At 37.8% G+C, this 230,686-nt stretch carries 192 protein-coding genes (2 of these 192 running past the window's edge); 89 read left to right on the top strand and 103 right to left on the bottom strand.

The genetic code is table 11. The annotated features are described in order from the left end of the window. Together WG904_RS03975 and WG904_RS03980 are read right to left on the bottom strand one after the other, a co-directional pair. On the bottom strand, positions 1-2,040 hold the 5' portion of the coding sequence (locus WG904_RS03975; RefSeq protein WP_339577990.1) for a TonB-dependent receptor. It extends 258 nt beyond the left edge of the window; the window shows 2,040 of its 2,298 coding nt (coding positions 1-2,040); its start codon is at positions 2,038-2,040; the stop codon falls past the left edge of the window. Positions 2,041-2,099: 59 nt separating this feature from the next. After that, complete coding sequence (locus WG904_RS03980) at positions 2,100-2,396, bottom strand: hypothetical protein (protein WP_339577991.1); 297 nt, start codon at positions 2,394-2,396, stop codon at positions 2,100-2,102. A 107-nt stretch (positions 2,397-2,503) separates the two neighbouring features. Here WG904_RS03980 and hutU point away from each other — a divergent pair, with 107 nt between their 5' ends. Then, entirely contained in the window at positions 2,504-4,168 is a 1,665-nt protein-coding gene (hutU, locus tag WG904_RS03985) for a urocanate hydratase (RefSeq protein WP_339577992.1), read from the top strand. Positions 4,169-4,195: 27 nt separating this feature from the next. Beyond that, positions 4,196-4,567, top strand: coding sequence for a fluoride efflux transporter CrcB (crcB, locus tag WG904_RS03990; RefSeq protein WP_339577993.1), 372 nt, complete (start codon positions 4,196-4,198; stop codon positions 4,565-4,567). A 12-nt stretch (positions 4,568-4,579) separates the two neighbouring features. Here the strand turns inward: crcB and WG904_RS03995 are convergent, their stop codons facing one another. Next, positions 4,580-4,885, bottom strand: a complete 306-nt coding sequence (locus tag WG904_RS03995) for a hypothetical protein (protein WP_339577994.1) — start codon at positions 4,883-4,885, stop codon at positions 4,580-4,582. Between the two features lie 102 nt (positions 4,886-4,987). Here WG904_RS03995 and WG904_RS04000 point away from each other — a divergent pair, with 102 nt between their 5' ends. Genes WG904_RS04000 through WG904_RS04010 form a run of 3 tightly spaced genes read left to right on the top strand, consistent with a single transcriptional unit; the run spans position 4,988 to position 8,441 of the window. Beyond that, on the top strand, positions 4,988-5,641 hold the full coding sequence (locus WG904_RS04000) for a TetR family transcriptional regulator C-terminal domain-containing protein (RefSeq protein ID WP_339577995.1): 654 nt from the start codon (positions 4,988-4,990) through the stop codon (positions 5,639-5,641). A gap of 7 nt (positions 5,642-5,648) precedes the next feature. Beyond that, on the top strand, positions 5,649-6,947 hold the full coding sequence (locus WG904_RS04005; protein WP_339577996.1) for an ABC1 kinase family protein: 1,299 nt from the start codon (positions 5,649-5,651) through the stop codon (positions 6,945-6,947). 48 nt (positions 6,948-6,995) lie between these two features. After that, a complete protein-coding gene (locus tag WG904_RS04010) occupies positions 6,996-8,441 on the top strand; it encodes an SDR family oxidoreductase (RefSeq protein WP_339577997.1) in 1,446 nt (481 codons plus the stop codon). A gap of 1 nt (position 8,442) precedes the next feature. Here WG904_RS04010 and WG904_RS04015 read toward each other — a convergent pair whose 3' ends face one another. The 3 genes from WG904_RS04015 to WG904_RS04025 form a co-directional block, all read right to left on the bottom strand. Then, complete coding sequence (locus WG904_RS04015) at positions 8,443-9,777, bottom strand: TlpA family protein disulfide reductase (RefSeq protein WP_339577998.1); 1,335 nt, start codon at positions 9,775-9,777, stop codon at positions 8,443-8,445. Positions 9,778-9,910: 133 nt separating this feature from the next. Further along, positions 9,911-12,688, bottom strand: a complete 2,778-nt coding sequence (locus tag WG904_RS04020) for an outer membrane beta-barrel protein (RefSeq protein WP_339577999.1) — start codon at positions 12,686-12,688, stop codon at positions 9,911-9,913. A gap of 227 nt (positions 12,689-12,915) precedes the next feature. Continuing rightward, positions 12,916-13,515, bottom strand: a complete 600-nt coding sequence (locus WG904_RS04025; protein WP_339578000.1) for a hypothetical protein — start codon at positions 13,513-13,515, stop codon at positions 12,916-12,918. A 47-nt stretch (positions 13,516-13,562) separates the two neighbouring features. Here WG904_RS04025 and WG904_RS04030 point away from each other — a divergent pair, with 47 nt between their 5' ends. Both WG904_RS04030 and WG904_RS04035 read left to right on the top strand, forming a co-directional pair. Next, positions 13,563-15,938, top strand: a complete 2,376-nt coding sequence (locus tag WG904_RS04030; RefSeq protein ID WP_339578001.1) for a PIG-L family deacetylase — start codon at positions 13,563-13,565, stop codon at positions 15,936-15,938. Positions 15,939-16,031: 93 nt separating this feature from the next. Beyond that, positions 16,032-17,744 (top strand): sodium:solute symporter family protein, encoded by a 1,713-nt coding sequence (locus WG904_RS04035; RefSeq protein WP_339578002.1) that lies wholly within the window; start codon positions 16,032-16,034, stop codon positions 17,742-17,744. Between the two features lie 40 nt (positions 17,745-17,784). Here WG904_RS04035 and WG904_RS04040 read toward each other — a convergent pair whose 3' ends face one another. Next, a complete protein-coding gene (locus WG904_RS04040; RefSeq protein ID WP_339578003.1) occupies positions 17,785-18,633 on the bottom strand; it encodes a DUF2911 domain-containing protein in 849 nt (282 codons plus the stop codon). Positions 18,634-18,725: 92 nt separating this feature from the next. Between WG904_RS04040 and WG904_RS04045 the strand changes: the two genes are divergently transcribed. Further along, on the top strand, positions 18,726-19,517 hold the full coding sequence (locus WG904_RS04045) for a Rossmann-fold NAD(P)-binding domain-containing protein (RefSeq protein WP_339578004.1): 792 nt from the start codon (positions 18,726-18,728) through the stop codon (positions 19,515-19,517). Here WG904_RS04045 and WG904_RS04050 read toward each other — a convergent pair. The 3 genes from WG904_RS04050 to WG904_RS04060 all read right to left on the bottom strand — a co-directional run bounded on the left by WG904_RS04050 (position 19,484) and on the right by WG904_RS04060 (position 21,936). Beyond that, a complete protein-coding gene (locus WG904_RS04050) occupies positions 19,484-19,930 on the bottom strand; it encodes a KTSC domain-containing protein (protein WP_339578005.1) in 447 nt (148 codons plus the stop codon). The two genes, WG904_RS04045 and WG904_RS04050, sit on opposite strands and share 34 nt — an antisense overlap. Before the next feature lie 171 nt (positions 19,931-20,101). Further along, positions 20,102-21,421, bottom strand: a complete 1,320-nt coding sequence (locus WG904_RS04055) for an alpha/beta hydrolase (protein ID WP_339578006.1) — start codon at positions 21,419-21,421, stop codon at positions 20,102-20,104. Positions 21,422-21,516: 95 nt separating this feature from the next. Further along, entirely contained in the window at positions 21,517-21,936 is a 420-nt protein-coding gene (locus WG904_RS04060; RefSeq protein ID WP_339578007.1) for an OsmC family protein, read from the bottom strand. A 159-nt stretch (positions 21,937-22,095) separates the two neighbouring features. Between WG904_RS04060 and WG904_RS04065 the strand changes: the two genes are divergently transcribed. Genes WG904_RS04065 through WG904_RS04075 form a run of 3 tightly spaced genes read left to right on the top strand, consistent with a single transcriptional unit; the run spans position 22,096 to position 23,764 of the window. Further along, on the top strand, positions 22,096-22,491 hold the full coding sequence (locus WG904_RS04065; protein WP_339578008.1) for a response regulator transcription factor: 396 nt from the start codon (positions 22,096-22,098) through the stop codon (positions 22,489-22,491). 2 nt (positions 22,492-22,493) lie between these two features. Then, positions 22,494-22,973, top strand: coding sequence for a nuclear transport factor 2 family protein (locus tag WG904_RS04070; RefSeq protein ID WP_339578009.1), 480 nt, complete (start codon positions 22,494-22,496; stop codon positions 22,971-22,973). Positions 22,974-23,029: 56 nt separating this feature from the next. Beyond that, positions 23,030-23,764, top strand: coding sequence for a class I SAM-dependent methyltransferase (locus tag WG904_RS04075; RefSeq protein ID WP_339578010.1), 735 nt, complete (start codon positions 23,030-23,032; stop codon positions 23,762-23,764). Positions 23,765-23,807: 43 nt separating this feature from the next. Here WG904_RS04075 and hisS read toward each other — a convergent pair whose 3' ends face one another. Both hisS and WG904_RS04085 read right to left on the bottom strand, forming a co-directional pair. Beyond that, positions 23,808-25,337, bottom strand: coding sequence for a histidine--tRNA ligase (gene hisS, locus WG904_RS04080; RefSeq protein WP_339578011.1), 1,530 nt, complete (start codon positions 25,335-25,337; stop codon positions 23,808-23,810). Positions 25,338-25,394: 57 nt separating this feature from the next. Next, on the bottom strand, positions 25,395-26,558 hold the full coding sequence (locus WG904_RS04085; RefSeq protein ID WP_339578012.1) for a DUF418 domain-containing protein: 1,164 nt from the start codon (positions 26,556-26,558) through the stop codon (positions 25,395-25,397). Positions 26,559-26,669: 111 nt separating this feature from the next. Here WG904_RS04085 and WG904_RS04090 point away from each other — a divergent pair, with 111 nt between their 5' ends. Both WG904_RS04090 and WG904_RS04095 read left to right on the top strand, forming a co-directional pair. Further along, positions 26,670-27,242, top strand: coding sequence for a hypothetical protein (locus tag WG904_RS04090; protein WP_339578013.1), 573 nt, complete (start codon positions 26,670-26,672; stop codon positions 27,240-27,242). 4 nt (positions 27,243-27,246) lie between these two features. Continuing rightward, positions 27,247-30,915, top strand: a complete 3,669-nt coding sequence (locus tag WG904_RS04095) for a T9SS type A sorting domain-containing protein (RefSeq protein WP_339578014.1) — start codon at positions 27,247-27,249, stop codon at positions 30,913-30,915. A gap of 295 nt (positions 30,916-31,210) precedes the next feature. Here WG904_RS04095 and WG904_RS04100 read toward each other — a convergent pair whose 3' ends face one another. Then, positions 31,211-33,844 (bottom strand): DEAD/DEAH box helicase, encoded by a 2,634-nt coding sequence (locus tag WG904_RS04100; RefSeq protein ID WP_339578015.1) that lies wholly within the window; start codon positions 33,842-33,844, stop codon positions 31,211-31,213. 3 nt (positions 33,845-33,847) lie between these two features. Then, complete coding sequence (locus tag WG904_RS04105) at positions 33,848-35,476, bottom strand: site-specific DNA-methyltransferase (RefSeq protein WP_339578016.1); 1,629 nt, start codon at positions 35,474-35,476, stop codon at positions 33,848-33,850. A gap of 605 nt (positions 35,477-36,081) precedes the next feature. Between WG904_RS04105 and WG904_RS04110 the strand changes: the two genes are divergently transcribed. Next, entirely contained in the window at positions 36,082-36,765 is a 684-nt protein-coding gene (locus WG904_RS04110; RefSeq protein WP_339578017.1) for a hypothetical protein, read from the top strand. A gap of 37 nt (positions 36,766-36,802) precedes the next feature. Then, a complete protein-coding gene (locus tag WG904_RS04115) occupies positions 36,803-42,826 on the top strand; it encodes a T9SS type A sorting domain-containing protein (RefSeq protein ID WP_339578018.1) in 6,024 nt (2,007 codons plus the stop codon). A 142-nt stretch (positions 42,827-42,968) separates the two neighbouring features. On the opposite strand, the gene WG904_RS04120 is transcribed toward WG904_RS04115, so the two are convergent. Both WG904_RS04120 and pdhA read right to left on the bottom strand, forming a co-directional pair. Next, on the bottom strand, positions 42,969-44,651 hold the full coding sequence (locus WG904_RS04120) for a pyruvate dehydrogenase complex dihydrolipoamide acetyltransferase (protein WP_339578019.1): 1,683 nt from the start codon (positions 44,649-44,651) through the stop codon (positions 42,969-42,971). A gap of 33 nt (positions 44,652-44,684) precedes the next feature. Next, on the bottom strand, positions 44,685-45,677 hold the full coding sequence (gene pdhA, locus WG904_RS04125; protein WP_339578020.1) for a pyruvate dehydrogenase (acetyl-transferring) E1 component subunit alpha: 993 nt from the start codon (positions 45,675-45,677) through the stop codon (positions 44,685-44,687). A 441-nt stretch (positions 45,678-46,118) separates the two neighbouring features. Here pdhA and WG904_RS04130 point away from each other — a divergent pair, with 441 nt between their 5' ends. After that, on the top strand, positions 46,119-46,673 hold the full coding sequence (locus WG904_RS04130; RefSeq protein WP_339578021.1) for a C40 family peptidase: 555 nt from the start codon (positions 46,119-46,121) through the stop codon (positions 46,671-46,673). Positions 46,674-46,737: 64 nt separating this feature from the next. After that, entirely contained in the window at positions 46,738-47,847 is a 1,110-nt protein-coding gene (locus tag WG904_RS04135) for a CapA family protein (RefSeq protein ID WP_339578022.1), read from the top strand. A gap of 16 nt (positions 47,848-47,863) precedes the next feature. Here the strand turns inward: WG904_RS04135 and WG904_RS04140 are convergent, their stop codons facing one another. Next, positions 47,864-48,049, bottom strand: a complete 186-nt coding sequence (locus WG904_RS04140; RefSeq protein WP_339578023.1) for a hypothetical protein — start codon at positions 48,047-48,049, stop codon at positions 47,864-47,866. A gap of 137 nt (positions 48,050-48,186) precedes the next feature. Further along, complete coding sequence (locus tag WG904_RS04145) at positions 48,187-50,220, bottom strand: M13 family metallopeptidase (RefSeq protein ID WP_339578024.1); 2,034 nt, start codon at positions 50,218-50,220, stop codon at positions 48,187-48,189. Positions 50,221-50,309: 89 nt separating this feature from the next. Between WG904_RS04145 and WG904_RS04150 the strand changes: the two genes are divergently transcribed. After that, entirely contained in the window at positions 50,310-51,242 is a 933-nt protein-coding gene (locus tag WG904_RS04150) for an SPFH domain-containing protein (RefSeq protein WP_339578025.1), read from the top strand. 331 nt (positions 51,243-51,573) lie between these two features. Here WG904_RS04150 and WG904_RS04155 read toward each other — a convergent pair whose 3' ends face one another. From WG904_RS04155 to WG904_RS04185, 7 genes are all read right to left on the bottom strand, one after another. Beyond that, entirely contained in the window at positions 51,574-53,844 is a 2,271-nt protein-coding gene (locus tag WG904_RS04155; protein WP_339578026.1) for a carboxy terminal-processing peptidase, read from the bottom strand. Positions 53,845-53,948: 104 nt separating this feature from the next. Beyond that, positions 53,949-54,170 (bottom strand): response regulator transcription factor, encoded by a 222-nt coding sequence (locus WG904_RS04160; RefSeq protein WP_339578027.1) that lies wholly within the window; start codon positions 54,168-54,170, stop codon positions 53,949-53,951. Positions 54,171-54,324: 154 nt separating this feature from the next. Beyond that, entirely contained in the window at positions 54,325-54,960 is a 636-nt protein-coding gene (locus WG904_RS04165; protein ID WP_339578028.1) for a response regulator, read from the bottom strand. A gap of 9 nt (positions 54,961-54,969) precedes the next feature. After that, positions 54,970-56,748: a tetratricopeptide repeat-containing sensor histidine kinase gene (locus WG904_RS04170; RefSeq protein ID WP_339578029.1), complete on the bottom strand. Its 1,779-nt coding sequence runs from the start codon at positions 56,746-56,748 to the stop codon at positions 54,970-54,972. 12 nt (positions 56,749-56,760) lie between these two features. Continuing rightward, entirely contained in the window at positions 56,761-57,450 is a 690-nt protein-coding gene (locus WG904_RS04175; protein ID WP_339578030.1) for a hypothetical protein, read from the bottom strand. Positions 57,451-57,471: 21 nt separating this feature from the next. Continuing rightward, positions 57,472-58,314 carry an isoaspartyl peptidase/L-asparaginase gene (locus WG904_RS04180; protein WP_339578031.1) on the bottom strand — a complete coding sequence of 281 codons (843 nt, stop codon included), beginning with the start codon at positions 58,312-58,314 and terminating at the stop codon, positions 57,472-57,474. 65 nt (positions 58,315-58,379) lie between these two features. Then, complete coding sequence (locus WG904_RS04185) at positions 58,380-59,252, bottom strand: cyanophycinase (protein ID WP_339578032.1); 873 nt, start codon at positions 59,250-59,252, stop codon at positions 58,380-58,382. 378 nt (positions 59,253-59,630) lie between these two features. Between WG904_RS04185 and cphA the strand changes: the two genes are divergently transcribed. Continuing rightward, positions 59,631-62,249: a cyanophycin synthetase gene (cphA, locus tag WG904_RS04190; protein ID WP_339578033.1), complete on the top strand. Its 2,619-nt coding sequence runs from the start codon at positions 59,631-59,633 to the stop codon at positions 62,247-62,249. Between the two features lie 51 nt (positions 62,250-62,300). On the opposite strand, the gene WG904_RS04195 is transcribed toward cphA, so the two are convergent. Continuing rightward, on the bottom strand, positions 62,301-62,756 hold the full coding sequence (locus WG904_RS04195) for a PA2169 family four-helix-bundle protein (protein WP_339578034.1): 456 nt from the start codon (positions 62,754-62,756) through the stop codon (positions 62,301-62,303). Positions 62,757-62,860: 104 nt separating this feature from the next. On the opposite strand from WG904_RS04195, the gene WG904_RS04200 reads away from it, so the two are divergent. Further along, positions 62,861-63,433 (top strand): Crp/Fnr family transcriptional regulator, encoded by a 573-nt coding sequence (locus tag WG904_RS04200; RefSeq protein ID WP_339578035.1) that lies wholly within the window; start codon positions 62,861-62,863, stop codon positions 63,431-63,433. A 63-nt stretch (positions 63,434-63,496) separates the two neighbouring features. Continuing rightward, complete coding sequence (locus tag WG904_RS04205) at positions 63,497-63,934, top strand: carboxymuconolactone decarboxylase family protein (RefSeq protein ID WP_339578036.1); 438 nt, start codon at positions 63,497-63,499, stop codon at positions 63,932-63,934. A gap of 114 nt (positions 63,935-64,048) precedes the next feature. Here WG904_RS04205 and WG904_RS04210 read toward each other — a convergent pair whose 3' ends face one another. The 5 genes from WG904_RS04210 to fumC form a co-directional block, all read right to left on the bottom strand. Beyond that, positions 64,049-64,612 (bottom strand): DUF1543 domain-containing protein, encoded by a 564-nt coding sequence (locus tag WG904_RS04210; protein ID WP_339578037.1) that lies wholly within the window; start codon positions 64,610-64,612, stop codon positions 64,049-64,051. Further along, complete coding sequence (locus WG904_RS04215) at positions 64,613-65,056, bottom strand: low molecular weight protein-tyrosine-phosphatase (protein WP_339578038.1); 444 nt, start codon at positions 65,054-65,056, stop codon at positions 64,613-64,615. A gap of 14 nt (positions 65,057-65,070) precedes the next feature. Beyond that, positions 65,071-65,859 carry a S1/P1 nuclease gene (locus WG904_RS04220; protein ID WP_339578039.1) on the bottom strand — a complete coding sequence of 263 codons (789 nt, stop codon included), beginning with the start codon at positions 65,857-65,859 and terminating at the stop codon, positions 65,071-65,073. 1 nt (position 65,860) lies between these two features. Then, positions 65,861-66,325 carry a fumarate hydratase gene (locus tag WG904_RS04225; RefSeq protein WP_339578040.1) on the bottom strand — a complete coding sequence of 155 codons (465 nt, stop codon included), beginning with the start codon at positions 66,323-66,325 and terminating at the stop codon, positions 65,861-65,863. A gap of 104 nt (positions 66,326-66,429) precedes the next feature. Continuing rightward, on the bottom strand, positions 66,430-67,827 hold the full coding sequence (fumC, locus tag WG904_RS04230; protein ID WP_339578041.1) for a class II fumarate hydratase: 1,398 nt from the start codon (positions 67,825-67,827) through the stop codon (positions 66,430-66,432). 238 nt (positions 67,828-68,065) lie between these two features. On the opposite strand from fumC, the gene WG904_RS04235 reads away from it, so the two are divergent. From WG904_RS04235 to WG904_RS04245, 3 genes are all read left to right on the top strand, one after another. Beyond that, positions 68,066-69,682 carry a sensor histidine kinase gene (locus WG904_RS04235; RefSeq protein ID WP_339578042.1) on the top strand — a complete coding sequence of 539 codons (1,617 nt, stop codon included), beginning with the start codon at positions 68,066-68,068 and terminating at the stop codon, positions 69,680-69,682. Between the two features lie 4 nt (positions 69,683-69,686). Continuing rightward, a complete protein-coding gene (locus tag WG904_RS04240; protein WP_339578043.1) occupies positions 69,687-70,433 on the top strand; it encodes a LytR/AlgR family response regulator transcription factor in 747 nt (248 codons plus the stop codon). 375 nt (positions 70,434-70,808) lie between these two features. Continuing rightward, positions 70,809-72,041, top strand: coding sequence for a serine hydrolase domain-containing protein (locus tag WG904_RS04245; RefSeq protein WP_339578044.1), 1,233 nt, complete (start codon positions 70,809-70,811; stop codon positions 72,039-72,041). 59 nt (positions 72,042-72,100) lie between these two features. On the opposite strand, the gene recG is transcribed toward WG904_RS04245, so the two are convergent. The 6 genes from recG to meaB all read right to left on the bottom strand — a co-directional run bounded on the left by recG (position 72,101) and on the right by meaB (position 78,550). Continuing rightward, entirely contained in the window at positions 72,101-74,206 is a 2,106-nt protein-coding gene (recG, locus tag WG904_RS04250; RefSeq protein WP_339578045.1) for an ATP-dependent DNA helicase RecG, read from the bottom strand. Positions 74,207-74,273: 67 nt separating this feature from the next. Beyond that, the gene (locus tag WG904_RS04255) at positions 74,274-75,182 is read right to left on the bottom strand and encodes an EamA family transporter (protein WP_339578046.1); all 909 of its coding nucleotides are present in this window, start codon (positions 75,180-75,182) and stop codon (positions 74,274-74,276) included. 6 nt (positions 75,183-75,188) lie between these two features. Then, positions 75,189-75,569 (bottom strand): RidA family protein, encoded by a 381-nt coding sequence (locus WG904_RS04260; protein WP_339578047.1) that lies wholly within the window; start codon positions 75,567-75,569, stop codon positions 75,189-75,191. Between the two features lie 79 nt (positions 75,570-75,648). Continuing rightward, positions 75,649-75,789, bottom strand: coding sequence for a DUF6728 family protein (locus WG904_RS04265; protein WP_339578048.1), 141 nt, complete (start codon positions 75,787-75,789; stop codon positions 75,649-75,651). A 79-nt stretch (positions 75,790-75,868) separates the two neighbouring features. Beyond that, positions 75,869-77,206, bottom strand: coding sequence for an OmpA family protein (locus tag WG904_RS04270; RefSeq protein WP_339578049.1), 1,338 nt, complete (start codon positions 77,204-77,206; stop codon positions 75,869-75,871). Positions 77,207-77,611: 405 nt separating this feature from the next. Next, positions 77,612-78,550 carry a methylmalonyl Co-A mutase-associated GTPase MeaB gene (meaB, locus tag WG904_RS04275; protein ID WP_339578050.1) on the bottom strand — a complete coding sequence of 313 codons (939 nt, stop codon included), beginning with the start codon at positions 78,548-78,550 and terminating at the stop codon, positions 77,612-77,614. Positions 78,551-78,735: 185 nt separating this feature from the next. Between meaB and WG904_RS04280 the strand changes: the two genes are divergently transcribed. Then, a complete protein-coding gene (locus WG904_RS04280; RefSeq protein WP_339578051.1) occupies positions 78,736-80,568 on the top strand; it encodes an ABC transporter ATP-binding protein in 1,833 nt (610 codons plus the stop codon). A 275-nt stretch (positions 80,569-80,843) separates the two neighbouring features. Beyond that, complete coding sequence (locus WG904_RS04285; RefSeq protein WP_339578052.1) at positions 80,844-81,944, top strand: glycosyltransferase WbsX family protein; 1,101 nt, start codon at positions 80,844-80,846, stop codon at positions 81,942-81,944. Between the two features lie 160 nt (positions 81,945-82,104). Here the strand turns inward: WG904_RS04285 and infB are convergent, their stop codons facing one another. The 4 genes from infB to WG904_RS04305 all read right to left on the bottom strand — a co-directional run bounded on the left by infB (position 82,105) and on the right by WG904_RS04305 (position 87,444). Then, positions 82,105-85,098 (bottom strand): translation initiation factor IF-2, encoded by a 2,994-nt coding sequence (gene infB / locus WG904_RS04290; RefSeq protein WP_339578053.1) that lies wholly within the window; start codon positions 85,096-85,098, stop codon positions 82,105-82,107. Positions 85,099-85,169: 71 nt separating this feature from the next. Further along, on the bottom strand, positions 85,170-86,405 hold the full coding sequence (nusA, locus tag WG904_RS04295; RefSeq protein WP_339578054.1) for a transcription termination factor NusA: 1,236 nt from the start codon (positions 86,403-86,405) through the stop codon (positions 85,170-85,172). A 4-nt stretch (positions 86,406-86,409) separates the two neighbouring features. Further along, positions 86,410-86,874 (bottom strand): ribosome assembly cofactor RimP, encoded by a 465-nt coding sequence (rimP, locus tag WG904_RS04300; RefSeq protein WP_339578055.1) that lies wholly within the window; start codon positions 86,872-86,874, stop codon positions 86,410-86,412. Positions 86,875-87,021: 147 nt separating this feature from the next. After that, entirely contained in the window at positions 87,022-87,444 is a 423-nt protein-coding gene (locus WG904_RS04305) for a hypothetical protein (RefSeq protein ID WP_339578056.1), read from the bottom strand. A gap of 118 nt (positions 87,445-87,562) precedes the next feature. On the opposite strand from WG904_RS04305, the gene WG904_RS04310 reads away from it, so the two are divergent. After that, positions 87,563-87,907 (top strand): phage holin family protein, encoded by a 345-nt coding sequence (locus tag WG904_RS04310; RefSeq protein WP_339578057.1) that lies wholly within the window; start codon positions 87,563-87,565, stop codon positions 87,905-87,907. Positions 87,908-87,934: 27 nt separating this feature from the next. Here the strand turns inward: WG904_RS04310 and WG904_RS04315 are convergent, their stop codons facing one another. From WG904_RS04315 to panC, 3 genes are all read right to left on the bottom strand, one after another. Next, entirely contained in the window at positions 87,935-89,080 is a 1,146-nt protein-coding gene (locus tag WG904_RS04315; RefSeq protein WP_339578058.1) for an acyl-CoA dehydrogenase, read from the bottom strand. Positions 89,081-89,228: 148 nt separating this feature from the next. Continuing rightward, complete coding sequence (panD, locus tag WG904_RS04320; protein ID WP_339578059.1) at positions 89,229-89,579, bottom strand: aspartate 1-decarboxylase; 351 nt, start codon at positions 89,577-89,579, stop codon at positions 89,229-89,231. Positions 89,580-89,729: 150 nt separating this feature from the next. Continuing rightward, positions 89,730-90,575 (bottom strand): pantoate--beta-alanine ligase, encoded by an 846-nt coding sequence (gene panC / locus WG904_RS04325; RefSeq protein ID WP_339578060.1) that lies wholly within the window; start codon positions 90,573-90,575, stop codon positions 89,730-89,732. Between the two features lie 150 nt (positions 90,576-90,725). Here panC and WG904_RS04330 point away from each other — a divergent pair, with 150 nt between their 5' ends. From WG904_RS04330 to glmS, 3 genes are all read left to right on the top strand, one after another. Beyond that, positions 90,726-91,550, top strand: coding sequence for a glycogen/starch synthase (locus WG904_RS04330; protein WP_339578061.1), 825 nt, complete (start codon positions 90,726-90,728; stop codon positions 91,548-91,550). Positions 91,551-91,572: 22 nt separating this feature from the next. Continuing rightward, positions 91,573-92,985, top strand: coding sequence for a DUF4270 family protein (locus tag WG904_RS04335; protein WP_339578062.1), 1,413 nt, complete (start codon positions 91,573-91,575; stop codon positions 92,983-92,985). A 71-nt stretch (positions 92,986-93,056) separates the two neighbouring features. Beyond that, a complete protein-coding gene (gene glmS, locus WG904_RS04340; protein WP_339578063.1) occupies positions 93,057-94,895 on the top strand; it encodes a glutamine--fructose-6-phosphate transaminase (isomerizing) in 1,839 nt (612 codons plus the stop codon). Between the two features lie 103 nt (positions 94,896-94,998). Here the strand turns inward: glmS and WG904_RS04345 are convergent, their stop codons facing one another. Continuing rightward, positions 94,999-95,424, bottom strand: a complete 426-nt coding sequence (locus tag WG904_RS04345; protein ID WP_339578064.1) for a single-stranded DNA-binding protein — start codon at positions 95,422-95,424, stop codon at positions 94,999-95,001. A gap of 16 nt (positions 95,425-95,440) precedes the next feature. Continuing rightward, positions 95,441-96,484 (bottom strand): A/G-specific adenine glycosylase, encoded by a 1,044-nt coding sequence (gene mutY / locus WG904_RS04350; protein ID WP_339578065.1) that lies wholly within the window; start codon positions 96,482-96,484, stop codon positions 95,441-95,443. A 158-nt stretch (positions 96,485-96,642) separates the two neighbouring features. On the opposite strand from mutY, the gene WG904_RS04355 reads away from it, so the two are divergent. The 7 genes from WG904_RS04355 (at position 96,643) to WG904_RS04385 (ending at position 103,620) form a co-directional block, all read left to right on the top strand. After that, complete coding sequence (locus WG904_RS04355) at positions 96,643-96,945, top strand: HU family DNA-binding protein (RefSeq protein WP_090995082.1); 303 nt, start codon at positions 96,643-96,645, stop codon at positions 96,943-96,945. A gap of 11 nt (positions 96,946-96,956) precedes the next feature. Beyond that, positions 96,957-97,817: a tetratricopeptide repeat protein gene (locus tag WG904_RS04360; RefSeq protein ID WP_339578066.1), complete on the top strand. Its 861-nt coding sequence runs from the start codon at positions 96,957-96,959 to the stop codon at positions 97,815-97,817. 244 nt (positions 97,818-98,061) lie between these two features. Continuing rightward, positions 98,062-99,612, top strand: coding sequence for an Rne/Rng family ribonuclease (locus WG904_RS04365; protein WP_339578067.1), 1,551 nt, complete (start codon positions 98,062-98,064; stop codon positions 99,610-99,612). Positions 99,613-99,775: 163 nt separating this feature from the next. Continuing rightward, a complete protein-coding gene (radA, locus tag WG904_RS04370) occupies positions 99,776-101,152 on the top strand; it encodes a DNA repair protein RadA (RefSeq protein ID WP_339578068.1) in 1,377 nt (458 codons plus the stop codon). A 345-nt stretch (positions 101,153-101,497) separates the two neighbouring features. Beyond that, the gene (locus tag WG904_RS04375) at positions 101,498-101,965 is read left to right on the top strand and encodes a DUF4920 domain-containing protein (protein WP_339578069.1); all 468 of its coding nucleotides are present in this window, start codon (positions 101,498-101,500) and stop codon (positions 101,963-101,965) included. Positions 101,966-102,109: 144 nt separating this feature from the next. After that, positions 102,110-102,667, top strand: a complete 558-nt coding sequence (locus tag WG904_RS04380; protein WP_339578070.1) for a LemA family protein — start codon at positions 102,110-102,112, stop codon at positions 102,665-102,667. Further along, positions 102,667-103,620, top strand: coding sequence for a DUF3137 domain-containing protein (locus WG904_RS04385; protein WP_339578071.1), 954 nt, complete (start codon positions 102,667-102,669; stop codon positions 103,618-103,620). The genes WG904_RS04380 and WG904_RS04385 overlap by 1 nt, the downstream gene beginning before the upstream one ends. A 45-nt stretch (positions 103,621-103,665) precedes the next feature. On the opposite strand, the gene carB is transcribed toward WG904_RS04385, so the two are convergent. Next, on the bottom strand, positions 103,666-106,563 hold the full coding sequence (gene carB / locus WG904_RS04390; RefSeq protein WP_339578072.1) for a carbamoyl-phosphate synthase large subunit: 2,898 nt from the start codon (positions 106,561-106,563) through the stop codon (positions 103,666-103,668). A gap of 173 nt (positions 106,564-106,736) precedes the next feature. Then, positions 106,737-107,054, bottom strand: a complete 318-nt coding sequence (locus tag WG904_RS04395) for a carboxypeptidase regulatory-like domain-containing protein (protein ID WP_339578073.1) — start codon at positions 107,052-107,054, stop codon at positions 106,737-106,739. A 574-nt stretch (positions 107,055-107,628) separates the two neighbouring features. On the opposite strand from WG904_RS04395, the gene pnuC reads away from it, so the two are divergent. From pnuC to WG904_RS04435, 8 genes are all read left to right on the top strand, one after another. Continuing rightward, positions 107,629-108,249 carry a nicotinamide riboside transporter PnuC gene (gene pnuC, locus WG904_RS04400; RefSeq protein ID WP_339578074.1) on the top strand — a complete coding sequence of 207 codons (621 nt, stop codon included), beginning with the start codon at positions 107,629-107,631 and terminating at the stop codon, positions 108,247-108,249. Continuing rightward, positions 108,233-108,766 (top strand): AAA family ATPase, encoded by a 534-nt coding sequence (locus WG904_RS04405; protein WP_339578075.1) that lies wholly within the window; start codon positions 108,233-108,235, stop codon positions 108,764-108,766. The genes pnuC and WG904_RS04405 overlap by 17 nt, the downstream gene beginning before the upstream one ends. A 132-nt stretch (positions 108,767-108,898) precedes the next feature. After that, positions 108,899-109,063 carry a hypothetical protein gene (locus WG904_RS04410; RefSeq protein ID WP_339578076.1) on the top strand — a complete coding sequence of 55 codons (165 nt, stop codon included), beginning with the start codon at positions 108,899-108,901 and terminating at the stop codon, positions 109,061-109,063. Between the two features lie 14 nt (positions 109,064-109,077). Further along, complete coding sequence (locus WG904_RS04415) at positions 109,078-111,522, top strand: TonB-dependent receptor (RefSeq protein ID WP_339578077.1); 2,445 nt, start codon at positions 109,078-109,080, stop codon at positions 111,520-111,522. A 119-nt stretch (positions 111,523-111,641) separates the two neighbouring features. Further along, complete coding sequence (locus WG904_RS04420; protein ID WP_339578078.1) at positions 111,642-112,286, top strand: thiamine phosphate synthase; 645 nt, start codon at positions 111,642-111,644, stop codon at positions 112,284-112,286. Positions 112,287-112,338: 52 nt separating this feature from the next. Then, on the top strand, positions 112,339-112,794 hold the full coding sequence (locus WG904_RS04425; RefSeq protein ID WP_339578079.1) for a hypothetical protein: 456 nt from the start codon (positions 112,339-112,341) through the stop codon (positions 112,792-112,794). 313 nt (positions 112,795-113,107) lie between these two features. After that, the gene (locus WG904_RS04430) at positions 113,108-113,506 is read left to right on the top strand and encodes a group III truncated hemoglobin (protein ID WP_339578080.1); all 399 of its coding nucleotides are present in this window, start codon (positions 113,108-113,110) and stop codon (positions 113,504-113,506) included. A gap of 35 nt (positions 113,507-113,541) precedes the next feature. After that, positions 113,542-114,828: an MFS transporter gene (locus WG904_RS04435; RefSeq protein WP_339578081.1), complete on the top strand. Its 1,287-nt coding sequence runs from the start codon at positions 113,542-113,544 to the stop codon at positions 114,826-114,828. Positions 114,829-114,836: 8 nt separating this feature from the next. On the opposite strand, the gene WG904_RS19610 is transcribed toward WG904_RS04435, so the two are convergent. From WG904_RS19610 to nagA, 5 genes are all read right to left on the bottom strand, one after another. Beyond that, the gene (locus WG904_RS19610; protein ID WP_431844413.1) at positions 114,837-115,073 is read right to left on the bottom strand and encodes a PLDc N-terminal domain-containing protein; all 237 of its coding nucleotides are present in this window, start codon (positions 115,071-115,073) and stop codon (positions 114,837-114,839) included. Positions 115,074-115,099: 26 nt separating this feature from the next. Then, positions 115,100-116,854 carry an ABC transporter ATP-binding protein gene (locus tag WG904_RS04440; protein WP_339578082.1) on the bottom strand — a complete coding sequence of 585 codons (1,755 nt, stop codon included), beginning with the start codon at positions 116,852-116,854 and terminating at the stop codon, positions 115,100-115,102. A gap of 116 nt (positions 116,855-116,970) precedes the next feature. Beyond that, complete coding sequence (gene frr / locus WG904_RS04445; RefSeq protein ID WP_339578083.1) at positions 116,971-117,534, bottom strand: ribosome recycling factor; 564 nt, start codon at positions 117,532-117,534, stop codon at positions 116,971-116,973. A gap of 41 nt (positions 117,535-117,575) precedes the next feature. Then, positions 117,576-118,283 carry a UMP kinase gene (pyrH, locus tag WG904_RS04450; protein WP_339578084.1) on the bottom strand — a complete coding sequence of 236 codons (708 nt, stop codon included), beginning with the start codon at positions 118,281-118,283 and terminating at the stop codon, positions 117,576-117,578. A gap of 124 nt (positions 118,284-118,407) precedes the next feature. Further along, on the bottom strand, positions 118,408-119,496 hold the full coding sequence (gene nagA, locus WG904_RS04455) for an N-acetylglucosamine-6-phosphate deacetylase (RefSeq protein ID WP_339578085.1): 1,089 nt from the start codon (positions 119,494-119,496) through the stop codon (positions 118,408-118,410). 93 nt (positions 119,497-119,589) lie between these two features. Here nagA and WG904_RS04460 point away from each other — a divergent pair, with 93 nt between their 5' ends. Further along, positions 119,590-120,798, top strand: coding sequence for a metallophosphoesterase (locus tag WG904_RS04460; protein ID WP_339578086.1), 1,209 nt, complete (start codon positions 119,590-119,592; stop codon positions 120,796-120,798). A gap of 54 nt (positions 120,799-120,852) precedes the next feature. Here the strand turns inward: WG904_RS04460 and tsf are convergent, their stop codons facing one another. The 8 genes from tsf to WG904_RS04500 all read right to left on the bottom strand — a co-directional run bounded on the left by tsf (position 120,853) and on the right by WG904_RS04500 (position 125,961). Further along, positions 120,853-121,698, bottom strand: coding sequence for a translation elongation factor Ts (gene tsf, locus WG904_RS04465; RefSeq protein ID WP_339578087.1), 846 nt, complete (start codon positions 121,696-121,698; stop codon positions 120,853-120,855). A gap of 98 nt (positions 121,699-121,796) precedes the next feature. Continuing rightward, a complete protein-coding gene (gene rpsB / locus WG904_RS04470; protein ID WP_339578088.1) occupies positions 121,797-122,645 on the bottom strand; it encodes a 30S ribosomal protein S2 in 849 nt (282 codons plus the stop codon). Between the two features lie 20 nt (positions 122,646-122,665). Next, on the bottom strand, positions 122,666-123,052 hold the full coding sequence (gene rpsI / locus WG904_RS04475; RefSeq protein ID WP_339578089.1) for a 30S ribosomal protein S9: 387 nt from the start codon (positions 123,050-123,052) through the stop codon (positions 122,666-122,668). A 16-nt stretch (positions 123,053-123,068) separates the two neighbouring features. After that, a complete protein-coding gene (gene rplM / locus WG904_RS04480; RefSeq protein ID WP_339578090.1) occupies positions 123,069-123,512 on the bottom strand; it encodes a 50S ribosomal protein L13 in 444 nt (147 codons plus the stop codon). 733 nt (positions 123,513-124,245) lie between these two features. Next, positions 124,246-124,410, bottom strand: a complete 165-nt coding sequence (locus WG904_RS04485) for a hypothetical protein (protein WP_339578091.1) — start codon at positions 124,408-124,410, stop codon at positions 124,246-124,248. Between the two features lie 38 nt (positions 124,411-124,448). After that, the gene (locus WG904_RS04490; protein ID WP_339578092.1) at positions 124,449-124,784 is read right to left on the bottom strand and encodes an ORF6N domain-containing protein; all 336 of its coding nucleotides are present in this window, start codon (positions 124,782-124,784) and stop codon (positions 124,449-124,451) included. Positions 124,785-124,943: 159 nt separating this feature from the next. Next, on the bottom strand, positions 124,944-125,570 hold the full coding sequence (locus tag WG904_RS04495) for a DUF1579 domain-containing protein (RefSeq protein WP_339578093.1): 627 nt from the start codon (positions 125,568-125,570) through the stop codon (positions 124,944-124,946). A 10-nt stretch (positions 125,571-125,580) separates the two neighbouring features. Next, positions 125,581-125,961, bottom strand: coding sequence for a hypothetical protein (locus tag WG904_RS04500; protein WP_339578094.1), 381 nt, complete (start codon positions 125,959-125,961; stop codon positions 125,581-125,583). On the opposite strand from WG904_RS04500, the gene WG904_RS04505 reads away from it, so the two are divergent. Together WG904_RS04505 and WG904_RS04510 are read left to right on the top strand one after the other, a co-directional pair. Then, a complete protein-coding gene (locus tag WG904_RS04505; protein WP_339578095.1) occupies positions 125,930-126,253 on the top strand; it encodes a YtxH domain-containing protein in 324 nt (107 codons plus the stop codon). The genes WG904_RS04500 and WG904_RS04505 overlap by 32 nt on opposite strands. Before the next feature lie 36 nt (positions 126,254-126,289). Beyond that, the gene (locus tag WG904_RS04510; protein WP_339578096.1) at positions 126,290-126,982 is read left to right on the top strand and encodes a class I SAM-dependent methyltransferase; all 693 of its coding nucleotides are present in this window, start codon (positions 126,290-126,292) and stop codon (positions 126,980-126,982) included. A 65-nt stretch (positions 126,983-127,047) separates the two neighbouring features. On the opposite strand, the gene pepT is transcribed toward WG904_RS04510, so the two are convergent. Beyond that, the gene (gene pepT / locus WG904_RS04515; RefSeq protein ID WP_339578097.1) at positions 127,048-128,298 is read right to left on the bottom strand and encodes a peptidase T; all 1,251 of its coding nucleotides are present in this window, start codon (positions 128,296-128,298) and stop codon (positions 127,048-127,050) included. Positions 128,299-128,470: 172 nt separating this feature from the next. On the opposite strand from pepT, the gene WG904_RS04520 reads away from it, so the two are divergent. Continuing rightward, entirely contained in the window at positions 128,471-130,213 is a 1,743-nt protein-coding gene (locus tag WG904_RS04520; protein WP_339578098.1) for a M14 family metallopeptidase, read from the top strand. A gap of 1 nt (position 130,214) precedes the next feature. Continuing rightward, positions 130,215-130,832 (top strand): rhomboid family intramembrane serine protease, encoded by a 618-nt coding sequence (locus WG904_RS04525; RefSeq protein WP_339578099.1) that lies wholly within the window; start codon positions 130,215-130,217, stop codon positions 130,830-130,832. On the opposite strand, the gene WG904_RS04530 is transcribed toward WG904_RS04525, so the two are convergent. Beyond that, positions 130,815-131,774 carry a hypothetical protein gene (locus WG904_RS04530; protein WP_339578100.1) on the bottom strand — a complete coding sequence of 320 codons (960 nt, stop codon included), beginning with the start codon at positions 131,772-131,774 and terminating at the stop codon, positions 130,815-130,817. The genes WG904_RS04525 and WG904_RS04530 overlap by 18 nt on opposite strands. 187 nt (positions 131,775-131,961) lie before the next feature. On the opposite strand from WG904_RS04530, the gene WG904_RS04535 reads away from it, so the two are divergent. The 5 genes from WG904_RS04535 to WG904_RS04555 all read left to right on the top strand — a co-directional run bounded on the left by WG904_RS04535 (position 131,962) and on the right by WG904_RS04555 (position 135,384). After that, positions 131,962-133,473 (top strand): hypothetical protein, encoded by a 1,512-nt coding sequence (locus WG904_RS04535; RefSeq protein ID WP_339578101.1) that lies wholly within the window; start codon positions 131,962-131,964, stop codon positions 133,471-133,473. A 7-nt stretch (positions 133,474-133,480) separates the two neighbouring features. Further along, the gene (locus WG904_RS04540) at positions 133,481-134,017 is read left to right on the top strand and encodes a DUF6705 family protein (protein ID WP_339578102.1); all 537 of its coding nucleotides are present in this window, start codon (positions 133,481-133,483) and stop codon (positions 134,015-134,017) included. Positions 134,018-134,387: 370 nt separating this feature from the next. After that, entirely contained in the window at positions 134,388-134,612 is a 225-nt protein-coding gene (locus tag WG904_RS04545) for a hypothetical protein (RefSeq protein WP_339578103.1), read from the top strand. After that, positions 134,609-135,133 (top strand): hypothetical protein, encoded by a 525-nt coding sequence (locus WG904_RS04550; RefSeq protein ID WP_339578104.1) that lies wholly within the window; start codon positions 134,609-134,611, stop codon positions 135,131-135,133. The genes WG904_RS04545 and WG904_RS04550 overlap by 4 nt, the downstream gene beginning before the upstream one ends. Positions 135,134-135,183: 50 nt before the next feature. Beyond that, entirely contained in the window at positions 135,184-135,384 is a 201-nt protein-coding gene (locus tag WG904_RS04555; protein WP_339578105.1) for a hypothetical protein, read from the top strand. A 242-nt stretch (positions 135,385-135,626) separates the two neighbouring features. Here the strand turns inward: WG904_RS04555 and WG904_RS04560 are convergent, their stop codons facing one another. Next, the gene (locus tag WG904_RS04560) at positions 135,627-136,760 is read right to left on the bottom strand and encodes a hypothetical protein (protein WP_339578106.1); all 1,134 of its coding nucleotides are present in this window, start codon (positions 136,758-136,760) and stop codon (positions 135,627-135,629) included. 66 nt (positions 136,761-136,826) lie between these two features. On the opposite strand from WG904_RS04560, the gene WG904_RS04565 reads away from it, so the two are divergent. Further along, positions 136,827-137,879 carry a dipeptide epimerase gene (locus WG904_RS04565; protein WP_339578107.1) on the top strand — a complete coding sequence of 351 codons (1,053 nt, stop codon included), beginning with the start codon at positions 136,827-136,829 and terminating at the stop codon, positions 137,877-137,879. Here WG904_RS04565 and WG904_RS04570 read toward each other — a convergent pair. The 3 genes from WG904_RS04570 to WG904_RS04580 all read right to left on the bottom strand — a co-directional run bounded on the left by WG904_RS04570 (position 137,863) and on the right by WG904_RS04580 (position 141,744). Beyond that, positions 137,863-140,460, bottom strand: coding sequence for a hypothetical protein (locus WG904_RS04570; protein WP_339578108.1), 2,598 nt, complete (start codon positions 140,458-140,460; stop codon positions 137,863-137,865). The two genes, WG904_RS04565 and WG904_RS04570, sit on opposite strands and share 17 nt — an antisense overlap. A gap of 16 nt (positions 140,461-140,476) precedes the next feature. Beyond that, positions 140,477-141,232 carry a GLPGLI family protein gene (locus WG904_RS04575; protein WP_339578109.1) on the bottom strand — a complete coding sequence of 252 codons (756 nt, stop codon included), beginning with the start codon at positions 141,230-141,232 and terminating at the stop codon, positions 140,477-140,479. Between the two features lie 128 nt (positions 141,233-141,360). Next, a complete protein-coding gene (locus tag WG904_RS04580) occupies positions 141,361-141,744 on the bottom strand; it encodes a hypothetical protein (RefSeq protein ID WP_339578110.1) in 384 nt (127 codons plus the stop codon). 524 nt (positions 141,745-142,268) lie between these two features. Between WG904_RS04580 and WG904_RS04585 the strand changes: the two genes are divergently transcribed. Then, positions 142,269-142,568 (top strand): helix-turn-helix transcriptional regulator, encoded by a 300-nt coding sequence (locus WG904_RS04585; RefSeq protein ID WP_339578111.1) that lies wholly within the window; start codon positions 142,269-142,271, stop codon positions 142,566-142,568. A 7-nt stretch (positions 142,569-142,575) separates the two neighbouring features. Here the strand turns inward: WG904_RS04585 and WG904_RS04590 are convergent, their stop codons facing one another. From WG904_RS04590 to WG904_RS04610, 5 genes are all read right to left on the bottom strand, one after another. Continuing rightward, the gene (locus WG904_RS04590) at positions 142,576-142,749 is read right to left on the bottom strand and encodes a DUF6358 family protein (RefSeq protein ID WP_339578112.1); all 174 of its coding nucleotides are present in this window, start codon (positions 142,747-142,749) and stop codon (positions 142,576-142,578) included. 24 nt (positions 142,750-142,773) lie between these two features. Further along, entirely contained in the window at positions 142,774-143,091 is a 318-nt protein-coding gene (locus WG904_RS04595; protein ID WP_339578113.1) for a rhodanese-like domain-containing protein, read from the bottom strand. Positions 143,092-143,122: 31 nt separating this feature from the next. After that, a complete protein-coding gene (locus WG904_RS04600; RefSeq protein WP_339578114.1) occupies positions 143,123-144,559 on the bottom strand; it encodes a TolB family protein in 1,437 nt (478 codons plus the stop codon). Between the two features lie 108 nt (positions 144,560-144,667). Continuing rightward, complete coding sequence (locus WG904_RS04605) at positions 144,668-146,407, bottom strand: outer membrane protein assembly factor BamB family protein (protein ID WP_339578115.1); 1,740 nt, start codon at positions 146,405-146,407, stop codon at positions 144,668-144,670. Positions 146,408-146,448: 41 nt separating this feature from the next. Continuing rightward, positions 146,449-146,850, bottom strand: coding sequence for a hypothetical protein (locus WG904_RS04610; protein ID WP_339578116.1), 402 nt, complete (start codon positions 146,848-146,850; stop codon positions 146,449-146,451). 172 nt (positions 146,851-147,022) lie between these two features. Here WG904_RS04610 and WG904_RS04615 point away from each other — a divergent pair, with 172 nt between their 5' ends. Further along, positions 147,023-148,105 (top strand): DUF4407 domain-containing protein, encoded by a 1,083-nt coding sequence (locus WG904_RS04615; RefSeq protein WP_339578117.1) that lies wholly within the window; start codon positions 147,023-147,025, stop codon positions 148,103-148,105. Here the strand turns inward: WG904_RS04615 and WG904_RS04620 are convergent. The 6 genes from WG904_RS04620 to WG904_RS04645 all read right to left on the bottom strand — a co-directional run bounded on the left by WG904_RS04620 (position 148,095) and on the right by WG904_RS04645 (position 155,903). Continuing rightward, positions 148,095-148,544 (bottom strand): GNAT family N-acetyltransferase, encoded by a 450-nt coding sequence (locus WG904_RS04620; protein WP_339578118.1) that lies wholly within the window; start codon positions 148,542-148,544, stop codon positions 148,095-148,097. The genes WG904_RS04615 and WG904_RS04620 overlap by 11 nt on opposite strands. Positions 148,545-148,546: 2 nt before the next feature. Further along, positions 148,547-151,132, bottom strand: coding sequence for a phosphoenolpyruvate carboxylase (locus WG904_RS04625; protein WP_339578119.1), 2,586 nt, complete (start codon positions 151,130-151,132; stop codon positions 148,547-148,549). A 183-nt stretch (positions 151,133-151,315) separates the two neighbouring features. Further along, positions 151,316-152,863, bottom strand: a complete 1,548-nt coding sequence (locus WG904_RS04630; protein WP_339578120.1) for a DHA2 family efflux MFS transporter permease subunit — start codon at positions 152,861-152,863, stop codon at positions 151,316-151,318. A 12-nt stretch (positions 152,864-152,875) separates the two neighbouring features. Further along, positions 152,876-153,955 carry an HlyD family secretion protein gene (locus WG904_RS04635; RefSeq protein ID WP_339578121.1) on the bottom strand — a complete coding sequence of 360 codons (1,080 nt, stop codon included), beginning with the start codon at positions 153,953-153,955 and terminating at the stop codon, positions 152,876-152,878. A gap of 12 nt (positions 153,956-153,967) precedes the next feature. Then, complete coding sequence (locus WG904_RS04640; protein WP_339578122.1) at positions 153,968-155,272, bottom strand: TolC family protein; 1,305 nt, start codon at positions 155,270-155,272, stop codon at positions 153,968-153,970. Positions 155,273-155,282: 10 nt separating this feature from the next. Further along, positions 155,283-155,903: a TetR/AcrR family transcriptional regulator gene (locus tag WG904_RS04645; protein ID WP_339578123.1), complete on the bottom strand. Its 621-nt coding sequence runs from the start codon at positions 155,901-155,903 to the stop codon at positions 155,283-155,285. 143 nt (positions 155,904-156,046) lie between these two features. Here WG904_RS04645 and WG904_RS04650 point away from each other — a divergent pair, with 143 nt between their 5' ends. The 3 genes from WG904_RS04650 (at position 156,047) to WG904_RS04660 (ending at position 159,443) form a co-directional block, all read left to right on the top strand. Continuing rightward, on the top strand, positions 156,047-158,575 hold the full coding sequence (locus WG904_RS04650; protein ID WP_339578124.1) for a bifunctional glycoside hydrolase family 9 protein/polysaccharide deacetylase: 2,529 nt from the start codon (positions 156,047-156,049) through the stop codon (positions 158,573-158,575). 103 nt (positions 158,576-158,678) lie between these two features. Beyond that, positions 158,679-158,861: a hypothetical protein gene (locus WG904_RS04655; protein ID WP_339578125.1), complete on the top strand. Its 183-nt coding sequence runs from the start codon at positions 158,679-158,681 to the stop codon at positions 158,859-158,861. Positions 158,862-158,873: 12 nt separating this feature from the next. Continuing rightward, positions 158,874-159,443 carry a DUF2911 domain-containing protein gene (locus tag WG904_RS04660; RefSeq protein WP_339578126.1) on the top strand — a complete coding sequence of 190 codons (570 nt, stop codon included), beginning with the start codon at positions 158,874-158,876 and terminating at the stop codon, positions 159,441-159,443. Positions 159,444-159,508: 65 nt separating this feature from the next. Here the strand turns inward: WG904_RS04660 and WG904_RS04665 are convergent, their stop codons facing one another. After that, positions 159,509-160,000 (bottom strand): hypothetical protein, encoded by a 492-nt coding sequence (locus tag WG904_RS04665; RefSeq protein ID WP_339578127.1) that lies wholly within the window; start codon positions 159,998-160,000, stop codon positions 159,509-159,511. Further along, complete coding sequence (locus WG904_RS04670) at positions 159,997-160,578, bottom strand: RNA polymerase sigma factor (RefSeq protein WP_339578128.1); 582 nt, start codon at positions 160,576-160,578, stop codon at positions 159,997-159,999. Before WG904_RS04670 ends, WG904_RS04665 begins: the two co-directional genes overlap by 4 nt. 275 nt (positions 160,579-160,853) lie before the next feature. Between WG904_RS04670 and WG904_RS04675 the strand changes: the two genes are divergently transcribed. After that, positions 160,854-161,213 carry a DUF6249 domain-containing protein gene (locus tag WG904_RS04675; RefSeq protein WP_339578129.1) on the top strand — a complete coding sequence of 120 codons (360 nt, stop codon included), beginning with the start codon at positions 160,854-160,856 and terminating at the stop codon, positions 161,211-161,213. Positions 161,214-161,224: 11 nt separating this feature from the next. On the opposite strand, the gene WG904_RS04680 is transcribed toward WG904_RS04675, so the two are convergent. Genes WG904_RS04680 through WG904_RS04690 form a run of 3 tightly spaced genes read right to left on the bottom strand, consistent with a single transcriptional unit; the run spans position 161,225 to position 163,342 of the window. Beyond that, positions 161,225-161,656: a hotdog fold thioesterase gene (locus WG904_RS04680; protein ID WP_339578130.1), complete on the bottom strand. Its 432-nt coding sequence runs from the start codon at positions 161,654-161,656 to the stop codon at positions 161,225-161,227. After that, positions 161,653-162,156, bottom strand: coding sequence for a DinB family protein (locus tag WG904_RS04685; protein WP_339578131.1), 504 nt, complete (start codon positions 162,154-162,156; stop codon positions 161,653-161,655). The genes WG904_RS04680 and WG904_RS04685 overlap by 4 nt, the downstream gene beginning before the upstream one ends. Then, the gene (locus WG904_RS04690) at positions 162,134-163,342 is read right to left on the bottom strand and encodes a sensor histidine kinase (protein ID WP_339578132.1); all 1,209 of its coding nucleotides are present in this window, start codon (positions 163,340-163,342) and stop codon (positions 162,134-162,136) included. Before WG904_RS04690 ends, WG904_RS04685 begins: the two co-directional genes overlap by 23 nt. A 291-nt stretch (positions 163,343-163,633) precedes the next feature. On the opposite strand from WG904_RS04690, the gene gltX reads away from it, so the two are divergent. The 8 genes from gltX (at position 163,634) to WG904_RS04730 (ending at position 173,085) form a co-directional block, all read left to right on the top strand. Further along, a complete protein-coding gene (gltX, locus tag WG904_RS04695) occupies positions 163,634-165,145 on the top strand; it encodes a glutamate--tRNA ligase (protein WP_339578133.1) in 1,512 nt (503 codons plus the stop codon). A gap of 133 nt (positions 165,146-165,278) precedes the next feature. Continuing rightward, positions 165,279-166,115, top strand: coding sequence for a KPN_02809 family neutral zinc metallopeptidase (gene ypfJ / locus WG904_RS04700; protein ID WP_339578134.1), 837 nt, complete (start codon positions 165,279-165,281; stop codon positions 166,113-166,115). A gap of 94 nt (positions 166,116-166,209) precedes the next feature. Beyond that, complete coding sequence (locus WG904_RS04705; protein WP_339578135.1) at positions 166,210-167,331, top strand: ATP-binding response regulator; 1,122 nt, start codon at positions 166,210-166,212, stop codon at positions 167,329-167,331. Between the two features lie 14 nt (positions 167,332-167,345). Continuing rightward, positions 167,346-170,936 (top strand): response regulator, encoded by a 3,591-nt coding sequence (locus WG904_RS04710; RefSeq protein ID WP_339578136.1) that lies wholly within the window; start codon positions 167,346-167,348, stop codon positions 170,934-170,936. 17 nt (positions 170,937-170,953) lie between these two features. Then, positions 170,954-171,328, top strand: coding sequence for a response regulator (locus WG904_RS04715; RefSeq protein ID WP_339578137.1), 375 nt, complete (start codon positions 170,954-170,956; stop codon positions 171,326-171,328). After that, a complete protein-coding gene (locus WG904_RS04720) occupies positions 171,328-172,161 on the top strand; it encodes a CheR family methyltransferase (protein WP_339578138.1) in 834 nt (277 codons plus the stop codon). Before WG904_RS04715 ends, WG904_RS04720 begins: the two co-directional genes overlap by 1 nt. Next, complete coding sequence (locus tag WG904_RS04725) at positions 172,148-172,711, top strand: chemotaxis protein CheB (RefSeq protein WP_339578139.1); 564 nt, start codon at positions 172,148-172,150, stop codon at positions 172,709-172,711. Before WG904_RS04720 ends, WG904_RS04725 begins: the two co-directional genes overlap by 14 nt. A 14-nt stretch (positions 172,712-172,725) precedes the next feature. Beyond that, positions 172,726-173,085: a response regulator gene (locus tag WG904_RS04730; RefSeq protein ID WP_339578140.1), complete on the top strand. Its 360-nt coding sequence runs from the start codon at positions 172,726-172,728 to the stop codon at positions 173,083-173,085. 97 nt (positions 173,086-173,182) lie between these two features. Here the strand turns inward: WG904_RS04730 and WG904_RS04735 are convergent, their stop codons facing one another. Both WG904_RS04735 and WG904_RS04740 read right to left on the bottom strand, forming a co-directional pair. Further along, entirely contained in the window at positions 173,183-175,627 is a 2,445-nt protein-coding gene (locus WG904_RS04735) for a TonB-dependent receptor domain-containing protein (protein ID WP_339578141.1), read from the bottom strand. A 188-nt stretch (positions 175,628-175,815) separates the two neighbouring features. Further along, complete coding sequence (locus tag WG904_RS04740; protein WP_339578142.1) at positions 175,816-177,489, bottom strand: DUF8614 domain-containing protein; 1,674 nt, start codon at positions 177,487-177,489, stop codon at positions 175,816-175,818. A gap of 109 nt (positions 177,490-177,598) precedes the next feature. Here WG904_RS04740 and WG904_RS04745 point away from each other — a divergent pair, with 109 nt between their 5' ends. Further along, positions 177,599-178,429, top strand: a complete 831-nt coding sequence (locus WG904_RS04745; RefSeq protein WP_339578143.1) for an N-acetylmuramoyl-L-alanine amidase — start codon at positions 177,599-177,601, stop codon at positions 178,427-178,429. A gap of 264 nt (positions 178,430-178,693) precedes the next feature. Continuing rightward, positions 178,694-179,770 (top strand): IS110 family RNA-guided transposase, encoded by a 1,077-nt coding sequence (locus tag WG904_RS04750; protein WP_339578144.1) that lies wholly within the window; start codon positions 178,694-178,696, stop codon positions 179,768-179,770. A 265-nt stretch (positions 179,771-180,035) separates the two neighbouring features. On the opposite strand, the gene WG904_RS04755 is transcribed toward WG904_RS04750, so the two are convergent. From WG904_RS04755 to WG904_RS04775, 5 genes are all read right to left on the bottom strand, one after another. After that, the gene (locus tag WG904_RS04755) at positions 180,036-180,554 is read right to left on the bottom strand and encodes an outer membrane beta-barrel protein (protein ID WP_339578145.1); all 519 of its coding nucleotides are present in this window, start codon (positions 180,552-180,554) and stop codon (positions 180,036-180,038) included. A gap of 152 nt (positions 180,555-180,706) precedes the next feature. Then, positions 180,707-181,234, bottom strand: a complete 528-nt coding sequence (locus WG904_RS04760; RefSeq protein ID WP_339578146.1) for a hypothetical protein — start codon at positions 181,232-181,234, stop codon at positions 180,707-180,709. A gap of 181 nt (positions 181,235-181,415) precedes the next feature. Further along, positions 181,416-181,910 carry a hypothetical protein gene (locus tag WG904_RS04765; RefSeq protein ID WP_339578147.1) on the bottom strand — a complete coding sequence of 165 codons (495 nt, stop codon included), beginning with the start codon at positions 181,908-181,910 and terminating at the stop codon, positions 181,416-181,418. A 5-nt stretch (positions 181,911-181,915) separates the two neighbouring features. Beyond that, a complete protein-coding gene (locus WG904_RS04770; RefSeq protein ID WP_339578148.1) occupies positions 181,916-183,226 on the bottom strand; it encodes a hypothetical protein in 1,311 nt (436 codons plus the stop codon). A 479-nt stretch (positions 183,227-183,705) separates the two neighbouring features. Beyond that, positions 183,706-185,364: a glutamine--tRNA ligase/YqeY domain fusion protein gene (locus WG904_RS04775; RefSeq protein ID WP_339578149.1), complete on the bottom strand. Its 1,659-nt coding sequence runs from the start codon at positions 185,362-185,364 to the stop codon at positions 183,706-183,708. A gap of 244 nt (positions 185,365-185,608) precedes the next feature. Here WG904_RS04775 and WG904_RS04780 point away from each other — a divergent pair, with 244 nt between their 5' ends. From WG904_RS04780 to WG904_RS04810, 7 genes are all read left to right on the top strand, one after another. Continuing rightward, positions 185,609-186,028, top strand: a complete 420-nt coding sequence (locus WG904_RS04780; RefSeq protein WP_339578150.1) for a cobalamin B12-binding domain-containing protein — start codon at positions 185,609-185,611, stop codon at positions 186,026-186,028. A 1-nt stretch (position 186,029) separates the two neighbouring features. Continuing rightward, complete coding sequence (locus tag WG904_RS04785) at positions 186,030-186,812, top strand: enoyl-CoA hydratase/isomerase family protein (protein ID WP_339578612.1); 783 nt, start codon at positions 186,030-186,032, stop codon at positions 186,810-186,812. A gap of 135 nt (positions 186,813-186,947) precedes the next feature. Continuing rightward, complete coding sequence (locus WG904_RS04790; protein ID WP_339578151.1) at positions 186,948-188,360, top strand: sigma-54-dependent transcriptional regulator; 1,413 nt, start codon at positions 186,948-186,950, stop codon at positions 188,358-188,360. A gap of 83 nt (positions 188,361-188,443) precedes the next feature. Beyond that, on the top strand, positions 188,444-189,496 hold the full coding sequence (locus tag WG904_RS04795) for an AI-2E family transporter (RefSeq protein ID WP_339578152.1): 1,053 nt from the start codon (positions 188,444-188,446) through the stop codon (positions 189,494-189,496). A 29-nt stretch (positions 189,497-189,525) separates the two neighbouring features. Then, on the top strand, positions 189,526-189,792 hold the full coding sequence (locus tag WG904_RS04800) for a YtxH domain-containing protein (RefSeq protein WP_339578153.1): 267 nt from the start codon (positions 189,526-189,528) through the stop codon (positions 189,790-189,792). Between the two features lie 26 nt (positions 189,793-189,818). Further along, positions 189,819-190,199 carry a phage holin family protein gene (locus WG904_RS04805; RefSeq protein ID WP_339578154.1) on the top strand — a complete coding sequence of 127 codons (381 nt, stop codon included), beginning with the start codon at positions 189,819-189,821 and terminating at the stop codon, positions 190,197-190,199. Further along, entirely contained in the window at positions 190,180-190,629 is a 450-nt protein-coding gene (locus tag WG904_RS04810) for a hypothetical protein (RefSeq protein ID WP_339578155.1), read from the top strand. The genes WG904_RS04805 and WG904_RS04810 overlap by 20 nt, the downstream gene beginning before the upstream one ends. Before the next feature lie 52 nt (positions 190,630-190,681). Here the strand turns inward: WG904_RS04810 and WG904_RS04815 are convergent, their stop codons facing one another. Then, positions 190,682-191,092 carry a DoxX family protein gene (locus WG904_RS04815; protein ID WP_339578156.1) on the bottom strand — a complete coding sequence of 137 codons (411 nt, stop codon included), beginning with the start codon at positions 191,090-191,092 and terminating at the stop codon, positions 190,682-190,684. Positions 191,093-191,094: 2 nt separating this feature from the next. Beyond that, positions 191,095-191,994 carry a S66 peptidase family protein gene (locus WG904_RS04820; RefSeq protein ID WP_339578157.1) on the bottom strand — a complete coding sequence of 300 codons (900 nt, stop codon included), beginning with the start codon at positions 191,992-191,994 and terminating at the stop codon, positions 191,095-191,097. A gap of 25 nt (positions 191,995-192,019) precedes the next feature. Here WG904_RS04820 and metG point away from each other — a divergent pair, with 25 nt between their 5' ends. Both metG and WG904_RS04830 read left to right on the top strand, forming a co-directional pair. Further along, positions 192,020-194,128 (top strand): methionine--tRNA ligase, encoded by a 2,109-nt coding sequence (gene metG, locus WG904_RS04825; protein WP_339578158.1) that lies wholly within the window; start codon positions 192,020-192,022, stop codon positions 194,126-194,128. A 122-nt stretch (positions 194,129-194,250) separates the two neighbouring features. Further along, the gene (locus WG904_RS04830; protein ID WP_339578159.1) at positions 194,251-194,415 is read left to right on the top strand and encodes a hypothetical protein; all 165 of its coding nucleotides are present in this window, start codon (positions 194,251-194,253) and stop codon (positions 194,413-194,415) included. Between the two features lie 383 nt (positions 194,416-194,798). Here WG904_RS04830 and WG904_RS04835 read toward each other — a convergent pair whose 3' ends face one another. The 9 genes from WG904_RS04835 to WG904_RS04875 all read right to left on the bottom strand — a co-directional run bounded on the left by WG904_RS04835 (position 194,799) and on the right by WG904_RS04875 (position 213,100). Beyond that, positions 194,799-195,899 carry an SGNH/GDSL hydrolase family protein gene (locus WG904_RS04835; protein ID WP_339578160.1) on the bottom strand — a complete coding sequence of 367 codons (1,101 nt, stop codon included), beginning with the start codon at positions 195,897-195,899 and terminating at the stop codon, positions 194,799-194,801. A 59-nt stretch (positions 195,900-195,958) separates the two neighbouring features. Then, a complete protein-coding gene (locus WG904_RS04840) occupies positions 195,959-199,093 on the bottom strand; it encodes a GH92 family glycosyl hydrolase (RefSeq protein ID WP_339578161.1) in 3,135 nt (1,044 codons plus the stop codon). 290 nt (positions 199,094-199,383) lie between these two features. Continuing rightward, positions 199,384-201,705 (bottom strand): GH92 family glycosyl hydrolase, encoded by a 2,322-nt coding sequence (locus WG904_RS04845; protein ID WP_339578162.1) that lies wholly within the window; start codon positions 201,703-201,705, stop codon positions 199,384-199,386. Positions 201,706-201,709: 4 nt separating this feature from the next. Then, entirely contained in the window at positions 201,710-203,104 is a 1,395-nt protein-coding gene (locus WG904_RS04850; RefSeq protein WP_339578163.1) for a sugar porter family MFS transporter, read from the bottom strand. A 15-nt stretch (positions 203,105-203,119) separates the two neighbouring features. After that, a complete protein-coding gene (locus tag WG904_RS04855; protein ID WP_339578164.1) occupies positions 203,120-205,441 on the bottom strand; it encodes a GH92 family glycosyl hydrolase in 2,322 nt (773 codons plus the stop codon). Between the two features lie 12 nt (positions 205,442-205,453). Continuing rightward, the gene (locus WG904_RS04860; RefSeq protein WP_339578165.1) at positions 205,454-207,274 is read right to left on the bottom strand and encodes a class I mannose-6-phosphate isomerase; all 1,821 of its coding nucleotides are present in this window, start codon (positions 207,272-207,274) and stop codon (positions 205,454-205,456) included. Positions 207,275-207,303: 29 nt separating this feature from the next. Continuing rightward, positions 207,304-208,017 carry a DUF3823 domain-containing protein gene (locus tag WG904_RS04865; RefSeq protein WP_339578166.1) on the bottom strand — a complete coding sequence of 238 codons (714 nt, stop codon included), beginning with the start codon at positions 208,015-208,017 and terminating at the stop codon, positions 207,304-207,306. Positions 208,018-208,028: 11 nt separating this feature from the next. Beyond that, positions 208,029-209,975, bottom strand: coding sequence for a RagB/SusD family nutrient uptake outer membrane protein (locus WG904_RS04870; protein ID WP_339578167.1), 1,947 nt, complete (start codon positions 209,973-209,975; stop codon positions 208,029-208,031). A gap of 8 nt (positions 209,976-209,983) precedes the next feature. Then, the gene (locus tag WG904_RS04875; RefSeq protein ID WP_339578168.1) at positions 209,984-213,100 is read right to left on the bottom strand and encodes a SusC/RagA family TonB-linked outer membrane protein; all 3,117 of its coding nucleotides are present in this window, start codon (positions 213,098-213,100) and stop codon (positions 209,984-209,986) included. Between the two features lie 131 nt (positions 213,101-213,231). Here WG904_RS04875 and WG904_RS04880 point away from each other — a divergent pair, with 131 nt between their 5' ends. Beyond that, a complete protein-coding gene (locus WG904_RS04880; protein WP_339578169.1) occupies positions 213,232-213,960 on the top strand; it encodes a GntR family transcriptional regulator in 729 nt (242 codons plus the stop codon). Here the strand turns inward: WG904_RS04880 and WG904_RS04885 are convergent. Further along, positions 213,957-215,495, bottom strand: coding sequence for a sulfatase family protein (locus WG904_RS04885; protein WP_339578170.1), 1,539 nt, complete (start codon positions 215,493-215,495; stop codon positions 213,957-213,959). The two genes, WG904_RS04880 and WG904_RS04885, sit on opposite strands and share 4 nt — an antisense overlap. Before the next feature lie 247 nt (positions 215,496-215,742). Between WG904_RS04885 and WG904_RS04890 the strand changes: the two genes are divergently transcribed. Then, entirely contained in the window at positions 215,743-217,326 is a 1,584-nt protein-coding gene (locus tag WG904_RS04890) for a Na+/H+ antiporter (RefSeq protein ID WP_339578171.1), read from the top strand. Further along, positions 217,326-218,096 carry a sialate O-acetylesterase gene (locus WG904_RS04895; RefSeq protein WP_339578172.1) on the top strand — a complete coding sequence of 257 codons (771 nt, stop codon included), beginning with the start codon at positions 217,326-217,328 and terminating at the stop codon, positions 218,094-218,096. The genes WG904_RS04890 and WG904_RS04895 overlap by 1 nt, the downstream gene beginning before the upstream one ends. Positions 218,097-218,098: 2 nt before the next feature. Here the strand turns inward: WG904_RS04895 and WG904_RS04900 are convergent, their stop codons facing one another. Then, on the bottom strand, positions 218,099-219,118 hold the full coding sequence (locus tag WG904_RS04900; protein WP_339578173.1) for a glycoside hydrolase family 88/105 protein: 1,020 nt from the start codon (positions 219,116-219,118) through the stop codon (positions 218,099-218,101). Between the two features lie 663 nt (positions 219,119-219,781). Here WG904_RS04900 and WG904_RS04905 point away from each other — a divergent pair. The 5 genes in view from WG904_RS04905 to WG904_RS04925 are tightly spaced (at most 36 nt apart) and all read left to right on the top strand, a layout consistent with a single transcriptional unit that may run on beyond the window. Continuing rightward, positions 219,782-222,367 carry a glycoside hydrolase family 2 TIM barrel-domain containing protein gene (locus WG904_RS04905; RefSeq protein WP_339578174.1) on the top strand — a complete coding sequence of 862 codons (2,586 nt, stop codon included), beginning with the start codon at positions 219,782-219,784 and terminating at the stop codon, positions 222,365-222,367. Continuing rightward, positions 222,367-225,384 carry a discoidin domain-containing protein gene (locus WG904_RS04910; protein ID WP_339578175.1) on the top strand — a complete coding sequence of 1,006 codons (3,018 nt, stop codon included), beginning with the start codon at positions 222,367-222,369 and terminating at the stop codon, positions 225,382-225,384. Before WG904_RS04905 ends, WG904_RS04910 begins: the two co-directional genes overlap by 1 nt. 27 nt (positions 225,385-225,411) lie before the next feature. After that, on the top strand, positions 225,412-228,339 hold the full coding sequence (locus WG904_RS04915; RefSeq protein ID WP_339578176.1) for a glycoside hydrolase family 2 TIM barrel-domain containing protein: 2,928 nt from the start codon (positions 225,412-225,414) through the stop codon (positions 228,337-228,339). 36 nt (positions 228,340-228,375) lie between these two features. Continuing rightward, the gene (locus WG904_RS04920) at positions 228,376-229,602 is read left to right on the top strand and encodes a DUF2264 domain-containing protein (protein ID WP_339578177.1); all 1,227 of its coding nucleotides are present in this window, start codon (positions 228,376-228,378) and stop codon (positions 229,600-229,602) included. A gap of 27 nt (positions 229,603-229,629) precedes the next feature. Further along, positions 229,630-230,686, top strand: partial view of a glycoside hydrolase family 88 protein gene (locus tag WG904_RS04925; RefSeq protein ID WP_339578178.1) — the 5' portion only. 134 nt of this gene lie beyond the right edge of the window; the window shows 1,057 of its 1,191 coding nt (coding positions 1-1,057); it begins with the start codon at positions 229,630-229,632; the stop codon falls past the right edge of the window.

Genomic DNA, 230,686 nt, shown 5'->3' on the forward strand with positions numbered 1-230,686 from the left:
ATCGTTCAAACCTTTAATTGTAGGCTCGAAACGCAGTTCGTTATTTAAGCTTGCGGCGGGAATAAAAGGCAAAGCCGAATCATTAGCAGTATTTGTTCCTTTTACATATGAGAATGTATTCTCGAAGTGGATAGCTTTTACGAAGTGAAAATCGACTGAAGCTTCGCCCCCAATTAATTCTGCATCCGTTTGCACAAAACGATATACAGGCAAAACGGTTGTTAATCCGCCCTCATCGGTAAACGGAGTAGTTTCATTATTAAAATTACCAGGGTAGATATAATTATAAATACGATTACTATAGGCATTTAATCCGAATGTTACTTTTTCGCCAGTATATTCTAAGCCTAGGTCGACCTGCAAACTTGTTTCCTGCTTTAAATTACTATTTCCAATTTCGTATCGAAATGTACCCTCGTGCCTTCCATTTGCTCCTAGCTCAGCAATATTTGGCGCTCTAAATCCTGAACCAACATTTGCCCTAAACACCAATTTTTTAGCCAATTCATATGCAAGTCCAACTGAACCCGAAACATTAGAAAAACTGTTTTCGAATGCCGAAAATACATTGTTACCATTTTCAATTAAATCTTTTCCGCTCACCTTTTTATAATCGTAACGTAATCCGAAATTAACTGCTCCTTTTGCAAAGTTTCGTTTTAAGTAGCCGAACACCCCAAAATTAGTACTTGCATAATCAGGAATTAAATACTCAACGCCAAGGTTGGCATTCTGTTGAGCCATTCCTTGCAAACCAATTGTCGGCTCCCAAACTCCATTATTGGCAAAAGAATATTTTGCATCGTAGGTAAACGAATTAAGGTCGAGGTGCAAGCCCGGTTCGTCTGCACTTTCTTCAAATTCCTTACGAATGTTCTTCTGAAAGGCAAAAGTGGTTTTTAATTGTCCGCCTCCCAATAAAATATTACTATTTAATGCCGCTCTATAATGATTAATATTTTGATAGGGAAGGCTCATTTTGCGATTTCGAGCCTCATTCTGGCTGATTACATTCCCGTCCGCATCAATAAAATTCCCATTCGCATCAGGTCCTTCTTCAACCAAACCCACATTAGTGTTAAATCTCGATAAACTAAGATGTGTATACCCCCAAGCTTTATTTAAGCCAAGCATTGCATTCGTATTGGTTTCATTAAATCCCGAATTCGGAACGGTTTTATCCGCATAGCCGAAGCCATGAGCATTTTTATAAGAAACCCGGCCACGATACACAAAGCCATTATTATTTCCCTGTAACATTATCGAAGAAGCCGATAAGCCATTGTTAGTAGCGTAATTTGTGGTAAAGTTTCCATTAAAATCTCCTTCCGCAGGAACAAAATCATCAATAATATTAATTACTCCGCCCAAAGCATCAGAGCCATATAATAAACTAGCCGGACCTTTTAAAATTTCTACCCGAGCGGCAGAAAACTGATCAACTTCCACCCCATGTTCGTCGCCCCATTGCTGAGCTTCTTCTCTGGCACCGTCTACAATCGTTAACACTCGATTATACCCTAACCCCCTGATCGAAGGTTTTGAAATTGCTCCTCCTGTAGTTACTTGCGAAATGCCTGGTACCTTTGCAATGGCATCTATTAAGTTTGTTCCGGCAGCTTGGGCCAACTTTTCACGGTTAACCGAAACCACGGCTAAACTGTTTGTCTTATTATTAGCGCTAAAAGGTGTTCCGGTAATTACCACTTCGGCGCTTTCGATAACAGAAGATTCTAGTGAAAAGGTTAAATTTTGAGAAGTGTTTAAATCTATCAATTGAGAAGCCGTTTTATAGCCTATATAACGCACCTCGACCAAGAATTTTCCTTTAGCAGGGACATTCTTGATTAAAAATTCGCCTTTTGCATCACTAATTGTAGTGGCTTTTAAATCTGATATATAAATGGTTGCGCCACTTAAAGGCTCACCGGTTTTAGCATCAATAATTTTTCCTTTGATTTCTGCTAGTTTTGCCGCAAGGGCCGTGTTAACGATACTAATCGTCAATATCATCACCAAAAAAAGGTGTAATTTCTTCATTATTATTTTCTTTATAGTAAAAACTGGATTAAATTGTTGGCCAGGATGCCAACATGTGTTTAACTATAAAAAAAAGGAGGCCCTCTTAGCGAGGTAGAAATTAAGGGTGTATAAGAACTCGAGGGAGCTAGAACTACTCTTTTAACCAGAGCGCTTTCTAAATAGCTAATTGCTAAAAGATCAGAAACGGTATAATTCTTTTCGAAATGTGCTTTACAGATGAAGCAATTTTCTTGCGCGGTTTTAAGGTGGAGCTTATGTGTGCAATGTTTCTCAACCGGCCCCTCCTGCACAATGGCATGATGATGAAAGGCACTCCACGGCGTAATAGCAAGGGAAAAAACCCATAGCATCATCACCGTTAGGATTTGGTTGATATGTAAACACCTAATTTTCAATTCGACAACAAACCTAAGCAAATAACATAAATTTCATACATTTGAAATTGTAACATTGCCTTGATATGACCACAATTACAGCAGAAAGTTTAAACTTATCAACCAAACAAACACCAAATGGAACTACGTTAACCTGTAAAGGATGGGTACAAGAAGCCGCTTTACGGATGTTGTTAAATAACCTTGATCCCGAAGTAGCCGAAAGACCAGAAGATTTAATTGTGTATGGGGGGCGTGGAAAAGCTGCTCGTAATAAGGAAGCATTAGTTTTAATCATCAAAGCGCTAAAAAATCTCGAAGATGACGAGACTTTACTCATCCAATCGGGGAAACCAGTTGGTGTACTGCCTACGCATAAAGATGCACCAAGAGTATTAATTTCCAATTCGCAATTAGTGCCAAAGTGGGCAACACAACAACATTTCGATGAGCTGGAAGATAAAGGATTGATGATGTACGGGCAGATGACTGCGGGTTCGTGGATTTATATCGGTTCGCAAGGCATTGTTCAGGGCACTTACGAAACCTATTCGGCCTTAGCCAAAAAACATTTTCAAAGCAATTTAAAAGGCACCTTAAATGTAACCGCCGGTTTGGGTGGCATGGGTGGTGCACAACCCTTGGCCATTACCATGAATCAAGGCGTTTGCTTGGCGGCAGATGTGGAAGAATGGCGGATAAAAAAACGTTTAGAAACCAGATATATCGACGAAATTGCTTACAACATCGACGAAGCGATTGATAGAGCCGTGCAATACAAAAATGAGAACAAAGCCGTTTCGATTGGCCTAGTGTGTAATGCAGTTGAACTTTTACAACGCTTGATAGACCGTAACATTACACCAGATACGTTAACCGACCAAACTTCGGCTCACGATCCGTTGATAGGGTATTTCCCAGAGGGATTAAGTGTAGCAGAAGCAAGTACATTACGAACAAACGATCCAGCAGCATACACCAAGCAATCGTATGCCACCATGGCCAAGCATGTAACTCAAATGCTAGAACTTCAAAAACGAGGTGCCATTACTTTCGATTATGGAAATAATTTACGGGGCAGAGCATTAGAAGCCGGAGTAAAGAATGCGTTCGATTTTCCAGGTTTTGTGCCGGCCTATATTCGTCCACTTTTCTGCGAAGGAAAAGGGCCTTTTCGTTGGGCTGCTTTAAGTGGAGATCCGCAGGATATTTATGAAACAGATAAATTGATATTGGAATTGTTTCCCGAAAATGAGAGCTTAAGGCAGTGGATTACCATGGCGCAAGAACGCATTGCATTTCAGGGCTTACCGGCACGTATTTGTTGGCTCGGACAAGGCGAACGTGAGAAAGCGGGTTTAGCATTTAACAAATTAGTGGCCAATGGTAAAGTAAAAGCCCCTATAGTAATTGGCCGCGATCATTTAGATACAGGTTCGGTAGCTTCACCAAATCGTGAAACCGAAGCCATGTTAGATGGTTCAGATGCGGTAGCCGATTGGCCGATTTTAAATGCACTCATTAACACGGCAGGTGGTGCAAGCTGGGTGTCGTTACATCATGGCGGGGGTGTTGGTATTGGCTATTCGATTCATGCGGGGATGGTTATTGTGGCAGATGGAACAGATGATGCAGCAATACGCATACAAAGAGTACTACATAACGACCCTGCAATGGGGGTTATCCGTCACGCCGATGCGGGATACGACATTGCAAAAGATACACTGAGGAAACATAGGTTAGGTTTATAGCGACTTACGAAGTCGGCATTAAAAATTATGATCAAACAATTTCTATATGTAGGATTAGGTGGTGCATTAGGAAGCATGCTTCGCTATGGAACATCATTGCTAACTGCAAAGTATTACGCAAATACATTTCCTTTAGCAACATTCATCACCAATGTTTTGGGCTGTTTTTTAATCGGAGTGTTGATCGGCTATTTTAGTAAAAATGGCAATCAGAATTTGCAATTTCTATTCATAACTGGTTTTTGCGGAGGTTATACCACATTTTCTACGTTTGCAGCAGAGAATATTTCTTTATGGCAGGGCCATAACTATCTAACTTTAATCGGATATACGATTGCCAGCGTATTGGTTGGGTTTTTGGCTGTAGCTTTAGGGTTAATGCTAATTAAAATATTTTAGTAGTTACTTTGCTTAGTCGTTCAATAATTGCCTTGCTCTTTCTTTTACACGCTCAAAAGGATGGGATAAACATTTATTCAAAAAATCAGTTGTAGCCTTATCTTTCCTTTTGTCAAAATAGCGCATTAAAGTGTATGCATGCATTTCAATTCTTGAAGTGTTAATAATTTCACAAATATCATTAAAGTACCTATCGCTTTTTATGGCTTTATTTTGATCAATAGCAATATAATAGTCTTTAGACAATTCTCCCATTTTAATTATCGATAGCCAACTTTTCAAATGAGTTTCATTCTCGGAGTTGAGTAGTGCATTCAAATTTCACCATACTAACAATCCAATTTATTGCAAAACCATGATAAATAAAGCCTTAAATTTGAAACTAGGTAATCGAATTTTACGTTTTTAAAGAAAAAGAACATGGCAACCCAAGAAAAAATCAAAACAGGCTATATCGACTATGTGTTAACACACGATGAAAAACCGAAGTCTGTTTATAGCTTTGTTAAAAAACTAAAACTCACCGAGGCCGATTTTTATGCCTATTACGCTTCTTTTGAGAGCATCGAAAAAATGATTTGGTTCGAGCTTACGGCAGAAACGATTGATGAAATTCAAAAGCAAGAATTGTGGGTTCAATATACCTCGCGCGAGAAAATGCTTTCTTTCTTTTACAGCTATGTAGAGCTGCTAAAATCGCAACGGAGCTTTGTAGTCTATAGCTTGAAAAGTCATGGTAAAAGGTTATCTACTCCCGAGGTACTCTCTGGTGTAAAACCCATTTTCGAAAATTTTGCAGAGCAGATTATAAACGAGGGCTTAGAAACTGGCGAATTAGCCGAGCGCAAATTCTTCAGCAAACGCTATAAAGATGCCTTATGGGTACAATATGCATTTATTTTAAACTTTTGGATTGGCGATGAGAGTGCTGGTTTCGAAAAAACAGATGAGGCGATTGAAAAAGGTATCCAAGTTACATTCGATTTATTTCAGCGTTCGCCAATTGATAATCTTTTCGAATATGGAAAGTTTTTGGCTCAAAATGGTAAGTTGAAAGAAAGAATGGGATTTTAAAACGAAAATGAAAGCACAAGAAAGCATGCCTACCACCAAGGTAGAGCGTTCTGCAAAATTTGTAAAAACAGGTTTTCAGATTGGCGGAAATTATATCAAACACTATTCTAAAAAAATCTTCAATCCCGAGCTTAGTCGCGATGAATTAAACGAAGATAATGCTTCCGATATTTATAATTCCCTAAGCGAATTAAAAGGTTCTGCTTTAAAAATTGCGCAAATGCTAAGCATGGATAAAAATATCCTACCAAGAGCTTATGTCGACAAATTTACGCAATCGCAGTACAATGCGCCACCACTATCTGGACCGCTTATTGTGCGTACATTCAGCAAAAGCTTTGGGAAAACACCCGAAAAAATATTCGATAAATTTAATATTAAGTCTACGCATGCAGCTTCGATCGGACAAGTGCATGAAGCCGAATTAAATGGAAAAAAATTGGCGGTTAAAATTCAGTATCCGGGTGTTGGGGATAGCATTTCGTCTGACTTAAAGCTGGTAAAGCCTTTTGCTTTCCGACTATTGGGGATGAGCGAGAAAGAACTTAACATTTATATTAAAGAAGTAGAAGAGCGCCTACTCGAAGAAACGGATTATGAATTAGAGGTTCGTCGTTCGATCGAGTTTTCTGAAGCTTGCAAAAACTTAAACGACATTGTTTTTCCTACTTACTATCCAAAGCTCTCTAGCAGTAAAATTATAACGATGGATTGGCTAGAAGGGATGCATTTGAAAGAGTTTTTGCAAACGAACCCTAGTCAAGCCTTAAAAAACAAAATTGGGCAGGCCCTTTGGGATTTTTACAATTTCCAGCAACATGAGTTGAGGGCAGTTCACGCTGATCCACACCCAGGCAATTTCTTAATTACTAAAGATGAAAAACTTGGCGTGATTGATTTTGGCTGTATTAAAGAAATGCCAGACGATTTTTATACCCCTTTTTTTTCGCTAACGTCTACCGGTTTGTTTGAGGATAAAACAGCCACACTAAAAGCTTTTCGAGAGTTGGAAATGATTTTACCTAATGATGATCCCGCTCAAATTGAGTTTTACTATAAATGGTACAAAGAGATGATCAGTTTATTTGCGAAGCCATATGTAACACCTACATTCGATTTCAGTGAAGAGGGCTTTTTTAATGATCTTTATCAATATGGCGAGAAAATAACGAAAATGCCCGAATTTAAACAAGCAAGGGGGGTAAAACACTTTATTTATATCAATCGCACTAATTTCGGATTGTATAACATTTTACACGAATTAGAAGCAACCGTGAGAACCGATACATTTAAGCCGCACGTTTAACAATAAAAACAACTAAGGCGAATAACCATTAAAACCTAATCATATACGATGAAAATCCTACTTACAGGTGCAAATGGATATATCGGAACAAGGCTGCTGCCTCTATTATTAGCCGACAATCATGAAGTAGTTTGCATGGTTAGAGACGAACGTCGTTTCGTTTTAGAAAGCGATTTTGGCAATAAAGTTCAAATCGTTATTGGAGATTTGTTAAAAGCCGAAACACTAAAGGAAATACCAAATGATATAGATGCCGCCTATTATTTTGTACATTCGATGGCGGCCAATGCCAAAGATTTTGCGGCGTTGGAGCTGGAGTCGGCGCAAAATTTTGTAAAAGCCATTCAACACACGCAGTGCAAACAGCTTATTTATTTAACGGGGATTGCGAATGACGAAGACCTTTCTAAGCACTTAAATTCTCGATTAGCAGTTGAAGAAGTACTGAAAACATCTGGCATAGCCTTTACAATTTTAAGAGCTGCGATAATTATTGGTTCAGGCTCTGCTTCATTCGAAATTATTAGAGATTTAGCAGAAAAACTCCCTGTTATGGTCGCTCCAAAATGGGTACGCACCAAATGCCAGCCTATTGCCATTCGCGATGTGCTGGGCTATTTAAGTGGTGTGTTAGTGAACGAGAAAGCATACAACGAAGTTTTCGATATTGGCGGTCCAGACATCTTGAGCTATAAGCAAATGTTGTTGGGCTATGCAAAATCGAGAGGTTTAAAGCGCTATATTTTAACTGTACCAGTTTTAACACCCAGATTATCGTCGTTATGGTTAAATTTGGTGACGGCCGTTCCTTATGCTTTAGCACGGAGTTTGGTAGATAGCATGAAAAATGAGGTCATTTGTGAGAATGAACATATTAAAAAAGTTGTTCCAAGAGATTGCCTAACCTATGAAAGCGCGCTAAACCTAGCTTTCGAAAAAATTGAGCAGAACTCTATTGTAAGCAGTTGGAAAGACGCCCTAAATCGCGGCTATTTAGAGACTTCTTTCATGGACCAGGTTAAAGTGCCACAAAACGGAACGGTAGAATATAAAGTTAAAATGCCTTTTGAGCGTAAAGCAGAAGAAGTTTTCGATAACATTTGGGAAATAGGTGGAAAAAGGGGGTGGTATTATTTAGATTGGCTTTGGAGTTTTAGGGGATTTTTAGATAAGTTATTTGGTGGAGTTGGTACCCGCCGAGGTAGAACAAGCAATACCAGTATACAAGCTGGTGATGTACTGGATTTTTGGAGGGTACTCCTTGCCGATAAAACTAATAAACGTTTATTGTTGTATGCAGAAATGAAAGTTCCAGGAGAAGCTTGGCTAGAATTTAAAATAATTCATTACCACGGAAAGTCTTACCTTTCACAAATTGCAACTTTTAGACCGAACGGTCTCTGGGGACGAATATACTGGTATGCCATGTATCCTTTTCATCTATTTATCTTCGATGGCATGGCAAAACGTATTACGCAATATCAGACTATGTAGATTATTTTAACAGTATTGCTATCTCCTTATCTGCAGCAGCTTCTGATGGCATTGGTGCGACCATATTTACCATTTTAAAATTCTTATCGATTAATAAGCTTCTTGGAATCTCTACTATATTATACGCTTGAAGTTTCGAACGATTAATGAGCCATTGTTGTCCGTCGGCTTTGCGCTGTGCAAGACTGGCTTTCCAAAGACCTTCATTATCATCGATAGATAATGACACGAATACCACATTTGGATTGGCTGCATATTTCTGTTTAAGCTTTTCGTAACTCGGCATTTCTTGCATACATGGGCCACACCAGGTTGCCCATAGATCTACATAAATTACTTTACCCTTTAAACTGCTGAGGTTTATTTTTTGGCCGTTTTGATCTTGTGCGATAAAATCTACTGCCGTATCGCCCTTACCAAATGCCATTAAATAGGTAAGCATTTGCTTGGTAGCCGCTTTGTAAGTTGGTACTTTTAAATTATCGATTTCTGTTTTAAAAGGAGCGAGCAATTGTTTATCGCTTTGCTTTTGCAGGTTTCGTACTAGGTTGCTCGCGGTATAAAATTCTTTTATTTTATCGATATCAGCTGTTTTTCCGCCATTGGCGATTAGTTCTTCTGCAATGTCACGGTAGACCACCAATTTCATAAAGCTCGCATCAGTAAAGTCTTTAGCATACTTGGTAATGTATTTAGCGCTTATCGCTTTGTATGATTCTGAAAATGTTTTTGCGGCCTCATCCTTTAACTTCAGTTTCATAATACTATACACATTTCCGCTAATTATGCTATTAATTAAATCGGCCTTAATGCGTGCTGTTTCCAACCTTCTAAACTCCGGAGTAATTTTTGTAACCATAGCTAATTCTTTTTCTCTTTTCAGCGCCATTTCTTCTACAGTGGCAATGGTTTCTTCGACGGTAGCTTTGATATTTTTACCAGCTTCTACAAACGACCCTCCTTTCGGAAAAGGTGTGTTTTTAAGATAGCTATTTGCTTCGGCACCTAAACCCCTAAATGTTGCTTTCCGAGGATCGCTGTAATCGATATATACTTCTAAATTATCATTAGGCGAAAGGTAAAGTGCATTCCGTCCTAATCGAAAATAATTTGGCGAGGTGATTTTAAATTTGATGTTAAAATTTCCTGCTGTATCAGGTATGATCATGCGGGTTGAGGAAGGTGGTAGCAAGTATTGAAATTCAGACATGTCTTCGATCTGAACTTGATTATTAAAGCCTTTTAATTTTCCTTTAAGTTGAACATACATTTCCTTTTGCGCGAAAGCGGATATGGAAATAGTCAAGAAAAAGATTACCGTTTTAATTAATTTCATCATTTAGTAATTAGCAGTACTAAAATAGGAATGATAATTTACAAACTACAATTTCCCAACTTAAATCGTGCTATCGAACACATAGCTAGTAAAACACCCATAGACCTCTCCTATCGTCGAGGTGACGATTTCGCTAAAACCTAAACATCGTTTCCTTACCCCCAACTTTGCCTCCAAAATTTTGGATATTGTAGGTTAATGTAATTAAGCCATGGCGACCCAAATTATTTGTCCTGATATCTCTCAGCGTATTTTCTGTAATGTACAAATACCTTCTAGTGTTTGTATTTAAAATATCATTTATTGAACATTTAAGTTGTAATCGATCATTTTTCATGAAAAGAAGTGTGGCAGCAGCATTCCAGATCTGGATATTGTTGTTCACCCCTCCTACCGCTTGTGTGTTGTATTGCAAGCGATAGCTTGTTTCCCAAACTATCTTTTTTGGCATACGAACAATCAGCTCACTCTCGCTACTATGGGTTTGGTAGTTGATGTCAGCGAAAAAAGGATCTGAATACGTGCTTTTATTAAAAGCAATGCTATACGACTCGCTAAACTCTATTTTATCGTTTAAATTAATTCTTCCACCAACCCTTGGTCCTATCGTAAAGTTATCTGTATGACTTTTAATGTTATTCACCATTACAATACCACGGTTAAAGTTTGACCAAAAGCCCGTATTCACCGTAAATTGTCTTTTCGTATTTTTAAAATCCTTAGACAAATTACCATTAGCATGAAACTGCCAAATACCATCTTCGTTTACAGGAGTAGAGGTTTGTACGCCGTCGCTGCCCACAATTCTCGACATAATGACACCATCATTCTGAATGCTTCCTCCCAAATAGGCATTGTAACTCAAGGTACGCTTCGTATCGTATTTGTATACATTTAAGTTAACTTGGTGCGTTTTTGATGGAAGCAAATTAGGATTTCCATTTTGGATAAATAATGGATTTGTGTTATTCGCTACAGGTTGTATATATCGGATATCTGGCTCTCTAAACGATGGAGTATAACTAAAACTTACGTCTTTAAATCTAATGTTCAATTGTGGGGCAAAAAATGTAAAATGTTGTTCAAAATTTGCACTATTTTGAAACTTGTTTTCCAAATCAATGGTATTAAAAACTACACCAGGTTGAATATTGAAATCCTTATTCACTTTCCACCGTAAACTTGCCCTATTATTTGTCTTGTATCCACTTTGAACTACGGTTTCACTTAATGTAGGTATCGCAATATCATAAGCTTGATTGCTCGGGTTCTTATAAAAAGTATTCAAAGCATTTTCATTATCAATATAATTACTGTTGGTAGCAATATTTAAACTCAGCACTTTGTTTAAAGGCTCATTATAATTCCCATTAAGGTTAATGTTAAAGTTATTTACGTTGTTATCTCTTAATTGATCTAAAGTGGTAGTAGATGCAGGATTGAAATAATTATTTTGCGCTGTATTAAAATTGTCTGTCAGGTTATTTCTCTGCGTTAAATTTAAGGTGAAATTTACAGAGCGACCTGCTTTTTTAAAATCCTTCCAAAGGCTTGTCGATAGGTTATATTGTGTATCGTTTCCTTTCAGCCTCGAAATATTAGTACCGTTATTTACGGGCGCAGCATTTGCATTTGTGCTACTTGTGAGCAAATCACCCCTATTATTTGAAATACCTACCGATAGGCTTGGCTCTATGGTTAGTGTAGTTAAACTATCGAGTTTACTTTCAATTCTAGCACCTAAATTGTGACTATAATTTCGGTTAGTTTGTAGCGATTTAGAATTGGTAAACAACTTATTGTTACCCAATGTTTGTTCTACATCTGTTAACTGATCCAAGAAATTATCACTATAACCCAGAAAGTATTTACCATTAATTTTAGTTCCTTTTTTGGTGAGGGTATTAAAGTTTGCACCACCTCCGGCCGATTGCTGTACACCCCCAGACATTGCACCACCGAACGAGATACCGTTAAGTGCAAATCCGCCTTCACTATTCACCATCATCGAATTCACGCCCGTTCTCGAAAATCCACCAATACGCATCACATCACTAATGTTAAATCCAGGTTTATTTACATTATTGCCATACCCAAGAATACTTACTTGAGTGGTATCCCTAAAGAAATTCATAATGCCCCCTAATTCAAAAAGCGATCTTGGTCCACCGCCAGCATACAATTTGCCAAATGCACCACTTTTAATTGCCTTTTTTAGCTTCAAGTTAATAATTTGAGGAACATTACCCGCTACAATATCCGGATCTCTACGCTTTGCTTCAGGATCGTCGCTAAGTTGCACCTTATCAATAATATTAGCGGGTAGATTTTTTGTAGCAATTTGCTGGTCGCCACCAAAAAATTCTTTCCCATCTACTAAAATTTTACTCACCGCTTTTCCATTTACCTGAATAGAACCATCAGCAGCTATCGCCACGCCTGGCAATTTCTTCAGTAAATCTTCAACCACCGCACTAGGCAAAGTTTTAAAAGATTCGGCATTAAACTCGATGGTATCGTTCCGTACAATAATCGGCGGGCGCTCGGCCATGATAACCACTTCGTTTAAGGCATTGCTCGCCAAAGAAAGTTCTAGTTTTCCAAGGTTTAATTCTGGTGTTGCTGAACTTAGCATTATTTCTTTTCGAAGTACTTTATATTGCCAAGCATTAATCACCAAACGATAGTTTACATCTAATTGTAGATTTGGTATTTTAAACACTCCTTTTTCATCTGATAATTTGTAGGTAGAGAGCACACTGTCGCCTACTTTAAATACCGAAATGGTAGCATAGTTTAGGGTTTTCTTTAGATCGGCACTGTCGAGCAATACACCGCTAATACTTCCTTTTTGGGCAAATGCAGTAGCGATAGCGAAGGTTAAAATGAGGGTAAGTTTTATTTTCTTCATAAATAAAGGGTATAACGATAGGGGTCGAATTAAAAAGCACCAATTTAATACTAATTAATTAGTATTGCTACTAATCAATTAGTATTTTAATTAAACAACTGATAATCAGTTACTAAAAATATAATGAGCATTTAACCACATTAACATTCTACTAATTTCTACCAACAAGACGCAGCATTATTAGAAATGTGACAAACTTTAAAGAAAATGTGACGAAATGCGTGTAGCTACAATAGAATTTTGTTGCTCACTTCTTTATCGATGGTAATAAAGCCTGGGTATTTAACCAGTTCATTTCCGACACGGATAGATGGCTTAATTTTGATGGTTACCAAACCCACTTCAGGAGTTCCTGTTGAAGAACCAGCTAAGAATTTTGTAATTTCTTCGAGCGTTTTTCCATTGCTCAAAAATTGATAAATATTAACGTTTAATTGCACCGGAACTTGTGTTTTCTGTCCAGGTTCAATTTGTATTAGTTGATCTACAACCCCATTTGCAATTTCTTGCTTGTTAATTAAAATGATGTAATCGAAATTATTAATGGCAGCCAAATTAGTCGAAGGATTGGTGATTTCAACGGTCAAGGATGCTTTTAAGGGTATATCTTGACGTAAAAATCCTAAAGCTAGTGCAGGTAAACTCGCTAGATTAATGCGCTGCTGGTCGACTAACTTTTTTATATCTGTTCCGGCAACAGTTACCTTACTCGCATCTATAAATTTATACTCACATTGTTCGAGTGCCTTAATTTGTTGGGCTTGCTTATTTATTCCACAGCTTGTAACAATTATAGCAGATAGAATAAGGAGTAGTATGTTCTTCATGCGTTGATAACGATTTTTTCGCTAATTTAGTACATCTAAACCATGTTATGAATATCCGATTTTATTTATTCTTAATCGCTAGCTGCTTTCCGTTTTTACTGAAGGCGCAAATGCGGCAAATGAACAGCGGAGAAATTGCCGCAGGCATCGAAAAATTAGGCATTAAGGGTAGTGTACTGTATATCGCTGCGCATCCCGATGATGAAAATACACGTTTATTGGCCTACTTGGCTAAAGAGGTCAAAGTTCGAACAGGCTACCTATCACTAACAAGAGGCGATGGTGGGCAGAATTTAATTGGAAATGAACAAGCCGAATTATTAGGTTTAATACGTACACAAGAATTGCTTGCAGCGCGCAGCGTGGATGGCGCAGAACAATTTTTTACCCGTGCAAACGATTTTGGGTTTTCTAAAACATCGGAAGAAAGCTTTAAGATTTGGGGAAAAGAACAAATTCTATCCGATGTGGTTTGGGTGATTCGGAATTTTAAACCCGACGTAATTATCACTCGGTTTCCAGAAGATTCGAGAGCGGGCCATGGGCATCATGCGGGCTCGGCTATCCTTGCAAGAGAAGCTTTTTCGGCCGCTGCCGACCCAAAACGTTTTCCTGAGCAGCTTAAATACGTTAGTGTTTGGCAAGCAAAACGCTTAGTTTGGAATACGTTTAATTTTGGGAGTACAAATACCACCGCAGCCGACCAACTAAAAATTGATGTGGGCCTATTCAACCCAATATTAGGCAAAAGCTATGGCGAGATTGCTGCAATTAGCAGAACGAACCATAAAAGTCAAGGTTTCGGCTCTACGCTACAACGTGGCGAAGCCTTTGAATATTTTAGTCATGTAGCTGGCGACCCGGCAAAAACATCACTCTTTGACGGCATAGACCTTAAAAATACTGATGGCATTCTACCCTCCAATGCTGGTCTGCAAGAACTATTGAATCTTAAAGCCCGCCTAAAAGGAAAAATTTTTAATCACCAGCTCTTAGACGAACTTATTTTAGGATCGGCAGGAATTTGGATAGAAGCCAATACAACAGAAAATACGTATGCATTAGGCGACTCGATTCCCATAAAAATCCAAGCCATTGCTCGAGTAAAAACAAATTATCCTATTTCTTTAACCATCGACGGCAAAAAGACACTTGTGCTTGAGCATAATAAATTGATGAGCAACGATTATAAAATCGCCTCGGCGGATGAAAATAGTACGCAACCCTATTGGTTAAGAAAAGATCATCCTATTGGGCAGTTTTCTATCGAGAAACAAACGTTGGTTGGTTATCCCGAAAATCCAAATCCATTAAGTGTAAAAGTGCGAGTAACCATAAACGGGCAAGTAATTGAACTCAATAGTCCGATAGTTTACAAAGCTACCGACCCTATTAAGGGCGAAAAATACCAACCCTTAGTTTTAGCCCCTCGCGTAACGGCTACTTTAAGTGAGAAAGCCTATATTTTTAATGGGAATACGCCGAAAACAGTTACGGTGCAGCTAAGAAGCTTCAGTAGCCAAAGCAGTGGCTTTGTTACGCCAAAATTGCCGAAAGGTTGGAAAAGTAATCCTGAAAAAATCGACTTCAATCTCGCACGAAAAGGCGACGAACAAACTATTAATTTTACCATCACCCCAGGAAATGAAACAAGCAGTGGCAGGCTTGTTTTGCAAGTAAATACAAATGGCTCACTTAGTGATAAGGGTTTAAAAACAATCAGCTATGATCATATTCCTAACATTACGATCTTCCCTCAAGCAGCGGCAAGCGTAGAAAAAATTGATCTAAGAATTGTTGGTAAACGAATTGCGTATATTGATGGTGCCGGCGATTTAGTAGCCGATGCCTTAAAACAAACAGGCTATGAGGTTACCCATTTAACACCTGCTCAAATTCTAACAAACGATCTTTCGGTATACGATGCCGTTGTTACCGGGGTTCGCTTATACAACATTAGCGAAGAAGTAAAAAGTATTCAGCCAACGTTATTAAGCTATGTAAAAAATGGAGGAACAGTACTTGTTCAATACAATGTAAACACGAATCTTAAAACGCAAAACATTGGCCCCTATCCCTTTAAACTAGCCAATAAAAGGGTTACTGAAGAAGATGCCAAAGTGAATATTTTAGTCCCTCAGCATGCTGCTTTAAATTATCCGAATAAAATAACCGACAAAGATTTCGAAGGTTGGGTGCAAGAACGTGGTCTCTATTTTGCAACAGAAATAGACCCTAATTACACCACATTATTAGGCATGAACGATAGAGGCGAGGCCCCGTCAGATGGATCATTGCTTATTGCCGATTACGGTAAAGGAAAGTTTGTATACACTTCGTTAGTTTTCTTTAGAGAACTACCTGCAGGAGTACCAGGAGCTTATCGGCTATTTGCAAATTTATTAGCCCCAAAACAACCTTAAAATGAAAGAAGGGTTCAATAAATTCTACGTTTTATTAGTGGCATGGCTAGTGGTATTAATTGCATTATTTTATGCGTTTACTAAACATTTCGGATGAGTAACATCGATTGGGCAGTTTTAGTAGCCACCTTACTCGTTATTGTTGGCTATGGTGTGTACAAAAGTAGAGGTGCACAAAGCATGGATTCGTACTTGTTAGGTAACCAAAGTTTACCGTGGTATACGGTTTGCCTTTCGGTGATGGCCACTCAGGCAAGTGCAATTACATTTTTATCGGCCCCAGGCTTGGCCTATACATCAGGAATGAGCTTTGTTCAATTCTATTTTGGCTTGCCACTGGCGATGATTGTACTGTGCATTACTTTTGTACCTATTTTCCATCGACTAAAAGTGTACACCGCCTATGAATATTTAGAGCAACGTTTCGATTTAAATACACGGGCATTAACAGCCTTTCTATTTCTTATTCAGCGGGGTTTATCTACTGGAATTACCATTTATGCCCCTTCAATTATATTATCGATCATCCTTAACATAGACACTACCTATACCACCCTGTTTATTGGCAGCTTAGTGGTGTTTTATACCGTATATGGTGGCACAAAAGCGGTTTCCTATACACAGCTTTTACAAATGAGTATTATTTTTTGTGGATTATTTGCGGCAGGAATAATGGTGGTGCACCTATTGCCAGGCGAGGTGGGTTTTGGTAAAGCGATTGCCATTGCAGGTAAAATGGGGCGTACGAATGCCATCAACTTCGATTTCGATTGGAATAATCCTTACACCGTTTGGAGTGGCTTAATTGGCGGTTTTTTCTTGCAACTTTCGTACTTCGGTACCGATCAGAGTCAGGTAGGGCGATATTTAACTGGTGCTTCGGTTAACCAGAGTAGATTAGGTTTATTGATGAATGGTTTAGTTAAAATACCAATGCAGTTTTTAATTTTGCTCATTGGCGTACTTGTTTTTACCTTCTATCAATACAATAAAGCGCCATTATTTTTTAATAGTTACGAATTAAATAAACTAGAGCAAAGTCCTTACAAAGCCGAATTAAAAAAAATAGCAGCAAACTATAATCAAGTTTTTGAAGCAAAAAAGCAAGAGGTAATTAAACTCGACAAAGCCTTAGCGGTTAATGATACAAAGGCGATTGATGCGCAACGCGTGGCGGTAAAGAGAGCTGACGAAGAAACCAAAACCATACGAGCTGACTTAACTTCATTAATGTTGAAGAACGATCCGAAAGCGGCAGTTAACGACAATAATTATATCTTTTTAAGCTTTGTTACCGAATACCTTCCTAAAGGATTAATCGGTTTGCTAATCGCCATCATTTTCCTAGCATCGATGGGTTCAACTGCCAGTGCATTAAATTCATTAGCATCTACGAGCGTGATTGATATTTATAAGCGATTGCTCAATAAGGACGCCACAGATGGGCAATATGTGAGCGCTTCGCGTTGGGCAACCATAATTTGGGGGATTATATGTATTCTTATGGCATTGTTTACGAGTAAAATTGGCAATTTATTAGAGGCGGTAAACATTTTAGGTTCCTTTATTTATGGAACTATTTTGGGGATATTTGTGGTGGCATTTTATCTAAAAAATGTAGGTGCGAAAGCTGTATTTTCTGCAGCTATTTTAACGGAAGTAATTGTTTGCATTTGCGGATTTAAAGAGGTTGTGGCGTATTTGTGGTTAAATGTAATAGGCTGTTTATTGGTGGTCTTCCTATCCTTAATTATTCAAAAACTGATTCTAAAAAAAGCCGCTTCAGCTAGTGAAACGGCTAGTTAAAATTGAGCCAGAGGTTATACAGTCATTTTAAATTCCTACGTTATTTCTTCGCCTCTTCCAACAATTGTGTATTTAATCGAATATATTCATCATTCTTCATTGCAGTTGCTATTTCTACGCCAGCTTTTGCACTCTCAGCTGCACCAACCTTATCGCCAGATTTAAGCTGCATTCTACCCAACCACAACTTCGTCCAAGGCATTTTCGGGTCGGCTTTATCCGCTTCCATCATCCAGTCCAAAGCAGTTTTCAAATCTTTCCCATTGGTAAAATAGTAAATTGCCGCTTGCATATATGGTTTTTTCTCGCCTTTCATTGCCTCTGCAATATTCGCCATGGTTTTGGCATCAACATCAGTTGTTAAGTTTATGGCAAAAGACATGTTTTCCCACATTAATCGAAGTTGAGCCTTACTTTCAGTTACGTTTGCAAATTGCATGGTTAAGGTTTCTACTTTATCTTTCAGCTTATTCGTCTTAACTTTTACGCGCAAAACATCATCCTTTTGGTCGTACGTATAAGCGCCCCATTGTTTGGCGTTTTTACTAAAAATAACTGTCCATTCCTTAGCATTAGGGATAGAGAATAAACCATATTCTCCCGCTGGCAAATCTTTTCCCTCTATTTTAACAGGCTCCGTAAAGGTAATTATTGTAGCAGCATTTGCTCCTGTTCTCCAAACTTTATCCATCGGTTCCATACCCCCAAAAATTTTCCGGCCCTTAACGCTTGGCCTAGAATAGGTTAATGTAATTTTACCCAATCCAAATTCTTGAATAATGGTTTGCGTACTACTTGGAGCCGGCATTTTAAGTTCCTGAGCATTACTTTCAGTTTGGAGGCCCAGCACTACAAAAAGCACTAAAATAGATCTAATAAATGTTTTCATTTTTGTTTGATTACTGTTATTTCTGAATCTAAAATAGGTATATCTTATTCAATATCCATAATTCTCATTATCTTGGCACGACAAATTTTACTTTGAAAAAAGAAACTGTTAGTATTTTAGGTTGTGGGTGGTATGGCTTGGCACTTGCGAAATCGCTAGTTGCTGAAGGATATGCTGTTAAAGGATCTACGACAAGTGAAAACAAATTAGCATTGCTCAAAGCGCATGGGATTGCGCCATATTTAGTAAATATAGCTAACGAAAAAGATGTTTTTGATTCGTCTTTTTTTACGAGTGATGTACTTGTGATCTGTATTCCTTCTCGCAGAAGAGAGGAGGGAAAGTTAAGCCCAATTGATCAAATAAAAACAATTTGTACCTTAACCAAAAGCAAGCAGATTATATTTATCAGTTCTACCGGCATTTACCAAGATGGAAACTTTAGTGTAGACGAAAACACTATTCCTGAACCAACTAGTGAGGTTGGTAAATTTTTACTCGCAGCAGAAACGCTTTTAAGGCAAAACATGACGTTTACCACAACGATAATTCGTTTTGGAGGATTAATTGGTCCGAACCGGGATTTAGCGAAACACTTTGCGGGAAAAAAGGCAATAGCCAATGGGTTAGCCCCTATTAATTTAATTCACTTAGAGGATTGCATCGGATTAACGAAAGCCATTTTACAACAGCAAGCGTTTGGATTAATCTATCATGGTGTAGCGCCAACGCATCCTACTCGGGCCGATTTTTATACAAGGGCCTGCATTACTTCGGGCTTCGAAAAACCAGAGTTTGTAAATGAGTTGTTAGATTGGAAGAAAATTGAGAGTGTAAATGTACCTAAGGTCTATGCCATGGTCAACTTACTCACGTTTCTGTAAGGATATTCGTTGTAGATGTGTCGTCTAGCAAATCTTCCTGGCGAATCTGCATTTACCAGTTTAATATAGATAGCCCTCGGCACGTCGAAATACTCGTAACCGCTTCCATCAAAAAAATCGATACGTAGAATTTGATCTTTAAACTGAAAATCTTGAATATTAGATAAGCTTGTAGTTTGAATGTACTCTTCTTTACTATGCTCCAATGTTTCAGGAGCAATGCTTACCAAAAAAGTGTAGGCTTCGATAATTTCCTTGCTTTTCTCTTCGGCAGCTTGCATACTTTCGGCACTTTCAGAAAATTTATCAGGATGCCAATCTTTCATCAACCCTCTATAGATGCTTTTAATTTCTTTTAGATCTGTTGCTTTAGTAACACCTAAAGTTTTTCTGTAATCGCCTACCTTCTTCATAATTCGTGCAAAGGTACTGATTATGAGGAAGAATTGCAAGAGAAATCGACTAATTTTGATAGCGACTTTATTTTTTACCGTCGAAGAAATCTTAAGGCAGCTTAAGGTCAGGGGTATAGTCGGGGCCGATGTTTACTTAGATTTTCTAAGATGCCTTAGAGGGCAAAACACTTACTTCATTATTGGTTGCCCTTTAATCCATAGCGCTAAGTCATCAATCATTTTTTCAGATACATTAGCGGGTATTTGATATTGTGCAGCAGTTCCCTTTTCGGTTTGAGGAGTTAGCAGGTGATTTAACTCTGGATAAAATTTTAGGCTAGCGTTTTTCTTTTTGTTCAATGCAGCATCCCATAGGGCATAATCTTTCTGCGAGACCTGAAAATCATTTCCGCCCTGAATAACGAATATTCTTTTATTTAACTTCTTTGCAACAGCAACCTGATCGTAGCTATTTAAGCTTATCCAATACGAAACGGGTAAACCAATAATTACCGAATCAGGTTTCATGGCACCAAGTTCGCTAACTCTACTTCTAGCCACATCTGCGAGTACGGCATCAAATTCTTTCTTTCCTTTGGCTGTAGTATCTTTAGCAAGATCGAAAAAGTATTTGTTTTGTTCTATTATGATATCCGTTAATTTTCTAGCTGGTGCGGCAGCTAAAATTATACCATTCAACTCTGGCGCCAATGTAGCCATTTGTGGCGCTAACATCCCGCCCAAACTATGTCCAAAAAGATAAATGTTTTTAAGATCTGCACCTTTTACGGTTTTTGCTGTTGCAATAGCGGCCAATGCATCGTCGGTTACTTCTTCCTTTACGGTAAATGTTTTGGTAAAATCGCCTGGATACAATAAAGTACGTTTCACGTAACGAACAGAAGCAATTCCTTTTGCAGCTAGCCCCAATGCAATATCCTTAAATGGCTTAGTAACTCCGATAGTTTCGTCCATATCACTTGGTCCCGAACCATGCACCAACACAACTATGGGAAAATTGTTTGTGTTTTTTGGGGTAGTAACTACCGCAGCTAATTGATGTCCCTTTGTATTCAGATATACTGACTTTTCTTGATACATGGCGGTATCAGCATAACTTGGCAGCGTGTAGGTTACAGGTTTTGGAAGTGTATATAGGCCTACTAATTTTTCGGACTTATTAAATCCCAATATAAAATTCTGATCATCGTTTTCAAATTTTCCCTCAACAACTACAGAAAAAAATTGCCCCTGTACCTTACTTTGTATCGCCTCTAGCGATTTAACATTTCCAAATTTTGATTTTATAGCTGTCCAAATCTTCTTTAAATCTTCTGCAGAAATTTTAGCCTGCTCGGTTTCATCAAAATACATATGTGCGCTATCGTATTTCGCTTCTTCCATATAATAGAAAAAGTTATTCGCCTTATTAAAAAGACTGATTACATTTTGCGAAAACGAAACTTTACCAAGGAAAACTAAAAACGCCAATAAAAAGATTTTCTTCATAACATTAAATTACCCCACAGTTAGAGGAACCCAAAGTTAATAATAATAAAAACCCTTTAGTGTTAAAAATTGTGAAAACATAGATTGTGTGAATTTTATGCTAGTAATTCTGCATCAATCGTGATCTCAGCATTCATAAGTTTCGAAATTGGGCAATTGGCTTTTGCATCCGCCACTAGCTCATCAAATTTTTCTTTCGATAAACCAGGGGCTTTCACTTTCACCTCTAAATGTATATCGGTAATTTCTCCCTTTTCAGGATTTAGATTTACAATGGCTTTAGTTACAATTTCTTCTGGTGTAATATTCTCTGCAGAAATATTAAAACTTAGCTTCATCGAAAAACACCCACTATGTGCAGCTGCAACAAGCTCTTCGGGGTTAGTACCCACACCCTCTTCGAAACGACTTTTGAACGAATATTGAGTATCAGTTAATGTTCCACTTTGTGTGGTTAATGTTCCTTTTCCATCTTTTCCTGTGCCATTCCAAACAGCAGTTGCATTTCTCTTCATTTTTTGTTTCTAATTTAATAATGAACTATTTTTATACATAAATTGTTTTCAGGTAACTACCCTCTGAAAATAAATTTAAAGCTAATTTCTTAGAAATTCAGTATGTTTAAAAATCATTACATAAAAATGTATTTGCATAAAAATTAAATTATTTAACCATTGGCAAACAAAACTAAACACTATAAGAATATTCTGGTTATCGAAGACAATCATGCAATCTTGGATGTAATTACCTTAATCCTTCAAAGTGAGGCTTATAAAGTTGCTGGATTAAACAAGAGCGCAGATATGATGGATCATATTCGTGCTTTTCAGCCAGACATGATGATCCTTGATATCATGTTGCCCGATGCCGATGGACGTGAATTATTAACGCAACTTCGAAATAACAAAGTAACTTCAGCTATTCCTGTGTTGATGATTTCTGCTAAATATACTGCCGAAAACATCCAGCATGGGGAGCATAAGCCCAACGGATTCTTAGCTAAGCCTTTCGACATCGACGATTTATTAGATAAAATTGAAGGAATATTGGCTGGCAAAACGTATTTGTAACTATGAGTATCGCAAACGAAAAATTAATCGCGCATTTTTACATTTGTTTTAAAAACAAAGATTTTAAAGGCATGCAAGATTGCTACTCCGATAAAGCAACTTTCAGTGATGCAGTATTTAAAAACCTGAATGCTCAAGAGGTTAAAGCAATGTGGCAAATGCTTATCACCAAAGGAAAAGATTTTCGTCTAGAATTCAAGGATATTTCTGCAACAGATACCACCGCAAAGGCACATTGGGACGCTTATTATACCTTCTCGGCAACAGGAAAAAAAGTGATTAATCGTATCGATGCCACTTTTGAAATCGAAAACGGAAAAATTGTTAAGCATACCGATAATTTTAACTTCCACACTTGGGCTAAACAGGCATTAGGGCTAACCGGTATGCTATTGGGGTGGACTAGCTTTTTAAACAAAAAAGTTTCGGCTCAAGCAATGAAAAATCTAGAGAATTTTAGGCTAGCTAGCCTTGAGTATTAGTTAAAACTTAAGTCTCAACAATCTTAATTTCTAAATGCTTAAATCCGCTTTTCGTTATGAAAGACAATTTCTCAGCTCAATCTTCAAAATATGCTAAATTCAGGCCTACCTATCCAAAAGCGTTATATGATTTCCTGTTACATCAGGTTGATCAAAAACAACGGGCATGGGATTGTGCAACTGGAAATGGCCAAGTTGCAGTAGAGCTAGCAAAGCACTTCGAAACCGTTTATGCTACTGACATTAGTGCCAAACAATTAGGTGAAGCCCCTCAACTTCCAAACATTCACTACAAAGTAGAGGCAGCAGAGCATACCGATTTTGGGGATCATCAATTCGATTTAATTACCGTTGCACAAGCCATCCATTGGTTCAATTTCGAAGATTTTTTTTTAGAAGTAAAGCGTTTACTTAAACCGAATGGGGTATTTGCCACCTTCGGTTATGGATTGATGAAGATAAGCCCTGAAATCGACACCCTTGTTTACCACCTATACGAAACAATTTTAGGCTCTTATTGGGATACGGAAAGAAAACATATCGAAAATGGCTATCTCAACATTCCTTTTCCCTTCGAAGAAATCGAAAGTCCACGTTTTGAAATCATAACGGACTGGAATTTCGATCAGTTGATCGGTTATTTAGAAACGTGGTCTTCTTTGCAGCATTATATCAAAGCAAAAGATAAAAATCCAATCGAATTTGTATTTGAAGGTTTAAAAAAAGCTTGGGGAGAACAACAAATAAGAAGCATTCATTTTCCACTTATTTTAAAGGTTTTTAAAATTTAAGATAGATTAATTGCGTTTATAACCATATAAGTAAACATATCTATTAACTCAGCTTTTCAATAATTGCTTCGATGGTTAACTGTTGCTGTGCACCGCTTTGCATATCTTTCAATGTTAAAAGGCCGCTACTCATTTCACTGTCGCCAATTAAAATTACATAGGGAATGTTCTTGGCATCGGCATAGCTCATTTGTTTTTTAAGCTTTGCAGCTGATGGATAAAGCTCGGCCGAAAGGTTTGCCGTTCTTAATTTTTGCAATAAAGGCAATGCATATTTTTCGGCAATAGCATCAAAATTACTAATCAACACTTTTGTGCCCTGAGCCGCCGAGATAGGAAAAAGACGTAGCTCTTCTAACACGTCGTAAATACGATCGGCGCCAAAAGAAATTCCAACCCCAGTTAAATCTTTTAATCCGAACATTCCCGTTAAATCGTCGTAACGACCACCACCACCAATGCTTCCCATTGCCACTTCGTTGGTTTTAACTTCGAAAATACACCCTGTGTAATAGTTTAACCCACGAGCAAGGGTAATATCCAATTCAGTTTGAGGTTTAGAGGTTGGAGTTTGAAGTTGGTTTAAGTATTCGAATACTATCTCGATTTCTTCAATTCCTTTTAAGCCAATGGCAGATGAGGCTAAAACAGTTTTTAAGCTTGCTAATTTTTCTTCATTCGAACCTTTTAGCATAATAACCGGCCGTAACTTATCGATATCGGCTTCGGTAAAACCACGCTCTACCAATTCTTTAGTAACCCCTTCGAAGCCAATTTTGTCGAGTTTATCGATCGCCACGGTCATATCGACGATTAATTCGGGCTTGCCGATAATTTCGGCTATGCCAGATAAAATCTTGCGGTTGTTAATTTTGATGTCGAAATCTTTTAAACCTAAATTGGTTAAGGCCTCGTGATAAATGAGCACAAACTCCGCTTCATTTAACAAGGATGAAGAGCCTACCACATCGGCATCACACTGATAAAATTCTCTGTAACGCCCCTTTTGCGGTCGGTCGGCACGCCATACGGGTTGTACCTGAAAGCGTTTAAAAGGAAATGAGATTTCGCTCTGATGCATCACTACATAACGGGCAAATGGCACGGTTAAGTCGTAACGAAGGGCTTTTTCTGAAATTTTGTAAACTAAATCTTTATTACTTTTACGATATAAAGGACTTGCTTTATCATATTCGCCAAACCCTATCATTCTAACCATAGCTTCTTCTAAGTTTTTAGAGATAACATCGCTATATACAGCTTTCTCGTCAACAATTTTATTGACACTATAACCTTCAGCTTCTAATGCTTTTAATAATTCATCAAATTGATTTAGGAGTTTTTGATCAATTAAATCACCTGAATTCAATATCTTAAAAATAAGCTTATCGCCTTCATCACCATACTTTCCTGTTAAGGTGCCCAAATTTTCCATACTTGGGGTTTGTATTTCAGCATAGCCAAATTTTTTAAACACCGCTTTAATGGTATCAAAAATATAGTTGCGTTTCACCATTTCTTGTGGCGAAAAATCTCTGGTTCCCTTTGGTAAACTTGGCTTATTAATAGACATGTGGGCAAAAGTACGAAACTAGATGGAAAATGTGAGATGGAAGATGGAAAAGGTCGCTTAACCCTTCTTCAAAGGCAAGTGTTTCCGATAACTTAACTGTCGCCATATCCACTCTACAGGACCATAGTTGTATTTAGAAAGCCACCATTTACTGAAATATACTTGAGCACTATATACGACTACGGCAAGCAATAAATAAAACCATAGGGGCTTTGTATTCCAGTACCCAAGACCAAAGCCCGAGAACACCAACAAACCGACTAAATTTTGCACCATGTAATTGGTCAACGTCATTTTTCCGATAATTGATAAATTGGCAAAGAATAACTTTAATTTACCACTTACAACTAACCAGCACATTGAACTCACAATCCATAGCATGGTCGATAAAATTAGCCAATAGCGCAATCGATAATGTTCTAAAAAAGTCCATTTCAATTTTCCTGCAATCGTAAAAAACACCAATAAAAAAATGGCAATGCTTAAGCTAATCCAAAACGTCCTTTTTATATAGCTAATTTTAGTGCTTAACTCGCTAAAGAAATTAATTTTATATAAGGAAAAGCCCCACAAAAAGCAAATCATCATCACCACATGCACCGAAATAAGGTAAGGTTTGCTAATCATTTGAGCGAAAAAAGTGGCTTTTAATCCGAAGATTAAAACGTCTAACAAATTTCCACTTTGATACATCGGATATAATTTTGCAGCAGTGGCCCATCCGCTATCTGGTAAGGTGTTAACGTAAGCAACAATTGCGGGTGTAGCTATTAACAAAACGATACTCGTGATGAAGGTTGTTTTTGCAGAACTTCGATAAAAAATCAACATCACAAAGCCAAGCACGGCATAATCCTTCAAAATATCTCCAAAAAATAAAGCACTGTTAACTCCTGCCAATATCAAGAGCCAAAACATACGCCCGGCGAAAAACCCGTAGGGATTATGGCCCCTTTCTCTTACATTGTTCATCAATACGGCAAAACCATATCCAAAAAGTAAACTTAGCATGGTCCACGATTTAGCCGCAAAGAACGTGCTGGTTATAAAAATTAACACATTTGTTAATACATCGGGCTTAAATGTTTCCCAATTTCTGCCCAAGGTAAAGAAGTCGAAATAATTCATCAACACCACTCCAAAAAGTGCCCATCCTCTAAGAATGTCTACAATTAAAATTCGTTGGTTCGGTTGAATGGGTTGATTGAGTGCATTATCCATTTAGTTAAAAATTAAGAGGTTAACTAAAGGTATAGGATTTATTTCAAAATAAATACTCTCCTTCTGAAAGAATCCTTTATCTTCAACCAACTAAATACGTAGTACTCACCTATGCGCTCATTTTCTACGCTAAAAATAAATGTATTTATAGTCATCATTGGGCTCGCTATACTTTTTCTACATTCTGATAAAGTCTTTGCTCAATTTGTTCCCGTTTCGTTACAGCAACGAATTGAAAATTCGACTCTTATTTTAGAAGGAAAAGTAATTAGCCAGGCCTCTTATTGGGACGAGACGAAAGCCAACATTTACACCTCCAATGTTGTCGAGGTATATAAATTATTTAAGGGTCAATTAGCGTCTACCAAAGTGGAAATGATTACGATGGGCGGCGTAGTTGGCGACCGTATAGAACGCGTTACGAATATGCTCACCTTAAACATTGGAGATACCGGTGTTTTTACAGCTATACCAAACACAAAGGCATTAACAACAGGCGCTAACCTTCCTAAGTTTAAAACCTATGCTGGTATTCAAGGCTTTATTAAATATAATTTAACGGATGGAAGTGCTGCCGATTTGTTTAACCAATACAAACATGTGGGTGCAGATCTGTATCAGAAAATTATGTCCCAAACCAAAATAAACGTTAAAATTGTCCAAAAAGCTCCTTTCAAGATCTAAAAAAATGCCTCTTAAAAAACTAAATCTATTTTTCTCATTGGTTATTGGTCTACTGTTGGTTTTTTCTGGAGTGAGCCGTGGTCAAACAACCGATTTTTCGCCAAAAACTATTAATACCGGTAGTATTTTAACCATTACGGGTTCGGGTTTTGGTGCTACGAGGGGCACTTCTTATGTTTCATTTCCAAGAGAGCTTACGTTCGACCAAAGTTCGGTTTTACCTTTAAGTGGCGATTATTTAATGTGGACAGATACTCAAATTCAAGTAAGGGTGCCTGCACGTGCGGCAACCGGTAGTCCGATGATTGCGGTTGCAGGTGTACGCTTTTTTATTTTATCAACCTTAACCGTTGCCAATGCTATACAGATTTCTTCGTTTAGCCCCACCTCTATTGCGGCGGGTACGCAAAGTTTATTAACCATAAATGGAACGGGTTTTGGCACTGCCCAAGGCTCGGTACATACCCGAGCTTCGAGCGAAAACAGCACGAATTCGTGGGTTGGTGCGGCATCTGTGGTATCGTGGACGGATACTAGAATTGTGGTTAGGGTAAATGAAAGTGCGGGTTCTGGGCAAATAGCTGTGCTTATTAATGGTAATTGGGTATTCTCTTCGGGTTCGCTGAACGTTAAATATGCCGTGTTTGGGTCGCCCAGTAGCGTACCTTTAATTTTAGCCAATACCAATGGCATTGGGGGCTATACCTTTAGGATGGAGAATAATTTTGCAGCCAATGCCGATGCCAACGCTACCTTTACGAGAGCATTTAACGCCTGGAAATCGGCTACGGGTATAAATTGGCAAATGGGTTCGAACACCTCGGTTAATGTAGAAGCAACAGACAATGTGAATGTTATTAGATTTGGTCCACCAGCAGATATTATTGTCGGCACACTTGCCTATACGGCTATACATTTTCGAGCCTGTACAAGTGGAGAATTAGAGTTGGTAGATATCGATATTACTTTTGATAGCTCATTAAATTGGAATTTTTCTAGCGGTCCTCCCGCACCGAACCAGTACGACTTCGAAACCGTAGCTTTGCACCAACTTGGTCATGCCCATGGTTTGGTTCATGTTAATAACATGGGCGACCCCATGTACCATACCACCGCTCCGGGTACCATGAGAAGGAGTTTAACGCCCGAAGCCATTGAGGGTGGCACATATATGCTTACTAACAGCGCCGCTGCGAGTGCCAGATCGTGTACTGGTGTAATTACCACACCAGCACCGACAATTACCGCATTTGCACCTACAACAGCTACTAATGGCGATATCGTAACCCTTACCGGAACCAATTTTGTGGGCGCTGCAGAAGTATATTTCGGTTCGGTTAGAGCAACTTCTGTAACGGTAGTATCGCCTACCGTAATTACAGCGGTAGTAGCATCAGGGGCAACCGGAAATATTACGGTATTTACCTCGGGTGGCAGCGCTATCCTTTCTGGTTTTACCTATCAATCCAAGTTAGCCCAAAACTTATCTACCAATCCTTTACCTACAAAAATCTTTGGGGAAAGAGATTTCGACCCTGGGGTTATATCGAGCAGTGGTTTACCCATTACCTATTCGAGCAGCAATCTTAATGTAGCAACGATTATAAATAATATGATTCATATCGTTAGTGCGGGCGCAACAACGATAACTGCTGCTCAGGCAGGGAATACGATTTATCATCCAGCAACCATAGATCTTTCTTTTGTGGTTAGCAAAGCACCTCAATATATTTCGTTTACCAGCATACCTGCAAAACTAACTACCGATGCCGATTTTACGCTCGATGCCACGGCTGATTCTGGTTTACCGGTAACCTATCTAAACACGAATCCAGCAGTTGCCACCATAAGCAATGGCATTGTTCATATTCTTGCTGCCGGTAGAACAACCATTACAGCAATACAAAACGGCGATGGCAATTATAATGCTGCTCCAAGTATTGCGTACGAATTAAAAGTAAGTAACCTACCTCAAATTCTTCTTTTTCCAGAAATCACAAACAAAAAAGTTAACGAAGCCGATTTCGAGCCTGGTGCCTCCGTTAATTCTGGTTTGCCTATAACCTACACCAGCAGCAATTTAGATGTGGCTACCATTGTAAATAATAAAATACACATTGTTGGTGCCGGCACTTCTATCATCACCGCTACGCAAGCTGGTAATTTAATTTATGCATCGGCAAGTAAACAAGTTGTACTAACCGTTAGTAAACTAACGCAAACCCTTAACTTTCCTAGCCTTAACGCTAAAGATGTTACCGCAGCCGACTTCGATCCTGGAGCCACCGTAAGTTCGGGATTGCCCATTAGCTATACCAGCAGTAATGTTGATGTTGCCACTATTGTTGCTGGTAAAATACACATTGTTGGCGCAGGTACAACTACTATTACCGCTTCCCAAACGGGCGATGCCACGTATGCTGCTGTAGTTAACGCAACCGTTAATTTAACGATAAACAAGCTCGTACAATCGATAAACTTGCCTCAAATTGCCACAAAAACCTTTAACGATGCAGATTTTGATCTAAATGCTACAGTAAGTTCAGGTTTAACACTTACCTATAGCAGTAGCAATACCGATGTAGCCACTATTGTAAATAATAAAGTTCACATTGTTGGTGCTGGAACGGCATCAATTACCGCATCGCAAGCAGGTAATGCAACTTACGATGCAACTAGCGGTTCGGTTAATTTAACCGTAAATAAGCTTCAGCAAACGATCACTTTTCCTCAAATAGCACTTAAAAACCATACCGATGCAGATTTTGATTTGAATGCCATCGCTAGTTCAGGTTTAGCAGTTACCTATGCCAGTTCGAATACCGCAGTAGCTACAATTGTAAGTGGAAAGGTGCACATCGTTGCAGGTGGAGCTGCTGTAATTACCGCATCGCAAGTGGGTAATGCAAACATCAATGCAGCTCCTGAGGTTACCCAAAATTTAGATGTGGTATTTAATATTCCAGTAAGCAATTTCACTGTTAAATCTACCGACGAGACTTGCAAAACCAGTAACAATGGCTCCATAAATATTACAGCAACGCAAATATTAAGCTATACAGCAATGGTTACAGTAAATGGTATACCAAAAGCCTATCCTTTTAATTCAGTATTAGCTGTAAATAACCTTGATGCCGGAACATACAATGTATGTGTTACCGTGGCTGAGCAGCCTAGCTACAAACAATGTTTCGATGTAGTGGTGAGAGAGCCAAAAGACTTAGCGGTATATTCTAGCATTAAAGATAATGGGAATTCGGTGTTCCTAAAATTAGAAGGTGGCGAGCGATACGTTATTGAGCTTAATGGTGAATTAATTACCACTACCGATCAAGAAATCACGCTTCCATTAGTTAAAGGAAATAACATTGTTAAAATAGCTTCAAACAAAACGTGTCAGGGTGTAATTACGAAAACATTTTTAACCAGCAACAGCGTTTCGCTTTATCCTAATCCCGTAAAAAATAGATTAAATATCGCCACTGGCGGCGGCGAAAAGAACCCTGTTAAAGTAGAAATTCATGCGCTCGATGGAAGATTGATGCACAGCAGCATGCACCTATCAGAATATGGGCAAGTAGGGGTAGATGTGTCTAAATTAAATAAAGGCTTGTATGTATTAACACTATCAATTGGGAATTCGAAAACGGTTCATAAGGTGGTGAAGGATTAATTTACGGTTACATTCTTATAATTTAAAACTGCCTTTGCTTAATTAGTTTCCATTTCTTTAGATCAGCGGATTGAAAATGCTACGACTATTTTAGAGTGGCAAGTAATTAGTCATACCTCCTATTGAGGCGAAACCAAAAACCAGTTTTACACGTCCGATGTAATTGAAGTCTATAAATTATTCAAAGACAAACTAGCTTCTAACCAAGTTGAGATAATTAACAAAGGTGGTATAGTTGATAATGATATGCAGCGCGTTAGTCATTCGGCTAAAGATATGTTCTATAACCTCTACCTTACATTTGCTTAATTAAGGAAACTGCTTTCTCTAAATAATATGCACCATCGATTGCATTCTTATCGAATACCATCATATAGTTATAATTAGCGCCAGAAAATCGCTCCCAAGCTTTTCCCAGCCTAAGTTTTGCAGCACTATCGGAGTTGTCTCGATCTGAACCTTTGATTTCTACCAAAATAACCCTATTACTTTTTGTGACGATTATAAAATCTGGATAGTGATTTGACTTATATCCATTAAGCGAATAGCCTTTCCCTTTAACTAAATTTCTATGCCAAAAGGAAATATTTGGGGCACTTGAAACTTCTCTAATAAATTGTTCTTCCAAACCATTCATATCTGCTTCGTGCGCATATAACGAATTGCCTATATCATTTCCAATTCTTGGAGGAACAATGATTTCCTCAAATTTCCAAATGGGTTGTACTTTAATTCTACTTGTTTGTATCCAATCGTTAAATATTTCCTCAGCACTTAAGTCTGCTAAATCATTTATTTTTTTTCTAATTAAATCACTATAGGATAGTTTATACTGATTAAAATCTTGTAATTCTTGAGCAGACATATTCTCCAAAATTCGGAATACGTATTTCTTAATCTCATTTTCAGCAATTGGAGGCATTTTACCAATTTGTTTAATTACAAAATAGGTCAAATCTTTAATCTGCCCTTCTCTCGGCTTTGCCAAAATGTAATCTGTGATTTGTTGTTGAACATCCCCCTCAATCTTAAAAGGGCTCATCTTATACTCTCCCTCACTTATTTCTTCGGTGTCAATCTTATATAAATCAGAAGAAACACTTTTAAAATGAATTTGAGTATCCTTATCAGAAAGTTTAAAATGCTTTAATAGGTTAACTCTATCTAACATTTCAACACCTCCTTCATCCATCAATAAAAACTCATTCTTTGGTGTTTCGATTACAAATTTCGGCAAAACAATTTCCATAGCCTGCTTTGCCACGCTTTCACGCATTCGATATTGTTTTACTTTTATGCCCACCTCTGTAAAAATTTGAAAAGGAGAATTGGATAACGACTGACTTTCTATCAGTGCTTGGAATTGTTCTTGTTGCACCAATGCCATAGCTTCAATTTCAAGTAATGCAGTTGGAGGGGACGGATGATCTACTGCCAAATTGAACTTTATGTTTTCAATATCGACTCCAACATCTTCTAATTGAACTTGGGTTTGTTTAGGAAATAAATAATCTTCTAGTGTTACTTGCTTAATTTCCTCCCTAACTACCTCAGTCATTATATCTTTATCACGATAATCCTTTTCGCTGAATCCCGATTGTTGCAATCCTTTTATAATGTTCTGGAGTGTATCTTGAAATTTTAAGGATGCTGTTATTACATAAGAAAGATTTAACATCGTGCTGTTATGTTTCATTACATACGGTTGGCGTAAAACACGACCTAAAATTTGCGTCACATCAACTTCAGAAGACCGATCTGCAAGGGAAGCTAAAATGTAAGCAAAAGGGCAATCCCAACCTTCCTTTAAAGCATTTATGGTAATAATGTATCTAACTGGGCATTCCTTACTCATTAAGTCTACGCCTTTTAGTTCATCCTTATTAGCTGTTTTGATCTTAATTTGCTCTTCTGGGATGCCAACAGCTGTGAGTTGAGCCTTTAGTTTTTCGAATGTAGTATTATCTTCCTTCACCTTCGATTGGGCCTGAAATAAAACAATTGGACGAATATATTTTCCACCATTTTGTTCTAAACTAATCGCTTCATTTTCTAGTTTCCTTTGCAAATGTAAAGCGCTTTCGATAACCCCTTCTATGTTTTGATGATTGTAAACAATAACTGGCAATTTAACCATGTGCTCTTTTTTGAGCTCCATTGCCGAAACTAAGCTTACTATATTTGCATTCTGTTTTGGGGTGGCCGTTAAATCGAGTATGAAACTAGGGTTTAAATTTTTAAGCATTTCAATGCTCAAATCGCTTTCTGCATTATGACTCTCATCAACCACCAAAACTGGATTAAGGCTGCGAATAACATTAATTAATGCTTCCTTTTCTGTCCCTTCTAACACGAAACGTTCGTCTATAGAATCAGCAAAATTTGCGAGATTAGAATTCTGTTCATTTATCTTACGATCATCCTTATTTTTTGCCCTTATAGATGCAAAATTCATCACCATAATACTTAACTGCTCTTTTACGCTTGAAGAATTAAAACTCGCTCCTTGTAACAATTCCTTCTTCTCGTATACTTGTACCCTATTATTAAATAATGAATTTAGCTTTTGGCAATACGGGTGATCCGGACTAGACAGGTTTTTTACAGTTTGATCTAATAAGTTACTCCAGGGCACTAGCCAAACAACCGCTTTTGTTTTATAATCGGGCATTGCATCGAAAATAGTTTTAAGCGAATTGCAAGCAATAAATGTTTTTCCACCAGCAGTTGGCACTTTAATGCTCAGGTGTACAGCACCAGGGACAGTATTCTGATATGGACGCATTCCCTCACCTGTTATTGGATTGTAATTGCCTGCCTTTTGCCAAAATGAATTAAAAGCCTTATCGGCCCTTTTATGTTCTTGGAGATGAGAAAAGTACTCCTGCAAATCGTCTATTACTTGCTTTTGGTAGGTTTTTAATTCCATAAGCTAAAACCGGGTAATGTCTCGAGGAATTTTCTTGAACTCAATGTTCTTTTCTCTCATAAATGTTTCAGGGAGTAAACAGTTGTCGGCATAAATGATATATCGCTCTGCTTTATGTTTAACAAAGTCTGCCAAAGCCTCGTAATCTAAGGTGGTTAAACCATCCCCATCATAAATAAAATAATAACTGGTATCGTTATGTGATCCGAGATAAGGACTTGTGTTATCTCCCGAATAACTCACTCTTGTTTCGGTAAACCACACGTATTCTCTTATCTTTTCTTCTCCTACAATTTCATTGAGGTTATTATCTTCATTAAAAAGCGGTTCTCCTAATGTGTAATAATCGAAGCTTCCACCAGTTGGTTCTTTATCGGCATAGCCATTAATTACACGTTTTACTCTTTCGGCAGTGATGGTTTGTGCATAGTCTTCCATTTCGATTAAAATAAATTTTCGATTGCCTCCATCTTGTTTGTTGAGATTTAAAACAGCATGAGCCGTGGTACCAGAGCCAGCGAAGCTATCGAGGATGATGGAGTTTTTGTCTTCAACTAAATTAATAAAGAACTTAATCAAAGAAGTTGGTTTAGGGTAATCAAAAATCTGTTTTCCAAAAATCTTTTCTAGTTCTTTTTTTGCTCCTTCATTAGTATCTATATCGTCATTTTTTTTATCTAATGTAACCGAGAAGTACTTTTGTTTAAGTAAGTTAGTCGGGGCTTTAAAACTCTCTGCTAGTCTTAAAAATCTTATTGAAAACATATCCGATTTAATAACAAATTTGGTTCCTTGCTCAACTTCAAAATCTAATGTTTTTTGTATCCATTTGAAATTGCTGCTTAGCTCAAAATCAACATCCGAATAACCATTAATTATCTTTATGGTTTGATGTAAGTAGGCCTTTTCATACTGTTTAGAAGGAAATTCACAATCTTCCATTTTAAAAAAAACATCTTCCTTTTTGAATTTAATTTTAGTCAATGGATTTCCAGAGTTTATCAGAGGAGCATCTCCTCCATCTCCTAATTCTGCGATATATTTAAAATTTGTTCTTTTTCTCTCGTAGCAAACTATGTATTCAACAGTTTTTCTTGATTTATTAGCCAGACTAGGCGGTGTAGACGTTTTCGTCCAACAGAAATAATCTATAAAGTTAGATGCGCCAAATATCTCATCTAGAATTGTCTTTAAATGTGCTAATTCATTATCATCAATAGAAATAAATATTACTCCATCATTTGCTAACAACTTATGTAACAATTTTAACCGAGGATACATCATACACAACCACTTATCATGGCGTGTTAAATCTTCACTTTCTTTCCCTACAACCTTCCCCAGCCATTTATTTATTTGTGGAGAATTTACATTATCATTATACACCCACCCCTCATTTCCCGTATTATAAGGTGGATCAATATAGATACAGTTTACTTTGCCTTCGTACTTAGGCAAAAGAGATTTTAAAGCTTCGAGATTATCGCCATTTATAATCATGTTGCCGTCGGTAATTGGAGTAGTTCTTTTTACAGTGCCAGAAAAACTATACTTGTGGTTTAGTACTTTATAAGGAACCTCTAAATGATGATTAATGATTTTATTTTTACCAATCCAATGGAGTGTAGGCATAAAAATTTAGTGCACAAAAAAACGCGGGTTAGTTACAATGCTCGTATTCTGTGGGGTTCGAAGCCCATACCTACAAAGCAAAGTAACGCCCACGTTTTACCGTGAGCGCTAGCTTAAACTTCCCTGTAGGTATTTTGAATATTTCGAACTTTCAGAATACAGGTTTTTTCGCTAAACGCTTATTTTATATGTCTTTTTTAATTTCTAATCTATAATTTTTCTTTTTGTTGAGGTAAATATAGTGCATTTAACTTTTGCCTTCCAAAACATTTCCTCAATATTAAATTTTAAATAATTTTTGCCCTTAACTATATACTTAATTACTCCTAACTGCTTTATTAGTTGATTTACAACTTTTAGGCAACGTTTTCTTTTGTATTTTATTTTATACCCCTATTTATTTTGAATTAATTTCCTTATTATTGTTGGAAATTAGCGTTAGGACTCACATAATTAACTAAAAATTAAACTTGAATGAGAATAATATACCTCATTCTGTATGAACTAAATTATACCAAATGAAACCGTTATGAGCAAGCACTCTCCTCTATACATTAAAAATCTCATCATCGCTTCATAACTATTAAAACACAAATTGTATTCCTATGAAAAAACCTCTACTATTAGTTTTACTATGTTTAGCCGTAATAAGCTGCAAGAAACCAGTTAAAATAATCGATCCGCCTACAAAAGCCGTTTTATCGCTACCGCTAAATAACGAAGCATGTACCAGTGGCACAGTTACTTCGCCCACATTAAGCTCAATTCTATTTAAGTGGACTGCCTCTCAGAATGCTGAATCGTATGAACTTACCATAAAAAATCTTGAGACTGGTGTTACCACTACACAAACCACTACAACTCCAGAATTAGCAGTAACCTTAACTAGAAACATGCCCTATTCGTGGTTTGTAACTGCTAAGTCGTCTAAAATTGCTACAACCGCAGTTAGCGATACCTGGAAATTCTACAATGCCGGAGAAGCCTCTACTGCTTTTGCACCTTTCCCTGCCGATTTAACCTTCCCTAAAATGGCACAACATGTTACGCCTACAGCTGGCAAACTTAATTTAACATGGACGGGTAGTGATGCAGATAACGACATCTTAAACTATGATATTTATTTGGGAACAACCAATACTCCTGTCTTGATAAAAGGAGCCCAAACCGGTTTAACCTTGACAGACGTGCCTGTAAATGCCGGAACAACTTATTACTGGAAAGTGATTACTAGAGATAATAAAGGAAACACCTCTGATTCTGGAATTTACGTTTTCTATACCAACTAGTTAAATCAACACGCAAAACACCTTTAATACTACGATAATGTTTAAGAATTTAAAAATATATATACTAGGGATGCTGTGTGCATTAACACTTGTGTTCCCACAATTTGCTAAAGCTCAAGGATTAAATCAGTCGATCGTTACCACTGGGCCATATGCTACCACCTACTACTTTACCAATACCGACTTCGATTTGAGTCCGATTATTTATGCATCGTCAGGGCTACCCATAATCTACTCGTCGAATAATCCGGCAGTAGCTACCATCGTTGGAAATAAAATTCATCAAGTTAGTGTTGGTTCTTTTGTATTAACCATGTCTCAACCTGGAAATGCCACCTATAATGCCGCTCCAGATTTAGTGGTAACTATAACTTTGGTAAAAGGATTTCAAAACATTTCTTTCCCAGAAATGCCTGCTAAATCGATTTCTGATGCAGATTTCGATCCAGGAGCAGTTTCTAACGGAGGCTTAGCGATCACGTACACTAGTAGTAATCCAGCCGTAGCTACCATTGTTGCTGGCAAAGTTCATATTGTAGGTTTAGGAACCTCGAACATTACAGCCTCTCAACCTGGTGATGCAAATTATAATGCAGCGCCAAGTGAAATTAGATTATTGAGCGTGAGTCCGAATGCACAGACGATAACTTTTGCGCCAATTAATAAAGTTTACCTCGATCCTGTATTTGTACCTAGCGCTTCTGCGAGTTCTAACTTACCTATTACCTATTATACTAGTAGTAACCCGGCAGTTGCAACTGTCTTCAATTCAACATCGATACGTATTGTAGGCGTTGGTACATCAACAATTACCGCTTTCCAAAACGGCAGTCCAATTTATCAGGCCGCCAGTGCTTCTACTACATTAACCGTAGGTAAAGCAAATCAAAATATCTTTTTAAGTTCTACCGCAACTAAAAGTTTTAATAACCCAGATTACGATCCACTAGGTAGTGCAAGCTCTACTCTACCAGTTACCTATGCCAGTAGCAATGCGGCAGTAGCTACTATTGTAGCCAATAAGATACATATTACTGGAGTAGGAACAACAACCATTACCGCTTCTCAAATAGGCGATGCAAATTATAATGCTGCAATTGATGTAACACAAAGCTTAACCATCACTAAAGCAGATCAAATTATTACGTTCCCAGACATGGCATCGAAACCTTTGGGCAGCCCTGATTTCGATCCGGGTGCTACGGTTTCTTCGGGCTTACCTGCTGTTTATACTAGTAGTAATCCTGCCGTTGCAACCATTGTGGCCAATAAAGTACATGTAGTGGGCCTAGGAACAACAACCATTACAGCAGCACAACCTGGTGATGCAAACAATAATGCCGCCACGAGTGTATCGAAAACGCTTACTATTAGTGGTTTGGGGCAAGTGATTAACTTCCCTCCAATACTTCCGAAACTGGTTGGAGATGCAGATTTCGATCCAAATGCAACTGCTTCTAGTGGTTTACCTGTTACTTATTCGAGTTCTAATACAGCTGTAGCTACTGTAGTTGGCAGCTTAATTCATATAACTGGAGCAGGGACAGTAACCATTACAGCAAACCAATTGGGCGATTCGAACTACGCTGGAGCAAGCGCTTCTGCTACCTTCACGGTAAGCAAAAGAGACCAAACAATTACTTTCGATCCAATACCAACAAAATTAAGAAGTGATGCAGATTTTAGCCCAGTAGCATCTTCTACCTCGGGTTTACCAATTACATACAGTAGTGGTAATCCAGCAGTTGCCATTATTGTTGGTAACACGATTCGTTTAGTAGGCGCTGGTACAGCAGTAATTTCGGCAAATCAAAGTGGTGATGCATCATTTAACGCTGCACCGGCAGTAACGCAAACCTTAACGGTAAATAAAGGAATTCAAGTAATTACTTTCCCAATTATTGCTCCTAAAAACCCTGCAGATGTAGATTTTGATCCAGGGTCTACGTCAAACTCGGGTTTACAAACGGTTTATACCAGCAGCAACCCGGCAGTAGCAACTATTGTAGGTAGACTAGTTCACATTGTGGGCATTGGAACTACCCAAATTACGGCCACCCAAGCTGGTGATGCAAATTATGAGCCTGCTAGCTTAAGCAGAACACTTAACGTAGCTGCCTTAGAGCAGGTGATTAATTTCCCTGCTATTCCAAATGCAGCAACAGGCGATGCAGACTTTGATCCAGGAGCAACTGTAAATTCTCCACTTGCCATTGTTTACACCAGCAGCAACCCTGCAGTAGCAACTATTGTTGCCGGAAAAATACATGTTGTTGGTGTAGGTACAACAAGTATCACCGCTTCGCAACCTGGAAACGGCGTATATGCGGCTGCCGTAAGCAGAATACGCCCATTAACTGTAACTAAAAATATTCAAACGATTACTTTCCCGATCTTGCCAACTAAAACGATTGGAGATGCAGACTTTGCAACGGGAGCAACCATAAATTCGCCATTAGCCATTGTATACACCAGCAGCAACCCTGCAGTAGCAACGGTAACAGGTGGAATCGTTCATATTGTAGGTACGGGAACAACAACCATCACCGCAGCACAACCTGGAGATGGCACTTACGAACCTGCAACAAGCGTAAGCAGAGTGCTTACCGTTAATGGTAGTGCAGTACAAACCGTGGCCATTTCGCCTATACCTGATAAACCGTTTGGCACATCAGACTTTAGTCCAGTTGCAGTAACTACGAGCGGTTTGGGCATTGTATTTAGTAGCAGCAACCCTGCCGTAGCAACGATTGCTAATAACCAAGTTCATATTGTAGGTATTGGTGTAACTACCATTACCGCTACTCAACCTGGAGATGCAAACTTTGCTGCAGCAAGCGCTTCTACATCAATGACTGTAATTAAAGGAACACCGACAATATTCTTCTCAGGTATTCCTAATAAAATTGTAAATAACCCCGATTTTGATCTTTTCGCCTCAACTACTGCAGGCTTAACGATTACTTACTCAAGTAGCGACCCATCAGTGGCGACCATCGTAAACGGAAAGGTACATTTAGTCGGTGTTGGAACAGCGATCATCACCGCGTCTCAACCAGGAAATGCAAATTACAATGCCTCAACAGCAAGTCAAACCTTAACGGTTGACAAAGGGATTCAATTTATTACCTTCCCGACAATTCCTCAAACATCGCCATCTACGGCAGATTTTGATCCAGGAGCAACTGTAAGTTCTGGTCTTCCCATTACCTACACAAGTAGCGATCCGAGTGTGGCAACAATCGTTGCTGGGAAAATACATGTCGTAGGTTTAGGAAGCACATCAATTACCGCTTCTCAACCCGGTAATGCCAACTATCTTGCAGCAACAGATATCGTAAGAACACTGACCATTGGAAAAGGCTTCCAAACTATCATATTCCCGCTAATTCCAGCGAAAATTTTAGGAACTGCCGATTTTGATCCAGGAGCAACTGTAGCCTCGGGATTACCAATTACCTATACAAGTAGTAATCCTGCTGTGGCAACTATTGTAGCTGGACAAATACACATCGTTGGTTTAGGTAGCACAATCATTACTGCTTCTCAGGTTGGCGATATCAATTTTAATCCGGCAACCGACGTAGCTAGAGTATTTAACGTGAGTGCGAACCCTCAAGTAATCACCTTTGCTTCATCAATAAGCAAAGTGTTTGGCAGTGCCGATTTTACTCCAGAGGCTTCGGCAAGTTCGGGTTTAGAGTTAACCTTCACCAGTAGTAACCCAGCTGTGGCTTCCATTATTGAAAATAGAGTTCGCATCAATAAAGTAGGTACTAGTATAATCACAGCTACACAAATAGGTAATTCTTCATTTGCAGGTGCAACAGCGGTGTCTACACTAACCGTAACGAAAGCAGATCAAACGATCACCTTCCCTGTTATTCCAAATAAACAAAGAAACGATCCTGATTTTGCAATCGGAGCAACCGCTTCTTCTGGTTTAACAGTATTCTATACAAGTAGCAATCCTTCGGTAGGTGTAGTGATCGGAAATCGTCTCCAAATTGTAGGTATGGGATCAACAGTAATTACTGCTTCTCAGCCGGGCGACACAAACTTCAATCCTTCGTTAAATGCCTTCCAAACGGTAACGGTAGTGAAAGGAGCTCAAATCATTTCCTTCCCTGACCTTCCAGTTAAAGCCTTAACTGATGTAGATTTTGATCCAGGAGCGACTGTAAATACTGGTTTTACCGTTACTTACCTTAGCTCGAACACGAATGTTGCCACTATTGTAGATGGAAAAATTCATATTGTTGGTTTAGGAAACTCTACAATTACAGCTTCAGTTGCAGGAACTGCAGATTACGATGCAGCACTAAACGTAAGCAAAGTGCTTACCGTAAAAGGGCTATCACAAACTTTAATCTTCGGTGCAATTGCAGATAAAAAACCTAGTGATGCTGATTTTAATCCTGGAGCAACTGTAAATACAGGGCTACCTATTGTTTATACAAGTAGTGATCTTTCAGTTGCTACTATTGTTGCTGGCAAAATTCACATCGTTGGTGTAGGAACCACTACCATTACTGCCACTCAAGCCGGCGACGGAACCTATGCTTCGGCAACAGCTTCAGTTACCTTAACAGTTGCAAAAGCTACTCAAAACATTACTTTCCCTGCAATTGCGAACAAAAGTGTGGGTGATGCCGATTTTGACCCGCTAGCCACTTCTAGTTCAGGTCTTGCAATTGTATATACTAGCAGCAACCCTGCAGTAGCCACCATTGTTGCTAACAAAGTTCATATTGTAGGCATAGGAACAACAACAATTACTGCTACGCAAGCCGGCACAATCGATGTAGCACCTGCAACAGCATCTGTTAACTTAACGATTACTCAAACTGCACAAACGATTAATTTCCCTGCCATTGCCGCTAAAGATATCACAACCGTTGATTTTGATCCAGGGGCAACCGCAAGCTCAGGTTTAGCGGTGAGTTATAGTAGTTCAAATACCGCAGTAGCCACAATTGTAGCTGGAAAAATTCATATCGTTGGCGCAGGAACAAGTACAATTACAGCAACGCAAGTCGGTAACGCCACATTTGGTGTTGCTGCCCCAGTTTCTGTTCAATTAACCGTAAACAAGGGCAATCAAACGATTACCTTCCCTACGCTTACGCTTAAAGCGCCAACTGATGCAGATTTTGACCCATTAGCAACAGCAAGTTCTGGCTTAACGATTAGCTATAGTAGTTCAAATACCGCAGTAGCCACAATTGTAGCTGGAAAAATTCATATTGTAGGATCTGGTTCGTCTGTAATAACCGCCTCGCAAGCAGGTAACACCAATTATAATGCTGCAGCAGAGGTAACACAAACATTAGATGTTGTATATACATTACCTGTAAGCAATTTCAATGTTAAAGCAACGGACGAAACATGCAAAGCAAGTAACAATGGCGCAATAAACATTCAAGCTGTTCAAGCGTTGAATTACACTGCGTCTGTAACGGTAAATGGTGGAACTACAACTTATCCATTTAGCACGGTGCTAGCAATAAATAATCTACAAGCTGGATCTTACAATGTTTGTATCGCCGTTGCAGGACAGCCTAACTACAAACAATGTTTTGATTTGGTGATAAAAGAGCCAAAAGATCTTGCGGTATTTTCGAGCATTAAGGACAATGGAAATTCGGTACTTTTAACCTTAGAAGGTAGCGATTCGTACAGAATCGATGTAAACGGACAGATCATCACAACAAATAAACAAGAGGTTCTTGTTCCGCTAATAAAAGGAAATAACATCGTTAAGATATCTTCTGACCTAAACTGTCAAGGTGTAATTACGAAAACATTCTTAACAAACAATGTCATTTCACTTTATCCTAACCCAGTTAAAAATGTCTTGAACATTACTACTGGAAGTAACGAATCGAATACCGTTAAAGTAGAAATTCATGCACTCGACGGAAGATTAGTTCACAGTAGTTTACAAAAATCTGAATACGGACAAGTAGCTGTTGATCTTTCGAAATTGAACAAAGGATTATACGTGTTAACGTTAACAGTTGGAAATTCGAAAACAGTTCATAAGATTCTTAAAGATTAATTAATCTTAACGATTGAAAAAAGTCCCGATTTGCATCGGGACTTTTTTTTTGGCTACTATTTTAACCCTTTAACAAATAAGTAACATAATAAAAAAGCCTCGATTTTTACATCGAGGCTTGAATATTTCTTAAAGAGTTGGATTATACTAACAACCTAACCGGTTCTTCTAACAATGCTTTTAAGGTTTGCAAGAATGCTGCGCCTGTTGCGCCATCTACCACACGGTGATCACAACTTAGGGTTACTTTCATTACGTTACCTGGTACTACAGCACCATTTTTTACCACAGGAACCTGAGATATACCCCCCACAGCCAAAATACATGCATCTGGTGGATTAATAATGGCAGTAAACTCATCAATGCCAAACATACCTAAGTTAGAAATAGTAAATGTGCTTCCTTCCCAATCTGCAGGTTGTAATTTCTTCGCCTTAGCACGTTGCGCAAAATCTTTTACCTCAGCAGAAATGTGCGATAAGGATTTACCGTCTGCAAAACGAACAACAGGTACCAATAAGCCATCTTCTACGGCAACAGCTACACCGATATTAACATGCTCATTATAACGAATTTTATCGCCCAACCATGATGAATTCACATTAGGGTGTTGCTTTAATGCTATTGCACATGCCTTTAACACTAAGTCATTAAACGAAACCTTAGTAGGCGCATATTCATTTATTTTGGTACGGGCGGCAATTGCACCGTCCATATCAATACTCATGGTTAAATAAAAATGAGGTGCAGTAAACAAGCTTTCAGCTAAACGCTTTGCTATTACTTTACGCATTTGCGTTACTGGTTTCTCCGTATATTTTTCTTCTCCTATAAATACTGGAATTGATGAAGCTCCTTTCTCTTTCGAACTTTCTGCCTCTTTCGGACTTTCAGACTTCGGACTTTCTGGCTTAAAGTTTTCTACATCCTTCTTAATAATTCTTCCACCATCTGCACTTCCAGCTACTTGTGATAAATCTATTCCTTTATCTTTCGCAATCTTTTTCGCTAATGGTGAAGCAATAATTCTTCCGCCATTTGCATTGGCTACAACTTGTGCTCTTTCTTCTGCTTTCGGACTATCCGCCTTCTGACTTGAGACTGCCGAGTCTGGATTTTCGGCTTTCTGACTTTCTGACTTAACAGGCGCTGATCCGCTATCTAAAATTGATGAAACATCTGTACCTTCTGGACCAACAATGGCAATAATACCATTTACTTTAGCCGCTTCGCCTTTCTTTACACCGACATGCAATAAGGTTCCAGTGGCATAGCCCATTACTTCCATAGTTGCCTTATCGGTTTCTACATCAGCTAAAATATCATCATCCTTTACTTTATCACCTACTTTTTTATGCCATTCAGCAATTACACCTTCAGTCATGGTATCGCTAAGCAAAGGCATACGAATTACCGTTACTCCTTTTTTACTTAACTCCTCTTCACTTAGGCCTGCTGCTTGATCATTGCTCTTTGTTCCTTGCTCCTTATTCTCTTCTTTCGGACTTTCTGACTCCGGACTCGAGACTGCCGAATCTGTACTTGAAACTCCCGCTTCAGCTTCCAACGCCGCTTTATAATCTTCGCCCTCTTTTCCGATAACTGCAATTACGGCATCAACAGGAACCGCCTTACCTTCTTCAACGCTAACAAATAATAATGTTCCATCCCAGTACGATTCTAAGTCCATCGTAGCCTTATCGGTTTCTACTTCGGCTAAAACATCACCACTTTTTACCTTATCACCCACCTTTTTATGCCATTTCGCCATTACCCCTTCGGTCATGGTGTCGCTCATTTTGGGCATTTTAACTATATCAGCCATTTATTTTATATCTATGTAATATGTTGTTAAAAATTATTGTTGATAAGCGTAATCTGATTGTACGTAAACATCTTTGTAAAGTTCTGATGCATCTGGCCATGGCGACTCTTCTGCAAATTTTACCGACTCGTCTACAATTTCTTTCACTTTCTCTTCAACTGATGTAATCCAAGCTTCGTCGGCGTATTTCTCTTTCAAAATCACTTCCCTCACTTGCTCAATCGGATCTTTTGCTTTGTATTCTTCCAATTCCTCTTTGGTACGATACTTCGCTGGATCAGACATCGAGTGCCCGCGGTAACGATAAGTTCTCATTTCCAAGAATGTTGGTCCTTCTCCATTACGAGCACGTTGTATGGCCTCATCCATTGCATTGTGAACTGCAACTGGATCCATTCCATCAACTGGAGCGCATGGCATATCAAAACCTAAACCAATTTTATAAATATCAGTCATGTTTGTGGTACGCTCTACTGACGTTCCCATAGCATAACCATTGTTTTCGCAAACAAAAATTACAGGTAGTTTCCATAACATGGCCATATTAAACGATTCGTTAAGCGCTCCTTGACGAACAGCACCATCGCCCATGTAACAAATATTTACATTTTTAGTGCCTTTATATTTCTCTGCAAATGCAATACCGGCACCTAATGGCATCTGACCACCTACTATTCCATGTCCGCCATAAAAATGGTGCTCCTTGCTAAAAATGTGCATCGAGCCTCCTTTACCTTTAGAACAGCCTGTAATTTTACCATACATTTCGGCCATGATGCTATTTGCACTCATTCCCAAGGCTAATCCATGCGCATGATCACGGTATGAGGTAATCATCGAATCTTCTGGGCCCATGGCAGAAATTGCACCTGCAACTACTGCTTCTTGACCAATATATAAGTGGCAAAATCCACGAATTTTTTGTTGTCCGTATAGCTGGCCCGTTTTCTCTTCGAACTTGCGCATTAGCAACATCGACTCGAACCATTTCAAATAGGTATCCTTATTTATTTCTACTGCACTCATGTTAGCGGTATTGATTTTTATTTACGAGAGCAAATCTAATTTTTTTTCTTGTATTTTAAGGTACAATTAAGACTAAAATAGTGATAATCTATCTTTAAAATTACTATTTATAAATTATTGACGAGGCATTACATATAGGGTGAATGGGCTTCACAAATCAATATCAACAAATAAGATTTTATACATCTGGATGTGTTTCGAATTAAATTTCGATAAGCGATCCCTTTTCACACTATTATTTAACCCAAAACTTAAAGATTTCCCAAATTTATATATGGCGAATTGTGCTGCATGATGAAGATAATAACGCATTAAATTCATAATGAACAGAAAACATTTGGATAACAAATACAAATCACTTACTTTTGCTTTCCTAACAATAAGCCCTAGTGGTGTACGTTTAAGTGTAAGTGCTTCACAACCCAAACTTAACAGTATAACATGATTAAAAAGTTTTTGTTTTCGACTCTCATTGTATTAGCAAGTTTTAGCATTGTTTTTGCCCAAACTAAAGCCAAACAAGAAACTAAATCAGAAGAAGACCCAGATAATTTAGCCTCGCAATATTTTTCGCAGGTAATGGGTGTTGCCATAAACGCAACTTCTAATTTAAAATTATACAAATTTATTTACGAGTGGATCGGTACACCTTATAGCTTTGGTGGTAACACGAAGAGAGGAATTGACTGTTCTGCATTCGCAAAAACCATTTACGAAAAAGTATTTAATACCACTATCCTTCGCAACTCGCGTGATATTTTTAGTATGACCGACCCTTTATCGAAAGATGAATTAAAAGAAGGGGATCTGGTTTTCTTTAAAATTAAAAGTCGTAGCATTTCTCACGTTGGCGTGTACTTAGGTGATAACCGTTTTGCGCATTCAAGTTCTAGTGGGGTTAAAATAAGTAATTTAAACGAACCTTATTATAGTCGCTATTTCTATAAAGGTGGAAGAATTTTAGAATCTTCAAAGAAAGACTTTGTTGAGGAATAAGTACTAAAATCAATAAAATATGGTCCTCCCGATGTAAAATCTGGAGGATTTTTTATGCAATAGGATGAAGAACTTTTTTTTCTTTTTTAGTATGGTAACGTTAGCTTCTTATATTTCTTTAAGTTGCCAGAATAATGCTGTTGCCGTTGCTGAACATCCTCAAGTTACAGATACCTTAAGAAAATTAAAAGATACTATTCGAATTACTGCCGTTGGCGACATGATGCTTGGCTCTGCTTTTCCTAGTAAATTAAATCTTCCTGCCGATGATGCCATTGGTAGTTTCTCTGCAGTTGATTCTTTTCTATCAGGGGATGTTGTTTTCGGCAATTTAGAAGGTTGCTTTTTAAACTCAGGTAATTCAAACAAATGCAAAGGTGTAAACCCGAACAGCTGTTATGCTTTTAGAATGCCCGATCGCTATGCAGCTATCTTTAAAAAAGCTGGATTTAATGTTTTAAGTGTTGCTAATAACCATGTTGGCGATTTTGACTCACAAGGAAGGAAAAATACAGCAAAAATTCTTGATTCGTTACAGATTAACTACGCTGGTCAACTAGATAAACCTTTTGCGATTTTCGAAAAAGATAACATGAGGTATGCATTTTGTGCTTTTGCTCCAAATGAAAATACCGTTTCGATAAAAAACATCGACAGCGCAAAAATGTTAGTTTCAGCATTAAAAAAGCAAGTTGATATTGTAATTGTATCTTTTCATGGAGGTGGTGAGGGAGCAAGTTTCGAACATGTTACCCGTAAAACCGAAATCTTTTATAAAGAAAATCGGGGTAATGTTTACGCCTTCTCGCATGGCGTAATTGATGCCGGAGCCGATGTAGTTTTAGGCCATGGCCCACACGTAACTCGAGCAGTAGAAGTATATAAAAATAAATTTATCGCCTATAGTTTGGGCAACTTTTGCACATACGGCATGTTTAGCTTAAAAGGGTCAAACGGCTTTGCCCCACTACTGCAACTCAAATTGAATGGAAAAGGAGATTTTGTTTCGGCTAATGTAATTTCTGTTAAACAGGATAAAATTAACCGATTACAAATCGATTCAACATTCGCTGCATTTAAAAGAATGAAGTATTTAACGGAGGTCGATTTTCCAGAAAATAATTTAATTTTTGCGAACAATCTGATTATACAAAAGCAGACAGCTAATAATTAAAACTGCCTACCTGTTCCTAAGCCTCGTCTTTAGTATTCCTAACAAGCCCAATTCCGGACACAAAGAAGATAATACCTATAATTCCCATAACGGCAAGCTCTCGCGTTTGTATGCTATGATTTACAAATCCAACTGCAGCCCATATTAATCCAATAATACCGAGTATAGTTAATATAGTTCCAAAAATACGTTTTACGTTCATGTTGATAGATTTTAACCTATAACAAGATAAACGTAATATTTGTTTTTAATTCCACCATATAAGGAATGTAAGATTGATATAAGCTGGAGGTTTAGGATTCTTATATGTTTCTTACATTCCTTATATGGCAAAGCCTGCTACCAAATTACCAAGCGATTTTCTGGTGATCGGTACATTTTACCCGTTGGCTTAATATCAAATGCTCTATAAAATGCTTCCAAATTATAAACGGCACCGTTAACCCTAAACATTTCTGGCGAATGTGGATCGGTTTGTAAACGAACCCGCATATTTTCATCTCTATCTTTAATTCTCCAAACTTGAGCAAAGCTTAAAAAGAAACGTTGATCTGGCGTTAAACCATCAATTTCTTTCTTTGCTTCTTTGCCTTGTTCTGTTAATTTAAAAGCATCATAAGCAATCGCTAATCCACCAATATCTGCAAGGTTCTCTCCTAAGGTTAATTTACCATTTACGTGTTGATTATCCAATAAGGTAAATCCATTATATAGCGCAACTACTTTATCTGCTTTCATTTTAAATTTATCAGCATCTGCTTTTGTCCACCAATCTTTCATGTTTCCTTGTGCATCGTACTGGCGTCCTTGATCGTCGAAGCCGTGTGTCATTTCGTGGCCTATCACAGCGCCAATGGCACCATAGTTAATGGCATCATCCGCATTTGCGTCAAAGAACGGGAACTGTAAAATCCCAGCTGGGAACACAATTTCATTAAATGTAGGATTGTAATATGCGTTTACGGTTGGTGGCGACATTGCCCATTCTGTTTTATCTACCGCTTTACCAATTTTTGCAATCGTTTCGTTATATGTATGTACTCTAGCACTTCTGTTATTATTTAAATAATCGCCTTTAACAATCGTAACATCATCGTAATTTTTCCATTTAGATGGATAGCCTATTTTCTTTAAAAAAATATTCAATTTTTCTGTTGCCTTTTGCTTCGTTTCTGCAGTCATCCAGTCGAGATTCTTAATCCGAACGGCAAAAACCTTCTGCAAATTATTCACCAATTCGTCCATCCTACTTTTAGCTTCTGGCTTAAAATATTTCTCTACATAAAGCTGTCCAAGCAACTCGCCTAGGTTGGTATTTACACTACCAACTATTTTTTTCCAACGTTCTCTTTGCTTCTTTTGCCCGTTAAACATTTTTGCAAAATCGAAATTTGCATTCACAAAAGCTTTACTTAATAAACCAGCATTTCTATTGACGTAATCGAATTTTAATTTAGTTTTCCAATCTGCAAGCTGCTCGCTAGCTAATAAGGTGCTTAACGTTTTAAAGTACTCGGGCTGACCAACATTTATACTATCTGTTTTAATCTTCATTGCAGAGAAAATGCCGCTAAAATTAAGATTTGGTGCCATTTTTTTAAAATCAGCAACGCTCATTTTGTTGTAGTTCTTCTGAGGGTCTCTAAGCGCTTCTGGACTTAAGTGCGATTTCGCAATTTTTGTTTCTAAAGCAAGCAATGTTGCCGCATTTTTTGCTGCCGTTGCCGTATCTGATCCCGATAAGGCAAATAAGGTTTTTGCATAAGTAATTAATCCAGCTCTTGCCGCCTTTGATGAGCTATCTGTTTTAAAATAATATTCTCTTTCAGGTAAGGTAAGGCCGGCTTGATAGAATGATGCAATATTTTTAATACTATTTTTTTCATCAGCCCCAACATACATCCCCAAAAGTTCAGCTTCATCGGTTTTTACGAGTTCTGCTAACAAAGCTGTTAAATCTTGATTGTTGCCTACCGCATCTATTTTTGCCAATACAGGTTTTAGGGGTTCGGCGCCCAATTTCTCGATGGTAACCGTATCCATACCACTAGCATAATAGTCGCCCAATTTCTGTTGAACCGAACCATTTGCTGCACCGGCCTTTTCGGCATCTTCTAAAATTCCTTTCAAGTTTTTTACATTCTCTTCATTCAAGGTATAAAAACTCCCCCAGCCGCTTTGATCGTCAGGAATAACCGTAGTTTTCATCCATTTACCATTCGCATATTCAAAAAAATTATCTCCAGGATTAACGGTAGTATCCATTCCCGCTGTATCAAAGAATGCTGTTCTTTCTGCTTCGCCATCATTTTTGCTTTGGCAAGCAACCAATAGACCAAGGCCTATTACTAAAAAACCTAGTTTTAGATTCATAATGATTTGATTAAAAAATATTTAAATTAAATGTACACAGAAAATCAATATATTACGTAATATTGATTAGTTAATTAAACCAAAACCCCATGTACAATTACGTCCCATTAGTCTTACTTTTTATTGCACTTATTATTCTTTTCAGTTCATTTGTAACGGTTAAACAAGGAACAATTGCTGTGGTTACTGTTTTCGGAAAATATCGGAGGCAATTAAAACCGGGCCTTAGTTTAAAAATTCCTTTGATTGAGCAAATTCATTCTAAAATATCTATCCAAAATCGTTCGGTAGAGCTTTCTTTTCAAGCCGTAACGCAAGATCAGGCAAATGTTTATTTTAAAGCGATGCTTTTGTATTCGGTACTTAACCACGATGAAGAAACAATTAAAAATGTTGCTTTTAAGTTTGTCGACTCGACCAACTTGATGCAAGCGTTAATTAGAACCATAGAAGGATCGATTAGAGCGTATGTAGCGACCCAAAAGCAAGCGAATGTACTATCACAAAGAAACGAGATTGTAGACCATGTAAAGCATCAAATAGATCAGGTACTCGAAAGCTGGGGCTATCATTTGCAAGATCTTCAATTGAACGATATTACGTTCGATGAAGAGATCATGCGTTCAATGAGCCGTGTAGTTGCTTCTAATAATTTAAAAGCTGCAGCCGAAAATGAAGGGCAGGCGCTGTTAATTACCAAAACTAAAGGTGCAGAGGCTGATGGAAATGCGATTAAAATTGCCGCAGCCGCGGAAAGGGAGGCGGCACAATTGCGTGGACAAGGTATTGCGTTATTCCGTGCCGAAGTAGCGCATGGTATGACTAAAGCTGCTCAGGAAATGGAGCAAGCCAATCTCGATATTTCAGTTATTCTTTTCACCATGTGGACTGAATCGATTAAACATTTTGCAGAAAACAGCGATGGAAATGTAATTTTCTTAGACGGTTCTACCGACGGGATGAATAAAACGATGAAAGAGATGATGGCAATGCAGATGGCAAAGGAAGGCAAGAAGGGGTAAATGTAGTGAGAGCCTATTAGATAGATGGCGGCATCATGGTTACCGCACTTGTGCTATTATTTAAGGGTTCAACAAGACTGATATGGTATATGACCTTGCTGAATTCAGATTCCGGGAAAAATAACTTGCGCAAGTGCAGGTTTAAATTACCTTTTTTGTATATGATAATGTTGTCGACTTCTTCTTCGAAGTTGAAATTGTAACTTGTTTGAGCATAGCTTTGAAGAAAATGATTTAAATCTTGTCGAATAGACGACTAAACACAAAAAAGGGAAACAGATTTTTGCCTGAGTAGCATCCTCTATTTCCCATTTCAAATTTCCTTATTACTCTACTTATTAATACTCGGATTTGCCTTACTTAATTTCTGGTCTAAACCGGTCATTTTAATATAATCGATCATTACTTTTAAACTTTCATCTTGTACAAAATCAGATGCTTCTTCTTTCGTAAGCTTATCGCCCTTTTTTAGTGGAGTTAAGCCTTTCGACGCTCTTAGCTGATTAACCTTTGCTAGCGATCTAGCTTCCATTGCATCACGTTCTGCCTTAAGTTTTGTTTCGTTTAAAGTAACTGTAGTTTCGGCATCCCGTTTTTTACCATCGGCAATATCTTCTACTAATACTTTATAGTCGACCGAGTTTGCCATCCGTTGGTTGTGCAGCTTTAGCAAATTAGCTTTCACAGCGCTCAAGTCGGCCACACTGGTATAATTAGATGGCTTTACCATATCGAATGGCAATGCCGAAGGTTCGGTATCTTCACCAATTTTATCTAAAGGATAAACCGATGGGAAGCTAATGTCAGGAATAACACCCTTATGTTGTGTACTGTTTCCGTTGATACGGTAAAATTTACCCACAGTTAAATTAATTTGCCCGAATTGAATAATACCATCCTTGTCTACAACAGGTGCTGAACTTGTAGAAGCTGGGGTTCCGCTAGAATCTCTAATGGCTACTTTTTCAGATTTTACTCCACCTATTTTACCAACGGTTGCGTTATTAGCCGATCTTAGTGCTGCCGAAAGTTTCTGTAAAAATGATGGTTCAAAAAGTCGGTTCATATCAATCGAATTCTGTACCGTTCCTTTACCATAGGTTTGCGTGCCCATAATAATACCTCTTCCATAATCTTGTATTGCACCAGCAAAAATTTCTGAAGCCGAAGCACTTAAACGGTCAACAAGCACTCCAAATGGACCCGTCCATACAGCACCAGGGTTTTTATCTTCACTTACATCGACTGCATTTCTAAAATCTTTAACTTGTACAACCGGACCTTTATCTATAAATAAACCAGTAAGGTCGATTGCTTCCATTAGTGAACCTCCTCCATTGGCACGAAGATCCATTACAATAGCATCAACCTTGTCTATATTTTTTAAGGTATCTATTAATAAACGTACGTCACGAGTAGTGCTTTTATAATTTGGATCGCCTGCATTAGCGGCTTTAAAATCGGCATAAAAAGCAGGTACGTCGATTATTCCAATTTTATAAGGTTTGCCATCCGATTGAATAGTTTTTACGCTTTTCTTAGCCGATTGATCCGCTAAAATTACTTTTTCTCTTACCAAGGTAATCACAACTGGCTTAGCCGAAAGCTCTTGTCCCACAGGGATAATTTTTAACCTCACTGTTGTACCTTTTGGGCCTTTTATTTTAGAAACAGCATTATCAATTCTCCAACCTACGATATCGACAAATTCGCCATTTACACCTTGCGCTACAGCAACAATACGATCGCCTGTATTCACCAACTTACTTTTAAATGCAGGTCCGCCTGGCACAATTGACATAATCTTAACAACTTCATTATCCAATTGCAACGTAGCCCCAATACCTTCGATAGATCTAGACATCTCTTGGTTAAACACCTCTGCATTTCTTGGGTTAAAATAATTGGTATGTGGATCAATGGCTTCAGTAAAGGAATCCATCACAATTTGAAATACATCTTGATTATTAAATTTTGCGGCTTGAGATTTCAAATTCTCATAGCGTTTTTTCAAGGTTTCTTGATTTTTTGCCATATCTGAGCTCGCAATCTTCAAATTAACCAACTCATATTTAACCCTCTTTTTCCAAATATCATCTAAAGCAGTAGTACTTGTAGTCCAGGGCATTTTTTCACGATCAAATACATAGGTATCATTTTGGTTAAAATCGTACTTGCCTGTAATTTGAGCTATAGAATAATTAATTCGCTCGTTATACCTTTTCAAGTATACATTAAAAATATAAAATGGCCCACTAAGATCGCCAATTCTAAATGCATCGTCTAAAGTAGTTCTGTACTTTTCGAATTCCTTAATATCAGACGCTAAAAAATAATACTTCGAAGGGTCTAATGCTTTTATATATCTATCGAAAACGATCGAAGAAATAGAATCATTAATTTTAATTTTCTTATAATTATAATTTTCAATTAAGCCTACCAATTCCTTGCAAACCAACGCTTGTTGATCATCTGGCTTAATATTCTGAACGCCATCAACCACTTTCTGTACCTCAGGCTTTGCGCTACACGCCAATGCCGCGGCTGTAAACGTTATCATTAAAACTCTTCTTAACATCGCTTTGAATAATTTAAAATCCATTTCTTAGTAATCCCGTATCCAATATGATACCAATTTGTTAAATAAACGAAAAAGATACAGCTTTTGCGTGTATCTTTTTTGTAATTTTTATAATTTATTTTTAATTAGATAGAAATAACCTTGCTTTTGAGCGCTAATACGACCAATCCAATTACACTTTTTACTTTCGTTTTCTTGAAAATATTTTTCCGATGGGTTTCTACGGTACGCTTACTTATTTCTAATTTAGCTGCAATATCATTATTGCTAAGCTCTTGGATAATTAATCTTACAATTTCAACTTCTCTTTTACTTAGGGTACTAAAAGGATTTTTTAAAGTTTGCATGATTAGGGATTAGAAGGTTTACCTAACAAATGTGAAAAAACCTTTAACTCTTAGCAATACCTTGAAATGGGTATATTTAACTGCCTAGTTATGCTTAGCCGGGTGTCCTGTCCATTGCCTAAATACTAACTACGATGTACCAACTACTTAAAAGCTAAATTATCTTATGATCGTACGCGTACTTTAGCAAGCCTACGATACTTTGTGTTCCGGTTTTTCTAAAAATATTTTTGCGATGGGTTTCTACTGTGCGTTCGCTGATAAATAAAAGGTCAGCAATCTTCTTATTGCTATATTCATTTTCAATAAGTCGAATAATTTCGATTTCTCTATTGGTTAGGTGTGAGCTTTCATCGTCATTGGTAAACGACTTCATCAACTCTTTAGTGATCTCTTCACCAAAAAAATTGAGGCCACCAGACAATTTAGCCAAGGCTTCTAATAATTCTTGTTTGCCCGTGTTTTTAAGAATATAACCTGAGATACCGGCATCAATCATTTCTCTAATCACTTGCCGCTCGCCAAACATCGATAAGGCAAGTACTTTAATTTTGGGGAACTTCTTTTTTACGTTTCGTGTGAGCTCAACACCAGTCATTTCTGGCATATTAATATCCGTTAGCAGCACGTCTACCTCAAGATTTGCTAACTTGTCTAGTACTTCTTTAGGCCGATTGCTGCAGCCCACAATGGTGTAGTGCTCTTCGTTATCAAGTAAAGATCGCAAACCATCTACTACTAACTGATGATCATCAACAATAAATAAGTTTGTTTTCGGCTTAGGTTCCACGCCACTAATCTACAAAGGAATAAAGATAGCTACAAGAGTACCTGCTCCTGGTGTTGAAGAAAAATCTACTTGACCTTTTAAGTATTCGACACGAGTTCTAATATTTTTTAAGCCAACACCTTCGAAGTCGTCTAAAGACGAACGATCAAAGCCTCTTCCATTATCTTCTATCATTACCGTAATACTTTCCTCCTCTTTCGTTAGTTGAATAGCTAAGCTATTGGCCTCTGCATGTTTGATTACATTGTTAACCGCTTCTTGAATAACCCTATATAATACCATTTCTACATTTTGGTCTAAGCGTTCGTTTAATCCAAATGTGCTCAAGTTTATTTTTAGTTTCCGAGCATCGATTTTATCGATAAAATTGTGCAAAGCAGTGGCTAAACCCGACTTTAGCAAGATATTAGGAGCCATTTGATGGGAAATAACACGTACTTCTCTGCAACTCTCATCTACTAGTGAAAGTGTTTTTTCGAACATTTTTTCAGCATGATTATCTTCAAATTGAAGGTGGTCTGCCAATGCCGAAAGATTCATTTTTACGGCAGAAAACATCTGGCCAAGGCCATCGTGTAGCTCTCCACTAATTCGTTTTCGCTCCACTTCTTCGGCTTGTAACACTGCTTTAGTAGCCAAATCTTGCTGCAAAATAACTTCTTGTTGTAATCTTGCATCTTGTTTTAACCTATAACGATTATAAATTAAATAGCTGATAAATATCGCTAAAATAAACAGGCTAATGATGGCCATGATTACAAAATCTCGTTGCGATAGTTTTAACTTTTGAATGGTATTTTCCTTATTTAACAGCGAAATCTGTTGCAACTTTTTCTCAGTTTCATATTTAGTTTGCAGTTCGCTAATTTGTTCACTTTTTGTGGCGTTAAATATCGAATCCTTTACCGAAACATATTTTTTATGGGCTGCGTATGCTTCGTCGAACTCCTTATTTTCTTCATAGATTTTCGACAAGAGCAAATAGGCATTTTGTAACATGTCGGGATAGTTAATTCCCTTGCTAAACGTAATGGCTTGCTTGCCATAAGCTATCGCCTTGGCTACCTCACCTTTTGCATTATACACTTCAGTGAGCTCAGTTAGGCAGATGGCAATTCCATAGTTATCTTTAATTTCCCTTCTAAGGGCTAAGCTTTTTTCTAGATTTTCTATAGCTGGTGGATAATTCTTCATCAAACTATACACATAACCAATATATTCCAAGCTGTACGATTCGCCTAATTTCTCTTTCACCTTTCGATAGGCATTTAACGAGAATTGGTATTGAGAAAGTGCCTTTTTATAGTCGCCCTTTTCTTCGTAAACCAAACCAATATTGTTATAGGCGTTGGCAATTAGCGAATTATTCTTTGCTAAGGAAGCTTCATTTAAAGACCTTGTATAATAAGCCAATGCGTCCTTTAGGGATTTATTTTTCTTTAAAAGCGTCCCAATTTCATTGCAAACAGCTGCAATTAATTCGTGTCGATCAGATTTCTCTGCAATGTGCAACGCCGTTAAGTAAATTTTAAGTGCCTGCTCGTGCTTACCGCTAAAATATGCGATGTTGCCTAAAATGATATCAGCATTAACCAATGCGTAATAATCTTTTGCTTTATCGGCAGAAAACTTAACCTGTTTTAGAATTTCAGTGGCCTTATCAGGATGGGCACGAAATATATGCTGGGCAGAATCTAATAGGGGATTACGTTGTGCAAACGTAGGATTAGATAGGAAGAGTATCTTTAAAATAATAAATGAAAAAAGGCAGAAAAGCGTATTCGACATTTAACTAGGCACTCAGAGAATTAATTTTTTGCTTAGTTGTTTTTCAGAAATAGATGCTTTAGTTGCTTTAATCTGGCTATTAAATTGGCTCATTTTAAAATATTTGGCCAATGATTCTGCTTTATTTACATCTAAACGCGCTAAGTTATATTCCTTTTTCTTAACCTTAACGGTGGCAATTCCTAATATCGATTCGATGTATGCTGCATTATTTTTTAACTGCTTTGCCAATATACCTTGTTGGGTAAAAAACCACATTGATTGAGTTAATTTATTTGCTCCAAAATAAATTTTTCCCAACTGATTATAGGAAGCCATCTGGCCTGCTTTATTACCTATACGAGAATAGGTTTTTAAGGCCACATTTAACACCACCTGCTCGGCTTCGGTATAATGCGAGAGCAATAGGTGAACATTGCTCATTCTGAGCAAAGATGTAGCGTATTTTGTAAGCCTTTTATCGCTATTGTATTCAAAAGCTGCTTTGCCGAACAAGGTTAAAGCTTCATTCAAATCGCCCCTACGTTCATTACGCTCTGCATCTGCAAAAAAAATGTCGGCCTCAGTTTCATCTGTATTAGATACCGCCACATTAATTGCTGGGCCATAAGAAGTTATATCTTGAGGGCCAGAAACATTGGACTGTGCAAGGGCATTTGAAGCGATCCAAGAGCAAATTAACGCTAGGCAAATTTTGTTCATATCATAAAGATACGAATAATTTTAGTTAAACACCTGTAAATTAACATCAAAAGATGCCCAAACCATAGTTGGATGCGAATCGCAATGGTAAATTTCTCCAGTTGAAGCGATTCCGATAACTCCAGCAAAACCATCAAACGCCTTTAATTCAGCAAAAGATTTATCACAGGCTGAGGATAGCGTAAACCCATCAGTTACTCGGGTTACAATTTTTGCGGCTAAGGCACCGCTAACAATATCTTCGCCCACACCAGTGCAAGAAATTCCTGCAAATTCGTTGGCAAAATTGCCTGCAACTGTTGCCGAATCGCTCACACGACAAGGGATTTCGAAACCTTTGCCTCCGGTAGAGGTTGCCGCAGCTATATGACCATTGCCATCTAAAGCTACACAGCCAACGGTACCCTTTCTATCGCTTAAGTTAAGTTTTTCTTCGTATTCGGACTGGCGTTGGGAAGTAATAGGATCGTAGTAATCAAATCCATTTTTTCTGGCAAAAGCTAAGGCTCCTTCGCCACTAAGCACTCGATCATCATAGTTAACTAGCTTAGCTGCTACCTGAATTGGGTTTTTCACATTCTCTAAATTAATCACTCCACTAAATTTCTGCGTGTTTCCATCCATTAATGAAGCACTTAATCTTACTTTACCATCACTTTGGATGTGAGAACCTAATCCAGCATTAAATAATTCATCATCTTCCAATAAACTCACGGCATACACCACGGTTTCGGCAGCGGTATGTATTTTCAAAAATTCGTGCGCCATTTCTGCAATTTTACCTAATGAATCTTGCTTTGCTTTTTTTACTTCTGGAGTGGTAAGCGATTCGCCAATGAATCCACCATGTATAATTAATTTCATTACTAGTATTTAGTATATAGTATTTAGATAAATTTACTCCCGACTGAGAACTCCCAAATTAGAACTTATTCTGTCGGAATTACTCTCGGATGATGAATTACCAATTGATGATTGCTTAAATCATAAATATCGCCATCACACATTACATGAACGATCATATTTTTAATCGAAACCGGTTGGCCCATTTCTACATCGGTTAAATTGGTGTCGGCCATGCTTCTGCCATCAACTAAAATTACCATTCCAGAACCAATTGCTTCCATAGCGTGTTCGTGGATATAAAGGCCGGTATCCTCACCCAAGCCAATGCCTAAGATACCTGGATTACTCGCCGCAGCATATAATAGACGACCTATTCGGCCGCGTTGAACAAAATGAGTATCTACAATTACATCATCAATAAAACCTAGTCCACCAGTAATTTTAACCTCTCCTTTCAACAAAGCATCTTTGCTGCTCCCTTGATAAATCATATTTTTAGAACTTGCAGCAGCACCAGCTGATGTACCTGCAATCACGATTTCTGTATTTTGATACTTATCTAATAAAATGCGATGAATTTCTGTCCCACCAAAAATTGAGCTTAACCGTAATTGATCACCACCAGTAAAGATAATTACATCGGCTGCCCTAATCCTTTCGGCATGCGCCGGATTATTTGCTTCTTCCCTACTTCCGATATTTAATACCCCAACATCGTGAACATCCAGTTGTTCAAACGCTTTGATGTACTCTTCGCCTACCTTTTCTGGAATTAACGAAGCCGTAGTCATAATCTCGAACCGAGAATCGTTACCTTTAATTGATTCGGTAGTTATTCTTTTTAAAATTCCACGTTCAAAAAAGTTCATGTTCTGCGGTAATCCGAATTGTGTTTCGGCAAAACTTCCTGTGTTTATTGCACCACCTATTATAATTAATTTACCCTTTGGAGCCATATTTCATCGGTATATCATTTGTTCTCTAATGGTAATGAAACTAGCATGGGCATATACATTGTATATACTCATCCTTTTTTCTTACTTAACTATTAGCAATTGCGCCAAATATATAGGCATCAGCTTAATAATTAACATTATTTTTATCAATAATATATTTTTAATTAACATTTAGCTGCGATTTTGTGTTTGACTAGAATTATCCAAAAAAATTTTATACTTTAATTTTTTCTTTGAGCTATATACCTAAAAGAGTATAAACGTTCCATTACCACCATTTAAACAGAACATACATGAATCTATCATGAGCAAACAATTATTAAATAGCAAAAAACTTGCTCATGCTAGCTTCATCACCATTAAAATAAACATAAACTAATGAAAATATTAGGCATACAGGTTTTAAGAGGCCCAAACATTTGGTCGATTAATCGAAAAAAGTTAATTCAAATGCGTTTAGATCTCGAAGAGCTAGAACAACGCCCTACCAATGTGATTGAAGGCTTTAGGGAGCGAATTGAAAAATTAATCCCAAGTTTACACAGCCATCGTTGTTCGAAAGGCGCTCCTGGCGGTTTTCTATTGCGCGTTGAAGAGGGTACTTGGATGGGCCATGTAATTGAACATATCGCTTTAGAGATACAAACTTTAGCGGGTATGGATACTGGCTTTGGTCGCACCCGACAAACGAAAACAGATGGCATATATAATGTAGTATTTAGTTACCTTGAAGAAAAAGCAGGGGTTTTTGCCGCCGAATCGGCTGTTCGCATTGCTGAAGCTTTGATTAACGATACCGATTATGATTTAGAACACGACATCCAACGGATGCGCGAGTTGAGGGAAACTGAACGGTTAGGTCCAAGCACAGGTTCTATTGTAGACGAAGCCATTGCAAGAGACATACCCTGGATACGGCTAAATAAAAGCTCCTTAGTACAATTAGGCTATGGCAAAAATCAAGTTCGTTTTAGGGCTACAATGACCGAAAAAACGAGCAGTATTGCCGTAGATATTGCGGGTAACAAAGACGAAACTAAACGCTTGTTAAATGATGCTGCAATTCCAGTGGCTAAAGGGGTAACGGCATCTTCTTTAGATGATGTTCATGACGCCATAAAAAGAGTAGGCTTTCCTTTGGTATTTAAGCCGCTTGACGGCAATCATGGCAAAGGCGCTACCATTAATATTAAAAATGAAGAAGAAGCCATTGCTGCTTTTCATTATGCAAAGGAATATTCGAGAAGAATTATTGTAGAAAGCTTTATTACTGGACACGATTTTAGGGTGTTGGTAATCGACCATAAAATGGTAGCTGCCGCCTTACGTGTGCCTGCACATGTTAAGGGTGATGGGAAACAAACCGTACAGCAGTTAATCGATAAAGAAAACGAAGACCCTCGTCGTGGTTATGGACATGAAAATGTACTAACCGAAATTACCGTCGATCGTGATACCTTAGATTTATTAGAGAAAAAAGGATATACCCTAGAAACTATTGCTCCGAAAGGAGAAGTCGTCTTCTTAAAATCGACCGCCAACTTAAGTACTGGAGGTACTTCGATCGATGTAACTGATCAGGTTCACCCTCAAAATGTGTTTAACTGTGAACGAATTTCTCGGATAGTGGGTTTAGATATTTGCGGCATCGACATTATGGCACAAAACTTAACTGAACCCTTAACCGAAAACGGCGGGGTTGTTTTAGAAGTAAATGCAGCACCTGGTTTTAGAATGCACTTAGCACCGAGCGAAGGCTTACCTCGAAATGTTGCGGCCCCGGTAATCGATATGCTTTATCCACCCGGAAAATCTGCCCGCATTCCAATTATTGCAGTTACAGGTACAAATGGAAAAACAACCACCACCCGATTAATTGCGCATATTGTTAAAAATAACGGCAGCAGAGTAGGATTTACCACTTCTGATGGCATTTATGTGCAAAACACGATGTTGATGAAAGGCGATACTACTGGCCCTTTCAGCGCAGAATTTATCTTGAAAGAACCAACCGTTGAGGTGGCTGTTTTAGAAACGGCAAGGGGCGGAATATTACGTGCAGGTTTAGGCTTTAATCGATGCGATATTGGCGTGGTCACTAATATTCAGGAAGACCACTTGGGTATATCCGACATTCATACCCTCGAAGATCTAACACGCGTAAAAGCAGTGGTTATAGGCGCGGTAAAAAAAACAGGGTGGGCAGTACTAAATGCTGATAATGCCTACTGTTTGAAGATTGCAGAAACTGCCGATTGTAATGTGACCTATTTTAGCATGGATGAAAAAAATCCCGTAATTAAGGAACACTGTAAAAATGGGGGAATTGCTGCAATTTACGAGAATGGCTATGTTACGATTAAAAAGGGCGATTGGAAAATCAGAGTTGAAAAAGCAACACATATTCCGTTAACATTTAATGGTACGGTAGACTTTATGATTCAAAATGTGTTGGCTGCTACTTTAGCCACATTCTTATGGGGGTACAAGACAGAAGACATTCGGATGTCGCTAGAAACCTTTATTCCATCAGCTGCACAAACCCCAGGAAGGATGAATATCTTTAAATTCAAAGATTTTCAAGTGCTGGTCGATTTTGCACATAACCCCGACGGATTTAATGGCATTAAAAACTATTTACAATCTACAGAAGCCACTGAACATGTCGGCGTGATTTCTGGAACCGGTGATCGTAGGGATGAAGATATTATTGAAACTGCTCGCATTGCCGCCCAAATGTTCGATAAGGTGGTGATCTGCCAAGAGAAATATTTACGTGGACGTAAACAACAAGAGCTAATCGATTTGCTTATGGTTGGACTAAAAGAAGTAAAACCCGATATTCCAATTGAAGTAAATAATAATGGCGACGATTGCATGAAGAATTTAATTAAAAATGCAATACCCGGTTCTTTCATTACAATACTAAGCGATACCATTGATAATGCGATTGGTAAAGCAACGTATTATTTGGATAAGGAATTGGATAGAAAATAATAAATAAACACTTTGACAAATTTTAAAAGTTTGTCAAAGTGTTTACTTTTTTTACGCCTGAGAATCTCTCAAAGCCTTAATTTCGTCGTGCGATATTCTTAATGCCGCTTTTTGCGTAGTAATTAAGTCTTTTATGCTTGCCGACAACCCTTCTTCTTCAATTGCCATTTTATAGGCCTTTTGTGCTGCATCTTCTCCGAACTCACAATTATTTAATACGGTTTTACGATCGTGTCCGGTAAAAACGGCTTTCACATCCATCCAAGCTCTATATATTTTACCAGAACTTGTAGTTCCAGTTTCAATTTCTTCTCCCTGTGCCTGAACCTCGGTAGCTAAATCCATTTTATGTTTATGACTTTCGCCAATCATCTTTACAAAAAGCGTTTTTAAATCAGCGTCTTCAGGTTTTAACTCTTCGATCGCTCTTTCATAACCTGCTATTCTATCGTTATTGATTTGAATAAGGTCGTTTAAAATTTCTGCATTCACTGTTCTAGTTTCCATATTTTTATTGTTTTGATGTGCTAAAGGAACAGAGTTCGGAAAGAAATGTTTAAACTTACTTAGCGCATTTAAGAATATTCCAGTTAACTTACACTTTTAAAGACATGCAGAATTTTATTCATCATATTAAAAAATATCTTCCGCTGAATGATGATGAAATCGATGTGATTTCTTCCTACGTAAAAACAATAACAGTTAAGAAAAAAGAATTCCTTCTCGAAGAAGGGAAAATAGCTAAGGCCAATTACTTCGTTGAAAAAGGCCTTTTAAGGATGTATTACATTAATGATAAAGGAGTTGAGCAAATTACCCAATTTGCTTTAGAAAATTGGTGGCTTTCTGACTATATGAGTTTAACTATGCAAGCACCTTCTCATTTTTACATTCAAGCCATCGAAAATTCAGAAATCGTGGTTATGGACTACCAAAAGCTGGAAGAATTAGTTAAAAAACTCCCCCAATTAGAACGGTATTTCAGAATTAGTATTCAAAGAGCTTACGCTGCATCACAAATGCGATTTAAGTATTTTTATGATTACTCTAAAGAAGAAAACTACCGCCAATTTGTTTCCCTATTTCCTGAATTTATACAACGCATACCTCAATATATGTTGGCTTCTTATTTAGGCTTAACTCCAGAGTATTTGAGTGAGTTGCGGAAGAGGATAATTTCTTAAACCAGTTTAAGTTTTTCCTATCGTCGCCCAATTATCTTTGTTCATCATTTAAAAAAAATAATCATGGACAAAAGAATTAATATCGAACAAACTGAGCCAAATGGCTATAAAGCCATGTTTCCCTTAGAAAGTTTTTTAGCAACAAGTAAATTAAGCAAAACACATAAGGAACTCATTAAAATTAGAGCATCACAAATTAATGGCTGTGCTTTCTGCATTAACATGCATACTAAAGATGCTAGAGCACATGGCGAAACCGAGCAACGAATTTACTTGTTAAACGCGTGGCGAGAAACTGAATTATTTACGGAAGAAGAACGTGTGGTTTTGGCTATGACCGAAGAAATAACATTGATTGCAAAAGGTGGACTGAGCGATGAAACTTATAAAAAAGCGCAGGCTGTATTCGACGACCAGTACATTGCCCAAGTAATTATAATGATAGTTACCATAAATGCTTGGAATAGGATTGCCATTTCAACTCAACTCCAGCCAGCTTAGCAAATTTTTGAATTACAAAAGTAGTTTCCTAAAGTTATGAAACTACTTTTATTGCACAATCTTCAGCCAGTTGGCTACGAAAAAATAATGGTGGACAATCTCGAAAGTTAAAAACTAAACTAATTTCGACAAAGGAATATAACCAAGCACCAATTCGTCATCCAGCAAGTTATCGTCTTGCGAAAGCCTTAATGCATATTTACTTTTTGTTTCGGCAGTTAAAATATCTTTGATCTCGAAAATATCATCCACATCGATCCCAAATTTATCGTCAATATGCGAAGTAGCTCCTTTAAAGCCCGTATGCTTATAGAATGCCGTTTCCTTTGCTTCTTTTATCGCCACTGCTTTTTGATCCGAAGCTACTAACATTTTGTAGTGCAATTCTTCAAATTCGCCAGCTTTGTAACCACCTAAATTCAGAAAAAATAAGCTTGTTGCACCTTCCTTTATTTCATCCGCCTTTGCGATAACCTCTACCTTATATGCACCAACTTTATTTACAACCCGATAAGCATCGATATGGATTTTATCTTTTGCTTCTGGCCAAAAAGCTTTCATTTCGGGTAATAAGTCCTTTAAAGAAGAAGCTATTCCAAAAAATATATCGTGCTGCTCTATATTTCTTCCTTTTGGCATAGCACCCAATAAGATCATAAACAATTTTGTATTTTCCATTTAACTCTTATTTAACTGCTTAATTAACCGCCTGCACCTTGCTTCAATCTCTTCAAAAACAGGCTCGAATAAATGATCATGGTGATAAGGATCAAGCACCTCGCCATAATCGGCTAAAAAATAGTGCACCTTATCTATATGCGATTGGTTTTTTGCATGCCTAACCACTTCTTTGTAATTGTTTTTATCCATCACAAAAATATGATCGTACTCATCAAATAAATTCGAGCTAAAGTGTCTTCCCCGTTGCGCCGAAATATCATATCCAGCAAGTTTTGCAACTTCTACACCCCTACTATCTGGAGCCTTTCCAACATGCCATGATCCTGTTCCAGCTGATGCAATTTCCCAATCTAAATTTTGTTCGTTAACCATGTGGCGCATAATCCCCTCTGCCAAAGGCGAGCGACAAATATTCCCCATGCAAACCATTAATATCTTCAAATCCAATGTTATGTTTAAGCTTTTGACGAATAAATATCGTTTAAAATTTTTGCTAAACGAATCCCACCTTTTAACAATTGCTGATTTACAGTAGCTATCCAATCAAAATTATACTTATAACTCAACTTATCGTCGCTTTTCGTGCCGTCATAAATTTTACTGCAAATCTGGTACGATTCAAACAAACATTCCTTTAAACTTGTTTTTTGCCAAGTGGTAAACTCTGCTACCGTGGGGTGATTAATTGCTTTTGTGTACTCTGTATAACTTAATTTTTGATAGTCGACCAAGCTCTCATCCCAAACTTTATGAAGATTCGATTTTTCGCCAAACCAAGTTAACTGTACTTTATTTCCTCCTAGATCTTCTGTTCTGGCTGTATGCATCGGCTGATGTAAATCGCCTACCAGGTGGATTAACATTCTTAATGCTAATTTCTTCTCAGTTAATGTGGATGTAGTGTTTTTTAACACTACAATCATCTCCTTAATCTTCTTATAGATATTCGGCCCAGATTGCTGATCTAAATAGCTATACATTTCTGTTTTGGACAGGTTTGCTGGAATATTTAAGTAATGCCAATTCCCTAAATAATTATAGCTGGTATCTGATTTTACAAAATCTGCCCAGTTGGCACTCATGGCAATGCTTTCTGAACCCAAAATTGCTTGAATTGCCTTCCGGGTTTTAGCATTGATATAATAATCGGCAACTTCACCAACAACTCGATGTCCGATTAAATTCCATGCTCCGGCCGCATATGGCAAATAAAGTAAGGTTAGAAATACTAATAATTTCTTCATATTATAATTCTTTAGGTACACAATTTATTTTCTCTTTTAAAATCAATATGCATTCCTTTTGATCGTTTAGACTTTCTATCGTTAATTTTCCTGAGCTCATAGCTCTTATTTTGAAATTACTAATGTATCGACCGCTTCTATAGCATCCTGATACTTTTTGCTTATAATTTGCCTTCGTAAATGTTCCAGTAAGAAATAAAGTATCGCCGCTAACTTTATAGGTGCCCTTCGCATATTCTTTCCAAACGCCTTTATTAAAACAGGCTTCTTCGTAATAGTTAACTTTCGAATGTGTAGTTAAATCAACGTAAAATGAATCGCAACTGAACTTAAATTTATGTTGTGTATAGTTTAATAATTGCTCTGAATTGGCTACACTATCTTGATTCCATATCCCTTGCAAAACCGCTTCACCATTTCCTTGCACATTTGGGAGACGAGTACAGGCCGATAGCAGAAGTAACACGCAACAGGTAATAAGTAATAAGTATGTTCTTCTACAAAAAATCATGTTTATATAAATAGGCCTTTAAACTCTTCAATGTATTACTTACTACTTAAACTTATCAATTATTTCAACGACCCCACCATATCTTCAGGCTTAACCCACGCAGTAAATTGTTCGTCGGTTAATAAACCCAATTCAATTGCTGCCTCACGTAAAGTTTTATTTTCTTTATGTGCCCTTTTAGCTATTTTAGCTGCATTCTCATAGCCAACATGTGGATTAAGGGCAGTAACCAACATCAATGAATTTTCCATATGTTGTTTAATCATAGGTTTATTTGGCTCAATTCCTTCCGCACATTTATCGTTAAATGAAACACAAGCATCACCAATTAACCTGCCACTTTGCAACACGTTTGCAGCAATAACAGGTTTAAAAACATTCAATTCAAAATGACCATTACTACCACCAATGCCCACAGTTACATCATTACCCATAACCTGAGCACAAACCATCGTTAAGGCTTCTGGTTGTGTCGGATTAACTTTTCCGGGCATGATAGAAGAACCTGGTTCATTATCAGGAATAATAATTTCTCCAATTCCAGAACGAGGACCAGAGCTTAACATTCTAATATCATTCGCAACTTTCATTAAAGAAACTGCAACACGTCTGTAGGCACCAGAAAGTTCTACCATTGCATCGTGTGCCGCCAAAGCTTCGAACTTATTAGGAGCAGTTACAAAACCTAAACCTGTTAATTCAGCAATCTTTTTAGCTACCAAAACATCATAACCTGAAGGTGTGTTTAAACCAGTGCCAACTGCCGTTCCACCTAAAGCCAATTCGCTTATCATTTGCAAAGCATTTTTTATTGCTCTTATACCATTATCTATTTGTTGTACGTAACCAGAAAACTCTTGTCCTAAAGTTAAAGGAGTCGCATCCATAAAATGCGTACGACCGGTTTTTACAATATCATTCCAACTAGCAGCCTTCTTAGCTAAGGTATTTCTTAATTTTTCTAATCCCGGAATAGTAATTTCTACAGCTTGTTTGTAAGCTGCAATGTGCATCGCCGTTGGATAGGTATCGTTAGACGATTGCGATTTGTTTACATCATCATTCGGGTGAAGTACTTTTTTATCATCAGTTAAACTACCCCCATTTAATACGTGTGCTCTATTGGCAATTACCTCATTGGCATTCATGTTACTTTGTGTACCCGAGCCCGTTTGCCAAATCACCAACGGGAATTCGGCATCTAGTTTACCTGCAATCACTTCATCACAAGCCCTAGCAATTAAATTGGCTTTATCTGCGGCTAAAACTCCTAATTCGGTATTCGCTAACGCTGCCGCCTTTTTTAAATAGCCAAAAGCATGAATAATCTCCTTTGGCATACTCGCTTCAGGACCAATTTTAAAGTTATTACGCGAACGTTCGGTTTGTGCTCCCCAGTATTTATCAGCAGGCACTTGTACCTCGCCCATGGTATCGTGTTCTATTCTAAAACTCATGATGTGATTGTTGTAATTTTTCTTCAAATTTAGGAATTTTCGATTAGATATGCGTAGTTAGATATGAGATAGGAGACTGGGCGGCAAAAATTAACCGCAAAGACCGCATAGAACGCAAAGCTAAAGACAAATACTGCGCGAACCAACCTATCTGCTATCTCTACAAGCCTCTTTGCTGTTTTATGGTTTTAGTTTCGCTATTATTGATGCAAGTTTGATGAACATTAAACTTAACGTTATGAAAAGAATAATCTTCACATTTCTAATCCTCTTTACTGCACTATTTAACGTAAATGCGCAAAAAGGCATCGACTTTTCTCGCACCTATCCGGGTGGAGGAAAACTCCTAATGCGTGTAGATAGCGCCGCTAAAAATGTATTTTATTGGCATATATTCCCAAATCTACCTCAAACCTCTTTTAATTACTTACCCGAAGTAAACAATGTAAGTATCCAAATTAATTTTAGAAAGAATATCAACATAACAAACTATCGGTATACCATTTTAATAGATAACAAACCCGTTGTGCTAAATAAGTCAATCGATCTAGCGCAATTGAAAGATGTTGACAGAGGAGAAGGTGATGTATTCAGGTCCACAACACTTGGCACTTTCCCTATAAAAGGCAAAATTATTACAACACTAGTGTATGACATAGAAAAAGCTCAAGATATCGATAAATCCGTGTACTACGGGAAGCCCATTCCAAGGGCTAAAATCCAAGGTTTTTCAAAGCGCTTCAAAACTGAGTTAGGTGTGGATTACAACTGGATCAAGGATCCAAAAGAAAAAACTAACCTTATTCTCACTGAAAAAGATGATGAACTAACTCTTGTAAAAGATGTATCTGATATTGACTATCTCTACAACACTACCATAAAAGATAAGAAAACGAATAAAATAATCTTCAAATCAACTGCATGGGAATATGGTGGCATCATAAGTGAAGATCATAAAGCTGTACCTTATATAAAAATCGATAAAAATATTTTCAAAAAGTCGGGCGAATATGAAATTAGTATTCAGCCATCGATTAACTGGACGAATTGCCGTAATTGCGATATATCACCCAAAGAGATAGAAAAATACATCACCAGACATACACTTTCTATAACTTTAGATGAAGAAAACTATACCAAAAAAGAGCTTTTAATCTATGCACTTATCGTAGCATTTTCTTTAGGATTAATCTTTCTAGTTATCCTTTTCTTTATCAAAAAAAGAAATAAAAAAAAACTAGTAGAAAATGAACAGCAAAAAAACATGGCTAAGATTCAACTCAACTCCATCCGCTCTCAATTAAATCCACATTTTCTGTTTAATGCCCTCTCTGGCATCCAAAATTTAATGAACAAAAACGAGGTAGACAATGCCAATAAATACCTTTCCAAATTTGCTCGGCTAACGCGGAATGTACTTGATGATAAGGAACTGATTAGCTTATCGCAAGAAAAAACGTTGTTAGACGATTACCTACAAATGGAGCAATTACGCTTTGGCTTTACCTACGAAATTATTAGCTCAGAGAACTTAGATTTAGCAAACATCGAAATACCAAGCATGTTGCTACAGCCCTTTGTAGAAAATGCGGTAAAGCACGGCATAGCTAAAAAAGGTATCGATGGAAAAATTAGTATCACATTTATGAAGCAAGCAAAAGATTTGATGTTATCGGTTACCGACAATGGAAATGGGTTCGATATCGAAAAACAGAACATTGGCTTGGGCTTACAGTTAAGTAACAGTAGAATAGCGCTCTTAAATACTATTTATAAAGAAAATCGCTTTATTTTAGCTATGCAATCGACCACTAAGGGCACTAACATAAGCTTAACCATAACCGATTGGCTATAATATAATGAGGGCAATTTTAATAGACGACGAAATTTCTAATTTAGAAAACCTACAGACTTTGCTAGAAAAGCATTGTCCACAGCTAAAGATAATAGCAACCGCACAAAATGTAAGTGATGCGGTTGCTGCTATTGAAAAATATTCGCCAAACGTAGTGTTTCTCGACATTCAAATGGGCGAGCAAACGGGTTTCGAGGTGCTAAAGCTGCTTCCGAAGCGGAATTTCGAAGTTATATTTGTTACCGCTTACGACCAATATGGCATACAAGCGGTAAAATTTGCAGCCCTAGATTATCTTTTAAAACCAATTGATATCGAAGAATTGATAAATGCTGTAAATAATGCTGAAAATAAATTGTCGACACCCATACAAAATCTTCAGCTCGATTTTTTAGTGCAGCAACTAAAAAAGCCGGAAACAAACGCTAGCAAGATTGCCCTACCAATGCACAGCGAAATACGATATGTTGCGCTATCAGAAATTATACGCTGCGAAGCCGACGATAGTTATACCTATTTCTTTTTGGCGAATAACGAAAAAATAGTAGTTTCTAAATCCCTTAAAGAATATGCAGATTTGCTACGCCCCAACGGATTCCTTAGAACGCATCAAAGCCATTTAGTTAACCCCAAATATGTAAAAAGCTGGTTAAAAGAAGATGGTGGTATTCTGCTCCTTACCTCTGGAGAAAAGATACCCGTTTCTAAACCTAACAAAGAAACAGTTAAACAAGCATTGCAACGGCTTTAGTTTTTTACAGGAATTAATTGTTTATAGTTATTTACTAATAATTATCCTAGCATTCTTCGCGCACTTTGCATGTAAATAGTTGTGAGGCCTGGTGGATAGGGATTTCAAGGAATATATCTCCTCGCTAAGCTACGTTCGATAGGAAGATGCTAAGTAAAAGCAACCTTTGTGCTTCTTGCGTACGCTGTGGTTAAAGTGTTGTGGTTGCACGTTGCAGGTCTGTTGATTAAAAACTTCCAAAAAAAGACTCTTTTCTCTGTGAAAACTCCATGTGTTCAGTGTTAGAAAAACAATGCATCTCTAAATGTTTAAAACTCTTTTGCGATTAAAAAAACAATAATCCTTATTTTCGCCAGCTTACCGTACAGTTAAGCTATGAATTTTCGTTTATTATCCTTTTCATTCCTGCTCTCTCTCCTTATGATTTCGTCTTGCTCAAGTCAAGAAGAAAAAACAAAAAAAGTTGAAGCCGACAAAAAGATTAGGGTTAAAGAAGACGATGCGGCCGATAAAGCATTATTAGCATATGACCCTAAAAAGGGAGACCGTTGGATTGCAGATTTCGTTCAGAATTTGCATAGAAAATCTGGTTTCAACGGCAATGTGCTTGTTGCAAAAAAAGGTAAAATTCTATACGAAAAAGCCATTGGTTGGGCCGATTATCTGCATCGAGATAGCTTAAAAATTAGTTCTGAGTTTGAGTTGGCTTCGGTTACTAAAACATTTACCAGTGTAGCCATTTTGCAATTAATAGAGGCAGGGAAATTAAAACTTACCGATAACGTAAAGAAATTTTACCCTAATTTTCCATACGATGGAATAACCATAGCGCTTTTGCTAACACACCGAAGCGGGATGATGAATTATGTTTACTTCATCGACGATATTTGGCGCAAAGAAAAGAAAGATCAAAAGAAAGGAGTATCCAATCAGGAAGTAATGCAAATAATTGCGGATAAAAAACCTAATCGGTATACTAAACCTAACGATCGCTTCCATTATAACAATTCGAACTATATGGTTTTAGGGGCAATTATCGAAAAGGTAACCGGAAAACCCTATGCGGATTACATGATGGAGCATGTTTTTAAACCCGCCGGATTAAAGAATACGCATGTATACTCCACTACCGTTTATCCTAAAATTCCGGTTGATGTAGTAGGGCACGACCGTACTTGGCGTTACTCTGTAGCACAGAATTTTTTAGACGGGCCAGTAGGCGATAAAGGAATTTACAGCACAATACATGATTTGGTATTATTTGACAAATATTTAAAAAATGGAAGGCTTCTTACACAAAAGAGTTTAGATTCGGCCTATAAAGGAAGAAATAAACCTGTAAATGGACATTTTAATTATGGATACGGTTGGCGGATGTTCGATGGTAAAGGCATGGATAAAGTAGTTTACCATACCGGTTGGTGGCATGGCTTTCGTCATATTTATATCCGCGATTTAGATAAAGATATTGTGGTTATTTTCTTAGGAAATTTAACAAATGGGAGTTTATTGCACCTCGACGAGCTTTTCAAATATCTAAAGATGCCTATTATTAGAAAAGGGGCATACAGCGGTTCTGGTTCACTGCCTGGAAGTGATGAAGATTAATTTAGTTAAACTATATGTAGCGCAGCGCTCGAGATGACGAGTTCTGAGGAAGAACTATCCTAACTAATTTTATCCAGAGCAATAGCCCTTCTGCGCTTCTCGAGATAATTTTTTAGCAAAACATTCTCTGGCTTCTCTAACATTGCATCCTTTTCGAACAACTCGATTACCGTGTTTCTTGCTTCTTGTAAAATAACCTGATCTTTTGCCAGGTTCGCCATTTTTAGTTCTAATACCCCGCTTTGTTGAGTGCCTGTTATATCGCCCGGACCACGCAATTGCAAATCGATTTCAGAAATCTCAAAACCATTATTTGTCTTAACCATGGTTTCTAAGCGCAACTTCGAATTCGGACCGAGTTTGGCAGACGACATTAAGATACAAAAAGATTGTTCGGCACCACGACCAACCCTACCCCGTAACTGATGAAGTTGTGATAAGCCAAAGCGTTCTGCATTCTCGATAATCATTACCGAAGCATTGGGCACATTAACTCCAACTTCGATTACCGTTGTGGCTACCATAATCTGACTTTTACCCTCAATAAAACGCTGCATTTCGTATTGCTTATCCGCATTTGGCATTTGCCCATGTACAATGCTAATCTGATAATCGGGCAATGGAAATTGGTAGCGAAGCTGCTCTACACCAGCATCCAAATACAAAAGATCTAACTTTTCACTCTCTTTAATTAAGGGATAAACCACGTAAACTTGCCGGCCTTTCGCAATTTCCTGCTTCATAAAACCAAACATTCGTAAACGCTGATTTTCATATAAATGCTTAGTTTCAATTGGCTTTCTACCCACTGGTAATTCATCAATTACCGAAACATCTAAATCACCATATAAAGTCATGGCCAACGTACGCGGAATTGGTGTGGCTGTCATCACTAAAATATGTGGAGGAATTACATTTTTGCGCCATAACTTAGCACGTTGCTCAACGCCAAATCGATGCTGCTCATCAATCACCACCAAACCCAAATTCTTAAATTTTACTTTGTCTTCGATTAACGCATGTGTACCCACCAAAATATCGATATCGCCTGCTTCGAGTTGCGCATGTAAAAGGGTCCGTTGCTTTTTAGTGGTATTACCCGTTAAAATGGCAACTTTAGCTAAATCGTCTTTTAACAAAGAAGCAATAGAATGATAATGTTGCCGGGCCAATATCTCTGTTGGTGCCATCATGCAAGCTTGGTAACCGTTGTCGTTTGCCAATAGCATGCTCATTAAGGCCACCACCGTTTTCCCACTTCCCACATCGCCCTGTATTAAGCGATTCATCTGAACGCCGCGTTGGGTATCCAATCGTATTTCTTTAATAACTCGCTTCTGCGCATTCGTTAATTCGAAAGGGAGTATTTTAGTGTAAAAGGTATTTATCTTGTCGCCCACGGCATTAAACAGCGCTCCTTTGAACTTCAAGCTTCTTAATTGCTTATTATGTAACAGTTGTAACTGGATGAAAAATAATTCTTCAAACTTCAACCGCCGTTCTGCTTGTTGCAAGGTACGTGTATCTTTAGGAAAATGGATAAACTGTAACGCCTGCTTTTTGCTGATGAGCTTATATTTTTCTAAAATATAGCTAGGCAGAGTTTCTCTTACTTCATTGATGTGAAGCTCGATGAGATGGTGGATGAGTTTTTGAATTCCTTTACTATCTAAAAAACTTTTCTTTAACTTTTCGGTCGAATTATAAATAGGCTGTAAAGTTAAATTCCCAGTTATACCCGTTTGCCGGGGATATACCTCCATATCGGGATGAGAAATACTAAAGCTATGGTTAAATAGCGTAGGCTTCCCAAAGGCGATGTAGGTACCCCCACGCAAGATATTATCCTCCACCCATTTTAAGCTTTGGAACCAAACCAATTCCATTGTTCCAGTTTCGTCAGTAAGTTTAACTAGTATTCGTTTCTTATGCTTTTCGCCAACAATATCTTTTGCACTCACTTTACCAATAACTTGCACCAAGGGCATATCCTCACTCAGCTCGTTTATCTTATAAAAACGAGTTCGATCGATGTATCGAAAAGGGTAGTGATTTAAAAGTTGCTCGTACGTGCTTATGCCTAACTCTTTCTGCAAAAGTTCGGCACGCTTCGGACCAACGCCCTTAAGGTATACAAGTGGTGTATCTAGATTTGAGGCAAACAAATGACGCTATTTTCTATTAAAAGTAAAAATATCTTTCATCAGTATATAATTATTAATCGTTGTTTATTCAATTTATTGTATGTTTTGAAAACCATGATGATTTCATCAAGTTCCAATTAAATAGGAAAACAGCAGACAATAAAAATAGATACGCTAATAATTGATGCGTGCTTATCTTTTCGTCGAAATATAAAACGGCAACTGTAAAAGCAATAATTGGGTTAAGGTAAATGATAATACCTAGTGTAGAAGATGGAATACCAATTAAGGCATAAAGACTCAGAAATAATGGAATTACGGTAAACAGTGCCGCAATAATCACAATATGACTCCAAAACCATATTCCTTCCGGAAAACCCTCATGATGATAAATATAAAAGGGCAACATTAAAATTACGGCAATCGTAATTTGCAATGCAAGTACATTAAGCTTATCTAGATGTTGCATCTTACGTTGAATGATAAGATAGAATGCATAAAATGTGGCAATCATCACCGACCAAAGTACTTCTTCAAAAGATCCAGTTGCTAGCATAACTATACTAATACAGGCTAGTGCCAATGCAATTAACTGAAGTCTCGAAAGCGCTTCTTTAAGAATCAAGTAGCCTCCAAACGCTGTTATTAAAGGGCATACCATATAAGCAAAAGCACCCGATTTAATGCTTATATTATTTATGGCATAAATAAAAGTGTACCAGTTTAAAGTAAGTAATATAGTGGCCCCGATAATTTGATAGATGATCACTTTTTTCGCCGAAGGTAAAGCGAGTTTATAAAATTGAATATCTTGTTTTAGCTCCTTTCTTCTAAACAGAAATATGGCCAGCCATATTACAATTAGGGATGTAAATATCCGATAATATAGAATCTCCTCAGAGGGGAAGGCTTTTAAATTTCGTAATGGAATAGAAAAAAAACCCCAAATCGAAACCGATAAAAATGCGGCTAGTAAATAACGAGATTTCGATTTCAACGAATCCTATCCTTTGAATGCGGTTATTGAAATTTCTACATTTACACCTTTAGGCAGACCTTTTACGGCAACCGTTTCTCGAGCAGGGTAAGTTCCGCTAAAGTAAGAACCATACACTTCGTTAACTTCAGCAAATAGTTCCATATCTGATAAAAAAATGGTTGTTTTAATGATGTGTTCAAAGGTATATTCTGCCTCTAAAAGCACTGCATTAATATTACGCATTACTTGATGAGTTTCCTCTGTTATTGAGGATAAGTTAAGCTCTCCACTTTCAGGATTAATGGCAACCTGACCAGATACAAATAAAAATCCATTTGCAATTATGGCTTGGCTATACGGCCCTATTGGAGCGGGAGCATTTTTAGTATTAATTATTGTTTTCATTTAGTGTTTTTATTGACCTTTATGATAGAATGACCTTTATGATAGAACCTTTGCTAAAAATTCTGTAGATTTTATCTGCTTATTTTAATATAAACCATTGGATTAATTTCCATGCAATACCACCAACAAATAATGCAATTGCTAAGGCATTAATCCAATGCATAACTTTAATATTAAAATTAGTTGGTCGGTTAGGGTCTTTTTTCCTGAAAAAATACATGCACAAACTTAGGAATATTGTGGGGATAAAAAAAAATCCCGACCTATGGTCGAGATTTTTTTTATTGAGTTAAGAAAGATTAATTTCTTGAAGGCTCAACACGACGATTTTGGATACGACCTTCTTCAGTATCGTTAGAAGCAATTGGATTAGCTTCACCAAAACCTTTTGCAGTAACTTGACTAGCGTTAACGCCAGAGTTTACTAAATAAGTTTTAACTGAATTTGCTCTATCTTTAGATAACTTCATATTGTATGCAGCAGTACCTTCGCTAGAAGCATAACCTTTTGCAGTTATTTTACCACCGTTTTCACGCAATACAGAAGATAATTTATCTAAGATTGGATAAGCTTCAGTTTTTAAAACTGAGCTATTGAATTCAAATTGAATATTTTCCCATCCTGAGTACATTGGAGTTGCATCTGCAACAACTGGTGCAGGTGGCGGAGGAAGTGGACAACCTGAACCATCTACTTTAGTTCCAGCAGGAGTTCCAGCACATTTGTCAAATTGATCAGCAACACCGTCGCCATCGCTATCTTTTTTCAAGTCTTCGATTGATTTCTCAACGTTAGAAACACGATTTTTCAATGCTTCAAGTTCTTGACGTAATGAAGGATCTTTTAACTCATCATACATCATTGCTAGAGGGTTAACCCAATCCAAATTAGGTTTAGCTTTCGAACCCAATGAGAATTCTAAACCAGCATTAAGATAACTCCATTTATCGAAGTTAGGGTTAGGCTGTACAGTAACACCATTCAAGTTTGTATCATCCAAGAAGTTCATCGTATAATTTAAGTTAAATGATACATTATCAGAAACTTTAAATTTAACACCTGCTCCAACTGGAATGTATGCACCATGATAGTATTTATCGCCATCAGTTGGTCTTAACTTTGTTACTGTACCATTAGCTGCAGTTACGTCTGGTTGATAACCAGCTAAACCGTAACCAGCAGTTAAGATAAAGTTAACTGAATTTTCACGACGTAAAAAATCAACAGTAGCAACATTAATTACACCTCTGATATCAGCAGCATAACCCAATTTTGTTTCAAATTCTTTAACACCATTTACAGCACCACCAACAGCATCTTTATTGCTTCCTGATAATTTGCTTCTCATGATATTAGCTTCTAAGCCAAAAGCGTGACCTAGTTGTTTACGCACAGAAACGCCATAACCTAAATTAACATCCCAGTTAGTAAAATCGTTTCTACCACCCAATAACACAATTGGAGTAGTAATACCAGCATTTACCCCGATGTTCCAGGTTCTGTATTGTGATCTTCCACCAAAAACTTTGGCAGTAGAAGAAGGTGCAGGTGCATCTTGAGCACTAACAAGAGACGTTGCTCCCATCAATACCACTAAAGAGGCAACAAGTCCCTTTTTTAAAGTAGAATAATTCATAATTTTCTTTTTTAAGGTTAAACAAATATTTATTGTATAATTTTTTGTAGAACAAAATTAAACAAATTTTTATAATCTCAAAATACTATACAAACTCCGTTCCAAACTTGAAATGGCGTTAAAATTTGTTAAAATAGCATTTATATTATATGCGAATATACCTAATAATGAGCTAGAAAAATTAATTAAATAAATGCATATATATTTATCTCCACCATAATTCGGAAAAACAGTGGCTTATCTACGTTCAAACAAATATTCTCTAAAAATAACAGGATTGTAAATTCCCTTGTGGTTAGGAACTCTAACCACTGAATGGCTGTAATCTGAGTGTTAACTTAATTACAATTTTTTTAACTGTCCTAATGAGTTATACAGGCAAGTCCTTTTTTTAAGACAGCAAGGTCAAAGTCTTGAGTCAGGTGTCTTGAGTCTCGCCTCGGATGTTCCAATGTTCAATCGATTTTCTACAAATCGATAAATATTAAAATCAGATTTTAATACTTCGACTGCAATATCTTCTCTAAGTTTAATTTTATCGATATCAGCCGTACGTTTTTGCTGAATAATCCGAAAGGCCTTTTCTGCCAACAAAAAATTTCTACGCTCGTTGTTTGTCAATTCAGGCTCAATTAACCATTTGCAAAGTGCTTCAATCCCTTCATTTTTATCGGCCACCGTTTTAAAAACTGGAATAGTTTGATGTTGCTGAGTCATTAATTTCTTTAGGTTATTCGCAAAAGTTGCTGCGCCTTCGCGATCCGATTTGTTAACCACAAAAGCTTGGGCAATTTCCATTAGCCCCGATTTTATGTTCTGTATTTCATCGCCTGATTCGGGCACCAACACGACAATGGTTTTATCGGCCAAACCCGCAATTTCTACCTCCGATTGGCCAACACCAACGGTTTCTATTAAAATTAAATCGAAGGTACTGGAACGAATTAGATCAACCATTTCTAACGTCTTTGCCGAAATACCTCCTAAAGAACCGCGAGTTGCGATAGACCGTATAAAAACATTTGGTTTATTAAATTGTGCTGCCATTCGAATTCGATCACCCAATAAGGAGCCAAAATTAAATGGAGAAGTAGGGTCTACGGCTAAAACGGCAATTTTTTTTCCACTATCTACAAAATGGGAAAGGATAGCATTAACTAAAGTACTTTTTCCCGCTCCTGGCGGACCAGTAATTCCAATAACGGGGATATGTTGGTTAATAGAAATGCTTTTAAGCAAGTCGGATGATGAAGCAATTTCATTTTCTACAAAAGTTAAGCCCCGGGCTAAAGCCCTAAAGTCTCCTTTTTCTATCCCGTCTTTTAATCTTCGGTAATCGTTCATCGATTGGTGTTTACTACAAATAACGGAATTATTTTCTTAGCAGGAAAGCATCGAGTAGTGAGTATAAATTGAGGCTGTGCGTATTACATTTAAAACGCCAAACAAGGTAAGCATCCGATCTTGATACTTGACACTAACTACTTGATACTAAAAAGTAGTAACTTTGAATCTTTAATACCATCTTAATGAAGACCTATTTTCGATTATTATCTTTTGCCAAACCGATAGAGAAATTTGCGATTCCTTATATCATTGTTACGCTTTTTGCAATTGTATTTAATACTTTCTTATTTACTCTTTTGGGACCATTAATGACTTCCCTATTTTTGAAAGGTAACGCCCCTGCAACTAAGAATATCACTGCACTTGGCGAAAAATCGTCTTTTAATCCAACCGAGATATTTGGAGAATATGTACATAAAATGGGCGATACTAAAGGTGACATTTATGAACTTCAACTGATCTGCATTGCTATCGTAATTACCGTTTTCTTGGCAAATTTCTTCCGCTATTTTTCTCAACGTTTTATGGAAGACCTGAGGGTTCACACCCTATTAAATCTCAGAAAAGCAGTATTTAACAATGTAATGAATCTTGATGTTGGATTTTTTAATAATGAACGAAAGGGAGATATCATATCGAAAGTTGCATCAGATGTACAAGTCGTGCAATTTACAGTTACTAATACACTTCAGGTAGTATTTAAAGAACCAATTCAATTATTAGCCTTTGTTGGAGTCCTATTATTTATTTCTGTTAAATTAACATTGTTCTCCTTATTAGTTATCCCAGTATCGGGCTTTGTTATAGGTAAGATTGTCAAAAGATTAAAGCAGCAGTCGGCTCAATCCCATCAATCTTTTGCCAAAATGATAGGCTTTTTAGATGAAGCGTTAAGCGGTATAAAAATTATTAAAGCTTTTAATGCTACGGATAGAGTAAAAGATAAATTTAGTGAGGAAAATAAATTTTATTCTAATCTAAATCGCAAAATTGCCAGGAGACAACAACTTGCATCACCTGTTTCTCAAACTTTAGGGGTATTAGTGGTTGTATTTATTCTTTTATATGGCGGAACCTCAATTCTAAGTGGCAAAGGCGATTTAAGGGCAGACCAATTTGTTGTTTATTTAGCAACATTTTCGCAACTATTGCAGCCTATAAAAGCACTTACAGACTCATTTAGCGGGATATATTCTGGTATCGCTGCAGGGGAAAGAGTTTTGGATCTAATAGACACTAAACCGCAGCTGCCAAATAAACCAAATGCAGAAACTTTAAATATTTTCAGCAAGGATCTGGTATTCGAAAATGTGTCATTTAATTATTCCGACAAAGAAGTTTTAAAAAACATAAGTATAACTATAAAAAAAGGAACTACGGTTGCTTTGGTCGGACCATCTGGTGGCGGGAAAAGCACGCTTATGGATTTAATTCCTCGTTTTCACGACCCTAAAAGTGGCATGTTAAAAATCGACGGCCATCCCTATCAAGATTTAACCGTAGAAAGCATTCGCGCTCAAATGGGAACTGTTAATCAGGAAAGTATTTTATTTAACGATACGATATTTAATAACATCGCCTTTGGCAAACCCAACGCTAGCGAAGAAGAGGTAATAGCGGCAGCTAAAATTGCCAATGCCCACGAATTTATTCTGCAAACAGAAGAAGGCTACCAAAGTTTTGTAGGCGATCGAGGCAATAAATTATCAGGCGGACAAAAACAGCGAATTTGTATTGCCAGAGCCGTCTTGGCAAACCCGCCCATTATGCTGCTCGACGAAGCAACTTCGGCACTCGATACTGAATCAGAAAAATTGGTTCAAGAAGCGCTAAATAATTTGATGCAAAATAGAACCTCTATTATTATTGCACACCGCTTAAGTACGATACAACATGCGGATAGCATTGTGGTTATTGACAAAGGAGAAGTAATTGAAACCGGTAATCATAGTGAATTAATGTCACGAAATGGATTATATAAACGTTTAATAGATATGCAGGCTTTTAATGACTAAGCCAATACGCTATACTAAAAAATTAAAACGTTATCTATTCGCCTTTACATACCGCAATTTTCATAATGCCTGAATCGCTAAGCACAGGATCAATTGCAGATATAAAGGATTGTTTAAGATTCTCGAAATCAACCATTTTCATTACGTATATTCTCACTTTTGATTAAGCATTATGCCCCAATTTAACAAACGATCATTTTAAGTAAAAAAACTTTATAATTAATAAATTCCTTAACCCATAGCCTCATTTATAGTTGCGCATTTAATAAAACCTTATGAAAGAAAAAGTTAAACCAATTGCTCTTTATTTACCACAATACCATACAATTGAGGAAAATGACAAATGGTGGGGAGAAGGATTTACAGAATGGACAAACGTAAAAAAAGCGCGCCCTTTATTTAAAGATCATTATCAACCACATGTTCCTATCGATGGAAATTATTATGACTTAAGTTCAAACGATGTGTTGAATCAACAAGCCAAGCTAGCAAAAGCGTATGGAATTTATGGATTCTGTTTTTATCACTATTGGTTTAATGGAAAACTACTTTTGGAGAAGCCTTTGAATAACTTACTCCAATCAGGTAGTCCTGATTTTCCATTCTGTCTTTCTTGGGCCAATGAAAACTGGACCAGAACATGGGATGGGCTCGAAAAGCAGGTATTGATGAAACAGGAATACTCTTTAGCAGATGATCTACAGCACATCAAATATTTAATTCCCTTTTTTAAAGATGAACGATATATTAAGATAAACGGTATGCCAGTTTTTTTAATGTATCGGTCAGAGTTGCATCCTGATATTAATAAGGCAACGGATTTATGGCGTCAAGAAGCCAAAAAAGCCGGATTTGTAGACCTATTTCTAATTAGAATGGAACATTTTGTTGGAAATTTAGACCCGAAAAATCACGGATTTGATGCAGGAATGGAATTTGCACCCGATGGCAAGCTTAAAGGTGAAAAGATTATGAAAAGGAATATTTCAGAATATATAATGAGAAAAGCATTCCATAAAACTGGAATAAAAAAGTCAGCACACTTTGAGAATAAGATTTTTTCATATCCTACTGTGGTTGATAATATGATGAATAAAACGGCTCCAGATTATAAATATTTTAGATGTATTTGTCCCTCATGGGATAACTCGGCTAGACGTAAAGATAACGCTACCATTTACGTTAACTCTACTCCTGAATTATTTAGAATATGGACAAAAAGGATGACTGAATATACGATTGCGAACTTACCAGAAAACGAACAATTCCTATTTATCAATGCTTGGAACGAATGGGGAGAGGGCTGTCATTTAGAACCTGACAAAAAATGGGGAGAGATGTATTTGCAGGCCTTAAAAGATGGGCTTAATTCTTAAATTAATATTACTCCTTAATTGCACAATAAAGCTTTTTTGCATCAAATTAACCAAATTACCCGTTTGCTGGGCAAGAATCCGAAACAATTGAAAAATATTTAAGCGTAGCAGCGCACAAAAAAAGCGACCCTAAAGTCGCTTTTAAATTTATGTAATTAAATTATAATTTACGTTTTACTTCTACTTGCTCGTAGGCTTCAACGATATCGCCAACTTCGATGTTGTTAAAGTTTTGGATATTCAATCCGCATTCGTAACCTTTAGCTACTTCTTTCACATCATCTTTAAAGCGTTTTAAGGAAGCTAATTCACCTGTATAAACGACTACTCCATCGCGTACAATACGGATTTTGCTGTTTCTGGTAATTTTACCATCCAACACCATACATCCTGCAATGGTACCCACTTTAGTGATTTTAAAGGTTTCACGGATTTCTACGTTTGCCACAATTTTCTCTTCAAACTCTGGCGCCAACATACCTTCCATTGCCGCTTTAATCTCATTAATCGCATCGTAAATGATAGAATATAAACGAATATCGATTTGTTCAGCCTCTGCCAACTTACGCGCACCTGGCGAAGGGCGTACCTGGAAACCAATAATAATCGCATCTGAAGCAGATGCTAACAACACATCTGATTCTGAAATCTGACCTACAGCTTTACCAATAATATTGATTTGAATTTCTTCAGTTGATAGTTTTAACAATGAATCGGCCAATGCTTCGATCGAACCATCCACATCCCCTTTAACAATTAAGTTTAACTCTTTAAAGTTACCAATTGCTAAACGGCGACCAATCTCATCTAATGTAATGTGTTTCTGGGTACGTAAACCCTGCTCGCGCATTAACTGTAGACGTTTGTTGGCAATTTCTCTTGCTTCAACCTCACTATCCATCGCATTGAACTTATCGCCTGCCGTTGGAGCGCCTTGCATACCCAGCACCTGAACCGGAACAGATGGACCTGCCTCAGACACTTTTGCACCACGTTCGTTAAATAAAGCTTTAACTTTACCACTATAACTGCCCGCTAAAATTGGATCACCCACTCTTAAGGTGCCTGCCTGAACCAACACTGTAGTTACAATACCACGTCCTTTATCAAGTGTTGCTTCGATTACGGTACCTGTAGCACGTTTATTCGGATTAGCTTGTAACTCTAACAATTCGGCCTCTAACAATACTTTATCAAGTAACAAATCGACATTTAAGCCGCTTTTGCTCGAAATTTCTTGCGATTGGAATTTACCCCCCCAATCTTCTACCAAGATATTCATCGCAGATAGTTGCTCTTTTACTCTATCTGAATTTGCGCCGGGCTTATCAATTTTTGTAAAGGCGAACACCAAAGGAACACCTGCAGCTTGTGCATGATTGATTGCTTCCTTTGTTTGAGGCATCACCGCATCATCAGCTGCAATTACAATAATGGCAATATCTGCTACTTTTGCGCCACGAGCACGCATCGCTGTAAAGGCTTCGTGACCCGGTGTATCTAAGAAGGTAACTTGTTTGCCAGAGTTAGTGGTTACTTTATACGCACCAATATGCTGTGTAATACCACCAGCTTCACCTGCCACAACATTCGCCTTACGAATATAATCTAGCAATGACGTTTTACCGTGATCTACGTGGCCCATAATGGTTACCACCGGAACACGAGTTTCTAAATCTTCTGGTGCATCTTCTTCTTCAATTACACTATCTGCTTCTTCATCTGCTTTTACAAACTGGATTTCGTAGCCAAATTCGTCGGCAACAATGGTTAATGTTTCTGCATCCAAACGTTGATTGATGGATACAAACATACCCAAGCTCATACAGGTACCAATAATTTTCGTTACGGGCACATCCATCATGTTCGCCAACTCATTTGCCGTAACAAACTCAGTAACTTTTAATACTTTCGATTGTAATTGTTCTTCAGCTGCTGCTTCTTCTGCTGTTAAGGCTACATCATCACGTTTTTGGCGACGAAGTTTGGCCCGTTGTGCGAATTTACCAGATTTACCAGCACCACTTAAACGAGCAAGTGTTGCTTTGATTTGATCTTGTATTTCTTTTTCTGTTGGCTCCTCTTTTGGTCCACCTGGGGCTGCGCCACCTGGTCTTGCATTTCTAAAGTTCGGACGGCCACCAGCTGTATTATTTGTATTGTTTCTAAAATCTGGACGGTTCCCAATCGGAGCTCCTGTACCTGCTGGGCGAGGGGATTGACCTTGCTGCGAGGTGGTGCCTGGGTTGTTTTGACCTTGATTTCCTTGTCCTTGTTGAGAAGCATTCGGTGCACCAGGCGTTTTTTTACGCTTGCGTTTCCGTTTTGCAGCTTCGCTATCTGCTGATGAAGACGCTACCGGTTGGTTTCTACGATCTGGGGTTGTGGGCAAAACAATTTTACCAATAATGTTTGGCCCTGATAATTTAACCGAGCGTGCTTTAATAACCTCGTCGTCTGCCGCTGGAGTTTCTGCAGCAGGCGCAACTGGAGCCGGAGCTTTAGGCGTTTCTTCTACCTTTGGTGTTTCTACCACTGGTTTTTCTGCAACCACTTCAACTGGCTTTTCTACTTCAGGGGCTTCTACTTTTGGAGCTCCTGGGGCTTCTTCTTTTTTGACTGCCGCGGCCGGTTTAACCTCAACAGGTGTAGGCTCTTCCTTAGCTGCGGGACGAGTTTTTGTATTTAAATTGTCGAGATCAATTTTGCCAACGATCTTAACCCCTGGCAAAGCGCTTTCTTCCTCTTTTTCTACAATTGGTGTTTGAGCTTTAGCAGGTTCTTCAGCTTTAGCTTCAACAGGTTTTTCTTCTTTTAGTTTTTCAACCGGAGGCGTATATGAATGAAGATTTTTGATTAAAATACCTTCGTTTTCAAATTCTTGTTTTTTTCTAGGAGCCTCAGGAGCTTTCTCAGCTACTTCAGGTTCATCACGACGAATTTTACCTATAATGATTTGATTGGCTTCTTCTTTTACGATTTTATCCCCCTGAAACTCTCTCAATAATGCATCGTACATCTCTTTTGAGAGTTTTGTAGTGGGCTTATTTTCCACAGTAAAGCCCTTCTTACCGAGAAACTCTATGATGGTTGAGCTTCCTACGTTAAGTTCCTTAACTGCTTTAAATAAAATTATGGCTTTGTCGTCTGACATCTATTATCCTATTATTTACTAAATTATATACAAAAGTAACGTTTATTCTTATTTATTCAAGCATATAACGTTTATTCAAATTCTGATTGCAAAATGCTAATCACCTCTTTTATGGTTTCTTCTTCTAAGTCGGTACGTTTTACCAGTTCATCAACCGATAATGCCAACACACTTTTTGCCGTGTCACAACCAATTGCTTTAAGCTCATCGATGATCCAGCTATCGATTTCGTCCGAGAACTCTTCGATATCCACATCTTCATCCTCTTCTCCAGCTTCACGATACACATCAATTTCGTATCCTGTTAATTTACCTGCCAATTTAATGTTATGCCCACCACGGCCAATAGCTAACGAAACCTGATCTGGCTTTAAATACACCGAAGCATGTTTAGTGGTGTCATCTAATTTGATTGACGTAATCTTAGCTGGGCTTAATGCACGTTGGATGTATAACGAAATATTGTTGGTAAAATTAATTACGTCGATATTTTCATTTTTAAGTTCTCTCACGATACCGTGGATACGAGATCCCTTCATCCCAACACAGGCACCCACTGGATCAATTCTATCGTCGTACGACTCAACTGCAACCTTAGCACGTTCTCCTGGTTCACGAACAATTTTCTTGATGGTGATTAAGCCATCGAAAATTTCAGGAACCTCGATTTCGAACAAACGTTGTAAAAATTCTGGAGCAATTCTAGAAATGATAATTTTTGGAGTTGCATTTACCATATCAACCTTTGAAATTACTGCACGAACTGAATCTCCTTTTTTGAAGTAGTCGGCCGGAATTTGCTCAGTTTTAGGCATCATTAACTCGTTTCCTTCATCATCAAGAACCAAAGTTTCCTTTTTCCATACCTGATAAACTTCGCCAGTAACGATTTCGCCTACTCTGTCTTTATATTTCTTAAAGATTTCGTCTTTCTCCAATTCCAATACTTTAGAAACGAGGGTCTGACGAGCCGCTAAAATTGCTCTACGTCCGAAACTTTCTAGGGTAATTTGTTCGATATAATCGTCGCCAACTTCCATATCTGGATCTAACTGCTTTACTTCAGCAAGCTCAATCTCCAGGTCGTCGTCTTCCGAAAAACCATCTTCCATTACTTTCCTCGTACGCCAAATTTCCAAATCCCCGTTATCAGGATTTACAATTACGTCACAATTTTCGTCTGTTCCGTATTTTTTACGCAACATGCTACGAAATACCTCTTCCAGTACGCTAATTACTGTAGGGCGGTCGATATTCTTGAATTCTTTAAATTCTTGAAATGAATCGATTAAATTAATATTGCTCATTTGTTTATTTAAATGAAATTAAAACCTTTGTTTCTACTATACTATTTAACTCAATCGGGGTTTCTACCAATTGCGCTTTTTTTCCTTTTTCTTTTGTCTTAGCCTCGATTACGATGCCGTTTTCATTAACTGAAAGCAACTCTCCTTCAATTTTATCGCCATTTGCTAGTTTAACACTTACTTCCCTGCCAATATTTTTGGTGTATTGACGTGTTAATTTAAGTGGCTCACCAACTCCAGGTGATGAAACTTCTAAATTATAGGCTTTATCGATTACATTTTCTTCTTCTAAATGGAAGCCAACATGTCTGCTAATTGCAGCACAATCTTGAATACTTATTCCCTGATCGCCATCTACCTGGATAATCAATTTATGATTAGGTAGTAGTTTAACATCAACCAAAAAAAGCTCAGGACGGTCTGCAATTTTCTCTTCAACGAGCTCAACAACTCTTTTTTCTACCTGCATATCCTAAAATCTTGTAAAATAAAAGAGGGGACTCAGTCCCCTCTTCCTTCTCTATTACTGTGCAAATGTACGAAATATTTTTGAAGATTCAAAAAGTGGCGCTATATTATTGAAGCGGCTTTAGAAATCATTTGCATTATTTAGTCCCTATCGCTTCAACACTTGCTGCTGAAAATTCATCCTAGCTCTTACATTCCCCTTTATCATTTGCTCGACATCGCCAAAAGACATATTTAATTTCGTTTCTACTAAATAGATTTTGCCTTTCAAAAACGGGCTATCGGGCTTAAAAACAACACTATCCTCTTTCATGCTCAATTTGCCAGGCCACTCTCTTTCCATACTTGTAGAATCATCATCGGCAGGTGTTAATAAAACAGAAACTAATTTTTGATACGTGGTATCTGTTTTTATGTTATTTTTAAGTTTTAATAATGCGGCGGCATCAATATTTGAAACTACAATGGTAGCGCTATCAGCAGAAAACTTTATAGATAACGGGTTGTTTTCATGTTTACTACAAGAATAGCATAAAAAAACACAAAAGATAACTGTAAATAATTTTAACATTTAACTAAGATATAAAACATGAACCCGACATGATTAAAATAATCATTAAAAACACAGGTGCGTGATTATTTTAATCATCAAAGGCTCGATATAACAATTAAAATATAAAAATAAACATATGAAACTTATTGTCGAAATTTTATTAATGGGATTAGCCATGCTAATTGGAGCCTATGTTGTCCCAGGCGTTCAAGTAGATGGTTATTTAAGTGCTATAATCGCCGCAGTATTAATAGCAGTAGCCAACGCAACCATTGGATTAATCCTCCGTATTTTCACGTTTCCCTTAAATGTACTAACTTTAGGGTTAATTTCGTTCATCATTACCGTATTAATGGTGCTTTTAGTTGATTATTTAATGACGGGATTTAATACAAGCGGATTTTTTGCTGCCGCAATTCTAGCCATCGTTGTGGCGCTGATTAAGATAGTGCTTAACTCGGTTTTTGGAGTGAAAGATTAAAGGGTAATACTGAAATCTCAATCCCCCCTATCCTTTTCCCAAAATACTCCTACTAATTACCATTTTTTGTATTTCTGAGGTGCCTTCATAAATCTGAGTAATCTTAGCATCGCGCATCATTCGTTCTACATGGTATTCTTTTACGAAGCCATAGCCCCCATGTATTTGTACAGCTTCTACGGTAACATCCATTGCAACTTTACTCGCAAAGAGTTTCGCCATAGAGCCAGCTAAAGTATACGGTTCGCCCTGGTCTTTTAACCATGCCGCTTTATACACCAACATACGGGCTGCTTCAATTTGCGTTGCCATATCGGCTAATTTAAAAGCAATAGCTTGATGCTCTGCAATAGGCTTACCAAAAGATTTCCGTTGCTTGGCGTAGGCCAATGCTAATTCATAGGCTCCGGCAGCAATACCTAACGCCTGAGCTGCAATACCAATCCGGCCCCCTTCGAGGGTTTTCATAGCAAATTTAAACCCAAATCCATCATCTCCAATTCTATTCTCTTTAGGCACCTTAACATCATTAAACATTAGCGAATGGGTATCAGAACCACGAATACCTAACTTGTTCTCTTTCGGGCCGATGGTAAAACCTGGCATACCTTTTTCTACAATGAAGGCATTTATTCCTTTATGTCTTAATTCCTTATGAGTTTGCGCAATTACCAAATAGGTACTTGCGGTTCCTCCATTGGTAATCCAATTTTTGGTTCCGTTCAATAAATAGTAATCGCCTTTATCTTCTGCAGTAGTTTGTTGGGATGTAGCATCAGATCCTGCTTCGGGTTCAGATAGGCAAAAAGCCCCAATACTTTCACCACTAGCCAAAGGTTTTAAATATTTTTCTTTCTGAGCTTCGCTTCCATAAGCTTCTAAACCATAACAAACCAACGAATTGTTTACGGAAACCACCACCGAAGCAGATGCATCAACCTTCGAAAGTTCTTCCATTACTAAAACATACGATACTGCATCCAAACCGCTACCGTTATATTTTGGATCCACCATCATCCCCAAAAACCCAAGCTCACCAAGTTTTTTTACTTGATCGGTAGGAAATTTTTGATGCTCGTCTCTTTCAATTACGCCTGGTTTTAACTCTTGCTGTGCAAAATCTCGCGCAGCTTGCTGAATCATTACTTGTTCTTCACTTAACTCAAAAAACATAATTATAATTTATAAATGGTTAGATTTTCCAAATTTATGATTTTTGTTGGAAAATACTATGCGAACATAGTATTTTTTTACATGGTTACCTTCCTCGCAGGTTTTTAAACGGCACAGTGCTGAGCGAGGTCAATAAAAATTGGTTTTATTATTTCAGCAATTTGTTATTGTCGTCTGGGAAAACAAGAATGGGCTGATAGGCTTTGGCTTCTTCTAATGGTAAGGAGCCGTACGACATGATAATTAAAATATCACCAACTTGAACTTTCCTTGCAGTAGCGCCATTTAAGCAAACGGTACCCGTACCTCGTTCGCCTTTTATAGCATACGTTTCGAAACGTTCGCCATTGTTATTATTTACAATTTGAACCTTTTCGTTCGGAATAATATGTGCCGCATCCAATAGATCTTCATCGATGGTAATGCTGCCTACATAGTTTAATTCTGCCTGTGTTACCTTAACACGGTGTATTTTCGATTTTAGAATCTCGATAATCATGGCGCAAAGTTAGTAAAACTAGTTAGTATTTAGTACTTAGTACTTAGATAAGATGCCATAATATGATTTTGGGATTATAAGGAAAGAAAAAGTCTAAGAAACAGTTTCCCTATACGTCCAATATAAATACCATATACCAACCACTATATACTATAAAAGTAGGTTATCAATCAACCTTGTTTCGCCAACTTTTGCAGCAACTAACGCAACTGCGTGATTAGTTACTTTACCAATAATTGGCAATAATGTATCTTCATCAGCGATGGTAAAGTAATCGAGTTTTACGCCTTCAGTTTCATTAATCATAGTTTTAGCTATTAATAATAAACTGGCTAAATCCGTTTCGTTAATGTGGTCTTTAACGTAGGCAAGCGCCTTGCTTAACACTAAAGCATTTTTTCTGTCTCGTGGTGATAAATGAATATTTCTCGAACTCATGGCCAAACCGTCGTCCTCCCGGATAATTGGGCAAGAAATGATTTCGACCTCAAGATTAAAATAATTAACCATGTTTTTTATCATCAGCACTTGCTGAAAATCCTTTTGTCCAAAGAAGGCTATATCAGGTAGTACAGCATCAAAAAGCTTTTTCACAATTTGCGTTACACCTTGGTAATGTCCCACCCTAAATTCTCCTTCGAGCAAGAACTCTGCAGGGCCTAAATCAATGTGCCAATTTTCGGGCTCCGGAAAAGTTGGGTACATTTCTTTAACCGTGGGCATAAAAACGATGTTACATCCCGCATCTTTTAGCATTTTTATGTCATGCTCTAATGGGCGAGGGTATTTCTCCAAGTCTTTCGGATCGGTAAATTGGGTGGGGTTTACAAAAATACTACACACCACAATTTCTGCCTGTTGTTGAGCGATTTTAATTAAAGAAAGATGCCCTTTGTGCAATGCTCCCATGGTAGGCACAAGTGCAACTTTAGATTTTGCCTCTTTTAAAGGCGATAGCAGCGCTTTTAATGCGGATACGGTATGTACAATTTCCAAATTACCTACAAATTATAAAAGCACCAAAGTTGAACAATTATCTAAGACTTACAAAGCCTATTGCACAAGTTATTGATAATTATTAATATTATTCGTACCTTTGCACCTTGATAATCTTTAAATTAACATAATTTAATATATACTATGGAGATGGCAAAAACGAAGCTACTGATTGTTACACACGAGATGTCGCCTTTCCTCGAACTAACTAAAATTTCAGAAATTACCCGTCAATTACCCCAAGCAATGCAAGAAAAAGGATTTGAAATCCGCATCTTGATGCCAAGGTTTGGAAACATTAATGAGCGTAGAAACAGATTACATGAGGTAATTCGTTTGTCGGGAATGAACATTATAATCGACGATAACGATAATCCATTAATCATTAAAGTTGCTTCTATCCCATCGGCCCGCATGCAGGTTTATTTCTTAGATAACGAAGATTATTTTCAACGTAAATATGTCTTTAGAGATAAAGAGAATAAATTTTATACGGATAACGACGAGCGTACCATTTTCTTTTGCAAAGGTGCATTAGAAACGGTTAAAAAGTTGGGCTGGGCCCCTGATGTTGTACATTGTCATGGCTGGATGACTTCTTTGGTACCTGCCTATATTAAAACAACCTATAAAAACGACCCTACTTTTAAAAATGCAAAAGTGGTTTACTCTGTTTATGAGAACTGCTTTACCGAGAAATTAAATGCCGATTTACACAAAAAAGCAGTTATGCAAGGCATGACGGATGAAGACACTAAAGCATTCCTTAATGCCGACTGTAATAGCCTGCATATGGGGGCAATAACTCATTCTGATGCTGTTGTGATTGCCGATGAAAAGGTAGATAATGATGTGTTAAAATTTGTTAAAGATTCTAATAAGCCAACTTTAGCCTTTAATTTAACCGAAAATTACGAGAACTACTTCAATTTTTACGAAGAAATCTCTAATGAAGAATTGGTTTCAGTAGCTTAGAATACATAACACTATCACCCATATGAAATTTACAAAACTAGACTTATTAACCCTGTTGATAAGTCTTTTTCTTTTCGCTTCTTGCGAGAATACCTCTACCATAGGCCTAGAAATAGACCCAACTAGTAAAGTAGAAGGCGCTTTAGTGGATACACTCACGATTGCTTCACGAACCGAAATGGACGAAGTTATTGCCACAAATAACTTAACAAGACACCCCCTTGGCTATTTAAAAGACCCGATTTTCGGCACTAGTGAATCGAGTTTATCTTTCTCTATTGGCTTACCTAGTACCGCTTTCACTTTCGGCGCATTTAATTCATTAGACTCAGCAGTGTTAGTTCTAAACTATGCTGGGGAATTTTATGGAGACAGCACCTTAACTTATAGTTTTGATGTTCATCAACTTAATTCAAACATTACGTTAAACGAATCATTCCCCAGCAATAAGGAATATGGTGTCTATAACGAAGTGATAGGAAATAAAACAGGTCGATTATATCCAAATACCAAATTTAAAATTAATGATATTGTGGTTGGGGGTAAAGACACGCTTAGATCGGTTGTTCCTCAAATTAGGATAAAATTAGACCCGAACTTCGTAGTTCAAAATCTCATAAGTCTGACTGCCAACAATAATACGATAAAAAATGATTTTACACTTGCCAGTTTCATTAATGGATTGCGTGTTCAGGTAAACAAAACGTTATCTACGGGTAATGGAGGCATGGCCTTCTTCGATTTTGAAAATGCAGCTTCAAACTTATCTATTTACTATAAAAAGGATGCAGTAGGTGGTGGCGCAATTGATACTACATTGGTTACATTTCCAATTAGCAAGACAGCCAATAAAGTGGCATCGACCATTAAACACAATTATGTAGGAACGCCAATTGAAACACAATTAAATAATCCAAATCAGCAATATGCAGTGACCTATTTGCAACCTATGGTGGGTTTAAGAAATAAAATTTCGTTTCCTAGCTTAAGTAAATTTTCATCGAACATTGGAAAAATTGTAGTGAACAAAGCAGAATTGGTGATCGACTTAGCTTCGGGAACCGACACTCAACCTTTTGAAGCTGCGCCTAGACTCTCCCTTTACCGCTATGATATAGCCGAACAAAGAGGAAATTTACCAGATAACAGTCCAACTACCGATGTTAGAGGGTTTCAAGACCCTAGTATCTTTGGAGGATATTTTAATTCATTAACCAGACAATATGTTTTTGTAATTACGAGTTATATTCAAGACCTAATTAATAATAAAACTAAAGATTATGGAACATTTTTGGCTCCAACTCCCACTAATGAATTTCTAGTAACACCTTCTTTAACCAGTGCAGCACGTGCAGTTATTGGAGCAAATAAGAAAAATCCGGCTGCTGGCGAGAGTACAATGAAATTGAATATTTACTATACCAAAGTAAACTAAGGTATTAATTAATTATTTCTATTAAATCCCACCGATAATTGTTATTTTCGGGGGGATTTTTTTATTTAACTATGTGTGGAATTGTTGGCTATATTGGTTATCGCGAAGCGTGGCCAATTGTAATTAAAGGTTTAAAGAGATTAGAGTACAGGGGCTATGATAGTGCCGGCATAGCTTTAATTGATGATAATAACTTAAACATCTATAAAAAAGCGGGAAAGGTGCAGGAACTTGAACGCTTTACTGAAGGAAAAAAACTTTCGGGTACCGTTGGAATGGGCCATACGCGCTGGGCAACTCATGGTGCACCATCCGACAGAAATTCACATCCCCATACCTCAAATAATGGGCGATTATCGATTATACACAACGGAATTATTGAAAACTATGCTACTATAAAAGAAGAGCTTATCACTAGGGGGCATGTTTTTAACAGTGATACGGATACGGAAGTGCTTATACACCTCATCGAAGAGGTGTATAAAAATGATAATACCGATTTGTTAGAAGCTGTAAGGTTGGCTTTACACGAGGTTAATGGCGCCTATGCCATCGTAGTGATGGACCAAGATCATCCAGATCAATTAATTGCAGCCAGAAAAGGTAGCCCGATGGTAATTGGAGTAGGTAAAGGCGAATATTTTATTGCTTCAGATGCCACTCCTATCATTGAATATACCAAAAATGTTATTTACTTAAATGATAATGAAATTGCATTTTTAAGACGTGATGAATTAATAATTAAGCGTTTAGACAATGTTGTTCAAACACCTTACATTCAAGAGTTAGAACTTAAACTCGAAATGCTTGAAAAAAGTGGGTACGATCATTTCATGCTTAAAGAGATCTATGAGCAACCTCGCTCCATTAGAGACTGCATGAGAGGGCGCATCTATCCTTCAGAAGGCAAAGTACAGCTTGGAGGAATAAAAGAATTTGTAGATAAATTAAAGAACATTGACAGAATAATCATCGTGGCTTGCGGAACATCGTGGCATGCTGGTTTGGTTGGCGAATACCTAATAGAAGAATATGCACGTATCCCTGTAGAGGTTGAGTATGCATCAGAATTTAGATATAGAAATCCAATTATTACCGAAAAAGATGTTGTAATTGCCATTTCTCAATCTGGCGAAACTGCCGATACCATGGCTGCTATTGAAATGGCTAAAGAAAAAGGGGCAACAATTTTCGGCGTATGTAACGTAGTTGGCGCATCAATTCCACGCATTACCCACGCTGGTGTGTACACTCATGCGGGTCCAGAGATCGGTGTTGCATCTACCAAGGCTTTTACTGCTCAAGTAACAGTGCTTACGCTTATTGCCTTTTACCTAGCTCAACAGAAAGGAACAATTACAAACTCTAAGTTAGTCGAATTGCTTACCGAATTAGATTGTATTCCTGATAAGATACAAGTTGCACTCCAATCGAACAACGTTATTAAGGAAATTTCCGAAAAATTTAAAGACTCGAGAAATTGCTTATTTTTAGGGAGGGGAAGTGGTTTCCCGGTTGCGTTAGAGGGCGCACTTAAACTCAAAGAAATATCGTATATCCATGCAGAGGGTTATCCAGCAGCTGAGATGAAACATGGCCCTATTGCATTAATTGATGAGGAGATGCCTGTTGTTGTAATTGCCACTAAAAACTCATCTTACGAAAAAGTAATTAGTAATATTCAAGAAGTTAAAGCCCGAAAAGGTATTGTACTGGCTATAGTTACAGAAGGTGATGTAGAGGTTAGAAAGATGGCAGATTATTGCATCGAAATACCTGATGCTAGTGAAGCATTTTTACCCCTTTTAGCTACTATTCCCTTGCAACTGTTATCCTACCATATTGCCGTATTGAGGGGTTGTAATGTGGATCAACCTCGAAATTTAGCGAAATCAGTTACCGTAGAATAAAGTAAATTATTAACCATTAAGAAATTAAGAAAATTAAGTCTTACTAATCTTAACCACATAATGTTAAAAAATAAAACTCCGATTTTAAGTCGGAGTTTTTAGTTTAAAACGGAAAATCTCCCGTCTCGGCTACGGTATCCTTAACATCATCTTCAGCCTTAGGCAGTCCGCCATCGTGACCAGGTGTATTTTCGAAATCGCTTTTTCTACCTAACATGGTAAAGTTCTCGGCGACTACCTCTGTTACATATTTCTTTACCTTTTCTTTGTCTTCAAAAGAGCGTGTTCTTAATTTTCCTTCAATATAAACCAGTTTTCCTTTTTGAAGATATTTTGATGCTACTTCTGCCAAACCCCTCCATAGCACTATATTATGCCATTCGGTTTGTTCTACTCTTTTTCCATCTTTATTATACGTTTCTGAAGTTGCCAAGGGAAAACTTGCAACAGTTACCCCTCCTTCTAAATGTCGAACTTCTGGGTCTTTACCCAGGTGTCCCACCAAAATAACTTTGTTAATACCCGACATAAATATTTGATTAGTTTTATAAATACACTTCAATAAAATCGCCAATTACTTTTGGATGTGGTAATGACTTAAAATCTGCCAATAACACCGATTTAATTTCTGTATGTAGATTAAAGTTAATCATATAATTCTCTAAAACAAAAAAACGAACATATATAATTTGGTGGCTCAAAACATGTCTTTTTGAACTAATGGGCTGTACGATTACACTTTCTCCAAACCGTTCTTTTATCAAAAAGCTAAATTCAGAATCTTCTATATCGAGAGCGGAGGTGGTTTCTATCAACGGAAAATCATATAGTTGCTGCCAAATATCGCCAGGCTGACGCTGCTTCATCAAAATGGTATCTTCTTTGGCTATTACGAAATAGTTGAACCATCTTTCTCTTATTTTTCCCTTTTTTAATTTCACTGGTAAATTTTGTATTTGCTGGTGGGTAAAAGCAAAACATGAAATGGCCAGCGGGCAACGTTCGCAATTGGGCGATTTTGGTTTACATTGTAAGGCCCCAAATTCCATAATTGCCTGATTATACACCGAGGCCGTTTGCTGTAAGATAAGTTCCTGAGCTAATTTGATAAAGATTTTTTTTCCTGCAGTACTATTAATCGGTTCTTCTATGCCAAAATAACGTGCTAATACTCTAAAAACATTACCATCTAAAACGGCTTTATTTTCGTTGGTAGAAAAGGAAGAAATTGCCGCAGCTGTATAGTCGCCTACACCTTTTAATTTTATTAGTTCGTTGTATGATGTTGGGAATATGCCCTTGTGAGCAGACATTACCTCTTTTGCAGTAAAAAGCATATTTCTACCTCGTGAATAATACCCCAGTCCTTGCCAAAGTTTAAGCACCTGATCTTCACTAGCACTTGCAAAATCTTTAACTGTAGGGAAGTTTTCCAAAAAGCGGTAGAAATACGGCAGGCCTTGTTCTACACGTGTTTGCTGTAAGATGATTTCAGATAACCATATTATATAGGCATTTGTGGTATTGCGCCAAGGAAGCTCTCTCTTATTGATTAAATACCAATCAATAATTTTATTCTGGAAACTCATAGCTTCAAAAATACAATGTAATTATTTTAATTCGGGAGAAATATTTAAGATGATTGTAAATAAATCAACTTTTATTTTCCTATCTCATTAAAAAGCAATACTTTTGCAACCCCAAAACAGTTATAATATAACATACAATAATTTAATAAATAGAAAATATGACTAAGGCAGATATTATATCAGAAATATCAACAAAGACAGGAATTGAAAAGGTAGACGTACAAGAAACCGTTGAAGCATTTTTTAAGGTAATCAAAAACAGTATGATTGGTGGAGAAAACGTTTATGTAAGGGGTTTTGGTAGTTTCGTTGTTAAAAAGAGAGCACAAAAAACTGCTAGAAATATTTCTAAGAATACTGCAATCATTATTCCAGAGCATTTTGTTCCCAGCTTTAAGCCAGCAAAAGTATTTGTTGATAAAGTAAAGAACAACTCTAAAAAAACTAAAGCAGAGGCTTAATTTATCCAACCATGTTTAACACTATCCGTTCAAAACAAGTTATTATCATTGCTACAATGCTAGTAGTTGCTGGATTTTTGTTTACACGTGACGTTAAAGGCTTAGTAAAGCCAAAAGAAGATGCAAAACCAAAGGCAGGTGTTGAAGCTGCTTCAAGTACCGTTTCTTCGTTTACGATAGAAGATGCTTCAGCATCAGCAAAAGATTTAATAAGTGCAAATAGTGCAAAAGAAATTTCAGCATTAGAAAGTGCATATAAAAGTGCTTCTGGAAGCGACCAGCTTGTACAAGCTAAGCAATTGGCCCAAAAGTGGGATGATGTTGAACAAGCCGTACCAAGTGCAATGTATTTGGAGGTTGTGGCCAACAATGAACCCAGTTTAACGAACTGGTTGGAAGCTGGCACACGTTTTTTAAAGGGTTTTGATAACTCAATCGATAACGACGTGCGATCTGCGCTTTTACTAAAAGCAAATGCTTCTTTTACAAAAGCCATGGCTATAGACTCAACCAATACAGATGCTAAAACAGGCTTAGGTATTACCATTGTAAACGGAATGGGAGCTCCAATGGAGGGCATCATGATGTTACGTGAGGTTGTAGCGAAAGAACCAAAAAATTTAAAAGCGAACATGAATTTAGGAGTTTTTGCCATTAAATCTGGCCAATTTGATAAAGCTATTACTCGTTTTAATACGATTATTACTACAATCAAAGCAACCCCGGATGCCTACTTTTATTTGGCTACAGCTTATGAAAAATTGGGAAAAAATACAGAAGCTATTGACGCTTTTTTAATGAGCAAAAAACTAGCAGCTAACCCGAAGTTATCTGATTTTATAGATAAAAAGGTGGCTGAATTAAAAAATTAACAGAATTATTAAAAACATTTAAAACTTAAAAATTATGCCAAGCGGTAAAAAAAGAAAAAGACATAAAATGGCTACGCACAAACGTAAAAAACGTTTAAGAAAAAACAGACACAAGAAAAAATAGGTTTTCCTATCTTGTAAATGGCCAAAAATAAATGCTTGAACAATTATGCATTTATTTTTGGATTCCATGTTTTTTGGTCCATGTGTAAATAAGGTAGTATTACCTTAAAATCTGTAGCTTTTGGTAAAAGAATTAATAATCGATTCAACTCCTACGGGAGTATCCATAGCTTTAATTGAAGACAAGCAACTTGTAGAACTTCATAAAGAACACATTAGCAACAATTACGCCGTAGGCGACATTTATTTAGGCCGCATAAAGAAAATTATGCCTGGCTTAAATGCTGCGTTTGTTGATGTTGGTTATGAAAAAGATGCGTTTTTGCATTATTTTGACTTAGGTCCTCAAGTGCAATCTTTAATAAAGCTTACTAAAATTAAGCGCAACGGCACCGTAAATGGAACTTTATTAGACAATCTTAAACTAGAGGCTGACATCAACAAAGCGGGTAAAATTTCCGAAGTTGTTAGCAAGAATCTAATTCTACCTGTTCAAATTGCTAAAGAACCCATTTCTACTAAAGGCCCAAGGCTGAGTGCTGATCTTTCTATTGCGGGGAGATACATTGTTCTTGTGCCCTTTTCTAATGTAATCTCTATTTCGAAAAAGATTAAAAGTAATACCGAACGTAATCGTTTAAAAAAGATTATCGAAAGTATTAAACCTAAAAATTTCGGAGTAATTATTAGAACAGTATCAGAAGGGAAAGGTGTTGCCGAGTTGCAAAAAGACTTATTAGATTCTGTTTCAAAATGGGAAAGTTTTATGAAAAAACTTCCTGACACAGAGCCTTCTAAAAGAGTTTGGGGAGAAATGGATCGTACATCAACCCTAATTAGAGATATTTTAAGCACTGATTTTACTAATGTATATGTTAGTGACCCAGGGCTTTTCGAAGACATTCGTTCTTACGTTCATGAAATTTCTCCTGAGATGGAGAAAATTGTAAAGCAGTATAAGCACAAAGACCCGATATTTGAGCACTTCGGTGTTGAAAAGCAAATTAAAAATGCTTTTGGAAAAACGGTTAATCTTCCCGGCGGAGCATATTTGGTAGTTGAACATACCGAAGCCTTACACGTTATCGATGTAAATAGTGGAAATAGAACCGCTAGCAAAGAAAACCAGGAAGAAAATGCACTTCAGGTGAATAAAGAAGCAGCTAAAGAAATTGCTCGTCAATTAAGGCTGAGAGATATGGGCGGTATTGTAGTCATCGATTTTATCGATATGCACAAGCCTGCCAATCGTAAAATGCTGTTCGATTATTTACGAGAATTAATGCTCCTCGACCGAGCAAAACATACTATTTTACCTCCAAGTAAATTCGGATTGGTGCAAATTACTCGTCAAAGAGTACGTCCAGAAATGAATATCGTTACGGTCGAGAAATGTCCAACTTGCGATGGTACTGGAGAAATTAAAGCCAGTATCGTATTAATGGATGATATTGAAAGTAATCTTACCTACATTTTAAGAGAGCAGAACGAAAAAAACATTACACTTGCTGTACACCCTTATATTGAAGCGTTTATCAAAAAAGGATTGGTTTCACTACAATGGAAATGGTTCTTTAAATTTGGTCAACGAATAAAAGTTAAATCAATAGCAGCCTATAATTTAACTGAATTCCATTTTTTTTCGGCAAAAGACGAAGAGATTAAACTTTAAGAGTAGAAAGTAAGAAAGCTTAAGGCCTGAATTCAATGTGATTTCAGGCTTTTTAATGTTCAAAACTTCGTGAGACTTTCATCTAAATTAGGATTAAATTTGCTTTAAGCGGGGAGATTTTATTGTCATCGGATGACAATAAGAGGTAAAAAAATGAAAATTGATGGCTAAAACAAAATCAGCATATTTCTGTCAGAGTTGTGGATATGAGTCTGCAAAATGGCTGGGCAAATGCCCGTCATGTAATCAATGGAATACTTTTGTAGAAGAGGTTATTGATAAAGGTGTGTCCAATATCCCTACATGGAAATCGAATAATGGCAGCCAAAGATTAAATAAACCAAGCAAAGTTGAAGAGATTAAAACAGCTACTGATGAAAGAAGCGCCACAGGTGATGCAGAATTAGACAGAGTGTTAGGAGGCGGCTTGGTTGCTGGGTCTGTAATTTTAATTGGGGGAGAGCCTGGTATTGGCAAATCAACCTTAATGTTACAACTTGCCCTAAATGTTCCAGGGCGAAAAATTCTATACGTTTCTGGAGAGGAAAGTGAACAGCAAATTAAAATGCGTGCCGAACGGATTACCGCTAACCCTAAAGCCGAGTGCTATATTTTAACTGAAACCTCAACCCAAAACATATTTAAGCAAATCGAGCAACTCGAACCCGAAATCGTAATTGTCGACTCCATCCAAACGCTACATTCCGCACATATCGACTCTACACCTGGAAGTGTTTCGCAAGTAAGAGAATGTACTGCCGAATTATTACGATTCGCCAAAGAAACCGCTACCCCAGTATTCTTAATTGGGCACATCACCAAAGACGGCACAATTGCTGGTCCGAAGATTTTAGAACATATGGTCGACACGGTTTTGCAATTTGAAGGAGATCGGCATCACGTTTATAGAATCCTAAGGTCAATTAAAAATCGCTTTGGCGCTGCAGCAGAATTGGGAATTTATGCTATGCAAAGCAACGGTCTAAGAGAAGTTTCTAACCCTTCCGAAATCTTACTTTCGCAACGCGATGAGGAATTAAGCGGAATTGCCATCTCTGCTACATTAGAGGGAGCCAGACCGATGCTTATCGAAACGCAAGCTTTGGTTAGCGTTGCTGCATATGGAACGCCTCAGCGCTCTGCAACAGGCTTCGACACCAAGCGTATGAACATGTTGTTAGCTGTGCTCGAAAAACGATGTGGGTTTAGACTAAGTGCCAAGGATGTTTTCTTAAATATAGCAGGCGGCATTAAAGTAGAAGACCCAGCAATCGACTTGGCAATTATGGCCGCAATTATTTCATCGCACGAAGATATTTTCATTTCTTCTAAAATTTGTTTTGCAGCAGAAGTGGGCCTATCTGGCGAAATTAGAGCTGTAAATCGGATTGAACAGCGCATTTCTGAAGCGGAGAAATTAGGATTTGAGCAAATATTTATTTCAAATTATAACCTTAAAGGATTGGTAATAGATAAATTCAAGATAAAAATTATCACTGTAAGCAAAATTGAAGAGGTTTTTTCATTGCTTTTTGGTTAATTATTTTAGTTCCCTATTTAAATGATGAGGAATAGAGAATTTTCTTTCTCAAAATAAGATTTTTTCCACCCTGTTTTCCCCAAATAATTTTTGCTGTTTTTTAAGGATCGTTATCACATGCAAACTAACTTGCTGATTTTAAATTAAATAACAATCCCAATTGATCACTAGCACATTTGGTTTCTTATTTGTAATTCGTTTTATGCATGGCTGTCAACTAGCCAAAGCGTTAAATGAATAGGGATGATTAGCCCCATTATCGGATGGTAGTGGGGTTTTTTAAAAGATTTTAATATTTTTGTACCGAATAAGAATAATACTATTTACAATTTAAATAATTATACCATGAACAAAATTATGTTAAGCATTGCTTTTTGTTTAATTACTGTATTTGCATATGCACAAGATGCTACCTCATTTGAGGGTAAATCGTTTGGTGAAGGTGTTACCAAAGGTAATGTGATTACCACTGCAGAAATTAATAATAAGCTTGGCGACAAAACAAAAGCTGATATGAAAGTTACGGGCACAGTAACCTTAGTTTGTCAGAAAAAAGGATGTTTTATGAATTTAGCCATGCCAAATGGAGAAACCATGTTCGTAAACTTTAAAGATTATGCTTTCTTTATGCCAAAAGACATTGCTGGCAAAAAAGTAGTAATTGATGGTTTTGCAGAAAGAAAAGAAACATCCGTAGAAGACTTAAAGCATTTTGCAGAAGACGCAAAAAAATCTGCTGATGAAATTGCTAAAATTACAAAACCTAAAAAAGAAATTGTGTTTGAAGCAAAAGGAGTTGTAGTTTTGAATTAATTAAAGAGGTTCTCCTTTTTAATATTGATTGATTAAACCCTGCTCTCTCCGGAGTAGGGTTTTTTTGTGCTTTTTGTAACACTAAAGATCATTTTTAATCTATACGTATAATTTTATATATTTAAAATAAATAAACCTTAAAACATGATCATTGTAGCTCTAATAGCAATTGCCGTATTATTATTCGGCATTGGAATCTATAACTCTTTAATTAGCAAGAAAAATCAAGTTACAAATGCATTCTCCGCTATTGATGTAATGCTAAAAAAACGCTTCGACCTACTTCCAAATTTAGTAGAAACCGTTAAACAATATATGCAATATGAGGGCGATACCTTAACAAAAATCACAGAATTAAGAGGTAAAGCATTAGCTTCAGATGCAACTGAAGGAGATAAACTGGCATTGGACTCTCAAATCGGCACTGCCGTAAAAGGCTTAATGGTAAGCGTCGAGAATTATCCTGACTTAAAGGCCAACCAGAACTTCTTAAATCTTCAAAGTACATGGACCGAAAGTGAAGAGCAAATTGCTGCAGCCAGAAGAAATTACAACTCCACAGTTACCACCTACAATAATGCGGTGATGATGTTTCCTGGAAATATGTTTGCTGGTATGTTAGGCTATCAAACTATGCCATTATTAGAAACTGCTGCGGCAGAACGCGAAAATGTTAGCGCAAAAGAGCTCTTCAATAATTAATGGAACAAAGTTTCAACCTTAGTCCGGCAATAGAAAATGTTATCGCTGAATTAGAAATCCAACGAAAAAAAATTGCTTCTACGCAAATTAAGGGTTGGGGATTCGTTATTCTGGGGGTGAGTTGTTTTGCGATTGGGTGTATTTTAAGTGCGGGCATCGCTGCTATTATTGGCTTTGCTATTGCAATTCCAGGCGCCATCTTATTGTATCGCATAAGCGATGATATTAAAAATTATAAGTATCGATTTAAAAGAGAGGTGGTAGGTGCAGCACTAAAAGATATTGATAAAAGTTTAACGTTTGAGCCTGAAAATGGAATTTCAGAATCAGAATTTATTAACGCACAACTCTTTACCACATCACCCGATCGTTACCATACAGAAGATCTAATTTCTGGGAAAGACGAGAAAACCAGCTTTTGTTTTGCAGAGGTACATGCAGAATATAAAACGGAAACGCAAACCAAGAATGGGCGCCAAGTGCATTGGCATGACATTTTAAAAGGAATTATTTTTATAGCAGATTTCAACAAACATTTTAACGGAACTACCGTGGTTCGTCCTAAAGATTTTGGGTCGTCCATTGGTGCTTGGTTCTCCAAAAATGTTTATTCATTTGGCGATAAAGATGTTGTGCAACTAGAAAACGATTATTTCAACAAAAATTTTGTTACCCAAAGCACTGACCAAGTAGAAGCACGATATATTTTAACTCCAGCAATGATGGAGAAAATTAGTGAGCTTAACGATCGATCTGCTTACTGTGTATCGCTATCCTTTATTAGCTCGTCAGTTTATATCGCATTTCCCTTAGACAACAACTATTTTGAGCCTCCCGTATTTAAAACTTTACTAAAACCAGATTTATTAAATGAAGACATGTATATTCTTAGCTTCATGTTTGGCATTGTAAAAGAACTTGATTTGAATACAAGGATTTGGACGAAACAGTAATTTGTAACTTTGTCAATCTTTAAAAGATTGACAAAGTTTAACACGTTACTTCGACAAGTACATCGACTTATCTTTATATAACTTACGGAAATAAGGATCTTCTAAATCTTTGATAAAGTAGATTGATTCTCCGGTAGATTTCATTTCTGGACCTAACTCTTTCGTTACCTCTGGGAATTTATCAAATGAGAACACTGGTTCTTTAATTGCATATCCTTCGAGCTTTCGCACAATGTTAAAATCTCTCAATTTATTTACACCAAGCATAATTCTAGCAGCGATATTAATATAAGGAACATCGTAAGCCTTGGCAATAAAAGGTACAGTTCTAGAAGCGCGAGGATTGGCCTCTATCACGTAAACTTTATCATCCTTAACTGCAAATTGAATATTTAATAATCCGATTACGTTTAGTGCTTTTGCAATTTTCTTAGAATATGCCTCCATATCAGCAATTACTTTTTCCGATAAGCTGAATGGCGGCAATACTGCAAATGAATCGCCCGAGTGGATACCTGCCGGCTCAATATGCTCCATTAAACCTACAATATGCACATCAATACCGTCACAAATCGAATCTGATTCGGTTTCTTCTGCTCGGTCTAAAAAGTGATCTATCAATACCCGATTTCCTGGTAAATCGCCTAATAACTTCACCACCGCTTTTTCTAAATCTTCATCGTTAATTACGATGCTCATCCCTTGTCCGCCTAAAACGTAACTTGGTCTAACCAAAACCGGATAGCCAACTTCTTGTGCCACCAAAATAGCTTCTTCAGCATTTTCGGCAACACCATATTTTGGATAAGGAATATTCAGTTCTTTTAATAAATCAGAGAAGCGACCGCGATCTTCAGCAACATCCATATCATTGTACGATGTACCAATAATTTTGATGTTATTCTCGTACAGTTTTTCAGCCATTTTTAGCGCGGTTTGACCACCAAGCTGAACAATTACACCAATCGGATTTTCAAGATCGATGATTTCTCTAACATGTTCCCAAAACACCGGCTCAAAATATAATTTATCTGCCATGTTAAAATCGGTCGACACCGTTTCAGGATTGCAATTAATCATAATTGCTTCAAAACCACTTTCTTTGGCTGCCAGCAAACCATGTACACAAGAGTAATCGAACTCTATACCTTGACCAATACGATTAGGTCCGGAGCCTAATACAATCACTTTTTTCCTGTCTGATGATATGGATTCGTTTGTTCCGAGTTCATCACCAGTTGATAATACTTCGTTTCCTAATAAAGAAATTTGGATTGGAGATTCCTCAAATGTGGAATAAAAATACGGCGTTTGTGCAGCGAACTCAGCAGCACAGGTATCTACCATTTTATACACCCGTTTGATACCTAATTCTCTACGGCGGTTATACACATCGTCTTCGGTTACATTCCCTAAAACCCACGCAATCTGCACATCCGAAAATCCTTTTTGTTTTAAGTTGAAGAAGAAATCTCTTGGAATATTATTTAGCGAGTAGCGTTTTAATTCTACTTCTAAATTCACCATTTCTTGTATTTGGGTTAAAAACCATTTGTCTATTCTGGTTACCTTACGGATTGATTCGAGAGGAACCCCCATGCTCATTGCATCCTTAATTAAGAACAGTCTGTTCCAGCTTGGATGCTCCAAACCATACATGATTTCTTCGATATTTCTCTTTTGCTTTCCATCAGCACCCAATCCGGCTCTGCCAATTTCTAAACTCTGACAGGCCTTTTGTAAGGCTTCCATAAAGCTTCGGCCGATAGCCATCACCTCGCCTACTGCTTTCATTTGCAAGCCCAATTCCATGTTAGCACCTTTAAATTTATCGAAATTCCAGCGAGGAATTTTTACGATAACGTAATCTAACGTTGGCTCAAAGTAAGCAGAAGTAGTTTTGGTGATTTGATTTTCAATTTCATCTAAGTTGTAACCTATCGCAAGCTTAGCTGCAATTTTTGCAATCGGATAACCTGTTGCCTTACTTGCAAGTGCCGAAGAACGTGATACACGAGGATTAATTTCGATTGCAATAATGTCGTCATTATCAGGGTTAACAGAGAACTGAACATTACATCCCCCAGCAAAAGTTCCAATAGCACGCATCATTTTTATGGCTTGATTACGCATTTCTTGGTAACAACGATCAGATAAGGTCATTGCAGGAGCAACTGTAATTGAATCTCCAGTATGGATGCCCATTGGGTCGAAGTTCTCTATTGAACAGATGATGATTACATTGTCGGCACTATCTCTTAGCAGCTCCAACTCATACTCTTTCCAACCTAAAACAGCCTTTTCTACTAATACCTCGTGTGTAGGTGAAGCTTCCAAACCACGTTTTAATGCTGCATCGAAATCTTCCTTTTTATGCACAAATCCGCCTCCAGATCCACCTAATGTGTATGAAGGGCGGATTACTAAAGGGTAACCAATTTCTTGAGCAGCTTCTTTACCTTCTAAAAATGAATTTGCAATTTTAGAGGGGGCAACGCCTACACCTATGTCGACCATTAATTGGCGGAACGCCTCTCTATTTTCAGTTTTTTCAATGGCCGCAACGTCAACTCCAATTATTTTTACATGGTGTGCTTTCCAAATCCCTCTCTCTTCAGCGTCAACACAAAGGTTAAGCGCAGTTTGACCGCCCATGGTTGGTAATACCGCATCAATGGTTGGTAATGTGGAAGAGTTGGCGTGTTCTATTAAGATTTGCTCAATCGATTCTACGGTTAATGGACGCAAATACACATGATCACCGATTACCTTATCGGTCATAATGGTGGCTGGATTTGAGTTGATAATGGATACGGCTATTCCTTCTTCTTTTAGAGAAAGGGCGGCTTGCGAGCCAGCATAATCAAATTCGCATGCTTGGCCAATAATAATGGGGCCAGATCCAATGATAAGTACGGAGCGTATGGAGGTATCTTTAGGCATTGTAGGGGTTTAAAAAAGTCTAAAGTAAATTCAAAATTTGACGATAGCTTGGGAATAATGCACTAATATGATATAAAATCCCAACTCATCTGTCGGGATGCAAAGATAGGATTTTAAAATAAAAAAAGAGGGCAAGTAGCCCTCTTTTTTTATAATTTAATACGGTTAGGTAATTATTGAAGTAATTTAATTTCTCCTATATCAGTAGTCGCACTATCTGCAACGGCTACATTTTCTACTGAAGCATCCTTATAGGGCGCATTTGCCTTAATCCAAATGGTGTAAGTGCCTTTTTTTACTTTACCGAAAACAAAAACTCCATTGCTAATTTGGGATCTTAATGTATCTGTTCCTAAAACAGCCACTACTTCTTTTACCCCTTCGGCAGGTGTTATTTTTCCCTGTATCCCGCCTTCTTTAATCGAGCCAAATGCAAACAATCCAACTGATAACGCTGCAACGGCTAAAAAATTTAAACTCGCCTTTTTCATAGTTTTACAATTTAATTTTAAAGTTATGAAGTCATTATGATTTTATTTCATCCGTTTATGAGTAGAAAAACCATAATTTTTCATAATGATTAATTTTTAGTTTAACTTATATTTAGTGTAAGCGTAGTATTTTTCCAAATTATATCCATTAGTTAAGGCAGTACTGTAATTGAACATATCTATGACGAGAATGTTTTTAAAATATTGCTTTCTTATGCACAAGGCCTCTAACGTATAGTTAAAATAAGTACACTTCCACTAAAAACGTCTAGAAATAAATACATTTTTTCGTGCCCGCTTAACAGTAGAATCATTATTCAGGTAGGCAAACATTTTGGAATGCTATTTGTTAATAGTTAAGTAGTCATGTGAACGTCATGATAATGTTTGTTTTAAAATATTGGCCTTAATCTTGTACTATAGTTGTACGATACACGTTTTGATTTAAAACTTCCTCATTTTTTTGAGGATATTCTTCATAAATAGTTTGTTTGGTTTATTATCCGGTAGGGGTTGTTCCCTATCGGATTTTTTGTTTCTACACAATTCTAAATCTATTTCCTACTTTTGAGCCATGTTACTTATCGATACCTTTAGGGAAAGTATTCGTCAATTTCTTTTTGGAACGGGGTTGTTAGAATGGTTCGGTGTTTTTACGGGTATTCTTTGTGTTTGGTTAGCAGCTAAAAATAAAATCTGGAATTGGCCTGTAGCAATAATTAGTGTACTTATTTACATTTTTATCTTTTTCGAAAGTAAATTATATGCCGATATGGGTCTGCAGCTGTACTTTTTTGCGATGAACATATATGGTTGGTACTATTGGAGTAAGCAAAAAGGAAACTCAACCAAAGAGCGTCCGATCAGCACAATTACTAAAAAGGAAATCGTGCTATCACTTGTTGGTGTGGCGATTTTTACCTTAGCTTTGGGTTCTATTTTACATAAAAACACGGATGCTTCATTTCCTTTTATTGACAGCTTTTGTACTGCAGTTAGCTTAATTGCGCAGATTTTTTTAGCGAGAAGAGTAATTCAAAATTGGTTAATCTGGATTTTTGTTGACATTATCTACGTAGGGGTTTATTTCTCTAAAGATTTGTACGCAACGGGAATAATGTATACCCTCTACATCGGTATTGCAACGATGGGTTATTTAGATTGGAGAAAAATTTATCGTGAACAAAACAATTAAGAAAATAGCCATAGTTGGCCCAGAAAGCACTGGCAAATCTACCATTTCTCAACAATTAGCAAAACACTATAATGTGCCTTGGGTGCCTGAATATGCTCGTTATTATTGTGCGGCATTAACATCAGATTGTACGTTACAAGATGAAATAAATATGTTCCACGGGCAGGTGGCACTTGAAGAATCGGTTTTAGCAATGACAGAAACTGAATTTCTAATTTGTGATACCACTTTTCTTACCGTTAAGATTTGGAGCGATGAGATGCTTGGCGAAACACCTGCAATTGTTTTAGATGCTTTGCAGCGCAGGCCGTATGATTTTTATGTGCTTTTAGACATTGATCTTCCTTGGCAAGAAGACCCCCTTCGTGATTTTCCGCATAAACGGGAACATTTTATGAAGGTTTGGCACAAAGAGTTAAAAGCTTTAAACGCCAATTATGTATTGGTTGGTGGAATAGAAAATCGCTTACAAAATGTAATTAATCTAGTTAATCAGTTTTTAAACCACGCTGATTAAACCATCGTTTTTTAAGCGATAATTAAAAAAATTTCGATTTGTCAATCATTTTGCTTTACCTTTACTCCATCAATAAGGGGTGCCTTGTTTTGTAAAAAACGCAAATACGGGCTGAGAACATACCCATTTTGAATGGAAGATGGAAAATGGACGATGGAAAATGGAAACATTTCAACATTCAACATTTCAACCTTTAACCTTTCAAATGCACCTGATCCAGATAATGCTGGCGTAGGGAATGGTTTATGGAGTTTAACTAAAGTCGGGAGTACCCCTACTGTCGGCAGGTTTAACTAAAAGTAAAAAACAAATTGGAAAAATTTAAAATGGCAGTTTTGGCTGCCCTATTGTGCCCTATGCTCACGATGGCACAATTCAGTATTTCGGGGATGGTATCCGAAAACAACAAAAATTTATCTGGCGCAACTATACGCCTAAAGGGAAAAACAACAGCGGTATCGAGCAATGAAAATGGCAGTTACGAATTAAAGAACTTACCCGCCGGGAACTACACAGTTGTGGCGAGTTTTCTGGGCTTTAAAAGCCGAGAAAAAACCATTAACCTTCAAGCAAATGTTACGCTAAACTTTAAACTTGTACAAGCTACATTTTTAGCAAACGAAATTGTGGTAAGCACCACTCGTGCATCAAAAAATGCAGCTGCAACCTTTAAAAACATCAGCAAAGAAGATATTGCAAAAAACAATTTCGGACAAGATTTGCCTTTTTTACTCGACAATACGCCTGGAGTAGTGGTTACTTCTGATGCAGGTGCGGGCGTGGGTTACACGGGCATTCGCATCCGCGGAAGCGATGCAACACGCGTAAATGTTACCTTAAACGGAATACCTTATAACGACAGCGAAAGTCAAGGTACCTTTTGGGTAAACATGCCTGATTTTGCTTCGTCGGTAGATAACATTCAAATCCAACGGGGTGTTGGAACCTCAACAAATGGAGCAGGTGCATTTGGTGGAAGCTTAAACATTCAAACGACAAGTGGCGAAACAGATGCTTATGCCGAATTAAACAACACTTTTGGATCATTTAACACATGGAAAAACACGGTCAAAGTGGGTACTGGGCTAATTAATGAGAAATGGAGTTTTGATGGTCGTTTATCACGTATTAAATCGGATGGATTTATAGATCGAGCTTCTTCCAACCTTAAATCGTACTTTTTATCAGGCGCATACCACGGAAAAACCGACTTATTTCGAATTAATGTATTTTCTGGTAGTGAAAAAACTTATCAGGCATGGAATGGTATTCCTGAGTCTAGGTTACTAGGCGATGTAGCTGGAATGAATGCCTATATTGCCAGAAATGGGTTAAATGCCGCAGATGCCACTAATTTATTAAGTGCTGACAGTAGAACTTATAACAGTTTTACCTATCAAGATCAAACAGATAACTATTGGCAAGACCACTATCAATTGCTTTATGCGAAACAGTTTAGTGATAAATTATCGTTTAGCGGTGCATTACATTATACAGCAGGCAAGGGTTATTACGAAGAATTTAAAGAATCGCAGAAGTTGGCCAATTACGGTTTACAACCCGTAGTTGTAGGCGGAACAACAATTAGCAGAACCGATTTGGTTAGGAGAAGATGGTTAGATAACGACTTTTATGGGTTTACTTATGGGTTTACTTATAAGCCTTCTACCACTGTGCAATTTACATTAGGCGGTGGCTATAATGAATATAAAGGCAATCATTTTGGGCAAGTTATTTATGCACAATATGCTAGCAATGGCTCAAACGATCGACATTACTATGATAATGATGGGTTTAAAAGTGATTTTAACTCGTATTTAAAAATCGGCTATAACCCTACAGAAAAATTGAATCTTTTTGCCGATTTGCAATATCGTAGAATCTATTATGATGTGTTAGGAACGGATAAAAATATTAATCAGTTAAATGTTATAGATGAACTTAATTTTTTTAATCCAAAAGTTGGAGCGAGTTATTTTTTAAGTACAAATGCTAATCTTTATGCGTCGTTTAGTGTAGCCAATAAAGAACCCGGAAGAGATGATTATGTGAATATAGATGCCGGCAATTTACCAAAATCCGAAAGGCTTAACAATCTTGAAGCAGGCTATCGTTTTAATGGAAGTGAATTAACTGGTGGATTAAACGTTTATGGAATGTGGTATAAAGACCAATTGGTTGTTACTGGAAAAATTAACGATGTTGGCGAATACTTTCGTCAGAATGTAGCCAATAGCTACCGAATGGGCGCAGAGCTAGATTTAACCTATAAATTAAGCGAACAATTATCAATCCTTGCTAATGCTGCTTTAAGTCGCAACAAAATAAAAAACTTCACAGAATTTATTGATGATTATGATAATGGCGGACAAATAGAAAATAATTATTCTAACACGACCATTTCCTTTTCACCAAGTGCTATTGTTTCTGGCGAAGTGGTTTATCATCCGACAAGATTATTGGCGTTGAGCTGGCAGTCGAAACATGTTGGGCAGCAATATTTAGACAATACCGAAAATAGTGCTCGAAAATTAAATGCATATTGGGTAAATAATGCTCGTTTAGGGTACAATTTAGCGATTAAAGGCTTCAAAAACGTAAATTTAGCTTTACTTGTAAATAATGTGCTGAACAAAAAGTACGAATCAAATGGTTACACTTTTGGTTACAAGAGTGGTGGTACATTAACTACCGAGAATTTTTATTTCGCACAATCGGGCACTAATTTAATGTTAAGCTTGAATTTGAAATTTTAATCTTCAATAATTCGTCATATCGAACGGAGCGAAGCGAGGAGCTATCCAAGGCCGTACTTAATAAAGGCAGAGATTTCTCGCCGCTTTGCTAACTCGAAATGACGAGCATCTTTTTTAAAATGAAAAAGTATATAGAAAAATTACATTTTATAACACATGATATTCCACAGCATACACACATTGCGCAAGCACAATTGGCATGTGAAGCTGGTGCAAAATGGATTCAATATCGTTGTTTAACGAAAACCGACGAGCAACTTTTAGCTGAATTAAATTTAATCGCAGAAATTTGTGATGATTGGGGCGCAACCTTAATTGTAACTGATCATATCCATTTAAAAGGTCGAGCAGACATACAAGGTTTTCATATCGAAAATATGGATGCAGATTTCATCGCACTGCGCCAGCAAATCGGAGAAGAATATACGTTAGGTGGGTCGGCAAATACCATCGAAAATTTAATTCGTTTAGCGAAAGAAGGTGTAGACTATGCGGGTTTCGGCCCATTTAAATTAACAACAACAAAACCCAATAACTCGCCTATACTTGGCGTTAAGGGTTATGCTGAGGCCATGGGAAAGTTAAAAGCAGAGCAAATTGAGCTACCAATTTTAGCCGTTGGGGGTGTTACCTTGCAAGATGTAGGTCCATTATTAGCTACTGAAATTTTTGGCATTGCCGCCTCATCGGCGATTAATCAAGCCCAAGATATGAGGATAGCCTATGAAGATTTTTATAATGCGGTGCTCGATCACACCTCGTAGGTACCGAACCTGCGAGGTGTGAGTTTTGCTTTTTACTTTATATAGGCTAGCTTTGGATAGGGCAGCTATTAATCCACTCGAAAACGAAAGTGCTAATTGGAGCTTTCTTAAAAAATATGGCTTTAGGTTATTCCTGATCTTATTTTTGCTTGTCATCATATTTAATAATAATGGCACTTTCCCTTATTTCTACATTTTAGTAAAATACCCAACCGAAGGAATGCATCAATTCATTCCTTGGTTTTCGAAAAACATAATCGGCTATGAATATGATTATAGCATTTTCACTAATGGTAGCGGCGATACGAGTTATGATTATATATTACTCCTTTTTAGCTTAATTTTAGCCTTTGTTCTTGCAGCAATTTGGTCTGCCCTCGATTTTAAACGGAAAAACTATAATCACTTTTATTATTGGTTATTGGTATTGGTTCGCTGCTATGTGGCTGTTACCTTAATCAATTATGGAATGTATAAAATAATTAAAGAAAATGAACGATTCCATTGATCAAGTAAGTTTCAAAGTAGTCACCTTTCTACGGCAGAGTAAGTTTAAGGAAGGAGCCAACGCTGAAAGCAAATTGAACTATAATTTATCTGCAAACCTTCTTTTTCTTAAGGGTATGATTGCAAGGGATTCCGTTTCGATCCGTTTGAAAAAAGTGGATCTAAAAAAATATAAACTTATAAATAGGAAATTTAATTGGGTAAACGAATATCCATATAATCGTTAAATAATTACCAAAATCAGGTCATTTTATGATTGTAAACAGGTCTAAACTAGTTGAACAGCTTATATTTGGTGCATTAACTGATGAACAATGAATACTTCCCAAGCAGATATACTCAACCTAGACGATGTTAAACTCTTAGTTGATGATTTTTATGGCAGAGTTCGAGACAATGACCTGCTTTCTCCTATTTTTAATGGTGTAATTGGCGATAGATGGCCTGTTCATTTAGAGAAAATGTATGGCTTTTGGCAAACGCTTTTATTAGATGTTCAGGCCTACAGCGGCAGTCCGTTTTTAAAACATGCAAAATTACCTATAGAAAAAGAGCATTTTGATACTTGGATGCGTCTCTTCACCGAAACTATTGATACCCACTTTACAGGTGCAAAGGCGGATGAAGCGAAATGGAGAGCGGCTAGAATGAGCGAAATGTTTCAGTATAAATTAGATTATTATAAAAATAACCCTGCACAACCTTTAATTTAAATTCGAAACCTTACTTTTATAGGAAATTATTTTCCTTGGAAGAACCATCAGTTATTGAAGAAAAGAAAGACTCATTTGCAGCTTTACGGTATAGAGAATTTCGCTCTTATTTAGGGATGCGCTTTTTTTTTACATTCGCGTATCAAATGCAAGCAGTTGTATTGGGCTTGTATATTTACGATCTAACTCGCGATCCCCTGGCTTTGGCTTTTATTGGATTATGTGAAGCCATTCCATCTATATCTATTGCGTTATACGGGGGATATATTGCTGATAAAACGGAGAAAAAAGGGCTATTAATTAAAATATTTGCCTCGGTAATGTTATGTTCACTGGTGATGTTAACCTTTACCAGTAAACAATGGCATGTTCCTACTGGAACTCTTTTACCCATCTTATATGCAATGATATTTTGCATTGGTTTAGCTAGAGGTTTCTTTGGTCCAACCACATTTTCGATAATGGGGCAAATTATCCCAAAAAAACTATATCCTAATGGGGCAACCTGGAGTAGTTCGAGTTGGCAATTGGCATCCATTTTAGGGCCAGCTGCTGGGGGCCTGCTCTATGGAAATTTCGGTATCACCACTTCTTACTCGGTAATTGTGGCGTTTATTTTAGTAGCTTTAATTTGCATTCTTTTTCTAAAAACTCATCCTCCCACATTTGTTCCAAAAGAAAGTATTTTCAAAAGTTTAACAGAAGGTGTTCAATTTGTTTTTAAGAGCAAAATGATGTTGGCAGCATTAAGCTTAGATTTATTTTCTGTATTTTTTGGAGGCGCAGTTGCCCTACTTCCAATTATTGCTATAGACATTCTTCATGTTGGATCTGAGGGCGCTGGATACATGCGTGCCGCCGCTTCATTAGGCTCAGTACTAACCATGTTGGTGATGACTAAATATCCACCTATGAATAAACCATGGCGAAATTTATTAATTGCAGTTACAGGCTTCGGAGTAAGCATTATTTGCTATGGCTTGTCGACTAGCTTTTATTTAACACTCTTTTTCCTGTTTTGTGAAGGGGCTTTCGACAGCGTTAGTGTAGTAATTCGCTCTACTATTATGCAGTTACTTACCCCAGATCAGATGCGTGGACGAGTTTCGGCAGTAAATAGCATGTTTATTGGTTCATCAAATGAATTAGGGGCATTTGAATCGGGATTAACTGCAAAACTGATGCGTACTGTTCCGGCTGTAGTTTTTGGAGGAAGTATGACATTGGGCATTGCTTTTATTACGTATGTAAAAACGAAGAGTTTATTACCGCTTACGCTAAATGATATTAAGCCTGCAGAAAAGAATGAAGATCAGGTTTAGAACAAATACTAATATTTAAAAGGCTGCTGCTTACTATAATTTCGCTTAAGGAAAAGGTAAGCTACACTGCCAATAAAGGGCAACACTCCTACTAAAATTAAAAAAAGCAATTTGGTATTCGATTCTTTAAAATCGGATCGTATAATATCAATTATGCAATAGATAGTTAATAAGAATGGGGCCCCTATCAAAAGAAGCAAAATTACTTCAGCTCCTCCAAGGTTTAAAAATTCTAACAGCTGCATATTTAAATTATTAAACTTAAATATAGCTAATTTTCTGTTCTCTCACCAACTTGTTGTCTCCACATTGCATAATACAATCCTTTTTCGGCTAATAGATCGGCATGTTTCCCTTGTTCAATGATGTGTCCCTTTTCTAAAACATAGATTCTGTCGGCGTGGCGGATGGTTGATAAGCGATGGGCAATTAAGATGGTGATCTGACTGGTTAATTCCGATACGTCGCGAATAGTGGCCGTAATTTCTTCCTCGGTTAAGGAATCTAAAGAAGATGTTGCTTCATCAAACACGAGAATATCGGGATTACGCAATAATGCTCTTGCAATCGATAAGCGCTGTTTTTCTCCGCCAGAAACCTTTACTCCGCCCTCTCCTATCACGGTATCTAACCCTTTATCAGCCCGGGCTAAAAGATTTTGACATGCTGCTTGATGCAATACTCGCATACAATCTTCATCGCTTGCTCCAGGTTTAACAAATTGCAAATTCTCTCTAATTGTGCCGGAGAAAAGCTGAGTATCCTGCGTTACGAAGCCGATTTTTTCTCTTAAACCATTTAAATCTATATCCTTTCCTGAAATCTGGTTGTACAAGACTTTTCCTTCCATCGGTTGATATAAACCTACTAGCAACTTCACTAAGGTGGTTTTACCTGAACCCGATGGTCCTACAAAAGCTATGTTTTCACCCTCTTTAGCGGCAAAAAAGATATTACTCAAAGCATTGGTCTTGCCTGATAAATGCTTAAAGCTTACATTATCGAATGCAAGGGTATTTATTTTTTGAACAGCAACCGGATTTTCTGGCTTATGTTCTAATGGTGTGCTTAAAATTCGCTTAAAGTTACCTAAGGAGACTTCAGCTTCACGCCAAGCCAAAATTACCGTTCCGATTTCTTGTAAAGGTCCGAATAAGAAAAAAGAATAAAATAAGAAGGAAAGGTATTGCCCAGGTGTGATATTATTTTCAAAAATCAACATTAAAAGCACAACAATCATGGTACTGCGCACCAAGTTTACGGTTGTACCTTGTACAAAACTCATGCTTCGAACATATTTTACTTTCTTTAATTCTAAGCCTAAAATTTTATAGGTTGTATTATTTAACCGGTTGATTTCTTGATCGGCCAAACCTAAACTCTTTACCAATTCAATATTTCGAAGCGATTCGGTTGTTGAACCCGCTAAAGAAGTCGTCTCCGCGATGATTGAACGTTGAATCACCTTAATTTTTCTGCTCAAAAACCAACTAATAAAACTGATAATCGGAATAGATGCTGCGTACACCAACGTCACTTTATAGCTTATAGAAAGCGAGTATACAATTACAAATAGCAATCCAATAAAACTGATAAAAAGGATGCTAATAAAGGAGGTAATAAATTTTTCACTATCTGTTCTCACCTTTTGTAAAATCGATAGTGTTTCCCCGCTACGTTGATCTTCAAATACCTGATATGGAAGTTCCAAAGAGTGTTTTAGTCCGTCGGAATACATTTTCGCTCCTACCTTTTGGATAATGATACTGGTAAAATAATCCTGAAAATTTTTGGCAATTCTAGAAACCATCGCTACACCAATTGCATAGCCTATTAATTCGAGTACGCCCATAATATAGCCGTGCTTATCATTTTGATAAAGCTGGGCTTTGGTAATATACCTGTCCATCAGCTTCCCCGTGATTGCGGGATCCATCAGCGAAAATCCGATGTTCATGGCAGCAAGAACTAAGGCTAAAACCACAACCCATTTGTGTGCTTTTAAATAGTGAATCAGTAAATTCATTTTTTGTTTTGTTTGGGCTGTAAAAATAAGTAAAGGGAATGAAGCTTAGCTACATTCCCTTTTATATTGTATTATTTTGACAAACTTATCGGCATCATGCGTAAAGTTTGTCAAAGTTAAATAGTCATGATATCTTTTTCTTTTACTTCGGCGTGTTTATCAACTTTAACAATATAAGCATCGGTTATTTTTTGAACTTCACCTTCTCCAGTCTTAATTTCATCATCAGAAACGCTCTCGCCTTTTAATTTTTTAATCTTTTCGTTGGCGTCTTTACGAATATTCCTAACAGTGATTCTTCCTCGTTCGGCTTCTTCCTTAACCTTTTTTACCAATTCTCTACGGCGTTCTTCTGTTAAAGGCGGCACAACAAGTCTGATGATTACACCATCATTTTGCGGATTAATGCCAATATTCGCTTCCATAATGGCCCGCTCTATTGGCACCAATAATTGCTTTTCCCAAGGTTGGATAATTAAGGTACGCGCATCTGGAGTATTGATACTTCCAACTTGTGCTAGTGGGGTGGGATTTCCGTAATAATCTACCATAATCCCATCAAGCATGCCTGCCGAAGCTTTGCCCGCTCTTATTTTTGTTAATTCAGCTTCACAATGCGCAATTGCCTTTTCCATTGCAACCTGTGCATCTTCTAATTGTTTCTTTATGAGGTCGTTCATAATGTGTAGTATTTATACAAAAATATAAAAATTGGTCAGATTTAGCCGCTTACTAATGTCCCTATTTCTTCGCCATTGGCAATTTTCAAGAAATTTCCAGTTTTGTTCATGTCAAAAACAATGATGGGAACTTTATTTTCTTCACAAAGCGTAAAGGCAGTCATATCCATTACATTTAGGCCTTTTGCATAAACTTCTTTAAATGTGATTTCAGTATATTTAACTGCAGCAGGGTCTTTTTCAGGATCTGCGGTATAGATTCCATCAACACGGGTTCCTTTTAAAACAGCATCGGCACTAATTTCAATTGCTCTTAAAGCAGCCGCTGAGTCGGTGGTGAAATACGGGTTTCCTGTTCCAGCACCAAAAATAACTATTCTACCTTTTTCTAAGTGGCGAACGGCTCTTCGACGCACAAAGGGCTCACAAATTTGCTCCATCTTAATGGCTGATAATAGGCGTGTTTTTAAACCTACCTTTTCTAAAGCATCTTGTAAGGCCATGCTGTTAATTACGGTGGCTAGCATGCCCATATAATCGGCCTGTGCCCTATCCATTCCAGATTTTTCGGCGCTTAAGCCTCTAAAAATATTACCTCCTCCTATTACAATTGCAATTTCAAGGCCTTTATCGTGAACGGCTTTAATATCTTCAGCATATTGTTTAACGCGCTCGTTATCAATACCATATTGCTTATCGCCCATTAACGATTCGCCACTTAATTTTAGTAAAATCCGTTTGTAGTTCATCAGGTTGTTTCTATGTTTTCTTTTGTCAGATGAGCCTTTGATGATTAAAATAATTAGCCTAACTATATTTTTATAATTATCTTAATCGTGTCGGGTTCATGACCGCAAAAATAGGATAAATGTTTTAATATTCAACCCCCTTAGCGATTACCTTCTTGAGATTTAATTCAGCATCCAAAACTAACAGATCGGCTTGCCGACCAATTGCAATTTCGCCAATTCGCTTATCTTCACTAATTAACTGTGATGGGTAGGTTGAGCTCATTTTTAAGGCTTCTACTAAAGGTATATCGCAGTAGGTTACGCAATTTTTTACGGCTTGCAGCATTGTTAATGAAGAACCAGACAAAGTACCATCGGGCATTACAAATTTATCGCCTACTAATTGATGTTGATAAGGACCTGTTGAGCATTCGGTTACAGCGTCAGTAATTAAAAACAAACGTTCTTTTAACAACTTATAGCTTAGTTTTACGATTTCAAAATCTACATGATGGCCATCAGCGATGATACTAGCCCTCGCGCTGTGATGATTAAAAACAGCACCTGGTATACCTGGAGCACGGTGTTGAAGTGGTGTCATGGCATTGAAAAGATGAGTAGTAGTTTGAATGCCCTTATTATAAGCGGCTGTAGCCTGATCAAAAGAAGCATCACTATGTCCTAAAGATACCACCACATGGTGATCCAACAAATATTCGATTACACTGTCATCTTGCAATTCAGGGGCAATTGTCATCATCTTAATGAGTCCATCTCCGAAATCTAGCAACGCTTTGATTTCGTCTAGGGTTGCTTTTCTAATGAATTTTTCTATATGAGCCCCTCTACGTTTTGGATTTAAAAAAGGGCCTTCTAAATGTATTCCCAAGCAATTTTTTGCAGCTTTACGATGTTCCTTTGCAACGGCGATGCAGCTATTAAAAACTTCAGGTGTATTTGTAGCCATACACACTAGAAATCCTGTAGTGCCCACTTTCATCAAGGCTTCCTCAATATGTGTAAGGGTCTCAACACTAGGGCTAGCAGAAAATAGTTTACCCCCAGCTCCATAGATTTGTAAATCGACAAAACCTGGTACAATTAAATCGCCAGTTTTGCCAATGCTGTCCGATTCCTTAATTGAAATGATTTTATCATTAGTAATGGTTATCGATTGTGCCTGCTTTAAGTTGTTCCCGTTAAAGTAACTAAAATTATCAAACGTTTGCATGGTCAAATATGTAAAAATTATATCGCTTTATGCGAATAGTGGTAAGATTATGCGCTATATTAGAAATGAAATTTTAAAGATAAACTATTAAAAATGGATGTTCCAACCCTTGGTGTGCAACGCCGTAATTTTCTGAAAGGCGGAGTTGTAATGGGCGCTGCTACCTTATTTGCGCCCGCTCTTGCTTCGGCAGAAGAAATCGAAGACAAACCTGATGAAGCGTTCAGAATCATCGCTGGTCCTTATTTACAATCTGCTTTTAACAATACGATTGCTATCCACTGGATAACGAATAAGGATGCCAATAGTTGGGTAGAGTATGGCAAAGATGCACAGCAGTTAACAGATAAAGCTTACGGCAAATCGATGTTTGGCTTACGGCCTGATGGAAGAATTAATAAGGTTGTACTTAAAAACCTTGAGGCGGGCCAAAAATACTACTATAAAATTGTATCTAGTGAAATTAAAGATTTTAAGCCTTATAAGTTAACGTACGGTACGTTGATAAATGGTGAAACGGAGAGTTTTGTAAATGCTGATGTTGCGAAAGAACAAATTTCCTTCTTAATGTTAAATGATATTCATGATCGGCCAAAATCAATTCCACATCTGTTGAGTTTGGACAAGGCAGAGGAACAAGATTTTATTTTTTTTAACGGGGATATTTTCGATTACCAAACCAATGAACAACAGATTATAGACCATATGCTGCTGCCTATCGATTCTTTTGCCAAAAAAATACCATTTGTTTATGTGCGTGGTAATCACGAAACAAGAGGTATTTTTAGGGATGAGTTTTTAAATTATTTCGAAAATGTGGGTAAGCTTGCTTTTACCTTGGGCCCCGTTCGATTTGTAATATTGGATACGGGAGAGGATAAGGAGGATACTCATCCGGTATATGCAAATTTAGTAGATTTCGATGCTTACCGATTAGAACAAGCCGAATGGCTTAAAACCGAAATGCAAAGAAAAGAGTTTAAGAAAGCTCCTTTTAGAGTTGTAATGATGCATATTCCACCACGTTTTTCGGGTGATGCGCATGGTCCAAAACATTGTACAGAGGTGTTTGAGCCTTTATTAAATCAAGGCAAAGTTGACTTGGTTCTTAGTGGACATACGCACACTTATAAGGTGCATAAACCACAGCAAGGATTAAATCACTATCCTTTAATTATTGGGGGCGGTCCATTAGAAGGGAAACGAACGCTAACAAAGATTACTGCGAATAAAAATCTACTCAGTGCAGTTATGGTAGATGATTCTGGTAAAGAGGTAGGAAGATATGAAGTAAAGAAGTAAAGCTCAATAACAAACTTCTACAAAGTTTGTAGAAGTTTGTCAAAGTATTATTATTTAAGCACCTAATTGTACGCGTTTGAAAGCAGTAACTGTTAGTCCTTTAGCAGTATTATCTAAGAATTTACGAACATCAACAGAACTGTCTTTAACAAACTCTTGGTTTAATAAAGTACTGTCTTTGTAGAATTTATTCAATTTACCAGCAGCGATTTTCTCTACCATTTCTTCTGGTTTACCTTCTTGACGAATTACATCTTTTGCAATTTCAATTTCGCGCTCGATTGTAGCAGGATCAACACCGTCTTTATCAACAGCAATTGGGCTCATTGCAGCAATTTGCATTGCAACATCTTTACCCGCTTCAGTAATATCTACGCCGTTAGCGCCTTCAAACACTACCAAAACACCCATTTTACCATTAGAATGGATATAAGAAACGATTTTCTCGCCAAATACGTTGGCGTACTCTTGAATAACGATTTTCTCGCCGATTTTACCGGTAAGTTCAGTTATGGTTTCGGCAACTGTACGTCCATCTTCCAATGTAATTGCTGATAATTCTTCAGTAGAAGAAGGGTTGTTAGCAACTGCTGCAGCTAAAACAGCTTGAGCCAGATTACGGAAATCTTCAACTTTAGAAACTGGTTCAGTTTCACAAGCTAAAGCAACTAATTTACCATTTGTTCCATCTGCTGAAACATGGATTGATACTAACCCTTCAGAAGTAGCATTACCAGAACGAGCGGCAGATACCTTTTGACCTTTTTTGCGCAATAAATCAACAGCAGCTTCGAAATCGCCATTGGCTTCTACTAATGCTTTTTTGCAATCCATCATACCGGCTCCGGTCTGTTGGCGTAATTTATTTACATCTGCGGCAGTAATTTGTACTGTAGACATTTTATTAAGTTTTTGTATGTTTTATAAATGTTGCGGGTTGCAGGTTGCAGGTTGCGGGACTAGACCCATAACTCGAAACTCACAACCCGCAACTGAAATTATCCTTCTGAAGATTCTTCTGATGAAGCTTCTGCCTCAGCAGTTTCTTTTTTCGTTGGTCTTTTAGCGCCAGCTTCTCTAGGTGTAGCAGTTGCTTCAGGAGCATCAGCAGCAGTTTTAACGGCTACAGCTTCTTTTTCAGCCTCTTCATCTTTTTCGCGTTTACGCTCATCTAAGCCTTCTTCGATTGCTTTGATAATTACATCAGTAATCAATAAAATTGATTTTGTTGCATCATCATTTGCTGGAATTGGGAAATCGATATTTGATGGATCAGAGTTGGTATCAACCATTGCAAAAGTAGGGATGTTTAATTTCATCGCTTCTGCTACAGCAATATGCTCTTTTTTAACGTCAATTAAGAAAATTGCAGCCGGTAAACGGTTTAAATCTGCAATACCACCTAATAAACTTTCTAATTTGATACGCTCACGTTGAATCATTAAGCGCTCTTTTTTCGAAAGGATAGAATAGGTTCCGTCTTTCGTCATTTTATCGATGGTAACCATCTTTTTAATCGACTTGCGAACTGTTGCGAAGTTCGTTAACATACCACCTAACCAACGTTCGGTTACGAAAGGCATATTTACTTTTCTTGCTTGCTCAGCAACAATTTCTTTAGCTTGTTTCTTAGTAGCTACAAATAAGATCTTGCGACCAGATTTAACGATTTGTTTAATCGCTGCTGCAGCTTCTTCAGTTTTAGTTAAAGTTTTATTTAAATCTATAATGTGAATTCCGTTGCGCTCCATAAAAATATAGGGTGCCATTTTCGGATTCCATTTGCGGGTAAGGTGACCAAAGTGTACACCTGCATCCAATAAGTCTTGATATGTAGTTCTTGCCATTGTGTTTGTCTCCTTTAAGATTAACGTTTACTGAATTGGAATTTCTTACGTGCTTTTTTACGTCCTGGTTTCTTACGTTCAACCATACGCATATCACGGGTCATTAGCCCTTTAGCGCGTAATGCTGGTTTTTTCTCAGCATCTAATTCAACAATAGCTTTAGCGATAGCTAAACGAACTGCTTCTGCTTGTCCCTTTACTCCACCACCATTCACATTTACATTTACATCGTATTTACCAATTAGTTCAGCTACTTCGAACGATTGGTTAACAATATATTGTAAAGGTAGGGTAGGGAAATAAACTTTGTGGTCTTTACCGTTAACGGTAATGGTGCCGTTGCCTTCTTTTAAATAGATACGGGCAACTGCAGTTTTTCTTCTTCCTGAAGTGTTTGTAACTGACATTTCTTTTCTCTTTTAATTAAAGTGTAATGGTTTTTGGTGATTGTGCTGCATGCGGATGCTCTGAACCTGCGTAAACAAAAAGATTGGTGTACAATTTTTTGCCCAAACGACTTTTAGGTAACATTCCACGAACGGCTTTCTCAATAACACGGGTAGGGTGTTTTGCCATTAACTCTTTTGGAGAAATGAATCTTTGACCACCTGGGTATCCTGTGTAAGAGATATACTCTTTCTCAGTAAATTTATTCCCAGTTAATTTTACCTTGTCTGCATTAATAACGATAACGTTATCACCGCAGTCTACGTTTGGGGTGTACTCTGGCTTGTTTTTTCCTCTAATAATCATAGCGATTTTAGAAGACAAGCGCCCCAAAATCTCTCCTTGTGCGTCAACAACAACCCACTGTTTATTAACAGTTTTTGCATTGGCAGAGACAGTTTTGTAACTTAACGTATTCACTTGCTTTTATTTAATTTGTTAAAAAATAGTTAATTCCCTCTTTTTTAGGGACTGCAAAGATACGGAGAATAGTTTAATTAGCAAAGAGTTGGGAGAAAAAAAGTTGAGGATTGCGAGTTGCGAGTGATAAGGCTGGTTGGTTTAGTGGGTGGAAGTTGTGAGTTGTGGGTTGTGAGTTATGAGTTTGGGAGCTTTAACAGGGATTGAAAAAGGGTTTTGAAAGGCAGGGTTTGTGGTGGTTTTTAAGAGATGACCTGGCTTTGCACCTGCAACCCAATTTAGGTGGCGAGGATTGCGCCAGTAATTAGGGTTGCAAAGTCTACATGCGTATGATAATTTTTGCTTTCTTGATATTAATGGAGTAATTTAGGTCATTAAACATCATAAGATGACGTTGAGGCTATTAAATATTTATAATCTAGAGTCTGTTGTAAATGATTAAATATTCCATCAAAAGCCCCAAGATTACAAATCAAGAACAGCAGATGTGTTTTCAAAGAGATTATTATTTCAGAAGTAAAGGGGAGAAAATCATTAGATAGAAAGAACCTTAAAAACTTTAAGGCTTTTGTTGAAGCTTACAGAACTGAAATTGTTAATAAATGGATTGAATATTTTGTTTATAACAAACGCATTTCAAAGCTTCACTGTTGAATTCGGTGATATTATTTGGAACGACTATGAAATGTGCTTCCCTATTTGGGATTTGCACAACGGAAAAATATAATAGCTTTTACAAATCATCGGGCATATAACCAATCCGCTTTCTGGGTTGTGCTTTCCTTTCCGTCAATTCATCAATATAACTAAAAATGGTTTCTATGTTTTTATCATGATTAGTCACCTTCTTTTTGATGTCAACCATTTCTAATTTAAACTCGTTGTGTTCATTTAGCAACCTTCTCAATCTTGTAAAAACCCTAACGATCTGAATATTTACGTAATAGCTTGCTGGCTACTCAAAACACTCGATAACATCAAGACACCATGTTCAGTAAAAACATTAGGGAGGTAGGTTCTTCCGCCTCTCCCTATCTTTGAGGTCACAATTTGTGACCTCAAAGATTCCCATTCATTTTCTGTTAGTGGGAACATAAAATCCTCCGGAAATCTATCGGTATTTCTTTTGACCGCCTGATTCAAAACCTTGGTCTCCACACCATAAAGCTCAGCTAAATCACTATCAAGCATTACATTCATGTTTCTTATTTCATAAATTTTGTTCACAACGATATCATCTGATAGAATTGCAAAAGATTGTTTGTCTTCCATGGGTAACCAAATATAGAAGATATTTTAGCTTTTAAGTCACAATTTGTGACTTCAAGATTTAAAAGTTTTTCAGTTTTTCTTAATTAGAAAATGCACTAGGTTTAACGCAAAAAAGCCCTCGTTCAACACTCGGGCTTTCCTATAAATTAATCGTTATTCCTATTTCTTCTTTAATAAAATCGACATCGTTTTCATCTCTTTTCCGTCTTTTGTTTCATACATCTCCATGGCTTGTGTTTTATCGTCTACCATTTTAAAAACCTCACGTAAGGCAATATCGTTTCCCGAAACTACATCAGTTGCTTTGCCTTTAAAGTTCATGGTCTTTGTTGCTGCATCATACGTTCCTTCCATATACATAATACCTGTACCCATATTATCAACCCATGTACTAATATAGATCTTCCTCGCATTATCATAAGCCAACGTGTTTATCCCTTCAAAAGGGATCCCATCAATCGAGCCCTTATAGGTAGATTGTTGATATCTCCCGCCTAAGATCATTTTGCTTTCACAAACCACCTTATTCACACTGGGAGAATCCGGATTATAGTAGAATGAGATTTCTGCATCCCATCTTCCATCGGCCTTTGCCAACATTTTATGCGAATCGCCAGGCGTCATGTAGTCGGCCCATGCCTTATTCATTGCTGCAGTATCTACTGGTTTGGCAGTTGTATCGGATGATGCTACACTACTGGTATCTGCACTTTCGCCTTTCTTTTCGCTGTTACAGGCTATTGCAAACAACAATACTAATCCGAGAATTAAGTTTACTCTTTTCATTTTTTAAGTTTTAGTGATTAAATTTCCTCAATTGTTTATAATACTTATATCCATAGTGCGTAAGCTGTATCATCACCAATGTACAGAAAAAAAAGTTGACAATTAAATACCAAAGTGTATCATCAGTAATAAAATCAAATTCGATTGATGCACTTACAATGTTTACAGCACCATAAACTAAGGTCCCAATAAAATATAAGGTCCACGCCCCCGTAAGGTAATGCAAAATGCCCCACCGGTAATTATCCAAATGAAAACTTCGTACTCCTAACCAATTAAAAACAATAATTACCAAAATTCCAGTCGTAGAGTTAAAGGTTCCACTCTTTAGGTAAACCAACACATAAACGATGGCCAAAATGATGTTAAACGAAGAAAGTTTTTGTATCATAAATTTTAAAAAAGCAATTTACATCATTCTTCCTGAACAATTCCATAGACAGATTGTTACTATTAACGTATTAAAAGCTCGTATCATGACAAAACAAACAAAAATAGTAACCGGATTATTGGCGGGTGCAGCGCTAGGTGCTGCAATTGCATTAGTGTTAGCATCAGATAAAAACGATGCCCTGAAACAGAAAGCCAGCAATTGGATTTGCGATCTATTATCAAACTCAAAAGATCAAATTGGAGCAATCGGCAATCTAATCACAGAGAATTTAGCAAAAGTTAAAGCATAAGTTTCGAATTAAGCTCTTCCAAAGGTATCTTTGATTATGGATGTTTTTGGTTTAGCTCTTTCTGATTTTTACAAGAACGGCAACGCCGATATTTTGTGGCTTAACAATTCGTACGGCGATATTGAAGAGATGCCTGTAGCTATCTTTTTTAGAACCGAAGAAGAAATGCCCGTCCTTGAACATAAGGCGCTTGAGGCGTGCTATGGAAAAGTTTTAGATGTAGGAGCTGGAGTTGGAAGTCACGCCCTCATCTTACAAGAAATAGGATTAGATGTTACCGCAATAGATGTGTCGGCCGATGCCGTTAAAATAATGCAACAAAGAGGTGTTAAAAAGGCTTTTGAGGAAAGTATTTTCTTAACCAATAAAAAATATGATACGCTACTATTTTTAATGAATGGAATAGGTTTAACCGGCACTTTACCCGGCTTTATCGACTTTTTACATCATGCAAAAAAACTTCTTCTTCCTAAGGGCCAACTACTCTTTGATAGCTCTGACATTTCCTATCTATATGAAGAATCAGTTAAACCCGAAAATCATTATTTTGGTGAAGTAAGCTATAGCTATACCTACAAAAACAAACTAGGAAATTGGTTCAATTGGCTGTATTTAGATCAAGAAACCTTAATTCACATCGCAAAAGAAAATGGATGGGAAACCGAAATCATTTTTGATGACGGGGAAGATCAATATTTAGCTAGATTAACCTTGTCGAATAGCATTTAAGTTTTAAACCATTAAGGCATTAAGAAAATTTAAGCTTAATACGCCTTAACTTCTTAATGTTAAAATTAACAATTTTCTTCCCAAATACACGCAATATTTATAATTGTTTGTACAGCCTTTTCCATATCCTGCACAGAAACCCATTCTTGTTTACTATGAAAAGCGTGTTCCCCTGCAAATACATTCGGACAAGGCAAGCCAACAAACGATAAACGCGAGCCATCTGTACCCCCCCGTATACTTCTTCGCTTAGCCACCAATCCCGTTCTTTCTATGGCCTTAATGCCGTAGTCGATTACTTGAGGGTATTGATCTAATACTTTTTTCATATTACGATACTGCTCGGTTATTACGAACTCATAACTCGAATTTGGATAACTCAACAGCTCTTTTTTAACCACTTCCTCTAAGGTATTTTCATGCGCTTTTAATAAATCATCATCAAAATCTCGGATAATAAAGTGCGCTTCTGCTAACTCTGCATTGCCATTAATAGCAACAGGGTGGATAAATCCCTCTTTTCCAGATGTGGTTTCCGGAGTTAATTTATCTTTTGGTAATGACGTGATAATTCTTGATAAAATCTTTATGGCACTTTCCATTTTTCCTTTGGCAAAGCCTGGATGCGCACTAATGCCGTGAATTACGAGTTTTCCACCGTCGGCAGCAAACGTTTCATCTTCAATAGAACCCACAGTTTCGCCATCAATAGTATAAGCGAAATCAGCACCCAATTTTTTCATATCAACTTTATCAACCCCACGGCCAATTTCTTCGTCGGGCGTGAAGAGAATTTTAATCTCCCCATGTTTTACACCAGGATTAGCCATAAAATAGGCTGCTGCTTCCATAATCTCTGCCAAACCTGCCTTATTATCTGCTCCCAAGAGTGTGGTTCCGCTTGCTGTAATAATATCATTTCCAATTTGGGCGGATAAATCTGGGTGTTCACTTAACTTTAAAATTACTGCAGAATCATCTGGTAGAATCAAGTCTTCTCCCCGATAATTTTGATGGATGATGGGTTTCACATTTTCACCGCTACAATCGGGCGAAGTATCCATATGCGAACAAAAACAGATTACTGGAACATGTTTGGTAGTAGTGGATGGCACTGTAGCATAAACATACCCGTATTCATCACAATGTGCATCATCAATGCCCATTTCCAATAACTCGGCGACTAAAATTTTAGCTAAATTTTTCTGTTTAGCTGTTGAAGGATAACTAGGTGAGGAGGCGTCAGATTGCGTATCAATTTTGGCATAGCTGATAAATCTATTTTGGAGACGCTCTTCGTTGTTGTGATAGTCCATAGCCATCAAAATTAGTAAAATGTATCAAAAAAGATAATCCTACTTCTTAGAATAAAAAACTAAATTAGGCCCATATATTATTTTATGAAATAGCCATGTGCCGAAACGCACAAACACAAATGAAGATACATGGCGTATTCCATATGACAATTGAAAACAATATTATCTACATATGAAACGAGCCGCTTTTTTATTTCTGCTTTTTTTATCGATTAAAGCATTTGGTCAACTCACTCCCTTCGAGCGTAGCAACAAGAAAGAGACCACAACCTATACGCAAGCCATTGCCTATTATGAGCAATTGGCCAAAACCTATCCGCTGCAATCGAAGTTACTTACCTATGGAAGTACCGATTTTGGTGTGCCCCTACACTTAATGGTCTTATCTAAACATAAAATATTCGATCCCACAGCTATAAGAGCAAGCGATAAACGAATTTTGCTGATTAATAACGGCATCCATCCTGGCGAACCAGAGGGAATAGATGCAAGCATGATGTTTGCAAGGGAATTATTGAAAAATAACACTATTCCCGATAATGTGGTGATTTGCATTATTCCTATGTACAATATCGATGGCAGTCATAATCGCAGTGGCACCTCCAGGGCTAACCAAAATGGGCCCGTAGCCTATGGTTTTAGGGGCAATGGAAAAAATCTTGATTTAAATAGAGATTTTATTAAAACTGACTCTAGAAATTCACAAGCATTCCAACAAATTTTTAATGTTTGGCAGCCCGAAATATTTGTAGACACGCATACGAGCAATGGAGCCGATTATCAATATACGATGACCCTCATCCCTACTCAAAAAGACAAGCTAAACCCTATACTATCTAGTTATTTAACAAAAACCTTGGTTCCCGATTTGTATAGCCAGATGAAAGGAAAGGGCTATGAGCTTATCCCTTATGTAAATTCCATTAGCGAAACACCTGAATCGGGAATTACCGGTTACATAGAATCTCCTCGTTATTCTACAGGCTATGCTGCTTTGCATAACACGATTGGTTTTATGCCCGAAACACATATGCTTAAAAATTTTGATAAACGGGTAGAATCGACGCAAAAATTATTGCATACCTATGTAACCATCGTGTCGCGCGATGCAAAACGTATTGGAGAAAACAAACGCAAAGCGGATGAATTTACAGCGCAGCAAAAAGATTTTCCATTAGACTGGAAATTAGACCGATCGGTCTATGACAGTATTGAGTTTAAAGGATTTGTTGCTAAACAGAAGCCCAGTGAGGTTAGTGGGGTAAACCGACTTTATTACGATCGAAATGAGCCCTTTACTAAAAAGATAAAATATTGGGACAATTTTGAGCCAAGCCTAACCGTTACTAAACCTATTGCCTATGTTATTCCAAAAGCCTGGGATAAGGTAATTGCCTTGCTTAAACTAAACAATGTGAAAATGAAACAGCTCGCTGCCGATACAAAACTTAATCTGCAAATGTATTATATCGGCGAGATGAAAACAGGAACACGGCCGTATGAAGGACACTATCAACATTCGGCAGTGAACCTAAATCCAGTAACGCAAGATGTTCAGTTCTTTGAAGGAGATTATGTGGTATATGTTAATCAGCCGAATAACAGATATATCGTAGAAACCTTGGAGCCGCAGGCCATCGATTCTTTTTTTAACTGGAATTTTTTCGATTCGATTTTAGGGCAAAAAGAAGGCTATTCGTCTTACGTTTTTGAAGATACTGCAGCCGAGCTCTTAAAAAAAGATCCAGAGCTCAAGAAAAAGCTAGACGCGGAAAAATTGAAAAATCCCGACTTAGCAAAAAGCGGAAGAGCACAATTAGATTTTGTATATAAGAATTCCGATTACTACGAAAAAACATATATGCGTTATCCTATCGGGAGAATGCAACACGATTTAAAGCTGAATTTAAAATAAGATGATGCAATACCTAAACGAAACTCCTGTAGCTTCGATTATTTTTATATTTACCATTATTAGCAGTATCTATGCTTTTAACGACCCCCAGTTGTCTAGCAAATTTATGCTACACCCCTACTCTATTGCAAAAGGGAAAAAGTGGTATACTTTTATAACCAGCGGATTAATCCACGCCGATTGGATGCACTTATTCTTTAACATGTTTACCTATTTTGCTTTTGCCTTTCAGCTGGAGATATTAATTGGGCATTGGCAATTTGGCTTACTTTACTTTGCAAGTATGGTTTTAGCAGATATTACTTCGGTATCGAAACATAAAAATCATTTTTGGTATCATAGTTTGGGTGCATCGGGAGCAGTTAGTGGAGTATTGTTTAGCTATATCTTATTTTTCCCTTTAAACAAAATTATGATCTTGCCTATTCCTTTTGGAATACCATCTATCCTATTCGGCGTGTTGTATCTTGTTTACTGCTATTACATGTCGAAACAGGCAAAAGATAATATCAATCATGATGCCCATTTCTTTGGCGCATTAACAGGTATGGTTTTTACCTTGGTATTGGTGCCTGGAATTATCCCTCACTTTCTCAAACAATTAGGCGTTGGCGGGTAAAAACGGCTCGTCAAAATAGCTCATAGGAGCCGTTGGATCTTTGATAATTTCGAATAGGGTGTGACCCCAAGGTTTCCAGAAATTTTCTAGCACTTGTGCGTAGGTTTTATTCGCCCACACATCGAATAATGCTTTATTCTGTGTGCCTTTTAGCGGCATGGCATCGATAAAGACAACACCATCTACTGGCATAACCGTATATTCTGGCAAACGATTAAATAAATAAGCCGAATAAAAAAACCGAGCTGCTAATTCTTCAAACTGTTGTTCTGAGAGTTTTTTATCGTCTATGGATTTTAAAATTTCGTGATGGTAGCGTTTATTGGTGCCGTTATCTTGTAGACAGGCAATAATGCCAAAATCCTTAAATTTTAACGAAAAAGTAAGTGTGTTAATTTCATCGCGAAAGCTAAATGCTGTATTTGCATCCGATAAGGGAACAATAACGATAGACCAAGGCGTAAATTCTTCAAATACCACGCTGCGATGAATACTTTGTAACATCGTGTGCAGGTTGCCAAATTTATGCATTAAGCCTTGCGACATGTTCATGCCATCACCACTTAATTGGTTTAGTCTGATCGCACCTTGCATTTCGATATACAGAAAGCTATACATCAATTTGCCAATCCAATTAAATAAATCTACTTCTTCGAGTTCCATTAAGCCTGCGTATCCTTTTTTAAAGGCGGCTTCGATTTTATTTTCTAATTTCAAGATAAAATCGTCATACACTTGAGTGTTTGCCGGAACAGTTAAGCTTTTATAGGTCCTGATGCTTTCGTCTAACAGTTTAATTTGTTCTTCGCCAGTTAAATTGGCCATTTCTATCAACCAATCTGGTAAAACACGGATTTGTTCAACTGGTTTTTCGCCACTTACAAAGCAAAGTTGGTTTTTGAAATCGAAGTTTCTGAAAGGGTTGTATAAAGCGCTATTCATTCTCCCGCAAAATTAGGGAATAAGTAGGTGAGTTGCAATTCTTCACCCTTATTCGTCATCCGATGAGGAAAAGAGAATTAAAAAATTTGTAATCTTAAAATTAATATTCTATTTTTAGTTAATCTATTTTAACTATGAAGAAATTTACCCCCCCCCCTTTGTTCTTTTCTGCCTTCTGTCCTGCTTATTGATTTATTCGTGTAAAAGAGATATTGGAAACCTTTTTAGCGGTGATGAAGAGCCTAACGACATAGCATGGGCAAAAGATTACTATGCTAGAAATCTTGAAAAGAAGAACAACTTCGCCATTAAACTGGGAAATACTAAAGGTACGACAACCGTAACAGAGTTAAAAAGCAACAAGAAAACACCAATATGGGCTAAATCTAGCCAAGGGAAAACAGGGCTTTATACTTTCGTGGAGGTTCCATTAAAGTATGAGCATAAAGTCTCGCCAACATTAATGATCACAAAAAATCCTTTACAAACTCCAGTAGCCGATCAAGAAATTATAGACGCCAGCTTTGATCGATTAGTTATTTACAAAGATGTGAATGAAAAAATAAATCAACGCATAATTAGTTTCATACCAGATATCGATTATTTAAGGAGGCATAAAAACAATATTGAACATAATAGGATAGATCGCATTGATAACGATTTTAATGGTTATCTACACTATAAAGATTGGGATGGCAAGGCTTTATTTATTTTACGGATAGAGAATGGAAAGCCCGTAAAAAAATACGACATGAGTAACAGTTTACAAGGGAAATTACCAAATGTATCTGCAACGCAGAAAGCGAGTGAAGGTAAAGTAATGGTCCTCCCTCCACCTGATGGATACAACTGTTACTTTTTGGAATGGGATTGGTACCAGGATTGTTATTATGCTAATGAACAATCTACTACACCAATTTCATGCGATCCAATAGTAGTTTATAATGTTCATTATATACAAATTGACTGTCCACCCCCTCCTGGTGGCGATGGAGATGGCGGACCAAGTCCTGACCCTTACCCTGAACCCGAATGTCTTGGTATTCTATTATTAGAAACGGGCGAATGTATTGAAGACCCTGTTACACCCTGCGATTTTGTGAGAGAAGCAGCTAAAAACCCTGCTTTCAAAATAAGAATGGACTCATTAGCCGCTAATGTTTCGGGAAATACCGAAAAAGCTTATGCTATAAATTATTCAACACATTATGTGCAATACGAGGAAGGAGCCGTTAATGATCCCTATGTTTCCTTAGGAATCGGAGCATCAATTGATTTTTATGGGCATAACCATTTTGGTTCTGGATTACCTATATTTAGTGAGCACGATATGCAAGTACTTTATAAGCTTGATTCCGCTGGCTTGATAAACAACTATCAATCGTTTACTTTTACGTTAGCAACCAGTTATGGGCAATATGTACTATCCATAGAGAATAAAACACAATTTCAATCGTTTTTAAGCAATAATTTTTCAAGTAATACGGCATTCGAAACTTGGTCTTTCTCATATCAGGATTTGGCAGCTGCAAACATCAGTACCTTTAATAAACCAGCTGGAGAAGCTTGGGAGTTGGCATTTCTCCAAAAAATAGCGGGAAATGGCATAAAACTATTTAAAAAAGATGCTTTTGGGATTTTTATGCCGATAAAGAAAGACTCCTTTACATTGTCCATTATTAATGATTTCTGTAACTAAACAAACCATGAAAAAGAATCTAATTCTAATCCTACTGACTTTCATTAGCCTATATGGATTTGCACAGCATAAAACGAATGCAAACCCAGTTCAAACGCCAAAGATATTTCGCCAGCCTGACTTGGAAAAGTTTTATGGAACCTGGGTTTATGAGAAAGATAGCCAATATTTTAAGATTGTTCTAGAGAAATACACCTTCAATAACACGCCAGCAACTGGGATGGAGTTTCTAGGGGGTAATCATCTTTTCAAAAAAAATGGCAAGGTAATTGATGAAAAAAGCGACTCAGACAATTTAAATTCAATTCATAGTGGCAACTTAATACGTCCCAGTAAAAACATAATCAGCTTCCGTTTTAGGGAATATCGTCGTGCTGTTATGAGTAGAGGAACAATGGAATATATTGATGGACCGACACCTTCAATTTTATGGAAACTAAATCCTAACGAAAGGAGAAGAGGGATTATTCTTCCTGGCGAAGAAAACCTAAAAGATCCCGAATTTATTGTGCCTACTAATATTACTTTATACAAAGTGAAATAAAAATATTTACGATTTGAATTCCTCATCGGATGAGGAAAAGATTTAAAAAAATAAATCAAGAATTAAACTGATTTTCTTGAACATAAGAATAAAGTGTTGGCCCTAATAGTGATGATATCAAGAGGAGAATATTATTCCTTGATTTTAAAAAAGGGGAGCAGAAAGTAAATAACTGGAAACAGATCACGTTAACCGCTAGTAATATTAACAACCCCAAAAGAAAACAGGTATTCTTATCACCTTTACTTATTAACCTTAAAGGACCAAAATATTATGACAAATTCTAGGGATATTTTACTACCCATGAAAAACTCAAATCAAGCACAATAAAAGCATATTTACTGGTAGGGCATATTTAATTCTTCATCCGATGAGCATTGCCATAGACGATGTGACTGCAAATGGCACTACTTATCCTAAACTAAATTCAAGCGGCACATCTTCGGAAGTTTCAGCCTATGATGCTTTTATGACTAATTATAATTCATTTTTAAGTATCTATAACAATATTTCTGTAAACAGCAGTACCGCATTAAATCTTTCTCCAACAGCATTAATCAGACTTTTTAATAACATCAACAGAACATGCCCATGAAAACCTTAGCATATATTTTTTTAGCATTAACATTGTGCTCTAGCTGCCTTGCTCAAAGTACTTTGAAAGATGGAGTTCAAACATATGATGGCAAAAAATTTGCCATAACAAAAAGAACATCGGATTACAGTGGCAGAACTAGTATTACTGTAACAGTTGTCGGCAGGTTTTACAATACAAGACCACCTGCCCCTAAAGACCCTTATGGCTTACCCGTAAGTAAAAAGGATATTCATTTTGATGTTGAAAAGGTAAAAGAAATCATTAACACTGTATTGGCTTCAAATCGTAAAGAATTAAGCGCAAATAAAGATAGGATTGCCCTCTCCTTTGCTTTTTTAGAGCAAGACGGTTCAATAGAGAGTATCTCTTATTTTTTAAATGGTAATACTTTAATCGGTTTAAAAGACATTGCTAAAATAGATAAGGAAATCAAAAAAAACATTAAAGCCACTTTTACTGGCAATGAACATACTAATTACTATTTAATTTATTATGGCTCACTTAGTTTGATATTTTAAGATACACGAAGTAAAAAAGAAATTCATTTCGATATTAACAAGAATAATATGTGCTATCCATAGAGGATAAAACACAATTTCAATCGTTTTTAATTCGTAATTTTTCTACCAACAAAGCATATGATACATGGGCAAATTCTTATCAAGGATTGATAACTGACTATAATACAAATTATGGTAAAACAATTGTGGAGGCTTCTGAGCTAGCCTTTTTGGCAAAAACAGCGGGGTATTGGGATGAAACTTTTTAAAAAAGATAGCCCATATTTTTAGATTGTTTTAGGAAAATACACCGTTAATGACACACCAACAAGCGACATGGATTTTCTACGAGGCAATCACGTCTCCAAAAAAAATGCCAAGGTAATTGACGAAAAAAGCGACTCAAACAAAACTAAAATCAAGCACAATAACAGCATATTTATGGGTAAGGCATATTTAATTCTTCATCCGATGAGCATGGCCAATTTGCTATGCTCATCGGATGAAGATCTCAATAACCATTATAAAAACTACTAATCTCGCTTACCAATTGGCTGTAGATAGGCTTAGTAAGCTCTACAAACAAGGCAGATGGCGCAGGAGGCAATATCTCTTTCTTTTTACTGATCGCAATTTGCTGTTTGGTTAAGGCTCTTTCATCGCCCTTGTAACTTGCCCATTGATCTTCCCAAACATAGGAGCCGGCTAATTTTCGCTGACGGATAACCTTATTGCTGGCATAATCGATTACCGTCATATCTAATAAGCCCGATGAGGCTATTTTTTTATCAAAAATGCTTAAGGTAGCTTTTACAGTAGCATAAACTGGTTCTCCTGCTCTAGTTTCGCCAATTTTAACGCTATCTTTTTTCAATTTTTCTACACGCTCTTTCACATAAGTTTGGCCAACTACAAAATCATCGAACTGTAAGCGCATCAACTGATCTGGCACAATTTTTTGTTTATAGGCTTGCGCTTCGTCATAAAACAATACAAATTTGTTATGTTGATAAGCACTCATCCACTCGCTTACCTTTTGTTGAAAATACTGGTTGCTCAATTGGTAATCCTTACTATTTACACGCACAGGCTGTACCACCACTTTCACTACCGCAGCCCAATACGCTTCATCTAGTTTTTGCTTCGTATCTCTATAGTTAGGATATAAATAATTAACTCTTTCGAAATTTTCATAAGCTTTTCTTGCGCTAACTTTATCGCCTTCGTTTAATAAATTAACTCCTAATGCATAGCGAACTTCAGCCGCTTTAAATTTACTCTCGTTAAGTTCGGCAACAAATTTTCGTGGATTACCCACAACTGCAAGTGCAGCTGGCGAGCTAATAATTTCGTTGCTTAACTGATTTAATTGTTGATAATCGGAAATGATCGATTCCCAGCGCAGCACATCTGAAGAAATTTTTGCTTCGTCGATGTTTCTTAAATGTTGAGCTACTGAAAGTTTGTAGGCTGATGCTAAAACCTGCATAGCCTCCTTATTTTGAGGTGCATTTTGCAAACGGTTTACAGCTTTGGTAACAGAAGCATCATAGTCTCCTTTTTGCAATGCATTTTTTCCGGTGGTACATCCAACAATTAGTATGGATAAATAAATAAAATACCGTAATCTTGAGATCGTTTTCATAACAATAAAAATTAATCGTCAACGGATGACGAATGTAAATACCTTTTAATCATAAGACGACAGAACATGAAGATTAGTTGCAAGCAATTTGAATTAGAATTAAAACATGCTTTTTCTATAGCTAAATTTACCCGCACCAGCACACCTTTAGCCCTTTTAAAAATTGAACATGAGGGTGTTGTTGGCTATGGTGAAGCCAGTATGGTTCCCTACATGGGAGAGAGTTATGACAGCGCAGCACGTTTTTTGAGCTCGGTAGACTGGCAACAGATTCAATATCCCTTTAATTTCGAAGCGATTATTGCTTATCTAGATAGCATCGCACCAGGCCAACCAGCCATAAAAGCGGCCATTGATATCGCATTAAATGATATTCAGGGCAAACTTAGCAATGAGCCTTGTTATTCCATTTATGGTGCGGATCCTAAAAAAATGCCGCTCACTTCGTATACTGTAGGAATAGATACTCCTGAAGTAATCCGCGAAAAACTTAAAGATGCGGAAGCATTTAAAGTTATTAAAGTAAAATTAGGGAGAGATAACGATAAAGAACTAATTCAAACCATAAGAAGTGTAACCAATTTACCGCTTTTTGTGGATGCAAATCAGGGCTGGTCTGACAGGAAACAAGCAATTGACATGATTTATTGGCTGCACAATCAGGGGGTGTTGTTAATTGAACAACCAATGGACAAACTTAATTTAGATGGCAATGCCTGGTTAACAGAGCGTAGCCCAATTCCAATTTTGGCCGACGAAGCAGTACAGCGTTTGGCAGATATGGATAGTTTAAAAGGGGCTTATCATGGAATTAATGTGAAATTAATGAAAAGCTGTGGGATGTATGAAGGCCACCAAATGATCTTAAAAGCCAAAAAATTTGGGATGAAGGTTTTAATAGGTTGTATGAGTGAAACGTCGATTGCTACCCTTGCGGGAATTGCTTTGGCACCGCTTTGCGACTGGGCCGATCTGGATGGCCCCTGGTTAACAAAAAACAATCCCTTTGATACGCCTGAGCTAAAAGATGGAAGATATGTTTTAACCGATTTACCTGGATTGGGGTTGACTGGGATTAAGGATGGATTGTTTGAGCAAAATACTAAAATCTATAGCTAAACTCAAAAAGTAGAGTTGCAGGCAATACACTATAGCGATCTGTTGAGATAGAGAATTGATTAATAATTTTAGTTTTAAAAGTTCTATTATCTGTAATATTTTCTCCTACAACCTTAAGTGTGGCTTTTTTATTAAATTTGTACCTCGCATTTACATCCAAAAAATAATAGCACTGCTCATTAATACTGTTTAAATTATTAAAATACATCTCACTTGAAAGTGAAAAAAATAATTTGTTGGCGGGTTTAAGTATAAGATTTGAATAGAGTTGCGCATGCTGATTTTTAGTATGCGTTAATCTAAATTTAATGGTGTTATACTTTAATCCCGCTTCAAAATCAAACCATCCATCAAATCCGCTTTTAATATCAACTAGTTGGCTACTGTTAAATATGGAATAGCTTTTAATTGCCAAGCTGTTAACCTGACCAAAAAACTCATACCCACTTAAGGAATGATTATATTTAAGAGTAGAGTTCAAAAAAGGCAAATACTTACTGACCCCCCCTGCCAAAATATAATTTCCAACACCTGGAAAGATGGCTCTATTATTAATGATGTATTGAGGATTAATTTTTAGGGAGTTTCCATAAGACTTAGAATTTTTAAAGTAAATAAAGTTTAGAAAATAGATGAATTGATTAAATAAATCGGCGTGTATAAAAGATGAAACTAATGAATATTTACCAATCACACTTTTTTGATAAATACCTTTGCTTATAGACTTATTATCGACTAAGATATAATTTTGGTACATGTCTGTTAATTCAGGCAAAAAACTATCATAGGAACCTGAGAGACTAAATTTGTCGTACTTTCTTAATTTATACTGTACATTTATGCTAGGCGACAGCAAATTAATAGTATAGTTTAAAGGACTGATCTCCTCTCCTAGCGTAGCTGACTTTTTAAACTTATAGATGAGACTTGAAGAAAGCTGAATGTTTTTTAAGGGCAGCGTATTTGAATAGCCAAGATTTGCATGATAGTCTTCTTTATTTAAACTATTCTTATACAATTTACTTTCAAAAGAATAGCTTGTAAAATCCTCCCCCTTTTTATCGAATTGAGCTACGAATGAGTGTTGAAAGAGTCTATTTTTAAAGAAATATTCGGAATCGAAGCTTAAAAGATTACTATAAAGATCAATACTTTGTTTATTCAGCGTATCATCAGCTACATTTAAAGTTGGACTTAGTAAATAAATTTGTGGCTGACGAATAAAAAAATAGCTCGTTGCTATCTTTAAGGCGCTATTAGGAGAAAGTCTATTCGTATACGCTAACTTTTGCTGGATGGATGTGTTTTTATCCGTTAGTGAGCTCACAAAAGCCCCATAATTAGCAATTAATTCTTCTGAACTATTAATTCTTCCAGTGCTAAAGCTAGATATATAGCCAACATTTGATTTTTTTGATATATCTTTTTGAACAATAAATAAAGCGCTACCAATTATAGGTTTTTTAGTAATTACTTTATGCTCATTAAATGAAACACCCTCCGCAAGTTTTCCAAATTCGGTTAAACTACTTTTAATCACGGTTATTTTATCAGCATAGAGCGAATAATTGGCGGTAAGGTTTAGACCTTTATTTAATCTTATAAAAGCATTACCGTTTGAAAAATAAGTTTGATTAATATTTCCTCTTTTAGCTTCTAGAATAGGTAATGCATAATCTATCCCAATTATTTTTGTTTGAGGCAACGATAATTCAAGCGATTCTTCTGAAGTATTATTAAAATTAAAGTAATCATATGGAGTTGGGTTTGCACCACCATTATTAACGGTGTTGAATACAAAATATTTAAATGATTTACCTACACCGATTAGATTGTTATCTACTTGATAAGTTTTAGTAGGGCCATAAGCTAATGATACTGATAGATTGGGTTTATTCTTTGCATCCTCTTTTATTTTTAAGTTTAATACGGTTTCATTTGTTCTTTTTAAGCCCACAAGTTTTCCATTTTCAACATAATTTTCAATTGCTTGCACTTTATCTAACACGGCTGATTTAATATTTTTAGTGCCGTTCTGATAATTTTTAGAAAACAAATCATCCCCCTCAATTAAGACCTTACTTATTGATTTTCCCTTATAGGTAATTTTACCACTTTCTGAAACTTCAATTCCTGGAAGTTTTTTTAGAACATCTTCAACAACCTCTTCATCCCCTCTTAAAAAGCTACTTACCTTATACGTGGTGGTATCATTTTTTATAGAAATAGGTGTTGGTTTATGAGCGATGTTTATTTCGGGTAGACTAGTAATTGTGGCCTTTAATACGATCACAAGACTTATCGCTTCAATACCTTCGCTAAAGGAAACAAGCTGACTTTCCTTTTGAAAACCTAAATGGGATGCTTCGATAACGAAATCCTTTACATTAACATTAATCTCAAATACAAAACTTCCATTTTTATCGGATCTTCTGAAGGAGATTATTACTCCAGTTTTGGATTTTAAAATAAGATTCGCATCAACAATTGGCTGCTTACCTTCGACTAAAACTTCGCCGTCTATTCTAAGCGTAGTTTGCGCTGATAGATTTTTCGAAAATATTAGTATTACCAAGGCCATAACCCTGCCTATAATGCTAAAATAAAGACCTCTCAAGAACATTGATTTGCGTTTTTTTCTTGGTTTCGAAGCCATCTGACTTTCCGCCATTAGTTTTTAAGAACTTAGCCAAATTCTCCAGCTTCTGCTTAAACAATAGCACATAGGTAAATTGTGTTAATTCCTCATCGCCGCTTGGTTTTACGATACTCAAATCCGTTTGTTTTATCGATTTTAATCTAATATCAATCACATCATTATAAAAGTCTCGCACTTCAACAATCAACCCTGGGAGACCCCAAAGCTTCCAGGGCCCAAAACTGACTGGTATTTCTTCAGAAAACCATACTTCATACGTACGCCCTCTAAACTCGCCAACTGCCTTTTTACAAATTAAATCCCCTATTTTCTTTATACTAATGGTGTCTACATGCCACTCTATTCTGATCATTGAATCAATCACAATAACTGGCTTTGTAAATAATAGCTCTCTGTTCGTAAACACCTTAGTTTTAAGATCTGAATAATAGGCAAATCCTTTAGGGTCTCTCAATTTAACATGCCATTTTTTAGTATTATCGTCACCTGTAAACATATCGCCAAGTCTATTTTCGGTTTCATGGTTCTTGCCATAGGTATATACTGACTCTTGGCGATTAAATAAAAGGATCGCTAAATTAGTGTCTGGATTAGCATTCAGATTTAAGACCTGAATATATTCTACTTTATAATTTTGAGCCCAGCAGTATTGATTATAAAAAAAAGCTGCTATTAGCATTACGAATAGTTTCATTAGGTTCTAATTTGTCTTTCAGTGCAAATTGTTTTATTTGTTCAACTGCTTACAATTTAAAGAAGCTTAAAAGCGGCAAGTGTTTTTGATAAAGCCTGCCGCCTTGCTTCAATAAATTTTTATACAAATCATTCAAATGCTTGCTTTACGGCGTCTTTCACTTGTTTCATAAAATCATTAGCCAATTTCTTTCCCTTTAAAGCCATTTCTGAGCAAGGTCCAGAAACCGTTATTTCAATTTCAACCTCTGCAACGCCAACATCTACTGAAGCCTTTAGTGTTAAACTGCATTCTAACTCAGATTTTACAGGAATATTTCTTGTTAAGAATTTGTGAATCTTTGACTCGATTTCCCTTTCAGACATATTGGTAACATTACCTAAGTTAAGTGTAAGATTAATTTCACCATTATTTTTAACAGACAACATTGAGACAGCCATTAGATTTTTTGCTGAAACACTCGTAATTGAAGTAATTATTATGGACACTAACAGTATTAATATCTTTTTCATTTTTTAATTTATTTTAATTTTAGGGGTTTTCCATCCATTAAGTTAGACACCTAAATTTTCGCCTACTCTTTTCTAGATTTTCTGCATTCTCTACTGTTGGCCAAACATTAAACCAAAGATAGAGGCGATTTTGAAGGAAAAATAAACTTTCACCCTACAAAAAATGTAGGGTGAAAAACTTTTTAAATTAGATTTAATTACTTTAATAAATTTTTGAGTATTACTACGTTTTGTATGAGATAAAAGAACACACTTAAGCTAAATGGTTAAAAAAATTCTTTGAGGTCAAAAATAGGAGAACCCTAATTTTTCGTCGCTTTTTGAAAAATCGAAATTATACAGAAAAAAAGGATAGTCGCGTTTCAAAAACCATAAAAAACGCTCATTTTAAGAACAAAATAGACTAGCCAAAAGAGGTATAAAAAATATAATTTGATCGATTTTACTATTTTAGTTCTAAATCTATCAACATGAAACCATCATCAGGATAGCTTCATCACCATTAAAAACAAAATTATATTCGGATGAAAAAAGCAACGGGCAAAGTAATTAAGGCATTTAGAAAACATCTTAACTTTAAACAAGATTTTGTAGCCAGTAAAATTAACATCACCACTGCTACTTTGGCCAACATCGAAAATGGCAGAGTAAGTGTAGAAGTTGAGAAAATATATCTTATGGCAAAGTTGTTCGGTGTTGCTCCAAGAATAATTATTGAATTAGCGATCGAATTAAGTGAATTGGATAATGATATTTGGCTTAATAATGCCATAAAAGCATTAAAAATAAATCCTGAACCTCAAAATTTTAAGCTACCTGAATAACAGGGTGCTACTTCCTGAAATTTTTAACCAATTGTATCTTAAAATAAAGTATAGCAGTAAAAGTAGCGGCAAAAAAGGCTACGATCAATAAGCTATCATTTTTAAACGCCCAACCCATCCCTAAAACTGAAAATATAAGTAGCAGGTTGTAAAATACGTTAAGTGCAAGTTTTTTACCCATTAGGGAAACATTCACTATTAAAATTTAGTAAACAGGCATATTTGGATCAAAAGCTTCTTGCCATGCTAAAATCCCCCCTTTAAGGTTATAAAGATTATCAAAGCCATGTAATTGCTCTAACTGCATAATCGCGGCAGCACTGCGTTTTCCACTACGACATTGTACAATAACGGGTTTATCAGTTGCAATTTTATCCGTTTCGATTAAAATTCCACCTAATGGGATGTTCAATCCATTAAGGTTAGAAGTTTCATATTCAAACGTTTCTCTTACATCAATAAGCTGAAAATCTTCTTTATTATCAATTTTTTGCTTCAATTCTTGTACAGAAATTTCTTTCATTTTGGTTGTTTTTTACAAACATACGAAAATCCTATTTCGTTCCAGTTAATTGACCCATTGGAATTTTAATTTGATGAATCACTGACACTCCGTCTCTAAACGATACATAATAGAGCATTTCTGTCTTCTCATCGTAATATGGATTCGTATCAAAACTTGGTCCATTTACCTTTTGTCCTAAATTTTTTGGCTCCGACCAATTCTTCCAGGTATCATCTAATCGTGTACTCACATAGAGGTCGAAATCGCCATAACCACTATAGCCGTTACTCGAAAAAATAATCGTTTTATTATCGCTCAATAAGAAGGGATTGGTTTCATCGGCAGCTGTATTTAAACTTCGGCCCATATTCTGGAGAATCCCATAAGTTACTTCATCTTTTGGTTGCGTAAAATAAAGATCAAAGCCTCCTTGTGTTAAATCTGATTCGAGACCAAAAATAATTCGCTGACCATCTTTCGTTAAAAAGGCATCTGCATAATCGCCATAATTGCTATATGCTGTAATTTTTAAAGGTTTTTGATAGGTATAAATTCCGTCGTTAACTTGAAAAAAATCGAATCCCACAGCATCGCCATCCCACCTAAACTTATTTTCACTCCCCATTAGCATGGTTTTTGTTTCAGGAACAAATCCTAAGATATAATTCAATTTTTTGTCGTTCCTGATCTTTTTAGTCACATCTATAATTTCGGTTGGATTACTGAGGTTGATGGCATGAATCTCTCCTGCCTTTTCGTACATACTTAGCGTATAATAAAGGTTATTATCCATTATTGAAATAGCACTCAAATCATAATCGCGATCGGGAGAGTAAATTAACTTATTCGGTGCAGTTAAATTATCAGCCCCTGCAATTAAATTTACCTGCGGCTGTATTGCCTCATCACTATCAGAAATAGCGATGGCGTCGATTTGCTTCTGGCCCGGTTTTAAGCCAAAGTTAAATTCAATTCTAACAATTTTAACATTGCTTTCGAGATTTTCTAAGTGAAAATACTCAATATCGGCATTGCTTTCGACATTTTGGGCTACTTCTATTTTTCTTCGCTTTTTATTAAAGTAATATGCTCTATCTGGGTTTCCCTTTGTTTGCAATGACGTGATCCACCTAGCATATCCCCCTGTTTTTTTACTTACCGTGTGTAATTTACCAGAAACATTGCCAACTTGTATCCGTGTTACACAACCAGCATTGAGGTTTTCGAATACGGCTATTTGCTTAACAGCTTGTGCCTTTTCAAATTCAACCTCAACAAAAGCGCTTCCCAAAGCATCTTTAGAAACCCAGGCATTTGCACTTGCCCCTCCTTGAGGAAAGGCATCAGGTTTCCCTAAAATCCGTTTAACGCTATTAAGTTTACCTCCTAAATCTGAAGAGTACTTTAAAACTTTTGCAGCGTACTGTATTTGCTGTGCTTGAAGAAATAGCGGGATTGATAAACAAATAAAGAGGAGTTTTTTCATAAAATATAATGTTAAGTTCTTTCGCTAGCGCTCAGGACGACAAAATCGGCACAAAAAACGGCTGCAGGTAAACCTGCAACCGAACCATAAACAATGTTGCTTGCACAACTAGTTGTTAACCTTAATTTTTTCTACTTTTTTACCTTTAAAGGCGAAAATAAACTCTCCATCATGTGTAATATCGATCCCATCACCATAACGATCGCTACCACCTTTACCTTTTGATTCGACTTTACCTTTAATTTCACCATTTGTCATGTCGACCCCATAAATTACATTTTTAGAATTTTTTTGGTTACGCAAGAAATAATTACCTCCAATTTCATAGAAGAAATCTACATCTGGGAGCTTATCGGTAGCATACACTCTTTTTCCATCGGCCTTTTTGTAACTCGCTAAACCTTTCTCAGAAAGCACCACCACATTATCTCCAAAATTAATAACATCGGTTGCCTTTCCTACTCTTGCATCATTGTGCTTTACATCAAATAGCTGTTTGCCCGAAGCAATATCGTAAGAGTAGAATTGATCACCATCGCCTACAAAAACGGTTTTATCTTCGTGAATAATCATATCGGTAATTCGCTTGTCGAATCTTTCTGAACGCCAAACGGTTGCCCCAGTTTTATCGTCGATTGAAAGAATACCATTTTTTTGTGCGATGTAATCGGTATAGATTTTTGCCTCTCTTTCCGTTCCTCCGCTTGGTGTTCTACGCGTAGTGATTTCTTGTACTTCTACCTTGCCCCCAATTTGAAGCATTACACGTCCGCTACCTAAATGGATATTGGGCATAGAGAAAGCTCCAGCAATCTTTTCTGAAGCCCAAAGTAATTTTCCAGTCGCAATATCATGTTTTTCGACATATTTAGTGCGACTACGGTTGGCGAAGATAACAATGTAAACCGCATCATCGGTAAAAATTGGATCGGCCAAGGTACCATATATCCCCTTTTGGCTTTTATTCCCTAAAAGACCCGACCCTCCCGATTTGGTCATGTCGTTTTCATAATCTACCTCCCAAATTTTCTGGCCATTTTCTAAATTAAAGCATTGTAAACCATCTAGCCATAAATACACTTTACCTCCAATGATGTTAAGGTTTACCAAGGCTTCGCGGGTAATCAGTTTTTTCTCTATTGTACCTCTAAACGTAGCATCCCATAAAATCTCGCCATTCGCAGCATTTATTTTTACCAATTGATTTTTAAATCCCGAAAACAGGGCCGCCAAAGCATTTGGTTTATAATTGATCATTACAATTTCATTCTTGTTTTTATCGTAAACATACTTTCCAATACTGCCTTTAAATAATTTAGTTTCCCAAATTTTCTCGCCAGTTTTTGCTTTTACCATGTTTAGCCCATCTTTTTGAGCAATCATAAAAGCATCAAGCTCATTGATATAGTTTACGGTTTCTACTGGTCCGCCATCTTTAGACAATAAGTTCTGATAGATTTCAGTATTCCACATTTCTTTACCTGTTTTTACGTCTAAAACAGCAATTCTATCGGTACCTAACTTTCTCGCATCGAACAAGAATAAATAACCCCCATCTTTACTCCTAACATAGAATTGAAATTCAGCCGAGTTGGTTTTGTTGGTAGTGATTTTTTTATAATCTCCTTCCCATAACTGTTTTCCTTCACCATTAAGAACGGTTGCAGAGTTCCCATCTGTTCCCAATACAAAAGATCCGTCTTCATTAATCATAGAGATTACATCCGCTTTATTCGAGAATTCTGATTCCCAAACCGTTTTAAAATTGCCAGATTTTTTCTGAGCCTTAGCTATTCCACCGCCAATGGCGATTAGCATTAAAAAAATGATTGCTTTTTTTTTGTTCATGGTTTTATTGTTTTCATTAATCAATAATTGTTTTTCAATGGTTATTCAATAGCTATCGTTTGCCTAATCTTATAACGTTGTTGTTTTGGTAGTTTAAATTCAAATTTTTGTTTCAATAATAGGTCTGAAACGTATTCGATAAAATCGATGTTTTTGATATCACTATCTACTTTAAAAAAAGAAGAAAGCTTACCGTTTTGTACTACGCCAATATCTACTACGATATATCCTTTAACATCTTTAAATTTTTTGTTTTTCTTTTTTATAAAGTCATCGCTTTTAATAATTGCGTCTACTTCTTTAGTCACCGCCTCCTGAACTTGCTCTTCTTCCGTTAATACCGGGCGCTTTTGAGCAAATGATTTAAGTGAAAAGGAAATGCTTAAAAAAAAGCATAATCCTGTTAACAATAGATAATATTTTAATAGAGATGGTTGTTGCATAAGTGGTTTGCTTTATCCTTCCTCAAAATTGGGCGAAATTTATACCTCTTGAAATACCCTTAAATTGGTATTTTGACATACCCAATAACACGTAGTTTATTTGTTTTTTCTTGGCCTCGTGTAACAACTTCTATTTTAAAGCGTTTAATAATAAATTCTTTATTATTGCGCTATGAATAGCATCTCTCGCTTTTTTTGGTTTTGCTCTGGCATACATCAAGACACTTTAGAAAAACATCCGACCGAAGAAAATAAATACGTAGGCATTGGCGCTACTATCTTCTTTACTGGCTTATTTGCGGCTTTATCTGGCGGTTACGCTATGTATTTTGTGTTTGCAGGAGGCGATTTTGCATGGCTTTTTGCCATCCTCTTTGGCATTATTTGGGGTTTAGCCATTTTTAATATGGATAGATACATTGTATCGAGCATTAATAAAAATGTGTCGACCAATAAGCAATTATTGCAGGCTACTCCGCGAATTTTATTGGCTATTATGATTGGAATGGTAATCTCTCGTCCATTAGAACTTAAAATTTTCGATAAAGAGATAAAGGAGCGTTTAAAAGTAAGTTATTTAAATGGGCAGCGCTCAAAAATCGACACATTAAATAAAGCCTTTGATAAAAAATATACAATTGAGATTGGGAAGTTAAATGATAAGAAAAAGCAGCGTGATTCTTTAGCGGCTACTATAAAATCTGATCGGCAAAAATTGAACTTCGAAATTTTCGGAAATAAGACTACTGAAACATCGGGTGTAATGGGTTATGGGCCGTATGCAAAAAGAAAAGAGCAAGAGCTTAAGCAAAGGGAGCAGAACTTAGATACTTTAAATAGTGATGTGAGAGGTTTAGAAAAATTTGTAGATGGCCGGAAGCAATTTGATGGTTTAATGGCGGAAAAACTTTATACCACAAAACAATTGGATAGCCTAAGTGCCGTTGCTGGCTTTGCCGATCGAAATTGGGCGCTGGGGCAGTTAAGTTTTAACGTAGATGGAACCAGAGATACCAATACCGCAATTGCAGTAACCTTTATTGGGCTACTCTTTATCTTTTTCGAATGTTTACCTGTGTTTGTGAAATTGATGAGCAGTCCGGGTCCGTACGATAAATCTATAGATAGTATAGAAAGTGTTCAGATGTATGATGCTGGTAAAGATAAAGACTTTGGGATTGAAGTGGCCGATGGAATTCATGAAACGAGGGTCGATACAGAGGTTGAGCGTAGAAAGCAGCTGCTTAAACATTAAGAAGCATATCAATATGTTCAATACCATCTTCTAAATATACCTCACTCGTTTGAGCAAATCCGAAACCTTCGTAAAATTTCCTTAAGTATAATTGGGCACCAATTTTAATTGGGTTTATGCCAAAACCCGCTTTAGTTGCTTGTATTGCTTTTTCGATTAAAGCAATCCCAATTCCTTTTCCACGATGGCTTGATTTGGTGATTACTCTACCGATACTTGCTTCTTCAAATGATACGCCTGGAGGTAAAATCCTGCTGTAAGCGACTAGCAAATCTCCATCAAAAGCTATAAGGTGAAACGATATTAAATCCTTATTATCTATATCTTGGTATACACAGTTTTGTTCGACTACAAAAACCTCGCTACGCAATTGTAAAATAGCGTAAAGTTCGAGAGTTGTTAATTCGTTGAAGGATTTATAAGACCAGGTTAATTGCATGGTTATGCCAAATTCCTTCCTGCATTTACAATACCGTATACGGTTCGAATAGCCAATTTCTCGTAAGCCTGGCGTTCATCATCAGTAACCTTATGCTGTAGTTTTTCGAGTGCAAAATGCTGGATTAAAACTAAGGGAAGGATAATTTTTTCGCGAACAGCGATCGACTGTTTTTCTACAGGATAGTTTTCCATCAATATTTGGTGACCTGCCAATTTTAAGAGCATGGTTTTAGAAAGCTCGAATTCATCATGTAATGTTGTCCAAAATGCGCCAAATTTTTTATCTTTTGCGAGGTATTCGGTAATCGAGAAATCTGACTTGCTCATCGACATCATACAATTGTCGATAATAGTTTTAAAATAACCCGATTCTTGATAGGTTTTAGCTACCTGCTCCCAATTGCCTTCCTTTTCTTGATTTTTAAGGGCAGTTCCGATGCCGTAAAAACCGGGTATATTTTGCTTTAGCTGACTCCAGGCCGTTACAAAACTAATTGCTCGTAGGTCCTCTAATTTTAAAGCTTCACCAGAATTTCGCTTTACTGGCCTGCTGCTGATTGTTATTTTCGAAAGTAGGCTTAGAGGTGATAAGACTTCTAGGTAGGGTAAAAACAGCTCATGTTTTCTTAAGGCTAAAAAAGCATTATAACTATCGTTCGCCATCTTTTCTAGAATAGAAAAATTAGCTTCATCCAAAAGCACATTGTGTTTTTCTTTCATTCCGGTAGAAATACCAGCATTAATAAGTTGTTCGATATTGAATTCGGCACTATCAATTGATCCGTATTGTGAGCTTATAGTTTGGCCTTGTATAGTTAATTGAATATTCTTATTCGCAATTTCTTTACCCATAGCCGCATAAAACCGATGAGTTTTACCTCCACCACGTGATGGTGGTCCGCCACGACCATCAAAAAATGCAAGCTGAATATTATGCTTTTCAGCTACAGCGGTTAATGAAACTTTTGCCTTAAAAATAGACCAATTAGCCATCAAATAACCTCCATCTTTCGTGCTATCTGAATAACCTAACATAATATCTTGCCTACCCCCTCTTCGTGCTAAATGGGTGCTATAAAATGGATGTGAATAGAGTGTTTCCATTATTTCGGCGGCGCCGGATAAATCGTGCACAGTTTCGAATAGCGGTACAAAATCGACACTTAACTCTTCCGCTTCCCATCCGTTCCACAAAAACAATTCTATCAATTGTAGAATATCGCTCGCCCGCTGGCAATTGCTAATGATAAATCGATGGCAAGCCTTTTCGCCATTGCGCTGTTGCATTTGCTTAATTTCGGTAATGGTTTGCAAGGCGTCGTGGATTAATGCATCAGGTTCGGTGGCATAAATAATTTTCGCACTTTTAAAGCTGAGTGATTTTATTTTCTCCTCTTCTGATAAGTTGTTATAATTTTCACTAAACAAAGAATTTATTGGTTTTTGTTCGCGGCAATACGCATGCACATTTCTTAAAATCCGACTGTCCTGTCGGATATCGAGCGATGCAAAATGACATCGATATAGCTCCACTTTTCGTTGCAAATCATCAACCAATGTTGCAAAAAGGCCATCGTGATCAGTGATTAGAATATTTTTAATCTGTTCTAAGTGCGTGATTAAACTTTCAGATATATCTTCTGGTGTTAAATTACTATCAAAGGCATTCTTATAAAGAATATCCTGCAAAACAGCCATCGTGTCTTCTACGCCCCTAAAGGTAATACGACGTTTTATGTTTCTAAAATCGCGATAATAGCATCTGAATAAAATCTGGCGAAGCATTTTCGAAACCTGCAAGGTTGTTTCGGGATCTACATTCGGATTGCCGTCTCTATCTCCTCCTGGCCAAAAGCCCAATTCAATAATTTTTTTCGAATCAACATGAAATTCTCTTAACAATTGGTTAATTCCTGTTTGAATATTTGCTGCGGCGAAGTAAAATACATTTTCTAAGTACCAAGCTAAGCTTAGTGCTTCATCAACCGGGGTTGGCGATTTTTTATTGAAAAAAGGCGTTTTACCCAATTGCTGAAGCAATTGATTAATAACGCTAATATCGTTTATTTTTATTGCCGCTGTTAAATCGTTAATGATGGCCAGTACACTTCCCGGATAGAACTGCGTTGGATGTGCTGTTAACACCAATCGCAGCGAAAAATCTTCAATCAATTTATCCACTTTTTCGTGCAATTCTTTACTATCTACCGTTTTATGAAACAATGCACGTAACGAACTTTGCTCGTCTTTAACGTTCAGCTTGTTAAAAGATGCATCTTCAACGGCATCAAAAAGTACAACCTGGCGCTCTATGTATTGAATAAACCGAAACAGTAAATCCGTAATATCTTTACTATTTGTAGTGGCTGAATATTTTGCAAAAAATCGTTCGATAAGTATTGCGGGAGTTTCATGATTCTTAACTCCATCTTCACAACTTTTAATAAATAAAGGCAATAAAGTACCAGTATCCTTAATTTTATAAAATGGAAGGGTTAAAAAGAGACTGTTGTAAAGTTCGAATCGAGAGATAACCTCGTTATTAAAAACGGATTCCCGTATACTTGTTGGCTGATGTGCTTGCATGGGGGATAAGATAGTAATTTGTGATAATTTTTGCAAATTTCGAAATAACTTACTACCTTGTATCCTATAAAGGTTTTTTAAACAAATCTTTTAAACGTATCTATGAAATTTCTTTCAGAGATTTTATAAAATTGTTAATTTTTTGGGAAAGATAGTCCCGGCGTAAAGTCGGGACTATTTTATTTAATGCACATCTGTAGGCACATTTACATTCTTTTTGAATTTTTGCAGGTACAGCAAAGGAATAGAGCACAACATTATCATCCCGGCCACCCAATACGCATCGTTGTAGGTTAATAGCATCGTTTGTTTAATCAACGATCCTTCTATTGCTTTCATTGCCATCAGTTTTGCATCCAGATAAGAAGATCCTTTAGCCATAAAACCGTTGATTAATGCACTGAACTTTTGTGTAAATGCAGGATTGTATTCGTTTACATTCGCCACCAAATTACTTCTATGAAAGCCTTGACGCACATGGATTAAGGTAGTTAATGCTGCAATTCCAAAAGATCCACCAAGCTGGCGGCTCATGTTGTTCAAGCCCGAACCCTGTCCAATTTCTGATCCTTTTAAATCTTGCATCGCCAAGGTGGTTAGCGGAACAAAAAGTAAAGCCATTCCAAAACCCCTAATCACCAATGGCCAGAAAAAATCGCCCGTTCCCGACGATAAGGTCGATTTGCTTAACATATAACAGAACACGAAAAACAAGAACATCCCTCCTGTAGCCATAAATTGTGCAGCAACACCTTTTTTAAGCATTATCCCGATAAACGGCATCATAGAGATGGTACAAACTCCTCCTGCTATAAACAATTTACCCGTTTGTAAAGGTGTAAATCCTAATAAATTTTGCGCAAAAACAGGAAATACGAACACAGAACCATACAGACCAAAACCTAAAATAAATGAGGTAAACATCCCTATAGAAAAACTTCGATGACCCATAATTTTAAAGTTAACAATCGGGTGGTCAGTACTCAATTCTCGCCAAATGAATAGCAGTAGGCCAAAAACAGATGTCACCGCTAAAGCAACAATATAAGGTGTAGCAAACCAGTCCTCGCTTTCGCCCTTTTCGAGTAAGGTTTGTAAACTACCAACGGCAATGGCCAATAATCCAATTCCCCACCAATCTACCGGCTTCCCTTGTCCATCTCTTGGTGTCTTCTTTATAAAAGTTATTGTACAGTAAGCGGCCAAAATCCCGACTGGAATATTTACATAAAAAATCCAAGGCCAATCGGCAACTTCTAAAATGTAGCCTCCAATGGTTGGCCCTACAGTTGGTCCTACAACAGCGCCGAGTCCAAATAGTGCCGTAGCAATACCTACATCTTCGCGGGGCCATGTTTCGATAAGAATAGCTTGCGCATTTGAAATTAGTCCACCACCTGCCAATCCCTGCAAAATTCTAAACAGAATTAATTCATTCAATGAGGTTGCATTGCCACACAGAAAAGAAACGAGTGTAAATACAACAATTGAGGTTAAAAAGTAGTTTTTACGACCAAATCTACTCCCTATCCAACCCGACATGGGCAATATAATTACATTCGCAACAGCATACCCTGTAGATAGCCAAGCGATATCTTCTAACGTTGCTCCTAAGTTACCTTGAATCTGTGGAATCGCTACGTTTACAATAGTGGTATCTATCAACTCCAATAAGGAAGCTGTAATTACCGTGAACGTAATGATCCATTTTTTAAACCCTACTTCGGCCATTGTTCGTTTAAGTTAAATAGATACGGAAACTTTAACGCTCATTCCTGGGCGTAATTTTTCTAAAAACGCTTTGTCTTTAGCATGAAATTTAATTTTTACAGGCACACGTTGTACTACTTTAACATAGTTACCTGTAGCGTTATCAGGGGGCAACAAAGAACCCTTAGCACCCGTAATCGGGGCAAAATTGTATACTTCGCCATCAATTTCTTCATCAGGGTAAGCGTCTACAATCACTTTAACTTTTAATCCAGCTTTTAACTTTTGAAGTTGTGTTTCCTTAAAATTGGCCGTAACGAATAGACTGTTATTATCAACAATTGCGAACAAAGACTGACCAGGTTGTACCAATTGACCTTTTTGAATATTCTTTTTCGATACGATGCCGGTAGCTGGCGCTTTAATTTGCGTATAGGATAATTGTAATTTTGCAAAATCTACATCCGATTGGCGTTGCGTTACACCCGAATTGCTTACGCTAAGCTGAGATTGCGTTGTGCCCACTTGTTTAACTGCAGCGTTATATTGGTCTTGCGCTGCCTCATAGGCAGCCTGAGCTGATGCTTTTGCAGCCTCGGCCGATTCTTTATTGGCCTTTGCCTGATCGAAAGCTTGCTGTGTTATGGCACCATCTTTCAGCAGGTTAGCATACCGATTAAAATCTTTCTCCGCTAAATTTAATTTAACATTTGCCGCTTTGACATTTGATTTAGCCGCTTCGATATTCGATTTTGCGATGCTTGTATTTGCTGCTGTCGCTGCTATCTGAGCTTCTGACACTCCTACTCCAGCATTTGCACCTACTTGGCCTGCTTCAGCCTGTTCTAATTTAATTTTGTAGTCGCGATCATCTAAAGTTACCAATACCTGGCCTTCTGAAACTTTGGTATTTTCTTCGAAATTAATTTCTTTAACATAGCCCCCTACGCGAGCTACTACCGGACTAATATCTCCATCTATTTGTGCATCGTCTGTATCAACGTGTTTTGTCGAATATATATATTCTTTCGCCCCAAAAGCTATACCTGCAATTAGGAGTACGGTTAATAGTATTGGGAGAATTTTATTCTTCTTTTTTGCTTCCTTTGTCATTTTTGGTTTATGTTATTTTGAAATTTTTCCTGTTGATTTTAATAAAGTATAATAGGCTAATCCTGCATCCGCTTTTGCGATCTCGAGATTAATTTTTGCTTGATACAATAAGGTTTCGGCATCAATCCTATCGGTTACCGATGCAATGTTGTTTTTGTATTTTGAGGCCAACAAACGATCGTTTTCTGTAGCTTGAGCAATCGAAGTTTGAAGTACATTTATCTTCTGAACGGCTAAGTTGTAGTTCTGATAATTTCTATTGACTTCTGTTTTTAACTGGTCGGTAACTATATTTTTTTGGACCCCAATTTCTTGCTGTTTAATACTTGCTTCAGCAACTTTATTCTTGTTTTTCCAAAGGTTAGCCACATTCCACGAAACGGTAGCACCTACGGTAACGGGCACAATAAATTGATTACTTGGTGGAATAAAGCTTCCACTAGGATTAATATAATACAGGTTTGCTCCTAGTCCAACCGTAGGCAATTTATCAGCCTTAATGGTTTTAATCTCAAAGTCGGCTACCTTATTTTGCAAATCCAATTGCTGCAATTCTTGGCGATTGGCGAATGCGCTCGATAAATAGGTATCTAATGTGCTAACAGCTTTTAAAGAAACATCATTTTCGTCGATTAAGACTTCTGTATTGTCTGCCAAGCCCAGTAAAATATCCAGATTATAATTGATAATTTTACGGTTGTTCTCTATTTCGAGCGCGGTTAACGAAACATTTGCCTGTTGCAATTGAAATCGTAAAACATCATTTTTAGTTACGATCCCTTGTGCAAAAAACTGTTCGGCTTGTTTTAATTGACTCGCAATTGATTCCAGATTTTGCTCAACCACCTTTTTGCTCTGCATTAATTTATACAAGGAGAAATACGTGTTAATTACCGCATAACTAATTTCTTCCTTGTTTTTTTCGAGGTCTAAACGGGCAACATTGGCTAGCAATTTTGTTGATTCTTTAGCGTATTTTAATTTGTTTGCTCCATATACCAATTCTTGTATGCTGGCTGTACCTACAAAAGCATCGGCCCTATTGGGCAAATGAATGGGTTCAGCGCCACCTATTTTTAAGGTATTTGTGGGAATTTCGGCGTGATTGTATAAAAAACTTGCAGATGCGTTTGGCAAAGCGTTATCGTTAACCACTTCGAGTTTAGCAACCGCCTCGTCTATTTTATTTTGGGCGAGCTTTAAATTTTTACTGTTAGCGATGCCCAGTTCGATAGCTTCAGATAAGCTAAGTTTTTTCACGGATTGTGCGTTTAAAATAAATGGGAGAAGGAGAAGTGCGAAAATTGTTTTTTTCATGAGGGTATGATCATTTTTGGGGTGTTAAATGCGTAATAATAAGATCTTGTAAATGGGCTACCAATCTTTTTCTAAGTGGCTCGGCTTGTTCAGGATCGTTTAAGTCTAAATCTTGAATATCGGTTACTTTGTTGGGAGATGTTGCAATAAGTGTAATGGTTGCCATGATACTTGCGATGCTCATTCTTACATCTACTTGCCTAAATGTACCTTCGGCTATACCGCCCTCTATGATGTCTTCGATTACCTGTCGGTTACATGCCATGGCATCTTTAATTTGAGAAAACATCTCTGGGCGTTGCGTTAAAGAAAGTTCTCTGTGCATCATTTTATGAAAACTGATGTTCGAAAAAATACGAGTAGCATATTGATCTACTACCTTTAATAATTTTTCTTTTGCTGGGATTTGCTCTTCATTAATTAAGCTTAATTGCGATTTAAATCCTGAAATACGACTCTCCATGATCTCCAAAAACACACCGTCTTTACTTCCAAAATAGTAATTAATCATGGCCATATTGGCACCCGATTCTTTTGCAATCTGACGGGTCGATGTGCCTTCGAAACCAAATTCTGAAAACAACGTCTCCGCTGCAAGCAAAATATCTTTTCGTTTATCTGTTTTTTCCATCGATTACCTCGGTTTATTTGATGCTATGCAGTTAAAAAATTTAACGCCACAAAATTAATCAATCGATTGATTAATTTTGTATTAATATTTGTAATTTACAATTTGATGATAATCCATATCTTTATAGAATTGCATATTAACCTATGAAAAACTTATTTATTCTTATAGTGATGATTTTTACGTTATCATCATTTATACCTAAACGCAATCCCGATGCGAGCACCAGTTGGATAAGGATAAATCTATTAGGTTACCAGCCCTCTTCGAGCAAAGTGGCCATTTGGGCGAGTAAGTTAACTACAACTCCACAAAAGTTCGAATTAATTAATAAAGAAACTGGAAAAGTGGTTTTCTCCTCTACTTCAATCCAATCTTTTGGCAATTATGGCCCATTCAAGACTACCGCAAGGCTTAATTTTACCTCCTTTAAAACTCCTGGTAAATATGTTATTCGTGTAAATAATATTTTTTCGCCCGATGTGCTCATTGGCGAAGATGTTTATCGCAACACGGCCGATTTTGCATTACGCTATATGCGACAACAGCGAAGTGGATTTAATCCCTATTTAAAAGATAGCTGCCACACGCACGACGGCTATGTGTTATATGGCGAAAAAGCAGGAATTAAAGATAGCACCCATTATAACGCCTCTGGCGGATGGCACGATGCGAGCGATTATTTACAATATGCCACCACATCGGCGAATGCCACTTACCACCTCTTAATGGCGTATCGCGATTTCCCGAAGGCATTTAAAGATGAAAAGCAAGCGAATGGCTTAGATGGAGGTAATGGGGTAGCAGATGTATTGGATGAGGCGAAGTGGGGATTAGATTGGCTCTTAAAAATGCATCCAACCAACAAGATTATGTTTAATCAATTGGCCGACGACCGCGACCACATTTCGATGCGTATACCCAAAGAAGATAGTCAATACGGAAAAGGGTTTGAGCGCCCCTTATATTTCATAAACGGAGAACCGCAGCAGCGTGGTAAGTTTATGAACAATACTACCGGCACAAGTTCTACCGCAGCAAAATTTACGAGTGCATTTAGTTTGGGTGCTGCTTTATTTAGTGCTCGAAACCCTAATTATGCCGCATTATTAACAAAAAAAGCCGAAAGTGCCTTAAAGTTTGCCAATAAAAAGCGAGGAGTAACACAAACAGTCTCGGTAAAATCGCCCTATATCTATGCCGAAGATAACTGGGTTGATGATATGGAACTAGCGTATGCCAGTATTAAAAAAAATGGAAAATCATCACCAAAAAATCTTGATTCGGCTTTAGCCTTTTCGAAAAGAGAAAAAATTACTCCATGGTTAATTTCTGATACCGCGAAGCACTATCAGTGGTACCCATTCATCAATCTTGGGCATTACGAATTGGCTAAACAAAGTAGTGCTGAAACAAAAGCCGAGCTCATTGCAAACTATAAAGAAGGAATAAATTATGTTTGGGAACGCGCAAAGCAAAATGCATTTTACCGTGGCGTACCCTTTATTTGGTGCAGCAATAATTTAACGGTTTCATTTACCATGCAATGTTACTGGTATAAACAATTAACAAGCGATGCTTCTTTTACAGAGCTAGAACAGGCTAATTTCGATTGGCTTTTTGGCTGCAATCCGTGGGGAACGAGTATGGTGTATGGCTTGCCCGATTCGCAAGACACGCCAGTTGATCCGCATTCGGCCTTTACCCACCTAAAAGAATATCCAATTGATGGGGGATTGGTTGATGGTCCGGTATATACCAATATTTATAAAAGTTTGATTGGCATCCAACTCGCTGAGGCGGATGAATATGAAGATTTTCAGAGCGATTTAGCGGTGTATCACGATGATTATGGCGATTATAGCACAAACGAGCCCACGATGGACGGGACCGCTTCATTGGTGTATTTATTGGCAGCTTTCGATGATCAGAAAATGCCGTCATCGGATGACGGCGGGCGTGATCCGATAACGACGAAAATGCAAGGCGCCATCATCCGTGGCAATACGAATGAAAAAAAAGTAGCCTTGGTTTTTACCGGCGATGAATTTGCCGATGGCGGAAAAGCGATTGCTTCCACGTTGAAAAAGAGTAACACGAAAGCGTCATTTTTTTTTACTGGAAAATTTTATCGAAATCCAGCGTTTTCTTCGGTAATTAAATCGTTAAAGGCAGATGGAAATTATTTGGGTGCACACTCCGATCAACATTTATTATATAACGATTGGACGAAAAGAGATAGCTTATTGGTAAGCAAAACACAATTTACTGCCGATTTAAAAGCAAACTATAAGGCGATGGAAAAATTCGGCATCAAAAAAGAAGATGCTCGATTTTTTTTGCCCCCTTACGAATGGTACAATCAAAGCATCGCTAATTGGAGTGGAGAAATGGGTCTAAATCTAATTAATTTTACACCCGGAACCCGATCAAATGCCGATTATACTTTTCCAGAAATGGGAAAATCTTATCGAAGTACTGATGAAATTTATCAATCGATTATCGATTATTCAAAAAGCAAATCAGATGGCTTAAATGGTTTTATACTTTTAATGCATATTGGCACCGACCCGAAAAGAAGGGATAAGTTCTATAATAGACTTCCAGAACTTATTGACTATCTAAAAAAAGAGGGTTATCAATTGGTAAAAGTTGATGAACTGTTAAGCTTTTAAGTTTTCTTAATGCCTTAAGGGTTCAAATATAAGTTAAGGATCGAAAAGCACAAATCCTTAACATTTTAAAATAAAAATTTTAACTTTGGTAAAATTTTAAAAAATGAGTACAGAAGAAACAAAAAATAGCTTTGAGTGGGTTTGGTATGTAATTGGTTTATTAACAGGAATTTTAGCCGTTGCCGCAGTAACCTTACATATTGGTTATCTCTTTTTAGGAGGCATCATCGGCTTAATTATGGCGGGTATATTTTTAAATAACATTGTAAAAGGTCGAGAATACTAAATTCATTATATTATGAGGAAGTTAATTTTGGCTATTGCCTTAGCCTTATTTGGTTTTGTGGCAAATGCTCAAACTACAGCTGTAAAGTTTCCAGCTATAGATGCTAGTCCGCTAGACGTAGCGTATTACCCTGCAAATGCTGCAAAAGTTAAGAAAGATGATGAATCAATGCCAATTATTAAAGTATTATACTCCCGCCCGGCAAAAAAAGGAAGAGAAGTATTTGGCGTACTCGAGCAATTCGATAAAGTTTGGCGTTTAGGTGCAAACGAAAGTACTGAAGTATATTTCGACAGAGCAGTAACCATTGGTGATAAAAAATTAAAAGCAGGAAAGTATAGCTTATTTGCTATTCCAAGTAAAGATAAGTGGACCATCATTGTAAATAAACAAACCGATAGATGGGGTGCTTTTACGTACAACGAAACTAAAGATGTTGTTCGTGTTGCCGTACCTGTAACGAAATTAGAAAAAGCAATCGAATCGTTTTCGATTGTATTTATCGACGCACCAGAAGGCGCAAATATGGTAATGGCTTGGGACACTACTCAGGTAATGTTGCCAATTGGGTTTAAGAAATAAAAGAGAACAGGTTACTGGGTTTCTACTCGTGCCGCGTTCGAAATAACGATATATTTTGTAGGGAGTTATACTCCCTTTTTTTGTGCATTTATATTTCTTTTTCTTAATAAACTATCTAGGTATAATAAGCCTAAGGCTACATCAATCAATAAGAAAATTTGAATGGTGGTAGCGTTAATGTATTTGCCAGCATCAAAATTCATTGTTGGCATTTTGAAATCAAAGCTAGCGGTGCTAGTTGCAATTGCATAAATAAATATACCAAGGATAGAAAACGCGAAAAATGCCCCAATACTATATATTATTCGATTGTCTATTTTCGTTTTTAAGGCAACGGGTTTCAATTCGAGATTTACCTTCTCCATCACATTTCTGGTAAAAGACATCGATGGTTCTTCCAAATCGATTTTAGTTAACTCTTCGTTTACCTTCAGCAATTCCTGATAAAGTGTATGGTATTGAATATTGATCGCTATTTTAGTTTCAATTTCAATTTTTTCCTCAGCGGTGCAATTACCGTCGATATAGCTCCAAAGTTGTTCTTCTATCGTAATCATATCAATTCCTTTACTTCGTCCTTTAACAAATATTGTAATTTTTCTTTTAATCGATGCCTAGCCCTATGCAATTTTACCTTAATTGTATTTGATTCCATGCCTAAAGCTTCACCAATTTCTTCTAAACTTTGTTCGCCTTTATAAAATAAGGTAATAATTGCTGCATCATCAGGTAAAAGCATATCGATGGCTTGATTTAAATAAGCGTAACTAGATTTTTTTTCTACAACATTACCAGCATCAAAATCGCTTCCGTTATTGGCAATTTGCATTACATGCTCATCATCATCAATAGATGAAGTATCTAATCGCTTCTTTCGCAAGAATGTCATTGCCGTAGTATAGGTAATGGTATAAAGCCAAGTAGAAAATTTAGAAGTTTGTTTAAACGTGCCCAATGCTCTATAGGCCTTAACAAAAACATCTTGCGCAATCTCTTCGGCATCTTCTCTATTTTTAGCAAAACGCAGCGCTAACGTAAAAACAAAACGCTGATGATGCTTCACCAACACTTCATATGCTGCCGTTTGCCCGGCTAGCACAGCTGTAATTAACGCTAAATCTGTTTCTTTTTGCATGAGATATGAGTAAGACGACGTCTATGAGTTTTAGGTTACAGCTATAATATAAATATACTAATAGTCTACAAACAATCGTCATCTCGAGAGAAAGACCAAAGAACAAGTTACGCTATATTCGATTAGACGAAGTTTTCGGAAAAGCAGGTCGGGTTATGCTCAATTCACAAACATTTTTATCCCCGCCTGTAACCTAATTTTTTTTCTTGTTGTCATAGTATTCAGAACACGGTTCATCAACGAAAAAAAATAATTAACATTTAAAAAATAAAATCATGGAAGGAATATTAGTACCCATCACATTTTTCATCTGCACATTTGCAATGATATTCGGAATAAGATATTTTAACAACAAAGAGAAAATGGCAATGATCGAGCGCGGAATAGATCCAGGCGTTCGTAAATCTACACCACAACCTTTTTTAAGTTTAAAATTTGGCTTATTATTGGTTGGTTTAGGCATCGGTTTGCTCGTTGCGTTGTTTACGGTAAGGGGTGTATTTGGAGACTCGATGACCAATGCTGAAGAAGGTCAGTCTGTTGCCATTTACTTTGGTTGCCTTGGTGTATTCGGCGGCTTAGGCTTAATCGTTTCTTATGTCATCGAGAAGAAATGGCTTGATCAGCAAGGATAAATCAATTTTACCTAAGCCCCTTGTGGCTTAGGTAAAATTGCTACAGTTAACCTACTCACACAATTTAATTTCCCCTTTTCGGTGTACACCTTAATTTCCCAAACCTGGGTTTTTGCGCCGATATGCAGGGGTTTACAAATGCCTTTCACAAAGCCACTACTTACCGGACGAATGTGATTGGCATTTACCTCTAGTCCAACCGCCATATATTTATCAGGGTCGATACACATATAAGAAGCAATGCTTCCTAAGGTTTCGGCCAGTACTACAGATGCACCTCCATGCAAAATTCCAGCAGGCTGATGTGTACGTTCATCAACCGGCATCGTTGCGCTCACAAAATCATCACCGATTTCGGTAAACTCGATACCTAACAAAGCACCTATATGATTTTTAGGCCGATCGTTAAGCATTTCTGGTGTAAACGATTTAAACCAAATCATAAATAGCGCTCTTTAATTATTTTGGCATGATGAATAACATGTCCAGCTAACACATACACCATCGCGCGCACGCTTATTTCCTTATCATTTGCCTTTCCTATTCTATTTAATTCATCCTCATTAAAAGAATGGATCAAATACATATGTGATTTACGCATTAACGAAAACTCTTCAGCCATGCTAAATAAATCTCTATCCTTGAAATGCGCATTTGCTACATAATCGTCTTCTTCAAAACCGGGTAAACTTGCTTTTTCCCCTCTGGCAAAACAGGTTAAGCGATACACCAATATGCGCTCCGTATCGATCATGTGTCCTACCAGTTCCTTAATGGTCCACTTCCCGGGTGCATAGGCATAATCGCCCTTCTCGATTAAATTCTTTATAAAACTTGGGAAATCAGTGGCTTGCTTTTCTAAAATAGTTAAAACGTCACCTTCTACATGACTAATGTAGGTGAGTGCCCATTGTGGGTATTCATGTGTTTGTGGTTGGTTCATACGTTATGCTGCTTTTTAAAATTATCCTAAAAGTGGTTCCTTTACCCAGTTCCGAATCTTTAACAAAGATTTTTCCGCTGTGATAGTTTTCTATGATCCGCTTGGTGAGCGATAAACCAAGTCCCCAACCCCGTTTTCGGGTAGTGTAACCTGGTTGAAAAACAGTATCAAACTTAGAGCTAGGAATACCTCTTCCGGTATCGCTAACGTCAATAAAAACCTCTTCTTTGGTTAAATGTTCTATAATATTAATGGTAATGGTACCTTCGTTGTCGATTGCATTGGCTGCATTTTTTAACAGGTTTTCGATTACCCAATCGAAAAGAGGAATGCTTAACATGGCACGTACCTGATTATCGCCTTTAATTACAAAGGTAATTTTATCGGATGTTCGGACTTTGAAATAGTTGACAAAATTCTGTACTACAGCGTACACGATATGATCTTCGAGCATGGGTTTAGAGCCTATTTTCGAAAAACGATCGGTAATAATCTCCAATCGGTGGATGTCATTTTGCATTTCGGCAATCAGCGGGTCTTCTTCTGCATCGAAGCGAGATTTTATAAGTTCTACCCAAGCCATTAAGGAGGATATGGGAGTACCTAACTGGTGTGCAGTTTCTTTGGCCATCCCCACCCAAACCTGATCTTGCTCAGCTCTTCTTGCCTGACTAAAAGCTACATAAGCTGCCATAATAAACAAGGCAATAACACCCAATTGGATATAGGGGAAAAATCGAAGCTGTGTTAAAATGAATGAATCTTTATAATAAACAGACAATTTTTCATCGCCATAATTTATTTGCACAGGTTTGTGCTGCGCTTTCATTTTATTTAACTGACGTACATAATATAGCGAATCGTACACCTTACTCTTGTCGGTAGGGTAATTAGTTTTAGTCGTATCTAGTCCATCATAAGCCCAAATAGATCCATCCTGTTTAGTAATAATTACATCTATTTTCGTATTCTTCCTCATGGTCTGAAAAACTTCGTCAAGCTCGTCAGTAGTAGAAAAGCGCAAACGTAGATCCAGTACTTTGGTATGTAATTGAAACTGCGCTGCCTCTTCCCTTTCCATTTTCTTTACAAAAAAATCGGTATAAGCCACTGATGCCCCTCCTATTACTATGGCAAAAATGAGCAAGAAGAATTTCCAGCGACGTTTTTTCTGATATGTATTCATACGATAGAGGCAAATTACGAAATAAGTAGGAGAAAGCAAGGGCGATTAGTTGGGCGTTGGGGGCGGGAGTTGTGAGCTTGGTCGGTTAAAAAACCAAAGCAAGCTTTGCGCACTATGTATAAAATTCTTTTACTCCATGGTTATTTAACACGGAGTGCACAAAGTGATTTTCACCGAAAACACAGTGCAAACTTCTTTCTCTGTGTATATTCCGTTTGTGTAATCCATAAATCTGTGTCATCAACCGCAACGCGAAACAAATTATATATCTTTGCGCCTAGTATTACACATATGGAACAAAAAGTTAGAGTTAGATTTGCGCCTAGTCCAACAGGCGGCTTACATTTAGGCGGCGTTAGAACGGCCTTATTTAATTATTTATTTGCGAAACAGCATGGCGGAACATTCGTTTTGCGTGTAGAAGATACCGATCAGAATCGCTTTGTACCAGGAGCCGAAGAATATATTGTAGCGTGTTTAAACTGGTGCGGCATAATGCCTGATGAAAGTCCACAACACCCAGGTGCATTTGGCCCTTATCGTCAAAGCGAAAGAAAAGCAAGTTATAAGCAATATGCCGAACAATTAATTGCCGGTGGATACGCTTATTATGCATTTGATACTGCTGAAGAATTGGATGCAAAACGCAAGGAATTTCCTAATTTTTTATACGGACAAGCCACACGCATGCAAATGCGAAATTCATTAACCTTAACGCAAAAAGAGGTGGCCGATTTGCTGGCTTCAAATACTCCTCATGTAGTTCGTATACTCATTCCTGAAAATGAAACGGTGGTATTTACCGATTTGATTCGAGGCGAGGTGAGTTTTGACACAAACCTTGTAGATGACAAAGTTCTATTAAAGGCCGACGAAATGCCGACTTACCATTTAGCTGTGGTAGTTGATGATAAAGCGATGGAAATTACCCACGCTTTTAGGGGCGAAGAATGGCTACCTTCTGCGCCCATTCATATCTTATTGTGGAAATATTTAGGCTGGGCAGATGTGATGCCACAATGGGCACATTTACCGCTTATTCTAAAACCCGACGGGCATGGGAAATTGAGTAAACGCGATGGCGATCGTTTAGGATTTCCGGTTTATGCGCAAAATTGGACCGATCCAAAAACTGGCGAAACCACTCAAGGCTTTAAAGAATTAGGCTTTATGCCCCAGGCTTTTGTGAACCTATTAGCCATGTTAGGATGGAATGATGGAACCGATAAAGAAATATTTTCATTAACTGAGCTGGTCGAACTGTTTTCGATTGCCCGCATTAGCAAAGCTGGAGCAAAGTTCGATTTCGAGAAAGCAAAATGGTATAATCAAGAGTGGATTAAACGATCTGAAGTCGGAAGTCTGAAGTCGGAAGTCCGAAATCAATTTTCCCAAGCTGGAATTGAGGTTAAAGACGATGAATTTCTAGCGAAAGTAATCGAACTGGTAAAAGATCGTTGCATCTTATTGGGCGATTTTGTATCGCAAGGAGCTTATCTTTTCAATGCTCCCTTAGCGTATGATGAAGCTGCAGTGAAGCCAAAATGGACGACAGAAAAAGCTGCATTTTTTGAAGAGTTTGCAAAAGGCTTAAATGCCGATTTAAGGGCGGCCCAAATGGAAGAGCAGTTTAAAGCTTTAGCAGATGAAAAAGGATTCAAACCTGGCGAATTAATGCTTCCATTTAGAATAATGCTAGTGGGCGGAAAATTTGGTCCAGGTGTTTTCGAGATTGCGGAATTACTTGGAGCTGAAGAAACGCAACAGCGGATTAAAGATGCAGTTAAAGTTTTTAACTCTTAAGTATTACCGCTCAAGCTAGCATCGTCGTCCCTTCATTCGCCATCTCGAAAGGAGAGAGCTATTGATACACCAAGAGTTTCCGTCAAAAAAACTAAATTGCCATATAAATTGTTCATCAACAAAAAATAACATTATGCAGTGGTTCGGAAAAGGAAGTGAAAATATAGAAGACAGACGAGGTATGGGTGGTGGCGGACTGAAAATTGGCGGTGGTATTGGCGTAATCGTCGTAATTTTAGGTTTATTTTTCGGGCAGGATTTAACTGGTCTAATGAGCGCATTACCTACAGAAAGCTTACAAGGCGAGGGTAAGCGTGGTATTCCAACCGATCCAGAGGGTAAATTTGTTTCAGGTATTTTAGAATCTACAGACTCGGTTTGGAAAGCCCAATTTACGGCCTTAGGCTTGGAGTACGAAAGACCAACAATTACCATTTTTGAAGAGTCTGTTCCATCGGCATGCGGTAATGCAAGCGCAGCGGTTGGCCCATTTTATTGTCCGGGCGACCATAAAGTATATATTGATCTATCTTTTTACGAGGAGTTAAAAAATCGATTTAACGCTGCAGGAGATTTTGCTCAAGCCTATGTTATTGCGCATGAAGTTGGGCATCATGTACAGAATTTACTCGGATTAAGTGAAAAGATGGAAAAAGCTAGAAGAACGTTAAGCGAAACAGATTACAATCGCCTTTCTGTAAACTTAGAACTTCAAGCCGATTTTTATGCGGGACTTTGGGCCAATAAAGCACAGAATTTAGACCTATTTAAATTAGACCCAGGGGATATAGACGAGGCCTTAAACGCCGCAAATGCCATTGGAGATGATAAATTGCAAAAACAAACGCAAGGAGAAGTTACGCCCGATTCTTTTACCCATGGTACATCTGCACAGCGAATGTATTGGTTTAAAAAAGGTTTCGACACTGGAGATTTTAAAGAAGGGGATACATTTAATTCAAATCGTTGAAAAATAATTAAAACAAAATAATCATATTAATTGTTATCCCTTCTTATAGGCATAAATTATAAAAATTTCTCATATGCTTTAATTATTTTTGAGAATGATCCTTATTGTAGACGATACCCCCGAGAACTTAATTTCACTAAAAAAGGTTCTCGAAAAAAATAATTTTGATGTGGACACAGCCTCTTCGGGCGAAGAAGCATTAAAGAAAGTACTAAAAAACAATTATGTTTTAATTATCCTCGATGTGCAGATGCCAGGCATGGATGGGTTTGAAGTTGCAGAAGCGATTTCGGGCTACAGCAAGGCAAAAGAAACAGCCATCATCTTTCTATCGGCAGCCAATACAGAACTTAAATTTATTGCAAAAGGGTATTCTTCGGGTGGTTTAGATTATATCACCAAACCGGTTGATATGAACATTCTTTTGTTAAAAGTGAAGACTTTCTATCACATTTACGAACAAAGCCGAAAGCTAAAAGAAATGCAAGAAACGCTTTTAGCCGAAATCGAATTCAGAAAAGAAGCCGAACGCAAAAAAGACGAATTTATAAGTATTGCCAGTCACGAACTAAAAACGCCTTTAACCAGCGTTAAAGGCTATGTCCAGCTACTCGAAAGAAGTATTGCAAAAGGTGATACCGAAACCGTAAAAAAACATTTAGCCAAGGCACAAATCCAATTAGACAAACTAAATAGCCTTATTGCAGATTTATTAGATATTTCGAAGATAGAGAGTGGCAAATTGAAGTTCAATAAGCAAAATTTTTCGATCGACATGTTGTTAGATAATGTAATCGAAATTATGCATCAATCTAATGCTGGCTTTAAAATTATCAAAAAAGGCCATGCAGGTTGTGAAATTTTTGCCGACGAAATGCGCATAGAACAAGTTATCGTTAATTTTTTAACCAATGCCATAAAATATTCGCCGGGTACCGAAGAAATAATAATTACGGTAAATGTAAATGACGAAAAACTATATGTAGCCGTGAAAGATCAAGGAATTGGCATGTCGGCCGAGCAATTAGCGCACGTGTTCGATAAATTTTACCGGGTTGAAGAAACTTCTCAGCGTTTTCAGGGATTAGGAATTGGCCTCTATATTTCTTCTGAAATTATTAAACGACACGGCGGAGATATCGGCGTAAATAGCACATATGGCAAAGGATCTGAATTCTATTTCATCATGCCAATTAACTTACAAACAGAAAACTAAATTAAACTATCTCAATGAAATTATCATTAAAATCTAACCTCCGTCTTGGTCTTGGGTTATCATTGATCTTATTAATCCTTAGTTCGCTTGCTTCTTATATAAGCATAAGAAATTTAATTAACAATACCGACTTGGTGGCGCACAGCAATGAGGTAATGAATAGTTTAGACAATACCATATCGAACTTAAAAGATGCCGAAACTGGGCAACGCGGGTATCTTCTAACAGGAAATAAAGTGTTTTTGGAGCCTTATTATGGCTCAAAAGATAGGATTAATGCGTTATACCTCAACATAAAAAAAGAAACGAACGACAACCCCTATCAGCAACGAAAAATTGATACCTTAAAAGAGATTCTCGACACTCGATTAAATATTATCGAGAAAACGATTAAGGTAAAGGAAAATGGCGCAACAGTTTCTGAAGGTTATCTCATTGATGGAAAAATCTATATGGATAAGGTAAGGCGAATCATTATCGATATGCAAACCGAAGAGAAAAGATTACTTGCAGAGCGTACTGCAGATATGAACGTGTTCTCTAGGTATACCCCTATCCTAATCATTATCGCAGCAATTCTGTCATTATTGATTACGATTTTCTTCTATAGAAAGGTGTCGATGGATTTTAACACGCGTGTTGCCCTTCAGCAAAAATTAGAAGAATTAAATGCAGAAACAGCAAAACGCATCCAGTTAATTGAAAACATCGCTCGTCAAATAGCAAGTGGTAATTACAATGCGAGATTAGATGATGCCACCAAAGACAGCTTAGGAAGCTTAGCCAATTCGTTAAATAACATGGCCGAGTCGCTCCAATACTCTTTCGGTTTATTAGAAGATAAAGAGTGGCTACAAACGGGTGTTGCCAAGTTAAATGACACCATGGTTGGCGAAAAAGACCTTAACGTTTTGGCAAACGACATGCTCAGCATGATAGTGGCGCATACGAAGAGCCATGTAGCAGCCTTATATGTGCTTGGTGAAGATAGATATCTGCATTTAACTGGTCACTATGCGTTAAATAAAAATCGAAACGATTCGGCAATTGCCATAGGTGAGGGCATAATCGGTCAGTGTCTCGAATCAAGAGAACTAATTTTACTCGAGAATTTACCTAACACCAATCTTACCATTACCTATGCTACTGGAGAAACCAAACCGAATACCATCCTTGTTGTTCCGATTTTACGGGATGGCTTAATGGTTGGTGTAATCGAATTAGGAACATTAACCAGTTACCCCCCTCGAAAACTAGACTTCATGAAAAGTGTTTCGAACAACATCGGTGTTGCTATTCATGTGGCCCAAAATCGTAAAAAATTACAAGAATTTTTAGAAGAAACCCAAGCCCAGGCCGAAGAACTACAGGCACAACATAGTGAACTCGAGGGGCTAAATGCTGAACTTGAGGCGCAAACACAAAAAATTCAAGCCTCAGAAGAAGAACTTCGCGTACAGCAAGAAGAATTATTACAAAGCAATCAAGAACTTGAGGAACGAAGCGCTTTGCTCGAAGAAAAAAATCAAACTATCCAAGAACGAAATGTAGAAATTCAACAAAAAGCCGAACAACTAGAACTTAGCACAAAATATAAATCTGAGTTCTTAGCTAATATGTCTCACGAACTACGCACGCCTTTAAACTCTATTTTATTGCTCTCTAAATTAATGGCCGATAATGAAGAGTTGGATAAGGAATATACTGAATATGCAGAGGTAATTCAAAGTTCTGGACAAGGCCTTCTTAGCTTAATTGATGAGATTTTAGACCTTTCGAAAATCGAATCAGGCAAAATGAAGTTGGAAGTTGAAGAAGTAAGTGTAAATGAAGTGATTACCGATTTACGTTCGCTCTTTAATCCAATTGCGAGAGACAAGAACCTGCAATTAGAAGTTACGGTTGATCAAGATTTACCAGAATACATCGAAACTGATAAGATGCGCTTAGAGCAAATACTAAAGAATTTGCTATCTAATGCCTTTAAGTTTACCACAAATGGAAAAGTGAGTCTGAGTTTAACTCCAGACCTTACCTACAAAACCATTATTTTTAAAGTAAAAGATACGGGCATTGGTATCGCACCAGATAAGCTCGATTTAGTATTCCAGGCCTTTCAACAGGCAGATGGATCTACACGCCGCAAATTTGGAGGTACGGGATTGGGTTTATCCATTAGTAAAGAACTATCGAAATTATTAGGTGGTGATATTAAACTAGAAAGTACGGTAGATGTAGGTAGTGAATTCACCTTAACTATCCCTATAAACTTTGCCGATAATGCTGCTTATTTAGAAGAACAGCAAAGCCAATATGAATTGGCAGAACAAAATCGGTTAGCCGAACGCGTAAAAGTTATTTCAGAGCGACTTACCGTAGATCATATTCCGAATGATATCGACGATGATCGTGATAACATTACCTCAGACGATCAAGTAATCTTAATTATTGAAGACGACACCCCTTTTGCAAAAACGCTCTTAGATTTTACGCATAAACGGGGTTACAAAGGTATTGTTGCCGTACGTGGCGATACAGGGATAGAAATGGCAAACGCCTTTAATCCACTCGCCATTTTATTAGATATACAATTACCAATAAAAGATGGGTGGCAGGTAATGGAAGAGTTAAAGTCCAACCCGCAAACTAGGCCTATTCCAGTTCATATCATGTCATCATTAGCGGTAAAAAAAGAAAGCCTGCTAAAAGGAGCCGTAGATTTCATTAACAAGCCCGTTGCATTAGAGCACATGAAGCAAATTTTCGAGAAACTAGAAGATGCCTTAAGTCGCTCCCCGAAAAAAGTGCTTATTGTTGAAGAAAACGAGCAACACGCCAAAGCCTTAAGCTATTTCTTAAGCAACTCTAATATTCAAACCTTGGTGGTGAGGAATGTACACGAAAGCATTGAAGCTTTAAAACGCAAAGAAGTAGATTGTGTAATTCTAGATATGGGCGTACCTGATAAAGGAGCATATGAAACCTTAGAAACCATTAAAAAGAGCGATGGTTTAGAAAACCTGCCTATCATTGTTTTTACAGGTAAAAACTTATCAAAAGGAGAAGAAAGCAGGATAAAACAATATGCAGATTCGATTGTGGTAAAAACCGCACATTCTTACCAACGAATTTTAGACGAAGCGGGACTATTCTTGCATTTGATAGAAGAAAAAAGCAAAAAAGACCATTCGGTCTCTGAGCAATTAGGCGGATTGCATCAAGTATTAAAAGATAAGACCGTATTAATTGCAGATGATGATGTGCGCAATATATTTTCGTTAACAAAAGCTTTAGAACAACATAATATGAAGGTTTTATCTGCAACAGATGGAAAAGAAGCCTTACGGGTGTTAAGCGAAAACCCAAAAGTTGATGTGGTGTTAATGGATATGATGATGCCCGAAATGGATGGTTACGAAACTACCCGAACCATTCGAGAAATGAATGCTTACAAACGACTACCAATTTTAGCCGTTACTGCAAAAGCAATGATGGGCGATCGAGAAAAATGTATCGCTGCAGGGGCATCAGATTATATTTCCAAACCTGTAGATGTAGATCAATTAATTTCGTTGCTACGCGTGTGGTTATACGATAAAGTTTAAAAATTGTTTTAAAATTTATGGACGTTAAAACAAAGAAAATATTAATTATAGACGACGATAGCAGAAACATATTTGCCTTAACAGCCGTTTTGAAAGCAAAAAAATACACCTGTTTATCGGCCACAAGTGCTAAAAAAGGATTTAGCCTTATTGAAAATGATGAGGATATTGCATTGGTACTTATGGATATGATGATGCCCGATATGGACGGTTATCAGGCCATGTCTAAAATGAGAGAAATACCGAAAATGAAAGATATTCCTGTAATTGCGGTTACCGCACAGGCCATGGTGGGCGACAAAGAACGTTGCCTAGAAGCAGGTGCAGCAGGCTATGTTTCCAAACCAATAAATATAGATGAGTTAGTAAACCATATTAATAAATATATCTAGTGCCAAATCAAACCGCCATTAGCGACGACCAAGTAGAACTTTTGCTAGCAGATGTTCTAGAACATTATGGATACGATTTTACAGGTTACTCCAGAGCTTCGCTAAAAAGAAGGCTTTTAAGATTATTCGCGTTAGATAAACAGGTAAGCTTTGCCGAATTTCGCTACAAAATTACAAATGACAACAGTTATTTCAAGCGCTTAGTAGAGCAGATAACGGTTAACGTTACGGAAATGTTCCGCGATCCTGGATTTTATAAAACCTTAAGGAATACTGTTCTTCCTCAATTTGGCACCTACCCTTTTATTCGCATTTGGCTAGCCGGATGCTCTACTGGAGAGGAGGCCTACTCAATGGCAATAATGTTAAAAGAGCTTAATCTCTTATCAAAATCGTTAATTTATGCTACAGACATTAACCCTACTGTATTAGAAAAAGCGGGACAAGCCATGTTTCCGCTTAGCCAAATGAAACAATATTCAGAAAATTATATTGCTTCTGGCGGGAAAAGAGATTTCTCATCCTATTACAGTGCAAACTATTCTTTAGCTAAATTTAATGAGGAATTAAAGGGTAAAATTATATTTTCGACACATAATTTAGTTTCAGATCATTCTTTTAACGAATTTCAGTTAATTTTATGTAGAAATGTATTGATCTATTTTGATAGAGGATTACAATACAATGTGCTACAGCTTTTCGACAATAGCTTAGAGAAATTGGGATATTTAGCCTTAGGAACCAAAGAAACAATCGATTTTTCGCCTATTGCAAAAAACTATAAACGACTAGATAGCGAGAAGATTTGGAGGAAACAAAATGAAAGGATGTAAAGCTTTAGTTATTGGCGGCTCTGCCGGAAGCTTGGAGGTATTGTTAAGAATACTTCCTGATTTACGTACGGACTTAAGTTTTCCAATAATTATTGTAGTGCACCGAAAACAAGGAACCGATTTTCTCCTTTCCGACCTATTATCATCAAAAACTTCCCTAAAAGTTAAAGAAGTAGAAGAAAAAGAACAAATCAGACCTAAAACCATTTACATTGCACCTTCAGATTATCACTTATTATTAGAAAAAGATTTTTCTTTCTCTTTAGATTACTCTGAAAAGGTTAATTATAGCCGGCCATCTATCGATGTTACGTTTCAGTCGGCCGCCGAAGTATACACCAATAAATTAGCTTGCATATTGCTTTCTGGGTCAAATGCTGATGGTGTAAATGGATTAAAAGCAGTTAAAAACTACGATGGCCTAGCCATTGCTCAAGATCCAAATACGGCCTCGGTAAGCTATATGCCCGAACAGGCTATTCTAAAAGTTAGCATAGACCATGTATTAAAACCAGAAAACATGGCACATTATATTAATTCATTAATTTAATTACGCTCCATACGATGAACAAAAAAGTATTTATTTTTGATGATAATAGCGATATTTTAGAATTATGCACCCTAATTCTTGAAGATGCAGGTTACGAAACTAAAACTTCGGCCACATCTAATGATATCGTTACCCAAGTAAGTGCATACATGCCCGATTTAATTTTCATGGATAATTGGTTGCCTGATGTTGGAGGTGTTGAGGCGACACAAGAACTTAAAAATCATCCTGAATTAAAACACATACCTGTAATTTACTTTTCGGCAAATAACGATGTTAAGGCCCTTGCCGAACAAGCAGGCGCCGATAACTATTTAGCGAAACCTTTCGATATTCACGATTTTGAAGAGATTGTGAAATTGAGTTTGGGTTAATGTTACTTTTTAACCATTAAGAGATTAAGAAAATTAAGCCATAATAACCTTAACTTCTTAATGGTTTTAATTTAAGCCAACCGCAAGAAAAGCAATCTCAATTCTTAATCCTTCCTTGTTCGTCCTCAGTTCCGGTAGAACGGCGGCGGGCGGGCTTAATCTCATTTTTTCCAAACCGATAAGTAAAGCTAACCCTTCCCATTTGCGTATCGTTTTTCTGATAGAGATCATATTTTAATCCTGGATATGCGCTGGTTATATTTTGTTCGATAGTGTTAAATACATCGCTCATGGCCAGCTTTAAACTCGCTTTGTTGTTCAACAACGATTTACTTATTCCCATATCCATAAAATAACGACTGCCAATACTTAAGGTTCCATAATCTAATGGAGATTCGTAATTTCCGCTCAACTCTGCCGTAAATCCTTTAACTATAGTGAAACTATTTTGCATCTTAAACTGCATCGATGTTTTGCCTGTTTTTAAAGACTGACCACCTAAATTTGGTGTTTCAAAACTGAGGTAAAACACATTAAGATTGTTGTTCATCTCCCACCATTTGGCAAGTTTGATAGGTACGTTAAGGTTAGCGCCATAAGAAATATTAGTAGCTAAATTTGCATTGGTTTGGTAAAGTGCCTTTTGTTTTTCATCGGGCAATAGTACTTGCGTAATCACATCATTAACGTGACTGTAATTTATAGACAGTAAATATTTTTGCATCAGCGTGTACGAAACTTCAAAATTATGAGTGTATTGTGGTTTTAAAAAGGGATTTCCCTTGTTATACGTGTACTGATCCAAATAATATACAAAAGGGTTTAAAGCATCATAACTCGGTCTATCAATCCTCCTGCTATATGAAAAACCCAATTGATTGTTCTTCGATAAGGTTTGTTGCACAAAAAATGTAGGGAAAAAATCTAAATAACTTCTTTTTACGATATCGTTTGTGGTGATTAAGTTGCCTGTAGAATTAGTTTGTTCTACCCTTAATCCTACCTGAACACTGGTATTCTTAAACTGCTTATTTATATTTGTATAGGCCGCATTTACATTCTCATCGTAAATAAACTGATTACTTCTTCTCACATCGTTTTTCCAAACTGAATTTATGAATTCTTCGGCTTGTAAATCGTTATCCGTTTTAACCCAACTACTTTTTAAACCTGCTTCGAGTTTTATAGTTTTGCTAAGCGAAACGTTGTAGTCTACTTTTATTGCTTTTATATCTATTTGGGTTGGGGTCGAATTTCTGATGAGATTTAAGGGTCTAATTCGAGTACCATTGGCAAACAAATAGTCGTTTTCATAATTGGCAATTTCTTTACCATTGTAGCGCGAATAATCTAAATCGGCCGAAATTTCAGCGCCAGTACTATCTAAAATTGATTTAAAATTGAGGTTATACGAAAGGTTTTTAAAATTGTCTTTTTGGTTAGAATTTGCCATTAACGATGAATCTACTTGGTTAAATGATCTTCCAATCAACGTATTATTTGTGGTAAATTCATTTCCAGTGTTTAAATACCCATTGGCTAAAAATCCGATGGTGTTTTTACTATCGATAAAGTAATCTATACCCGCTTTAAAATTGTTGTTCTCACGTTTTCTTGTGGTTTCACCGATTTGCATAAAATACGTATTAGGTGTACCATTCGCTATACGATCAATATCCAGTAGAGAACTGTTTCGGTAATTTCCGTAATTATAATTACCAAATACATTTAGTTTAGCGGTGCGGTGATTGAGGTTGATACCCGTATTTCCTCTAAAGTTTTTGCTTTGCGAAGCAGAAGCCGTTAAACTGCCATTGGTACCGCCATTCTTATTCTTTTTTGTTTTAATATTGATGATGCCAGAGTTTCCCGAAGCATCGTATTTAGAAGACGGATTTGTTATTAATTCGATGCTCTCGATCTGTTCGCTTTGCATGCTCCGCAATAAATTGGCTACATCGGCACTGCTCATATAGGTTTGCTTGCCATCGATTAAGATCAGCACACCTTGTTTGCCTTGCATCGAAATTCTATCGTTCTGGTCTACCGTAACACCTGGAGCCTTTTGTAGCACTTCTAATGCAGTAGAGCCAATTAAAACGCTACTGTTCTCTACATTCATCACTAACTTATCGGTCTTGCGTTCGATTAATGGTTTTACAGCGGTAATACTAACTGTTTTTAATGTTTTTCCTTCAGCGCGGATGTTGATGGTAGCTAAATCTATTATTAATTTATCATCGCTTAAAGTAAACATTTTGCCTCTATGAGTAGCAAAACCCATCATGTTTACCTTAACGAAATAACTTCCTGTTTTAACGGTTATGAATTGAAATTTTCCATCAGGGTTGCTTAATGTTGTTTTAACCAATGATGAATCGGTGGTTTTAAAAAGACCAATTGTAGCATATTCAACGGGTTTTTGAATCTCGTCTAAAACCGTTCCGTTGATTATTCCCTGAATTGTTTTTTCTTGCGCTTTTGAGGTCTTGATTGATAAGATAATTAGGATGGTAAGTGCTAAAAAGTAATGTTTCTTCATGTGTTTGTGTTGGTTCAGGTTAAAAATTAGGACATAAAAACGTCAAGGTGCTTGCACACCAATGGCTTACATTCCAAAAATTTTTAGTTTAGCTCAAAAGGTCCGAAATCCCTTTTATTTTAGTTATGAGATATAGACGATGAGATGAACCTAAAGGTTACAAGAAATTTTTACTTTTTTTAATCTGGCTACTTAACCCCCAAAACATCAACGCCTTGGTCGAAAATAACATCAACCGGTATGCCCTTTTTGCTCAATCGATCTAAATCGCCCTGCAGTTCGGCGCCAATTATTCCATTTTCCTTCTGCGCTTTTTCTACCGCAGCTTTATCGCCATTGCCTTGTAAAGTGATAATGAAATTACTCAGTTCGTTCATTGCCACAGCAAACTTATCGAAATCGACACGATATGCACCGTTCGCTGTTCTAGCAAATGCACCTTTTTCTTTAAAGAAATTAAAGCATTGCATATTTGCTTTTCCATGGGCTTCAGAGGCACCAAACCTTACCGACCGTAAAATACCTGCCATGTAGGTGGTATAGAATTCCTTGATATCACCGGTTAGTTCTCCTTTTTTGAGCAACCCGGTAACCATATATAGCCCTAAAACATCGGCCTTGCCCTCTTCTAACCACGAATATTGCTCTTTTAAGGCATTTCGAACTGTTCCCTTGCCTTTAATGGTGTTTTTTATACCTAGGCCATGTGCAACCTCATGAAACATAACGTTTGCAAAAAAAGCATCAAACTTGATGTATTTCTGTTGATCTTTATCGATAAGTTCGTTGGCAATAGGCACCAAGATTTTATCAAATTTAGCCTTCATGGCGTTTTTTAGTTGCGAGCGACGAGTGCCTTTCTTTTGTTGAATTTCTTCATCATTTGGCAAGTTTACGGCAATGGTTTTAGAGCCCGCATTACAATCGCCTGCATAATACACAACATCGTAAGCATTTAATTCTGAATCGGTTCCTGGAACTTCCCTTTTATAAGCCGCAGCAACTGGAAGGCCTTTTTGCAAGGCAGGAAGCATAGAAACATATTTAGCTAATCGCCTGCTCCACACTTTATCTTTTACTAAAACATACGACTCGAAAGCAGCACGAGCGTTAAACAATTTGTCTTCGTAATTCTCTATCGGACCAATTATAATGTCCAATCCATTCGTTTTCATATCCAGCCATGCATAGTCACTGGCCTTATAATCGTCGGTTACCAGGGCTTCGGCTCTTAAATTCAAGTATTTCTTAAAACTTGTATCTTCTGTTAACAAAGCCGCTTCTTTTAGTAGATTGCTGGCTCTTTGAAGTTCTGAAGCATAAATTACATGATAAGGAACAGAGATCAATTTATCACTTTCGGTACGAATAACAGAGTATAAACCAAATTTATCTTTTACATCAGATTGTTCCAAATCAGCTTTGGTCATGCCCGCAGGATAAAATGTACCCGTTTCTGTTTTTGGACCAATACCTGCAACAAAAGGTTTGTCGCCATTTAATCGATCCCATGGACCGTAATTTATGCGAACGAATTCTTTGGTACTTTCGTCTTTGATGGTGTTTAACAAACTATCGCGTTGCGGATAAGCTTGTTTCCAAAATAGTTCGTCCATTATCGCTGCTGCTTGAATTAATAGTGGCAAAACTTTACGCTCGCTCGGGGTTAGCTGATTTAAATTGGTAGATAATTTAACCTTTTCGTAAATCTTAATTCTACTATCTACATAATCTTGCAAAGTATCATTTACTTTTTTAGTTGCTTTTTTTGCGGTTGTTTTATCGGTATTGTTGCAGCTAAAAAGCGCTATAGTGAACGATAAGCCAATAAATAGTATGCTGTTTTTCCTTAAGTTCGTCATTTCGGTAAAAATTGTATGGTGATCGTTCTATGTATCCTTTCAAAGCACTAAATTAGCAAAAAATATAGCTACAAATTAATTTATCTAATACCCACTTAAAATTTACATTGTGTATAAAAAACTAACATTTTCTGTTTACGTATTGTTTGCTTTTTCCGTACTATTTAGCGGCTGTTCTACATCGAAATACGCCGCTAGTGATAAAGAATATAAACGCATGGCGAAAGAATTTTCGAAAGTAATAAAAGCGTCACCTCCGGTTAATCAAACTATCGATTCGTTAAATAACGAGCAGTACTTTGTAGGTACGGTGAACATGAGCATGCGTAAGCCGAATTACGTAATTATACACCACACTGCCCAAGATTCTACAGCACAGACCTTAAAAACCTTCACCATAAAAAGACCTCAAACCAGTGCACATTATGTTATTGGCAGAGATGGGAAAGTATATCAAATGGTGAACGATTATTTACGTGCACAACATGCAGGCGTTGGGAAATGGGGCTCGGTAACCGATATGAATTCTTGCTCTATTGGCATAGAAATGGATAATAATGGCACCACCGATCCTTGGACAGATGCACAGATTAATAGTCTTTGCGCAGTGCTGGCTACCTTAAAAAAGAAATATAGTATACCGACCGCTAATTTTATCGGTCACGCCGATTATGCCCCAGGCCGTAAAAACGACCCGAAAAACTTCCCTTGGAAAACCTTGGCAAAAAGAGGTTTCGGTTTTTGGTACGATGATGTATTAACTATGCCTCCTGCCGATTTCGATACGGCTTTAGCTTTACGAATTATTGGCTATAATACAGCCAATTTAGGCAATGCGATAAATGCATTCAAAATTCATTTTACAGGAGGGAATAATGAGAAAACGTTGGATGAAACCGATAAGTTGATTTTGTTTAATTTGTATAAGAAATACTTATAACTTTCTTTTCCCTTGATGGAAAAGAAACAAAAGATCAAGGCTCATATCTTTATATTTATTAAGCAATCAGGAAAAGGGAGGTAGCTTGGATCAAGGCTAGACACGATAATTTAACAGATGTTGGTTCGCAGGACAACCCTTCCTTTTTTTACTTCTTAAAGTCTGAACAGTACCTATTGACCAAGCCTTAATGCCTGGATCAGCGATTAACATGAGCAAAGACTAAGAGTAGTTTTCTGGATTGCTAACCTAAATATTTTAGTTATGAGCAGCCTTAAGTATTCGGTAGGGATCGACGTATCCAAGAAAGATTTCCACTGCTGCCTGTCGATAATCGACACACAGCAGTCGGTCAAAGTAAAAGCTAGCCATCGGTTTACAAATTCATCTACAGGTTTCAAGCTGTTTATGGACTGGATAAATCGGGGTTTGAAAGAAGAGTTGCCTGTCTTCTTTGTAATGGAGGCTACAGGTGTTTACCATGAACAGCTTGCGTGGTTCCTTAGCGGGAAGGAACTTCCGGTAAGCATACTGCTGCCCAACAAAGCAAAGAAATATCTCCAAGCGAACGGTGCCAAGTCAAAAAACGATAAGATCGATGCCCAGGGGCTTGCACAGATTGGGGCTGAAAAAAGACTTGAGCTATGGATTCCACCGAGTAGACATTTGTACGACCTACGGTGCTGCACCCGCCAGCATCAGAACCTAACGGAAATGCAAACGGCAATAAGCAACCAGCTGGAGGCGATTCGCCATAGTCAGTTTCAGAACAAAGAGATTATCAAGCAGCTCGAAAAAACAATTAAACTGCTGCAAAAGCAGATCATAGAAATGGAAAAAGCCGTCGGCAAAATCACCAAGTCGGATGAGGTGCTGAATAGACATTTCGAGAACATTACGGCCATAAAGGGATTAGGATTACTATCCTTTAGTGTGATCGTAGCAGAAACGAATGGTTTTGCATTGTTCAAAGATGCAGCCGCACTTGTTAGCTATGCAGGATACGATGTCGTCGAAAATCAGTCAGGAAGCCACATAGGGCGGACCAAAATCTCGAAAAAAGGTAACTCAAGGATAAGGAGAATACTGCACATGCCTGCATTATGTGCCGTACGTGATGACCAGCCACAGTTCCGAAACCTATTCGAAAGGGTATATAAACGAACTGGAATAAAGATGAAGGGGTATGTAGCTGTACAGAAAAAGCTATTGGTGATGGTATATTACCTTTGGAAAAACAACCAGACCTATAATTCCAGATTTAACCAGCAGGAAAAAATAATAGCCCCAGAAAACTCCGGAGCTACACATGATAAAGTTCCACAGGGAAATTTTCACTAGTACAAATCTAAGGAAATATTTATTGAATTTTATTTGGTTTTAAAGACAGTACCTGCGAATCTTTAGTTCGGATAGTTTGTTAATTTTTTGCTTACCACAAGAGGGCCATTTCGCCTCAAGGGCTCCATTTGGCCGTCTTGTTAAATTGAGGTTTAGGTACAGAATAGGAGGCAAAATTAACTATTCTCCTTCCTTAAGCTTCGAGGCCCGATACTGGGCGCATATAGCATGATGCTTATTGGATAATGCTTAGTTTAGTTCAGGTCTAAAACTTAAACGTTAAGCCAACATTTAAGGTTCCGATACCATAACCGGCTTCGGCGAAGATGCCGATTTTTTCAGAGAAGAGATAGCGTGCGCCGGCATGCCCACCGTAGATTATACCACTACCCGAATCGGTTCCTGGAGGCAGTGCTCCGCCCGACCATTTTACTGAAGCTACGTTATAGCCTAAGATAGCGCCGAGATAAGGGTCTAATTTATCAACACCTAAATCGAAGTGATAAGATGCTCTAGCGGCGGTTAAAATATAGGTGTATTTAAAATCACCGAACCCAATAGGTACCGTTTCTGTGGCATAAGCCACGTAAGCACCTCCGCTAATTTTATCCGTAAAGCCATGTTCGTAGCTTAAACCTATCGGTGTACCAAAGCCACCACCAAGCCCAATGCCAACGTTTAATAATTTATCCCCTTTGTTATAGGTTTGTGCAAATGAAGAGGTAATACCCAGACCTGCTAGCACCACTGCTAAGGCCAATTTTTTTAAGTTTAAGTTCATCATAATTGTTTATTTTAATTGTCAAACAAAAATAATTTAGAGCCTAAAGGAATATGTACCGAGAAAACGGTATTTGCATATACGTGTTGGTACGGATATTTTGGAAATAAAAAATCCCCTTCCGTTAAGAAGAGGATATATGTGATGCTTATTCTTTACTCAAAGTTTATGCTTTTTATGATATCATCCAAGAGTAACTTTGCCTCACTTCTTTTCGTGGGATTAAAATCTAATACACCAAGTACAGAAGAATAACCAGAGCTATCTATCGCGGTAAAATTCAGTCTATTTTCTGCAGTATTTTCTGTAACCAATATTTTATATCCATGGTTAGTAATTATCCTAGAGGAATATGTTTTTAAATTTACGCTTAGTGCTCTCTCATCAATAGCCTTTTTTAACTTCTCCAAACCCCTCTTTTCAGCTGTATTCATTTTAACGCTAGTAAATATGATTCCATCTACTGTATAGATATTTCTATTTTTTAATCCTTCATATGCTGACAAATATTCTATTTTATTTTTCTTTGCGTATTCTTCAGCAGCAGTTTGGCCCACCTGCTCAATAACACCTTTAAAGGTAATTTCAACGCCATTATTTATTTTTTGGGTTTTTTGTGCCTTTAATATGGATGGAAGTATTGTTCCAGTTAGTAGAATCAATAGTTTTAGATTGTTTTTCACAATTATATTAACAAGGTTTATTAGAAATTGTTGTGCTTTGCTTTTGCAAAAGAACGAAAGAATTAGATCCAGGAGCGGCTTTTAAAATTGTAATTTTAGTGCCAAAAATTTCCATAAAATAAATCCTTCCCGAAATCGGGAAGGATTTGGCAACACACTTTATTATCTTAAGAGTTGCTTATCAATCAGAAAATTGCCATTCACCCAATGCACTTTCATATACGGAATAGGAATCGCTTTGTACTTGGTTTCTTAAACTAAATTCGTGCTTTCTATTTATATAAGTAAAATCAGTATAATAGATTCCAAACCAAGCCTTTGGCACTTTTTCTAAATATATTGGAATTAATTCATTAAGAGTGTTTGGATAATAACCTTTACTTCCTTTAAATTTTTCTAATCTCCCTATAATACGGTCTGCATTTTTTTTATTTCTAACTGATTGACAATTAAGAATTGCAAACATCCCAATAATACTAATTACAAAAGCAGGAAGTGCTAAAATTTGCACTCTCCTTTTTCTAATTATTCCGACTATAAAACACGCTATAAATGCGCATAAAAGAATAAAAGCAAATATTAATGCAGCTGGGAGGTTCTCACTATCTCCATGCCAATAGTTGATAACGAATACAGGGCTCAGTAATCCAATTATTATAATGATTATATATTTCATAATATTTAATGAGAAGAGTGAGGAAGTTTTGTATGTGCCTCAATTATATTTTTTTGGCTATTTGCAGATTTCTTGCAGAAACTCGCCTTTGCCTCGTTTCTTAATGTAGCTCCTGTTAAACCTGTAGTAGATTTATTTTTTGGAGCTAAACCATCAATAATATGAGGTATATATTCAAAATTGGGTGCGTCAGAAGGATCTTTAGGATTTAATTGATTGAAGAAATTGTGTATAGCAGAGTTAAAGTCCGCAGTTCCGTTTTTTAAAGATTGGCCATATGCCTTCCAAAACTCAATACCCGCAGCATTTGAGGGCATATCTTCATAGGAAAATGCAGATGCTGTTTGGCTGTTCAACATGCTTTGTATTAACTCTCCCGAAGCTGTATACGAATAAGCATAAGCTGGAGAATACTCTTCTGTTAAAGCAGCAGCATAAAAAAAGTGGTGCATATCTATCCAGCCATTATTTTCCGTATAGATGTATCTATCTACGAATGCCGAGCCAGGCGCATCAATTAGGTTATTATTTGCATCTCTTGTGTACATCCTGTTTGCATTGAAATAATTTTTTAAGCTTGTTAGCCTATCTTTAAAATTTAGAAAGTTGAAATTTTGTGTTTGGCCTATTAATTTATTTACTTCATTCTTTATAGAAGTCAGATTCCCTAATTGTCCCCATTTTGGTTCTAATGCCGCATCAGCATCAACCATTTCAGTTTCAGGTACGCAACTACAATCGTCACATTGATATTCAACAGGCACTGGTGGGTCTTCTGGGTCTGGGGTTTCTGGATTCTCCGGGTCACATAACCAAAAATTCTGGTGGTCATCACAATCAATCACTGGCTCTGGATCCGGCTCTGGATCCGGATCAGGTGTATAAACCTGCTCGCAATCCTCTCTAACAACTTCCATGGATCCACAAGTTTCAACTTCCGGATCACCATGAAGAACGCATACCTGTCCGTATACAGGTGTACATACTAAATCCCATCCCTTTACCCCAACCTCAATTCCTGCAATCTTTAACGTACCTTTTCCGGTTTTAGCATTCTTTTCACCAATATAATACTTATTTATGAACTTACCTTTTTCAAATCTTAAGATGAAAATCGGTTTTTCATCCTTTACGCTACTATATTCAATATATCCACTAAAATTATCCAACTTGTTTATTTGAGTCCTACTGGCATCAAAGTGATTTTGTTGTAGATAATCATAATCAGGCACGTACGTTAATTGAAGCTGGTGAAAGTTCTTACTTTTCGTTTTATAAATTAAAAGCCTTTTGAAAGAAGAGTTAGCTCTTATCAAATTAATTTTTTCATCTTGGGCCTTCCTTGCAAAATTATAAAGCCTAATTACTTTCTCATCGCTAGCAATCGGAACTTCGGTAAATTCATTATCTCCAGCTTTGCTGATGAACTGTTGATTCGCCCCATGGGTAGGCCCAATAGCTATTTTTATCCCACATTAATGGGGTCGCATTTTCAACTGGTATAGTAATTTTACCCCAACTATCTAATAAATTTTAAATTACTGATAGTACAACCAAACCAATTGTAATTCTCTTTAAGATTATTTTCCTCATATTATGATCAATCAATATTAATGATAAAATATTGCTTTTATTAACTAGGAAGAAAATTTAATCTATTATTAATATAAAAAATCCCTCCCGTAATCAGAAAGGATTGAATAAGTAAAGGATTAAACAATTTATATGGAGATTGCTTCGTGCCTCGCAATGACGCAAGGTTCTCTCGCAATAACGAAAACGTAGAAATCTACTGTTAAACCTTCGGCTTCCAGGCTTCTTTCAGACTTACTGTTCTATTAAAGACCAATCGGTCTTTTTCCGAATCCTTATCTACACAGAAATATCCTTTGCGGATAAATTGATAGGGCTGATGCTCAGTAACCGTGGCCAAATACGGTTCGATATAGGCATTTTTTATCACCTCCATACTCAAAGGATTTAAGTACTCTTTAAAATCCCCTTCCTCGCTATCTGGCGATTCTACCGTAAATAAACGATCGTATAAACGTACTTCGGCGGTTTTTGCATGTGCTGCACTTACCCAGTGAATGGTTCCTTTTACGTTAATTCCACTTGTATCTTCCCCACTTTTCGATTCAGGGATATAGGTGCAGTGTACTTCAGTAATTTCGCCATCTGGGCCTTTCTTAAAGTCGGTACATTGAACAATATAAGCATGCTTTAAGCGAACGGTTGCACCAGGCGCCAATCTGAACCATTTTTTAGCAGGTTCTTCCATAAAATCTTCGCGTTCTATCCAAAGTTCATTGCTGAATGGAATTTCTCGAGAACCACCTTTATCTTCTGCTTCTGGATTGTTCTCTCCCATTAGAATTTCTTCCTTCCCTACTTCGTAATTAGTTATGACCAATTTAATGGGGTCCAAAACTGCCATTACACGTGTAGCGCGTCTATTTAAATCTTCGCGAATACAAAACTCTAATAAACTAAGTTCGATTAGATTTTCTCTTTTGGCAATACCAATCCGCTCACAAAATTCTTTGATGCTCTCTGGGGTATAGCCTCTTCTACGCAAACCGCTGATGGTTGGCATGCGTGGATCGTCCCAACCACCGACTAAACCTTCATTAACCAATTGCAACAATTTGCGCTTGCTCATTACGGTATAGGTTAAATTTAACCGCGCAAATTCGTATTGTTTAGACGGGAAAATACCCAATTGGTCGATAAACCAATCGTACAATTCGCGATGCGATACATATTCTAACGTACAAATAGAGTGAGTGATATTTTCGATGCTATCGCTTTGTCCGTGGGCAAAATCATACATCGGATAAATGCACCAGGCATCGCCCGTGCGGTGATGATGTGCATGTTTAATGCGATAAATAATCGGATCGCGCATTAACATATTCGGACTAGCCAAATCGATTTTTGCACGTAAAATGCACGCTCCGTCTGGGAACTCCCCATTCTTCATGCTGGCAAACAAAGCCAAGTTTTCGGCAATGCTACGCTCGCGGTAGGCACTCGCAACTCCAGGTTCTGTTGGAGTACCTTTTTGTTCGGCAATTTCTTCGGCCGTGCTATGATCTACATAAGCTAAGCCTTTTTCGATTAAAGAAACGGCGAAAGTATGAAGTTGGTCAAAATAATCAGACGCATATAATTCATTCTTCCACTCAAAACCCAGCCAATGAATATCTTCTTGTTGGCTATTTACATATTCTGTTTTCTCGGTAACAGGATTGGTATCGTCGAAGCGTAAGTTTGTATATCCACCATATTTTTGGGTTAATCCAAAATTAAGGCATATGGCTTTAGCATGCCCAATGTGTAAATAACCATTAGGTTCTGGCGGAAAACGCGTAACTAAAGTTTCGTATTTACCAGTACTTAAATCATTCTCTATCAGCTCTTCTATAAAGTTTAATGATTTTTCTTCGCTCATATTAATTGTAGATTTTGAACACCAAAGTTAATAAATTAACCGAGTTTTTGAAGCAATTTCGAGCATTTAAGGCATTTAAACGCTGGGTAATAAAACGTGGGTAAAAATATTTACATTTACACCGTAATTACACCATTGGTTCATTGGTCAATAGTTCACCTGTGCAGGTCGTTTTAATCGAGCGAATCAATGCGTAACGAGGCAATGATATTAGTGAACCAATGACTAATGAACTAGTTAACTAATGAACAAAACACTCAAAAGACCAATCCGAGTTTTAGTGGCAAAAGTGGGCTTAGATGGGCACGATCGTGGCGCTAAGGTTATCGCTACTTCCTTGCGGGATGCAGGTATGGAGGTAATTTATACCGGACTTCGACAAACGCCAGAAATGGTGGTGAATACGGCCTTACAAGAAGATGTAGATGCTATTGGGATTTCTATTCTTTCTGGGGCTCATATGACGGTTTTTCCAAAAATTGTAGCCATCATGAAAGAAAAACAACTCAATGATGTGTTATTAACTGGTGGCGGAATTATTCCTGAACAAGACATGATTGCGCTTCAAAAAATAGGTGTAGGTAGTTTATTTGCTCCGGGAACGCCGATGGCCACCATAGTAACCTATATCGAAAACTGGGTGGTTGAACATAGAAATTTTTAATATGGTGTATCAAAATATACGATCCGAGTTAAAGGAAAATATCCTTTATGTAACGATTAATAGAGAAGCAAAATTAAATGCGTTAAACAAGGCAACGTTAGCCGAGTTGGCCGATGTAATTGCTTATTCAACTACAAATAGTGAGGTTAGAGGGGTGCTTTTAACAGGCGCTGGCGAAAAAGCTTTCGTGGCTGGGGCCGATATTTCTGAATTCCAAAACTACAGCTTAGCCGAGGGCAAAGAATTGGGCAGAAGTGGTCAGCACGACGTATTCGATGCCATTGCAAATTGCCCGAAGCCTTGGATCGCAGCTATTAATGGTTTCGCCTTAGGGGGTGGATTAGAATTAGCCATGGCTTGCCATATTCGTATTGCTTCTGAAAACGCGAAGCTCGGTTTACCTGAAGTAACGTTAGGCTTAATCCCGGGTTATGGCGGTACACAACGCCTTACACAATTGGTAGGTAAAGGAAGGGCCATGGAAATGATTACCACAGCCGATATGATCACAGCCGAAAAGGCTGCACAAATTGGTTTAGTTAATGAAGTTGTACCACAAGCCGAGCTCATCGGCAAAGCGGAAGCCATTTTAGGCAAGATTAAACAACGTGCACCTTTAGCTATTAAAAGTGCTATAAATGCCATTAATGCATCCTTGAATCCTGAAGTAAATGGCTTCGCTATTGAAATTGAAGAATTTGGAAATTGTTTTCAAACCGAAGATTTTAAAGAGGGGGTTTCTGCGTTTTTAGAAAAAAGAAAAGCCGTTTTTGGGGGAAAATAAATTTTATAATTATAAAATAAGGATTTAAGAAGGCTTAATTTTTCTTAGTTCCTTAACATTAAAAAGTGTAGAGAATATTGCCCATTCTAAATATTTATCTATATTTAACTATTATTATCGGTTACAGCTTTTATCATGAAGAAAATACTAATAGTAGATGATGAGGTAAACATTGGGCTTTTATTATCTAAATTCTTAACGCGAAACTCTTTTATTGTAGAAACCGCAACAAGCGGAACCTCGGCCATGGAATATCTGGCTAAGCAGCGATTTGATTTGGTATTGTGCGATTATCGACTAGAGGATACTGATGGAAAAGATATTTTAATCAAGATCAAGGAGAATTATCCCAAAACTGGTGTAATCATTATTACAGGTTATTCTGATATTAAATTAGCGGTAGAGCTTATTAAATTAGGTGCTTACGACTACATCACTAAGCCGCTTTACCCAGACGAGATTTTAAACACCATAAATAAAGCAATTGAAACTCAAATTGCTTTAAATGCAAGCGATTCAGAGCCTATTGCAACCGATGCTAAGAAAGATAAATCTGCAAAACAATTGATCGAAACCGACGAATTTGTAGTTGGTCAGAGTCAGGCCTCGAAAGATTTGATTAAACAAATTATGTTGGTAGCACCTACCAATTATAGCGTTATTTTAACTGGTGAAAGCGGAACAGGTAAAGAATCGGTAGCAAAAACCATTCATTTAAATAGTCCGAGGAAAGATAAACCTTTTGTTGCGATGGATTGTGGTTCGCTTACCAAAGAATTAGCTGGAAGTGAGTTTTTTGGTCATGAAAAAGGATCTTTTACTGGGGCATTATACACCAAAATTGGTCATTTCGAAATGGCAAACGGAGGCACATTATTTTTAGATGAAGTTGGAAATTTATCGTACGATATTCAGGCTGCCCTACTAAGAACTGTACAAGAACGGAAAATTAAACGCATTGGAAGCACTAAAGAAATTGATTTAGATGTACGAATTATCGTTGCAACGAACGAAAATTTAGGCGATTCTATTCAGAAAGGTCGATTCAGAGAGGATTTATACCACCGTTTCAATGAATTTTCAATTCATTTGCCTCCGATTCACAAAAGGGGAAGAGATATTATGGTGTTTGCACATACGTTCTTAAAAATTGCTAACGACGAACTCAACAGAAACGTTACCTCATTTTCGCCAGAGGTAGAAGAATGCTTTTTAACCTATAATTGGCCAGGTAATGTGCGTGAGTTAAAAAACGTAGTAAGAAGAGCAACTTTATTAACGGAGAACGAAGAAATTCAACTAAAAGCACTCCCATTAGAAATATCTACTTATGCAAAAGCTTTTGCTATTGAGGCTGCCGTAGAAAACACAATTGCTAAATCGAATAAACCACGCGATCTTAAAAATGCTGCCCTAGAGGCCGAATACGACACCATTTTAAACGTGTTGCGAGAAGTAAACTTCAACAAAACCAAAGCCGCCAAGCTTTTAAATATAGATCGAAAAACACTTTATAATAAAATGAAGGCGATTGACTTGGGGGAGTAAATTAGTTAATTTGCAAATTAACTAATTAGCTAAATAAGAAACTGGCAAACCTTTTGCTGCACCTTTACCTCTAATCGCTCTGCATGTCGATATTTAGTTATAAACAACGAAATAACATTAATCTGGTTATTATTATAGCCTTGGGGTGTGTTATTGCGTATTCGCTGCAAGGCATTTTTGGTTCTATTTTAAGTACGCTTGTGCTTTATACTATACTTCGTCCGGCTTACATTCAATTAGCTGAGGTAAAAAGATGGAACAAGAGTATTACCGCAATATTACTTTTATTTATTTCTTTGGTGGTGATTGTACTTCCCTTTTATGGGTTAAGCAGCATGGTGATATCGAAAATAAATGAACTGAATAGCGATCAAATTTATTTTACGAACCTCCTTAATAAAATAAAACATCTTTTCGATTTTAGTGAAAATGCTTCTCAAATGATAGAAGACGGTTTAAAAAAGGCGGGAACCTGGGCTACCGGCCTATTTCCGTCTCTAATTACAGGGGTGTTTAATATTGTTTTTGGACTGCTGTTAATGTACTTTTTATTATATTTTATGCTTATAGAAAGGGAATCGTTCGAAAACGCCCTCATAAAATATGCTCCCTTCAGAGAACAGAATGCCAAGCGTTTTGCCGAAGAAATGCGCAATACTACCTATGCAAACGTAGTGGGGCAAGGATTTATTGCAATAGTGCAGGGTTCGTTAGTAAGTTTATCATTTTATGTATTGGGCTATAACGACCCTATTTTTTGGGGGGTGATTACTACATTCATATCGTTTGTACCCATTTTAGGTCCTCCAGTAGTATTTGTGCCTGCTGCATTGCTTCAAATGGCCGATGGGAATACCTTCGGTGCATGGGCGATGTTAATCTTCGGTTTTGTGGTAATCATTAATATCGACAATGTACTCAGATTTATGATTGCTAAAAGAGTAGGAAATATTCATCCCATAATTACTGTAATTGGCGTGGTTATTGGTATTCCTTTATTTGGTATATTAGGACTGGTTTTTGGTCCGCTCTTATTTTCTTACTTCTTTTTATTGATCCGCATATACGAAACCAGTGCAAAAGCATCGGAAAGATTAGAAAGAATTAAAACAATTACGGAGCAAGAGGAGTTATAAATTATATTGTTAAACATAAATTAAAGATCATGAACGACAACTCAAAAGTATTAATTGCACTATTAGCAGGTTTAGCGGCAGGTGCTGCAATAGGTTTATTATTTGCACCCGAAAAAGGAAGCGAAACTAGAGACAAGTTAAGTCAATCGCTAAAAGATCTTGGCGATTCGATTAAAGATAAGGCGGCCGACGAGATTAATAACTTAACCAGCCTAAAAGATAAGGTTGTAGATTCTATAAAAAGCAAATTGCGTGACGTAGAGGATGAATATTCTACTGAAGTAGAGAACGTTTGAGCAATCTAATTTATTGATCGATTAAAATGGAAGAAGAGAAAGAAAAAGGTATTGAAGACATCTTTTTAGATGCTAAAGAGTATGTAGATATCCGTGTAGAACACATTCGACTAACGGCGGTTGAGAAGGGCGCTAAAATTTTTGCAGATTTAATTACCAACGGCACAGTAATTCTTTGTTTTATGTTGGCCTTTCTTTTCGGAACATTTACGCTGGCGCTTTTCCTTTCTGATGTTTTGGGCAATTATACAAGAGGCTTTGGTTGCGTAGCTGGCATTTACATAGTTTTAGCCGTTATTGTTTATTTAACAAAGGATAAATTTATGGAGCCAGGATTAATAAATCTGTTTATCAGGAAATATTTCGATAAAGTGGCCGATAAAGACGATGATGATGAAAGCAAATAATAACATACGGACCTTAGCAGAATTACATAGCGAAATTCATCGGTTAAAAACAGATTATAAGCAAAGAGGTGAACTGCTTGGTCAGGACACGAAAACATATGTGAAACAATTTACGCTAGGTAATCTGATTAAAAAGTATGCAACTCCATCAGGGTTTTTAAAGCTTGATGAAAAAACTAATATCAGCGGCAAGATTATGTCTATACTGCTACCAATGTTGCTAAACAGTACCGTTTTTCGAGGTTCTGGCATAATTACAAAAGCCTTGGGCGCACTCGTTTCTGGAAAAGTTGGAAAATCGTTAGATGCAGAACATTTATCAGGTATTTTTAATGTGGTAAAATCACTCTTTACAGGTAAAAAGACTAAAAAAGAAGAAAAAGTAGCATTTATTGATTATGGCATTCCGCCTGATAGTGAAACTTACTAGCGCATTAAACACCTTGACAACCTTTTAAAGTTTGTCAAGGTGTTTAATATATTTATTTCTTATCTACACTATACTTCCCAGGCCCCAAAAACACTAAGCCTAAAAATACTACGCCTAACTGAATAGCGCTGGAAGCGTCCATTATACCTTGTTTTGGGTCGGATAGGTGAACTAAGCTGGCCATAATCATGGTAAACACTAGCAATAGATTAACGGGTCTAAAAAATAGACCAAGCAGTAAAAATAATCCACCAATAGCTTCTGTGGCGGCCGCCATAAATCCCCATCCTAAGGGGAAAAAGTCGACGCCAATAATCTTCATGGTGCCTCCAATTTTAATCCAGGTTTCTGTGCCTCCCGAAAATTTCGGGAAGCCATGCATCATCATCATAATACCTAAACCTATGCGTATAATAAGCAAACCGGCATTCCGGTATTTGCCTAAGCTTTCAAAAATTGCCATTGTTATATATAATTAAATTCAACTTCGTATTCGTTGATGAGTATCGAAACGTTTGCGCCCAATACCATCGCCCTATTATCGTTAATATGCCCTGTTGGGAAATTAAAGCAAACCGGGTAATCGTATTCCTTCACCAACTCATAAATCACTTCTTCCGGTGTTTGTCCGAATGGGATTTTTTCTTCTCCTAGTTCATTAAAAGCACCAACAATTAAGCCTTTTAATTTTTTCAATTTTCCTTTTCTTTTTAAGATCCGCATCATGCGGTCTATGGCGTATTCGTGTTCCCCTACATCTTCTATAAAAAGAATTTTGTCGGTAAAATCCATTTCTGAAACTGATCCTTCTAGCGCAATCAGCAAGGTTAAATTGCCACCAATTAATATTCCCTCGGTCTTACCAATTTTATTTATGAAAGTATTTTCATATTTATAATTTACCTTTTCGCCAAATAACATTTTTCGTAAACTTTCTAGAGCTTCGGGTGTACTCTCTTCAAAAGTATAGGGCATTTGTGCATGTATGCTTTGGGTGTTCAGCTGAGCAAAGGTGTGAGCGAGTAAAACAGTGATGTCGCTGAATCCAATAAGCCATTTCGGCTCCGCTTCAAAGGCAGAAAAATCCAGCTCATCAATAATGCGGATGGTACCATAGCCCCCTCTACCCGCTATAATGGCTTTAATCTCCGAGTCGTTTAAAAAAGTTTGCAAATCTGCTGCCCGTAAACTATCGTTTCCTGCAAATTGATGATAATCTGCAGTCACTGTCTCGCCAAGTACCACGGTTAATCCCCATGATTTTAAGATTTCGATTGCCCCATTTATGGGTTGGGGTAATTTTTTAGCGGGACAAACGATTGCAATTTTATCTCCTTTTTTTAAGTAAGGTGGTGCTATATTCATATCTTTGCAAATTAAAAAAATAGTTTTGGATAACGATAAAATTAAAAGATATACCGTAACGGCAGCTTTGCCTTATACCAATGGTCCGGTTCACATTGGCCATTTGGCCGGCGTTTATTTGCCTGCCGACACCTATGTGCGTTACCTTCGCTCTAATAAGAGAGACGTAAAATTTATTTGCGGATCAGACGAAAATGGAGTTCCTATAACCTTAAAAGCCAAGAAAGAAGGCATTACACCACAAGAGGTTGTAGATAAATACCATAAAATTATTGGCGATTCATTTCAAGAATTTGGGGTTTCTTTCGATATTTATCATCGCACCTCATCGTTAACGCATCACCAAACTGCCCAAGATTTTTTTTCAAAACTATATAAAGACGGCGTATTTACCGAAGAAGTAACCGAACAATACTACGATGAAAAGGCGCAAAGCTTTTTAGCGGATAGGTATATTACGGGTACTTGTCCGAAATGCGGCAACGAAAATGCATATGGCGATCAGTGCGAAAACTGTGGAAGCACCTTAAATGCGACCGATTTAATCAATCCAAAATCGACTTTATCAGGCGAACCGCCTGTGCGACGTGAAACAAAGAACTGGTTTTTACCATTAGATAAATACGAAGATAAATTACGCACCTATATCGAAAGGCACAAAGAATGGCGACCTAATGTTTACGGCCAATGCCAAAGTTGGTTAAATGCAGGCCTGCAGCCGAGAGCAATGACGCGCGATTTAGACTGGGGCGTTCATGTGCCCATTAAAGGGGCAGATGGCAAGGTTTTATATGTATGGTTCGATGCACCTATCGGTTATATTTCGGCTACTAAAGAACTTTGCAGTTATGCAATGCTTGATGTTTGGAATCCAAAGGCCGAAGAATATTACATCCGCCAGATTGAAGCCGATAAATGCGGTTGGGAAGAATATTGGAAAGACGATTCCACCAAATTAGTACACTTTATAGGCAAAGACAATATTGTTTTTCATTGCATTATTTTTCCAGCGATGCTGATGGCGCATGGCGATTATATTTTAGCCGATAATGTGCCCGCAAATGAGTTTTTAAACCTCGAAGGGCAAAAAATATCGACCTCAAAAAATTGGGCGGTTTGGTTAAACGAGTACTTATTAGAATTTGAAGGCCAGCAAGATGTATTACGTTACGTATTAACGGCAACAGCTCCCGAAACTAAGGATAACGATTTTACTTGGAAAGATTTTCAAGCCAGAAACAACAATGAATTGGTGGCTATTTTAGGCAATTTCATCAACCGTGTTACGGTGCTTACCCATAAATATTTTGAGGGAAGAGTGCCCACCCTAATGGAATTAACCGATTATGATCAGGACGTGATTAACGAATTAGCAGCTGCGCCTGCCAAAGTGAGTGCTTCTATCGAGAATTATCGTTTCAGAGAGGCTTTAGGTGAAGTGATGAATGTAGCGCGTTTGGGTAATAAATATTTAGCCGATACCGAGCCTTGGAAAGTAATTAAAACCGACGAAGACAGGGTACGTACCATTTTAAATATCAGTTTACAAATTGCGGCAAACCTCGAAATCTTAATCGAGCCTTTCTTGCCTTTCACGGCCGACAAATTGCAAAAAATGTTGAATTATGGCGGCCATCTATGGGCAGATGCTGGAAGTATACATCTATTAAAGCGCGGACACCAATTGAACGAACCTGTTCTATTGTTCTCGAAAATTGAAGACGACGTAGTACAAGCGCAGATTGATAAATTAAACAATAGCAAGGCCGAAAATATAGCGGCAAATAAAAAGGCTACCCCGGCAAAGCCAAATATCCAGTTTGATGATTTTGCTGCGATGGATATCCGTGTAGCGACGATTATCGCAGCTGAAAAAGTAGAGAAAACTAAGAAATTATTAAAGCTTACACTTAACACAGGTTTAGACGAGCGTACAGTAGTGTCGGGTATAGCTGAGTATTATTCGCCCGAGGAAATTATTGGTCGGCAGGTAAGCTTATTGGTTAATTTAGCACCACGCGAAATTAAGGGGATTGTTTCTCAGGGGATGATATTAATGGCAGAGGATTCTACAGGGAAGTTAACATTTGTTGCGCCTGGTGCGAAATTTGAGGAGGGAAGTGTAATAAGGTAGGATTTGAACTCGGCTCACCGCCGCCGAGAGGCTCTTTCTTTGTTCTTGATAACAAAGAAACAAACAATCAAGGCTCATATCTTTATATTTATTAAGCAATCAGGAAACGAACTGGAATAAAGATGAAGGGGTATGTAGCTGTACAGAAAAAGCTATTGGTGATGGTATATTACCTTTGGAAAAACAACCAGACCTATAATTCCAAATTTAACCAGCAGGAAAAAATAATAGCCCCAGAAAACTCCGGAGCTACACATGATAAAGTTCCACAGGGAAATTTTCACTAGTACAAATCTAAGGAAATATTTATTGAATTTTATTTGGTTTTAAAGACAGTACCTGCGAATTTTAAGTTCGAATAGTACGTTAATTTTTGCTAGCCACAAGAGGGCCATTCCACCTCAAGGGCTCCATTTGGCCATCTTGTTAATTAAAGGTAAAGACCCTTCGTTTGCACTTAGGGACGGCAGTAGGTAAAATTAACTACTCTTCTTCCTTAAACTTCGAGGCCATCCTACTAGGCGCATATCCCTCATAGTTTCTTAGCTGTCTTAGCTAGTAAAAAGAAATTTACTTGCTTTTAATTGCTTTAGCTCGTTAAGTTGTGCTGTCGTTTGCCTATTTTCCAAATAATAGTAAATGGCAAAGCCTAAGAATATTTTACAAAGTACTAAAATATCTCCTTATACTTCTTTTCAAACGCCACAGCATGTTCCATCATCCCAATATCATTAGGGTGTGTACCATCAACAGTAGATTCGATACCCATATTTATATTTTTGGTAGTTAATAGATAAATTTTCTTTATTCCCCTGGCTTTAAGTTCGTTGTAAATTTTGGTAAGGATTTGGCTTGAGGTTTTAAATTCTTTATTTCTTAGGGTATCTAACAAATGCTCATTTCCACCGCCACTATGCTCTACCAATAAGATAGGCGTGTTAGGATGAGCTTTTCGCAAAGTGCTTACCGATTCGTTTACTCTTTTTCTGACTTCTTCTTCTGGGTAAAGTGTTCTTGAGCCTAAATTCGGCATGCAATCGAGGATGAAGAGCTTAGCCTCAGTTTGTGCGATATGATTTAATATAGGCGTTTCTAATCGGCCGTTGCCGCTAAAAGCCATGTTAATTACAGGTTGATTAATTTTTCTGCCAAAGATAGAAGGCCAAGCTAAACCTGGTCTGCTTGCGCACCCCCCCTGAGCAATAGATGTACCATACACTACAATTGGCTTTTGTTTAGTGATAGGCAAAAAGGTTAAAGTTTCGTTTTTTTCTACACCCACTTCCAGCCATTTTACCGAGTTGTACAAGGGTAGGTAGAGCCTAAAGATTTTTCCATGTTTCGATGCTAAATTATCGAAGGTATAGCTGATGGTATCTTTAAAAGTATATTTTCCGGGAGCCCAGTCCCACATCCCTCTTTCGTTGTGCGCATATAAGTCGAGCCCGCTCACTCCCGTTGAAGGCATGTGTGGCATATTTAATGAACCACTAACTTGGTAGCGCACGGTTATCTTTTTAGCCGAGCTCGTAAACTCGATGTATTCGCCGGCGGTATTTTGGCCTAAAGCCCAAACAGGTGGTCTTACTTCGTCTTTTAAGGTGTTAGGTAATCGCTGGTAGCTTGCGCCGATGGTTGAGGGCAACGCTTGGCCTTGGATTACGGGGAATTTTTGTTGCAGGGGGTTGTACCACGTTTGGGCTTGGGAAGTGGTGATGGTGACAATAAGGCCAAAAAAAGCAAATAAGAGTTTCCGTTTCACTGTCGACATTTGGATTAGGTTAATGCTCACTTTCCCAAATATATACTATTTAACTGTTGTTTTCACCCCTACATCTTCCCCCAATCCTCATTCGGCTCAGGGCCCATCTCCAAAACCAACTTTCCGCCTTTCAACAATTCGCTTGCCGAAAACCAGAATTTATTCAACACTTTCCCATTTAAAGTGGCACTTTGCACATATTTATTCGTACGAGAAACATTCTTCGCTTCGATTTCGAACGATTTCCCCCGGCCATATCGCTCGCCTAAATTGAGTGTAACTTTATTAAAAATCGGACTTCCAATTTCGTAAATCGGGTTAACCCGCGTTCCCCCATCCATCTGGAACAAGCCTAATGCTGCCATAATAAACCACGAACTCATTTGCCCCTGATCTTCATCACCCAAATAAGCATTCGCTATCCCATAACCATAATAGCGATCTACCAAAGCACGGCTCCATTTTTGTGTAAGCCAAGGCTGGTTAACCCAATTAAACAGAAAAGCAAAATGCATCGATTGTTGATTGCCCTGCGTAACGGGATAGTCCCAATACTGATCGTTTGGCGCATTAAATCGCCACTTTACACTTTCATTAAAACCCCAACTTAAGCGCTCTCTAAAACGGTTAATCCCAATCTCCCTAGCCAATTCAGGCACATCTTGAGGCACAAAAAACGTGAGCTGCCATGCATTGCCTTCTACATAATGCTCGTTGCGACCAGATTGAAAAGCATCAAAATTCGGAAGCCAAGTGCCATCCGATTTTTTCATCCGTGCATAACCTGTTGCGGTGTCGATTACATTTTTCCACCAGGTGCCGCGATCAGTATATTCTTTATATTTCTCGGTCTTACCTAACGATTTGGCAAACTGCGCTAATGTCCAATCGTCAAAAGAATATTCTAAGGAATTAGAAAAGCGACCTTTATCATAGGGCACGTATTTATACTTCATGTACGCTTCGAAGTCTTGATTGCCTGCCAATGCACCGCCCACACGAGTTTGTGGGGTAGAAAGGGTTTTATCGGCAGCCCTAAATGCCTTTTCTGCATCATAATCTCGAATTCCCATTTGATATGCACTCACCATTAGGGGAACCTCGTGTTCGGCCACCATTACGGGGATATATTCCATCCCGGCAGGGCCTTTAGCTAGCCATCCATTGGCATCGTACATGGCCAATTGCGATTTTACCCATTTCGACGACCATTCGGGCGTTACTAAATTCCAAAACTGGTTCAAATTCCAAAAGGTATTCCAAAATGCATCGCAACCTAAAGCTATTCCATCCGAAGTTTTAAATTGTTGCAGTTTCTCTGTAGCATCGATCCACTTTCCATCTACGTCGCTAAATGTATTTCTACTGCACAGAGCACGATACATATTGGTGTAAAAACGTACCTTTTCTCTTCTGTCGTTGCTATTGGTAGTAATTCGCCCTAACAAATCGTCCCATACTTTGCGCTGATTGTTATATACTTTTTCAAAGCTCCAACCAAAAGGCTTAGCAATTTCGGTAGCCAAATTTTCGGAAGCACCTGCAATGCTCACATACGATAGGCCCGTACGCATTTGTACTATGGGATTAACTCGAGTATCGAATTCAACAAAAGCGCCAGCATCTTTGGCATCGATAACCTTAACCAAATCGCCCGTTCCAATATCGTCATTTACCCAGTTCCCGAATTTTTTAATCGGTTGATCGAACTCGATTACAAAATGTACGTTATATTCTTGCTCGCTCGATCCGGCCTGTGCAATCCAAACTTGGGGTGCCAATTGTTTCGCATACCCTTCTATACGATAATCGCTTACCTTTTTAAGGGTGATTTCGTTTAGCTTGTATTTATTCTCGGCTGGGGTTTGCAAATCGATCATTATTCTCGAATCGGTTCCTTTAGGATAGGTATAGCGCATAAAACTAGCACGTGTGGTGGCGGTTACTTCTGCTTTGATGTTGTAATCGGTGAGTTTAACTTTATACGCCCCAAGCGGCGCTTCTTCGCTGGCCTTGTCGATTCGCGAACGATAGCCTTCGCCGGGCGCACTTCGTTGATCGCCAACTTTAATTTTTAAAGGTCCGCGCACAGGCAAAATTCCCAAGCCACCCATGGTCCATTCGTGGATGTGACTAAAAGCGCCAATGCTTTCGAAAGTTGGATCGTAACCGGCCTGCCAACCGTCGTTTTGATTATCGGGACTAACTTTAACCATGCTAAAAGGCATCCAAGGACCGGGACCAATCATCCACCGCGAATGCGCCGTACCTATACGTGTATCTACGTAATCGGAAAACATACCCAATTTTTGCGCAGAACGATTTACCGTTCCGTTCGCAATTAAAACACCATTTGATAATACTTCATACGTGCTCTTAGTGGTTTTTTTGACCGCAGGCATCGGTGCTTCAAATTGATAACGCCCAGTTTCTAGTTTTTCTAGTAGTATCGTTTTTCCATCTAAACGCACCATTAAATTTGGTTTTCCAATTAACTGTTCTACATCGATTAACAAAGGTTGAACGCGTTTAGCACCCTGCAAAATCTCATACTTTGCACTTTTAGCCTCACGAACATAACTAGTTTTAGGTATTTTTAAGTTAACTGCCGATGCCCCCTCTAAACGTACCTGATCGAATACCAACCACGAACCATCTAAGGAAGTTAATTGAATTTCGTTTCCTCCATTATGCAACACGCCCTTTGCGATTGGGATGTTTATAATAAATTCTTTTGCCATAGTTAAATTGCCCGAAACCACGTCGCTTTTATCGCCCTTTGGCAACTGCATCACTTCGCCTTTCCCGTTAATGTTCACTTTAAAGAGCGGAGGTTTCTCGCCATTGTAGCCCACAAGGTCGATGATTAATTTGAAACTGCCAATTGACGGCACATTGTTTAAATCGAACAAAATAGTTGATAAATGCGATCGAATACCTGCAGTAGGCGCTGTTCCACCCCAGCCATCTTTCGGGCCAGGCAACACATATGGAAAGTTCTGATCTGCTTTCGAATGGCCAACTAAAAAGTATTGATCTTCCCAACCAAAATCGTTCGCTAAAAACTCTTTATAATTGCCTGGAGCAAGTGCCATGCCGGTAGCTTGGTTGTCGGCCTCGCCGATTTTCCAGATTACTTTTTGGGCGTTAGAGATGATAATGCTTAACGTTAAGGCGAATGTGAATAGGGTTTTTAGTTTCATTTTCTTAAAATTTATTTTGTTCGGCTTGTTGCCGAGAGACTTCTTACCTTTCCCTTGATGGAAAGGTAACCAAAGATCAAGGCTCCACCGCATTTGCTAAAAATCAAAGTTCTGGACCGGAAATAAAAGAACTCGCTTTACTCAAACAGCTTTTATTTCTTTCGGCCCATCTCATTGATTTTCTAAACGCAAATCCGATGAGGCCGTTCCATTGGGCGCATACCCCTCATCGTTTCCATCATATGGCAACGTAGCGAGAGCGAACTATAGGGTAATTAGCAGTTAACGCCCTAGTAATCATCTTTCGCTACCGCACCCATCTCTAACACCAATTTACCCCCATCTTGTACCTCTTTTAACTTCATAAATGGCTCATTTAGCATTTTCCCATTCAACTTAAACGACTGCACATAGATCTTATCAGCCGATCCATTCTTTACTTTTACTTTAAAATCTCTGCCATTATAATATTTTTTATTTCCTTTAATAGTAATCTTATCAAACAGCGGACTACCCAAGCCTATTTGCGGGTCGATAGCGGTAAACCCTTTTACATCAAACAAACCCAAGCTCGAAATCACATACCAGGCGCCCAACTGCCCCTGATCTTCGTCTTGCCCATATCCATACCCATGTATGCCATCAGTACCGTAAAACTCATTGCAAATAGTGCGAACCCATTTCTGAGTAAGCGAGGGTTTGCCCGAAAAATTAAACAACCACGAAATATGTAAGTTGGGCTGGTTGCCATGATTATATAATCCTTCTAAACCCGAAAAGGCGTCCAATTTTGTGCCTCCCCCAAAACTGTTCTTTTGTGAGGTGGTGAAAATACTATCCAAACGAATATTGAAATTCGCTTTTCCCATCTTAGCAATCAAAAATTCTGGTGTATGCGGTACATAGAATGTGTACTGCCATGCGTTTCCCTCCTGAAATCCTCGCCAACTTTGACTGGGTTTAAAATCTTCGATAAAGTTGCCATCGGCCCATTTTGGTTGGATTAAATTCGTTTTTGAATTGTAAATTTGCTCCCAGCCCTTGCTTAAGCGCATCAATTGCGCATAATCTGTATCTTTACCTAATAATTTTGCCCATTGCGCAACAGCATAGGCGCTATACGAATATTCTAAAGTATGCGAAGCCGAATATTGCCAACGTTCGCCTCCCCCTATACCTTTATCTAAATGTGGTACAAATCCATATTTTACAAATTGGGCAACGTCTAGTTTACCGGCTCCAGGTACACGATTATTGCCCTCTAATTCGTTCTTTAACGATGCCTCGTAGGCCAAATTCACATCAAAATCGCGAATCCCTGCCATGTATGCACTCGCCATGGCCAAACTTACAAAGTTGGTTCCTACACCAGAAACATATCTACTATTCGCAATGCCATCGGCCAGCCAACCCGAATCTTTATAAATTAACAGCTGACTTTTAATCCAATCCGAATAATACTCGGGATAAACAATTGCCCATAATTGGGTTAAATTCCAAAATCCACCCCAAATGGCATCCGTATTGTAATGGTTATGAATAGGCTTATTATCGCTCCCCAAAGCAATTTGCCCAACCGAACCATCGTTTTTTGGATAAGCGCCGTTTATATCACTCGCTAAACCTCGGCCCAACAAAGCATGGTACAAGCCCGTGTAAAACTTAGTCATGTCTTTTACTTCGTTTGTGTGCACTTTAATACGGCTCAAATAGCTTTCCCAAGTTTTTGCCGCCTTCTTCTTAGCGTTATTAAAGCTTAATTTCTCGGCTTCTGTATTTAGGTTTAAACGAGCATTTTCTATCGAAGTGTACGATAAACCTGCTTTTATGGTGATAGCTTCCTGTTCTTTAGTGTCGAAAGTAAGGTACAATCCTGCCCCTTTTCCAGTAATTTCGTCTTTGCCAGCAAAAATTTCTGCCCCTTTAAACGTGCCATGAGCCTTCGACTCTTTATCCAGCACAGCTGAAAAATACATTTTTACGTCGGCACCATTTTGATACTTCTGCACGTAAACCGGATAGGTGGTTACGTAACCTTCAATTCGTCCGTCTACTGTTAGATAAACCTTCGCATCTTTAACTTCACCACTTTCGCCTTGCTTATGGCCAATATCGAACAAAATATGCGATTCGCCAGAAGCTGGAAATGTATAACGGTGAAAAGCCACACGCGGTGTTGAGGTTAATTCGGCTTTAATACCATAATCTTGCAGTAAAACGGAATAATAACCTGGCGCTGCAATTTCATCTTTACGGTCGAATCTTGAACGGTATCCATCGTCGGGCGTTTCTAGCTTTCCTGCCAACGTTTGTAGTTTACCAGTGATGGGCGCAAAAACAATGCCTCCAACCTGAAATTCGTGGAAATTAGCAAAACCCTCGATCGAATGGTGCCGCTCATCGTACCCTACTGCATCCCAGCCATGGGCATTCCCATAAGAACCATTAGTAGAGGGTGCCGGTTTTGCCATCGCAAAAGGAACGGCTCCAGGAGTAAAGTAAAACCAGCGGCTATGCGCAGTCCCAATTTTTGGATCTACATAACGCGAAACCTGCGCATAAGCCATGGTCCAACCAAACATCAATATAACTGTTATGAAAATTCTTCTCATTTTTTTAATGAATAATAAGAGGTTCTTCTTTCCAATCGCTTTCAATCTGCTCTAGCGATTTCCCCTTAGTTTCGGGCAATAATTTATATACTGCAATAAAGGCTACAAAACAGAAAAATGCAAAGAACCAAAATGTGCCCGCACTCCCAATTTCTTTTAATAAAATAGGCGTTAGCTGACCCACGATGGTATCGGCCACCCACATTACCATAATGCTAATGGCCAATGCTCGGCCCCGAATGGCACTTGGGAAAATTTCTGAGGCGACAACGAATTTTAACGGTCCGATAGAGAACGCAAAACAAGCTAAGAATCCTAACACACACACCAATAACCAAATGCTTCCAGTAGCTCCAGTGTAAAAACATATACCTGTTAAAATTAAAGTTACGGTTGCGCCTGCAGTTCCATATAGATAGAGTGGCCTACGCCCCCAGCTATCTACCTTCCAAATGGCAACTAGAGTAAAGAACATATTCGCAAGGCCGAAAATGACTTGACTTAGCAACGAATTGCTTAAAGAAACTCCGGCATTGCTTAAAATACTTGGCCCGTAATAAATGATAGCATTAATGCCACTAAATTGCGAAAACAACGGCAAAAGAATACCTATAATTAATGCCTTTCGCATGCTTGGCGCAAACAATTCTTTGTACGAACCTTTGTCGTTCTGCTTGGTTAATTTCTTCTGTTCCGCTTCAATTTGCCCAACTGGCTGATTGTTAATTCGGCTAATAATAGCTATCCCTTCGGCAGTTCTGCCTTTTTGAATTAACCATCTCGGACTTTCGGGTATGGCCAACAAGCCAAATAAGAACAAGAGCGCCGGTACTACGCCCATGCCCAACATGCCACGCCATACTTCGGCATTAAATAGATTAGAAAGGCCTGTGGTTACTTCGAATGTAGAAACGCCATTTAACAACGCTGCATTGCTCAGATAGGCTATCAAAATGCCAAAAGTTAGGGCAAATTGGTAATAGGTTACCAGCCTACCACGAATGGCCGATGGGGCAATTTCTGAAATGTAAAGCGGCACTACATTCGAAGCAATACCGATACCAATGCCGCCAATAACCCTCGAGGCAATTACGCCAGATAAGCTTGGCAATACTGCACAACCAAGGGCCGAAAGCACAAACAATACGGCAGTAATAATTAATGGTTTTTTACGCCCCAAGCGATCGCTTAACTCGCCAGAAAAGGCAACACCAATAATACAACCTACCAAGGCCGACGATACAAACCAGCCTTCTTGAGCAGCGGTTAAGGTAAATTGTTTTTGTACTAAGGGTAAAACGCCCGAAATTACAGCCATATCGAAGCCAAATAAGAAGCCTCCCAAAGAGGCTACAAGAGTGATGGTGAAGAGGCTAATTCGTTTTGATTCGTTGTTCATACGTTTATGTTTATGTTACTTGGTTCGTGTAGACATTGATGGCGGGGCATCTGAAGGCTTACTGCCCCATTTTTGATTGGGTTTGGCTCCCATGTGTAGCACCAATTTTCCGCCATCAACCAAATCTGAATGGTAGAACCAAGGTTTGGTTAAGGCCTTGCCATCTAAATTAGCCGACTGGATATAGCGATTCGTGTTCGAAGTACCCAGGGCTTCGATTATAAAAGTTTTTCCTTTGTAATACTTGCCATCGAGGCTGATGGTAATCTTGGAGAAAATGGGACTGCCAATTTCATAAAAAGGCTTCTCGGAAACACCTCCATCGGTTTGGAATAAACCCATTGCTGCCATTACGTACCATGCACCCATTTGACCCTCATCTTCGTCGCCCAGCCAACCGTGAAGTGGAGTCGATCCATAATAGCGATTCATAATTTCTCTGGTCCATTTTTGAGTTAGCCAAGGTTTGCCCGAATAGTTAAAGAGCCATGCCGCTTGCATATTGGGCTGGTTGCCATGGTTTACCGGAACCAAATCGTATTGATCGCCCTCGGCATTAAAATTATACTTTACTGATTTCTCGAAGCCATCGTTTAAGCGATGGTTAAATTCGTCGGTACCCATCCGATTAAGAATGCCTTGCACATCGTGTGGATTAAAAAAGCTATACTGCCAAGCATTACCCTCTAAATAGCCTGAACCACTAAAACTCGTGCAACAGAAAGGAGTCCACTCTTTTACCCAACTTCCATCTCGGTTTTTCATGCGGATGTATTTGGTTTCTGGATCCCATACATTTTTATAATTATCGGCACGTTTTAAAAACATGGAATATTCTTCATTTTTACCTAAGGCTTTGGCAAATTGTGCCACACACCAATCGTCGTATGCATATTCTAAGGTATTCGATACTTGGCCTTCTTCGTTAGGTACATAGCCCAATTCTAAATACGATTTGTAAAATCGATTGCCAGCAAAGCCATTTTCTGGTGTTCTTACCCCTGGGGTAGTTTGTTGATGCATCATCGCTTTAAACGCCGTTTGTACATCAAAATCACGTATCCCTTTCTGATAGGCCCCTACAATTAAAGGAATTTCGTGCGAAGCTTCCATAATGCCCGAATATTCGATGCCCGCAGGGCCTTTAGGTAGCCAACCACCCGTATTGTAAATTTCGATGAGCGATTTTGTCCAATTATTCATTAAATCTGGACTAACGAGCGACCATAGTTGATTTAAATTCCAAAAAGTATTCCACAAGGCATCAGAGCCGTAAACCGGAGAATTAGACTGGCGGACTTGCTCATTTACATCTACATATTTACCATTTACATCGCTCCATGTGGTGCGGGCAACGTACGATCGGTAAAAATTACTATAAAACTTCTTCTTATCCGTTTCGGTACCGCCCTCAACTTTAATTTTGCTTAATACGTCGTTCCAAACCGTTCTGGCATTATTTTTAACCGTATCGAAATTCCACTTAAATGGATTCATCTCGGTTTCGAGGTTTAACCTCGCCTGATCGATACTTACCAGTGAAATGCCTGTTTGCATGTGAATAACATCACCTGCTTTTACCTTAAAATCGGCGAAAGCGCCCATTTTGCCTTTTCCAATTACTTCTTTGATGTTTTTTTGCACTTTGCTACCGTTCCAACCGCCAAATGATTTAATCGGCCGATCAAAACGCACCACGAAATGTACTGTATATTCATTCCAACTCCATTTCTGATGAGAATAGCCCTCGATTTCTCGATCTGAAACACGAGTAATCTTGGCATCGAGAATATCGGTTTTTGCTTCGCCGGGAATATCTAAATCGAGCAAAATATGTGCTTCATCGTGTGCTTCGGGGTAGGTGAACCTAAAAAATCCTGCACGAGTAGTGCTGGTTATTTCTGTACGTATATTTCCATTTAGCAAGGTAACGCCATAATAACCCGGTTTGGCTACTTCGGTTCTTTTTTCAAATCTAGATCGATAGCCCGAAGTCCACCCCGTAGTAGGTGCATCGGCAGCGCCGCGATAGGTGCTTAATAAGCCCACAGTTGGCATCACGGATAGACCTACCATCGTCCAAGAGTGAATATGGCTAAAACCACCGATGTTATTTAACGAATATTCGTAGCCCGATTTCCATACATCGCCCTGATTATCGGGACTAAGTTGCACCATCCCGAATGGCAAAGTAGCACCCGGATTTAGCATCCATCGCGACTCAGAAGTGCCCAACAAAGGATCGGCATAATCTACAGGTTGCTTTTGCGCTTGCAGGTAAAGAGCACTTATGAAAAGCCCAAAAAACACCAGCATTCTTTTTACCTGTAAACTCATTTTTCTTTATAATTAATTAAAGGAAATTTTTATATCATCCTTAACAAACGCCTTGATTACCTTAGCTTTAGTTTTATCAGCATTTATAAGCTTATAGCTATTTGCCGCAGCGGGGATTACAAATGTTTCGGCATAGTTAAATGTTAAATGTACACCATTTTCGGTTTCAACATGTAGGGTTGTTCCTTCAACTAGCATTAAAATATGACAGGTGTTATTGGTTTTGATGGTAATCTCGGTTTCAAATTCGATACGGTGTACGTCGTAAAAATGATCTTTATGCGTTGGCAGATGAATAAGTTGCCAATCTGCACCCTTTTCGATTAGGGTAGGTTTCGAAATTAACTCTTCCTTAACCCTATTGCCTTTGCGTTCAAAATTTAAGTTCTTAAAGGCGTGATCGATGTTGATTGGGCGCGGTTGACCATTTAACCCCATTCGCATCCAATCGTACATTTTAAAGGTAAAAATGTAGGGTGTGGCACTAATTTCGAGCACCAAATTATCGGCTCCTGCACTGTGCACCGTTCCGTTCGGTATTAAAAATAAATCGTGTTTTTTAGCAGTATGCGATTGCACATATTTGGTAATGTCGATCTCTTTGCTCAATTCTTGGCTCGCTTCCAATTCTGCTTCGAATTGCTTAGGATCAATGTTTTCTTGAAAGCCCAAAAACACCTCGGCATTGGGTTTACAATCTAAAATGTAATAGGTTTCGTCTTGCGTAATGTTCTCGCCGAATTCTTTTTGAATATAATCTAACGAAGGGTGGCATTGTATAGAAAGATTACCGCCATCAAAGGTATCTAAGAAATCGAAGCGGATAGGAAACTCCGTTCCAAAAACCGTAGCATGCTTGCCCAGTACAGCTTTAGACTGCGCAAACATTAGAAAATCGAACGAAACCTCGAGCAAATTGCCATCACTTTCGAATACCAAGCCATTTTCGGGAACAATTAACTCAAAAGACCAGGCGTAGTTTACCTCTTCTTTGTTTAGGCCTTCGAAACGATCCTGCATCCAATGTCCACCCCATGCGCCAGCTTCGAACCAAGGCCGCACACGAAATACCGATTTACTCATGTCTTTAAGCCCTTGTTGTAAATCTGAATTGAACATCCAGTTTATCGAATCTTTCCATTGCGCATCGGCTACAATGGAAATCTTATTTAAAATTTGTGCTTTATAGGTGTTGAGGACTGGCCAGTCTACAAAATAAGAGCGCTTGTACGCTTCAGATTGCCCCTCTATTTTTGTGCTGCCGAAATTGGTTACTGCGCCTGCTCTAAAACGATATTGTGCTTCGGCCTTTGGCAAATCGAAATAAACAACTGGAGCATTCCACGCCAACAACGACGAACCTATCCCGATGGCAATGTTTACCGCGAAGTTCTGATCTGGTTTCTCATTTAAAAGTTGGTCGGCATAAAAGAAATCGCTAAGTGCTAAGGTTGCCTTTGTTCCCCAAACGCTTCCTTGATCGCCCAAAAAAGGATCTACTAATTTCTGAATTTCAGCACTTCCTTTCATGCTATCAGTCATAAAAACCCAGTTTACAGCAATCCCTTTTTTCTGTAGTTCTTCATTCAATTCGTAGTACACATCGTCCCAAAATACGCCGATAAACCCCTCAATACAAACTGTTTTTTGTTCAATAATCCAACTTACGAGCGTTTGATATCCGTTGTTTATCTTTCCATTTCCTAGGGCATGATAAGGATAAATAGTGTAGCCATTGGTCTTTTTTCTTTCGGTATTAATTGTTTGGGGCAAGATAGCTTCAGAGCTCGATCTCCATTCGCTCTTTGCTAGCACTTTAGTATTCACTTCCATATATCATTTGCAACGTATGAATCTTCTTCTTAGTTAGGCACTACTACAGATTTAACCGAACTGTAATTATATAATCTACTTCCTATTCTGGCGCCCACCCTTAAAAACAGCTCCCTACCCTTAGGCGTAACTGGGCTCGAAACAGAGTTGGTTACTGTTAAGGCTGGAATGGCTGGTCTAGTAAATATAGTGAAGTTTGAGTTTCCAACATACTGGCTATTATTTAAGTAGAGTACACAGTCGCCAATTGCATCTTGATAAGAAGGATTGGCCGTACCTCTTACAATGGTATATTGAGCATCGATTTTTCCGGTTGTTGTGTTATATGTTGGTTCGCCAACCCACTCTATACGGAGGAAAGGTTCTACCGCAAAATTTACTTCAGTTACCCCGCCCCTAACTTCTACAACCTTTGGCGTAACGGGCACAAACGCGCCTTCTGGTGTCATGTTGTAGGTTGCTGCAAAAAGCTTGGTGTTGGTAAAGGTAGCATCTTGCCGAGAACCAAGAAATTGAGCTGTAGCGGTTGCACTATAGCTGGTTTCTACTAAGCGAATTCGTGTGCCTGCAGTTAGGGCTCCATCCGTAGTGGTAACTTCGGTGTGGACCGGCTTTCCTGTTCCAGCATCTGTAACAATTCCCTTCACTGTTTGATCGGGAGCATCATAATTATCGAATTTAGAGCATGAACTTGCGGTAAAAAGCGCAAGACAGATTGCGATATAATAAGTTATCTTTTTCATAATTTTAAAAATTACCATCCTGGGTTTTGTACAAGGTTTAAACTTTTAGCAATGGCTGAGGTAGGAATTTGGTTATAGTACCATCTGGTTTGAAAAGTATAAGACACACCACGTTCCTCATTTCTTACATCTAAGATGTATTTACTTTGATCTTGAAGCATAATAGGAACCAAGGCCTTGTAAATGGTATTGTTTTGCTCTAAATGGGCAATGCGCCATCTTCTTAAATCCCAAAGCGTTTTGTTTTCGAAGGCCAGCTCTCTTCTACGTTCCATTCTGATGTCGTTGATGCTGTTAATAGTAGTATAAAGCGATGCACCAGCACGATCTCTAATCGAATTTACAAGTGTTAACGCTTCATTTGCGTAATTACCTGCTTGTCCCAAAAGCGATAATTCATAGGCTGCCTCTGCTTTATTCAGCACCACCTCTCCGTAACGGAATTCGATAAACTGCTGGTCAGACCGATTGGGCAAAGTTTCTGCTTGCGGTTTTTCTGGACTTAAATATTTTCTAACATAAAAACCTGTATACGTACCGCCAGTAGCATTCGCACCAATTGCGGTATAAATACCACTAGCACCAGCTCGTGTTATTTTTGAGCCATTAGAAAGTGTGACAAAGTTTGCAGCATCAAGATTAGCTGCAACAGTAGCCGACCCCAAAAGTGTGCCTGGATAAGCGGTACTTCCATTACCTGGAGTTAAATCACTTAAACCTCCTGCAGAAGAACCTGTAAAAACTCCTCTGCGTACTTCAATCTGAACACTTTTAAACAAATCGCCTGGCAAAATTACAGTTGCTCTTAATCGAGGCTCTACGTTGGCGAAAATATCCATTGTGCTGTTAAACGTTAAGTACTTCCCATTAGCATCCATGGTTTGGATAGTTCCATCGGGGTTTTTTGGGAAACCCTCGTACATTTCTACCAGGTTTAAGGTTGGTAAGGTTTCTGACGAGTAGTTTCCCTGTGGGCCTTCCCATTGTTTTGGTACGTTAAGTGCATCGTACATATGGGTAAGGTCTGGGTATTTAAACTGACGTGCAAAAATAGACTCACGGTTACTTGCCGAGTTGTCTAAAAATAGACTCACAAAGTTTTGGTATTGGGCTTCTTTATCGGTTGCCGACCACTTATTTTTATAAAGCGCGTATTTACCATCTAGCAAAGTGGCGGCATCGTAAGCAGCTTTAAAATACGTAACGGCCTTCGACGCTGGTAAACCGCATAAGCGAACATTTCCAGAAGTAAGGTCTATGGTGTTGTATTTTGCAATCGTCCCAGCATATAACATCGCTCTCGATTTTAATGCCGCTGCTACATATTTGTTGGCTCTGTTCGATTTATTGGTTGCAGGCAGGGTGATGATTACCTCATCCAATTCTTTCGCTACAAAATCCCAAATCGCCTCTTCGCTAGCACGCGGAATTTTTAATTCCTCAATTTCCGATGCAAGTTCTGAAATGGTTTCTCCAGGCTTGGTTAATAACTTATCAACCAACGGTACGCCACCGTAACGTTTCACCAAAGAGAAGTAGGTAAATGCCCTAATAAATTGCGCTTCCGCAATCCACGTTTTAATCTGCTCTGGCTTATAGTTACTGGCATAGCTTGGCATGTTAGCGATGAAGTAGTTACAATCGCGGATTAAAAGATAGCCTGCGCTCCAGTAATTATGGGTTTCGGTAATGTTACCCAAATCTCTACTTACCGCTTCGCCAGTAATGGCAAAGGGCGAACCTACTTGACCAGTTTGGTTGAAAGCACCTATGGGATGATATTTAAAATCTTCCATCGGCATGGTGTAGTACAATCTTGCGATATAGGCATCAACACCCGCTTCAGTAGTAAAAAGATCTTGATCCTGAACAATATTTACAGGCGGAACATCTAGTTTTTGGCAAGCTGTAGATGAGACAATCAGTACAGCTATTAGTATATATAATTTCTTAATCATGGCTTTTATTATAATCTAAGGTTAAGGCCGAAGGTGAATTTTTTATCCAATGGGTACACATAACCAAAATCGCTGGATGGATGCTCTGGATCTAAGAATTTGAGATCGGTAACAGTAAGTGGGTTAAATGCATTGGCATACACCCTCAATCCCTTGATGCCAATTCTATTAAAGAATTTCTGTGGAAGGCTATAGCCTAGCTCGATGGTTTTAATCCTGAAATATTTAGCATTTTGGGCGTTGGCCAGTGTATTGGTAAAAGGTACCGTTCCTGTATAGGCATAATAGCCGGGAACCCATTCGGTGTTCGGATCAAATGGATCGGCATTTGGATCAACCGGATGGTAGCGATCTAAGAACTGACGTAATGCATTACCCCCTGCCCAAAGTGGTGTGTTTAGTTGTTCAAAGTACGAAACATACACATTTCCTGCCCCACTAATGGTGGTGTTGAAATCCCAGTTTTTAAAAGCGGCCGATAACGTTAAACCATAGGTTAAGGTTGGTAAGCCCGACGTAGAAATCGGATGCGAGTCTTGTGAGCTAATTACACCGTCGCCGTTCCAATCTTCATATCTATAATCGCCCACAACAGTAGTTCTAGAGGCATAAATCGGGCTATTTTTAATGGCATCAAAATTCTCGAAATGTCCGGTTGTGCCATAACCCCAATATAGGTTGTTCCACCGGTTAGCGGTAAACGTGCTGTTTTCCCAATTTAAGTAAGAGTTACCGGCACGCGCTTGTACACGGGTGGTGTTCATGGTACGTGTAATACCCATTATGCCTTTCACACTATAAGAGAATTTACCCAATTGGTTTCGGTGGTTAACTTCCAAATCGATCCCTCTAGAACGATCACCATTTAAGTTTTCTTGAGGGAAATTCACGCCCACTACATCGGGCAAACTATTGGCTTGAGTGGCTAACAAGCCCGAACGGTTTCGCACAAAATAATCGATCGAAAACCCGAACAATCCTTTCCACATTTCGGCATCGACACCAATATCCAACTGTTTCGACGTAAACCAGGTAATAATTGGATTGGCTAAACCTTTGCTCGAGGCCCCAACAACATACGTCCCATTAAATACTGCACCCGTAGCCGGGTAGTTGTAACCTGTAATAAATTGATAGGTAGATGCAGAATCATCGCCTTGTAAACCATACGAACCACGGATTTTAAAGCTATTTACAAATTTTAGGGGAGAATTTTTCCAAAAGCCCTCTTCAGATAAACGATAGCCTGCAGATGCATATGGGAAAAATCCCCATTGTTCGTCGACTGCAAATTTCGATGAACCATCTGCCCTGAAACCCGATTCCAATAAATATTTACCTTTATAATCGTACGTAAACTTGCCCACATAAGAAGCGGTTTGATTATTAAAAAGCGCACCTTGAGCGGTAGACATTGAGCCTTGCTGGTCTGTGGTAGAACCTGCTAATAATTGATCAACAGGAATAGTTAAATTTCTCTGCGCGAAAAAATTATCTCCTCTTAAGGTATTTCGCTCGTACAAGGCAAGTGCGCCTATATTGTGCGACCCGAACGACTTATTATAATTTGCAGAAACCTGGAACAATAAACTTGGGTATTCGTAGAACTCCCTTCTTAAGGTTGAAGGAGAAAATTGAGCTTCTGGTGCATACGTATCGGTTGAAGCCGTATAGGTATAAAGGTTATAGGTTTTGGTATAATATTTATTTGTAGCCAGCTGATAATCATAGCTAAATAGCCCTTTTACACTTAATCCCTTTAAAAAAGGGGCTTGGTAATTTAAACTCGTGGTAGATTGGAACCATTTGTTCTGAATATTACGATATCCGCTTACATCGGCGTTAGCATGCGCATATGCATTTAAAGAACTTGGAACTTTTGCCAAATAAGCTGGATTATTATTGGCGAAGATAGGCTCGGTGGGCGCCTGATACCAGGTACTTCGAATAACCCAATACGTATCTTCTTTTAATTGATTTTTTTGATCAATAATACCCGTTAAATTTACGTCGAAGGTTAAATTCTTCGCCAATTTGGTGGTTAAATTGGTGCGTAGATTATAGCGATTATAATTTAAATCGCCAGATTTGAAAAATCCTTCCTGATCTTGAACACCCAAACTTGCGTAGTAATTTGTATTTTCGTTACCACCAGAAGCGCTAATATCGTGTTGCGATTGCGGAGCGGTATATCTTAATACCGCCGCATTCCAGTCAGACGCTATTTTGTTACCGGTTTGATAAGCCGTAAAATCGGCCGGTGTAAAACGTACTGGTCCTTTATTATAACTCCCTGCACCGCCCAAGTGAAGCGAATATTCGTTGGCCAAGGTCATGTATTCGAAAATATCGACCGAATTTGGCATAAAAGATGGCTTTTGAAGTGAATAAGAGCCGTTGTAATTCAAATCAACATTCCCCTTTTTCCCTTTTTTGGTGGTGATTAAAACCACACCATTAGCAGAACGTACGCCGTAAATTGCTGCCGATGCGTCTTTTAATACCGTAATACTTTCGATATCCTCCGCACTTAAACGAGAAAAATTATTTCTCACTACCCCATCTACTACAACGAGTGGTGTACCTAAACCCCTCACATCAAATGAGGTATTAAATGAACCTGGCTCACTACTGTTTTGCACTACACGTACACCTGCAATCTTACCCGTTAACATGTTTTGAACGTTTTCGTTCTTGGTGGTTACAATTTCTTTAGCCGATACCGTAGAAATAGAACCCGTTAAGGTTGCTTTCTTCTGCGTGGTGTAACCTACTACTACAACTTCATTTAAATCGGAGGTAGTTGATGTTAACGTAATCTTAACTGGAGTTTCGTTTAATGCAACAACTTCATTTGCCTTAAAGCCTAACAAACTAATTACGATGGTTTCGCCGAGCTTGGCGTTAATGGTAAATTTACCCTCACCATCTGTAGTGGTTGCTGTTTTTGAGTTTTTCACCGTAACGGTTGCCCCTGCAAGTGGAACATCCTTTTCGTCTGTAACCTTACCTTGGACCTTAATGGTGCTTTGTGCAAACGCCGAAAAAGATAAGCAGGTAATTAACACGAGGGTGAGGCCAAAACTGAATGCTGGCCTGAGATAAGTGTGTACTACTCTTTTCATACAATTAAATAAGTTTATACATTGGTTATGTACAAACATATAAACATTTAATTACAAAACAAATTTTTTTATATTTTTGCTTCAAGTTATTTTTCTTAGCTTACACGTTCGTAACTAATTGTCGCCTTTCAATGAAGTTTTCAATCGACCATAAAAGTCCAATCCCACTGCATATTCAGGCAGAAGAACTATTGCGCAATCTTATTAGAGATCCTCAGTATGCTACAAAATTTCTTCCTAACGAGGTTGATATGGCAAAGCAATTGGCAATTTCGAGAACTACCTTGCGACAGGCGCTGAACAAATTAGTTTACGAAGGTTTGTTAATTCGAAAAAAAGGGATAGGCACACGTGTTGCAGAGGTTTCGGTAAGTTCAAAATCGAATAATTGGTTAAGCTTTTCGCAAGAGATGCAAGCGAGGGGCATTCCGATAAAAAACTTCGAATTACACATTAGCTGGGTACATCCAGACGAGAAGCTGGCGCACTTTTTCGATATTGGGGTAGATAAAAAGGTGCTTAAGCTCGAACGATTAAGGGGGCGTACCGAAGGCCCCTTTGTATATTTTATCTCTTATTTCCATCCTCGAGTAGGACTAACTGGCGAGGAGGATTTTAAGCGCCCGTTATACGAAATTTTAGAAAAAGACCATTCTGTAGTCGCTAACCTTTCGAAAGAAGAGATAAGTGCGAAGGGCGCAGATAAGTTTATTAGTGCCAAGCTAGAGGTAGAGCCTGGGAGCGCTATCCTCTTCAGAAAGCGTTTTGTATATGACCAAGGGGATAGACCTATTGAATTTAATTTGGGTTATTACAGGGCTGATAGCTTTGTGTATACGGTAGAAAGCAGAAGAGATTAGTTGGCAATATCATCTTTATACTTCACCTGCAATGCCTTTAATTTCTTTTTTAATTCGGCAATTGTCTTTCCCTGTTTAGGGTCTTCGTAAATATTATGCATCTCATTCGGGTCATTTTTCAAGTCGTACAGTTCCCACGAGTTTATAGGGTCGTAGAAATGGATGAGTTTATATCTTTTTGTGCGGATGCCGTAATGCCTGGTTAGCCCGAACGATTTTTCATAATAATGATAATACACTTCCTTTCGCCACGAGGTATCTTTCCCGGTTATCAATAGTTTTTTCATCGATTCGCCTTGCATATCTGTGGGCACCCTTATGCCCGAAAGATCGAGCAAAGTGGGTGCTATATCGAGGTTAAGCACATATTTGTCGGTTTTTTGATTTCCTTTAAATGCTTTGGGGTACTTTATCATCATGGGCGTTCTGAACGACTCTTGGTACATAAAGCGTTTATCGTATAGGCCATGCTCTCCTAAATAAAAGCCCTGATCAGATAGATACACCACGATGGTGTTTTGATCGAGATGATTAGCTTTTAAGTAGGTAAGCACCCTGCCAACATTATCATCCAGCGAATTTACTACCCTTAAGTAATCTTCCATATAGCGCTGAAACTGGAAACGTACAATCTCGTCCTTAGTTTTTAGGGTTTTAAAGATTTCGTATTCTTTTTTATAGGTCGCATCCCATACTTTGCGTTCGTCTGGCTTTAGCCGTTCTATTTCTCGTTGATACTCTGCTGGAGCCCAGTCGTTTATTTTAGTTATTGCACAGGTATCGCATGGGATTTTAGTGTCGTAGCGAATATCCAAATGCTTTTTCATGGTTACTTGTTGAATTTTTAAAGCTTCCCGATTTTTATAATCGTCATAGAAATTCGCTGGCAAAGGGAATACCTTATCATTAAACTTATCCAAATACTTTAAAGGCGGCATTACATTGCGATGGGGTGCTTTATGATGAAGCATCAGAAAAAATGGTCTTTCCTTATCTTCACCAATCCAATTTAACGCCAGGTCGGTAATAATATCCGTTACATAGCCTGTATAAGCAGTATCTTTCCCATTCTTTATAAATTTAGGATTATAGTAATTTCCTTGGTCGGGCAATATATTCCAATAATCGAACCCTGTTGGCGTACTAAATAAATGCCATTTCCCCACAATTGCTGTTCGGTAACCATTCTCCCTATATATTTTAGGAAGCGTTTGCTGTGCGCCATTAAAATAGGTGCCGTTATCTTTCATGCCGTTTAGGTGCGAGTATTTTCCAGTTAGCAACACGGCCCGGCTTGGGCTACACACTGAATTGGTAACTGCGGCCTGTCGCATCAACATCCCATCTTTGGCAATTTGGTCTATATTTGGGGTTTGAATGAGTTTAGATCCGTAGGCGCTAATGGCTTGATAGGCATGATCATCGGCCATAATTACGATTACATTAGGCTGTGTATTCTTTTTTTGGCCAAAGACTGATGTTAGTGCGCCCAGCTGAACTATCAATAAAAAAGAAAGCGTGCTAATACTTTTCATACTTGGTTAAAATGAACTAAATAGATGTGTTAACTACAATAAAACTTTGATAATATGTATGTACATACAAATATATAAAATTAGGGCAGGTATCCTAATAAATAATTACAATTGTACACAAAAGCTTACCTATATTTTATCGATTTCATCCAATTGCGCATCTAGTTTAAACGATTTTTGTGAACAGTGGGAATCTCTTTTTTAACATTAGATAAAAAATTTTTATCTTGTTTAGCGGTATACTCTTATGATCGAAAATTTTCCCTTTTACTTAAGCCTTGTTGTAGCCATTGTGCTACTCATAATGGTGTCTAATAAAATAAAAGTAGCGTATCCGGTACTTTTGGTTTTGGCTGGACTGCTTATTTGTTTTATTCCTGGCATTCCGGTAATCCACATCGATCCAGCACTTATTTTTATCATCTTTTTGCCCCCTTTATTGTATGAAGCTGCTTGGTCTATTTCGTGGAAAGAATTGTGGCATTGGAGGCGAATTATCCTCAGTTTTGCATTCGTAGTGGTGTTCTTAACGGCCATGTCGGTCGCGTTTGTAGCAAACCACTTTATACCAGGATTTTCGTTAGCCTTGGGTTTTTTACTTGGTGGCATTGTTTCACCACCTGATGCAGTAAGTGCTGGAGCCATTTTAAATTTTGTTAAAGTACCTAAACGGATGTCGTCTATTCTAGAGGGCGAAAGTTTGTTAAATGACGCTTCATCGCTTATTATTTTCAGATTTGCAATGATTGCTGTAGCTACCGGCCAATTTGTTTGGTATGAGGCTGCATTAAGTTTTAGCTGGATGGTAGTTGGAGGCATTGGCGTAGGTTTACTGGTAGGATGGATATTCATGAAAGCTCATAAATACTTGCCAACCGATGCAAATACTGATATTGTACTTTCTATTGTGGCGCCCTACCTTATGTACATTTGTGCAGAGGAAGTGCATAGTTCGGGTGTGTTAGCTGTGGTTAGCGGCGGCTTATTACTCGCAAATAAACGGCATTTATTCTTAAGTAGCACATCGCGTTTACGAGGGGTAAATGTATGGGAAAGCTTTTGTTTTTTGCTAAATGGGTTGGTGTTTATACTTATCGGCCTCGCCTTACCAGAAATTACCGATGGATTAAAAGCCGAAGGCGTAAAATTATCATCAGCCATAGGCTATGGAATACTAATCGCCGGATTATTGGTTTTTGGAAGAATAGTATCGGCTTATGGAGCGGTAGTTGTGACCTTAATTATGCGAAATTTTATCACTGTTGCCGATGGCGGAAGAAATCCTGGTTTTAGAATTCCTCTGGTGTTAGGCTGGTCGGGTATGCGTGGCGTGGTATCGCTAGCCGCAGCACTTTCTATTCCCGTGCAGCTGGCAGACGGTACGGCTTTTCCGCATCGAAACTTAATCTTATTTATTACTTTTATTGTAATTCTTTTAACCTTAGTAATACAAGGCCTCTCATTGCCCTATTTAATTAGAAAACTTGTACTTCCAAATATGGATGATGAGCTTCCCGAAGACGAAGTTTACCACGACCTTCGCAAGCAATTAGCGCATCACGCTATTTCTCATTTGAAAACTAATTATAGCGAGCAATTAGCTAGCGACCCTGTTTTACAACAAATGGAACGCAAATGGCAAGATAGCAGCCGTCTTGCCGAAGACATGGTAATGGCCGAAGCATGCAAGGTAATTTATCTCGATATACTCAGTCAGCAACGGCAGTGGCTGTTAAACAAAAACAACGACGAACCTACCTTAAACGAAGATATTATCCGTAAACATTTAATAAATTTGGATTTAGAAGAAGAGAAATTACGATTTTTATAATGAAGAAACACCTATTTTTTATTGCCTTTATCTGTCTTTGCTATGGTTTTGTATCAAAGCCAAAAGAAAAACCAGGCAAGCAAATTTTCCTCCTAATGGGGCAAAGTAACATGGCCGGCAGAGGAGTAATAACCGATGAATTTAAGGATTTGCATAACAACCGAGTGCTAATGCTCAATGCAAATAACGAATGGGTGGTTGCTAAGCATCCTATTCATTTCGATAAACCAAAAGTAGCAGGCATTGGACCAGGCCTGGCATTTGGTATGGCTTTGGCCGATGCTTATCCAAAAGACAGCATTTACCTTGTGCCTTGTGCCGTTGGGGGCACTTCCATTTCGAAGTGGGAACCTGGTGCTGTCGACGCATCAACACATACACATCCTTATGATGATGCCTTGTTGAGAATTAAAGAAGCCATGAAAATAGGAAAGATTACCGGCGCCATTTGGTTACAGGGCGAATCGGATAGTAATCAAAAAGCAGCAGCAGTATATTTATCAAAACTAATGACCTTAATTGAGCACATTAGAGAAGAAACCAAAAATCCTAAACTTCCTTTCGTTGTGGGTGAATTGGGAAATTTTCGTGAAAATTATATGCTTATTAATGCCGAATTAAATAAGTTACCAACCAGCTTACCTTTTACTGGAGTGGTTAGGTCAGAAGATTTAATTCATAAAGGCGATAGTACTCATTTCGATGGTGCTTCGGCAACCTTATATGGAGAGCGCTTCGCAAAAGGGATGTTAACGTTGATGAAGAAATAAGGTTAGTTGATTTTTAGCATTTCTGCTCCCGCTAATAAAAAGCCGCCAACTCCGTATACTTCTGTATCAGTTGCTTTAATTTCGGCTTTGGCTTTATTGCCGATAGGCTGTACATAACCTAACATTCCGCTAGGTAGAACGCATTTAGTTAATGCATCCCATGCTTTATTTACGACCGGTAAATATTCATTTTTAGCTAATAAACCATTATTTATACCCCATGCTAAAGCGAAGCAAAAAAATGAGCTTCCGCTTGTTTCTTTTGATGGATAAGAATCGGGGTCTAGCAAGCTCGTTCGCCATGTGCCATCAGCTTGCTGCAAAGCCGCGATTTTTTGAGCCATTTCTTTAAAAAGTTGATTATATTTTGGTCGGTCGGGGTAGTTTACGGGCATAGTTTCCATCAACCTTGCCATTCCGGCAATTACCCATCCATTTCCCCGGCTCCAGAAAACCTTTTTGCCATTGGTTTCTTTCTGACTAAAAAATCGGCTATCCCGATAAAATAAATGTTCGTCTTTGTCGTATAAATACTCGGTGCTCTTCCACCACAGTTGGTTGCTTAAATCTAAATATTTCTGTTCTCCAGTAACCTTACTTAACAAGCCTAATGTTGGTGGCGCCATAAAGAGTGCGTCGCACCACGCCCACTCTCGTCTTGCAATTTTATTCACCCAAAGTAAGGATTCTGTATGCGGTTGTAGCCATAAGTTATCCGCTAGCTTTGTTAAATCGGCCAACATAGTTGGCTCTTTATATTTTGAATACAAAGCCGTATAAAGTTGCCCAATGCAATAATAATCGGCATGGTATCGATTGGAATCGGTAGGGAGTTGATATGCCAATTTTTCGCCAACACGCTGTTTAAGAAAGCTGTAAAGCGATTCGTCATTCATTTCGTTTGCATAGGCAATTAATCCTGCATAAAGAGCCCCGTTGGTCCAATCCCCTTCGGCATGTCGCCATCCATGTTTTTTAATACTGTCTACTTGCCAATTCATCACCCTAGTGGTAACAAGCATAATGGAATCGCTCTTGGTTGTATTATTAACCTTGGGCTTTGTTGTTCCGCATCGTGTAAAAATCAACACGCATAAAACAAGGAAGGTAAAATTTATTCGGTTTTTAAAGCACATCGGTTTAATTTTAAGCTAATTTACCAATTTATCCTTCCATTATGCTAGGCGATTGGTTCAGATATGCAGGAGAAATGATGCTGTTCTTTCCCGCAGATTACGGAGATTTAATTTTATCAAAAAATCGCATATTTATCCTATCATCCATTTAAAAAGCAAATATTAAAATTTTGGATGAAAACGAACTGTGTATAACACTCTTGGCCCAGGACTATTAGAATCTGCAAGTAAAACTATCTGGGATAAAACTGGATCTACTTGTCAATTTTTAGAAAAGTAAACGGCCTTTAATCGCCGGGGAAAACGATATACCAAATTCTCTTCCGCCGATTTCAGAGATTGCGCAGGTTTTTCGTTTGAGCAGGCGTGATATTGCACCAGCATGGATTTTAAATCACCTCAATCGGCGGCATCAGCGAAAATCGGCGGGGAAAACCCACTAAGTGTTCATTTCGTAACGTACATCTGTTTCATTTAACCTGTGTTTAAACTTTCTGTGCTCCATAACTTGCCGATACAAATACTAACCAACTATTTTATTCGATTGTAATGACTCGGAAGTTTATTTTTTACTTTTTTTTGCTACTTACCCTTGCTCCAATTTTTGCGGGCGCACAATCAAGATTAATTTGGTCTGTGAACGACAATTGGAAATATTTGCCAAATGGAGCCGATTTTGCTCAACGTCCAAAAACTGATGATTCGAAATGGGAAACTGTAAATCTTCCACATACATGGAATGCTAAAGATCCATTCGATGATGACGAAACTTCTCGAAGAGGCGTTAGCTGGTATCGTAAAAAGATGATGCTCGACAAACGTTTTAAAGACAAAAGTATATTTTTAAATTTTGAAGGGGCAGGCCAAGTTGCAGACGTATATATTAATGGTGTTTTTATTGGTCAACATAAAGGTGGTTACACCGCTTTTACATTCGACATTACTCATCTCGTTAAGCTGGGCGATGTACCCACGGAAAACCTCATCGCTGTACAAGTGAACAATGCACAAAACGATTTCTTACCACCACTTTCTATAGGTTATGCATCGTATGGGGGTATTTATAGAGATGCTTGGTTAGTAGCCACCGATAAACTCCACTTTGATTTAGTAGATCACGGCGCCAAAGGCGTATTCATCAGCACGCCATTGGTTAGCGCAGCAAAAGCGGACATTTCTTTTAAGGCAAATGTAGTTAACGATGGAGAAATAGCGCGCCAATTCGAACTTGTACATACACTTTTCGATGGGCAACAAAAAGAAATCACAACCATCCGTAAATTAGCCACGGTTTTGCCAGGCAGTAGTTTAATTGTCGACCTAAACACCACCATTCAAAAACCAAATTTATGGTCGCCCGATGTACCCTACCTCTATCACGTAAAAACCAAAATTATAGAAAATGGGAAGGTAGTTGATGAGGTGAGCAATCCGCTAGGTTTTCGATGGTTTTCTTTCGATCCGAATACGGGCTTCAGTCTAAATGGTAAAAAACTAATGTTGAAAGGCACTAATCGCCATCAAGATTTTAAAGACAAAGGTGATGCCTTAACCAGCGAGGATCATTTTCGAGATATGAAAATGATTAAAGACATGGGCTGTAATTTTTTACGTTTGGCACATTACCCTCAAGCCCCCGAAGTATTGGCGTTGGCCGATAAAATGGGGCTATTGGTATGGGAAGAAATCCCGTTGGTAAACTACATGAACCCCGTTCCAGAGTTTTTAGATAATGCACAAACCATGATTAAGGAGATGATTTGGCAGAATTATAATCATCCTTCTGTTATTATTTGGGGCTCGATGAATGAGGTTTTGCTTTGGAGCGAAAAAGCAGAACGTATTCAAGTGCAAGAGAGCAGTACTTACTTAAACAAATTAAAAGCCTACGCAATTAAATTAGATAGTACCGTTAAAGCAGAAGATCCCGCACGCACAAGTACCATGGCCATGCACATGAGCGACGATTATGATAAATTTAAGTTGTCTGATATTCCGGGCCTAGCGAGCTATAACATCTATAATGGTTGGTATAGTGGCAAGGCTGATGAATTTAAGCCTACTATCGATGCAAAGCATGTTAGCAATCCGAAGCAAGTTCTATTTATAAGTGAATATGGCGCCGAAGCCGATAACAGGGTAAATACTGAGCGGCCTATTCGTTTCGATTTTACAGGACAGTACCAACGCATTTTTCATGAATCGTATTTAAGACAGATTAGACAAATGCCTTATCTAGCCGGAACAGCCATTTGGAACGAATTCGATTTTTCGCAACCCAATGTAGGTGGTGTAAGCAATAACATGAATCAAAAAGGGCTCGTAACCTGGGATAGAAAACCAAAAGATTCATATTTTTTATACAAAGCCAATTGGAATGCTGAGCCCTTGGTGTACATTGCCTCAAGAGATTGGAAAACAAGAGCAGGGCTAAAAAATGCTCCATCAACCATCGAAGTGTATTCGAATTCGGACGAAGTTACCTTAACCGTTAACGGGAAACCATACGGCACAAAAAAACCAAACGACATTAAAAAATGTGTTTGGGTAATTCAATTAATGGATGGCGACAACAAAATCGTGGCTAGAGGTAAAAATCAAGTTGTTGACTATTTTACCATAAAGTACCGTGTGTATAGCGATGATTTGAAACAACAAAATTTTAGAGAGGTAGCCATTAATGTAGGTGCTGATGTACAATATATTGATGGGTCGGACCACGTTTGGATTGAAGATAGACCTTACAAACCCGGAAGCTTTGGCTACATAGGTGGCACTCCTGCGATGTTAAATATTAAAACCGTTAAGAAAAATACAAACGACAATCCCCTATTCTATTCGTATTTAGATAACCTAAAATCGTATAAATTCGATGTGCCAGATGGAAATTACGAGTTAGAACTATGTTTTATAGAAGCAGACAAGTTAGAAAATGGACAGCGTATTTTTGATGTTGCCGTGAATGGAGAGCCCTTACTAAGCGGTATCGATTTAACCAGCGAATGTGGGTTTGGCGTTGCTATGAAAAAGAAATTTATAATAACCGCAGCCAATGGTAGCGGAATCGATGTTGCTTTCGAGGCCCAAAAAGGGAAAACAACATTAAGTGGAATAAAAATTAAAGCTGTAAATTAATGAAGATCAAATTATTTCTAGTGTTAGTGCTTTTTTCGGGTGTTGGAGCGTATGCACAGCACGTTAATATTGCTTTGCACAAGCCTGTTTCCACCTCTTCCGAAGACAAACTTTTTCCAGCAAAAAACATTACTGACGGTATCATTTCAAGAAACTCGAAATGGCAAGCAGGAAATAATAAAGCCCCCCATATTGTAGAGATAGACCTTCAAAAATATTATAACATTACCGAATTGGTGGTTCATAGTGGCATTTTAGACGCCGAAAAAAAACCTGATGAGACGACACAAGCTGCCGGATTTTGGTCGGCAAAAAACTTTAAAATGCAATATTGGGATGATGCCAATTGGACCGACTTCCCTAAGGCAGAAATCCACGAAAACCGATTAGTAAGTGCCGCCTTTAAATTTATGCCTGCAGTTACCACGTTTAAAATTCGTTTGGTTTGCGACGATGGTGAGGCTATAAATATTATGGAAATTGAGGCCTTTGGCCAAATTTCACCAAATATGCCTGCACCACCAACGCTTGCTTCTAGCGTTAAAAAAGTAAATCCACATACTGGCACACAAAAAGCGATAGTTACGGTAACCAATACTGTCGTTGGCAAAACCATGAAATTTGTGGGTTATAATCAAGGCTATTATTTCCCTGGCAGCAACATTTCGGGTTGGTTAGCCTATTCGAATGTAAACAGTTTAAGGGTGTGGGCAAGCTTAAACTCTTTTGTGCCCGAAAAATCAGTGCAGGTAGATAAAGGGTTAACCACTGTCGAGGAATTCGATAAAAGAAAGAGCGAATTACGATCAGCGCCCGAAAATAATCGCTTTATTAAATGGAACGAGCTCACGCCATTATACGATATCCCTGATTCGTCTTCAACAAACGCCATGGTTTTTAATTACGCGTTAACAGAGTTGAAACGCTTAGGCATCCAGGTTGTATTGCAATTAGGAAGTACAGATTTTAGCGACAATTGGCAAAATAAATGGAAACAATGGCAACGCTATTATGCGATCGCCTACCACGCTGCAAAAATTGGTGATGTAGAAATGTTTGCCATGCAGAACGAACCTAACCACAAAAATGCAGGTCCGATGAAATTAGACCAATGGATTATGGGCGAGCAAATTGTGGCTGATGCCATTCACTGTGCCGTTAAAGATGTAAATAAAAAATACGGCAAAAAGCTCTCAGGCAAATTTGTAGGGCCTGTTACAGCCGGACAAAATAACGATTGGTGGGCAGCGGTAGCCAAAAACATTCGCACCGATTACCATGGAAAAACGGTTCAGTCTAATCAAGTTGACCTATTTTCTACCCATTCTTACAACTCCCCCGCTGCCGGATACGAAGCACGGATAAGCAACATTAGAAAAATACTAGAAGAAAACCATCCCGAAGGAAAGAGTTTACCGATTATGTATACCGAAATTGGCCGTTGGATGAATGCTTACTTAATCGATAAAGAAGAAACCATGGACAGCCCTTCGTTATTCACAGAATGGGCAGGTATTTATGCTAACAACATGAAAAACGGGGGCTATGGCATGTGGGCATTTAAATTTGCCAATACAGCAAGCGGCCCCTACCCAAGAGGCATAAAATCTGGGCATCATTACATTTGGCAAGGAAAGCGTATTGTAGAAGATGCTTATAAAAACATGGCGCTAAATAAACCCGTTACCTCAAGTACCTCATTTGCCACTGCGAAATTAATTACCGATGGAGTGAAAACGGATGAATCGGCATGGCAAAGTGGCAACGGCAATGAAGCCGAAAAGTGGTTAGAAATAGATTTAGGAACAACGTTAGACATAGGATCTGCCGTAATTTATACAGGTGCCGAAGCTGGAGTTTATACGGCACCCGATCGCATTAAGAATTTCAAACTTCAATATTTAAACGGAAATGGGTGGACCGATATTCCTGGTACGACAGAAAATAACAATAAATACTCGCAAGTGTTTACCGTATTTAAACAGCCTGTTAAAACCAATAAAATACGTTTTGTAAGTACTGATAAAGGGAACCTAAAAGTAAGAGAAATTAAAGTGTTTGCCAAAGGTGATGAACCCGCTATGAAAGCCGATTTTAACGTTTCGGGCATTCAGCGCACAGGCGAAGTGGTTCGTTTATTTGCAAAAGGATTTAAAGAAGAACGCAAGTTAGTAAGCACAAAGGCAAATGTTCAAGACACCGATTTAGACACCTATACTTCTTTTGATGCAGCCACGGGCAATTATTACATGTGGCTAGTGCAACGAGGTTTATCAGCATATCAGTTAACTATTGATTTGGCAGCCTTAGAACTTTCTACAGGTACTCCGATTACGGCAGAAACAGTTAACCATTTAAATTATGGCGAAGTAACGGATGTAATCAGCCTTGCGAATACTGGCAAATTGAATGTAAATTTAATGCCTCAAAGTGTGGTTCTATTAACTATCCCATCTGGCAAATTAACTTTAAACACCCTTATTTCTTCGGCAAATGTTACCCTAAAAGGTGGAAAAAACGCTGTCCTAAACTTTAATCGCAACCCAAACTTAACCGTACAATTAGATGCGAGTACTCCCTCAAATAATCAAGTAAGTTATGTACATTTTAATTTAGCGGCCGGTAAGCAAGCGGCGATCAAAAGAACAATTTTAGCAGTGAGTGGACACGTAGATGTTGGAACGAAACCGTACCGCCTACATGTTTACGGAATTCCTCAGCAAAAAGCATTCGACCAAAACAAACTCACGTGGAATACAGCGCCGCTATTAGACAGTAAGGAAGCCTTGATCCACAAGGTAGGTTCAGCGGCGTTCGTAGCTGGCGAAATTGCCTTCAATACCACAGAAAAATATCATTATTTAGACGTAACCGATATACTTAAAAAATATACAAATGAAGGGATAACCTTCGTTTTCGTTAGAGAAACCCGACAACTTGGCGACGATGAAGACAAAGGCCGAAAGGTAATTCTCTCTAAAACTACAGCGCCACCTAAATTGCACATTTGGCAATAGCAATTATCATCCTTAAATTAATAAACCATGAAACGAATTTTACTCCTCTGTTGTTTAATCTTAACACTTTCTAATTCGCTCTTTGCGCAAGTAAAAGCACCAAAACGGATGATCCCCTTCACGGGAATGGATTACATGCGCATTATGGTCGACGCCGATTATAAAACTACGGCTTCCAATACTTTTAAAGTAACCATCAAATCAATTACTGATGGTAAACTTTTATTCCAAGCTGCAATTGTACCCACAGTGGTTTTAAACGTAGATGTAAAACAATTGGCTTTTAACATTAAAAACCTAAAACCCACCTTGTGGACTCCCAACCATCCATATCTGTATCAAGTTACTTTGCAGCAATTTAGAGGGACAAAAGTTATCAGCAGCTTAACTGAACGTGCAGGTTTTCGTTTAATGGAGCGCAGAGGTGGAAATTTATACTTAAATGGTAAGCCTATATTTTTACGGGGCATAGCGATTAATCCACCAGGAAGAGGAATTCCAGAAGCCTTAGAAGAAAGCAGAGCTTTTGCATTAGATTATGTGAAATTCATGAAAAGCATCAATGTAAATATTATTCGCATTCCCGATGCAGAAGAATGGTACGACGTATGCGATGAGCTTGGAATGATGGTTTTTGGAGGTAATTATGGATCGAAAGTGGCACAGGGCGATAAAGTTGAGGCAGCAGAGCAAGTGGGCGACGAAGGCGATAATGGGTTTCCGAAAGATAAAAATGTTGGGGTAAGTTGGTATGAACATAAAAAATTAGGCGCAATTGCCCATCATCCGAGTTTAATGGTGTACGCCATGACTAACGAAACACCTTTTGTGGGTAAACGGGCATTAGAGTGGGAAGAATTTCTTTCGTATGCCTTTGGCAAACTTAAAAAATGGGACGAAACCCGTGTTTATATTGCCAATGCTGGTTATGGATATGGTAAAACTGGCGATATTCTCGATATTCATCGCTATTGGGGATGGTATTATAGCTCTCCTTATACCTTCTTAAACATTAGGGACAATACTAAAATCGTTCCTTTTGCTAAAAAAGAACCACAGCCGATTACGTTCACCGAATGTGTGGGCAATTATACCGGCCCAGATGGTCGCTATAATCAAACACCAGCGCACAAAAACCCAAGTTCGCAGTTATCGTGGACAGGCCACGAACGGCAAGATTTACAGGCACAATTAGCTGACGTGCATCAAAGTTTTACATTCAGACAAGCCACAGAAAGTTTTAGGCAGTTGCGATCTATTAATCCCGACCTAAGTGGTGTTTTCCCATTCACTATCTTATTTTACAATTGGGATACCATTACCAGTTTTGCAGATATGAAGCCTAAGCCCGTTACCGAACAAGCAAAAATTTCATATCAGCCGGTGCTGTTAAGCTGGGAATGCTGGACCTCAAATGTGTATGCTGGATCAACGATTAGGCCGGTTGCGCACATCATTAACGATGATAACGACTTTAAAGATCTAACAAATGTGAAGTTAGTTTATCAAATTTTGGATAAAACCAAAGCTGCGGTGTTTAAAGATAGTTTAAACTTAACCAACATTCCTTATTACGCAACGGCGGATAAAAGCTTGGATATTAAAATCCCAGAGGGATTAATTTCTGGCGATTATGTGTTAAAAGGGAAAGTTTTTGCCAACGGTAAAGTGGTGTCTGAAAACTTCTTCAATTTATTTATTTCTGACAAGAGATTTATCACCTCAGTGCCCCTCATTCAATCGACTGTTTTGTTGTATGATAGCAAGGGAAAAACGAAACAAGCCTTAAACAAATTAAAGGTTCCGTTTAAAGAAATCTCATCATTTAATGACATTCCTTCAAACAGTTTCTTACTCATTGGCGAAAATGCAGCAGATAAAAACGTAGCGGATAATGCTAGTCAGATTAAAGATTATATTAAAAAAGGTGGCCGAGTAATTTCGTTAAGGCAAGACAGTATAAGCTTAATTAACATTAATACCCTTTTAGACTTTAAATTAACCAACAACAAGGTCGACATTGATAATGCTGCTTATCCGGTTTCGAGTTTACCACCAAGAAATGGATATTATATAAATCCTGAACGCCCTGAACATCCAATTTTTGCTGGAATTACACGGAACAATTTAAAAGTTTGGTCTGATTATACCGAATGGAACCCTAAAAAAGCTGGGCAGCCTGCTATTTATCCTGTAACCGATGGTTTCATGTTAGCCGATCGTGAAGGTGTTGGTGCAACGGCAATATTGGGGAATTACAGCTCAGGCTTACAAAGCATCGCTTTAGCCGAGCAATTTATGGGTTCAGGTAGTATTATTTTAACAGGATTAGCTATCGCTAATCGTGCAGAATTAGATCCGGTAGCCGACCGAATTTTCTTAAATATGATTAGCTATGCGAGCACTAACGCTGGGCATTATCCCTATCAATTAATTACCAGTCCGATTGTGTGGGGCGAATACGAAACCGAAAAAGGAATTGTGGTTGATCAATCGAGCGGATTTTTAGTAAATGCCACACCTCGCCTAACCGGCGCTTTTGCAAACGAAGGTATTAAAGTAAGTAAAGAAGGTTATCAATTGGCTGGTGGCAAAGGCGGAAGATTTAACACTCGTCCGGGCTTACAATATGTGCAAAATGGGCGTAGACCCTGGGGCCCTTTCGTACAAAGTTTTGGCGGACAGCCAAAATTGGGAACTGCGCCTTTAGGTGAAGGTAAGTTTTGGTGTCGTATTCCAGAGGGTCAAAATAACATGAGTTCGGTAGTTTGGAATCCTGGCGATGTGCCATTAGCAATTAACATTAAGGTAAACGGATTACCAGAAGTAAGTAAAACCATACAACCTGGAGAAAAACTTGTAGTAGATGCTCCGGTTGATAGCAGCGCAGTAAGTGTTAGCTACATAGGCGATAGGAGAATGGTGATTTTAGAAACCGCGTTTAACAAAAAATAAAATGGTATAGTAAAAAATAAGCTAATGGATATGAAAATGAAAAAACTACTCATAGTTGCTTTAATGTTGATGCCACATCTTATTTGGGCACAAAAAATTAATCCAGCCAATGGATTGGGCGAAAGAGAATACCTAGTTAAAACCCTAACTAAAATTGCCGACCCGGTATTGCTTGCCTTAAGCAAAAATGAACTCAAGAAAACCATGCCTGTAGAGGCTTTGGTAGCAAAAGATCGTGTGTATAGCACGTATTTAGAAGCATTTGGTCGTTTACTTGCCGGCATGGCGCCTTGGTTAGAACTTGGTCCAGATGATACCGCAGAAGGAAAACTCCGCAAAAAATACATTGATCTCGCTGTTGTGTGCATCAAAAATGCAACCGATCCAAAAGCTGCAGATTTTATGAATTTTAATCAGGGTCGGCAGCCTTTAGTAGATGCCGCATTTTTCTCCCAAGCCTTAATCCGCTCGCCAAAGCAATTATGGGGCAACCTAGATACCGAAACAAAAAAGAATGTAATTAACGCTATACGCTCGAGCAGAGAAATTCTACCTTCTTACTCAAACTGGCTAATGTTTAGCGCTACCGTCGAAGCCGCCTTGCAGAAGTACGATAATTCGGGCGATAGAATGCGGCTAGATTATGCCCTAAAACAGCACTTACTATGGTACAAAGGTGATGGCACTTATGGCGATGGCCCAAATTTTCATTGGGATTATTACAACAGTTTCGTTATTCAGCCCATGCTAATCGAAGTAACGAAAGTAATGCAAGATGCAAAGCAAGACACCAAAAAATATCACGAACTGATGGTAGAAAGAGGAAAACGCTATGCTGCAGTACAAGAACGATTAATTTCTCCAGAAGGTACTTTTCCGCCAATTGGCAGATCCCTGGCGTACCGTTTCGGCGCTTTTCAATTGCTTTCTAAAATGGCTTTAATAAACCAATTACCCGAACATGTAACACCAGAGCAGGTACGATCGGCCTTATATGCCGTAATAAAGAGACAAGTAGAGATGCCGAATACCTTCGATAAAGACGGGTGGTTAACCATTGGTTTTGCTGGCCATCAGCCCTCGGTAGGCGAGAATTACATTTCTACCGGAAGCTTATACTTATGTTCTGAAGCGTTTCTGATTTTGGGTTTGTCGAGTGCAGACCGCCTTTGGTCGGCTCCCTATGCCGATTGGACGGCAAAAAAGGCATGGAAGGGCGAATTTATCGAAATCGATCATGCACTTGTAGATAAAGAAAACTAAAGAATTATAAATCAACCTACGTACAAAATGAACCTAAAATTATTATTTGCTACTGCAATACTAGCATTCACTATCTCGGCCAATGGCCAAACTGTATTAAAACCCAAAGCCGATCTCGTTAAACTCATCAACAAGAACTTAAAAGATGCTGCTGCACAATACAAAGTACTCATGAAAAAAGTACCTACCGATAGTTTGCCTGAGACTTTTGAAAAGGGAAAGTCGAAAAGTATCACTGCTAAAAATTGGGTAAGCGGGTTTTACCCAGGCACACTTTTTTACCTCTATCAAGGCACTAAAGATAAAGCACTGTATGAGGCAGGGTTAGCCAAATTGCCGCTGATGGAACCCATTAAAACGATCGATTCGCACGATATTGGTTTTATGATGTTCGATAGTTTTGGCCTAGCAAATCAGATTAAGCCTAGCGAAGAATACAAGCAAATTTTAATCACTAGTGCAGAAAGTTTAATTAAAAGATTTAATCCAATTGTTGGCTGTACCATGTCGTGGGGGTCGAAACCTGGCGAATTCCGGGTTATCGTAGATAACATGATGAACCTAGAATTATTAATGTGGGCGACCAAAGTAACGGGCGATCCTAAATACGCCAAAATTGCCGTTACGCATGCCAATACCACTATGAAAAACCATTTTAGGCCTGATTTTAGCTCCTATCATTTGGTAAATTATAATCCTGCAACTGGCGAAGTGATTAAAAAACAAACGGTACAGGGCTATGCAGATGAATCGGCTTGGGCGCGTGGCCAGGGTTGGGGCCTATATGGATATACCATGATGTATCGCGAAACAAAGGATAAAAAATATTTAACCCAAGCTAAAAACATAGCTGAGTTTATTTTAAATCATCCAAACCTTCCGGCCGACAAGGTTCCATATTGGGATTTTAATGCCCCTGGTCAGCCCGACACCTATCGCGATTCTTCTGCAGGGTCTATTTATGCCGCAGCACTAATTGAGTTGGCAGGTTATGTAGATGCCTCATCTAGCAAAAAATATTTGGATGCTGCCGAAACCATTATTCGTACACTTTCTACCGACAAATTTAAAGCCGCACCTGGAG

Source organism: Pedobacter anseongensis (assembly GCF_037482965.1).
Taxonomy (GTDB): domain Bacteria; phylum Bacteroidota; class Bacteroidia; order Sphingobacteriales; family Sphingobacteriaceae; genus Pedobacter; species Pedobacter anseongensis.

What these genes read in the sequence shown, in the direction of transcription:
- WG904_RS04310 (WP_339578057.1), top strand. Translation starts at nt 87,563, where the DNA reads ATGAAACTTATTGTCGAAATTTTATTAATGGGATTAGCCATGCTAATT.
- WG904_RS04110 (WP_339578017.1), top strand. Translation starts at nt 36,082, where the DNA reads ATGAAAAAACCTCTACTATTAGTTTTACTATGTTTAGCCGTAATAAGC.
- cphA (WP_339578033.1), top strand. Translation starts at nt 59,631, where the DNA reads ATGAAAATATTAGGCATACAGGTTTTAAGAGGCCCAAACATTTGGTCG.
- WG904_RS04835 (WP_339578160.1), bottom strand. Translation starts at nt 195,899, where the DNA reads ATGTCGACAGTGAAACGGAAACTCTTATTTGCTTTTTTTGGCCTTATT.
- WG904_RS04020 (WP_339577999.1), bottom strand. Translation starts at nt 12,688, where the DNA reads ATGAAGAAAATAAAACTTACCCTCATTTTAACCTTCGCTATCGCTACT.
- WG904_RS04335 (WP_339578062.1), top strand. Translation starts at nt 91,573, where the DNA reads ATGAAATTTACAAAACTAGACTTATTAACCCTGTTGATAAGTCTTTTT.
- WG904_RS04330 (WP_339578061.1), top strand. Translation starts at nt 90,726, where the DNA reads ATGGCAAAAACGAAGCTACTGATTGTTACACACGAGATGTCGCCTTTC.
- WG904_RS04355 (WP_090995082.1), top strand. Translation starts at nt 96,643, where the DNA reads ATGACTAAGGCAGATATTATATCAGAAATATCAACAAAGACAGGAATT.
- WG904_RS04605 (WP_339578115.1), bottom strand. Translation starts at nt 146,407, where the DNA reads ATGAACAAAAAAAAAGCAATCATTTTTTTAATGCTAATCGCCATTGGC.
- WG904_RS04710 (WP_339578136.1), top strand. Translation starts at nt 167,346, where the DNA reads ATGAAATTATCATTAAAATCTAACCTCCGTCTTGGTCTTGGGTTATCA.
- WG904_RS04495 (WP_339578093.1), bottom strand. Translation starts at nt 125,570, where the DNA reads ATGAAAAGAGTAAACTTAATTCTCGGATTAGTATTGTTGTTTGCAATA.
- WG904_RS04545 (WP_339578103.1), top strand. Translation starts at nt 134,388, where the DNA reads ATGAGCATTGCCATAGACGATGTGACTGCAAATGGCACTACTTATCCT.
- WG904_RS04160 (WP_339578027.1), bottom strand. Translation starts at nt 54,170, where the DNA reads ATGCAAACTTTAAAAAATCCTTTTAGTACCCTAAGTAAAAGAGAAGTT.
- WG904_RS04130 (WP_339578021.1), top strand. Translation starts at nt 46,119, where the DNA reads ATGATTAAAAAGTTTTTGTTTTCGACTCTCATTGTATTAGCAAGTTTT.
- WG904_RS04775 (WP_339578149.1), bottom strand. Translation starts at nt 185,364, where the DNA reads ATGAGCGAAGAAAAATCATTAAACTTTATAGAAGAGCTGATAGAGAAT.
- WG904_RS04815 (WP_339578156.1), bottom strand. Translation starts at nt 191,092, where the DNA reads ATGGCAATTTTTGAAAGCTTAGGCAAATACCGGAATGCCGGTTTGCTT.
- WG904_RS04180 (WP_339578031.1), bottom strand. Translation starts at nt 58,314, where the DNA reads ATGAAATTAATTATACATGGTGGATTCATTGGCGAATCGCTTACCACT.
- WG904_RS04600 (WP_339578114.1), bottom strand. Translation starts at nt 144,559, where the DNA reads ATGAAAAAACTCCTCTTTATTTGTTTATCAATCCCGCTATTTCTTCAA.
- WG904_RS04030 (WP_339578001.1), top strand. Translation starts at nt 13,563, where the DNA reads ATGAATATCCGATTTTATTTATTCTTAATCGCTAGCTGCTTTCCGTTT.
- WG904_RS04550 (WP_339578104.1), top strand. Translation starts at nt 134,609, where the DNA reads ATGAAAACCTTAGCATATATTTTTTTAGCATTAACATTGTGCTCTAGC.
- ypfJ (WP_339578134.1), top strand. Translation starts at nt 165,279, where the DNA reads ATGCAGTGGTTCGGAAAAGGAAGTGAAAATATAGAAGACAGACGAGGT.
- WG904_RS04615 (WP_339578117.1), top strand. Translation starts at nt 147,023, where the DNA reads ATGAATAGCATCTCTCGCTTTTTTTGGTTTTGCTCTGGCATACATCAA.
- WG904_RS04705 (WP_339578135.1), top strand. Translation starts at nt 166,210, where the DNA reads ATGATCCTTATTGTAGACGATACCCCCGAGAACTTAATTTCACTAAAA.
- WG904_RS04460 (WP_339578086.1), top strand. Translation starts at nt 119,590, where the DNA reads ATGGATGTTCCAACCCTTGGTGTGCAACGCCGTAATTTTCTGAAAGGC.
- WG904_RS19610 (WP_431844413.1), bottom strand. Translation starts at nt 115,073, where the DNA reads ATGCAGCTGTTAGAATTTTTAAACCTTGGAGGAGCTGAAGTAATTTTG.
- WG904_RS04510 (WP_339578096.1), top strand. Translation starts at nt 126,290, where the DNA reads ATGGATGTTTTTGGTTTAGCTCTTTCTGATTTTTACAAGAACGGCAAC.
- WG904_RS04860 (WP_339578165.1), bottom strand. Translation starts at nt 207,274, where the DNA reads ATGGAAGTGAATACTAAAGTGCTAGCAAAGAGCGAATGGAGATCGAGC.
- WG904_RS04780 (WP_339578150.1), top strand. Translation starts at nt 185,609, where the DNA reads ATGAACAAAACACTCAAAAGACCAATCCGAGTTTTAGTGGCAAAAGTG.
- WG904_RS04805 (WP_339578154.1), top strand. Translation starts at nt 189,819, where the DNA reads ATGGAAGAAGAGAAAGAAAAAGGTATTGAAGACATCTTTTTAGATGCT.
- WG904_RS04675 (WP_339578129.1), top strand. Translation starts at nt 160,854, where the DNA reads ATGGAAGGAATATTAGTACCCATCACATTTTTCATCTGCACATTTGCA.
- frr (WP_339578083.1), bottom strand. Translation starts at nt 117,534, where the DNA reads ATGAACGACCTCATAAAGAAACAATTAGAAGATGCACAGGTTGCAATG.
- WG904_RS04385 (WP_339578071.1), top strand. Translation starts at nt 102,667, where the DNA reads ATGGAACAAAGTTTCAACCTTAGTCCGGCAATAGAAAATGTTATCGCT.
- WG904_RS03980 (WP_339577991.1), bottom strand. Translation starts at nt 2,396, where the DNA reads ATGATGCTATGGGTTTTTTCCCTTGCTATTACGCCGTGGAGTGCCTTT.
- gltX (WP_339578133.1), top strand. Translation starts at nt 163,634, where the DNA reads ATGGAACAAAAAGTTAGAGTTAGATTTGCGCCTAGTCCAACAGGCGGC.
- WG904_RS04490 (WP_339578092.1), bottom strand. Translation starts at nt 124,784, where the DNA reads ATGGAAGACAAACAATCTTTTGCAATTCTATCAGATGATATCGTTGTG.
- WG904_RS04865 (WP_339578166.1), bottom strand. Translation starts at nt 208,017, where the DNA reads ATGAAAAAGATAACTTATTATATCGCAATCTGTCTTGCGCTTTTTACC.
- WG904_RS04585 (WP_339578111.1), top strand. Translation starts at nt 142,269, where the DNA reads ATGAAAAAAGCAACGGGCAAAGTAATTAAGGCATTTAGAAAACATCTT.
- WG904_RS04170 (WP_339578029.1), bottom strand. Translation starts at nt 56,748, where the DNA reads ATGTCGAATACGCTTTTCTGCCTTTTTTCATTTATTATTTTAAAGATA.
- WG904_RS04620 (WP_339578118.1), bottom strand. Translation starts at nt 148,544, where the DNA reads ATGCAATTAACCTGGTCTTATAAATCCTTCAACGAATTAACAACTCTC.
- WG904_RS04150 (WP_339578025.1), top strand. Translation starts at nt 50,310, where the DNA reads ATGTACAATTACGTCCCATTAGTCTTACTTTTTATTGCACTTATTATT.
- hutU (WP_339577992.1), top strand. Translation starts at nt 2,504, where the DNA reads ATGACCACAATTACAGCAGAAAGTTTAAACTTATCAACCAAACAAACA.
- WG904_RS04715 (WP_339578137.1), top strand. Translation starts at nt 170,954, where the DNA reads ATGGACGTTAAAACAAAGAAAATATTAATTATAGACGACGATAGCAGA.
- WG904_RS04525 (WP_339578099.1), top strand. Translation starts at nt 130,215, where the DNA reads ATGATGCAATACCTAAACGAAACTCCTGTAGCTTCGATTATTTTTATA.
- carB (WP_339578072.1), bottom strand. Translation starts at nt 106,563, where the DNA reads ATGCCTAAAGATACCTCCATACGCTCCGTACTTATCATTGGATCTGGC.
- WG904_RS04175 (WP_339578030.1), bottom strand. Translation starts at nt 57,450, where the DNA reads ATGAACAAAATTTGCCTAGCGTTAATTTGCTCTTGGATCGCTTCAAAT.
- infB (WP_339578053.1), bottom strand. Translation starts at nt 85,098, where the DNA reads ATGTCAGACGACAAAGCCATAATTTTATTTAAAGCAGTTAAGGAACTT.
- WG904_RS04145 (WP_339578024.1), bottom strand. Translation starts at nt 50,220, where the DNA reads ATGAATCTAAAACTAGGTTTTTTAGTAATAGGCCTTGGTCTATTGGTT.
- WG904_RS04735 (WP_339578141.1), bottom strand. Translation starts at nt 175,627, where the DNA reads ATGAAGAAACATTACTTTTTAGCACTTACCATCCTAATTATCTTATCA.
- WG904_RS04870 (WP_339578167.1), bottom strand. Translation starts at nt 209,975, where the DNA reads ATGATTAAGAAATTATATATACTAATAGCTGTACTGATTGTCTCATCT.
- WG904_RS04185 (WP_339578032.1), bottom strand. Translation starts at nt 59,252, where the DNA reads ATGGCTCCAAAGGGTAAATTAATTATAATAGGTGGTGCAATAAACACA.
- WG904_RS04500 (WP_339578094.1), bottom strand. Translation starts at nt 125,961, where the DNA reads ATGATACAAAAACTTTCTTCGTTTAACATCATTTTGGCCATCGTTTAT.
- WG904_RS04120 (WP_339578019.1), bottom strand. Translation starts at nt 44,651, where the DNA reads ATGGCTGATATAGTTAAAATGCCCAAAATGAGCGACACCATGACCGAA.
- WG904_RS04900 (WP_339578173.1), bottom strand. Translation starts at nt 219,118, where the DNA reads ATGCTTGTTACCACTAGGGTGATGAATTGGCAAGTAGACAGTATTAAA.
- WG904_RS04625 (WP_339578119.1), bottom strand. Translation starts at nt 151,132, where the DNA reads ATGCAAGCACATCAGCCAACAAGTATACGGGAATCCGTTTTTAATAAC.
- WG904_RS04055 (WP_339578006.1), bottom strand. Translation starts at nt 21,421, where the DNA reads ATGAAGAAAATCTTTTTATTGGCGTTTTTAGTTTTCCTTGGTAAAGTT.
- pdhA (WP_339578020.1), bottom strand. Translation starts at nt 45,677, where the DNA reads ATGAGTGCAGTAGAAATAAATAAGGATACCTATTTGAAATGGTTCGAG.
- WG904_RS04285 (WP_339578052.1), top strand. Translation starts at nt 80,844, where the DNA reads ATGAAAGAAAAAGTTAAACCAATTGCTCTTTATTTACCACAATACCAT.
- WG904_RS04890 (WP_339578171.1), top strand. Translation starts at nt 215,743, where the DNA reads ATGATCGAAAATTTTCCCTTTTACTTAAGCCTTGTTGTAGCCATTGTG.
- WG904_RS04880 (WP_339578169.1), top strand. Translation starts at nt 213,232, where the DNA reads ATGAAGTTTTCAATCGACCATAAAAGTCCAATCCCACTGCATATTCAG.
- pyrH (WP_339578084.1), bottom strand. Translation starts at nt 118,283, where the DNA reads ATGAACTACAAACGGATTTTACTAAAATTAAGTGGCGAATCGTTAATG.
- WG904_RS04000 (WP_339577995.1), top strand. Translation starts at nt 4,988, where the DNA reads ATGGCAACCCAAGAAAAAATCAAAACAGGCTATATCGACTATGTGTTA.
- WG904_RS04590 (WP_339578112.1), bottom strand. Translation starts at nt 142,749, where the DNA reads ATGGGTAAAAAACTTGCACTTAACGTATTTTACAACCTGCTACTTATA.
- WG904_RS04690 (WP_339578132.1), bottom strand. Translation starts at nt 163,342, where the DNA reads ATGAATACATATCAGAAAAAACGTCGCTGGAAATTCTTCTTGCTCATT.
- WG904_RS04420 (WP_339578078.1), top strand. Translation starts at nt 111,642, where the DNA reads ATGAAAAAGTATATAGAAAAATTACATTTTATAACACATGATATTCCA.
- WG904_RS04530 (WP_339578100.1), bottom strand. Translation starts at nt 131,774, where the DNA reads ATGAATAGCGCTTTATACAACCCTTTCAGAAACTTCGATTTCAAAAAC.
- WG904_RS04730 (WP_339578140.1), top strand. Translation starts at nt 172,726, where the DNA reads ATGAACAAAAAAGTATTTATTTTTGATGATAATAGCGATATTTTAGAA.
- WG904_RS04665 (WP_339578127.1), bottom strand. Translation starts at nt 160,000, where the DNA reads ATGATTACGATAGAAGAACAACTTTGGAGCTATATCGACGGTAATTGC.
- WG904_RS04140 (WP_339578023.1), bottom strand. Translation starts at nt 48,049, where the DNA reads ATGAACGTAAAACGTATTTTTGGAACTATATTAACTATACTCGGTATT.
- WG904_RS04260 (WP_339578047.1), bottom strand. Translation starts at nt 75,569, where the DNA reads ATGAAAACAATAATTAATACTAAAAATGCTCCCGCTCCAATAGGGCCG.
- WG904_RS04630 (WP_339578120.1), bottom strand. Translation starts at nt 152,863, where the DNA reads ATGGCCGAAGTAGGGTTTAAAAAATGGATCATTACGTTCACGGTAATT.
- WG904_RS04265 (WP_339578048.1), bottom strand. Translation starts at nt 75,789, where the DNA reads ATGTATTTTTTCAGGAAAAAAGACCCTAACCGACCAACTAATTTTAAT.
- WG904_RS04035 (WP_339578002.1), top strand. Translation starts at nt 16,032, where the DNA reads ATGAGTAACATCGATTGGGCAGTTTTAGTAGCCACCTTACTCGTTATT.
- WG904_RS04395 (WP_339578073.1), bottom strand. Translation starts at nt 107,054, where the DNA reads ATGAAAAAGGCGAGTTTAAATTTTTTAGCCGTTGCAGCGTTATCAGTT.
- nagA (WP_339578085.1), bottom strand. Translation starts at nt 119,496, where the DNA reads ATGCAAACGTTTGATAATTTTAGTTACTTTAACGGGAACAACTTAAAG.
- glmS (WP_339578063.1), top strand. Translation starts at nt 93,057, where the DNA reads ATGTGTGGAATTGTTGGCTATATTGGTTATCGCGAAGCGTGGCCAATT.
- WG904_RS04085 (WP_339578012.1), bottom strand. Translation starts at nt 26,558, where the DNA reads ATGGATAATGCACTCAATCAACCCATTCAACCGAACCAACGAATTTTA.
- WG904_RS04360 (WP_339578066.1), top strand. Translation starts at nt 96,957, where the DNA reads ATGTTTAACACTATCCGTTCAAAACAAGTTATTATCATTGCTACAATG.
- WG904_RS04220 (WP_339578039.1), bottom strand. Translation starts at nt 65,859, where the DNA reads ATGAAGAAATTATTAGTATTTCTAACCTTACTTTATTTGCCATATGCG.
- WG904_RS04075 (WP_339578010.1), top strand. Translation starts at nt 23,030, where the DNA reads ATGAAAGACAATTTCTCAGCTCAATCTTCAAAATATGCTAAATTCAGG.
- WG904_RS04205 (WP_339578036.1), top strand. Translation starts at nt 63,497, where the DNA reads ATGGACAAAAGAATTAATATCGAACAAACTGAGCCAAATGGCTATAAA.
- WG904_RS04135 (WP_339578022.1), top strand. Translation starts at nt 46,738, where the DNA reads ATGAAGAACTTTTTTTTCTTTTTTAGTATGGTAACGTTAGCTTCTTAT.
- WG904_RS04660 (WP_339578126.1), top strand. Translation starts at nt 158,874, where the DNA reads ATGAGGAAGTTAATTTTGGCTATTGCCTTAGCCTTATTTGGTTTTGTG.
- WG904_RS04240 (WP_339578043.1), top strand. Translation starts at nt 69,687, where the DNA reads ATGAGGGCAATTTTAATAGACGACGAAATTTCTAATTTAGAAAACCTA.
- nusA (WP_339578054.1), bottom strand. Translation starts at nt 86,405, where the DNA reads ATGAGCAATATTAATTTAATCGATTCATTTCAAGAATTTAAAGAATTC.
- WG904_RS04790 (WP_339578151.1), top strand. Translation starts at nt 186,948, where the DNA reads ATGAAGAAAATACTAATAGTAGATGATGAGGTAAACATTGGGCTTTTA.
- rimP (WP_339578055.1), bottom strand. Translation starts at nt 86,874, where the DNA reads ATGCAGGTAGAAAAAAGAGTTGTTGAGCTCGTTGAAGAGAAAATTGCA.
- WG904_RS04095 (WP_339578014.1), top strand. Translation starts at nt 27,247, where the DNA reads ATGCCTCTTAAAAAACTAAATCTATTTTTCTCATTGGTTATTGGTCTA.
- WG904_RS04920 (WP_339578177.1), top strand. Translation starts at nt 228,376, where the DNA reads ATGAAAAAACTACTCATAGTTGCTTTAATGTTGATGCCACATCTTATT.
- WG904_RS04580 (WP_339578110.1), bottom strand. Translation starts at nt 141,744, where the DNA reads ATGAAAAAGATATTAATACTGTTAGTGTCCATAATAATTACTTCAATT.
- WG904_RS04245 (WP_339578044.1), top strand. Translation starts at nt 70,809, where the DNA reads ATGAATTTTCGTTTATTATCCTTTTCATTCCTGCTCTCTCTCCTTATG.
- WG904_RS04200 (WP_339578035.1), top strand. Translation starts at nt 62,861, where the DNA reads ATGCAGAATTTTATTCATCATATTAAAAAATATCTTCCGCTGAATGAT.
- rpsI (WP_339578089.1), bottom strand. Translation starts at nt 123,052, where the DNA reads ATGTCAGTTACAAACACTTCAGGAAGAAGAAAAACTGCAGTTGCCCGT.
- WG904_RS04060 (WP_339578007.1), bottom strand. Translation starts at nt 21,936, where the DNA reads ATGAAGAGAAATGCAACTGCTGTTTGGAATGGCACAGGAAAAGATGGA.
- WG904_RS04755 (WP_339578145.1), bottom strand. Translation starts at nt 180,554, where the DNA reads ATGATGAACTTAAACTTAAAAAAATTGGCCTTAGCAGTGGTGCTAGCA.
- WG904_RS04575 (WP_339578109.1), bottom strand. Translation starts at nt 141,232, where the DNA reads ATGAAACTATTCGTAATGCTAATAGCAGCTTTTTTTTATAATCAATAC.
- WG904_RS04765 (WP_339578147.1), bottom strand. Translation starts at nt 181,910, where the DNA reads ATGAAATATATAATCATTATAATAATTGGATTACTGAGCCCTGTATTC.
- WG904_RS04270 (WP_339578049.1), bottom strand. Translation starts at nt 77,206, where the DNA reads ATGAATTATTCTACTTTAAAAAAGGGACTTGTTGCCTCTTTAGTGGTA.
- WG904_RS04280 (WP_339578051.1), top strand. Translation starts at nt 78,736, where the DNA reads ATGAAGACCTATTTTCGATTATTATCTTTTGCCAAACCGATAGAGAAA.
- WG904_RS04655 (WP_339578125.1), top strand. Translation starts at nt 158,679, where the DNA reads ATGAGTACAGAAGAAACAAAAAATAGCTTTGAGTGGGTTTGGTATGTA.
- panD (WP_339578059.1), bottom strand. Translation starts at nt 89,579, where the DNA reads ATGATTATCGAGATTCTAAAATCGAAAATACACCGTGTTAAGGTAACA.
- WG904_RS04635 (WP_339578121.1), bottom strand. Translation starts at nt 153,955, where the DNA reads ATGACAAAGGAAGCAAAAAAGAAGAATAAAATTCTCCCAATACTATTA.
- WG904_RS04195 (WP_339578034.1), bottom strand. Translation starts at nt 62,756, where the DNA reads ATGGAAACTAGAACAGTGAATGCAGAAATTTTAAACGACCTTATTCAA.
- WG904_RS04015 (WP_339577998.1), bottom strand. Translation starts at nt 9,777, where the DNA reads ATGAAATTAATTAAAACGGTAATCTTTTTCTTGACTATTTCCATATCC.
- WG904_RS04520 (WP_339578098.1), top strand. Translation starts at nt 128,471, where the DNA reads ATGAAACGAGCCGCTTTTTTATTTCTGCTTTTTTTATCGATTAAAGCA.
- WG904_RS04100 (WP_339578015.1), bottom strand. Translation starts at nt 33,844, where the DNA reads ATGGAATTAAAAACCTACCAAAAGCAAGTAATAGACGATTTGCAGGAG.
- WG904_RS04115 (WP_339578018.1), top strand. Translation starts at nt 36,803, where the DNA reads ATGTTTAAGAATTTAAAAATATATATACTAGGGATGCTGTGTGCATTA.
- WG904_RS04855 (WP_339578164.1), bottom strand. Translation starts at nt 205,441, where the DNA reads ATGAGTTTACAGGTAAAAAGAATGCTGGTGTTTTTTGGGCTTTTCATA.
- WG904_RS04430 (WP_339578080.1), top strand. Translation starts at nt 113,108, where the DNA reads ATGAATACTTCCCAAGCAGATATACTCAACCTAGACGATGTTAAACTC.
- WG904_RS04565 (WP_339578107.1), top strand. Translation starts at nt 136,827, where the DNA reads ATGAAGATTAGTTGCAAGCAATTTGAATTAGAATTAAAACATGCTTTT.
- WG904_RS04680 (WP_339578130.1), bottom strand. Translation starts at nt 161,656, where the DNA reads ATGATTTGGTTTAAATCGTTTACACCAGAAATGCTTAACGATCGGCCT.
- tsf (WP_339578087.1), bottom strand. Translation starts at nt 121,698, where the DNA reads ATGTCTACAGTACAAATTACTGCCGCAGATGTAAATAAATTACGCCAA.
- WG904_RS04210 (WP_339578037.1), bottom strand. Translation starts at nt 64,612, where the DNA reads ATGGAAAATACAAAATTGTTTATGATCTTATTGGGTGCTATGCCAAAA.
- WG904_RS04750 (WP_339578144.1), top strand. Translation starts at nt 178,694, where the DNA reads ATGAGCAGCCTTAAGTATTCGGTAGGGATCGACGTATCCAAGAAAGAT.
- WG904_RS04875 (WP_339578168.1), bottom strand. Translation starts at nt 213,100, where the DNA reads ATGAAAAGAGTAGTACACACTTATCTCAGGCCAGCATTCAGTTTTGGC.
- WG904_RS04845 (WP_339578162.1), bottom strand. Translation starts at nt 201,705, where the DNA reads ATGAGAAGAATTTTCATAACAGTTATATTGATGTTTGGTTGGACCATG.
- WG904_RS04540 (WP_339578102.1), top strand. Translation starts at nt 133,481, where the DNA reads ATGAAAAAGAATCTAATTCTAATCCTACTGACTTTCATTAGCCTATAT.
- WG904_RS04850 (WP_339578163.1), bottom strand. Translation starts at nt 203,104, where the DNA reads ATGAACAACGAATCAAAACGAATTAGCCTCTTCACCATCACTCTTGTA.
- WG904_RS04505 (WP_339578095.1), top strand. Translation starts at nt 125,930, where the DNA reads ATGATGTTAAACGAAGAAAGTTTTTGTATCATAAATTTTAAAAAAGCA.
- WG904_RS04830 (WP_339578159.1), top strand. Translation starts at nt 194,251, where the DNA reads ATGAAGGGGTATGTAGCTGTACAGAAAAAGCTATTGGTGATGGTATAT.
- WG904_RS04670 (WP_339578128.1), bottom strand. Translation starts at nt 160,578, where the DNA reads ATGCAAAAAGAAACAGATTTAGCGTTAATTACAGCTGTGCTAGCCGGG.
- WG904_RS04560 (WP_339578106.1), bottom strand. Translation starts at nt 136,760, where the DNA reads ATGAAAACGATCTCAAGATTACGGTATTTTATTTATTTATCCATACTA.
- WG904_RS04090 (WP_339578013.1), top strand. Translation starts at nt 26,670, where the DNA reads ATGCGCTCATTTTCTACGCTAAAAATAAATGTATTTATAGTCATCATT.
- mutY (WP_339578065.1), bottom strand. Translation starts at nt 96,484, where the DNA reads ATGAGTTTCCAGAATAAAATTATTGATTGGTATTTAATCAATAAGAGA.
- WG904_RS04595 (WP_339578113.1), bottom strand. Translation starts at nt 143,091, where the DNA reads ATGAAAGAAATTTCTGTACAAGAATTGAAGCAAAAAATTGATAATAAA.
- WG904_RS04795 (WP_339578152.1), top strand. Translation starts at nt 188,444, where the DNA reads ATGTCGATATTTAGTTATAAACAACGAAATAACATTAATCTGGTTATT.
- WG904_RS04800 (WP_339578153.1), top strand. Translation starts at nt 189,526, where the DNA reads ATGAACGACAACTCAAAAGTATTAATTGCACTATTAGCAGGTTTAGCG.
- hisS (WP_339578011.1), bottom strand. Translation starts at nt 25,337, where the DNA reads ATGTCTATTAATAAGCCAAGTTTACCAAAGGGAACCAGAGATTTTTCG.
- WG904_RS04785 (WP_339578612.1), top strand. Translation starts at nt 186,030, where the DNA reads ATGGTGTATCAAAATATACGATCCGAGTTAAAGGAAAATATCCTTTAT.
- WG904_RS04640 (WP_339578122.1), bottom strand. Translation starts at nt 155,272, where the DNA reads ATGAAAAAAACAATTTTCGCACTTCTCCTTCTCCCATTTATTTTAAAC.
- WG904_RS04840 (WP_339578161.1), bottom strand. Translation starts at nt 199,093, where the DNA reads ATGAAACTAAAAACCCTATTCACATTCGCCTTAACGTTAAGCATTATC.
- WG904_RS04910 (WP_339578175.1), top strand. Translation starts at nt 222,367, where the DNA reads ATGAAGATCAAATTATTTCTAGTGTTAGTGCTTTTTTCGGGTGTTGGA.
- WG904_RS04040 (WP_339578003.1), bottom strand. Translation starts at nt 18,633, where the DNA reads ATGAAAACATTTATTAGATCTATTTTAGTGCTTTTTGTAGTGCTGGGC.
- rpsB (WP_339578088.1), bottom strand. Translation starts at nt 122,645, where the DNA reads ATGGCAAGAACTACATATCAAGACTTATTGGATGCAGGTGTACACTTT.
- crcB (WP_339577993.1), top strand. Translation starts at nt 4,196, where the DNA reads ATGATCAAACAATTTCTATATGTAGGATTAGGTGGTGCATTAGGAAGC.
- WG904_RS04380 (WP_339578070.1), top strand. Translation starts at nt 102,110, where the DNA reads ATGATCATTGTAGCTCTAATAGCAATTGCCGTATTATTATTCGGCATT.
- WG904_RS04810 (WP_339578155.1), top strand. Translation starts at nt 190,180, where the DNA reads ATGATGATGAAAGCAAATAATAACATACGGACCTTAGCAGAATTACAT.
- fumC (WP_339578041.1), bottom strand. Translation starts at nt 67,827, where the DNA reads ATGAGTTTTAGAATAGAACACGATACCATGGGCGAGGTACAAGTGCCT.
- pepT (WP_339578097.1), bottom strand. Translation starts at nt 128,298, where the DNA reads ATGGACTATCACAACAACGAAGAGCGTCTCCAAAATAGATTTATCAGC.
- WG904_RS04235 (WP_339578042.1), top strand. Translation starts at nt 68,066, where the DNA reads ATGAAAAGAATAATCTTCACATTTCTAATCCTCTTTACTGCACTATTT.
- WG904_RS04915 (WP_339578176.1), top strand. Translation starts at nt 225,412, where the DNA reads ATGAAACGAATTTTACTCCTCTGTTGTTTAATCTTAACACTTTCTAAT.
- WG904_RS04010 (WP_339577997.1), top strand. Translation starts at nt 6,996, where the DNA reads ATGAAAATCCTACTTACAGGTGCAAATGGATATATCGGAACAAGGCTG.
- WG904_RS04570 (WP_339578108.1), bottom strand. Translation starts at nt 140,460, where the DNA reads ATGGCCTTGGTAATACTAATATTTTCGAAAAATCTATCAGCGCAAACT.
- pnuC (WP_339578074.1), top strand. Translation starts at nt 107,629, where the DNA reads ATGTTACTTATCGATACCTTTAGGGAAAGTATTCGTCAATTTCTTTTT.
- WG904_RS04025 (WP_339578000.1), bottom strand. Translation starts at nt 13,515, where the DNA reads ATGAAGAACATACTACTCCTTATTCTATCTGCTATAATTGTTACAAGC.
- WG904_RS04905 (WP_339578174.1), top strand. Translation starts at nt 219,782, where the DNA reads ATGACTCGGAAGTTTATTTTTTACTTTTTTTTGCTACTTACCCTTGCT.
- WG904_RS04895 (WP_339578172.1), top strand. Translation starts at nt 217,326, where the DNA reads ATGAAGAAACACCTATTTTTTATTGCCTTTATCTGTCTTTGCTATGGT.
- WG904_RS04685 (WP_339578131.1), bottom strand. Translation starts at nt 162,156, where the DNA reads ATGAACCAACCACAAACACATGAATACCCACAATGGGCACTCACCTAC.
- WG904_RS04105 (WP_339578016.1), bottom strand. Translation starts at nt 35,476, where the DNA reads ATGCCTACACTCCATTGGATTGGTAAAAATAAAATCATTAATCATCAT.
- WG904_RS04305 (WP_339578056.1), bottom strand. Translation starts at nt 87,444, where the DNA reads ATGTTAAAATTATTTACAGTTATCTTTTGTGTTTTTTTATGCTATTCT.
- WG904_RS04440 (WP_339578082.1), bottom strand. Translation starts at nt 116,854, where the DNA reads ATGAATTTACTGATTCACTATTTAAAAGCACACAAATGGGTTGTGGTT.
- WG904_RS04885 (WP_339578170.1), bottom strand. Translation starts at nt 215,495, where the DNA reads ATGAAAAGTATTAGCACGCTTTCTTTTTTATTGATAGTTCAGCTGGGC.
- WG904_RS04725 (WP_339578139.1), top strand. Translation starts at nt 172,148, where the DNA reads ATGAAAGGATGTAAAGCTTTAGTTATTGGCGGCTCTGCCGGAAGCTTG.
- WG904_RS04375 (WP_339578069.1), top strand. Translation starts at nt 101,498, where the DNA reads ATGAACAAAATTATGTTAAGCATTGCTTTTTGTTTAATTACTGTATTT.
- WG904_RS04070 (WP_339578009.1), top strand. Translation starts at nt 22,494, where the DNA reads ATGAGTATCGCAAACGAAAAATTAATCGCGCATTTTTACATTTGTTTT.
- WG904_RS04155 (WP_339578026.1), bottom strand. Translation starts at nt 53,844, where the DNA reads ATGGATTTTAAATTATTCAAAGCGATGTTAAGAAGAGTTTTAATGATA.
- WG904_RS04315 (WP_339578058.1), bottom strand. Translation starts at nt 89,080, where the DNA reads ATGTTTTTTGAGTTAAGTGAAGAACAAGTAATGATTCAGCAAGCTGCG.
- radA (WP_339578068.1), top strand. Translation starts at nt 99,776, where the DNA reads ATGGCTAAAACAAAATCAGCATATTTCTGTCAGAGTTGTGGATATGAG.
- WG904_RS04050 (WP_339578005.1), bottom strand. Translation starts at nt 19,930, where the DNA reads ATGAAGAAGGTAGGCGATTACAGAAAAACTTTAGGTGTTACTAAAGCA.
- WG904_RS04740 (WP_339578142.1), bottom strand. Translation starts at nt 177,489, where the DNA reads ATGACGAACTTAAGGAAAAACAGCATACTATTTATTGGCTTATCGTTC.
- meaB (WP_339578050.1), bottom strand. Translation starts at nt 78,550, where the DNA reads ATGAACGATTACCGAAGATTAAAAGACGGGATAGAAAAAGGAGACTTT.
- WG904_RS04645 (WP_339578123.1), bottom strand. Translation starts at nt 155,903, where the DNA reads ATGGAAAAAACAGATAAACGAAAAGATATTTTGCTTGCAGCGGAGACG.
- WG904_RS04005 (WP_339577996.1), top strand. Translation starts at nt 5,649, where the DNA reads ATGAAAGCACAAGAAAGCATGCCTACCACCAAGGTAGAGCGTTCTGCA.
- WG904_RS04820 (WP_339578157.1), bottom strand. Translation starts at nt 191,994, where the DNA reads ATGAATATAGCACCACCTTACTTAAAAAAAGGAGATAAAATTGCAATC.
- WG904_RS04610 (WP_339578116.1), bottom strand. Translation starts at nt 146,850, where the DNA reads ATGCAACAACCATCTCTATTAAAATATTATCTATTGTTAACAGGATTA.
- WG904_RS04650 (WP_339578124.1), top strand. Translation starts at nt 156,047, where the DNA reads ATGAAAAACTTATTTATTCTTATAGTGATGATTTTTACGTTATCATCA.
- WG904_RS04410 (WP_339578076.1), top strand. Translation starts at nt 108,899, where the DNA reads ATGGAAGATGGAAAATGGACGATGGAAAATGGAAACATTTCAACATTC.
- WG904_RS04345 (WP_339578064.1), bottom strand. Translation starts at nt 95,424, where the DNA reads ATGTCGGGTATTAACAAAGTTATTTTGGTGGGACACCTGGGTAAAGAC.